This is a genomic window from Pseudoalteromonas distincta (assembly GCF_005877035.1).
Lineage (GTDB): Bacteria > Pseudomonadota > Gammaproteobacteria > Enterobacterales > Alteromonadaceae > Pseudoalteromonas > Pseudoalteromonas distincta.
In genome coordinates, this window is record NZ_CP040558.1 from 1,095,760 (window position 1) to 1,326,445 (window position 230,686).

At 38.8% G+C, this 230,686-nt stretch carries 197 protein-coding genes and 3 pseudogenes (1 of these 200 cut by a window edge); 115 read left to right on the forward strand and 85 right to left on the reverse strand.

Features of this window, described 5'->3' with window-relative positions; genetic code table 11:
- From FFU37_RS04900 to FFU37_RS04930, 7 genes are all read left to right on the forward strand, one after another.
- Positions 1-1,194, forward strand: partial view of a sugar kinase gene (locus tag FFU37_RS04900; RefSeq protein ID WP_138488848.1) — the 3' portion only. 1,017 nt of this gene lie to the left of the window's left edge; only the last 1,194 of its 2,211 coding nucleotides appear in the window; its start codon lies beyond the left edge, outside the window; the stop codon is at positions 1,192-1,194.
- Positions 1,187-3,136 carry a dynamin family protein gene (locus FFU37_RS04905; protein WP_138488849.1) on the forward strand — a complete coding sequence of 650 codons (1,950 nt, stop codon included), beginning with the start codon at positions 1,187-1,189 and terminating at the stop codon, positions 3,134-3,136. The genes FFU37_RS04900 and FFU37_RS04905 overlap by 8 nt, the downstream gene beginning before the upstream one ends.
- Before the next feature lie 7 nt (positions 3,137-3,143).
- On the forward strand, positions 3,144-3,815 hold the full coding sequence (locus FFU37_RS04910) for a coiled-coil domain-containing protein (RefSeq protein WP_138488850.1): 672 nt from the start codon (positions 3,144-3,146) through the stop codon (positions 3,813-3,815).
- A 9-nt stretch (positions 3,816-3,824) separates the two neighbouring features.
- Positions 3,825-4,223 (forward strand): hypothetical protein, encoded by a 399-nt coding sequence (locus tag FFU37_RS20365; protein WP_239022714.1) that lies wholly within the window; start codon positions 3,825-3,827, stop codon positions 4,221-4,223.
- Between the two features lie 417 nt (positions 4,224-4,640).
- Positions 4,641-5,171, forward strand: coding sequence for a HEPN domain-containing protein (locus tag FFU37_RS04920; protein ID WP_138488851.1), 531 nt, complete (start codon positions 4,641-4,643; stop codon positions 5,169-5,171).
- A gap of 11 nt (positions 5,172-5,182) precedes the next feature.
- Positions 5,183-6,730 (forward strand): AAA family ATPase, encoded by a 1,548-nt coding sequence (locus tag FFU37_RS04925; protein WP_138488852.1) that lies wholly within the window; start codon positions 5,183-5,185, stop codon positions 6,728-6,730.
- Positions 6,723-8,201: a VWA domain-containing protein gene (locus tag FFU37_RS04930; protein ID WP_138488853.1), complete on the forward strand. Its 1,479-nt coding sequence runs from the start codon at positions 6,723-6,725 to the stop codon at positions 8,199-8,201. Before FFU37_RS04925 ends, FFU37_RS04930 begins: the two co-directional genes overlap by 8 nt.
- Positions 8,202-8,430: 229 nt before the next feature.
- Here FFU37_RS04930 and FFU37_RS04935 read toward each other — a convergent pair whose 3' ends face one another.
- Positions 8,431-8,628 (reverse strand): helix-turn-helix transcriptional regulator, encoded by a 198-nt coding sequence (locus FFU37_RS04935; RefSeq protein ID WP_024595708.1) that lies wholly within the window; start codon positions 8,626-8,628, stop codon positions 8,431-8,433.
- Between the two features lie 125 nt (positions 8,629-8,753).
- On the opposite strand from FFU37_RS04935, the gene radC reads away from it, so the two are divergent.
- Genes radC through FFU37_RS04955 form a run of 4 tightly spaced genes read left to right on the forward strand, consistent with a single transcriptional unit; the run spans position 8,754 to position 10,501 of the window.
- A complete protein-coding gene (radC, locus tag FFU37_RS04940) occupies positions 8,754-9,227 on the forward strand; it encodes a RadC family protein (protein WP_138488854.1) in 474 nt (157 codons plus the stop codon).
- A 12-nt stretch (positions 9,228-9,239) separates the two neighbouring features.
- On the forward strand, positions 9,240-9,659 hold the full coding sequence (locus tag FFU37_RS04945; RefSeq protein ID WP_138488855.1) for a DUF2787 family protein: 420 nt from the start codon (positions 9,240-9,242) through the stop codon (positions 9,657-9,659).
- Positions 9,660-9,669: 10 nt separating this feature from the next.
- The gene (locus FFU37_RS04950; RefSeq protein WP_138488856.1) at positions 9,670-10,230 is read left to right on the forward strand and encodes a tyrosine-type recombinase/integrase; all 561 of its coding nucleotides are present in this window, start codon (positions 9,670-9,672) and stop codon (positions 10,228-10,230) included.
- 31 nt (positions 10,231-10,261) lie between these two features.
- Positions 10,262-10,501 carry a hypothetical protein gene (locus tag FFU37_RS04955; RefSeq protein ID WP_138488857.1) on the forward strand — a complete coding sequence of 80 codons (240 nt, stop codon included), beginning with the start codon at positions 10,262-10,264 and terminating at the stop codon, positions 10,499-10,501.
- Positions 10,502-10,691: 190 nt separating this feature from the next.
- On the opposite strand, the gene FFU37_RS04960 is transcribed toward FFU37_RS04955, so the two are convergent.
- Together FFU37_RS04960 and FFU37_RS04965 are read right to left on the reverse strand one after the other, a co-directional pair.
- Complete coding sequence (locus FFU37_RS04960; protein ID WP_138488858.1) at positions 10,692-11,348, reverse strand: inovirus Gp2 family protein; 657 nt, start codon at positions 11,346-11,348, stop codon at positions 10,692-10,694.
- Between the two features lie 281 nt (positions 11,349-11,629).
- Entirely contained in the window at positions 11,630-12,796 is a 1,167-nt protein-coding gene (locus FFU37_RS04965) for a hypothetical protein (protein WP_138488859.1), read from the reverse strand.
- Between the two features lie 302 nt (positions 12,797-13,098).
- On the opposite strand from FFU37_RS04965, the gene FFU37_RS04970 reads away from it, so the two are divergent.
- The gene (locus FFU37_RS04970) at positions 13,099-13,854 is read left to right on the forward strand and encodes a hypothetical protein (protein WP_138488860.1); all 756 of its coding nucleotides are present in this window, start codon (positions 13,099-13,101) and stop codon (positions 13,852-13,854) included.
- 225 nt (positions 13,855-14,079) lie between these two features.
- Here FFU37_RS04970 and FFU37_RS04975 read toward each other — a convergent pair whose 3' ends face one another.
- From FFU37_RS04975 to FFU37_RS04990, 4 genes are all read right to left on the reverse strand, one after another.
- A complete protein-coding gene (locus FFU37_RS04975) occupies positions 14,080-16,758 on the reverse strand; it encodes a CHASE domain-containing protein (protein ID WP_138488861.1) in 2,679 nt (892 codons plus the stop codon).
- 234 nt (positions 16,759-16,992) lie between these two features.
- Positions 16,993-18,060, reverse strand: coding sequence for an ABC transporter substrate-binding protein (locus tag FFU37_RS04980; RefSeq protein ID WP_138488862.1), 1,068 nt, complete (start codon positions 18,058-18,060; stop codon positions 16,993-16,995).
- Positions 18,057-19,502, reverse strand: a complete 1,446-nt coding sequence (locus FFU37_RS04985) for a sensor histidine kinase (protein WP_138488863.1) — start codon at positions 19,500-19,502, stop codon at positions 18,057-18,059. The genes FFU37_RS04980 and FFU37_RS04985 overlap by 4 nt, the downstream gene beginning before the upstream one ends.
- Entirely contained in the window at positions 19,495-20,166 is a 672-nt protein-coding gene (locus FFU37_RS04990) for a response regulator transcription factor (RefSeq protein ID WP_138488864.1), read from the reverse strand. The genes FFU37_RS04985 and FFU37_RS04990 overlap by 8 nt, the downstream gene beginning before the upstream one ends.
- A 272-nt stretch (positions 20,167-20,438) precedes the next feature.
- Here FFU37_RS04990 and FFU37_RS04995 point away from each other — a divergent pair, with 272 nt between their 5' ends.
- The 8 genes from FFU37_RS04995 (at position 20,439) to FFU37_RS05030 (ending at position 28,746) form a co-directional block, all read left to right on the forward strand.
- Positions 20,439-21,764 carry an OprD family outer membrane porin gene (locus FFU37_RS04995; RefSeq protein WP_138488865.1) on the forward strand — a complete coding sequence of 442 codons (1,326 nt, stop codon included), beginning with the start codon at positions 20,439-20,441 and terminating at the stop codon, positions 21,762-21,764.
- A gap of 237 nt (positions 21,765-22,001) precedes the next feature.
- The gene (locus FFU37_RS05000; protein ID WP_138488866.1) at positions 22,002-22,193 is read left to right on the forward strand and encodes a hypothetical protein; all 192 of its coding nucleotides are present in this window, start codon (positions 22,002-22,004) and stop codon (positions 22,191-22,193) included.
- A 44-nt stretch (positions 22,194-22,237) separates the two neighbouring features.
- On the forward strand, positions 22,238-23,335 hold the full coding sequence (locus tag FFU37_RS05005; RefSeq protein ID WP_138488867.1) for a 4-oxalomesaconate tautomerase: 1,098 nt from the start codon (positions 22,238-22,240) through the stop codon (positions 23,333-23,335).
- A gap of 291 nt (positions 23,336-23,626) precedes the next feature.
- A complete protein-coding gene (locus FFU37_RS05010) occupies positions 23,627-24,736 on the forward strand; it encodes a Bug family tripartite tricarboxylate transporter substrate binding protein (RefSeq protein ID WP_138488868.1) in 1,110 nt (369 codons plus the stop codon).
- 72 nt (positions 24,737-24,808) lie between these two features.
- Positions 24,809-26,797 (forward strand): tripartite tricarboxylate transporter permease, encoded by a 1,989-nt coding sequence (locus FFU37_RS05015; RefSeq protein WP_138488869.1) that lies wholly within the window; start codon positions 24,809-24,811, stop codon positions 26,795-26,797.
- 83 nt (positions 26,798-26,880) lie between these two features.
- Complete coding sequence (locus FFU37_RS05020) at positions 26,881-27,585, forward strand: universal stress protein (RefSeq protein ID WP_138488870.1); 705 nt, start codon at positions 26,881-26,883, stop codon at positions 27,583-27,585.
- Positions 27,586-27,603: 18 nt separating this feature from the next.
- Positions 27,604-27,744 carry a putative universal stress family protein gene (locus FFU37_RS05025; RefSeq protein ID WP_138488871.1) on the forward strand — a complete coding sequence of 47 codons (141 nt, stop codon included), beginning with the start codon at positions 27,604-27,606 and terminating at the stop codon, positions 27,742-27,744.
- 138 nt (positions 27,745-27,882) lie between these two features.
- Positions 27,883-28,746 (forward strand): alpha/beta fold hydrolase, encoded by an 864-nt coding sequence (locus FFU37_RS05030; protein WP_138488872.1) that lies wholly within the window; start codon positions 27,883-27,885, stop codon positions 28,744-28,746.
- A 13-nt stretch (positions 28,747-28,759) separates the two neighbouring features.
- Here the strand turns inward: FFU37_RS05030 and FFU37_RS05035 are convergent, their stop codons facing one another.
- Both FFU37_RS05035 and FFU37_RS05040 read right to left on the reverse strand, forming a co-directional pair.
- Entirely contained in the window at positions 28,760-29,713 is a 954-nt protein-coding gene (locus FFU37_RS05035) for a dihydrodipicolinate synthase family protein (protein WP_138488873.1), read from the reverse strand.
- A gap of 52 nt (positions 29,714-29,765) precedes the next feature.
- Positions 29,766-30,938, reverse strand: a complete 1,173-nt coding sequence (locus tag FFU37_RS05040) for a phytanoyl-CoA dioxygenase family protein (protein WP_138488874.1) — start codon at positions 30,936-30,938, stop codon at positions 29,766-29,768.
- 95 nt (positions 30,939-31,033) lie between these two features.
- On the opposite strand from FFU37_RS05040, the gene FFU37_RS05045 reads away from it, so the two are divergent.
- On the forward strand, positions 31,034-31,696 hold the full coding sequence (locus FFU37_RS05045) for a TetR/AcrR family transcriptional regulator (RefSeq protein WP_033028321.1): 663 nt from the start codon (positions 31,034-31,036) through the stop codon (positions 31,694-31,696).
- Positions 31,697-31,753: 57 nt separating this feature from the next.
- Here FFU37_RS05045 and FFU37_RS05050 read toward each other — a convergent pair whose 3' ends face one another.
- Positions 31,754-32,143, reverse strand: coding sequence for a DUF2750 domain-containing protein (locus FFU37_RS05050; protein WP_033028320.1), 390 nt, complete (start codon positions 32,141-32,143; stop codon positions 31,754-31,756).
- 224 nt (positions 32,144-32,367) lie between these two features.
- Here FFU37_RS05050 and FFU37_RS05055 point away from each other — a divergent pair, with 224 nt between their 5' ends.
- The 10 genes from FFU37_RS05055 (at position 32,368) to FFU37_RS05100 (ending at position 51,393) form a co-directional block, all read left to right on the forward strand.
- Positions 32,368-33,411: an alkene reductase gene (locus FFU37_RS05055; RefSeq protein ID WP_138488875.1), complete on the forward strand. Its 1,044-nt coding sequence runs from the start codon at positions 32,368-32,370 to the stop codon at positions 33,409-33,411.
- Positions 33,412-33,613: 202 nt separating this feature from the next.
- Positions 33,614-35,983, forward strand: coding sequence for a TonB-dependent receptor domain-containing protein (locus FFU37_RS05060; protein WP_138488876.1), 2,370 nt, complete (start codon positions 33,614-33,616; stop codon positions 35,981-35,983).
- Between the two features lie 74 nt (positions 35,984-36,057).
- Positions 36,058-37,185, forward strand: a complete 1,128-nt coding sequence (locus FFU37_RS05065; RefSeq protein ID WP_138488877.1) for an alkaline phosphatase family protein — start codon at positions 36,058-36,060, stop codon at positions 37,183-37,185.
- On the forward strand, positions 37,182-38,243 hold the full coding sequence (locus FFU37_RS05070; RefSeq protein WP_138488878.1) for an alkaline phosphatase D family protein: 1,062 nt from the start codon (positions 37,182-37,184) through the stop codon (positions 38,241-38,243). Before FFU37_RS05065 ends, FFU37_RS05070 begins: the two co-directional genes overlap by 4 nt.
- A 160-nt stretch (positions 38,244-38,403) precedes the next feature.
- Positions 38,404-41,703: an exodeoxyribonuclease V subunit gamma gene (recC, locus tag FFU37_RS05075; protein WP_138488879.1), complete on the forward strand. Its 3,300-nt coding sequence runs from the start codon at positions 38,404-38,406 to the stop codon at positions 41,701-41,703.
- Positions 41,690-45,268: an exodeoxyribonuclease V subunit beta gene (gene recB / locus FFU37_RS05080; RefSeq protein ID WP_138488880.1), complete on the forward strand. Its 3,579-nt coding sequence runs from the start codon at positions 41,690-41,692 to the stop codon at positions 45,266-45,268. The genes recC and recB overlap by 14 nt, the downstream gene beginning before the upstream one ends.
- Positions 45,265-47,313, forward strand: a complete 2,049-nt coding sequence (gene recD / locus FFU37_RS05085) for an exodeoxyribonuclease V subunit alpha (RefSeq protein ID WP_138488881.1) — start codon at positions 45,265-45,267, stop codon at positions 47,311-47,313. The genes recB and recD overlap by 4 nt, the downstream gene beginning before the upstream one ends.
- A 119-nt stretch (positions 47,314-47,432) precedes the next feature.
- Positions 47,433-48,758 (forward strand): methyl-accepting chemotaxis protein, encoded by a 1,326-nt coding sequence (locus tag FFU37_RS05090; protein WP_138488882.1) that lies wholly within the window; start codon positions 47,433-47,435, stop codon positions 48,756-48,758.
- A 285-nt stretch (positions 48,759-49,043) separates the two neighbouring features.
- Entirely contained in the window at positions 49,044-50,114 is a 1,071-nt protein-coding gene (locus tag FFU37_RS05095) for a hypothetical protein (RefSeq protein ID WP_039490101.1), read from the forward strand.
- A gap of 217 nt (positions 50,115-50,331) precedes the next feature.
- Entirely contained in the window at positions 50,332-51,393 is a 1,062-nt protein-coding gene (locus FFU37_RS05100; RefSeq protein WP_138488883.1) for a hypothetical protein, read from the forward strand.
- A gap of 82 nt (positions 51,394-51,475) precedes the next feature.
- On the opposite strand, the gene ttcA is transcribed toward FFU37_RS05100, so the two are convergent.
- The 11 genes from ttcA to ccoN form a co-directional block, all read right to left on the reverse strand.
- A complete protein-coding gene (ttcA, locus tag FFU37_RS05105; protein WP_138488884.1) occupies positions 51,476-52,390 on the reverse strand; it encodes a tRNA 2-thiocytidine(32) synthetase TtcA in 915 nt (304 codons plus the stop codon).
- Positions 52,391-52,543: 153 nt separating this feature from the next.
- Positions 52,544-53,476 (reverse strand): universal stress protein UspE, encoded by a 933-nt coding sequence (gene uspE, locus FFU37_RS05110; RefSeq protein ID WP_138488885.1) that lies wholly within the window; start codon positions 53,474-53,476, stop codon positions 52,544-52,546.
- Between the two features lie 103 nt (positions 53,477-53,579).
- Positions 53,580-54,317 (reverse strand): FNR family transcription factor, encoded by a 738-nt coding sequence (locus FFU37_RS05115; protein WP_002963069.1) that lies wholly within the window; start codon positions 54,315-54,317, stop codon positions 53,580-53,582.
- 70 nt (positions 54,318-54,387) lie between these two features.
- The gene (locus FFU37_RS05120; RefSeq protein WP_138488886.1) at positions 54,388-55,059 is read right to left on the reverse strand and encodes a sulfite exporter TauE/SafE family protein; all 672 of its coding nucleotides are present in this window, start codon (positions 55,057-55,059) and stop codon (positions 54,388-54,390) included.
- Positions 55,052-55,219 (reverse strand): cbb3-type cytochrome oxidase assembly protein CcoS, encoded by a 168-nt coding sequence (gene ccoS, locus FFU37_RS05125; protein WP_002963071.1) that lies wholly within the window; start codon positions 55,217-55,219, stop codon positions 55,052-55,054. The genes FFU37_RS05120 and ccoS overlap by 8 nt, the downstream gene beginning before the upstream one ends.
- A complete protein-coding gene (locus FFU37_RS05130) occupies positions 55,216-57,591 on the reverse strand; it encodes a heavy metal translocating P-type ATPase (RefSeq protein WP_138488887.1) in 2,376 nt (791 codons plus the stop codon). The genes ccoS and FFU37_RS05130 overlap by 4 nt, the downstream gene beginning before the upstream one ends.
- Positions 57,592-57,599: 8 nt before the next feature.
- The gene (locus FFU37_RS05135; protein WP_138488888.1) at positions 57,600-58,091 is read right to left on the reverse strand and encodes a FixH family protein; all 492 of its coding nucleotides are present in this window, start codon (positions 58,089-58,091) and stop codon (positions 57,600-57,602) included.
- Positions 58,092-58,240: 149 nt separating this feature from the next.
- On the reverse strand, positions 58,241-59,275 hold the full coding sequence (gene ccoP, locus FFU37_RS05140; RefSeq protein ID WP_138488889.1) for a cytochrome-c oxidase, cbb3-type subunit III: 1,035 nt from the start codon (positions 59,273-59,275) through the stop codon (positions 58,241-58,243).
- The gene (locus FFU37_RS05145; RefSeq protein ID WP_024597380.1) at positions 59,272-59,457 is read right to left on the reverse strand and encodes a CcoQ/FixQ family Cbb3-type cytochrome c oxidase assembly chaperone; all 186 of its coding nucleotides are present in this window, start codon (positions 59,455-59,457) and stop codon (positions 59,272-59,274) included. The genes ccoP and FFU37_RS05145 overlap by 4 nt, the downstream gene beginning before the upstream one ends.
- Positions 59,458-59,463: 6 nt before the next feature.
- The gene (ccoO, locus tag FFU37_RS05150; RefSeq protein WP_024597379.1) at positions 59,464-60,138 is read right to left on the reverse strand and encodes a cytochrome-c oxidase, cbb3-type subunit II; all 675 of its coding nucleotides are present in this window, start codon (positions 60,136-60,138) and stop codon (positions 59,464-59,466) included.
- Positions 60,139-60,150: 12 nt separating this feature from the next.
- Positions 60,151-61,584: a cytochrome-c oxidase, cbb3-type subunit I gene (gene ccoN / locus FFU37_RS05155; protein ID WP_002961515.1), complete on the reverse strand. Its 1,434-nt coding sequence runs from the start codon at positions 61,582-61,584 to the stop codon at positions 60,151-60,153.
- Positions 61,585-61,923: 339 nt separating this feature from the next.
- Between ccoN and FFU37_RS05160 the strand changes: the two genes are divergently transcribed.
- From FFU37_RS05160 to FFU37_RS05170, 3 genes are all read left to right on the forward strand, one after another.
- A complete protein-coding gene (locus tag FFU37_RS05160) occupies positions 61,924-62,349 on the forward strand; it encodes a hypothetical protein (RefSeq protein WP_138488890.1) in 426 nt (141 codons plus the stop codon).
- Between the two features lie 621 nt (positions 62,350-62,970).
- Complete coding sequence (locus tag FFU37_RS05165; protein ID WP_138488891.1) at positions 62,971-65,421, forward strand: TonB-dependent receptor; 2,451 nt, start codon at positions 62,971-62,973, stop codon at positions 65,419-65,421.
- Positions 65,422-65,525: 104 nt separating this feature from the next.
- Positions 65,526-66,878, forward strand: coding sequence for a hypothetical protein (locus FFU37_RS05170; RefSeq protein ID WP_002961512.1), 1,353 nt, complete (start codon positions 65,526-65,528; stop codon positions 66,876-66,878).
- Positions 66,879-66,932: 54 nt separating this feature from the next.
- Here the strand turns inward: FFU37_RS05170 and FFU37_RS05175 are convergent, their stop codons facing one another.
- From FFU37_RS05175 to FFU37_RS05210, 8 genes are all read right to left on the reverse strand, one after another.
- Positions 66,933-67,187, reverse strand: a complete 255-nt coding sequence (locus tag FFU37_RS05175) for a hypothetical protein (RefSeq protein WP_002961511.1) — start codon at positions 67,185-67,187, stop codon at positions 66,933-66,935.
- Between the two features lie 19 nt (positions 67,188-67,206).
- Entirely contained in the window at positions 67,207-68,043 is an 837-nt protein-coding gene (locus FFU37_RS05180) for a peptidoglycan binding protein CsiV (protein WP_138488892.1), read from the reverse strand.
- Entirely contained in the window at positions 68,043-71,516 is a 3,474-nt protein-coding gene (mfd, locus tag FFU37_RS05185) for a transcription-repair coupling factor (RefSeq protein ID WP_138488893.1), read from the reverse strand. Before mfd ends, FFU37_RS05180 begins: the two co-directional genes overlap by 1 nt.
- Before the next feature lie 59 nt (positions 71,517-71,575).
- A complete protein-coding gene (locus FFU37_RS05190; RefSeq protein ID WP_039490077.1) occupies positions 71,576-72,469 on the reverse strand; it encodes a carbon-nitrogen hydrolase in 894 nt (297 codons plus the stop codon).
- Positions 72,466-73,521, reverse strand: coding sequence for an agmatine deiminase family protein (locus FFU37_RS05195; protein ID WP_002961505.1), 1,056 nt, complete (start codon positions 73,519-73,521; stop codon positions 72,466-72,468). The genes FFU37_RS05190 and FFU37_RS05195 overlap by 4 nt, the downstream gene beginning before the upstream one ends.
- Before the next feature lie 57 nt (positions 73,522-73,578).
- Positions 73,579-74,187 carry a PilZ domain-containing protein gene (locus FFU37_RS05200; protein ID WP_138488894.1) on the reverse strand — a complete coding sequence of 203 codons (609 nt, stop codon included), beginning with the start codon at positions 74,185-74,187 and terminating at the stop codon, positions 73,579-73,581.
- 219 nt (positions 74,188-74,406) lie between these two features.
- Complete coding sequence (locus FFU37_RS05205) at positions 74,407-75,174, reverse strand: haloacid dehalogenase type II (protein ID WP_138488895.1); 768 nt, start codon at positions 75,172-75,174, stop codon at positions 74,407-74,409.
- Complete coding sequence (locus FFU37_RS05210; protein ID WP_039490073.1) at positions 75,174-75,824, reverse strand: peroxiredoxin-like family protein; 651 nt, start codon at positions 75,822-75,824, stop codon at positions 75,174-75,176. Before FFU37_RS05210 ends, FFU37_RS05205 begins: the two co-directional genes overlap by 1 nt.
- 122 nt (positions 75,825-75,946) lie before the next feature.
- Here FFU37_RS05210 and FFU37_RS05215 point away from each other — a divergent pair, with 122 nt between their 5' ends.
- On the forward strand, positions 75,947-76,834 hold the full coding sequence (locus FFU37_RS05215; RefSeq protein WP_002961497.1) for a LysR family transcriptional regulator: 888 nt from the start codon (positions 75,947-75,949) through the stop codon (positions 76,832-76,834).
- Here FFU37_RS05215 and FFU37_RS05220 read toward each other — a convergent pair.
- The gene (locus FFU37_RS05220; protein ID WP_039490070.1) at positions 76,814-77,329 is read right to left on the reverse strand and encodes a DUF2937 family protein; all 516 of its coding nucleotides are present in this window, start codon (positions 77,327-77,329) and stop codon (positions 76,814-76,816) included. The genes FFU37_RS05215 and FFU37_RS05220 overlap by 21 nt on opposite strands.
- A gap of 273 nt (positions 77,330-77,602) precedes the next feature.
- Between FFU37_RS05220 and FFU37_RS05225 the strand changes: the two genes are divergently transcribed.
- Genes FFU37_RS05225 through FFU37_RS05235 form a run of 3 tightly spaced genes read left to right on the forward strand, consistent with a single transcriptional unit; the run spans position 77,603 to position 82,290 of the window.
- Positions 77,603-78,169 carry an RNA polymerase sigma factor gene (locus FFU37_RS05225; protein ID WP_002961494.1) on the forward strand — a complete coding sequence of 189 codons (567 nt, stop codon included), beginning with the start codon at positions 77,603-77,605 and terminating at the stop codon, positions 78,167-78,169.
- Positions 78,166-79,245 (forward strand): FecR family protein, encoded by a 1,080-nt coding sequence (locus FFU37_RS05230; RefSeq protein WP_039490067.1) that lies wholly within the window; start codon positions 78,166-78,168, stop codon positions 79,243-79,245. Before FFU37_RS05225 ends, FFU37_RS05230 begins: the two co-directional genes overlap by 4 nt.
- Positions 79,246-79,254: 9 nt before the next feature.
- Positions 79,255-82,290, forward strand: coding sequence for a TonB-dependent receptor plug domain-containing protein (locus tag FFU37_RS05235; RefSeq protein ID WP_138488896.1), 3,036 nt, complete (start codon positions 79,255-79,257; stop codon positions 82,288-82,290).
- A 54-nt stretch (positions 82,291-82,344) separates the two neighbouring features.
- On the opposite strand, the gene FFU37_RS05240 is transcribed toward FFU37_RS05235, so the two are convergent.
- The 7 genes from FFU37_RS05240 to FFU37_RS05270 all read right to left on the reverse strand — a co-directional run bounded on the left by FFU37_RS05240 (position 82,345) and on the right by FFU37_RS05270 (position 89,620).
- Positions 82,345-83,673 (reverse strand): IS4 family transposase, encoded by a 1,329-nt coding sequence (locus tag FFU37_RS05240; protein ID WP_138488897.1) that lies wholly within the window; start codon positions 83,671-83,673, stop codon positions 82,345-82,347.
- Between the two features lie 265 nt (positions 83,674-83,938).
- Positions 83,939-84,382, reverse strand: a complete 444-nt coding sequence (locus tag FFU37_RS05245) for a ferritin-like domain-containing protein (RefSeq protein WP_002961486.1) — start codon at positions 84,380-84,382, stop codon at positions 83,939-83,941.
- Between the two features lie 177 nt (positions 84,383-84,559).
- Entirely contained in the window at positions 84,560-85,498 is a 939-nt protein-coding gene (locus FFU37_RS05250; protein WP_002961484.1) for a LysR family transcriptional regulator, read from the reverse strand.
- 19 nt (positions 85,499-85,517) lie between these two features.
- Positions 85,518-87,236, reverse strand: a complete 1,719-nt coding sequence (gene aceK, locus FFU37_RS05255; RefSeq protein ID WP_138488898.1) for a bifunctional isocitrate dehydrogenase kinase/phosphatase — start codon at positions 87,234-87,236, stop codon at positions 85,518-85,520.
- Positions 87,237-87,339: 103 nt separating this feature from the next.
- Positions 87,340-87,819, reverse strand: coding sequence for a DUF4124 domain-containing protein (locus FFU37_RS05260; protein WP_024590452.1), 480 nt, complete (start codon positions 87,817-87,819; stop codon positions 87,340-87,342).
- An 86-nt stretch (positions 87,820-87,905) separates the two neighbouring features.
- Positions 87,906-89,402, reverse strand: coding sequence for a DUF3413 domain-containing protein (locus FFU37_RS05265; protein WP_024596962.1), 1,497 nt, complete (start codon positions 89,400-89,402; stop codon positions 87,906-87,908).
- Positions 89,403-89,407: 5 nt separating this feature from the next.
- On the reverse strand, positions 89,408-89,620 hold the full coding sequence (locus FFU37_RS05270) for a YejL family protein (protein ID WP_002961475.1): 213 nt from the start codon (positions 89,618-89,620) through the stop codon (positions 89,408-89,410).
- Positions 89,621-89,682: 62 nt separating this feature from the next.
- On the opposite strand from FFU37_RS05270, the gene yejK reads away from it, so the two are divergent.
- Positions 89,683-90,699, forward strand: coding sequence for a nucleoid-associated protein YejK (gene yejK / locus FFU37_RS05275; protein WP_002961473.1), 1,017 nt, complete (start codon positions 89,683-89,685; stop codon positions 90,697-90,699).
- Between the two features lie 950 nt (positions 90,700-91,649).
- Here yejK and rne read toward each other — a convergent pair.
- The gene (gene rne, locus FFU37_RS05280) at positions 91,650-94,871 is read right to left on the reverse strand and encodes a ribonuclease E (RefSeq protein ID WP_138488899.1); all 3,222 of its coding nucleotides are present in this window, start codon (positions 94,869-94,871) and stop codon (positions 91,650-91,652) included.
- A gap of 772 nt (positions 94,872-95,643) precedes the next feature.
- Between rne and rluC the strand changes: the two genes are divergently transcribed.
- Both rluC and FFU37_RS05290 read left to right on the forward strand, forming a co-directional pair.
- Positions 95,644-96,603, forward strand: coding sequence for a 23S rRNA pseudouridine(955/2504/2580) synthase RluC (gene rluC / locus FFU37_RS05285; protein WP_002962392.1), 960 nt, complete (start codon positions 95,644-95,646; stop codon positions 96,601-96,603).
- Positions 96,600-97,262: an HAD-IA family hydrolase gene (locus tag FFU37_RS05290; protein WP_175413889.1), complete on the forward strand. Its 663-nt coding sequence runs from the start codon at positions 96,600-96,602 to the stop codon at positions 97,260-97,262. Before rluC ends, FFU37_RS05290 begins: the two co-directional genes overlap by 4 nt.
- A gap of 9 nt (positions 97,263-97,271) precedes the next feature.
- Here FFU37_RS05290 and FFU37_RS05295 read toward each other — a convergent pair whose 3' ends face one another.
- Positions 97,272-97,871 (reverse strand): Maf family protein, encoded by a 600-nt coding sequence (locus FFU37_RS05295; protein WP_138488900.1) that lies wholly within the window; start codon positions 97,869-97,871, stop codon positions 97,272-97,274.
- A gap of 131 nt (positions 97,872-98,002) precedes the next feature.
- Here FFU37_RS05295 and yceD point away from each other — a divergent pair, with 131 nt between their 5' ends.
- The 14 genes from yceD to FFU37_RS05365 all read left to right on the forward strand — a co-directional run bounded on the left by yceD (position 98,003) and on the right by FFU37_RS05365 (position 109,940).
- Positions 98,003-98,527 carry a 23S rRNA accumulation protein YceD gene (gene yceD / locus FFU37_RS05300; protein ID WP_007375269.1) on the forward strand — a complete coding sequence of 175 codons (525 nt, stop codon included), beginning with the start codon at positions 98,003-98,005 and terminating at the stop codon, positions 98,525-98,527.
- Positions 98,528-98,536: 9 nt separating this feature from the next.
- Positions 98,537-98,707 carry a 50S ribosomal protein L32 gene (rpmF, locus tag FFU37_RS05305; protein WP_002962381.1) on the forward strand — a complete coding sequence of 57 codons (171 nt, stop codon included), beginning with the start codon at positions 98,537-98,539 and terminating at the stop codon, positions 98,705-98,707.
- A gap of 12 nt (positions 98,708-98,719) precedes the next feature.
- Positions 98,720-99,760 (forward strand): phosphate acyltransferase PlsX, encoded by a 1,041-nt coding sequence (gene plsX / locus FFU37_RS05310; RefSeq protein WP_002962380.1) that lies wholly within the window; start codon positions 98,720-98,722, stop codon positions 99,758-99,760.
- 52 nt (positions 99,761-99,812) lie between these two features.
- The gene (fabD, locus tag FFU37_RS05315; protein WP_039490050.1) at positions 99,813-100,739 is read left to right on the forward strand and encodes an ACP S-malonyltransferase; all 927 of its coding nucleotides are present in this window, start codon (positions 99,813-99,815) and stop codon (positions 100,737-100,739) included.
- A gap of 11 nt (positions 100,740-100,750) precedes the next feature.
- Positions 100,751-101,497, forward strand: a complete 747-nt coding sequence (gene fabG / locus FFU37_RS05320) for a 3-oxoacyl-ACP reductase FabG (RefSeq protein ID WP_138488901.1) — start codon at positions 100,751-100,753, stop codon at positions 101,495-101,497.
- A gap of 250 nt (positions 101,498-101,747) precedes the next feature.
- Entirely contained in the window at positions 101,748-101,984 is a 237-nt protein-coding gene (gene acpP, locus FFU37_RS05325) for an acyl carrier protein (RefSeq protein ID WP_002962377.1), read from the forward strand.
- A gap of 216 nt (positions 101,985-102,200) precedes the next feature.
- On the forward strand, positions 102,201-103,439 hold the full coding sequence (gene fabF, locus FFU37_RS05330; RefSeq protein ID WP_002962376.1) for a beta-ketoacyl-ACP synthase II: 1,239 nt from the start codon (positions 102,201-102,203) through the stop codon (positions 103,437-103,439).
- Between the two features lie 59 nt (positions 103,440-103,498).
- Complete coding sequence (gene pabC / locus FFU37_RS05335; RefSeq protein WP_024600477.1) at positions 103,499-104,314, forward strand: aminodeoxychorismate lyase; 816 nt, start codon at positions 103,499-103,501, stop codon at positions 104,312-104,314.
- Positions 104,308-105,294, forward strand: coding sequence for an endolytic transglycosylase MltG (mltG, locus tag FFU37_RS05340; RefSeq protein WP_138488902.1), 987 nt, complete (start codon positions 104,308-104,310; stop codon positions 105,292-105,294). The genes pabC and mltG overlap by 7 nt, the downstream gene beginning before the upstream one ends.
- A gap of 6 nt (positions 105,295-105,300) precedes the next feature.
- Complete coding sequence (gene tmk, locus FFU37_RS05345; RefSeq protein WP_138488903.1) at positions 105,301-105,927, forward strand: dTMP kinase; 627 nt, start codon at positions 105,301-105,303, stop codon at positions 105,925-105,927.
- Position 105,928: 1 nt separating this feature from the next.
- A complete protein-coding gene (locus tag FFU37_RS05350; protein ID WP_138488904.1) occupies positions 105,929-106,843 on the forward strand; it encodes a DNA polymerase III subunit delta' in 915 nt (304 codons plus the stop codon).
- Positions 106,844-106,854: 11 nt separating this feature from the next.
- The gene (locus tag FFU37_RS05355; protein ID WP_002962367.1) at positions 106,855-107,181 is read left to right on the forward strand and encodes a PilZ domain-containing protein; all 327 of its coding nucleotides are present in this window, start codon (positions 106,855-106,857) and stop codon (positions 107,179-107,181) included.
- Positions 107,182-107,296: 115 nt separating this feature from the next.
- A complete protein-coding gene (locus tag FFU37_RS05360) occupies positions 107,297-108,076 on the forward strand; it encodes a TatD family hydrolase (protein WP_138488905.1) in 780 nt (259 codons plus the stop codon).
- A 4-nt stretch (positions 108,077-108,080) separates the two neighbouring features.
- Entirely contained in the window at positions 108,081-109,940 is a 1,860-nt protein-coding gene (locus tag FFU37_RS05365) for an alkaline phosphatase D family protein (RefSeq protein WP_138488906.1), read from the forward strand.
- A 288-nt stretch (positions 109,941-110,228) separates the two neighbouring features.
- Here FFU37_RS05365 and FFU37_RS05370 read toward each other — a convergent pair whose 3' ends face one another.
- From FFU37_RS05370 to FFU37_RS05385, 4 genes are all read right to left on the reverse strand, one after another.
- Positions 110,229-111,545 carry an O-antigen ligase family protein gene (locus FFU37_RS05370; RefSeq protein ID WP_138488907.1) on the reverse strand — a complete coding sequence of 439 codons (1,317 nt, stop codon included), beginning with the start codon at positions 111,543-111,545 and terminating at the stop codon, positions 110,229-110,231.
- Positions 111,546-111,620: 75 nt separating this feature from the next.
- Positions 111,621-112,133, reverse strand: a complete 513-nt coding sequence (locus tag FFU37_RS05375) for a hypothetical protein (protein ID WP_138488908.1) — start codon at positions 112,131-112,133, stop codon at positions 111,621-111,623.
- A 21-nt stretch (positions 112,134-112,154) separates the two neighbouring features.
- Positions 112,155-114,158, reverse strand: a complete 2,004-nt coding sequence (locus FFU37_RS05380; RefSeq protein WP_138488909.1) for a bifunctional diguanylate cyclase/phosphodiesterase — start codon at positions 114,156-114,158, stop codon at positions 112,155-112,157.
- On the reverse strand, positions 114,142-114,840 hold the full coding sequence (locus FFU37_RS05385; RefSeq protein ID WP_138488910.1) for a transglutaminase-like cysteine peptidase: 699 nt from the start codon (positions 114,838-114,840) through the stop codon (positions 114,142-114,144). The genes FFU37_RS05380 and FFU37_RS05385 overlap by 17 nt, the downstream gene beginning before the upstream one ends.
- Before the next feature lie 296 nt (positions 114,841-115,136).
- On the opposite strand from FFU37_RS05385, the gene galU reads away from it, so the two are divergent.
- From galU to FFU37_RS05475, 20 genes and pseudogenes are all read left to right on the forward strand, one after another.
- On the forward strand, positions 115,137-116,027 hold the full coding sequence (galU, locus tag FFU37_RS05390; protein ID WP_138488911.1) for a UTP--glucose-1-phosphate uridylyltransferase GalU: 891 nt from the start codon (positions 115,137-115,139) through the stop codon (positions 116,025-116,027).
- 86 nt (positions 116,028-116,113) lie between these two features.
- Entirely contained in the window at positions 116,114-117,355 is a 1,242-nt protein-coding gene (locus FFU37_RS05395) for a flippase (protein ID WP_138488912.1), read from the forward strand.
- On the forward strand, positions 117,348-118,436 hold the full coding sequence (locus tag FFU37_RS05400) for an O-antigen ligase family protein (RefSeq protein WP_138488913.1): 1,089 nt from the start codon (positions 117,348-117,350) through the stop codon (positions 118,434-118,436). The genes FFU37_RS05395 and FFU37_RS05400 overlap by 8 nt, the downstream gene beginning before the upstream one ends.
- Positions 118,426-119,322 carry a glycosyltransferase gene (locus FFU37_RS05405; RefSeq protein WP_138488914.1) on the forward strand — a complete coding sequence of 299 codons (897 nt, stop codon included), beginning with the start codon at positions 118,426-118,428 and terminating at the stop codon, positions 119,320-119,322. The genes FFU37_RS05400 and FFU37_RS05405 overlap by 11 nt, the downstream gene beginning before the upstream one ends.
- Positions 119,319-120,482: a glycosyltransferase family 4 protein gene (locus FFU37_RS05410; protein ID WP_138488915.1), complete on the forward strand. Its 1,164-nt coding sequence runs from the start codon at positions 119,319-119,321 to the stop codon at positions 120,480-120,482. Before FFU37_RS05405 ends, FFU37_RS05410 begins: the two co-directional genes overlap by 4 nt.
- A gap of 28 nt (positions 120,483-120,510) precedes the next feature.
- The gene (locus FFU37_RS05415; RefSeq protein ID WP_239022726.1) at positions 120,511-121,239 is read left to right on the forward strand and encodes a WecB/TagA/CpsF family glycosyltransferase; all 729 of its coding nucleotides are present in this window, start codon (positions 120,511-120,513) and stop codon (positions 121,237-121,239) included.
- Between the two features lie 63 nt (positions 121,240-121,302).
- Complete coding sequence (locus FFU37_RS05420; protein ID WP_138488917.1) at positions 121,303-123,222, forward strand: right-handed parallel beta-helix repeat-containing protein; 1,920 nt, start codon at positions 121,303-121,305, stop codon at positions 123,220-123,222.
- 53 nt (positions 123,223-123,275) lie between these two features.
- Entirely contained in the window at positions 123,276-124,397 is a 1,122-nt protein-coding gene (gmd, locus tag FFU37_RS05425; protein ID WP_138488918.1) for a GDP-mannose 4,6-dehydratase, read from the forward strand.
- 55 nt (positions 124,398-124,452) lie between these two features.
- Positions 124,453-125,412, forward strand: a complete 960-nt coding sequence (gene fcl / locus FFU37_RS05430; RefSeq protein WP_138488919.1) for a GDP-L-fucose synthase — start codon at positions 124,453-124,455, stop codon at positions 125,410-125,412.
- A gap of 42 nt (positions 125,413-125,454) precedes the next feature.
- Positions 125,455-125,907 (forward strand): annotated as a pseudogene (locus tag FFU37_RS05435) (GDP-mannose mannosyl hydrolase).
- A 19-nt stretch (positions 125,908-125,926) separates the two neighbouring features.
- Positions 125,927-127,333 (forward strand): mannose-1-phosphate guanylyltransferase/mannose-6-phosphate isomerase, encoded by a 1,407-nt coding sequence (locus tag FFU37_RS05440; RefSeq protein WP_138488920.1) that lies wholly within the window; start codon positions 125,927-125,929, stop codon positions 127,331-127,333.
- A gap of 24 nt (positions 127,334-127,357) precedes the next feature.
- Positions 127,358-127,696, forward strand: a complete 339-nt coding sequence (locus FFU37_RS20495) for a hypothetical protein (RefSeq protein WP_336432868.1) — start codon at positions 127,358-127,360, stop codon at positions 127,694-127,696.
- Positions 127,654-127,938 (forward strand): hypothetical protein, encoded by a 285-nt coding sequence (locus tag FFU37_RS20500; protein ID WP_336432869.1) that lies wholly within the window; start codon positions 127,654-127,656, stop codon positions 127,936-127,938. Before FFU37_RS20495 ends, FFU37_RS20500 begins: the two co-directional genes overlap by 43 nt.
- Positions 127,939-128,135: 197 nt before the next feature.
- Positions 128,136-128,768 (forward strand): phosphohexomutase domain-containing protein, encoded by a 633-nt coding sequence (locus tag FFU37_RS20505; RefSeq protein ID WP_336432870.1) that lies wholly within the window; start codon positions 128,136-128,138, stop codon positions 128,766-128,768.
- Positions 128,769-128,979: 211 nt separating this feature from the next.
- On the forward strand, positions 128,980-130,383 hold the full coding sequence (locus FFU37_RS05450; RefSeq protein ID WP_138488921.1) for an undecaprenyl-phosphate glucose phosphotransferase: 1,404 nt from the start codon (positions 128,980-128,982) through the stop codon (positions 130,381-130,383).
- On the forward strand, positions 130,367-131,581 hold the full coding sequence (locus FFU37_RS05455) for an outer membrane beta-barrel protein (RefSeq protein ID WP_138488922.1): 1,215 nt from the start codon (positions 130,367-130,369) through the stop codon (positions 131,579-131,581). Before FFU37_RS05450 ends, FFU37_RS05455 begins: the two co-directional genes overlap by 17 nt.
- A complete protein-coding gene (locus FFU37_RS05460) occupies positions 131,581-132,102 on the forward strand; it encodes a polysaccharide biosynthesis/export family protein (protein ID WP_138488923.1) in 522 nt (173 codons plus the stop codon). The genes FFU37_RS05455 and FFU37_RS05460 overlap by 1 nt, the downstream gene beginning before the upstream one ends.
- Before the next feature lie 22 nt (positions 132,103-132,124).
- On the forward strand, positions 132,125-134,323 hold the full coding sequence (locus FFU37_RS05465) for a GumC family protein (RefSeq protein ID WP_138488924.1): 2,199 nt from the start codon (positions 132,125-132,127) through the stop codon (positions 134,321-134,323).
- Between the two features lie 12 nt (positions 134,324-134,335).
- Complete coding sequence (locus FFU37_RS05470) at positions 134,336-135,064, forward strand: tyrosine-protein phosphatase (protein WP_138488925.1); 729 nt, start codon at positions 134,336-134,338, stop codon at positions 135,062-135,064.
- The gene (locus FFU37_RS05475; RefSeq protein WP_138488926.1) at positions 135,057-135,764 is read left to right on the forward strand and encodes a VpsP family polysaccharide biosynthesis protein; all 708 of its coding nucleotides are present in this window, start codon (positions 135,057-135,059) and stop codon (positions 135,762-135,764) included. Before FFU37_RS05470 ends, FFU37_RS05475 begins: the two co-directional genes overlap by 8 nt.
- Positions 135,765-135,882: 118 nt before the next feature.
- Here the strand turns inward: FFU37_RS05475 and FFU37_RS05480 are convergent.
- Positions 135,883-136,772: pseudogene (locus FFU37_RS05480) on the reverse strand (IS110 family RNA-guided transposase).
- A gap of 1,059 nt (positions 136,773-137,831) precedes the next feature.
- Between FFU37_RS05480 and FFU37_RS05485 the strand changes: the two are divergent.
- Positions 137,832-139,011: pseudogene (locus FFU37_RS05485) on the forward strand (IS3 family transposase).
- Between the two features lie 216 nt (positions 139,012-139,227).
- Here FFU37_RS05485 and FFU37_RS05490 read toward each other — a convergent pair.
- Both FFU37_RS05490 and rsmF read right to left on the reverse strand, forming a co-directional pair.
- A complete protein-coding gene (locus FFU37_RS05490; RefSeq protein WP_138488927.1) occupies positions 139,228-141,111 on the reverse strand; it encodes an acyltransferase family protein in 1,884 nt (627 codons plus the stop codon).
- Between the two features lie 158 nt (positions 141,112-141,269).
- The gene (gene rsmF, locus FFU37_RS05495; RefSeq protein WP_138488928.1) at positions 141,270-142,721 is read right to left on the reverse strand and encodes a 16S rRNA (cytosine(1407)-C(5))-methyltransferase RsmF; all 1,452 of its coding nucleotides are present in this window, start codon (positions 142,719-142,721) and stop codon (positions 141,270-141,272) included.
- A gap of 265 nt (positions 142,722-142,986) precedes the next feature.
- On the opposite strand from rsmF, the gene FFU37_RS05500 reads away from it, so the two are divergent.
- The 8 genes from FFU37_RS05500 to FFU37_RS05535 all read left to right on the forward strand — a co-directional run bounded on the left by FFU37_RS05500 (position 142,987) and on the right by FFU37_RS05535 (position 156,325).
- Positions 142,987-143,679: a GntR family transcriptional regulator gene (locus tag FFU37_RS05500; protein ID WP_002962362.1), complete on the forward strand. Its 693-nt coding sequence runs from the start codon at positions 142,987-142,989 to the stop codon at positions 143,677-143,679.
- A gap of 111 nt (positions 143,680-143,790) precedes the next feature.
- Entirely contained in the window at positions 143,791-144,669 is an 879-nt protein-coding gene (gene prpB / locus FFU37_RS05505; protein WP_138488929.1) for a methylisocitrate lyase, read from the forward strand.
- 49 nt (positions 144,670-144,718) lie between these two features.
- The gene (gene prpC, locus FFU37_RS05510) at positions 144,719-145,843 is read left to right on the forward strand and encodes a bifunctional 2-methylcitrate synthase/citrate synthase (RefSeq protein ID WP_138488930.1); all 1,125 of its coding nucleotides are present in this window, start codon (positions 144,719-144,721) and stop codon (positions 145,841-145,843) included.
- A 129-nt stretch (positions 145,844-145,972) separates the two neighbouring features.
- Complete coding sequence (gene acnD, locus FFU37_RS05515) at positions 145,973-148,582, forward strand: Fe/S-dependent 2-methylisocitrate dehydratase AcnD (RefSeq protein WP_138488931.1); 2,610 nt, start codon at positions 145,973-145,975, stop codon at positions 148,580-148,582.
- Between the two features lie 11 nt (positions 148,583-148,593).
- Positions 148,594-149,760 carry a 2-methylaconitate cis-trans isomerase PrpF gene (gene prpF, locus FFU37_RS05520; RefSeq protein ID WP_138488932.1) on the forward strand — a complete coding sequence of 389 codons (1,167 nt, stop codon included), beginning with the start codon at positions 148,594-148,596 and terminating at the stop codon, positions 149,758-149,760.
- A gap of 501 nt (positions 149,761-150,261) precedes the next feature.
- A complete protein-coding gene (locus FFU37_RS05525) occupies positions 150,262-153,282 on the forward strand; it encodes a coiled-coil domain-containing protein (RefSeq protein WP_138488933.1) in 3,021 nt (1,006 codons plus the stop codon).
- A 61-nt stretch (positions 153,283-153,343) separates the two neighbouring features.
- Entirely contained in the window at positions 153,344-154,435 is a 1,092-nt protein-coding gene (locus FFU37_RS05530; protein ID WP_138488934.1) for a hypothetical protein, read from the forward strand.
- 9 nt (positions 154,436-154,444) lie between these two features.
- The gene (locus FFU37_RS05535; protein WP_138488935.1) at positions 154,445-156,325 is read left to right on the forward strand and encodes a hypothetical protein; all 1,881 of its coding nucleotides are present in this window, start codon (positions 154,445-154,447) and stop codon (positions 156,323-156,325) included.
- A gap of 135 nt (positions 156,326-156,460) precedes the next feature.
- Here FFU37_RS05535 and FFU37_RS05540 read toward each other — a convergent pair whose 3' ends face one another.
- Positions 156,461-157,102 carry a CPBP family intramembrane glutamic endopeptidase gene (locus tag FFU37_RS05540; protein ID WP_138488936.1) on the reverse strand — a complete coding sequence of 214 codons (642 nt, stop codon included), beginning with the start codon at positions 157,100-157,102 and terminating at the stop codon, positions 156,461-156,463.
- Positions 157,103-157,167: 65 nt separating this feature from the next.
- The gene (locus FFU37_RS05545; RefSeq protein ID WP_033038311.1) at positions 157,168-157,743 is read right to left on the reverse strand and encodes an inner membrane-spanning protein YciB; all 576 of its coding nucleotides are present in this window, start codon (positions 157,741-157,743) and stop codon (positions 157,168-157,170) included.
- A gap of 191 nt (positions 157,744-157,934) precedes the next feature.
- Here FFU37_RS05545 and FFU37_RS05550 point away from each other — a divergent pair, with 191 nt between their 5' ends.
- Together FFU37_RS05550 and FFU37_RS05555 are read left to right on the forward strand one after the other, a co-directional pair.
- Positions 157,935-158,204 (forward strand): HU family DNA-binding protein, encoded by a 270-nt coding sequence (locus FFU37_RS05550; RefSeq protein WP_002961590.1) that lies wholly within the window; start codon positions 157,935-157,937, stop codon positions 158,202-158,204.
- A gap of 381 nt (positions 158,205-158,585) precedes the next feature.
- On the forward strand, positions 158,586-159,164 hold the full coding sequence (locus FFU37_RS05555) for a type 1 glutamine amidotransferase domain-containing protein (RefSeq protein ID WP_024595007.1): 579 nt from the start codon (positions 158,586-158,588) through the stop codon (positions 159,162-159,164).
- Positions 159,165-159,230: 66 nt separating this feature from the next.
- Here the strand turns inward: FFU37_RS05555 and trpA are convergent, their stop codons facing one another.
- Genes trpA through FFU37_RS05585 form a run of 6 tightly spaced genes read right to left on the reverse strand, consistent with a single transcriptional unit; the run spans position 159,231 to position 165,819 of the window.
- The gene (gene trpA, locus FFU37_RS05560) at positions 159,231-160,052 is read right to left on the reverse strand and encodes a tryptophan synthase subunit alpha (protein WP_138488937.1); all 822 of its coding nucleotides are present in this window, start codon (positions 160,050-160,052) and stop codon (positions 159,231-159,233) included.
- Positions 160,049-161,233, reverse strand: coding sequence for a tryptophan synthase subunit beta (trpB, locus tag FFU37_RS05565; protein WP_002961582.1), 1,185 nt, complete (start codon positions 161,231-161,233; stop codon positions 160,049-160,051). Before trpB ends, trpA begins: the two co-directional genes overlap by 4 nt.
- Before the next feature lie 7 nt (positions 161,234-161,240).
- Positions 161,241-162,605 carry a bifunctional indole-3-glycerol-phosphate synthase TrpC/phosphoribosylanthranilate isomerase TrpF gene (trpCF, locus tag FFU37_RS05570; RefSeq protein WP_002961581.1) on the reverse strand — a complete coding sequence of 455 codons (1,365 nt, stop codon included), beginning with the start codon at positions 162,603-162,605 and terminating at the stop codon, positions 161,241-161,243.
- A complete protein-coding gene (trpD, locus tag FFU37_RS05575; RefSeq protein ID WP_138488938.1) occupies positions 162,598-163,635 on the reverse strand; it encodes an anthranilate phosphoribosyltransferase in 1,038 nt (345 codons plus the stop codon). The genes trpCF and trpD overlap by 8 nt, the downstream gene beginning before the upstream one ends.
- An 11-nt stretch (positions 163,636-163,646) precedes the next feature.
- Positions 163,647-164,249, reverse strand: a complete 603-nt coding sequence (locus tag FFU37_RS05580; protein WP_008138352.1) for an aminodeoxychorismate/anthranilate synthase component II — start codon at positions 164,247-164,249, stop codon at positions 163,647-163,649.
- 1 nt (position 164,250) lies between these two features.
- Entirely contained in the window at positions 164,251-165,819 is a 1,569-nt protein-coding gene (locus FFU37_RS05585; protein ID WP_138488939.1) for an anthranilate synthase component 1, read from the reverse strand.
- Between the two features lie 464 nt (positions 165,820-166,283).
- Between FFU37_RS05585 and rnm the strand changes: the two genes are divergently transcribed.
- The 5 genes from rnm (at position 166,284) to FFU37_RS05610 (ending at position 169,879) form a co-directional block, all read left to right on the forward strand.
- Positions 166,284-167,138, forward strand: coding sequence for an RNase RNM (gene rnm, locus FFU37_RS05590; RefSeq protein ID WP_138488940.1), 855 nt, complete (start codon positions 166,284-166,286; stop codon positions 167,136-167,138).
- Positions 167,135-167,755, forward strand: coding sequence for an L-threonylcarbamoyladenylate synthase (locus tag FFU37_RS05595; RefSeq protein WP_002961576.1), 621 nt, complete (start codon positions 167,135-167,137; stop codon positions 167,753-167,755). The genes rnm and FFU37_RS05595 overlap by 4 nt, the downstream gene beginning before the upstream one ends.
- 6 nt (positions 167,756-167,761) lie before the next feature.
- Positions 167,762-168,598 (forward strand): segregation and condensation protein A, encoded by an 837-nt coding sequence (locus tag FFU37_RS05600; RefSeq protein WP_002961574.1) that lies wholly within the window; start codon positions 167,762-167,764, stop codon positions 168,596-168,598.
- Positions 168,599-168,744: 146 nt separating this feature from the next.
- A complete protein-coding gene (locus FFU37_RS05605) occupies positions 168,745-169,296 on the forward strand; it encodes a cytochrome b (protein ID WP_002961572.1) in 552 nt (183 codons plus the stop codon).
- 1 nt (position 169,297) lies between these two features.
- Positions 169,298-169,879 carry a YceI family protein gene (locus tag FFU37_RS05610; RefSeq protein ID WP_039489966.1) on the forward strand — a complete coding sequence of 194 codons (582 nt, stop codon included), beginning with the start codon at positions 169,298-169,300 and terminating at the stop codon, positions 169,877-169,879.
- Positions 169,880-169,963: 84 nt separating this feature from the next.
- Here the strand turns inward: FFU37_RS05610 and FFU37_RS05615 are convergent, their stop codons facing one another.
- Both FFU37_RS05615 and FFU37_RS20275 read right to left on the reverse strand, forming a co-directional pair.
- Positions 169,964-170,806, reverse strand: coding sequence for a transporter substrate-binding domain-containing protein (locus FFU37_RS05615; RefSeq protein WP_138488941.1), 843 nt, complete (start codon positions 170,804-170,806; stop codon positions 169,964-169,966).
- Positions 170,807-170,945: 139 nt separating this feature from the next.
- A complete protein-coding gene (locus tag FFU37_RS20275; protein WP_002961566.1) occupies positions 170,946-171,113 on the reverse strand; it encodes a hypothetical protein in 168 nt (55 codons plus the stop codon).
- A 371-nt stretch (positions 171,114-171,484) separates the two neighbouring features.
- On the opposite strand from FFU37_RS20275, the gene FFU37_RS05620 reads away from it, so the two are divergent.
- Positions 171,485-172,036, forward strand: coding sequence for a hypothetical protein (locus FFU37_RS05620; protein WP_138488942.1), 552 nt, complete (start codon positions 171,485-171,487; stop codon positions 172,034-172,036).
- Here the strand turns inward: FFU37_RS05620 and FFU37_RS05625 are convergent.
- On the reverse strand, positions 172,033-172,836 hold the full coding sequence (locus FFU37_RS05625; RefSeq protein WP_138488943.1) for a M61 family metallopeptidase: 804 nt from the start codon (positions 172,834-172,836) through the stop codon (positions 172,033-172,035). The two genes, FFU37_RS05620 and FFU37_RS05625, sit on opposite strands and share 4 nt — an antisense overlap.
- A gap of 188 nt (positions 172,837-173,024) precedes the next feature.
- Between FFU37_RS05625 and icd the strand changes: the two genes are divergently transcribed.
- On the forward strand, positions 173,025-174,293 hold the full coding sequence (gene icd / locus FFU37_RS05630; RefSeq protein ID WP_138488944.1) for an NADP-dependent isocitrate dehydrogenase: 1,269 nt from the start codon (positions 173,025-173,027) through the stop codon (positions 174,291-174,293).
- A gap of 12 nt (positions 174,294-174,305) precedes the next feature.
- Here the strand turns inward: icd and FFU37_RS05635 are convergent, their stop codons facing one another.
- The 4 genes from FFU37_RS05635 to FFU37_RS05650 form a co-directional block, all read right to left on the reverse strand.
- On the reverse strand, positions 174,306-174,737 hold the full coding sequence (locus FFU37_RS05635; protein WP_002961558.1) for a hypothetical protein: 432 nt from the start codon (positions 174,735-174,737) through the stop codon (positions 174,306-174,308).
- Positions 174,738-175,167: 430 nt separating this feature from the next.
- A complete protein-coding gene (locus tag FFU37_RS05640) occupies positions 175,168-175,374 on the reverse strand; it encodes a hypothetical protein (RefSeq protein ID WP_010554223.1) in 207 nt (68 codons plus the stop codon).
- Between the two features lie 29 nt (positions 175,375-175,403).
- The gene (locus tag FFU37_RS05645) at positions 175,404-175,853 is read right to left on the reverse strand and encodes a GNAT family N-acetyltransferase (protein WP_138488945.1); all 450 of its coding nucleotides are present in this window, start codon (positions 175,851-175,853) and stop codon (positions 175,404-175,406) included.
- Positions 175,854-175,934: 81 nt separating this feature from the next.
- A complete protein-coding gene (locus tag FFU37_RS05650; protein ID WP_138488946.1) occupies positions 175,935-176,882 on the reverse strand; it encodes a LysR family transcriptional regulator in 948 nt (315 codons plus the stop codon).
- Positions 176,883-177,310: 428 nt separating this feature from the next.
- Between FFU37_RS05650 and aceK (FFU37_RS05655) the strand changes: the two genes are divergently transcribed.
- The 4 genes from aceK (FFU37_RS05655) to lepB all read left to right on the forward strand — a co-directional run bounded on the left by aceK (FFU37_RS05655) (position 177,311) and on the right by lepB (position 181,230).
- Positions 177,311-179,083 carry a bifunctional isocitrate dehydrogenase kinase/phosphatase gene (gene aceK, locus FFU37_RS05655; RefSeq protein ID WP_138488947.1) on the forward strand — a complete coding sequence of 591 codons (1,773 nt, stop codon included), beginning with the start codon at positions 177,311-177,313 and terminating at the stop codon, positions 179,081-179,083.
- A gap of 64 nt (positions 179,084-179,147) precedes the next feature.
- Positions 179,148-180,110 (forward strand): zinc-binding dehydrogenase, encoded by a 963-nt coding sequence (locus FFU37_RS05660; RefSeq protein WP_024595341.1) that lies wholly within the window; start codon positions 179,148-179,150, stop codon positions 180,108-180,110.
- A 62-nt stretch (positions 180,111-180,172) separates the two neighbouring features.
- Positions 180,173-180,427: a DUF2999 family protein gene (locus FFU37_RS05665; protein ID WP_002963210.1), complete on the forward strand. Its 255-nt coding sequence runs from the start codon at positions 180,173-180,175 to the stop codon at positions 180,425-180,427.
- A 152-nt stretch (positions 180,428-180,579) separates the two neighbouring features.
- Positions 180,580-181,230 (forward strand): signal peptidase I, encoded by a 651-nt coding sequence (gene lepB / locus FFU37_RS05670; protein WP_138488948.1) that lies wholly within the window; start codon positions 180,580-180,582, stop codon positions 181,228-181,230.
- A gap of 36 nt (positions 181,231-181,266) precedes the next feature.
- On the opposite strand, the gene FFU37_RS05675 is transcribed toward lepB, so the two are convergent.
- From FFU37_RS05675 to metG, 4 genes are all read right to left on the reverse strand, one after another.
- Positions 181,267-181,914, reverse strand: coding sequence for a bifunctional 4-hydroxy-2-oxoglutarate aldolase/2-dehydro-3-deoxy-phosphogluconate aldolase (locus FFU37_RS05675; RefSeq protein WP_002963212.1), 648 nt, complete (start codon positions 181,912-181,914; stop codon positions 181,267-181,269).
- Positions 181,915-182,024: 110 nt separating this feature from the next.
- A complete protein-coding gene (locus tag FFU37_RS05680; RefSeq protein WP_138488949.1) occupies positions 182,025-182,957 on the reverse strand; it encodes an alpha/beta fold hydrolase in 933 nt (310 codons plus the stop codon).
- Positions 182,954-185,338: a putative bifunctional diguanylate cyclase/phosphodiesterase gene (locus FFU37_RS05685; protein ID WP_002959667.1), complete on the reverse strand. Its 2,385-nt coding sequence runs from the start codon at positions 185,336-185,338 to the stop codon at positions 182,954-182,956. The genes FFU37_RS05680 and FFU37_RS05685 overlap by 4 nt, the downstream gene beginning before the upstream one ends.
- A gap of 170 nt (positions 185,339-185,508) precedes the next feature.
- A complete protein-coding gene (metG, locus tag FFU37_RS05690; RefSeq protein WP_002959668.1) occupies positions 185,509-187,530 on the reverse strand; it encodes a methionine--tRNA ligase in 2,022 nt (673 codons plus the stop codon).
- Between the two features lie 187 nt (positions 187,531-187,717).
- Here metG and apbC point away from each other — a divergent pair, with 187 nt between their 5' ends.
- Both apbC and dcd read left to right on the forward strand, forming a co-directional pair.
- Positions 187,718-188,794 (forward strand): iron-sulfur cluster carrier protein ApbC, encoded by a 1,077-nt coding sequence (gene apbC, locus FFU37_RS05695; protein ID WP_138488950.1) that lies wholly within the window; start codon positions 187,718-187,720, stop codon positions 188,792-188,794.
- 6 nt (positions 188,795-188,800) lie between these two features.
- Positions 188,801-189,385, forward strand: coding sequence for a dCTP deaminase (gene dcd / locus FFU37_RS05700; protein ID WP_002959670.1), 585 nt, complete (start codon positions 188,801-188,803; stop codon positions 189,383-189,385).
- Between the two features lie 16 nt (positions 189,386-189,401).
- On the opposite strand, the gene FFU37_RS05705 is transcribed toward dcd, so the two are convergent.
- Both FFU37_RS05705 and FFU37_RS05710 read right to left on the reverse strand, forming a co-directional pair.
- On the reverse strand, positions 189,402-190,187 hold the full coding sequence (locus FFU37_RS05705) for a CLCA_X family protein (protein WP_138490006.1): 786 nt from the start codon (positions 190,185-190,187) through the stop codon (positions 189,402-189,404).
- A gap of 24 nt (positions 190,188-190,211) precedes the next feature.
- The gene (locus tag FFU37_RS05710) at positions 190,212-190,808 is read right to left on the reverse strand and encodes a tRNA-uridine aminocarboxypropyltransferase (RefSeq protein ID WP_138488951.1); all 597 of its coding nucleotides are present in this window, start codon (positions 190,806-190,808) and stop codon (positions 190,212-190,214) included.
- 137 nt (positions 190,809-190,945) lie between these two features.
- Between FFU37_RS05710 and FFU37_RS05715 the strand changes: the two genes are divergently transcribed.
- Together FFU37_RS05715 and FFU37_RS05720 are read left to right on the forward strand one after the other, a co-directional pair.
- Positions 190,946-191,290: an Hpt domain-containing protein gene (locus FFU37_RS05715; protein WP_002959674.1), complete on the forward strand. Its 345-nt coding sequence runs from the start codon at positions 190,946-190,948 to the stop codon at positions 191,288-191,290.
- 367 nt (positions 191,291-191,657) lie between these two features.
- A complete protein-coding gene (locus FFU37_RS05720) occupies positions 191,658-192,875 on the forward strand; it encodes a pyridoxal phosphate-dependent aminotransferase (RefSeq protein WP_024597609.1) in 1,218 nt (405 codons plus the stop codon).
- Between the two features lie 66 nt (positions 192,876-192,941).
- Here FFU37_RS05720 and FFU37_RS05725 read toward each other — a convergent pair whose 3' ends face one another.
- From FFU37_RS05725 to FFU37_RS05740, 4 genes are read right to left on the reverse strand one after another with little or no spacing between them, the layout of a single operon-like run.
- Positions 192,942-193,409 carry an outer membrane lipoprotein gene (locus tag FFU37_RS05725; RefSeq protein ID WP_002959676.1) on the reverse strand — a complete coding sequence of 156 codons (468 nt, stop codon included), beginning with the start codon at positions 193,407-193,409 and terminating at the stop codon, positions 192,942-192,944.
- Between the two features lie 55 nt (positions 193,410-193,464).
- Entirely contained in the window at positions 193,465-194,085 is a 621-nt protein-coding gene (gene lpoB, locus FFU37_RS05730) for a penicillin-binding protein activator LpoB (RefSeq protein ID WP_007375407.1), read from the reverse strand.
- 11 nt (positions 194,086-194,096) lie between these two features.
- Positions 194,097-194,522: a YcfL family putative periplasmic lipoprotein gene (locus FFU37_RS05735; RefSeq protein ID WP_002959678.1), complete on the reverse strand. Its 426-nt coding sequence runs from the start codon at positions 194,520-194,522 to the stop codon at positions 194,097-194,099.
- Positions 194,523-194,530: 8 nt separating this feature from the next.
- Entirely contained in the window at positions 194,531-195,895 is a 1,365-nt protein-coding gene (locus FFU37_RS05740) for a COG3014 family protein (protein ID WP_138488952.1), read from the reverse strand.
- Between the two features lie 225 nt (positions 195,896-196,120).
- Between FFU37_RS05740 and bufA2 the strand changes: the two genes are divergently transcribed.
- From bufA2 to FFU37_RS05760, 4 genes are all read left to right on the forward strand, one after another.
- On the forward strand, positions 196,121-196,579 hold the full coding sequence (bufA2, locus tag FFU37_RS05745) for a BufA2 family periplasmic bufferin-type metallophore (protein WP_138488953.1): 459 nt from the start codon (positions 196,121-196,123) through the stop codon (positions 196,577-196,579).
- A gap of 71 nt (positions 196,580-196,650) precedes the next feature.
- Positions 196,651-197,481, forward strand: coding sequence for an MNIO family bufferin maturase (gene bufB / locus FFU37_RS05750; protein ID WP_138488954.1), 831 nt, complete (start codon positions 196,651-196,653; stop codon positions 197,479-197,481).
- Positions 197,478-198,251, forward strand: a complete 774-nt coding sequence (locus FFU37_RS05755; RefSeq protein WP_138488955.1) for an HvfC/BufC N-terminal domain-containing protein — start codon at positions 197,478-197,480, stop codon at positions 198,249-198,251. Before bufB ends, FFU37_RS05755 begins: the two co-directional genes overlap by 4 nt.
- Before the next feature lie 41 nt (positions 198,252-198,292).
- On the forward strand, positions 198,293-199,162 hold the full coding sequence (locus FFU37_RS05760) for a DMT family transporter (protein ID WP_138488956.1): 870 nt from the start codon (positions 198,293-198,295) through the stop codon (positions 199,160-199,162).
- Between the two features lie 6 nt (positions 199,163-199,168).
- On the opposite strand, the gene FFU37_RS05765 is transcribed toward FFU37_RS05760, so the two are convergent.
- The 7 genes from FFU37_RS05765 to FFU37_RS05795 form a co-directional block, all read right to left on the reverse strand.
- Positions 199,169-199,867 carry a M15 family metallopeptidase gene (locus FFU37_RS05765; protein ID WP_039489939.1) on the reverse strand — a complete coding sequence of 233 codons (699 nt, stop codon included), beginning with the start codon at positions 199,865-199,867 and terminating at the stop codon, positions 199,169-199,171.
- Positions 199,867-200,997 (reverse strand): succinyl-diaminopimelate desuccinylase, encoded by a 1,131-nt coding sequence (gene dapE / locus FFU37_RS05770; RefSeq protein WP_138488957.1) that lies wholly within the window; start codon positions 200,995-200,997, stop codon positions 199,867-199,869. Before dapE ends, FFU37_RS05765 begins: the two co-directional genes overlap by 1 nt.
- Complete coding sequence (locus FFU37_RS05775; RefSeq protein ID WP_002959693.1) at positions 200,994-201,341, reverse strand: ArsC family reductase; 348 nt, start codon at positions 201,339-201,341, stop codon at positions 200,994-200,996. Before FFU37_RS05775 ends, dapE begins: the two co-directional genes overlap by 4 nt.
- Before the next feature lie 4 nt (positions 201,342-201,345).
- Positions 201,346-201,843, reverse strand: a complete 498-nt coding sequence (locus FFU37_RS05780; RefSeq protein ID WP_002959694.1) for a PTS glucose transporter subunit IIA — start codon at positions 201,841-201,843, stop codon at positions 201,346-201,348.
- Positions 201,844-201,846: 3 nt separating this feature from the next.
- Complete coding sequence (locus FFU37_RS05785; protein ID WP_002959696.1) at positions 201,847-202,233, reverse strand: ACT domain-containing protein; 387 nt, start codon at positions 202,231-202,233, stop codon at positions 201,847-201,849.
- Between the two features lie 227 nt (positions 202,234-202,460).
- Positions 202,461-204,620, reverse strand: a complete 2,160-nt coding sequence (gene pta, locus FFU37_RS05790) for a phosphate acetyltransferase (protein WP_039489932.1) — start codon at positions 204,618-204,620, stop codon at positions 202,461-202,463.
- A 1-nt stretch (position 204,621) separates the two neighbouring features.
- The gene (locus FFU37_RS05795) at positions 204,622-205,836 is read right to left on the reverse strand and encodes an acetate kinase (RefSeq protein ID WP_138488958.1); all 1,215 of its coding nucleotides are present in this window, start codon (positions 205,834-205,836) and stop codon (positions 204,622-204,624) included.
- A 283-nt stretch (positions 205,837-206,119) separates the two neighbouring features.
- Here FFU37_RS05795 and yfbV point away from each other — a divergent pair, with 283 nt between their 5' ends.
- Entirely contained in the window at positions 206,120-206,566 is a 447-nt protein-coding gene (gene yfbV / locus FFU37_RS05800) for a terminus macrodomain insulation protein YfbV (RefSeq protein WP_024596543.1), read from the forward strand.
- On the opposite strand, the gene FFU37_RS05805 is transcribed toward yfbV, so the two are convergent.
- Genes FFU37_RS05805 through xthA form a run of 3 tightly spaced genes read right to left on the reverse strand, consistent with a single transcriptional unit; the run spans position 206,563 to position 208,834 of the window.
- Positions 206,563-207,378: a putative RNA methyltransferase gene (locus tag FFU37_RS05805; protein ID WP_138488959.1), complete on the reverse strand. Its 816-nt coding sequence runs from the start codon at positions 207,376-207,378 to the stop codon at positions 206,563-206,565. The two genes, yfbV and FFU37_RS05805, sit on opposite strands and share 4 nt — an antisense overlap.
- The gene (locus FFU37_RS05810) at positions 207,375-208,022 is read right to left on the reverse strand and encodes an energy-coupling factor ABC transporter permease (protein ID WP_138488960.1); all 648 of its coding nucleotides are present in this window, start codon (positions 208,020-208,022) and stop codon (positions 207,375-207,377) included. The genes FFU37_RS05805 and FFU37_RS05810 overlap by 4 nt, the downstream gene beginning before the upstream one ends.
- A gap of 5 nt (positions 208,023-208,027) precedes the next feature.
- Positions 208,028-208,834, reverse strand: coding sequence for an exodeoxyribonuclease III (gene xthA, locus FFU37_RS05815; RefSeq protein ID WP_138488961.1), 807 nt, complete (start codon positions 208,832-208,834; stop codon positions 208,028-208,030).
- Between the two features lie 240 nt (positions 208,835-209,074).
- Between xthA and FFU37_RS05820 the strand changes: the two genes are divergently transcribed.
- The 4 genes from FFU37_RS05820 (at position 209,075) to rluB (ending at position 211,863) form a co-directional block, all read left to right on the forward strand.
- Positions 209,075-209,506 carry an exonuclease III gene (locus FFU37_RS05820; protein WP_138488962.1) on the forward strand — a complete coding sequence of 144 codons (432 nt, stop codon included), beginning with the start codon at positions 209,075-209,077 and terminating at the stop codon, positions 209,504-209,506.
- Positions 209,507-209,733: 227 nt separating this feature from the next.
- Positions 209,734-210,255 (forward strand): EF-hand domain-containing protein, encoded by a 522-nt coding sequence (locus FFU37_RS05825; protein ID WP_138488963.1) that lies wholly within the window; start codon positions 209,734-209,736, stop codon positions 210,253-210,255.
- Positions 210,256-210,406: 151 nt separating this feature from the next.
- Positions 210,407-210,997 carry an SMC-Scp complex subunit ScpB gene (scpB, locus tag FFU37_RS05830; protein ID WP_002959713.1) on the forward strand — a complete coding sequence of 197 codons (591 nt, stop codon included), beginning with the start codon at positions 210,407-210,409 and terminating at the stop codon, positions 210,995-210,997.
- The gene (rluB, locus tag FFU37_RS05835) at positions 210,994-211,863 is read left to right on the forward strand and encodes a 23S rRNA pseudouridine(2605) synthase RluB (protein ID WP_138488964.1); all 870 of its coding nucleotides are present in this window, start codon (positions 210,994-210,996) and stop codon (positions 211,861-211,863) included. The genes scpB and rluB overlap by 4 nt, the downstream gene beginning before the upstream one ends.
- 83 nt (positions 211,864-211,946) lie before the next feature.
- Here the strand turns inward: rluB and FFU37_RS05840 are convergent, their stop codons facing one another.
- Positions 211,947-212,693: a YciK family oxidoreductase gene (locus FFU37_RS05840; protein ID WP_002959717.1), complete on the reverse strand. Its 747-nt coding sequence runs from the start codon at positions 212,691-212,693 to the stop codon at positions 211,947-211,949.
- A gap of 206 nt (positions 212,694-212,899) precedes the next feature.
- On the opposite strand from FFU37_RS05840, the gene FFU37_RS05845 reads away from it, so the two are divergent.
- Both FFU37_RS05845 and sohB read left to right on the forward strand, forming a co-directional pair.
- Entirely contained in the window at positions 212,900-215,329 is a 2,430-nt protein-coding gene (locus FFU37_RS05845) for a VolA/Pla-1 family phospholipase (RefSeq protein ID WP_138488965.1), read from the forward strand.
- Between the two features lie 100 nt (positions 215,330-215,429).
- On the forward strand, positions 215,430-216,446 hold the full coding sequence (gene sohB / locus FFU37_RS05850) for a protease SohB (RefSeq protein WP_138488966.1): 1,017 nt from the start codon (positions 215,430-215,432) through the stop codon (positions 216,444-216,446).
- A 92-nt stretch (positions 216,447-216,538) separates the two neighbouring features.
- Here the strand turns inward: sohB and FFU37_RS05855 are convergent, their stop codons facing one another.
- Positions 216,539-217,873: a dicarboxylate/amino acid:cation symporter gene (locus FFU37_RS05855; protein WP_024606768.1), complete on the reverse strand. Its 1,335-nt coding sequence runs from the start codon at positions 217,871-217,873 to the stop codon at positions 216,539-216,541.
- Positions 217,874-218,066: 193 nt separating this feature from the next.
- Here FFU37_RS05855 and FFU37_RS05860 point away from each other — a divergent pair, with 193 nt between their 5' ends.
- Together FFU37_RS05860 and topA are read left to right on the forward strand one after the other, a co-directional pair.
- Positions 218,067-221,507, forward strand: a complete 3,441-nt coding sequence (locus FFU37_RS05860) for an Ig-like domain-containing protein (protein WP_138488967.1) — start codon at positions 218,067-218,069, stop codon at positions 221,505-221,507.
- Positions 221,508-221,767: 260 nt separating this feature from the next.
- Positions 221,768-224,476: a type I DNA topoisomerase gene (gene topA, locus FFU37_RS05865; RefSeq protein ID WP_039489912.1), complete on the forward strand. Its 2,709-nt coding sequence runs from the start codon at positions 221,768-221,770 to the stop codon at positions 224,474-224,476.
- Positions 224,477-224,833: 357 nt separating this feature from the next.
- Here topA and FFU37_RS05870 read toward each other — a convergent pair whose 3' ends face one another.
- Together FFU37_RS05870 and FFU37_RS05875 are read right to left on the reverse strand one after the other, a co-directional pair.
- On the reverse strand, positions 224,834-225,076 hold the full coding sequence (locus FFU37_RS05870) for a hypothetical protein (protein ID WP_002959734.1): 243 nt from the start codon (positions 225,074-225,076) through the stop codon (positions 224,834-224,836).
- Between the two features lie 511 nt (positions 225,077-225,587).
- A complete protein-coding gene (locus FFU37_RS05875) occupies positions 225,588-227,210 on the reverse strand; it encodes an alpha-glucosidase (protein ID WP_138488968.1) in 1,623 nt (540 codons plus the stop codon).
- A gap of 662 nt (positions 227,211-227,872) precedes the next feature.
- On the opposite strand from FFU37_RS05875, the gene FFU37_RS05880 reads away from it, so the two are divergent.
- Positions 227,873-230,659: a TonB-dependent receptor gene (locus tag FFU37_RS05880; protein WP_138488969.1), complete on the forward strand. Its 2,787-nt coding sequence runs from the start codon at positions 227,873-227,875 to the stop codon at positions 230,657-230,659.
- Positions 230,660-230,686 lie beyond the last annotated feature (27 nt).

Genomic DNA, 230,686 nt, shown 5'->3' on the forward strand with positions numbered 1-230,686 from the left:
TTTGATGAGGCTGTTACATCATTAAGAGAAGAGCACAAAAAAATTGCAAAAGCACATGTAAACCAGAACCTGAAAAATGCGACTAAGACCCTAGACGAAAAATTAGCTTCAGATCATGAAGGTTTAAAAAATTGGATTACTAGTGCGTTTGACAGCACAACTGAAATAAAGACAAAAGCACAGCAAACTGTTGAAGAAGCTTGGCAACAAGAAGGAAGTAACTTTCTTTCTGATTATGCTAGTCAATTAACAGGTTTGACTTTAGAAAAATTAGGACCAGTAAACAACTCTGAGTTAGAGATAAGTAAAAATGAAACCCCTAAGTTACCGAACACTAAAAAACTTATTGAACTTGGTTATGCTGGGAGATCAGGTAAACCAATTCAGTTTAAAGTATTAAGTGAAGAAATTAAGAACGACATCAAAATAGTACTAAGCCATAACTCTAATACCAGTAGCGAAACAAGTAAAAAACTAGCTGAAAGTGTAAGGTTGATACCTATTATATCCCTTGAATATGCGAGGTTGTCATACTCTGTGCCTAAGTTGTTAGCTGATGAACTTAAATTAAAGATGAATGATAATGGTGAGTTAATAGAGCAGAGTGTGGAGGCAATTAGTAAAGGCGCAAATGAAGGTAGAAATGCTCTCAAAGCTGTCGCTGCTTTATTAGCTGTAGACGTGATGAGTGATGGTGATTCAGACATACTAGGTACACTTTTTGGTCATACCAAAGATAAAGAATCTGAAACCAGTTCGAATGATTCTGCAAGCGAAGAATCAACCAATGAGCCAGAAGGTGGCAGTGTTCCCCCTGTTATGCTTCACCCTGCTGCCATTGCTGTTACTGCCGTTGTTGCTGCTTGCTATATAACAACCAAAGCTGTATCAGGGCTCAGGAAACAAGAGCAAGAGTTAAGTATTCAAGCACACTCTTTGCTTAGTGCAATCTCAGATTCTCACTATGTAAACTTTTGCGGCAGTTTTGATGAAGTAATGCGCTCAGCAAGATCTAGATTAGAGTTTACTTTACGACAACGCTATCATTTAGATGAACACTTAATGCGTAAGGAAAGATTAACAAAGGCTTTAGCTGATGTAATTGTTTTATCAGATGATCTTAAAGCTGAAATTGATTCTTCAGCAAGCGGTTTAAATCCATTATTAGTTGGACACACAGCTGAGTATGATTAATGATTGGTTAACTGAATACTGGTCTGAGTTATATCTATCAAATTTGGGCTGGGCGTTTGATGCATACGAGCGATTAATAAGCTCTATGAGTCACGATATAAAAAAAACATTATTGATGAAAGGAAAGCAGGTAGATCCTTTTGTAGTTGTTTTCGGCAAGACTCAAGTAGGAAAAACGACACTTCTTCTTGATTTACTCGGTATTCATTCAGATCAAATAAGTATAGTTTCCCATGTACTAAGGGGAGGAAGAGAGGCTGGGAAGTCAGCCACTGCAACAACTATGGAATACTGTCGTTCTACAAGTGAAGATTGGGCTCTAACAATCAACTCTAAAAAAGAGTTCTATGCTGCTGAGTCCGATATGATATTAGCTCTAAGTGATTTAAGAGAGAGTATGGAAAATGAAACTCAGTCTTTTAATTCTCCATGTATTGTAGATATACCAACACGTTTCTTTTCTATCGCTGCTAAAAAATGCGCTAATATACGTATTTTAGATTTACCCGGTGATAATCCTGCGAATGCTACAGAGCAAAAGCATGTATATGCTATGGCAAAAGCTTATCTCCCTTTTGCTGATTTAATTTTATTAGTTGGAAGGGGTGATGATTTGAGTTTTCTAAACTCAGAGGCTATGAGTTTTCCGGGGCTAGAGAATTGGCAAGCTATGCTTGGACGTTTTCGTATAGTAACGACATTTTCTTATTCAGCTCAATCAATAAGAGACCTAATTCGTAAGAAAGAAGAGGTTAATATCAGTGATATTAGAGCGAGACTGATTGAGCAAATTCAGCGCTTTGGAGAGCTAAGTAATGAAGGTAAAAATCAGAATCTATTTTACCCTCTTGAATTTGGAAATAGCTGGCAGAATCTAGAAAAGCAGGAACCTGTACTTTACAGAAAATTAAAACCATTAATTAATGGGCTTCGAACAACATTAATTGATGAAATACATGCTTCTGTATCGCCTGTTAGTCGTCTTCGAAATATGCTCGATAGTCATGTAAGGATCGAATATATTTATAAAAAGAAATTAGAGAGGTTGAAACAGGACGAAAAAAAAATCATCAGAGAGATTCAAGCTATTGACGAAGATGCTCAAATCTATAAAAAATTAAATGAACGAGAGCTTGAACAATTAAATAAAAAAATTAAGTTAATTGAGTACGGTACAAGTGAAAATTTAAAAAGCAATATCAATGACTTGATAGCTGTTTATAAGAGCGAGTGTCACTCTAAAATTGATAGAAATCCAGAGAAAGAAAGTGTTATTTCTCTCAAAAGGTTGATTCTTAATTATAAATCTCAACTGAATGAAATTGAATTAAATTTAAGCCAATCCTTAATTGTAAATAATAAAGCATATTGGAGAGATGTTGAGAAAACTTTTATGGAGCCAAATCCTAGCGTGATTAATAATGAGGTTCGATCTATTTTTGGTCAGGTGGAAAAAGATTTAGATAAATACTTTATAAAAAAATACCTATCAATTAAAAACTACCACCATGATAAAAATAAAGTAGAAACGGCTAGGAAAAAATCAGAAGAATTTATCCTTTTGCAGTGGGAGAATTCTTGGATTAAAGCAATTAATACAATGAACAAAAAAAATAACAATAAAAAAAGACAACTTAAAGCGAGCATATTGATAAACAAAGATGAACAAAGAAAGCTACGGAAAGAATCTCATATAAAAAATAATGTATTAAGCAAGTTGAAAATAAGAGTTATAAATACTGAAAAATTAATGAAGGAAGATATAACAAAGTTTGAAACTTTTATTAATATATTGGAGCAAGAGTATCATGCATTACAAACAAAAAAAATTGATGCATTTTTAGATGAAGATGATGAATGTGATGCTTTTATGCAGTTAATCTCATTTTGTGAATTAAGTGCTCAGAGAGATACGTTAAAGCTTTTACATGGAAAAAAGTGATTAGAATATGATTACAAACAGTGAGATTAATAATAAAGAAAAACAATTAACTGAGTTAATGGTGAAAATCGTTAAGCAACCACTTGCTCCTGTTATCAATGACTTGGAAAGATTAAAAAATGATATTTTATCTGTAGGGGATGCGCTAGAGGAGGCTAATGAAAAGCTTGATTTGGTGAGTGCAGATAAAGATGAGTTATTAAAACAATTAACAAAAAAAATTTCACGTTTAGAAGAGCGTGTTTTAAACGATATAGCTAAAAATAGCGCAGAAATTATTAGTGACAATAAAGATAGAGTTGAACAACAGCTGTTAGTTTTTAATAAGTCTATTGATGGTGCGGTGTCTGAAATAATATGCTCAAGTGATACCGTTAAAGGTATGTTGGTTTCTTTTAGTAACAAGATAGATGAGCGTCATAAAGAACTGTTAGATAGGAATAGTTGTTTAAATTCTAAGGTTGATAAACTAGTCCATGGACAAGAAGACACTAATAATAAAATAGCTAAAATTATTGAAGAACAAGAGAAAGCAACATTGGAATTGACTAGTAAAAATGATGAAATTAAAGGTTTAATATTTAAAGTTAACAAAAAGATTAATTTATTTTCACTCGTTTTATTAGTGCCAGCTTTAATTGCTACCTCTTATTATTGTTTTCAAACACTTAGCTATTAACAGCTCAGAATGAAACTCCAATTCAGCGCCTCAAACGCACTTAATAAATATCTAAAAGCTGATTTACCTCGTTTGCCACATGAGCCTGGTAAACAAGCAGAGGTAAATACCCTCATTAGCGATAGTAATGTTTTTAACTGGCAATTGCAGATTATTGATAACAGCTCTAAATCTCGTGAAAAAACAATCATTGTTTGTGAAGCGAATAGCCGTTTTACGTTTTTTATACCGGTTAATCTAAAGCTATCGCAAGAGGAGTTAACTCAGCGCTTAGCACATGAATGGCAATTGATATTGGCAGAAATACTTGAGGTGTATCAGCTAATACCTCGTAGCGACATCGCCGTGCTATTAAGTGAAATATCTAAAATAGAATTCACCCTGCGCTGGGTTAAAAACACTGATTAAAGTATAAGCGGGCATATTAGCGATGCCGCACTTTGGGTTACCCAAACACTCAAAGAAGAGGGGCTTTATGAGTTATCTAAAGAGCTTGCTATTGAATTAGCAACATACTTAAATACTCATCCGAAACGTATTACCAATAAAGCAACTGGTCGTAAAGAGAGGTTTATACCGATAGAACGCTTATTAAGTTACTGCCAATCGCTTATCACTGCACAGCAACGAGATGCTAAACCGCCAAACGATATAATTGATAACAGTAATATCATTAATTTTAGTGATTATAAAAAAGCTAAAACAAACTAAATATATTTTCGCAAGCTTGTGAAATTATATTTTTATAAATTTTTGTATAGCATTACAAAAAATAAAGCAGTACTAACAAACGCCTAATTGTTAGTTAAATATTTAAGGAAGAAAATGACCCTCTCATTACAAAATTTTAATAAAGCCCTATCTGAAGCAGAACAACTATTAGCATGCTTTGAAACGTTAAATAACCATCCAGAATTATGCTCGTATGATGTTTTAAAAAAAGCGAGCTTAATAATGACGCTAACAGCGTGGGAAACCTATGTTGAAGATGTGGTAACTGAAATTTTTGATGCCAAGTTTAGCTTAATTAAAGGCTCTCAATTTGGCCACTTTGCAGAAAATCAATTACATGAGCGTTTAAAGTTTTTTCATAATCCAAATTCAAATAAAACTAAAAAGCTTTTTGAAGAGTTTTTTGGTGTAGATATTACAGAGCAGTGGATGTGGCCAAACGTGTTACCAAAAGATGCCAGAGAGCAGCTGAATAAATGGATTTCTAAACGGGGAGAAGCTGTACACCGTGCACAGCTTGATATTACTCAACCACAAATAATTAAAAAAGATGAGCTTGAAAAGTGTTTGCGTTTTTTTAAGGCTTTAGCACAAGCAACAGACAAAGCATTAGCAGTAATTTAAAGGAATAAGTAATGAGTTTACAAACAAGAATAAAAAAATTAATTGATCAAATTTCGGTTGGTATGCATGAGCGTGAGGAAATAATCCCTGTTGCATTACTTGGCGCACTCACTGGGCAAAATACATTTTTATATGGTCCACCAGGCACAGCTAAAAGCTTGATATCGCGTCGTATTGCTAAAGCATTTGATACCCCGCCTTATTTTGAATATTTAATGAACCGTTTTAGTACACCAGAAGAGGTGTTTGGACCGGTATCGATTAAAGCGTTAAAAGAAGATCAATATACACGTAAAACCGAAAATTATTTACCGAAGGCAGAGTTTGCGTTTTTAGATGAAATTTGGAAGTCGAGCCCTGCAATATTAAATAGTTTATTAACACTCATAAATGAGGGTATTTATAAAAATGGCCAAGAACTTGAAAAAGCGCCCTTAAAGGCTTTAATTGCAGCATCAAACGAAACGCCTGAAGAAAACCAAGGCCTAGATGCTTTATATGATCGCTTTATTATCAGGTTAATGGTTGGGCCAATTGAAATAAAAGAAAACTTTGAAAGCTTAATAAGTAGTAAACCAACTCATGCTGAAGCAAGAGTTACTGATGATGTAGTCGTTAAGAATAATGAATGGGCTAGCTGGCTTAAAAAAATTGATACGGTTGAGCTTTCAAAAGAAACGTTAACAATAATTCATTTGATAAGACAAGAGCTGTCGGATCAATTTGAAGAGCTTGGTGTTTATGTATCAGACAGACGCTGGCAAAAAGCAGCTCAATTGCTAAAAGCCTCGGCATTTTTTAATAACCGTAAACAAACTAACCACAGCGATGCTTTATTATTACGTTATTGCCTTTGGACCACCGAGAATAATCGCGAAGATGTTGAGAGCATAGTAAATAATGCAATAGAAGAATCTGGTTTTTCACCAGAGCTAAGCTTAGCTGAGCTTGATAGAAAAAAAGATGCGCTTGATAAAGAGATTACTAATGAAATTTTTCATGAAAAAGATGTGTACGAAACACATGATATTAATGGTAAAGAGCACTATCAAGTGAAACAAGTATTTTCATATAGAGGGGGATACTATGCATCAGATACAAAAACAACAACACGAACTTTTTATATCCCTATTAATAAAATGAAGAGTAAAGACACCTTTAACCCTTTTGATGCGAATGGTAATGAGCTTGAAACTTATACATGTACGTTTGATGGTCAAGGTAGTTGCGAAGTTAAAATTACTGGATTAGAGGGACGATATGACTCTACAGCCCATGTAACACCAAAGATTCTATATAAAAAAGGGCAAAAGAAACAAAACGTAAATAACCGCCTAATTAATGCTTTAAAAGCTGAAGTTAACAAGCTTATACAGAGCTTGAGAACAACTTTAGAATTATGTGAGGCTAAGCAAGCAGAGTATGTAGCTTCTTTATACTCACCATTTGTGTCTGAACAATCATGCAATATAGCGCTAAATGGCATTAATCAGCAAATAAGTAATTTGAAGTTAAGAATTAAAGATTGCGACCGTTTAAAAGGGTTATGTAGTGCGTAAAGTTGATGAACATGCCACCACGATGCTTGCTGAAATTTGTAACGATTACCAACGTGTATTTGAGCAAGCGCCCAACTTATCATTACAAGTGGAAGAACGCTTAAAAAATTGGGCCGATAAAACGAACCGGCATTGCTTGTTAGAGTACCCTTATTACGATGCTCAAAATGAATTGGATGCGTTTACTGGTTTAGACTTTGATAGCATAACCACACAAAAATATGAACTTGCACTAAATAAATACAAAGCTTTGTGTTTAAAAAGTAACGTTAATTACAACAAAGACTTTTGGGATACAGATTTAGTTCACCTCAAAAATGAGGCTGTTGCGTCAAACAGTAAAAGCGTTAAAGCTGCTAGTGATTTAGCCACTTCTGCTAATTTATTGGCAAAGGAGTGGCAAAAGTTACTGTGTTCACTATATGAACAGTGGGAGCTAGAGCAAATAACTTTATTAAGAAAAAAGTTTTTAAAAAGCTTAGCTAAAAAACTAAAGCTTATTGACGAAATGCTTACTTTATTATGTACGCTAGGTATTGAGCCAGGCATTTTACTTGACCTTTCTAGTGGTTCTTTGAGGCTAAATAATTTAGCTAAAGTTAAAAGCTTAATGGAACGAATTCATAGTGATGAAGGAATTAAAAAGCTATTAGACTTGTTAGGTCGTATTAACCAGACTAAAAAAAGTGAAAGAATAGAAACAGTTACTCATTCTTATATACAAAAATCTCCAATAATCGATATTAACTCTAAAGAAGAAATAGTAGGTATTAAATTATCTAAAGATATTGAGCATGCACTACCTTCTGAATTAGCGCTATTAAGTGACGAGGAAACATCAATTTTATTTGATCTTAAGTATGTTGAATCTTCTTTGATGTGCTTTGAAATGTCGGGGCAGCAATTTGTTGATGAGGAATTTGAAATAGAAGAGGAGTTGACAGTTGATGAAGATGAACAAAAAGGCCCTGTTATTATTTGCATTGATACCAGTGGTTCAATGCGAGGAACGCCTGAAACTGTTGCAAAAGCCGTTGCCTTAGTTATGTCACTAAAGGCGCAAGCTAAAAATAGAGATTGCTATATTATCAACTTTTCTACTTCGATTAATACATTGGATCTATCCAAAGGGTTTAGTTTAGAAAAGTTGACAGATTTTTTATCAATGTCGTTTTATGGTGGAACTGATGTAGGTCCAACTATTAGCCATGCAGTTAATTTAATGACAGAAAATACGTATAACAAAGCTGATTTACTTATCGTTTCTGACTTTATAATGGATGGGCTTCCAACTTCGGAAATAGAGGCCATATCTGCTTTAAAGATGAACGGAAATAAGTTTTTTTCTTTGGTAGTGGGTGACTGTTACTTAAGTAAACGCCTTAGAGAAGTATTTGATCAGGAATGGATATATAACCCTCACAATGGAAGTATTAAAGAGCTGGTTGCTATTGAAAGCTGGCTTGATTGATTAAGGATTAATAGAGTTTTATTTTGAAAGATACAAAGCATTTTGGGCTGAAATATTAGATGAAGTCCAAAGTGATGTCGGTCAGGTTAGGTAACGACTGAAGGGTTAAATAATCTAATTGGCAGAGCAAAAAGTATTGTGGAATCTACTTGTAGTGCTTCTAAAAACCTACTTTAGACTTTGCTATGAATTAAGCATTATTAGTGTTACCCCATAACGGGGTAGCACTTTAAGCCACAGTCAAAGCTGTATCTCTTTTCCCTATTTTTTCACTTATCCATTCTTCAACTTCACTTTCTACCCAGGCTACAGAGTTACCACCTAGCTCAACTTTCATTGGAAATCCACCAGCACTCATAAAGCGATAAACAGTTGAGCGGCTTAAGCCTGTGATATGTAAAACTTCTTTTAATTTGATTAAACGCATGGGCTTTCTCCGGTTAGGTTAGTAGTACATATCCTTTCCGGGGGGAGTGATTTTTTACTTAGTCGAAACAAAAACGTTAAACATATACATCACTATTTTGCATAAACCATTAAGAGGGCATAACAATGCAAAATAACAAGTCACTATATGAATTTGATCACCCTGTAAGTGATGAACAAATACTAGAAGCAGCAGCTTACATAATCGCTCAAAAGCAATTTAGGCATGGGGCTTTGACATGCCCGAAAGACAGTGAAGAATATTTAAGGCATAAGCTGGCGTTAATCGAGCATGAGGTGTTTGCTGTACTATTTTTGGATAGCCAAAACCGCATACTTGAATACAAAGAGTTATTTAGGGGGACTATAAACGCAGCAAGCGTATACCCACGAGAAGTCGTTAAAGAAGTATTAGCGCTAAATGCAGCATCCGTAATACTGGCGCACAATCATCCTTCAGGCGTCAGTACGCCGTCACAGGCCGACAAGTTAATTACTACCAAATTACAGCAAGCACTCAACCTGATTGATGTTTCGATAGTCGATCACATCATCATTGGTGAAACCAGTTATTCTTTTGCTGAAAATGGCTTGATTTAAAGGGAGTAGGTTATGGCTATTAAAATAGAGCAAGTACCAGGTTTAAACGTACCAGAATCATTGTTTGGTGTGATCGTTAAAGCAGTTGCTAAAGCAGGGGAGTCGGTAGGATGTGCTAAGGCGCTAATTATTAATTTCCGTGATAAAGATTACAGCGCTAAAGCCGGTGGCTTTCATCCAGTCGAAGTAAGGCTAGAAAAACGGGGTATTAGTTGGGAGCTTATATACATTACTGATTTTTCATACCAGGGCCGACCTGATTCTGAATTAGTAAAAGAGATTGATGTGTGCTTTGTGATTAAACGGGTCTATCACATGCTGGTGGGCTGGTTGAGTGAACAAGAGGGGAAGGACCTTTTAACCTTGTTTGTGACTAACTTTGTTGAGTATTACAACACAGGTTGCTACCAGGTCAGTATTACAACTGATTAAGGAGTTGGTTATGGCTGAAGTACAAGCGATTAAGGACCTTGATACAGTTAAGTTAATTAGTTACTTGCTCGAAAAACGTTGCTCTAAGCAGATGAGCCATATATGGAATATAGGTTTGAACTTGGCGTTACGTATATCTGATTTGTTGTCTGTTAAGTTTACAGATATACAAAATGACAGGTTAATTATATTTGAGAGTAAAACAGGTAAGCTAGCAGAGATTAAGTTAAATCAGAAAGCATTAGCGTTTATCCATGAAGTACGCGTAACTCACCCCAACCATGTTTACCTATTTCAATCGTATCGTAATCAACAATCTAAAAGTTCAATAACACGACCCTTGTCACGCAGGGCTGTTACAAGAGCATTTGCGCTGGTGGGTGAAGAGCTTAACTTAAAGCTAGGTACTCACTCAATGCGTAAAACACGAGGTTACCACCTCTATCATAAAACCCAAGACATCGCCCGTGTAATGAAAATGCTCCGCCATAGCTCGGAAGCAACGACACTGCGTTACATTGGAATAACCCAGGAGGAAATCGATAAAGACTTTGAAGAGTTAGAGCTATAAATTTATTACATATAATAGGAGTAAGTTTGTTATGTCGTTAGAAAAAGCCGTTACATGCGGTGTAGTAGGAAATGAAGTATCTAAACAGATAACCGGTAGTAGTGAGCCGTCACTCGGACGAACGGCTATTGCTGTAAGCTCTGGTGCTGTAGCAGGAGCTGCTGTATCTGGTGCAATAGTAGTTGGGTTAGGTGTGGCATCTGCACCTGTTACGGTGCCATTAGCTCTTGCTAGTGGCTTGTTGGCTGGAGTGGCGAGTTTATTTGATTAGAAGTAAACAAAGAACGCATTTATGCAGTGCGTTCTTTTTTTGCTTTTGTAGCGTAAATAGCGCTTCTCGTAATGCTATTTTGGGAACTTGCCATCCCTTATATACTAAGGGTTTGAGCTTATTTAGCTAGTTGAAGGTCTCAAAAGCGCGTTAGAACAATTTATGAGAAGCACAGGTCTTAGTTAAAGTATCACCTCTGACTATAACCAAAACAACGCTGCCCTAAGCCGTAATGCTTAGTATTAAGTTTGGCGAAGTAACTTACTCGACAATAAAGAGCATGGAAGTTTTGAGCGAAATTAGGGTTATTAGCGTCAAGGTAATAGTGTGCATTATCAGGCAAATGAACTAATTCCATCGTTTCATTCAGCGTTAAGGACAACGCACTTGCCCAGGCCTTAGCTATTCGGGTAAACAAGTTATCGCTTTCTATATTTATTTTACCCGTACAGTGGTACCGGTCCTTATTGAAAAACAGTACAAGATGATAATGCTGATGGTGAGCTTCGTCCTTCTCTCTAGTCCAAATATATCTAATATTACATGGATGTGGAGTTTTACCATCACGAACTTTACGTTTTGTATCTGCTTTAATCTGCGCTTCAAGAGAAGCAACAAACCGAGTACATACTTTGTTGCTATCTAGATTAATCGTATTTGAATGTGTAGGTAGCCTTAAATCAATTCTCATAGCAAACGTTCTTTTATATTCAGCACATGCAGCAAGCATGACTTTCTCAATAGCATCTAGGTAGTTAGTAACTAAAGGCTGATTATCTCTAGCTAGGGTTGGATATTGCTTGTAGGTAGGGTTGGTAATTACTGGGTATTGTGTTGGATTATTCATTTTCATTGTCCTGATAAGTATTGGTTCATATCAGGTGTCTGAGCAGTAGTTTTTTAATTTGTATTTATTGTGATGGTAGCTTCGTTACTAGTAACTCTTATAAATATTACCAAACCGAAATTTACACTAATAAAACCAGTTAAGTTTGTGGTGGCTAATTTCATTAACGCATTACTGAGATGTTGTTTAGCGTATTTAGAGTTACTCTGAAGTTAAACTTTAAAGTTTGGTATTTTATGACCTGTGAAGTTTGAAGGTTGCAACCAAAAGTTTGCGATCGTTCAGGATAACTTAAAAAAAAATATATCTTTTCTCGAGTTACTATTTTTGCAAGTACCTATTTTTATGAATAGATACTTTCTAGTACATATAGCATCTGCGGTTAATTCTAAATTATGGCTTTGTTGGTTAAAAGGTAGAGTGCTGTTAGCTTTTGTGTAACAACTCAACACTAAATATTTTGAAATTGTATTCACAAGTGAGGTGATAACGAGGCACATTTTGTAGAAGGTTGAGTTCTTACAATCAGTTTTACTAGTGCCAGTTAAAGAATTATGAACGTTTTGAATAGATACTTTACCTTTGATGCTTTTGGTGAGTAAAAGTAAAAAAACATAATATAAATTATCTAGAACACTTTTAGGTTGTTTGGCTAAGTGTAATTTAATGACTTTAAATATGTGTATAGAAGTCAGGCCTTCTGCTTGGAATTTAGCTAAAGAGCTATTTTCACCTATTGAAGTATCCAAGTTAAGACAGAGGGATTTAATAAAATTATCTTTGTAAATATGCTTGTTAATATTTTTGATTTCCAATAGAGGGTAAAACCTAATTTTACCCATTTGAATCATATTTAACTCTCCCTGTGAATCGAAATTGGTCACTAGGTATGCTGATGGCCTTTTTGGGTTAGCTCTCTTTTCATTGTAAGTAAATCGTTCATTTTGTTTGTAAGTACATCCTTTTGTTATTTGAATAATAAAATTTTGTTCTTTAAGTTTAGTAACAGCCGTTTTTACCTCCATCGGTTTTATTCCGCATGCATTAGCAATGGTAGGCACTGAAAAATTTTCCACGTGGCCAAACTCATCTTCGTTGAGCACGAAGAAGCACCATACTATTTTTATAGGCACCCTTAAGTCTTTGTCTTCTATTTTTGTAAGCTTTTCGCTCGGTAATAATTTACTCATTTCTGTATATTTATCGTAGACAAAAATGTATGAGTCAACAGGTCGACCTTTCTTAAAATGTTCAGTTTTTAGTTTTGAAATCGCATTGATATTTAGCAGTTCATCTACAACTTTTTTGAATTTATTGTGTGAGCATCCTAATTCAATGAAGTCAACTTTAGATACCTCGTCTCCAATTACTCTCCCTATAATTAAGCGGATTAATATCCACTTTGCATGTGGAGATAAATTAGTTGTTAAAGTAAAAAACTCATTCATTTTATTGTTTTTATGTGAGGTGTAGATGTCTGATAGTAGAACAGAATGCTATAATAAACACAATAACAGGTGGTTATTTTGTGATTTAAATGAGGCTTCCAAATTTGTTTGGTTAGTGTTTAGTTATAGTTAAATTGTTTGGTTAGAGTTTTGTTATTATTATTGCTAATGTTTATTCAATATCATTTGCGTTTAATGCTATTTTTAAGTCATTCTCTACAAACTTCTATAGTGGAAAAGTATATCGTTAATATTGAGAGTGTTATTTATAGTAAGAAAGCTTAAATATGAGGATGGCTTTAATGAGTGACTGGTTACTAGGTAGTAATAACTTGAAATGGGTGAATAATGATTGTGATCAATTAAAAGAGTTGCTGGTTAAATATTTTGGTAATAATTTAGATTTCTATGGCTCTGTAGAACTCAAAGACTTCATAATTGAAGAGGTCAGTAAACTCTGCTCTACCCAAGCTGAGCAAAGGACATTTATTAATAAACTGAATAAAGAGTTAAATTATCAAATAAGAAATACAAATAACAAACAGGTTAATGTACAAAAAATTCAATTGGAAATATGCACGAACTTGAAGCAAAAGTTGAATAAATTGAGTAAAAATGCAGATACTACTAAATCAAAGTATGTAGAAGATTTAATTCGTTACGCTCATAAAAATCCAAAGTTATTTTTTAATGAAAAAATGGAAGTTGAGGTATTAAATGTTTTTACTAAAACTAAAAATAAAGAAATAGTTAAAGTGAATATAGCTTCAGATAAGCTCGATGAAAGATTATCAAGTTTAGAGGAAAGGCTAGGGATGCTAGTTACTTTGGTAGAGCCTTTGCTATCAGAAATTCAGCAATATAATTTGGATAAATCAGAAGTGAAAACTGAGTCTGTTGTTAGTTCTGACACTGTTGCTAGTTCTGACACTGAAGAGTCAAAAAGTGACACCGATTTGATGAAAGGTCGCAGCGGGGATGATAATATAACCTGTAAAAATTGGAATGAGCCAAATGAAGCCGCTATTGATATGGCAACTATTCCTCCATCAGATTAATGACTAGTTAAATTTATATAAGATGCCTAGTTGAGCTACATAGTAGAAGTTATTGTTATAGTATACCTATTGGTATTCCTGTTTTGTTATTGGTTATTATATATTATTTATAATCAATTGATTGGGTGGTTTAAGTGAATCCCTCTCCCCCACCATTATTCTTAGAGCCCAGTTATTAATATCGAAAGGTAACAATAACTGGGTTTTTTAATGCCTTCAGAATGACTAATTATTTACTAAGCAAAGTGTCGATAACAGGCCGACAAGTTCATGTTTTTCGATTGGTTTTGAAACGTAACCATCAAATAACTGCCTGTATATTTCTTTTTGTTCTGTAAAAACATTAGCAGTTAATGCAATAACAATTTGTTCGCTATTAAGCGCCTTAATTTTTTTACATGCCTGAAGACCATCCATTTTTGGCATTTGAATGTCCATAAAAATAATGTCTGGTTTGTGTAACTCGTATAATGAAATCGCTTCTAAACCATTGTTGGCAATAATAATGGTGGCTTTAGTTGGTTCAAGCATCGCAGCTGCAACAAGCTGATTTATTTTATTATCTTCAGCTAATAAAATAATTTTTCCAGATAGGTCAGGAAACTCAATATTTTTGGTTGCTAATGTGCTGTCATCAACCTGCGCTTGTTTTAATGGTAAGTACACATAAAACTGACTCCCTGAACCTAACTGGCTTGTTACTTTAATTTCGCCATTCATCAGGCCTATTAATGATTTAGTGATGGGTAAGCCAAGGCCCGTACCACCATATTCACGCGTGGTTGATTGCTCAGCTTGTTCAAAGCGCTCAAACAATCGATCAATTGCTTGCTCAGAAATTCCAATTCCGGTGTCTGATATACAACAACATATTCTGCTTTCCTCAGTTAGCCTAAAGGTTACTGTAACGCCACCTTGAGATGTAAACTTAATCGCGTTAGATATTAGATTTAAAAATACCTGTCTGAGTCTAACTGGGTCGCCCACCCAATGCTTGTGCTCAATATCAATCACAAATTTAAGGTAAATGTTTTTATCTGTTGCTTGCACACCTAAGTCTGACTCTAAGTGATGAATAAGTTCAAAAAAGTCAAAAGGCTTATTCTCTAATGAGAGCTTGCCAGCCTCTATTTTAGAAAAATCAAGAATATCGTTAATAATGGTGGTGAGTGCTCGAGTTGAATACAGTGATTTTTTTAAATACTCTTTTGATTTTTCATTAAGCGGTTGTTCTTGTAATAGTTGTAATGTGCCAAGTATACCGTTCATCGGGGTTCGTATTTCGTGGCTCATATTTGCTAAAAATTCAGACTTTGCTTGCGATGCTTGCTCAGCAAGTTCTTTTGAGTGACCAAGGGCTTGCTCGTGGTCAATTTGTTCTGTTAAATCGTAAGCAATACCTAAGTAGCCAACGGTGTCTCCTTCGTTATTTAACAACGAAGTGACACTTAAATTAACTTGTATTTGCTCGCCTGTAGAAGAAATATATGTCCATTGATTAATATCTGGCTCTGTTGCTGTTGCTTTTAAGATAAATACTTCAAAACCAGGGGGTACGGGTTTATTTAATTCAGCACTAAGTAGTTTAGCCTTTTTTATAATTTCTTCTTTTAAATGAAATATGCTTGGGTCTTTAATACCAATAACATCTTGCGCTTTGTAGCCTAATAACTTTTCTGAGGCGGGATTAAATAGAGTGATTAAGCCGTTTGTGTCGGTCGCAATAATTGAATAACTAGCACTGTTTAAAATACTTTGTTGGAGCATGCTCATATCGGCTATTTCTTGCGTACGTTGTTTAACTTCGCTTTCTAGTTTTAAATTTGCTTGCTGTAATGCGAGTTTATTTTTTTTAGCCTGAAGTGTTTTTCTCTTAATTCTTTGGTTTCTTCTAAAAATAAACAATTGCATTAAAAAAACTACAAACATACAGCCAATAGTGGCGAAAGAGCCATTAACAATGGCTTGATACCGACTAGGGAGATGAAGGTTATAAATAAAGGTGTCTGAGGCATCAATGGTAATTTTCCACGTTCTACCCATTAATTTTATAATTTTAGTTAATTGATAATCGTTAGTTTTGCTTTTTATGCCATAACTAAAAAAATCAGTCTCAGTATCGTTATTGATATCACTTATCGTTAGTTGATTTTCATCAAGGTGTGAAAGTGAGTCTAAAATTTTATCAATTAACAACGGCGAATATGCCCAACCTAAAAGCTCATTAAGGCGCTGTTTTTTATTATCAGAAATAGTAATGGTTTTATATATTGGCACTAATATTAAAAAGCCTTGTTGCGAGAGTTTATTCGCTTGTACTAAAGTCAGTGGCGCCGTTAATTGGGTTGTATTATTTATAGCAGCATTTAGTGCTGCCTGTTTGCGCATGCTCTCAGATCCAATATCTAATCCAATTGCTTGTAAGTTTTTTTGCTCAGGAAAAATATATTGAATTATAAAATGCTCATCACTAGTCGCTACGAGTGTATTCAAATTAAATGTCTGATCGGGTCTATCGTTTTTTGCATCATTCAAAAATTTATTTAATTGCTCAACGCCTACTTTTTTTATATAGCCAATACCATTAGCTCCAGGGAATTCTTTAGCGTAGTTACGGCTCCCAGAGTAGTTAGTTATGGCTTGATAGTTTAAATTATTTGCACCTATCCCATGTACAAAGCCCTTTAAACCAAATAGCCCATATTGATACAAATCGAGCCTACTGTTAATACCTGTAGAAAGCGATGATAGGCGGTTATCAAGCGCATTGTTTATTTTATTTTTTATGGCTTCTTGGTGTTTAATATGAGCAAAGTAGGTAAGTATAATGCCCGCAACTAATAAAATGACGTGAGGAAGCAGTGAGATTAATAACCCTTTATTAACCGGTCGTGCTTGAATCATTAATTAATCCTTTTTCATGAGTCGCAGTTAGTGTGTTTCTATTTTAATACCGTGATAAATATAGCACTTTTTAGAGAGGATACAACTTTGTCCGTAATTAATAATTATATATTTAATAGAACCTTGGCGCTGCTTATACTGAAGTAAAAAAATAGCGTTTTCCCTTTAAATAAATGAGGTTAATAGCTATTTATTGATGTTTTTGTTTGTAAATAATAGTTATAAAGTGCTGCTTTATTGATATTCAAATAATGCGTTTTCCCATTCTTGCAAAATTATTTGGCGCTTCATTTCATCATTAATAACTAAAATTTGAATACCTAATGGTACAGGGCGCAGCTGTCCCTCAGAGGTATCTAGTAGGTGGGGTTGTGTTATACGTACTTCATTGTTTATAGGTTCAAAATTTGTAAAGTTGGCCATATCTGTTTGGCCCTTGCCTGAAAGTATATAATCAAGAAACTGCTGCGCGCCTTTAACATTTTTAGATTTTTTAGGAATAATAGCACTGCGCATAATTACTGAGGTGTAGTCTTTTGGTTGCACTACAACAATATTTGGATATTGCGCAGCCCATGTACGCGCATAAGAGCTTAAAATATTATAGCCTACTGCTATTTCTCCTTTTGAAATAGCTTGGAGTATATCTGCGCTGCGCCTAAACACTCGTGTGTCGTGATATCCAAACGACTCAAGCATTCGGCCATAACTGGAGCTTTGCTCTCTGTCGTGCGCCCAAAGTAAATAACCTATTCCTACAGTTGTTATATCGTAAATACCTATGCGGCCTTTAATTTCATCACTGTGCCTGCGGATCAAATCAAGTAATTCATTACGGCTACCTGGTGGGGGCTCATTAGATAAAAAATCTTTATTGAATGCCATTACCGCTGTTTCGTAGGTAAAACCAAATACCTCGTTACGCCATTTTGCCCATCGGGGGAGCTTTTTTGTTTCCTGTGATTCATAAGTTTGTGCGTAGCCATCGTTAACTAACTTAACTTGCAAGTTCATTGCAGAGCTTAATAAAATATCAGGTGGGTTATTTGTATCTTTTAAAAATGATGTATACACACCGCGTGTACTCAATTCATGGTAATTAATTTGTACGTGTGGGCTAGTTTTTTGAAAAGCTTTTAAAAATGGAGCTATTTCCATTTTATCAGCGCCGCCAAATATAGTGAGTTCAGTGTGTTTTGTTTGCAAAGCTTTAAATATAAGCGGCTTTTGAGTAGTTGCATTTGCATTTAAAAAAACACTACTTAACAACATTATTAAGGCGTAAATATAGGGCGTTTTCATTGCTCACCTTCGGTTAGCATTAGCTTAAAATTAATCTCAAATATAAGTCCCGAAGGGGTGTTATCGAGTAATTGTATGGTTGCGTTATGATGCTCGGCAACTTCTTTGGCAATACTTAGCCCTAAACCACTGCCTGCGCGCGGATCGCCCTTACTTTTATAAAAACGTTCAAATACATGGTGTTTTTCATTATTTGGTACGCCCACACCTTGATCGGCCACGCACAAGCGAGCTATATAGCCAAGCTCTGTGCTATGCAATTGTGTAGATACGTTAATTTCTTTATCTGTTGGGCTAAATTTTATAGCGTTTTCTAAGATATTGCGCAGCATTTGGCTCAGTGCAAATGCATCTCCTTTTATCATTAGGTTTTCTTCACCCTGATAAGTAATCGTCACACCTCGTTGTATTGCCGACACAGCTACATCTCTACAAACCGATTTTACAAGTTCAGGTAGTGATAGGGTAATAAACGGCTGACTATGAAAGCGATGTGCAAGTGTTGCTTGGTTTAACAGTTGCGTTACAGTGCTATCAAGTAAGTCGGTTGAGTAAAGTACGCGCTTTAATTGCTCTGTTCGTATTTTTGAGTCGGTTTCTTCCATTGCATTTTGGGCTTGGCTTTTTAGCCCTGCAAGTGGCGTTCTTATTTGATGAGCTACTTCACCGGTAAAGCGTTTTAAATGATCAAGCGATACTTCTAGTTGAGCCATAAAATGGTTTATAGTAGCGATAAGATCGGCCATTTCCTTAGGTATGCTCATATCTATCGGCCTTAAATCCATAGGCGAACGCCTGCGGATTTTTCTGTTTATGGCATATATTGGTTGCAGAATCTGCCTTACACCTAGCAAAATAAGCACAATAGCAATTACAAAAATTAGAGTAACCATTTGCAGTACTTTTAAGTTCATCTCGTAGGCAAGTTGGTCGCGAGCTTGGGTGGTTTGGCCTATTAAAATATTAATATCGAAGGCTTTTCCTACTTCATATAATTTGTCTGAGAGCATTATAAATCGGTAGTTTTCGCCTTTGTAATGACCTTCCCAAAACTTAATTTGTAAGTTGTCTCTAGGATCATATTCAGAGCGTTGCCAATTATTGCCGGCTTTATCGGTAATGAGCGTATATAGTTCTTTATAACCGGTTAAATGCCCACCTTTGTTTTGAGTAATTTGATACACCAAACGATCGGTTGATGCCATTGAAAGGGTTTCAAACGTGGCACTGGGTAAATCAACAATTATTTCGTGGTAGTCGATATGGATGTTTTCAAAAATTTGCAAAGCAGCGCTTGCAAGTAGTCTATCGTAAGAAAGCTTAGCTGCACTTTTACTGTAATTATTTGCAATAATGTAAGTGAAAAAAGTGATGATAAGCATCAAGCTCATCGTAATTGTGAGCAATTGTCGGCGAATAGACGGAAGCGCTATATTACTCATTACACTCTGCTAAAAGGTAGCCTAAACCGCGTAATGTTTTTATATCAACACTGCTATTTACAAGCTTTTTACGCAGCCTTGCTACATAGGTTTCTATGGCGTTTGGGCTAGGTGAGTCGTCAAAAGAATATAAGTGATCGAGTAACTCATCTTTATTGAGCACTTTGCCTTGATGGGTTAAAAATATTTCTAGTAATCTAAATTCGCGTTGTTTTAAATCAACAAGCTCTTTGGCAATAGTAACTGTGCAAGATTTGCGGTCAAAATCGAGGTTGCCATAGCTAATTACATCTTTACCTAAGCCTTGGTTTCGTCTAAGTAGTGCACGGCAACGGGCTTCTAATTCTCCAAAGTCGAACGGTTTAGTTAGGTAGTCGTCGGCGCCTAAATCGAGTAATTCAATACGGTTTTCTACCTCTGCGCGGGCAGTTAAAATCAATACAGGTGTGTTTGAAGAACGAGCTCTAAGCTTTTTAAGAATTTGTTCGCCATTTAAATTGGGTAAATTTAAATCAAGTAGAATAAGGTCGTACTCATGACGTTTTAATAAAGAATTAGCTACATCACCACTGGTGACAAGGTCTATACCTTGGCCCATTTTGGTAAATCGCTGACAAATTGCCTCGCCTAAAACCTCGTCATCTTCAACCGCTAAAATTCTCATTGAGCACACCTACAGGCAACTTTTAAAAAAGTATAACTTTAAATTATGCAAGACACTAAACAATTAGTGCAAAGTTTACAACACGAAAATACCTTACTTTATAGCAATATAAGCTATAGTTTTATCTTAAACGTTAAAAAATACAATTGCCTAAAATGTAATTATCTTGTGACAGGTTTGTGACAGGTTTACCCTGTAGATTGCAATATGAATACGCTGATACGCACTACACACAACTATAAATTTAATTTAACAAGGTAGCGGAGATAACTATGGCTCAACGGTTCTCTAAAATATTTGCAGTAACAGGCGCAATGTTAACTTGTGTTTCACTTCCTTCGTATGCTTCTTTTAATGGGCTTACCGAACAAGACAATTTAAACGTTAAGCTTAGGTCTATTTACTTTGACCGCGATTACGACAACGACGCCAGTGACGACTCAACCTTTGCACAAGGTATAGAGCTAAATTACCAGTCGGGCTATTTTAATGACTTAATTAGCTTTGGAGTGTCTAACTATACCGTGCTCAATTACAACTCAACCGGCAGCGCACAAAATAATATTTTACCTGCTGGGGATGAAAAAGGCGGTGTAGACGATAGCTTTTCTAAATTTGGCCAATACTTTATCGACTTTAAATTAGGCGATAAGGGGCATATAAAAGTAGGCGGACAAAAAACCAAAAGCATGCTTTTAAAAAGCTCAGGTAGCCGCGCTATCCCAAATACCTTTAGAGGTGTATTTGGTGATTACATAATGGGCCATACCAAAGTATACGGCTTCGCATACGATAAATGGAGCCGACGCCACGATGACAAATGGGAAGACTTTTCAACCGACCAATCAGATAAGGGCGCTATTAGTGTAATTTGGGGTGTAGGTGCAAGTTACAAAAAAGATGCACTTAAAATTGACGCTGAATATTTAAGCTCTCATGACTACCTAAGCAAAATGGGCCTTAAAGCCAGTTACGATATTAAACTTGAGCAAAGCAAGTTAACACTTTCAAGCGGCGTGTTTACCTCAAAAGACGACGGTGATTTATTTGTAACCGGCGCAGAAGGTGGCGATTTAGATGACGAAGATGCACTAGGTGCGATTTCTGGCGTTACTAAAAGCGAAAACGATGGTTTTGCTTATTATTTAGATGCTAATTGGAAAAAAGATATTTGGACATTGGGTGCGGCGTTTACCAAAGTAAACGATGCATGGATAGAAGATAACTTTAGTGGCGATCACGGTACTAACCCATTTCCTACACGTTCATTAATTGGTGCCGATTTAACAAACCAAAACGAAGCTACCTGGCAGGCACGTTTAGGCATTAACTTAAAAGCAGTTGCACCGGGTTTAACCACAAAACTTTACTACACAAACGGTAGCGATGCAGAAAATTCAGCTCTTGGAAAAGCAGGTGGTACGGCAGATGAAAAATACTGGGCTATAGATACTCGTTACAAAGTACCCGCGGTTAAAGGTTTAAGTCTACGCTGGATGTTTTTAGATTACACCACTGATGAAATGGGTAGTGTAGATGGTGTTAAAGGCGACCGAGCCGACCATCGTGTTTATGTTGATTACACTATTAAATTTTAAATTCCCCTCCGATATGGTCTGAAAAGATAAAAGACCTTTTGTTTTGGTGCGTCAATTCATTGTAATTGCGCACCTTTTTTATGCCAATCAAAATATATTACTTTTTATACAATTATTTTTAACATGACAGGTTAGTGACAGCTTAGCTGATTACTCTTAGATAAAGAGCAAGATTTAAGCATATAACTCGGGCTCTATCCGTTCAAAGTGTTAAACAACGTAAAAAGGGTGATTATCATGAATATATTATTTGCAGCTAAACAGTTAAAACCCGCTCCACGAGCGATTCATGTTCGCGAAAATCAACATGGTAAGTCACCTTCTAAATTATCGCATTTGTCGCCAATGGCTGTTCAGCATAACGTATTTGAAAGCATAAGCTCACAAGAGCAAACGTTAGAATGCGTTGTTGTTTTAAGTAATAACTAACAGTGTAAGCCACGTATTTAATTAGATTAATTGGTTGGATTATTATGACTATTCAAAAAAAAATACCCTGTGTCATTATGCGCGGTGGCACATCACGCGGAACCTACTTTTTAGCAAATGATTTACCAAGAGAGTGGGAAAAAAGAAAACAAATACTCATGGCAGCAATGGGATCTGGTGATCCGCTTCAAGTAAACGGAATAGGAGGCGGTAACTCGCTAACCAGTAAAGCGGCTATTATTTCTCGATCAAACGAAGCCGATGCTGATATAGATTACTTGTTTGCGCAGGTTGCCATAGAAGATATGGAGGTAGACATTACCCCTTCTTGCGGCAACATCTTATCGGGTGCTGCGCCTATGGCAATTGAATACGGCTTAGTCACTGCAAGTGAAGGTGAAACCACTGTAAGAGTAAGAAACGTCAACACCAACACACTTATTGAAGTTATTGTACAGACTCCAAATGGCTTTGTTGAATACGAAGGCGATGCCACCATTGATGGTGTACCTGGATCTGGTGCGCCAATTCTACTTAAATTTTTTGACGTATGCGGCACTAAGACTGGTGAGTTACTACCTACAGGGTCTGTGCGTGATACGTTTGATGGTGTTGAGGTAAGTTGCGTAGATGCTTCTATGCCTATGGTACTTATTCCGGCTAAATCATTGGATGTTACAGGCTGGGAAACTAAGTATGAGTTAGATGCAAATAAAGGGCTATTACAAAAAATAGAGAGTATTCGTTTACAAGCATCATTAAAAATGGGATTAGGCGATGCAACTGGTAAGGTTATTCCAAAAATTGGGCTCCTTTCTCCAGCACAGTTTGGTGGCACAATTACCTCTCGCTACTTTGTACCGCAAAACTGCCATACGAGTCACTCAGTGACTGGCGCAATATGTGTAAGTGTAAGTTGTATGTTACCTGGCAGTATTACCGAAGATATTATTACTCAAAGTGAAGAAGAATCTCAGAATATTGTAGTTGAGCACCCAAGTGGAAAAATTGATTTATTACTTGAAGGTAACTACAACAATAACACCCTAAATATAAAGTCAGCGGGCTTAATGCGCACTGCTAGAATGTTATTTAAAGGTGAAGTGCATATTCCTGGCAAAGTATGGGATATACCTGCGTAAGTTAACAATTTCAACCAACCCAATTGAGCGATGACGGTTTTGTCATCGCTTTTTTTATGTTGTCTAAAAAACAAAATGAATATTAAGCATTTAAAATCAATACCTTGGGTTTTTTTGTAAAGGGTATATAAATATTAAAAGTTTATTAACGATGACAGGTCGATGACAGTTTCGAAGACTAGTCTAGGTGCTGTTAACTTCTAGTAACGAAATACTTTCATTTAAGCAATGAATGTAGAGCCGTTATTAGGACCTATTTAAATAATTAAAGTGAAAACCAGAGGTCGATTTATGAATATTAAATTAAGTACTTTTACACCTAATCGATTAAAAGCATTACTTGTTGTTTTAGCAGCATCAAGCGGTTTGAGTTCAGCATATGCAAACGCAGATGAAGTAAATTTTGAAGGCGAGCGAGTAGAGTGGGTTGTGCCATTTAAAGAAGGCGGTGGTTCTGATACATGGGCACGCTTTTTTGGTCCTCGTTTTTCACAGCACTTAAATGGTAAGCCCGTTGTTGTTGTTAAAAATATTCCTGGTGGTGGCTCAACTAAAGGTGCAAACCGCTTCGAGCGACGCGCTAAACCTGATGGCTTAAATGTTTTTAGCACGTCAGCTTCTACGCAAATACCTTATTTACTTGGCGACTCACGCGTTAAATATAATGTAAAACGCTGGAACGTTATTATGGCTACACCTACGGGAGCGGTTGTATATGTGCGCCCAGAGCTAGGTATAAAAAGCGCAGCAGAGCTTACAAAATTACAAGGTCAAAAACTTAAATTTGGTAGTCAACGTGCTGCATCAATGGATTTAGTTGGCTTATTAGCTTTTGACATGCTTGATTTAGATATTCATGCGATTTTTGGTATGAAAGGTCGCGGTAGCGCTCGCTTATCGTTTGAACGTGGCGAGGTTGATATCGATTTTCAAACAACATCAGCGTACTTAAAAAAAGTACGACCATTAGTTGATGAAGGTAAAGCAATTCCGCTTATGTCGTTTGGCGTACTAAATAAAGACGGCGTTATAGTTCGCGACCCGACTTTTCCAGATTTGCCACATGTAGGTGAAGTGTACGAAATGATCCACGGTAAAAAACCTACAGGTGTTGAATACAACGTATGGAAAACTTTTTTCATTGCTGGATTTGCAGCTCAAAAGGGTTTGTTTTTACCACAAGGCACGCCTGATGACGTGATTGCATCTTGGCGCAGTGCTGCGCAGCGCGTAATTGATCAAGACAACTTTAAAGAAGAATCAGAGTTGGTACTTGGCGAATATCCGCAGTTAATTCACGAAGATGCGGTTAACACATTGAGCTCAGCACTTACTATTTCAGACACAGATAAAGAGTGGGTAAGACAATACCTTAACGACAACTACAACACGCGTTTTTAGAACCATGTTGATGTGTTTTATTCAAAGTGGCTCTACGAGTGTGAGCCACTTTATTAATCAAAGGAGAGCAGTATGTTAGATGCATTTTTAATTGCGCTGCAAACTATTCTTACCCCAACTCATTTAATGTATTTATGCGGCGGTGTATTTTTAGGGCTGTTAATCGGTATATTTCCGGGCCTAGGTGGTATTGCGGGTTTATCGTTATTGTTACCGTTTTTGTATGGCATGGATCCAATATCTGCACTTGCTATGTTAATTGGCTTAGTCGCGGTTATTCCAACTTCTGACACGTTCACCTCTGTTTTAATGGGGATCCCAGGCTCTAGTGGTTCCCAAGCGACCGTACTTGATGGTTTTCCGCTATCTAAAAAAGGGCAAGCGGCTCGCGCACTTTCAGCGGCATTTGCATCATCATTGTTTGGTGGTTTATTTGGCGCAGTTATTTTAACGTTGTTTGTACTTATTGCTCGTCCAGTTATTTTAGCATTTGGCTCAGCCGAACTATTTATGCTTACTTTACTTGGTTTAAGCATGGTAGGTGTACTTGCCGGTAACAGTTTGGTTAAAGGTCTAAGTGCATGTGGTTTGGGACTTTGTTTAGGCTCGCTTGGCGGTGCACCTGCCACAGGTGAATACCGCATGGTATTTGATAACGGTTATTTAATGGATGGCATACCACTGGTTGTAGTGGGGTTGGGTATTTTTGCTCTTCCTGAAATTATTGATTTACTACGTCAAAACCGTTCTATTTCAGAGGCATCTGAGCTAGGAAGTGGATGGTTTGAAGGTGTTAAAGATGTGGTTAAGCACAAATGGTTAGCGACACGTTGTGCTGCAATAGGTTGTGTAGTTGGGGCGTTACCAGGGCTTGGTGGCAGTGTTGTTGATTGGATTTCTTATGGCCACGCTGTACAAACCTCCAAAGACACCGAAAACTTTGGTAAAGGTGATATACGCGGTGTTATTGCTCCCGAATCCTCTAATAATGCTAAAGAGGGCGGTGGTTTAATTCCTACTTTATTATTTGGTATTCCAGGCTCTGGTAGTATGGCGGTATTTTTAGGTGGCATGGTATTAATTGGTTTAGAGCCAGGTCCTGCGATGATCACCACCGACCTTGATATAACTTACACCATTGTTTGGTCTCTTGCGCTTGCAAATGTAATTGGCGCGGGTGCGTGTTTACTTATTTCTAAATGGGTTGCCAAAGTAACAACGATACCTTACACGTTAATGGCACCATTTATGGTGATGGTAATATTTTTTGCAGCGTTTCAGGCAACTCGTGACTTAGGCGATTTAGTTGCATTAATTGGTATTGGTATTCTAGGTATTTTAATGAAGCGCTTTGGTTGGCCACGACCTGCATTTTTAATCGGTTTTGTACTTGCAAGTGGGATGGAAACTTACCTTTATCAAGCTATCCAATTCGACGGCATTGAGTTTTTATTAAAACCGGGTGTAATTATTATTGGTGCGTTAACTGCGCTTTCTATTTTCTTTGCAGCACGCCACTCTATTAAGGCTGCTAAAAAAGAAAAAGCGAATAAAAATACGGCGAATGCTGAACCAAAACCTACCAACCTAAAACCACAAACTGCGTTTTCAGCATTTGTTAGCTTAGTGTTTGCTTATGGTTTATATGACTCGTTCCAACGCTCATTTTTAGGCGGAGTATTCCCTGCGGTTGTGTGCTCATTTATGTTAATACTCTCAGCAGTCGTCTTTATAAAGCTATTACTTAACAAAGTAGATGACGCTGTAAATTACGATAACGAAGTGTCAGCAGGATACGAAAATGACTCAAGTGTTACCGGGCTTTGGCATTATGTATTTTGGCTATGCGGCTTATTAGTTGGGTGTTTTTTAGTGGGGTATGTTATTTCGATAGGGTTGTTCTTTATTACATTTTTACTTATAAAAGCGCGTATTTCGATTGTTAGAACATTAACTTTAACCACCTGTGCCTTGGCATTTTTACTTACCCTTGCGCATTTTATGGTACTTGATTTACCGACAGGCTATTTACAAGAGGTAGCCAGCTTTACAGCACTTTAATGACAGGTTGAGTGTTAAAAAGCGTTCAACTTCTTAAGCTGCCATGCTTGGATTGTTTCCTTTAATGTAATGAGGATATAAAAATGATTTCGCCGAAATTAATTTTAATGCCGCTCTCTACCAGCGGACATGTAACGGAACGCTTAAAAGGGGGGTTAGCCATTGCTAAATATTTTAATGCTCATCTTGATGTATACCATAACCACCTTGATCCAAAACGTTTTTTACCAATAGGTCAGCTTGGATTACCTTCTAAGTTGGTAAAAGAACTTGATTTAGTTGCTGGGCGCTTTGCAAGTACTGAGTCAGCAAACTTAAAAGGTGAGTTTATCAGCCTATGCGACGAGCAAAATATAATATATAGCGACAAAAGTGGTCCAAGTTTAACGCACCCAAGTGCAACATGGCACGTAAACTCGGGTTTGCGCAGTGAAATAATTGCAGAGCAAGGCAAAGTAGCCGATTTAATTATTATTCCACAGTCAAAAAGTGGTAAATCGACTTCTACTTTTGAAGCGTCGATTATGCGAAGTGGTAAACCTATATTGTTTGTGCCACGTGCTATGGACACTTTTAATATTGAAACCGTCGTAATAGGCTGGAACGCCAGTACCGAAGTTGCGCGTACATTAACTTACAGCTTACCGATATTGAAAATGGCTAAAAAAGTAATTATATGTACCAGTAGTAATAGTGCCGCGAAAAAGCCAGATGGTAACGATGTAGTGAGGTATTTAGCTCAACACGAAATTAATAGCGAATTTGTTACGTTTAATAGTGGTAGGTAATCAACAGCGAAAGCATTTTTGTCGGTAGCGCAGTTACATAATGCCGATTTGGTGGTGATGGGCGCGTTTACTCATAGGCGTATTCACGAGCAAATTTTTGGTGGCATGACCGACTTTATGCTGGCTAATACAACGGTGCCTATTTTTATGGCGCGATAACACTTAAAGCTTACTTACTAAATTTTACCCAAAAGCCGATATTTACGTTCAATATCGGCTTTTTATTTTTAGTGACTCATTGATTAATTGTGTTAAAACTAACTAAGTACAATAATAAAAATAAAGGGGTATTACACCATGAAAGCACTTATTCAATGGAGATCAGATGGACAATTCATTGATATAAATGGCCATCAAATATTTACAAAAATAGCTGGTGATATAACTAAGCCTGCGCTGCTTTTAATACATGGCTTTCCAAGTGCTAGCTGGGATTGGGAGGGTATGTGGCAAACCCTTAGTGAACATTATTTTGTAATTACGCTCGATATGCTAGGTTTTGGTTTGTCAGATAAACCAATAAACGCTACTTATAAAATTACCGAACAAGCCGACTTATATACCCAATTTTTAAAAACGTTAAATATTAATGATGTACATATTTTAGCTCATGACTATGGCGATACTGTGGCTCAAGAGTTATTAGCAAGGCAAGTGGTTAGTCAAAGTGACTTTAAAATAAACAGCGTGTGTTTTTTAAATGGTGGGTTATTTCCTGAGGTGCATAAACCATTATTTATACAAAAGCTTTTACTTTCAAAGCTAGGTTGGATAGTGCCAAAATTAATGAATAAACAAAAATTTGCCAATAATTTAGTTACTATTTTTAGTAAAAGTACACCTCCTTCAAAACAAGTGGTAGACACACTTTGGGAGTTGCTAATTTATAAAGATGGTTTAGCGGTTATGCCTAAACTCATTAGTTATATAAAGCAGAGGCAGCAAAACAGAGAGCGTTGGGTTGGTGCCATCATAAATAGCAATATACCACTTACGTTTATAGCAGGCGCAGAAGATCCCATCTCTGGTAAGCACATGATTGAGCATTATAAAAAGCTGATCCCCAATGCGCGCGTACAAGAGTTTGTAGAGCTTGGGCATTATCCGCAAGTAGAAAATCCAGATGCAATTACGCAGGCTTACTTGGCATTTAGAAATTAACTATTAGTACAATTTAGATTTTTATAGAAGCTAAAATTTTAGCTATTTTTTCTTTTGATTCATAACTGATAGGCGCTAAAGGGCTTCTTACCGTTGCGTGTATTGGTAATCCCAAAAGGCTGAGTGCTTCTTTAATATTTGCATGAGGGCTGGTTACTGACTTTATTAGTGGTTTAGGACTACGAATTAAAATATTAAGCAGTGAGTTTTGCACACTTACTGAAATATTTAAATTATTAGCAATCGGTAATACAGATTTTAATACTGTACGATGTTTATTTATCTCTTTAGTGTTATTTAGATTTAAATCTTCAAAAAATGCAGCAGCCTGCATGGGTAAAATAGTTGCTATAGGACAAATTGCACCCGCAGCACCATGGGCAGCTATATGTTCGTACACCAAAGTTAATCCGCTAAAGTAACGAGTATCAGGCAATTTATTTAAAACGGTGCGCGCTGTTGCTAGATGTAATGAGTTATCTTTAATACCTATAATATTTTTAATACTTAGCAGTTTTATTAATTGTTGGTTTGAAAAATAATGCCCTGTAATCTGAGGGAAATAATAAAAAAGGATAGGTGAAGTTGAATGCTGCGCTATGTTCTCAATCGCTTTTAAGTAGTTTTCAAAGCTTGATTTATAGTAAGGAGTTAATAACAGTAATATATAACTCGAGTAACCTTTATAAGCAGTAATTTTTTCAATTGCTTGCGCGCTACTGTATGCGTTTACGCCTATGATAAGTGGCTTTTTATTTTGCACTTTATTGTAAGTGTACTGAACAATTTTAAGTTGTTCTTGATCAGAAAAATAAGGGAGTTCACCACCACTACCTAAAATTGTTAAGCCGTGTATATCTGTATCTAGGTAATAACCTAAACATTTATCAAACCCTTTAAAATCGATACTCTCATCTTCTAAAAGAGGAGTGTGGATCACTGGGTATATTCCATTTTTTATAGTCATATTGATATCCAACTAAATATTAGCTCCTAAAATTATTAGGAGCTAAGTGATTTTATATACTTAAATCAAGTAAGTTATAATCTTTAATCTCTTGTTTTGCCTGTTCATCCCAATCAAAGGTTTTATTGGCTTCAACAAAAGGTTGATATTGATAAGGTGTTTCGTCAGGGAAGTGCTGTTTTCTAGCATCTATTGCATAGCCAAGTACTTTTGATCTCTGCTCAATAAGTGACTCATCGTAAACTTTAGCTTCACAGTGCATTCCAGAGCCCATGACACCTAATACAGATGAACGTTTATGGAACCCAAAGTTAATAGTAACGCGAGGCTCAAATCCAGAGTTAGCGAATGAACCATGCAAAAGCTGTCTATTACAAATAACAACATCACCGGGATTACAAATTAAAGGCACCATTCCAATTAAGCGCTCACTGCCTGCTTCGGCAACCATTTTTTTAATATCAACCCTACCAACCTTATGACTTTTAGGTAAAACCCACACACCATTTACAGCAGTACTGCCAAAAACTTGCGCCATAAAGTTAAAGCCGTGTATGTCTTGATCAAAATTTTCATTTTCCCAATGAGTATCACCATCTTGGTGCCATGAAACGGCAGCGCCTACGCCAGGATCTTTAATAAAAAGACATTCATGAAATGGGGCAAAATCCTTACCATTTATTGCCTCGGCCACTTTTAATAATTGAGGGTGCGCGTACGTTCTTAAGCATGACTCAGAAAACTGCAGTGAGCCAAGCAATACAAAAGGCGAAAACGCAGGCAGATCGTCAGCAGCTTCAGGTTCAAATAATTTTACTTGGTGTCGGCCATTAGCGATTGCGGTTCCGCCAAGTGGATCTCCAAGTGATTTTGACCAAATTAAATTAGGTGCTTGATTATCAGCACCTAACGCTGGTTTTCCATCTGCGGTTGTTTTTCCATACGGTTCTAAAGGGAAGGTTTTTTTTAATTGGGCTAGTTCTATTTCTATCTCGGCGAGCTCTTTTTTATCAATTACGTTTTCGAATATATAAAAGCCGTATTCTTGGTATTGGCTTTTAATGTTTTGTGCTAAATCACCATATTCATCAAACTCAATAGGGCCTCTATTATTCATAGCTAAAGCATTTTTTTTGCCATTAAGTAAATATTCTCGCATTTCATTGGCATTTTCACCGTAATGTGAGGCGCATGCATCAATCGATCTTGTTATACTTTTAGTCATAATGTGTCCTTAACGTATTTCACAGTTTTTATTGCAAGTAAAACTTAACCTACAATAAAAACTGTGGTCAAGCTGTTTTTCTATGGAGAAAATAAATGGAGCAACTAAATATCGCTCGGGGTAATAAAAAAAGACAAGAAAACAAAGAGTTGAGAAAGGTTGATATACTAAAGCATGCCCGAAATCTTATTGCCTCTAAAGGCTTTGATGCGTTTACATTAAGCGAATTAGCCACTGTTGCAGGTGTTTCAATACCAACTATTCATAATTTATTTGGTAAAAAGCATGATATCTTCAAAGTGCTGGTCGAAGAAATGGTCATTCGCATTGAAAAAGTTATACTACAGCCCGACATGACAAACCCAATAGAAGCCGCTATTGCGTTTATAGATAACTTACTCGAATTATTTAAAAAAGATGAAGCGTTTTACCGAGCTGCGTTTGTTGCTGGTGAGCGTAGTAATTTATTTGAACATAAACAACCGACAGGCATTTTTAGTCAATCGCTAAAAATAGCAGAGCAGCTATGTATTTCAGCTAAAGAAAAAGGCTTTTTGAATGGTCTTGTTGATAGTAAATGGTTAGCAAAGCAGCTGTTTGGTTGTCAGCGACTAGCTCGCCAAGATTGGGTTAACGGGTATATTGATTTACAGCAGTACAAAAACCAAGTGCTGATAGGTATGTTTATTACTTTTAGTGCTGATGCAACAGATGAGTATAAAGTTGAATTGTTAAATAAAATTGATTCACTGACATAAACGTATAAAAATGCGGCCTACTTTACAGTGGCCGCGTTTTAAATTTAGTAATTAGGTTTAATATTTTTTCTTCGGTGCTCTTAATTGTTTTTCAAACTCATCTGAAAACAATATCGTGCCGTCGTCTTCCTCAGTAGGAAAGGCAGCAATAAGTAAATCATCCTCTTCAAGGCCTGGTGTCCAGCGACTAAACCAATCAGCAAGTGGAATTGCTTTAGCGCTACAACCAACCCATTCGCCAGTTGCCCATGCCTCTGCAAATTCGCGAGTTGGCCAAACTGGCACGCAGTCGTCATCTTCGTTGGCAAGCATAACGCAGCCATCATCGTCGTTTAAAATCCATACTTGTTTAAATTGTTGTACGGTTTCGAACATATAGGCTAGGCGTTTTTTTGCCCCAAGCCCTAAAATTACTGCTTGTTCTTCACTTAAATTTGGCGTTGTCATAATTAGCTCACTCTTAATTACTATATCTCAATTATATGCACACAAGTATATCGAGTTATATGACAGAGTGTTGAAAAGTTGCTATTTAATTTCAGCAATGCAGATCTAATTTGTATATTGAACAGTATAAGTCCTCACTAATTTGAGCGATCATTCAAAATAAGCTTGAATGTTTGTAAAAAGGCCACATTGTAGTAAGCATATACTTAATGAAGGATTGAAAAATGACTACTGATCTACTTGCTCCGTTTAAACTAAATAATACGATTGAGCTTAAAAATCGCGTACTTATGGCACCATTAACGCGTTGTATGGCTGACGATAACTTAGTGCCAACACAAGATATGGTTGAATATTATGCTCGCCGTGCCGAAACCGGTTTAATTATTAGCGAAGCAACTATTATTCGTCCAGATGCGCAAGGTTACCCAAATACACCGGGTTTATTTACCAGTGAGCAAATTCAAGGTTGGAAAAAAGTAACAGACGCAGTGCACGCTAATGGCGGCAAAATGTTTGCACAGCTTTGGCATGTTGGCCGTGTTGCACATCCTCACTTTTTTGATGGCGATGTACTGGCACCGTCGGCAATTGGCGTTGAAGGCTCTGTACCTCGTATGCGTGAGCTTACATATATCACACCAAAAGCAGCGACTATAGATGACATTAAGGGCCTTGTAGCTGATTACGCAAAGGCGGCAGAAAATGCGATTGAAGCGGGTTTTGACGGGGTAGAAATTCACGGTGCTAACGGGTATTTGATTGACCAGTTTTTACATTACGCTGCAAATACACGCAGCGACGAATACGGTCAAACGCCTGAAAATATGTCGCGTTTTGCACTAGAAGTAACCGATGCAGTTATCGCCGCTGTAGGTAATGAGCGTACTGCTTTACGTGTTACACCGGGTGCTTATTTTAATATGAGCGAAGATAACCGTGATAAAGCGGTATTTGATTACTTATTACCAGAGCTTGAGAAGAGAGATTTAGCATACTTACACGGCGGTATTTTTGACGACAGTACAGCGTTTGAGTCGCTTGAAGGTAAAACGACGTCTGAATTTTTACGTGCAGGCTACAAAGGTACATTAGTAGGCGTAGGCAGCTATAGTTTTGAGTCAGCAAAAGAGGCAATTAACGATGCTAAGTTTGATTTAATCGCGATTGGTCGCCCACTTATCGCAAACCCAGATTACATTAGCAAAATTGCAAACGGTGAAGAACTAGTACCTTACAGCGATGAAATGCTAGCTGAATTGAAATAAATTACTATTTGTAATAAGTTCTAGAAAATAATTAAGGCACCCAAAGCTAAACCTTTGGGCGTCTTTTTTTGTACATATTCCCGCCATAAATCTTCCATATTTGTTTAACCTTTATGTAAATAAAGTTCATCCTCGTTGTCATATTTAAAATTCATACTGTGCTCGTTTTCATATTTCATAATTAAAACTAAACGGGACAACAATGTACGCTTTAAAAAACAAATCGCTATTGAGCATGGCTATTGCCATGGCTGTATCAACATCTACTTATGCTAACGACAGCACCATAGAAGAAGTAACCGTTGTAGCTAAACCAACGAGCTACGCTAACAATGTTATTGAGCCTGCAATGCTTGAGCAGCAAAGTTCGGTATCGAGTATATTATCGGTTATTGATAACTTACCAGGTATTAGCATAAACGAAGGTGATGCATTTGGTGGCGACGATTGGTCTACTACAATCACTATGCGTGGTTTTAGTATTGATGGAAACCAACAACAATTAGGTATGACCGTTGATGGCATTCCCAATGGTGGCTCTAATTACGGCGGTGGTGCTAAAGCTAACCGTTACTTGGAGAGTGAAAATTTAGCAACAGTAGAAGTAGGTCAAGGTACGTCTGATATTAAGTCGGCTTCACTTGAAGCACTAGGCGGGACATTTAACTTTGTAAGTAAAGACCCAAGCCTTGAAAAAGGCACTACCTTTGCTTATACATCAGGCAGTCACGATGCCACGCGTTATTATATTAAACACGAAACAGGCACTGTTTTTAATAACACACAAGCGTACGTAAGTTACTCGCAAACAGATACAAGCCGCTGGATTGGTTCAGGCAGTAATGGGGGCAAAGACAACCAACACGCTGAGCTTAAGTTTGTATCTAATTTTGACGATTTAACGCTCACTGGTCGTTTATCTTACGATGATGTAAGCGAGACAAACTATAACAGCGTAAGCCTTGAGCAGTTTGAACAAACACCCGATTGGGATCAGCTAACATGGAATTGGACGGGAGTTCCGCACTTTGACCAAATGTTTGCAGAAGGTTGGGGAACGCTTCGTGAAAATACCTTAGGCTATTTAAAATTTGAATACGCGATTTCAGCAACTTCATTATTAACTGTTAGCCCTTATTATCATAAAAATTCAGGTCGCGGCGATTGGATCCCACCTTATTTAACAACGCCTGTTGATGAAAATGGCGACCCAACAACCGAGGGTGGCACTAATTCAGGCTCTTATGGTTTTGCTGATAGTGAAGGCAACCCGCTTGCACCCAATGCCGATTGTACGCAAAGTTTGAGCTGGCCATGGGAGTCGGGTCCTGGTTTAAATCCTGCGTGTTACGATGCAACAGCAACGCCGGTTATGTCTTACCGCCATACGCATTACAACAAAGATCGTTTAGGTGTAACGGCAAATTACCAAGCTACATTTGGTGATCACGATATCGAAGCGGGCTTTTGGTATGAGCAAAGTGAGCGTGATGAATCGCGTGATTGGCACAAAGTAATTGACGCGCGTATTTATCATCACTTTGATAGCACGCCTTACTGGACACAATACAAAAACACTTTTGATACCGATACATTCAAATGGTACTTACAAGACTCGATTAATTTTGGTGACTTAACATTAAATATTGGTGCAAAACAGTATTTAGTTGAATTACAAAAGTATGACCACTTTGCTAACGAAAGATCAGATAAAGTAGATAGCGACTCAGACGTGTTATTTAGTGGTGGTGTATTGTATCAGCTAAATAACAGCACAGAATTATTTGCTAGTTACAGCGAGAATTTTTCAGCAATAAAAGACGGTGTACTTGAGCGAGATAGCTCAACACTTACAAACATAGAGCCAGAAACTGCCGACAACATCGACTTTGGTGTACGTTACCAAGCCGACAGATTAACCCTTACAGCAACGGCTTACAGTGTTAAGTTTGATAACCGCATTACCTTTATTGCCCCTGGTAGTGGCACAGATGGGATTGATTACACCATTGGTACAAATGGCTCGTACGTAAATGTAGGGGGTATTGACTCAAATGGCCTTGAGCTTGCAGCAAGCTATATGTTAACACCAAGCTGGAGCGTGTACTCGTCGTATACTAATAGCAGTTCTGAGTATTCGTCGGATGATCCAAATGCATACGATTCACAGGGTGTAATATTAAGAGATGAAAGTGGTAATGAGGTAGCACCGAGCTTTAGAAAAGGCGACAGCATAATCGATTCATCAGAAGATTTATTTGTGGTATCTACCGATTACTTTAGCGATGGCTTTCGTGTTGGTTTATCGGCTAAATACACCGGTGAGCGCTTAGGTGCATGGCAAGACGAAGACACTCGCACGCGTAATAAAGTAGACGGCTACACCGTACTTGATTTTAATGCAGGTTATTCAACTGACGTAGATGCAGGTCCGTTTAAAGCCATTGACGTATCGTTTGTTGTTTATAACGTTACTGACAAAAGCTACTTAGCAGGTGGTACCGGTAACGGCGCTACTTACTACATTGGTGCGCCTCGCACCGCAGCAGTTACATTTACCGCTGATTTTTAATTAAGTTTTAGTAATTGAATTAAAATAAAGCCCATCATTGATGGGCTTTATTATATCAAAGGGCGCAAAACGCGATGAAAACGATTTTAAAAGTAACACTATTTAGCTTAAGTGTATTAGCGAGTAACTTTGCAACAGCTGCGCAAAATGTAGTGCTGGTAACGCTTGATGGAGTACGCTGGCAAGAAGTATTTTATGGGGCTGATAATAGCTTAATTAATAATACTGATTTTGTTAAAAAGCCAGAGCAATTAAAGACCCAGTTTTGGGCAAAAACAGCAAATGAGCGCCAGCAATTACTAATGCCTTTTTTAACGCAAGTAGTGGCTAAAAAAGGCATTATAATTGGCGATAGAGCTAACGGCTCTACTATGTCGGTAAGTAACCCGTGGTATTTTTCATACCCTGGTTATAACGAAATACTCACCGGTGAAGTTGACGAAAATATAAATAGTAATAACAAAGTGCTCAACCCAAATAAAACTATTTTAGAGCGTTTAGATAAGTTACCTGGGTTTAAAGGTAGCACAGCCTTATTTGGCAGTTGGGATGTATTTCCATACATTGTAAATACTAAGCGCAGTAACGTGTATGTAAATGCAGGTTTTATGTCAATTGAAGAGAATTTATTCACAGATGCGCCACTGTTAAATGCGCTACAAAATGAAATCCCCAGTCCTTGGTATAACGTACGACTAGACAGTTTTACATACCGCTTTGCTAAAGCGTATATGTTGGCTAAAAAGCCTAAGTTGTTAGTGATAAGTTTAGGCGAAACCGATGACTTTGCGCATGATGGTCATTACGATCAATACCTTAAATCGGCAAGGCAAAGTGACGCCTTTATAAAAGACTTATGGGCAACCATTCAAACTACAGCGGGTTATAAAAATAACACCACACTAATTATTACTACTGATCACGGCCGTGGCAATAATGCCAACGATTGGCAACATCACAGCTCTAAACGTGCACTTGCTGAGCTAGAGTTAGGTGAAAATACCTACCCAGAAGGAATTGTCGGCTCTGAACATATTTGGCTTGCGGCCATTGGCCCCGCAATAAAAGGTAGTGGCTTAATTAAAACTAAAAATGAGCTTAAACAAGCGCAAATAGCGGCGACCGTTTTAAAGGCGCTTGGGCAGAATCCAAATGAAATAAATTCAAATATGGCGCCTGCAATTAGCGAGATTTTAAAATGAAGAACCTATTAAAACCATTAACCCTAACTGCCTTGGCGTTGAGTTTGGTTATTAGCGCGAGTGTTACTGCCGCGCCATCTAAAATCCTATTTGGTTCGTGTGGGCATCAAGATAAAAACATACCCATATTTAATGCAATTAACAAAGAGCAGGGGGATTTGTTTATATTTTTGGGTGACAATATCTACGGCGATACCAACGATATGGATGTACTTGCCGATAAGTACCAACGTTTAGGGGCAAAGCCTGGTTTTAAAACGTTAAAAGCGCAAACGCCTATTATTGCTATGTGGGATGACCACGATTATGGCCAAAACGATGCAGGTAAAGAGTATCCGCATAAAGAGCAATCACGCCAAATTATGCTTAATTTTTGGGGTGAGCCTGCAAACTCAGCGCGTCGCACTCGCTCTGATGGAATTTATACCTCGTACATGTATGGTGAAAATGAGCAAACCATACAAGTAATAATGCCTGATTTACGTTGGAACCGTGATGCGTTAAACCATGTAGGTGAGCTTGAATACTACACTAAACGTAAGTTAAATAACCAAGGCCCGTATAGTCCTAGTGAAGTGAAGGGCGCATCAATGCTAGGTGAAGCCCAGTGGCAATGGCTTGAACAAGAGCTTAAAAAGCCTGCTGCAATTAAATTGATTGCCTCAAGCTTACAGCTTTTACCCGATTTTACAGGTTGGGAGTCATGGGCAAACTTTCCTGAAGATAGAAACCGTTTATTTGCATTGATTAAAAAGCATAAAGTAAATGGGGTCGTGATCATCAGCGGCGATACGCACTGGGGTGAAATATCAAAGTATCAGCAAAACCTTGATTACCCATTGATTGAGATGACCAGCTCAGGCTTAACTGAAAAATGGAAAGACGTAAGCCCTAACAAGCACCGAGTAGGGAATTTTACTCATAACGTAAATTACGGTGATTTAAGCATAGACTGGCAGCAAACTGATCCCACTATTTCACTTAAATTAAAAGGCATTGATGGCCAAGTAATAATGCAAAGTGACTTTAGTTTATCAAGTATTAGCCCTTATAAATAACATTATTCTATAAACAAAAACGCACAGTGATCAAAATTAATGCTGTGCGTTTAAATTACTTGCTAACTCTCTGATTTATTAATATCAATTACCTGTTTGAGCTACCCCTAATATTGAAAATATCTTACACTGGTTTTATCTCAAGCAAGGTCAGTGTTATATGCTAAATATTATTCAATCAAACCGCATGGAAGCCCTGCAAGCGCAGTTCCACCAGCTGTTAAAAATAAACCCATTGCAAAGCCCGTTCGACAAAGAAGTGGTGCTAGTGCAATCGCCGGGTATGTCGCAGTGGTTAAAAATAGGTTTGAGCGAAAACTTAGGGGTCGCAGCGCAGGTAGATTTTCCGCTGCCGTCGAGCTTTATTTGGCAGTTGTATCAGCAATTACTGCCAAATGTTCCTAAAGAGTCGGCATTTAATAAGCCCAACCTTGCTTGGAAACTGTTTGCAATTTTACCAACCTGCATTGATGAACCGCTTTATTTGCCGCTAAAAACCTATTTAGAGGGCGATATTGACGGGCAAAAAACCTTTGCGCTATGCGAAAAAATAGCCGATGTGTACGACCAATATTTAATGTACCGACCGCATTGGATAGCCACATGGGATAGCGGCAAAGATGAGCTTGATGACGTAGATGTAGCCATTGCCCCATGGCAACCTGATTTATGGCGACGCATTGTAAAGCTAAGCCAAGAACTTGAGCAAAGCCAATTTCATCGCGCTAACATGCAAGGGCAATTACTTGCAGCACTTGAGACCATGGACAATAGCTTACTGCCACAACGCATTAGTTTATTTGGTATATCGGCGATTGCCAGCTCCCAGCTTGAGGTGTTTGAAGCGCTGAGTAAAAAAACCGAGGTTATATTATTCTTTTTTAACCCGAGTGAGCATTACTGGGGCGATATTATTGATGAAAAAACAGCAGCTAAAATAAGCGCTAAATACGCCAAAATGCCGCTGGTGGAAGCACAACAAAAAAAACAAACCAATCCAGATGAAGAATACTACTTTATAGGTAATCCGTTGTTATCGTCGTGGGGTAAATTAGGTCGCGACTATTTTGAACAACTTGTACAGTTAGATGCCCGTTGGATAGACGGTTTTATTGATGTGTTTGACGACACCTTACTAGGGCAAGTACAAAGCGAGATTTATCAGCTTGCGTTTAAAGGCGAATCACTGACTGATAACAAGGAGTGGTTTATAAACGACGAAGGTAAATTACCAATCAGCGCAACCGACACCAGCATTACGCTCAGCGATTGCCATACACCGCTCAGAGAAGTTGAGCGCTTGCACGACTACTTACTTAACTTATTTAATCAAAACCCAACGCTTACTCCCAAAGACATAATTGTCATGATGCCCGATGTAGGCACTTACAGCCCCTACATTGAAGCCGTATTTGGCGGGGCACAAGGCAGCCGCTTTATTCCTTATGCATTGGCCGATTTAGCCATAGAGCAAGAAAAGCCCGTACTTAGCTCATTTGCGAGTTTAGCTAACTTACCGTTTTCGCGCTTTGGTGTGTCGGATATTCTCGATTTATTACAAGTGACGCAAATAGCCGAAAAGTTTGGGCTTGAAGCACACGAGTACGAGCAAATTCAATATTGGCTTGAACGTGTAGGGGTAAAATGGGGTATAAACGCAGCGCATAAAAGCAGCTTTGATTTACCCGCTATCGATTTAAATACCTGGCAACATGGGCTCAACCGTTTACTGCTTGGTATAGCCATGCGCGACGAACAATGCCCGTTTAACGGTATTTACAGCGCTGATGAAGTAGAAGGCATGGCGCTTGATACACTCAACAAGCTCGTGCATTTTATTGATGTACTGCAAAGCTTTAAAGAGCAGCTAACGCCCGATGATACGCTCACTAATAAAGCGCATATTTTAAGCGAGCTATTAAGCGCCATATACGAAAGTGAAAGCGACGACAGCTGGGATTTATTAGTACTGCAAAACGTGCTCGAAGAGTTACAAAAACACCACGATAACGGTGATTACAGTAAAGCGGTTTCGCAGCGTATTGTTAGTTACTTAGTTAAACAAGGCATTCAAGAAAAAGGCGTAGGGCAGCGGTTTTTGGTTGGGCAAGTAAACTTTTGTACGCTTATGCCCATGCGCGCCGTGCCATTTAAAGTGGTGTGTATGCTGGGTTTAAACGATGCTGACTACCCGCGTAACGTACAGCCCATTGGTTTTGACTTGGTGCCTTATTCTAAAAAGCAAAAAGGTGACCGATCACGTAAATTAGATGACCGCTACTTATTTTTAGAAGCGCTACTGAGTGCCCGCGACAACTTATACATGAGTTACATTGGTCGCTCGTGTTTTGATAACCAACCGCGCATGCCATCAACGCTTGTAAGTGAGCTGTTAGAATATATTGGGCGTAGTTTTGTATTAAACGAAAAGAGTGAAAAAACGCTGCCCGCATGTCTAATTAATCAGCAGCATTTACAGCCCTTTAATAGCCATTACTATTTAGCCGATGAGCAAACCAATACTGTGCTGAGCAACCACAGTTACAATCCAATTTGGCTACCAAGTGAGTCAATTAAACCAGAGCCGGTTATTGCGCTTGATGTGACTGTGCCAGATCAGCTAGATCTCGATGTGTTTATTAGAAGTGTGTGCAGCGCACAAGAGAGCTTTTATCAACAAACACTAGGCTTACGCCTGCCACAATTTAACGAAGTAGCAAAAGACGAAGAACCCTTTAGCCTAGATGCGCTGCGCCGTTATTTTTACCTTGATGAAATACTTAAAGCCAATATAAACGAGCAACCACTGAGTACCGAGCAAATACTGCAGCGGGGTGAGTTACCTCAAGCCAATGTAGGCAGCCTCATATTTGAGAGTATGGAGCACCGAGTTGATGCGCTTGCAGGTCAAGTTAAAGAGCACATTAAAGGCGGGAAAAGTGAGCCGATAGAAGTTTTGCTTACCATTGAAGGCACCAAAATAGAGGGCTGGCTCAATCATGTGTATTTGCAAAAACAAGTGTTTTACCGCAGTGCGAGTATTAAAGCGAAAGATTTAATTAAAGGCTTTATTTATCACCTCGCAGCGCAAAGTATGGATCAACAAGTAGAAACATTGTTACTTGGGCTTGATAAGCAAATTACCTTTGCGCCAATTAATAAAGCTGATGCCGATGCATTGTTACTTGATTGGTTTGAGTTATACAAAGCGCTGCGCGCAGAGCCTGTGCCATTTTTTCCGGTAAGTGGTTATGAATACGTTAAAAGCGGCGGCGATATAACAAAAGCAATGAGCAAATTTAGCCCGCAATACATAGGGCGAGGCGAGGGCGAAAATCCGTATATTCGCTTAACGGTGCAATCGCTAAACGACTGCCAAGAAGAATTTATAAAATGGAGTGATAAATTGCTCACGCCTTTATTTGAACACGCAAAGGAGAGTGACCATGCAAGCGCTTAATCCTCTTACTATGCCGCTCACTGGTCAAAGTTTAATAGAAGCCAGTGCGGGTACTGGTAAAACTTATACCATTACAGGGCTGTATTTACGTTACTTACTAGGTATGCAAATAGAAGGTGAGTTAAATACGCCGCTCAGTGTTGAGCAAATTTTGGTTGTAACCTTTACCGACGCCGCCACCCAAGAAATTAAAGACCGCGTACGCAGCCGAATTATTGCTGCACGCGACGCACTGCTTGGGCAAGACCCAAATGACGAACTCATTGAAGGCGTAATTGCCAAAATTGATGATAAGCACCGCGCGTTTGATTTGCTCGATGCAGCTGCTAAATCAATGGACGAAGCCGCTATTTTTACTATTCATGGCTTTTGTCAGCGGATGCTAAAGCAACATGCGTTTGAGTCGGGTGTGGCGTTTAATCTCGAATTTATTTTAGATGAGCGCGACATATTACTCGAAACTATTAAAGATTTTTGGCGGGCATTTGTATACCCACTTAATAAAGAACGCACCGATGCTATTTTAGATGTATTTGCCGCACCAGAGGCTTTATTCGCTCAAGTGGCGAGCATTTTAAACAAAGCTAATGCGCACATTACACCACAAATAAATTTAGATGATGTATGGAAAGCCCGTGACGAGTACATAACCCGTGTGCCTGCATTTAAAAAAGCGGTGTTAGAGCAAGAGTTTATCGGTGCTATTAAAAGCTCGGGTTTAAGCGGGTCTAAAACGCCAGCACGAAAAGGCAGCCTTGGTGCGCTTGAAGCATTTTGTTTAGGCGGCGATTTGTTTTTTGAATTTGGCACTAGCAAGTATTCGTTTGAAGTGTGGAGTACAGAAAACTTAAGCGATGTGAGCAATTATAAAAAAAATCAGCCATTATTTGTGCATCCATTACTGTGTCAGTTTGACGAGCTTGCCGCCCTTAACAACACCATAAACCAAGGGCTCAAAATAGCCGTTGTACAACATGCAGCACGCTGGGTAAAAGCCGCAATAGTTAAGCGCAAGCAAGAGCAAAGCGTTATCACCCCAGATGACTTATTGACCAATTTACATAGTGCGCTTAATAACGAGCAAGGCGACGTACTAGCGCAAAAAATTGCGCAGTTGTTTCCGGTTGCCATGATTGATGAATTCCAAGATACCGATCCGATTCAGTACGGTATTTTTAGTAAAATTTATGGGCAACAAAATACCACGCTTGCCATGATAGGCGACCCTAAACAAGCTATTTATGGCTTTAGGGGCGCAGATATTTTTACGTATATTGGCGCAAAAGGGGCTGTACAAAGTGATCAGCAATTTACGCTGGGTACTAACTTTCGCTCAAGCACAGATATAGTCAATAGCGTTAATAGTTTATTTGGCAAACACGCTAACAGCTTTATTTATAACGACGCCATCCCCTTTAACGCAGTAGCTGCTAAAGGTAAAAAAGCGGAAGACTCTTTTTTAATTGATGGCAAACCCGCGACCGCATTCGAATTTAATGTATTTGTGGATGAAGCCGCAGACGAAAAAAACAAACCAACCAACAAAGGTGTAGGGCAAGCACATTTAGCCACTCACTTTGCTAATAAAATAGTGACCCTGCTTGAAAAAGCAAAACAAGGGGATGCGTGTATTGGCAGTACCCCTGTAAGCGCTGCCGATATTTGTATATTAGTGCGCGACCGTGTTGAAGCACAAATAATGAAAAAAGCGCTAGATGATGCCAAAATTGCCAGCGTGTATTTATCGCGCGAGAGCGTTTTTAGCCAAGAGCTTAGCCATCACCTACTTAACTTTTTAACAGCGCTGCATGGTCAATATGACGAGTCATTGCTGCGCGGTGTTTTAGCGGGTCCACTATTTTGTTTAAGTTATAACGAAATACACGCACTCGCCGATGATGAAAATAAATGGCAAGACTACTTAAACTTTTTTGCACAACTTAGCCACATTTGGAACAAGCAAGGCGCTATGGCAATGCTTGAGCGTTTAATGAGCCACAATCAGCTGAGCGCTAAATGGCAAGGATTGGGATATAACGTTGAGCGTTGGCTGACGGACTTTAGGCATTTGGGCGAAATACTTCAGCAAAAACAAATAGAGCTTGAAGGCACGCTGCGTTTGCTGCGATGGTTTGCACAAAAGGTAAGCCAACAAGACGGTGAAACAGTACAGGTACGCCTAGAAAGTGACGCCAACTTAGTTAAAATTGTCACTATGCATGCCTCAAAGGGGCTTGAATACCCACTGGTATTTATGCCGTTTGCCAGTGGCTATCGCGAAACAAAAGAAGCGCTTTATCATAATAATGGCAAGCTAGTTTACGATTTAAGTAAAGACGAAAATGCCCTGCAAAAAGCAGAACAAGAACGCCTAGCTGAAGATTTACGCCTGCTTTATGTAGCACTTACTCGCGCCGTACATTTTTGTGCGCTTGGTGTTTATAACATTGGGCAAGGACAAAGTAGCCGCTTGGCTATGCAAAGTAGTGCACTTGGGCATGTTTTATTTGCAGGGCTTGAACTTGCCAGTAGCCAAACATGGCGCACGCATTTAAGTGAGTTTTGCGACGCTAACAGCGCGATGAGCTATCAGCAGTTTACATCACAAACATTATTAGAGCAGGGAACACTTTGTTTTAATAACAGTGAAAGTGCGCAGCAAACGTTAAGTGTTAATAAAGTAACGGCAAATATTGAGCGTCACTGGCGAGCAACCAGCTTTAGTGCATTGAGCTTTAAAAAGCACAGCGACCAATTAGCCCCAGGGCGAAGTGATGAAGATCACGAAAAAGACGAGTTTGCAGTGCAAGAGGACGAACTACCATCACCTTATAGTTTTCCTAAAGGGGCAAAGCCCGGTAGCTGTTTACACGAAATATTTGAACAAATAGATTTTACTAGCCCAATAGTTCACCCAACTAATACTGAGCAAAACTTATCTGAAGTAGTTAAGCGCAGCCTTGAAAAATACCACATAGGTGAGCAATGGCGAGAAGTGGCTGAAAAATGGGTGCTTGATGTGCTTGCGTGCCCCCTAGATAACAGCTCTTTAGATAACAGCCTTCTTTCATTGGGTGTGCTCACACCCAAAGATTGCCTAGTCGAAATGGAATTTAATTTACCACTTGAGAGCTTAAGTGCACCAAAGCTAAACGAAATGCTAATTAAACATTTTGGCTTTACGCAAAGTAAGCTTGAATTTTCGCACGTAAAGGGCTTGTTAAAAGGCTTTGTCGATTTAATATTTTGCTACCAAGGCAAATATTATATTTTAGATTATAAGTCTAATTATTTAGGCAGTATGCCAGCTGATTACGAAGGCGATATGCTTGAGCAAGCGATGAGCAGTCATCAGTATCATTTACAGTATTTAATTTACACCGTAGCACTGCATCGTTTATTAAAACAACGCATAGCTGATTACTCAATAGAAACCCATTTAGGCGGCGTGTATTACACGTTTTTACGAGGAATGCCGGCAGGGCAAGGCGTGTACTTTAAAAAGCTAACTGAAGAACAAGTGATTATTTTAGATGGCTTATTTAGCCAAGGAGCCATGCTATGAGCGATTTAAATGAGCAACCTGGCTTGTTTGACGATATAGACGAGACACTTAATAATGAAGCCGTAGAGCCTCTTACTTCAAAAAATGTAGCACAAGATGCCCCATTAGAGGACATTGTGTTAAATAATACGATTATCGAAGTCCCATTACTTGAGTATTTATTAGCACAAAACCGACTACGTGTAGTTGATGTTAAGCTCGCAGAGTTACTGTGTGCTAATGACATTGAGCAAACTCACAATGAGCTGTTTTATATTATTTTATTGCTGTGCTTATCGCAGCAAAGCCAGCATAGCTGCCTAACTTTAAATGAGGTTGATTGGAGTAATCCTTTTAACTTGCGCAACAGTGACTTTAATAAACTCGATGGCAATGTACCCAGTACGCTAAGTCCGTTTAGTGATGACTTTAATGTACATACAGCGCTTAGTTATTTACAAAACCATGAAAGCGTGGGCGAAAATAAACCACTGCAACTGTTTAAAGAGCGACTTTATTTTGCGCGCCTTGCCGGTTATGAGCAAACACTCGCAGATAGATTACTAAGTATGAGCGAGCGAAAGCTCAATATTAATAATGAAATATTGGCAGAACTTTTAAATACCTATTTTCCTGCTGATTCTGCAATTGAAACTGATTGGCAAAAAGTGGCGTGTGCGATTGCTGCCACCAAAGGCTTTAGCGTGATCACGGGTGGTCCTGGCACAGGTAAAACTACCACAGTGACTAAGTTACTGGCTATTTTACAGTCACTTTATAAAACCGCGCCCCTTAGCATTAAGCTGGTGGCACCGACTGGTAAAGCCGCTGCACGTTTAAGTGAGTCTATTTTGGGCGCTAAAAATAAGCTCACAACGATTCCTGATGATATAAAAACGCTGATACCGCAAAGCGCTCAAACTATTCATCGCTTATTGGGCGTAAAACCGTTTACTAATAAATTCAGACATAACAAAAGCAATCCGCTGCATTTAGATGTGCTGATTATTGACGAAGCCAGTATGGTTGATTTATCGCTGATGGCTAAATTAATAGAAGCATTGCCTACGCACGCGAGATTAATACTCCTAGGTGATAAAGATCAGCTTGCCTCGGTAGATACCGGCAGCGTGATGAGTGATTTTTGCCAAGGTTTAACACTTGGGCAAACGCCACGCTACTCGCAAGCACGCTGTGATGAGCTAAATAGCTTATGTTTTAATAATGAGCCTAAGCTCGTAGCGCAAAGCGTGAGTGAATTTAAACTCGCAGATTGCGTTGCCTTTTTACAGCACAGTTATCGATTTGATGCACAAAGCGGCATTGGCCAACTCGCACTTGCGGTAAACACAAATAACACCGGTATTTTAAATTACGTTGAGCAAGAAAGTATTGAAGGGCGTTTTAACGATGTAATTTTAGATTACGACTTTGTAGCAAAACCAATTGAAAAGCTTGTTAAAAGTGCAGCAAGTCATTATGCAAAATACCTTAACTTAATTGCCCAAGGTGCAGATGTTGCACAGGTGCATGCTGCTTTTGCTAGTTATCAGCTTTTAGCTGCGGTACGAGAGGGCGATTACGGCGTGCATAGCTTAAATCAGCGAATAGAGCGCGTATTGCAACAGCAAGGTTTAATAACAGTTAGCCCTAATACTCATCATTATACAGGTATGCCCATTATGGTGAGCCAAAACGATTACCAGCTTAAGTTATTTAACGGCGATATTGGTATTTTAATGCCCGATGAAAGTAATCAGCTCAAAGCCATATTTATTGATGAGCAAGGTAATCAACGAGCATTTTCGCCAGCACGACTCCCTGCACACGATAAAGTATACGTAATGACTATTCATAAGTCACAAGGTTCAGAGTTTAGTTACACCGCTATGGTACTGCCACCGCTAAAACAAGCGCGCATGGGTATTAACCGGCAATTGGTGTATACGGGGATAACCCGCGCTAAAAATAAGTTTGAACTGGTGGCTGACAAAAAAGTACTGCAACTTGCAATGAATAAGAGCGTATCAAGAGCATCTGGTTTATATGAAAGGTTACAATTTTAAGCTTAGTTTGTATTTTTGATTAATAATTTAGCTTCAAACTGCTTGTTATTTATCGCGTTATTATAAATGTCTTCTATACTAAAATTAATTTTATATTGAATGTGTTAGTAAGGATATTAATGTTTTTTTCTAAAAATAAGCAAAATGAAATAGCCTCTTTAAAAGCAGAACTCTATCCGTTACAACAAGTGTGGGAAGGGCTTTACCGAGAGATGTTAGTACTGAACATTCTCTATGATGGCAGAATTTCGCACGCCAACGATAGGTTTTTAGAAAACTTAGGCTACAACGAAGACGATCTTACTAATAACTCTTTTGATGATTTTATTACTGATTCATCTCGTCAATCTTCAGAATTTAAAAGCCTACAGCAAGCTATAAAAAAAGAAGGACATTGGGGCGGTGCATTACAAATTGCGCGCGGTGATGGTAAAGCTGAATGGTTACGTTTAATAGTACATCCTGTAAAAGGGGAGCAAGATCAGTTGCTCTATTTTTCTATATTCGGGAGTGTGCTTACAAAAACAATTACGGCTTCCCGCGAGCAAAGCGACACTATCAAAGCGATATATCGCTCTATGGCTGTAATTGAATTTGATTTAGAAGGCCATGTTTTAAAAGCAAATGAGCAGTTTTTATCAGCAATGGGTTATCAAGAAAGTGAATTAATAGGAAAACACCATCGCACATTTTGTGAAGCTTCAGAGTATAATTCCCAAGAGTATCAACAGTTTTGGGCTAAATTAAGAGAAGGGCAGTTTATAGCGGAGCGCTTTAAGCGTGTTGATAAATACGGCAATGTTGTATGGTTAGAAGCGTCATATAACCCAATCTCAAATGACGCGAATGAGCTTTATAAAGTAATGAAGTTTGCAACAGTTATTACAGAGCAAGTAAATCAAGAAATTGCGATATCTCAGGCTGCCGAAATTGCTTATAGCACCTCAACCCAAACGGATAAAAAAGCAGAGCAAGGCGCGAGCGTTATACAAGATACGGTTACAGTAATGACCGAGCTGGCTATTAACATGGAGCAAGCTGCAAGTGAAATTTCAGCGCTTGATCAGCAGTCGCAACAAATATCGAGTATTGTACAAAGTATTAGTAGTATTGCAGAGCAAACCAATTTATTAGCACTAAATGCCGCAATTGAAGCGGCTAGAGCTGGCGAGCAAGGTCGAGGCTTTGCTGTTGTTGCAGACGAGGTTCGATTGCTTGCATCTCGTACATCAAAAGCAACAGAAGAAATAGTAGAAGTAGTACAGCGTAATCAATCACAAACCCAAAATACGGTGGCTGTAATAGAAAAAGGTAAAGAAAAAGCAGAGCAAGGTTTAGCACTATCTAAAGAGTCGGGTGATGTGATGCAGGAAATTCAGCAAGGCGCACAAGAAGTTGTTAATGCGATTGGGCAATTTACCAGTGAACTCAAAGCTAACGGCTAGATTAGTTACGTCCTTATTCTAAAGCGGGCACCTTTACCGGTACCCGCTCAACCTACCCCCCTCAATATTACTCTCGAAACACCCCTGATAATTTTAAATTTAACAACTATTCTTTATTAACCCATTAAATAACAAGTAATAAGTTTTCTCATTCCTATAAATGATAATAAGTTGTTGCATTTTTGTTCTTTGTTCCTAATACTGGTGAACGCCAAGGCTGACAAGCCCTAGTATGAATACCTTAAATGATAATAAAATATTACGTACACAACATTAAGGAATTGTATGAACAACACTAAGCGCACACACACATTAATTAAACCAAGTCACCTAATTGGGGCTGGTCTTGCTATGCTAATGAGCTTTTCCGCTGCGAGTAAAGACTACAAAATTATATTAATTCACGGGTTACAAACTTCGCAAATAACCAATAAGTCGGGTAGTGATGTAATTAATGACGGTGAAACATATTGGCAATCGTACTGGAATAATCGTGCAGATGAGCGAATTGATTGGCCTGCTTATGAACGTATTGAAGGTAAAATTGCTACCGATTGGGTGTGGCCAAAGTTAAAGCAAATTTCACGCTCTAATTTATGCAGTGATGGCTGTGTATTTGTAACACATTCAACAGGCGACTTAGTTGCACGCCATATTATTGATAACCAAGAAAATTGGTTAGAAAACGCAGGCTTACAGCCGCTTAATATTGTTGCGACGTTTGATTTAGCAGGCGCGGGCGGTGGAAGTGAGCTGGCTGATGTAGCAGTTAGTGCTTTAACTGGCGCATCATGGAACTTTGCGGTCGATGCAGCACTCAAATGGTGGCTAGGGAGCGATGTAACCGAAGCTGTTGGTGTATTACACGATTTAAAAGTAAATAATGCCCGTAAAATATCGCCATTTCCTGATGCACGTACACCTAGATTACGATTTGTGGCAGATGGTAATGCGTATTTAGGTTTAACAGGTGGATTTTTAAAAGGTAATGATGATTCGGTTGTAGCATCGCACTCTTCATGTGGTGCAAGTTCGGCTGGCTCGTTTGGAAGTTGTAGCAGCAGTATTGATACAGATGGCCATTTAAAATCGCAAGGTGATGCTGTTAGTAGCTTTATGCCAAATCATTATCCAATGATGATGAGTGACAGTTATAGCCATAACGAAATACATAACGCGCAGCGTAAAGGTAATGTCACAATAGCCATGAATAACGTAAATGTTGAAGGTAATAACGTAGGGTTTAATACGTTTGATAAAACTACAGGTAGTTGGTTTTGGAAAAAACAATATCGTTATATTAAGGATTCAAATAATTTAAGTGCATCAGCACTTATTTATAATGTGATTCCATAACATAGAAGGCGTGTAGTTATACCAATCTGCATAAATCTATGATCAATTTAACGAATTAAATTCCACTATAACGTCGTTAAAAATTTTTTATTTAGAACAACTAGATACAAAAATTTTTGCCTAGTTCTAGCGTAATTTTCTTAACATTAAATAGACCCCATATATAAGCAGGTTGGTATTAAAAACTATACGCCTTATAAAAGATTGAAATATAAAAATGAAAAAATTTTATGTCGTTGCTTTAATTATTAGCACTATTTTATTCTCGCTATGGTTTACTGGTAAAAATGATGCTCATAAAGTTGCTGAGCCAATAAAACCACAGATTAAACACAGCGCGAACGCACCTGACTTATCGCCTGTAAAAGTGATCCCTATAGATGTGCCTAAAGCTAAAAAACCACAATCAAAAAAGCAAATTGCGTTTAATGAAGACCTAACAAAAGCAGCGCAGCAAGTGGTGATGCAATACGAAAGTGCACTTAAGTTTCCTCCTTATTCCCAACCTTTAAGTCCTTTAGATGAAGATCGATTAAAGCCAAATCAATTTTATCCTGTGTCGAGCCCCATAGGTGAAAGCGGCGATGCTTTAACGGTAAGTCTCAAACAATATCGTTTTGTATATCCAGAAGAAATAACAATAAAGGTAAGCGCTCAAGGGCTTGGTAAAGTGGTCGTTGAACTTGCAAATACTGATACAAAGGAAGTATTAAATACCCATACGGGCAATGCGCGTTATGGTGAGGCAATTATTACATTTAAAGAAGATGAAGATTACCCTCGTAGTTTGCAAGTGTATGTGCAGGGCGATGTTGACGGTAAAAAAGTACCCGTAGTTGCGCAAATTCAATATATGCCACCAAGTGCTACTTTAACAGGTTTTGAAATTGCTTATGCTCAAAATGAAAACATGGTTATGCCAGCTAATTTAACGGTGATAAAAAGTGGTTTGTATCGTGTTAGGGCGAATTTATATAGTGGTGATACACCACTTGCCCATTTGGTATCTAAGGAACGCTTAACACAAGGGAGTCAAACCGTAGACTTAAAAGCTCATTGGTCAGTATTACCTAAGGGCGTTACCGATATGCGCTTAAGTGACTTTGTAATAGAAAGAATGTCGCCAAGCCCAGGTGAGCGTAACAGCTTTGGGAATAGTGAAATAAGCCATTTTGATATAAACGATTTCTCGTACGACAGTTTACAGCAGTTGCCGTATCAGACTAATGCACAAGAAAAGTTAAGTTTGGAGTTTTTACAAGGCCTAGCTGAGAGTTAAAAAGACAACGCAATGCTGAATTGGTACATTTAAGGGGGTTGTACATAAATACAACCCCCTTAAATTTGTTAGCTTAGATATGTTAGCTTAGGTTTATAGTAACTACACTTGGCGCTTCTTGTTCATCAAGCTCATTAGTAACAGGCACTTTAGGAATGTCTAGCTTATCAAGAGCTATATCGCCACCATCAATGACTTCACCTGTTTGTAAGTTTTTAAAATCAAACAAATCAGCATCAGCTAAGTGTGAAGGCACGACGTTTTGCATTGCTGTAAAAATACTCTCAATACGACCTGGATGCTCAGCATCCCATTTAGCGAGCATTGCTTTTGTATGTTTACGCTGTAGGTTTTCTTGCGAACCACATAGGTTACACGGAATAATTGGATAACCTTGTGCAAATGCGTATTGGCTTATATCGCTTTCTTTACAGTATGCCAGTGGGCGAATAACCATATGCTCGCCGTTATCACTCATTAATTTAGCCGGCATACTTTTTAGTTTTCCACCGTAAAACATATTTAAAAACAACGTTTCAATCATGTCGTCACGATGGTGGCCAAGGGCTATTTTAGTTGCGCCTAACTCATTTGCTGTGCGGTATAAAATACCACGGCGTAAGCGTGAGCAAAGTGAGCAGGTTGTTTTACCTTCAGGAATAATATCAGTAACAATACTGTAGGTATCTTCTTCTACAATTTTGTATTCTACATTTAATTTATCAAGATACTGGGGTAAAACGTGCTCAGGAAACCCTGGTTGTTTTTGATCTAGGTTTACAACAACGAGATCAAACTTTATAGGTGCTACACGTTTTAAATGTTGAAGCATTTCAAGCATTGTGTAGCTGTCTTTGCCACCTGATAAACACACCATTATACGGTCACCTTCTTCAATCATATTGAAGTCCATAACGGCTTGACCAGTTTGGCGACGTAAACGCTTTTGTAGCTTATTTAAGTTAAATTGAGCTTTAGCTTGATCTGAGTGTGACAATTACGCCCCCTAGTAAAACAATACAGCAAAGTTATTTGCTAAAAATAAAGGGGCGTATTATACCCAAACCACCTGAATATGCGAGTTTAGGATGTAATTAAACACGGTATTTTTAGCAAGTAATATCCTGTTTGTTACTTGCTAAATTTTTAATTAATCTAGTTTCTTTGCCATCGGGCTTACGTAACCATCGGGCTTGAGTGCCAGTACATCGCAGTCAAGGCTATCAATTACATGCTCTGCTGTATTACCTACTAAAGCGGCACTTAAGCCTGTACGCCCAACGGTACCAATAACTACTAATTCTCTATTTAACCGCTTAGCTACATCAGGGATTACATCCTCAGGTAGGCCTTCTTCAATAAAACATTGCTCTTGGCTTAAATTAAACTCAGCAGCAAGTGCATTGGTTGATTCAATGTGGTGTTTTTTAACTGATTCGTTATAAAGTCCAGGGTTAAACTCAGGAATTTCGATTGCTATATTTATGGGCGTTGCAGGATAAGCATTAACTAAATTAAGTTTTGCGTTGGCAAGTTCACATAAAAATTGTGCGTCTTTAATTACCCGTTTATTAAGTGCTACATGTTCTTCGTTTTCACTAACCGCATTCACAGCAGCTAAAATATTACCGTTTTCTGGCCATGCCATTTCTTTAACAAACAACACCGGGGCAGGGCATTTTCGTACTAAATGCCAGTCGGTAGGGGTGAAAATAACGGATTTAAGTGCACCATGTTGATGTGTGCCTTTAATTACTAAGTCGTACTTTTGATCAATTACAGTATCGATTATGGCTTCATAAGGACGGTTATGCCAAACCACTTGGGTGTCAATATCTATATCTTTGTAAGGTGAAACCAAATCGTTAAGCCATAGCTGACGATCTTTTAGTACGGCATCACGCATTGCTTCGCGTTCATCGCCAGATAGCATCGTTGTCATTTCATAAGAGAAGTCGTAAACCGTCATAAAGGCGGTAATACTTGCGCCAGATTTTTTGGCTAAGTCTATTGAACGTGATAAACCGTGTTGATCGTCTTTGGTAGGGTCAATAACCGCAATAATGCGTTTAATAGTGTTCATATGCTACTCCATTTGCCTAACGGGTGTACAATTAGTGTAACGCAAATATAAAACAGTTAAAGGGGTAGCATATAAATTGTTGTTCTAAATCAAACTATTTAATTTAGCGAGGCTTAACGATTGCTGCCGTTTTAGCTAAGGCATCATTATCTAAAATTGTAATAAATTTACCTTCTACTTTAATTAAGTCGGCTTTTTGAAAACGGCTTAATAAACGGCTAATGGTCTCTACGGTAAGGCCTAAGTAGTTACCTATTTCACCGCGAGTCATGGTAAATCTAAATTCTTTGCGTGAAAAACCACGTTCACCAAAACGCTCTGATAAGTTATAAATAAAACTAGCTAAGCGTTCTTCTGCTGATTTTTTATTGAGTAATAACAGCATTTCTTGATCGTATGTAATTTCGCTGCTCATCAAGCGCATTATTTGTTGACGAAGTTTTGGTAATTTACCAGCAAGTTCGTCAAGGGTATCGAATGGTATTTCGCACACCATTGACGTTTCAAGTGCTTGTGAAAAACTCTGGTGCGCCATTTTGCTTATTGCGTCAAAGCCTACTAAGTCACCCGCTAAATGAAACCCGGTTATTTGCTCATCACCTTGCTCTGATAATGTGTACGATTTAAATGAGCCAGAGCGTACAGCATAAATAGCCTGTAAAGGCGCGCCTGATTCAAATAGATAATCGCCTTTATGGAGTGGTTTTTTTCGCTCAATAATTTCGTCTAGCTTATCCATTTCTTGGCCATTGAGTGAAAATGGCAAGCACAATTGACTAATACTGCAGTTATTACAGCTAATAGCACAATTACCTTTAGCGCGACTTTGAGAGAAATCCATAATTTAATCCGTTTAAATTTTTATACACACGACTGCAAAATAACCATAAAAGGTTAATACTGCGAATAGGTTATTGTATCAGCTTGTCAGTTGCAATTATCAATAAGTAGATACCATACCAGATTATAACACTGCCCAATACAATTCGGGTCCAAGGGTGGTTAATAATACTATTTAGTTTTTGTGCGGTAACGCCTAACGTGATCATTGCGGGAAAAGTACCCAAAGCAAAACAAAGCATCACTAAAGCACCGTCTAGGGCACTTGGGCTAGTCATCGCCCATGTAAGTGCTGAGTATACAAGTCCGCATGGAAGCCATCCCCACAAAGCACCGTAACCTAGAGCTTTAAAAGGGGAGTTAATAGGCATTAAGTATTTATTTAGCTTAACAATGTGTTGCCACACTAAGGTTTTACCAATTTTTTCTAACCATTGCAACGTAGGACCCAAGCGCATTATATACACGCCGACTAGGAGCATAAAAATAGCTGCAATGAATGAAAGTGCTAAAGAAAAAGATGTGTTTTGCCTAGCAAATTGGCTGCTAATACCAGCAACAAGTGCACCTGCTGCCATGTAGCTCAGTGCACGCCCGCTATTATAGGCAAATGAATAGGTGAATGCTTTGCGTTTATCACTTGCCAGTTGTAATGAGCTTGCAATACCGCCGCACATGGCAATGCAATGACCGCTACCTATTAGCCCCATTAAAAATGCGCTGGTGTAAAGAGGGTCAATCATTACTTTTGTTATGTTGCTCTTTGTCGTCTTCAAACAAAATACTATGACCTTGCTTATTTAAATCAGAAAACTGCTCACTCTTTACGGCCCAAAAGAAAACGCCTATAGCAATAATGACAAACAAAATGGCAATGGGGATCAAAATGTAAATTATGCTCATAACTTTAATAGCCTTAGTGAATTACTAATCACAATAATTGAGCTGGCAGACATGCCAATAACAGCCATCCATGGAGCGACTAAGCCCAGCGCTGCCAATGGTAATATGGATGCATTATACAATAAAGACAGTGCAAGGTTTTGCTTAATAATTCGTCTGGTTTGTTTTGCCACATTGAGTAAATGATCAATTGAAGCTAAATCGCTATTAAGGAGCACTACATCGGCGCTATTTTTTGATATGTCAGCACCGGTTTCCATTGCAATGGATAAATGCGCACTTGCAAATACAGGGCTGTCGTTTACGCCATCGCCGACCATTGCGACGACTTCATTTTGTGACGCCCATTGTTCAACGGCTGTTTGTTTATCTTGTGGCGAACACCCAGATTGCACACTTTCAAGGTTGAGTTGCTTAGCTACTTTTTGCCCAGCATCTGATGCGTCACCGGTTAACATATGACACGTTAAATTTTGCGATTGAAGTGAGCCTATAAGCTTTTGAGCATCCTTTTTTACTTTATCAATAAAGTAAAAACGAGCAACAACCTGCTTATTTATATACAAGCTTGCTTGTGCATTTGATTTTTTGCTATTAAACCAACCACTTTTACCAATTGCATAATGATTGTTTGCATCTTGTGCGCTAATTCCCAGACCTGGATGCACTTCAACGTTATTAAGATTGTGGTGAGCAGGGGTAATTTCATCAAATGCACTGGCGATAGGGTGCTCAGAATAACGCTCTAACATAGCTGCCATATCTAGCACTTGCGCTTTTGTGTATTGCTTATCGAGTATATCTACTTCATCAAGGCTAAATTTACCTTGGGTGAGTGTGCCTGTTTTATCAAAGGCAAATAACGTAATTTGTGAGAGTGTTTCGAGCACATGCGCTTGTTTTATTAATACGCCTTTACGGGTCAAGGTTGCAACCGCGCATGTAAGTGCAGTTGGTATGGCTAAACTCAGGGCACATGGGCAGGTAGCAACTAAAACCGAAATGGTGATCCAAAATGCGTGTTCAGGGTCAATTTGGTACCAGCCAATAGCTGTAAGTGAAGCAAATATAAGTAAAGACGCTATAAACCATTGCGCAACTTTATCTGTAATTTCAACCAGTTTAGGGCGTTTAGTTAATGCGTTGTGTTGCAAGCGGATAATTTGATTTAAAAGCGTATTTTGACCAATTTTATTAATTTTTATTTCAATAACGCCGTCGTGGTTAACGCAACCGGCGTAGACATTGTGGCCGATAAATTTTGTAACGGGTTGGTGTTCGCCCGTCATCATTGATTCATCAACCGTAGTTTTACCCTTTATAAGCTCGCCGTCGGCAGGGATTGTTTCACCCGCTTTAATGAGTACTACGTCATTAAGTTTTAGTTTTTTGGCTGCAATTATAAGTTCTTCACCACTGTCGTTAATGGTGCGGGCTGTTAATGGCAATAATTTTTGTAAGTTGGCAGTAAATTCGCTCGCTTTTAAACGCGCTCTAAATTCAAGATACTTACCTAATAAAAGTAAAAAGGTAAACATGCACACAGATTCAAAATATACTTCGCCGACTTGCATAAATGTGGCGTAACAACTTGCGCCAAACGCACCAAAAATAGCCAGCGATACGGGTAAATCCATATTGAGCTGTTTTGCTTTTAAGCCATTTATGGCGTTGGTTAAAAAGGGCAGTGCGCTATATAAAATAACCGGAGAGGCAAGTACTAAGCTGATCCATCTAAAATACTGCTCAAAATTGCTGTCCATCCCTGAGAACATGCCAAAGTACATGGCAAACGCAAACATCATAACTTGCATGGTCATTAAGCCTGCAACACCTAAGCGGCGAATATAGGCTTTGGCAGTTTGTTGCTTTTGTTGAGCTTCAATATCTGATTGAAATGGGTAGGCTTTATAACCAATTTTGGCTAAGGAAGTAATAATTTCGCTCAATGGGGTGCTGGTTTTATCCCATTGGATCATCGCGCGGTTGGTGGATGTATTTACATCAACCCGTTTTACAGTCTTTAAGTTTAAGAGTTGTTTTTCGATAAGCCATGCACACGCTGCGCAGGTTATACCTTCAACACTCAACAATACCTCTGAGATATTGTCGTTAGTGGCTATAAATTCGTCTTGAATGTCTTCGTTGTCATAACTTTTTATAAATGCGAGTTGCTCAGGTACCAGTTGCTCAACCTTGCCTGCGCGAACGGTTCGGTATTTATAATAATCAGTCATACCTTGATCAACAATATTTTGCGCAACTGCTTGGCAGCCAATGCAACACATTGGCTGGGCAATATCGTCAATTATAACGTTTGCGCTAAATCCGTTTGGCACACTTTCAAGGCAATGAAAGCAAGAGTGAGACATAGTAATGATTACTTATAGTTAGGAGTAACTAAAACGGTTTCAGCCGTCGGTAGAACAATGTTTTCTTTTAGTTTCCAGCTGCCATCAATTGGCTCAATAAATACAGAGTATGCACCTGGCGTATACTTATCAAGTAATGCAGTAAATTCTTGATTGGCATTAGGTGTAAGTGTGGCCTCAAAGTCATGCGCTTTAATAGTACGGTGGTAAAACGAAAGTTTTAAAACATGCACGTTGCTACTGTCACCTTTTGTAAACTTAAAGCTTACACGCTCGTTGGTAATATTTAATTCGCCATGTAAGTAAAGTGCTTTTGCTTTTTCAAACTTAGTTAGTTCTAAGTTTATTGCTTTGCCTTTTTTGTAGTAGTCGTCAACAACCATATCTGGGCCGTTACCTATTGCCGTAATAAATAAGCTAATACAGCCAATAATGGCAACTAACGGAAAAAAGATTAAAAACCAAGGCCAAAAATTTTTATACCACGGAGTAGGTTGCATAGTGTCTCTAAAATTAGTTTAGGAAGCGTTATTTTATAGGAATTATACGTAAAAGACTAAAAAAAAGCCTCCGACTGGAGGCTTTTTTGATCTGGATTAATCTATTGAATTAAATAAATTAATTTATAAACATTTTATTAACCGCGTGCTTATTTATCTTGCGATAAACTGTAGACGTAGGCTGTTAATAAGTGAATCTTATCTTCACCTAAAATGTCTTTCCAAGCAGGCATTACACCAGCACGGCCGTGGTTAAGCGTTTCTTCAACAGCACGTTGAGAACCACCGTATAACCAAATGTTGTCAGTCAGGTTAGGCGCGCCAAATGGTAGGTTATGTGCAACCGACCCTTTACCGTCAGCACCGTGACATGCAGCACACATAGCAAACTTAGCTTTACCTGCGGCAGCATCTTTTTGGTTAACAGTACGACCAGAAAGGCTCAGCACATGTGCAGTCATTTCTTTAACGCCTTGCTCACCAAGAGCATCGCCCCAAGCTGGCATTGCAGCTATACGACCATTAAGCAGTGTTTCTCTAATTTTGTCTGGTGTACCGCCATATAACCAATCTTTATCAGTTAGGTTAGGGAAGCCGGTTCCACCACGTGCATCAGAGCCGTGACATTGCGCACAGTTTTGTGAGAATAAACGCTGACCAATTTCGATGGCTAATTGACCATCTGTTTGTTCATGTTTGTCACCATTTTCAAGAGCAACTTGCTGCGCTGCGTCACCTTCAAATTTAGAATTAACTAAATCTAAAACCGGCACTTGTGCAAGTCGATTAAAAATAGGACCAAAGCGTTCTTCTGCAGCTTCATACTCTTTATCAAGTTTAACAAAACGGCCTTCTGCTTTGGCCTCTGCAACTGCTTTTTTAGATTCAGCTAAAGACGTAATACCTTGGTTAGAGCTAGTCCATTTACCAAAACCTTCCCAGTTACCTAAACCTGGGAAAGCTGCAAGGTAATATACTGACCAAATAAAAGTTGCGAAAAACATGTAAGTCCACCATTTTGGTAGTGGATTATTTAGCTCTTCAATGCCGTCAAATTCATGTCCACAGCTTTCACCTTCTTTTACGCCAGCATAGTTTTTTAAGTTCCAAACTAATAGGCCAAAGATGATGCATAAGCATGCAAGGGTTAATACAATAACCCAAATACTCCAAAAGCTAGTCATTTTTCAGACTCCTTTTCCTCGTTAGAGAGTGTGTTGTTATGTTTTTTTTCATCTTCAAAAATGGCATTAGCAGCGCTATCAAAACGATTTTTGCTACGCTTGCTGTATGCCCATACAACAATCACAATAAACAATACTAAAATTACCAGAGTCAAAATGCCTCTGTATGTTCCGTAATCCATAATAATTTACTTCAAGTGGGTACCAAGTTGCTGTAAATACGCGATTAGAGCTTGGATTTCTGTTGCGCCTTCGCCGTTATTCATAGCGTTAACTTTTTCAACATCAGCTTTAAGTTCTTCGTCGCTGCCATAACCTAGGCCCGGGTGTTTAGGGTTTTCTGGGTTAATAGCAAAAGTATCACGGAAAATTTGTAGTTTTTTCAGAGTCAGGCTTGTATCTACCTTATCCTCTGCTAACCAAGGAAAACCTGGCATATTCGACTCAGGAACCACAGCACGTGGGTCAACTAAGTGAGCATAATGCCAATCGTCCGAGTAACGTTTACCAACGCGAGCAAGGTCAGGACCAGTACGTTTAGAACCCCATTGGAAAGGGTGATCCCATACTGATTCGCCTGCTACAGAGTAGTGACCGTAACGCTCAACTTCATCACGAAAAGGGCGGATCATTTGTGAGTGACAGTTATAACAACCTTCACGTACATATATGTCACGGCCTTCCATTTCTAAAGCATTAAGAGGGCGTAGGCCTTCTACTGGTTTAGTTGTGTCGTCTTGGAACATTAGCGGAGTAATTTCAACTAATGCACCAAAGCTGATAGCAAAAACAGTCAGAATAGCCATAAGGCCAACGTTCTTTTCTACTATTTCATGTTTGTTTTGTGAATTTTTATTGCTCATCATCTCACTCCGTTATGCTAATTGTGCTTGCGCGTCTAACTTCAGAGATTCTTTCTCAGCTGAAATTGTACGGAAAACGTTATAAGCCATAACTAACATGCCTGTTACGATGAATACACCGCCTACAAAACGCATAATGTAGAAAGGATGCGACGCTTCTAAAGACTGCACAAAGCTGTACATTAATGTACCGTCGGCATTTACCGCACGCCACATTAGACCTTGCATTACACCAGAGATCCACATTGCAACAATGTATAAAACAACACCTACAGTGTGTAACCAGAAGTGGGTGTTAACCAATTTAACGCTATACATACGACCTTGCGCAAATAACGCAGGAATTAAGTGGTAAATAGCACCAATTGAAATCATAGCAACCCAACCTAGTGCACCTGAGTGTACGTGGCCGATTGTCCAATCTGTGTAGTGAGATAACGCATTTACAGATTTAATTGCCATCATAGGGCCTTCGAACGTAGACATACCGTAGAAAGACAATGAAACAACTAAGAAGCGTAGTACTGGATCAGTACGCAGTTTATGCCATGCGCCTGATAGGGTCATAATACCGTTAATCATACCACCCCAAGACGGTACGAATAGGATAATAGACATAACCATACCTAAACTTTGCGTCCAATCAGGAAGCGCAGTGTAGTGAAGGTGGTGAGGACCTGCCCAGATATATAATGAAATTAATGCCCAAAAGTGAACTACCGATAAACGGTATGAGTAAACTGGGCGACCTGCTTGTTTTGGTACAAAGTAATACATCATACCCAAGAAACCAGCAGTTAATAGGAAACCTACAGCGTTATGACCGTACCACCACTGAACCATAGCATCTACTGCACCTGCGTAGATTGAGTATGATTTAGTTAACGACACAGGCACTGCCATGCTGTTTACAATGTGTAGTACTGCAACAGTAATAATAAAGCCAGCATAGAACCAGTTAGCAACATAAATGTGCGACACTTTACGCTTGATTAAAGTACCAAAGAATACAATAGCGTAAACAATCCAAACCACAGCGATTAAAATATCGATTGGCCATTCAAGTTCTGCGTATTCTTTTGAGCTAGTAATACCAAGTGGTAATGTAATTACTGCTAATACAATAACTAGCTGCCAGCCCCAAAATGAAAAGGCGGCGAGTTTGTCTGAGAAAAGACGCGTTTGACAAGTACGTTGTACGACGTAATAAGACGTCGCAAACAGTGCACTAGTACCAAATGCGAAAATTACTGCGTTCGTGTGTAACGGACGTAGTCGAGAGTAAGTTAACCATGGTGTATCAAAGTTAAGTGCTGGCCAAGCTAATTGGGCAGCAATCAGAACCCCAATACTCATGCCAACGATGCCCCAAATCACTGTCATAATAGCGAATTGGCGTACAACCTTATAGTTATACTCAGTTTGTGATGCTACTGTTTGGCTCATTTTCTGGCTTCCGCTGCAATAAATGCGTTTAGAAATGAATTACCCACTATTAAAAGTGGGGCCTACTATTTTTCTCAAGCGTGTTACCTAAAACTTTCAATACATGAAAACTTCAGAAAAAAACTTGAGAAACCCTTATTTTTTGCGGGTGAAATGATAAATTTTTTGGCCTAAAAAAGATAGGTCAATTACATAAAATTATGACATCAATCAAACTTTGTGAGCTTGTTGTTTATTTTTTGATACAGTTTGTGCCTAATTTGGCCTAATAGTAACACTCGCACTTGTTATTTACAGTCACGATTATTAGTATTTGCTTTTCTTTAGTGCGAAATTGTTATGCTTATATATAGGTTAAGTTTATTCACTGTGGTGTTTTTTTTATTAACAGCGTGTGATTTTTCTAAAAATACAGATGAAAAATTTCGTAAAAATGCCCAGTGCGAAGCCAATTTGCCTTGTACTTTTTCAAATGATGTTAAAGTATGGTTAAGCGAGAAAACCCTTTCCCCCGAAACCCCATTTACTATCTTTAGTGACTTACCTGCAAACGTTACAATTGAAGATGCCAAGCTTAAAGGCATCACTATGTACATGGGTTACATTCCCCAAAAATTTAAAAAATATAATGATCTTTGGCAAAGTAATACTATGGTTGGTATTTGTTCAGAGCAAAATATGCTTTGGAATTTAGAACTAACCGTTAAAGATAATGCCACCTCTGTAATACAAACACTCAATTACTCTTTTTACGTAACGTATTAAAGTCGCGACTACAAACCCTTGTATACAGCTTACATTTTTGATGTGAGTTCGTTTTCTTATACATACGATTATTTGAGTGACAAGATCAATAAAATTGCCTTTTTAGGTTTTAATACTGACAAAACTTCAATAGTGAATAAGTGCTCTCAAAAAGTTCAACTTTAATTACGACTGAATAAAAAATCTAATCAAAAAACCTTCCAAAGGGGCTAAATAAGACTATTTAAGCACCAAGTATGCATAAATATGGTTATTAATTAACATTTAGTTTTGCGGTTTTAATAATGTGCTGTGATTAAGTTGTTAATTTGTCTGTTTTTGGTACGTAGCCCAGTTAATTACATTTGATTACAAAGTGAATCACTTTGGTTTCAGGTGTGTTTCTAATGTTCCCTTGTTTTTTCAAGGCGTTGTTTTTAAAGTATATTTATTAATTAACACTGAAACATAATGTAACCTATGTACCTACTATGGTTATTCCATTTTATTTCTTGATATAAATTGAGCTGCCGTTAAGTTTTCGTTCAGTTAAAGGCGCCTAAGTTGCCCACCTGACTCACTATTCTAATAAAAAGTGAGCATTACCAATAAAGGTAAATTTCCAACAAGTAGGGTTCTTTCATGAAAAAATCAACTCTTGGTTTAGCTGTAATCGCAGCAATACCAATGTTCTCAAGTGTGCAAGTTTTAGCGGCTGACGAAGCAGCTACATCAATTGAAAAAATTCAGGTAACTGGCTCTCGCATTAATCGTACTGATATGGAAACATCAAGCCCAATCACAGTTATCGGTGATGACTTCATTGCAAAAAGTGGTTTCACATCGGTTGCTGACATACTTTCTACTCAGCCATCAGCTGCTGGTATTAGCTTAGGCGCTTCAAGTAATAATGGTTCAGGTGGTTCTGCGACAGTTAACCTACGTGGTATGGGCTCGCAACGTACACTGGTATTATTAAATGGTCGTCGTATGGTTTCTTCAGGAACCGGCGCAGATTCTTCTGTTGATTTAAATACCATTCCTGTAGCAATGATCAAATCTATCGAAATCTTAAAAGACGGCGCGTCTGCAGTATATGGCTCTGATGCTATTGCTGGTGTTGTTAACATCATAACAAAGAAAGATTTTGAAGGTTCAGAGCTTAACGTTGAAGGCAGCCGCACTACAAAAGGTGATGGCAATAATTACGGTGTTAGTTTATTACACGGAATGAATATTGCCGATGGCAACTTAGTTGTTGGTGCTCAATACTCAAACCGTGGTGAAGTAATTCAGTCGGATCGTCGTTTTGTAGAGCCTGGCGAGTCTTCATTTATTCCTGAAGGAACACTGGGCGGCAGAACTTACCAGGGTAATGGTGTTTTTGCAGATAGAACTACTTCATACGATTTCACAACATCAAGCTATGCTCAAACACCTAATGAGCTATACAGCTTATTTACTAGTTTTGACAAAGAGCTAGACTCAGACACTACATTTAATGTTGATTTGATGTATACACGTCGTGAATCTAACCAACAACTTGCACCACAACCAGCAAGTATTGATTTAAGTACTTCTAGCTTGGATTCAACTTACACAGATAGCTTCCGTGACGCAGATACAGGCGATCTTGCTGACTCTTTAGAGTACAGAAGAAGAATGGTTGATGCTGGTCCTCGTATTTATGAGCAAGAAACTGACACTTACCGTGTATCTGTTGCATTACAAGGTTTATTAGATAACGATGCAAGCTGGGATGTAAGTGCAACTTACGGTCGTAATGACTCAAAAGATAAAGTTCAAAACTCAATTAATGCAAGTCGAGTTGAAGAAAGCATTTATGCAAACCAAGCTCTTTGGTTTAGCGGTGATTCTTTAGATCGTAGCTTATTAACATCTAACGATTCAATTTATACTGAGTCAAACGAAGGTGGTAACGAGCAATTTATTCTTTCAGCTGGTTACAGTGCAGTAACAGAAAGTGATATTGGTTACGCAATCGGTGTAGAAAACCGCTTTGAAAGTGGTTACTACACACCAGATCTAATTACTCAGCTTGGTGAGAGCACAGCTGCACAACAAGATCCAACTGAAGGTGATTTCTCAGTACAGTCTATCTACTTTGAAACATCTATGCCGGTATTAGAGACTGTTACCCTTGAAGGTGCTGCTCGCTACGATAACTACTCTACCTTTGGTGGCGAAACAACGTGGAAACTTGGTGCAACGTGGAATGTAACTGAAGAGTTTATGGTTCGTTCTGTATTAGCTACTGGCTTTAGAGCGCCAAACGTATCAGAACTGTTTGGTGGTAACTCAGGTTCGTACGATTACCTAGCTGATCCATGGGGCAACGAACAAGATGCTCAAATACTTGTAAACTACACAAGTGATAACGATCTTAAAGCCGAAGAAAGTCGCTCTTTCACTTTTGGTATGGTTTGGGAAGTAGCTGACGGCTTATCAACAACTCTAGATTACTGGAAGTTTGATATTACTAATGCGATTACTCGCTTAGATGTTCAAAACGAAATGAATAGCTGTTTTGCAGGTGACTCAGAATCATGTTCATCAGTAAACATCACACAATCTGGTGACTTATCTAACCTAAGTTCAGCACTAACTAACGTAGGTTCTCAAGAAACATCAGGTGTTGATTGGAATATTAGCTACTCTGCAGATAACTATCGTATAAATCTTGATACAACTTATTTAATCAAGTTTGAAGAAGATGACATTAATTACACTGGCACTATTGATGGCAACATCGGTGGATACTCTAAAATTAAATCTAATCTATCTGTAAGCTACGATATAACTGATGCATTTAATGTGCTTTATAATGCACGTTTTCTCCGTGGTATGGACGGCGATTACTACGGTGAGTCGTTTAGCACAGATAACGTTATTTACCATGATATTTCTATGAGCTATAACATCAATGATGCACTTCGTGTTACCGGTGGTATGAACAATATCTTTGATAAAGAGCCAGAAGAAGTTCTAGGCGGCAATGATATGGGCACTGTTCCAGAAATTTACGATGTAGTTGGTTCTCGCGTGTTTGCAAGTGTAAACTACAAGTTTTAACTAGCACATTAATCTTATTAAGGCTCAGTATTTACTGAGCCTTTTTTATTGAACAAAATAAAGGAGACAAGTACACTAAAACGATATTTTAGAAGGAGAACTGATTGTTAAAACAAGATGAAAACTTATCTTTTGTCATTGAACCAGAACTAACTCCTCGTTCTGAACAGCGCATAGATCTGTATTTTTCTATCCCTAATGAAATGGGGATTAATCCGCAAACACTTACCGAAGAATCTTACTTTAATAACCACTTTAAATCGCACTTAGCGTATAACGCTAACAATATACACTTGCCTTTAGTGCGAAGCCGTTTTGTTAGTAAAAACAAAGGTGAGCAACAAGATTACCGGCAAAACCTTAATTTATTTTGTTACCAAGTACGTTTAGCCCTTGATGCCGATATAAAAGACGCGTTAAAAATTGATGAGGCCGAAGATTTTTATAAACGTGCTAACGAGGTATATGAGCAAAGCGAAGGGCTTTTAAAAAAGCTGCGTCGCTACACACCAGATGACGAAAAACTACTGCCATTTTTTACCAATGCTGATAACTATTTAAGTTGGCATGTTGAGCAATCTTTTTTAAAGCTTTTAGATGAAGGCCCACGTAGTAGCGATTATGCAAAAGAGCGTAACGATTTACTGCAGTTTTGTAAAAGCGAAAATACGTATCGAGCAGAGAAAAGCTACAACTCTGAAACCACTATGCAAGACGCAAATCGAATAACAAATAAAATGCGCTTGTTACAACGCTTGATTGAGCACGGCGTAATATTACAGCGTCAAACGCGGTTTCTTAACAGTTACCTTAAACGATTAGTTAAAGGCACTGTAACAGCCGTTATTATGGCATTTGTGATGGTTGTAATACTTAATGCCCGCTCAACGTTTACGGAAGTAACCGCGACGCTTATTTTAATTTTAGGGGTTATTTACGGGCTACGTGAAATATTTAAAGAAGATATTACACGTATGATTTGGCGAGCCATTGTACAAGGGCGACCTAAGTGGCGATTTAGTTTTAAAAATAGTATTACCAAAGACAAAGTAGCGAGTCAGTTAATTTGGCTTGAATACATGCGCTTTAAAAAAATACCTAAAGAAGTGAAATCTATTTTTTCAAAACGTCGTCAACAAAATAAACAAGCTGCGCAGTGGTTACACTTTGCAAGTGAGACACGTGTTAGTGCGAAAGAATTTTTGCCCGGCTACGATACACTACAGCACACGCTACAATTTAATCTTGCACCATTTGCACGTTATTTAAAACGTGGTGAAGGGAAGCTATATCATTTAGACAGTAATAAAATTTCTAAGCAGGCTGTAGAAAGGCGTTATCAATTAAACATGGTACTTGTTCTAACTGAGGAAGATAAAATACTTTATCAACGCTATAAAATAACGTTAAATCGCAGTAAAATCGTTAATATTGAGCTTATCTACTCCAAAAAATGAGTTTTATTAATTTAAAAAGGGGCTGATACAATCAGCCCCTAATATTTGGTCAGTTTATTTATTAGCTAAGCCATGTTTGCTATATAAAGTTACTTTGTCTGATACTAGTGTGATCTCGATATTTTTTGCTTCATCGCCCCATATACAGTTAGTATGCAGTGTTTTTTCAACACAGTTATCAGCACTGCCTAAAATAGTTTCAACTTCAGTCTTATCCATGCCTACTTTAATTTTTTCATAATTTTCAAGACTTACCTTAGAACAAGCCGCAAGGCTTAATGTAGCTGCGATGATAAGGAGTTTTTTCATTGTTATATCCTACTTAATATTAATGTTTGAATTTTCTGATCTGGACAATCATGCCCATTCGTGGGTGGTCAAAGTAATGTACTTCACCACTAATTACACGTCTAAACTGAGAAAAACGGGCTGACTCTATATCGCCGTTTTCTAGCTTTTGGCTAATATCAAAATTAGCTGTTATGTATAAATAATGTCGTAAATGTATTTTAAATAAACCGTCTAGTTCCCATTCTGCTTTTGATTGATCTGGGTCGTTAAATAGCGCCGGTTGTGAATTCAATAAACTTACAAAATCAGGATTTGAATAGCTAGGTGTTACATTGGGTTCATTTTTAAGATGCTTACCCGCTATTAAATGTATGCTTGGGGCGCGTGACTTGCTTGCACCTTCAAAGCGCCAGCCTGTATGTAGAATAGGAGTTAAGCCTTTGCGGTCTAGTTGCCTATACTGCGCTTTAAATTGAAGCTGTTGCGGCGCTAATAAATAGGTTTGCTGCATATCATCTTTAGCGGGTGCTAAAGGCGTTACAGGTAGCTCATCGTAGCTTTGTAGGTAGTTAATACTGTTGTCACATACACCCGATTGCGGGTTTGAATTAACTAATGAATCAGTAAAAGTGCGTTTTTGAAAACGCTCATCGCCATCTATGCAGGCCTGCATTGCTTGTTCAGTGTAAAGAGGGGTCAGTAAGTCTAGCGTGTTTTTATCTTCAATAGCTTTGTGCTTAAGGCTAAAGTCTTCTTGTAAATACGGGGCAGGGCGCTGTTTAAATACAAGCACCTCAACCTCAAACCAGCGTTCTGCAAATGCAGTGCTGCTAAATAAGCAGCATAAAACAATAAGCGATTTTTTTAGCAACATTAATGGCTAACCTTTTTTTCGAAATCTGCAATCATTGCAGTGACCATTTTTAAGCGTTCGCGGGCATTTGCCTCACTAATTGCAAAGCGCAGTTTATTTGCGCCATCCATTTTGTACACCTTAGGCGCACTTTGTATCAAGCCAATGATGAAGCTAGGGTTAACCTTGGTATCTTGGCTAAACTCAAAGTAACCACCTTTTGGATTTGCCTCAATTTTAGTTATACCTAAATTACTAGCCTTCATTTTTAATAATTGTAGGCTAAATAGGTTTTTAGCCGCATCAGGTAGTAAACCAAAGCGGTCTATTAGTTCTACCTGAAGTTCATCCATATCATCAAGGTTAGCACAACTTGCAATGCGCTTATACATACCCAAGCGTGCATTAACATCGTGTATGTAGTCATCAGGTAATAATGCAGCCAGCTTTAAATCTACTTCGGTTTGTTTTTGAAGTAGGTTTTCAAGCGTTGGCTCTTTACCTTCACGCAGCGCATTTACTGCTTGTTCGAGCATTTCCATATACAAACTAAAGCCGATGGTTTGCATTTGGCCTGATTGATCATCGCCAAGTAGCTCACCCGCACCACGAATTTCTAAGTCGTGTGTAGCGAGGGCAAAACCTGCACCTAAGTCCTCTAATGATTCAATTGCTTGTAAGCGTTTACTCGCATCTTTAGAAAGCGCTTTAGGATCACCTGTTAGTAAGTAGGCATACGCTTGATGGTGGCTTCGACCAACTCGTCCACGTAATTGGTGTAACTGGGCTAGGCCAAGTTTATCTGCTCTGTCCATGATAATGGTATTAGCCGTAGGCACATCAATACCGGTTTCGATAATCGTGGTACATACCAGCACGTTGTATTTTTGATGGTAAAAGTCAGTCATTATTTGCTCAAGCTCTTGCTCGCGCATTTGGCCATGGGCTGTAGTCACACTGGCTTCAGGTACCCATTCACTAATTTCTTGTGCAACACGCTCAATAGTTTCTACGTTGTTATGTAAAAAGTAAACTTGGCCACCGCGTTTAATTTCTCGCAGTACCGCTTCGCGTATTAGTTCTACATCGCGTTGGCGTACAAAGGTTTTTACCGCTAAACGTTTAGCCGGTGGCGTTGCGATTATTGATAAATCGCGCATGCCGCTCATGGCCATGTTGAGTGTACGAGGTATTGGCGTTGCAGTCAGTGTGAGTATGTCTACATCGGCGCGCAGTGCTTTAATTTTCTCTTTTTGGCGAACACCAAAGCGATGTTCTTCATCAACAATTAACAAGCCTAAATCGTTAAATTTAATGTCTTGTTGAATAAGTTTATGCGTGCCAATAACTATATCGAGCTTACCGTTGGCCATTTTTTCAAGTGTGTCTTTTTGCTCTTTAGTGGAGTTAAAGCGCGAAAGCACACCTACTTCAATAGGAAAATCAGCAAAACGGTCTTTAAAGTTTTCAAAGTGCTGCTGAGCCAGCAAGGTGGTAGGCACTAAAATTGCCACTTGTTTATCATCGTTAACTGCTACAAAAGCAGCGCGCATGGCCACTTCTGTTTTACCAAAGCCTACGTCACCACACACTAAGCGGTCCATGGCTTGTTTTGATTGCATATCACCTAATACGGCTTCTATAGCGTTGCGCTGATCGTCTGTTTCTTCAAACGGAAAGCTATCGCTAAATTGTCGATATGCAGGGGCATCTAGGGTAAATTTATTACCAGGTTTTGCTTGGCGCTGAGCATAAATGTCGAGTAATTCTGCGGCGACATCGCGAACTTTTTCAGCCGCACGTTTTTTTGCTTTTTCCCACGCATCTGAGCCAAGCTTATGCAGCGGGGCGCTGGCTTCTTCACCGCCAGAGTAGCGACTAAGCATATGCAATGCAGACACTGGCACGTACAATTTAGCTTCACTTGCGTAAGTAATTGTTACAAATTCAGTAACTACACCTGCAGCATCAATTGTTTGCAACCCCTGATAACGGCCAACACCGTGATCAAGATGCACAACAGGTTGACCTTCTTTAAGCTCGGCTAAATTACGAATTAGCGCATCTTGGCTGGCTTCGTACTTGTGCTTGCGGCGTCTGCGCTGAGATACTTTTATGCCAAGCAGTTCTTGCTCGGTAATAATAGAAAGGCTTGGTTTAGTGCCAAGTACGACACTTTGCTCGAGCGGACTTACTATTAAGCCTACGTCACTTGCACTTTTTATAAATTGTTCGAGTGTTTCAAATTCTTTAAATTTTAAACCGCTTGGCTTTAAAATGCTCAGCAATGATTCGCGACGACCGTCCGATTCAACACTGAGTAATATGCGGCCTTTTTTCTTTTTTTGCTCTGCTACATAATTTATAAACGCGCCATAAGGTTCATGCTGTTTATGATCAATACGAATGGCCGGCAGCTCGCTAACGCTTAAGTTTTTATTACCTGCTTTAGTGCCAAGCTTTGCAAGGGATAATCTAATACGTGCAAAATTGCCTAAATTAGAAAACAGCTCTTCAATTGGCTGATAAAGCGCATTAGGTTCAAGTAATGGACGAAGTGGGTCAACTCTGCGGTTTTCATAGCGTACATTTACATCGTGCCAAAAGTTATCTGCCGCGTGCTCTAAATCACCCAGCTGCATAACGGTTGTTGTATCTGGCAGGTAGTCAAAAATAGTCGCGAGCTTTTCAAAAAATAATGGCATGTAGTATTCAATACCTGCAGGCCAGTTACCTTTGCTTACTTGCATGTAAACTGAATCTTGTTGCGAGCTTGCGCCAAATTTTTCACGGTAGCTTATTCTAAAGCGTTCAATATCAGCGTCGTTAGTAGGAAATTCATGCGCTGGAAGTAGCTCAATTTTATCTACTTTTTCATCAGAGCGCTGTGTTTCTACATCAAATAAGCGAATGGTATCGAGTTCGTCATCAAAAAAGTCGAGTCTAAATGGGTGTGGGCTACCCATTGGGTATAAGTCAACGATAGAGCCGCGTATAGCGTATTCGCCGTGCTCCATTACTTGTTGAACATTTAAATAACCAGCTTGCTCTAAGTTGTCACGAAAGTTATGTGTGTCTAGCTTGTCGCCTACTTTAAAGTTTATTGTTGAACCGTAAATAAATGAGGCCGGGGCTGTGCGCAACATTAAAGTAGATACAGGCACAATTAACACACTTTGTTGTTCTTTTTTTAAGGTGTTTAAAGTGGCCAAACGGGCTGAAATAATATCTTGATGGGGAGAAAAATGATCGTATGGCAGAGTTTCCCAATCAGGAAATACCATGACTGGGTTATCGGGTAATAAATATTCTAATTCTGTTTCAAGGCGCAGTGCACTTGGTGTATCCGGCGTAACAATTAAGACTAAGTTATCTTGTTGTTTAACGCCTTCAGCAATAGCAATACTTAAACCACTTCCGCTTAGCTGGCCCCATTGAATTTTATCTTTATGAGATTTTACCCAAGGCAAGGCTGCCCATTGCTCAAACGCCATTTATTACTCCATTTATAGTTGGCTCTTAGCAAGTAAGAGCCATCTTGAGTTAAGATTACTTAGTCTCGGTATATTTTTGTTAGGTCTTTATAGTGATCAATTCTACGGTCACGTAAGAAAGGCCAAATACGTCTTACGTTTTCTGAGCGTTTTTGATCAATTTCTACTACTAAAATTTGCTCATCAGTATTATTAGCCTCTGCTAATAGTTCACCTTGTGGGCCTGCAATAAACGAATTGCCCCAAAACGAAATACCATCGCTTTGCGCACTAGGGTCACTTTCATGGCCAACGCGGTTACAGCTAATTACCGGCACGCCATTGGCAACAGCATGGGCACGCTGGCTAATAACCCACGCATCTTTTTGACGAGTTTGCTCAGCAATGTCGTCGTTAGGATCCCAACCGATAGCGGTTGGGTAAATTAATACCTCAGCGCCAGCCATTGCCATTAAACGTGCAGCTTCAGGAAACCATTGATCCCAACATACTAGCACGCCTAATTTACCTACTGAGGTTTGAATAGGCTCAAAACCGATATCACCTGGGGTAAAGTAAAATTTTTCGTAAAAACCTGGATCATCAGGAATATGCATTTTGCGGTATTTACCTGCAATACTGCCGTCTTGCTCTAATACAACCGCAGTATTGTGATAAAGGCCCGTAGCGCGTTTTTCAAATAAAGACGCGACAATAACAATGCTTAGCTCTTTAGCAAGCTCACCTAAGGCATTACTGCTAGGGCCTGGAATGGTTTCGGCTAAATCAAATACGTCAACATTTTCGGTTTGGCAAAAGTAGAGGCTTCGGTGTAGCTCTTGGAGTACAACCAGTTTTGCACCTTTTTGAGCGGCTTCACGAATGGCACTTATTGATTTTGCCATATTGTCCTGAGCGTTATCGGTATTGCTTTGTTGCACTAACGCAACGGTTAATTTTGCAGGGCTTGTCATTGTGCTGCTCCAGCTAGAAATCCACGAGGTAATTGCATTGTAATACAGTGCAGGCTGCCAAATTGTTCAATAATTGGTTGGCAATTTACGCCAATAATAGTGTGTTGTGGGTATGCTTTTTGAACTTGCGCAAGAGCACGCTCATCATTGGCATCATTATACGTTGGCACAAGCACAGCATTATTAATAATTAAGTAGTTAGCGTAAGTAGCCGGTAAGCGTGTTTGCTCATCGTCATAAGCGGCTTTTGGCCACGGTAACTCAATTAAGTTATATGGGGTGTTATCGGCAGTTTTAAAGGTTTTTAGTTGTTTTTCCATCGCATCAAGTGCGCTAAAGTGCTCATCAGTTTTATCGTCACACTGCACATATACAAGGGTATTATTTGGTGCAAAACGCACTAAGGTATCAATGTGGCTGTCGGTGTCATCGCCCGCTAAATAGCCATGTTCAACCCATAAAAAACTCGTCGCGCCTAAGTGCTCTTTCAAAAGTGCTTCAATATCATTTGGGTTTAAATCAGGGTTACGGTTTTTATTAAGCAAACATTCGCTGGTTGTTAGCAACACACCGTGCTCGTTTATTTCAATACCGCCACCTTCAAGTACCATATCGAGCGCTTGATATTGGTTGTTTGTGCTACTTAGCTCTTTTACCAAAGTACGATTAATTTGATTGTCTAATGCGCTTTCAAACTTATTGCCCCAACCATTAAAAGTAAAATCATATACTTTTAGTTGCTCTGGTGAATCAATTGCGGCGCAAGTAAGCGGACCATGATCGCGCGCCCATGTATCGTTAGTAGGCGTTACTACAAAATGAACACGATTAAGAGAGACGTTAGCACTATTTAGTAATGCTGTAATATGCACTTTTAAGGCACTGTTATGCGCCACAATAACAAGCTGTTGCTGCGTTGTTATATGTTTAGCAAGTTCTATATATACAGGTTCTACACGCGCTAAGTTGTCGGCCCAATCGGTGTCTTTGTGAGGCCATGTAAGCATAACAGCGTCTTGCTCGGCCCATTCTGGTAAAAGTCTAAAGTTCATGAATTTTATATACTAATTAAGATGGCGCTAGTTTAGCATTTTACATAAAGATGTCAGCTAAATATCACTGTTTAGGTCGCCTTGGTTTTGATCAAGTTCTTGACGTTTTTTAAGTTGGCGGGTTTGAGCATGTAAACTCGCTCTAACAATAAGTTCTTGGTCTGTGGTTCTAATTGCGGTAAAGAGCATAGTGTATTGGTAGTGTTCGCTATCTTGTTTTTCTACTGCCACAACTTCGGTGTAACAATAAACCGCAGAGGCCTCGTGGTGCAAAAACAGTTTGGTTCTAAATGCTTGGCCAATTGAGTGTACTTCGGGTGATGTAAAACGAATACCGCCACCGCCGTAGCTATCACATTGTATTGCGTTATCTTGGGCTTGTTCTGAGGCCAAAATATGGCTCATTATTAAATCTATTTTACGTGACTGCGCTTGTAAAAAAGTAGCTAGCTCTTGTGCTATATCGCCTAAGTTACGCAGTGGGCGTAACGAGCTTTGCTCAAGCTCACTTACTTCATTTGCTAATCTAAATAGTGGGGGAATGTCGTCTTCAAGCTCAAGCTGCGATTGAGGAACTTGTCCGTTTGATACGGGGAATAAATTTACTCTTATACTTTCATTAATTTGAAAGTACTGCTCAAACTCACCTAATCTTTCACTATTCATTATGTTCTCCACCACGTATTTATTTAATAGTAGCGTTGTGAGTACTAAATTGCTAGCAGATAAAATAACGCATAGCGGGCTAAATGCTTTGTTTACATTCAATTTTTAACATACTGATTATGAAAATAAATACACTAAGACATATTAGGAGTAGTTACAAAAAAGCGGCCAATGTCATCCTAACATTGGCCGCTTGGGTATTGATTCATCAGCGTGTACTTATTTAAGTAGATCGGCTAATTCATGTAAATCTTTCACAACATGATCTGGTTTTTTAGCTAATGGGTAAAGTGCTTTACCTGGGCGTGCTATAAAAGTGGTTTGTAAGCCAGCTTCTTTTGCACCAGCAACATCCCAGCCATGGGCTGCAACCATCATTGCTTCATTTGGTGCTACGTTTAGCTTTTTAAGTACCCACTCATACGCACGTAAGTCTGGTTTGTAAATTTTAATATCTTCAATGCTGTAACGCGCATCAAAGTAAGACATTAAACCAGCGCTTTCAAACTGTGCCTTTACACCTTTGTTTGAAGAATTTGTAAGGCTTACTAACTTATAGCCCTGTGCTTTGAGTTTTGCCAGTCCTTCTTTAACATCGCTGTGGGGAGGAAGCGTTAAAAGAGGCGTAACAATAGCTGTTTTAGCTTGTTCACTTGTAATATCAATGTTGTTGTTTTGAGCAACCATAAGAAGTGACGCCACACCGATTTGCCCAAAGTCGTGATAACTACCGCTTACTGTATCTACTAATGAATGATGCAGCATAGTTGAAAACCACAGTGGTAATAAATCTTCACGTCCGCCTAGCGCTTTACCAATAGAGGTACGCATTGACGTTAAATCAAGTAGGGTTTCATTTACATCAAAAATAAGCACTTTAGGTTTTGCTTGTTCTTTTGGTTCATCAGCGACTGCATAACCAGATACAAGGCTTGTGCCCACAAGTAGTGAAAGAGTAAGTGTTTTTAACGATTTTAAAATAGACATTAATTATTCTCCGATTCAAGTGCTGTCATAACATCAATAGGTTCTGCGCGTAGGGTGTAATCTTCGCTTAAAAATGCGTATGTAATAACACCTTCTTGGTTTATCACATAGGTGGCCGGTAGCGGTAATTTAAAGCTTTTATCGCCGTAGTAGTGTTCAAAATCAATACCAAATTGTGTATATAACGCTTGAATACGCTCATCAAGTGTAAACAATAAACCAAATTGCTCAGCTACTTTATTGCTCACATCGCAAAGCACGTCAAATTCAAGGTCGTTTTTTTGTGCAGTTGAGAGAGTTTCATCAGGTAGTTGTGGTGATATTGCGACTAACTGAGCACTTTGAGTTTTAAATTGTGGTAAGTAGTCGTTAAGTGCTTTTAGCTCTAAATTACAATATGGGCACCAGCCACCACGGTAAAAACTAATGATTACCGGGCCTTTTTTTAATAAATCTGCAAGCTCAATGTTTTCGCCGTTATGGTTGGCTAAGCTAAAGTTTTCTACTTTTTGACCAATTTGCAATGCATTGTCTTTAATATGCTGTGCAATTAGCTCTTCGTTTGTAGTGTTCATTAGTGCCAAAACGTCAGCCGGCAATTTGGCATCTTTTTGTACGTTATAGGCATCTATTTGCGCTTTTAAACTCATGATTGAACCTCAATAATTAGACTATTTGCAATTATAGTGTTTTATATATTTAAATAAACATTGCAATACTGAAAGCTTCATTCGAAAATATTAAACATTGAAAAGTGCACAATGGCATCTTTATGTATAATTTAAGCGACCTAGAAACATTTATAGCTGTAGTTGAAAATAAGGGCGTACTTGCTGCTGCCCGCGAGCAGCGTTTATCGCCTGCAACGGTGAGCCATCGCTTGAGTAAACTAGAGCGTGAGCTTGCTACAGTACTTGTTTTTAGAGATAGCAGGCGAGTACGGTTATCTCCCGCAGGTGAAATATTTTATACGCGTGTGGGGGCTATAATAGAAGCTCTTCACGATGCTGAGCATAGTATTGGCGCGCGCAGCTCATCGGTGAGTGGTTTACTACGCGTGACCATGCCGCCTTGGGTTTTTTCAAAATACGTAATGCCTAAACTCAATGAGTTTGAGCAAGCTTATCCTGAACTAAAGCTTGATTTTTTAATAACGGATCATTTTGTAAATGTGGTTGATGACGCCCAAGATGTTGCAATTAGGGTGGGAAAATTAAATGACTCAGGATTACTTTCTCGTAAAATCGTAAACAATAGTCGCATACTGTGTGCAGCCCCTAGCTATATAGAAAAGTACGGCATGCCTGAAAATTTAACGCAATTGAGTGAACATTATTGGGTTTGCCTGCCGTGGCAACGCCAGTTAAAGCTTTTTGACGAACACAAAAAAATACATACCTTTAATGCTAAAACTCGTTTTACTATTTCAAACTCCGATAATATGACACAAGCTGCTATTGCAGGTCATGGTATTGCTATTAAGTCAAAAATAGCGATTAATGAAGATCTTAAAAACGGTATTTTGGTTGAAGTTATGCCAGGGGTAATGGCACAAGATGATGCACCGGTTTGGTTTTTACGTCCGCAAAATAGTTTAACAACCCGCAAAACCGATGTATTTTATGATTTTATGAAATCATTATTTTTGAGCTGCGAATAAGCGTTTAAATGAGCGTTTTACTCCAGTTAAAAACAAATAACCAGTAAGCTCTGCAAGCAAGGCAACAATTATGGCTGCAACAATGGCGGCTATAATAGAGTCTTTTTTTAAAATGATTTGACCTTCAAAGCGTTGCCATACTTGTTGCTTTATATCGCTCATGCCACTGATCATAGTAAATATATACGGAGATTTCTCAAACCTATTTACGGCTATCTGTAAATCTTGCTGTCGCTCGTAAAGAGTACTGATATTACTTGCCCCTTTGTTCACAATTTCATCATCAATATTTTGATAGTGTTTTATTAGCTTATTTAAATCATTATTGAAATACTTAGCTGCATCGCTTTTAAAAGGCGCAACGGCATTATTAGCTTCAATTAACTGGGCTGATAGTGCTTGGCCAAAGTCACTTACAAATGCAGGTATTTGCACTCCAAGTAGTAAACCGAATGCAAAGAAACTAAGTCGTATATAATCTAAAAATTTACTCATTTATCTTCCTATGCATTTAAATAACCCAGAATTAACATTTGAGCTTGTTTTTATGTCAAAAACTCGTAATCTAATGGGGCGTGTTGACCTTTGTGGATTGAACCCAACGGGCAGCGCATGTTTGGCATTTATGCTGCGTTATCACCTATTTATGGGGAATAACCACACTACATAGGCTCTGCCTTGCCTAAATCCCAAACGTACTGCTGCAAATTCAACCACGAAAGGCCAATACGCCCTAATAATAAAAATAACAACAGGTGGATGTTAAGGATGACGAAAAAAGTAAAGTTCACGTCAACATTTGTTGATATTTCTAAACAGCTCAAACGTTTTGTATCGCGCATTGTTCAACCCGACGATGTAGAAGATATTGTGCAAGAAACTTTTGTAAAAAGCTATGAAGCTGATTTAAAACAAGACATCCAGTTTACCCGCAGTTATATGCTAAAAACAGCAAAACATCTAGCACTCAACCATATAGCTAAGTGGGACAACAAATTTAATGATTCGTTAGAAAATGATAACGAATTACCCGTATTACTCAAATCAATGAAGCTCGAAGACGAATACACATCTAAAGAGCGTTTTTTACTTTTTTGTAGAGCTACTGAGCAACTAAGCTCATCGATTCGTAAATGCTTTATATTAAAAAAAGTTTACGGTATGAGCCAAAAAGAGATAGCAGACCAAATGCAGTTAAGCCAAAGCACTGTTGAAAAACACATTGCCAAAGGATTGTTACAAACCATGTTGTACATGCGTGAACATGAGCAAAGCCCTCAAACGAACCCTAAAGCTCAGGCACATCCTATATCAGTTAAGAGGGTCGCAGAATGAGTAATGTTCATCAATTTAATTCAAAAGATTTAATCTTAGAAAAGTCATGTGATTGGATAAGCGCGATTGATCGTGGTTTAACTGATGATGAAAAAGAGCAATTTAAATTATGGATGATGCAAAGCACCGCACATCAAGACTCTATATACGAGCTTGCTCAGCTTTGGGATGAGCTTTCAGTATTAAACGAATTAAGTCATTTATTTCCTCAGCGTAACAATACTAAAGCATCAAAAAATAAGTGGATGTTTTCTTACTCAATTGCAGCGAGTTTGTTTGCAGCGTTAATGGTATGCAGCTACTTATTAATTAACTTAGAAAATGGCTACAACCAAGAGCTTGCTAAAGTTAATTACACTAAAATTTACAAAACAAAAGTAGGCGAGCAAGCAACGTATGTGTTGCCAGACGGCACCATAGTGCAGCTTAATACTAATAGCTTACTAGAAGTTGCTTATAGCAAAGGTCGCAGGCAGTTATTACTTAGTCGTGGGGAAGGGCGCTTTAATGTAGCAAAAGATGCCACGCGTCCATTTAGTGTTATGGCAGGTGATAAAAGTTTTACCGCGTTAGGCACGGTATTTAATGTACAACGCAATACTTCATCAGATTTAGAACTGGTGGTTACTGAAGGCAAAGTGATGATCACCGATCCAAGTGTAGCGGTTGATGCTAATGACTTTAAAGATTATCAACTTGCAGATAATAGCACGAAAAAAATTCGTCAAATTAATGCCAATATTGTTACCTCAGGCGAAAAAGCAGTTATTGAGCAAAGTGTTACAAAGCCAATTACGCAGCTTTCAATGAACGACGTACAGCGCGATTTGGCATGGCAAAATGGGATGCTTATTTTTAATGGAGAAGAGCTAAGCGATGCTTTAAATGAAGTAAGCCGCTATACAGCAACACGTTTTGAGCTTTCATCAGCTGAGCTTGCCAGTATTAAAGTGGCTGGAGTATTTAAAGCCGGTGACGTTGAAGGTTTACTAGAAAGTTTACAAACTAACTTTTCGATTGATCATGAGCGTTTAGGTGAGCATGTAGTAACGCTAAAACACCATACAGAATCATAAGTAGACGTTATGCAAATCAAACTAATGTTAGATAAAGTTGCATCAATAAAGATTGAACGTAAAAAAAACATTAAAAAAAAGAAACAAACCCATAGAGGATTTTTGTTTGTCAGCTGTTTATATAAGTTGCGCAGTAACCAAACGCATTTATTGAGTGGATTTAGTGTGCTTGCACCGGCTATTTTTAGTTTAAGTGTACAAGCAGCAACACAAACCACTGGGCAAATGGTGCAATTTGATATAAAAGCGCAGCGAGCAGACAAAGCCTTAATTGAATATGCTAAACAAACAGAGCAAACCGTGGTGTTTTCTTATGAGTTGGCAAAGCAGTATGACGCAAATTCAGTTTATGGATTTTACACTCAGCTAGATGCTCTAGAGGCATTATTAGGTGGGACTGAGCTCGATGCGGTTGTTGATCAAAATGGTTTACTGAGTATAAAACTCAAACAAATCAACAGGAATGATAACAACATGATGAAGCTTTCAGCGGTCAGTGCAGCAGTATTACCAGCTTTACTTGCAGTAAATTCGCAAGGTGTAAACGCAGCAGAAGAAGTCGCTCAAGAAAAAATTGAAAAAATTGCTATTGTCGGTAGCCGTGTAGCAGGACGTTCAGTTGAAGATTTACCCGTTCCAGTAGATATCCTAAGTGCAGAAGCGCTTGAAAATACGGGCCAAACAGAAGTTGGTCGTATGCTACAGTCTATCGCCCCTTCATTTAACTTTTCAAGCTCTGCAATTAGTGATGGTACAGATGCTTTAAGACCTGCGACACTTCGCGGTTTGGGCCCCGATCAAACATTGGTGTTAATTAACGGCAAACGTCGTCATCAAGCAAGTATTATTCATATTAATGGCTCTGTTGGGCGTGGTACCGCAGGTACTGACATGAATGCAATTCCAGCCTCTGCAATTAAACGCATTGAAGTATTACGTGATGGCGCTGCTGCTCAGTATGGTTCTGATGCAATTGCAGGTGTTATTAATATTGTGCTCAAAGATGGTAGCGAAGGTGGTAAAGCGGCTATTAACTACGGTCAATATTCTGAAGGCGATGGCGAAACCATTAACCTTGATTTTAATAAAGGCTTTGCGCTAGGTGATGACGGTTATTTAAATACAACTATCAATTACCGTGACCGTGCACCGACTAACCGTGCCGGTTTACATGGCTCTTGTCAGTTTTATGGTTGTACAGAACTAAGTGACGGTACTTTACTTGCTGGTGATCCGCGTGAGCTGACAGCCGATCGTAATACCTTTAGAATTGGTGATGCTGATTCTCAGCAGTTTGGTTTAACAATTAATACCGGTTACGAGTTAGGTGATGGCGAGCTTTACGGCTTCATTACTTACTCAACACGCGAAAATGAGTCGGCTGCATTTTTCCGTCATAATGCAAATGCAGGCGGTAACCCAGTACTACAAGATAACGATGCGACGATTCCGCTAGGTTTCTTACCAAAAATCAACACAACTATCGACGATATCTCGTACAACTTTGGTTATAAAACTGAATTTGATAACGATGCAAGCCTTGATTTATCTTACACCTATGGTGAGAACAGTATTGATTACACTACAAGTGACACTATCAATGCCTCATACGCTAACTTTTTACGTTATGACCAAGGCTTAAGTGCAGCTGATATTCGTACAACTATTCCACGTGAAGCATACGCCTACGGCATGGAATTATCACTGCAAACAATCAATATTGATTTTACACAAAACTTTGATGATTATTCGTTAGCGATGGGTGCTGAAATACGTACTGATGAATACCGTATTTTAGAAGGTAATGAATATGCGTACCGCGATTACGACACATTAAATGGTGTAAGTATTTACAGCGGTTTAAGTGGCGGTGTTGGCTCTGAAGATGCATCGGGTGGTTCACAAGGTTTTGGTGGTTCATCACCTGCGTCTTCAGTGGATGAGTCACGTGATGTAATTTCATTTTACGTAGATGCAGAATCTTATGTAATTGAAGATGTGATTTTATCTGGTGCACTTCGCTACGATAACTACAAAGGTTTTGGCGATACAGTAAACTTTAAACTTGCTGGTAACTGGTCTATTACCGACGATATTTCATTACGTGGCGCATTAAGCTCAGGATTTAGAGCACCTTCAATGCAGCAGCTTTACTTTAATAACGTAAGCACACAATTTGTTGTTGATACTAATGGTAATTTAGTTGCAGAAGAAGTTGGTACATTTAGAAATGATTCAACACTTGCGCAAAGTTTAGGTATTCCAAAACTTAAAGAAGAAAAATCACAAAACCGTAGTTTAGGTATTGTGTATAACGTTACCGATAATATTAATGTAACCGTTGATTACTACTCGATTGATATTGACGACCGTATTGTAATTAGTGATCGCTTAGGTAAAGGGTTATCTACAAGCCTTGATGCAGCACTAAATAGTGCAGGTGCTGGCGTAGGGCAGTTTTTCTTAAATGGTGCTGATACAGAAACTCGTGGTGTTGATTTTGTAGCAACGTGGAACACTGAAGGTTTAGGCGGCACGCTTGATTTTACACTTGCAGCTAACTTTACCAAAACAGATGTTGTATCGTTGTTCTCTCCTGCTGGCTCAAGCCTTGAGACAGTAAAAGTAGAAGATATATTCTCAGCTGAAGACATCTCTATTATAGAAGAGTGGCAACCAGAGGACCGTATTAACTTAAGTGCGCTTTATCAACGTGATGATTGGACTGTTAACCTGTCACTTAATCGTTTTGGTGAATACACAGTAGAAGATGGCGGTCGTCAAACGTATGGCGCAGAAATTTTAACTGACGTTAAAGTTAACTACTTCGTTACTGAAGATTTATCAGTAAATATTGGTGCAAATAACTTGTTCGATGTTTACCCAGATAAAAACGAAATAGGTAACTCTCGCTCAGGTACTATTGTAGATGCTAATGGTAATACCGTAATTAGCAGCTCAGGTGTGTTTGACTACTCACGTCGTTCGGCTCCGTTCGGTTTTAACGGTGCTTACTACTACGTAGGTGCAGAATACCGTTTTTAATTACTAACTCTCCCTTTCGTTATTTAACTCAAAGGGCCGAAAGGCTAATGCCAGTCAGTTAAGCTGACTGGCATCTTTCTTTTTATGAGGATACTTAGATGGTTTTGGCTTAACCCATCGGGGATATCTTCTATCCTCTCGTCTAGCTGGAAGCTTAAATAAGAGCAGTGTATCGAGTAAGTGTTGCCAGTGTATTGGAATGTTCCCTGGGCTCATTATAGATACTGACGAGAAATACTGAATGACAGCCATCGAACTGCTAGAGAAACTAAGCTGGTTAGGCCATATCCCTGTGACTGTCGCCGCCATCGTCATTATTCTTCGTATTAAATTATAGGCGAGTAACACGGCCCATAGCTCCTGACGCACCATGTCTGGACGCTTACTTCTTAAATGGTATGCGCTATCAAGCATGGTTTGTTTGATTTCTCTAAACCCAAGTTCTATCTCCCAACGATGACAATATAATTCAACAATTTCATTACCTGGATAACGCAATCTATCCGTCATCGAGGTTAATATACGGTAGCTTTTGCCCTTTATTGTTTTGCTGATTAATCTCGCTTTAATTGTTTCAGGAACATCGGGAAAGTTTTTTTGTGCATGCTTTGTGGTTTTCAATTCAATGATATGGTCATTTTTACCCGCGCTGGAGATGATTTCATACTGTAAGTCGGGCCTTGCTGGTATCAGCCAGTGCCTCATCTCCCCAGTTTGATGCCAACGGTTTAACAGGCCTAAAGAATAATATCCTTTATCAAACATAGTCAGTGAATTATCTGGTGTACGTTCAATTAAACGCTCAGCTAATTTCATCTCGTTGGTTTTATAGTTATCAAACTCGCTACTGAGAAGTTGATGGCTGGTCAATTCCATATGACAGACCATGCGTATTTGAGGAAAGGCTGTATCACCGTATTGGTTGCTACCTGAAGAGAAGGCTTTACGATTATCAGGCGTGTCGGCTGTTCGCCACACAACACCGTCAACAGCTAATAGGTTCAAACCATTCCATGTTTCGAATGACTGTTGCTTATACATTGATTGAGCAGATTTATTGAAAACGTGTTTAACGGAATCATCACCTAACCTTTGTCTCGCCTGTACCATCGCACTTGGAGCAACGAGTTGGTTCTTGCCAGGTAACATGATATCTAGCTTATTAGCGATATTCCAAACTGATTCTTTTCGAAACAATGCCATGCCAATAACTGACCACAAAACGGCTTCAAGCGGTAATCTTCGCTTACGAACGGTTGCAATCCCTGCTTGTTGAAAACCTTGTTCAATGATTTCAGGGTCAAGAATTTCTGATAATTTTTCAAAGGTATGGTATCGGCTGCTTTCTTCAAGTGTTGCTTGCAGTGCTTGTTCTATATTCACAAAAAATCCGTAGTTAGTTTCCTAACTACGGATTTTGCATGATCGTTTGGATCGGTCAACCGGTCATTTTCTTAACTGATCGGCATTAGCCGAAAGGCCCTTTTTTTGGTTTTAGCTTGGGCTGATTTTATTGAGTGAACATCAAGCTCTTCAAAATGATTTTTTTTAAACAATATACTTTAAATATGACGTGAAGCGAGGCGGTGTATTAGAGGCAATAAAAAACCCAGCTCGAGGCTGGGTTCTAGTTATGCGCTATGTCAGCTTAATGCTTTTGCATACGGCTCATTTCTGCATGGCAGCTTTGCATTGTTAATAATGTTTTAGCCAGTGCAGCTTCGCAGTCAGCTGGTTGCGGTTTATCCATTGCTGCTTTAATTTCTTCAAGGGTTTTATCTTCTACCTCTTCGAGCTCTTTTACATACGTGCTGTCGTTGTGTGAGGTGAAAGTAGTCAATAGGGCTGTGTACGCACGTCGTGCTTCAACTGCGAAAGATGAGCCATCTTCGCGTTCGCCTTTTTCATTAATTGCATATGGCTGCAAGCGCTCAACACTCACTTTTCGGGCATCTATCATACGCTGAAAAAGTGCACCAATAGCAGGGTCTTCAACTTTTTCCTGTGCTTTTTGATAAAAATCGATGCCGCTGTTCATAACTTGAATGATGTCAGTAATATGATTTACTTCTGATCCTTGATGGGTGTTCATAATGACCTCTTTAATTAAATGAATGTATAGTTCAATTTAATAAAAGCAATGTATGTTCCACGTTTCAATAGTTATGTAGTCATTTGATTTTATTGGTTTAATTTTATTTTAGTAAGATGCTAAGTTAACAGGCAGAAAATTAACCTAGCAATTTTTACATTATATTGTGTAATAAAGTTATTTTAGCTCTTCAGCTACTTCAGCTACTTTTTGACGTAACCAAATGTGACTCGCATCGCGATGTAACAGTGGGCTCCAAATCATATCAAGCTCAAAAGGAGGGATTGGAAATGGTGGCTCTAAGATTTTAAGCCCCGGATCATCTAAATATATATTTGCGGCTTTTGAAGGAAGGGTCGCAATTAAATTTTTCTCTTTAGCTAAATGAATTGCCACATGGTAGTTACGTGTAAAAGTGGCAATATTACGATGCTTACCAAAGTGAGCAAGTGCTTCGTCAACCCAGCCAAGTTTTTGCACATCTTTAGGGTCCATGCCTACACCTACACCAAAACCTGTTTTGCTTACCCATATATGGCGCGCTTTTAAATAGCTATCAAGGCTAAAGTTTTCAATTATAGGATTATCGGCTTTTACTAAACAGCAAAAACTATCTTTCCAAATACGTTTATGATGAAAAGACTGCGGTAAGTTTTCAAAACGGTTGATTGCCATATCTACTTTACCGTTTTCTACATCATGAAAGGTGACATCACTTGGTGTGAGTATATCTAAAGTAGTATCGGGGGCTTCTTCGTGCAATTTACTTAAAAGCTTTGGTGCTAATGTACTTGCAGCGTAATCACTGGCCATTATTCTAAACACACGCTTACTTTGGCTTGCCTCAAATTCTCGATTAGGTGCTAGAGTTTCTTCAAGGGTCATTAAAATGCCACGAATAACGGGTTGTAACTCCAAAGCACGCTCGGTAGGTACCATACCATCGCTGGTACGAACTAAAATAGGGTCGTTAAATAAGTTACGAAGACGTTTAAGGCCATTACTCATTGCAGGTTGCGTTATACTCAATTGATTAGCAGCGCGTGTTACGTTGCATTCTCGAAGCAATGTATCGAGGTAAACGAGTAAATTTAAATCTATTTTACTTATATTCATTGTGTGTGTCCTTTAGCGCTTACCAGTGGTGAATAAAGCGCTGTGCTGTCGGGTATGGGTAAATATGACTTACCTGACCATTTTTTATATCTTGTTGTGCCTGCTTCCAAAAGCTAACATCTATAAGCTCTGGATGAGTGCTGAGTAAAAACTTTTTATACATAGGGTTTGGCATTACAAATGTACAAAGTTGCTCAGGAAATACGTCCTGTGGTGCAACAGAGTAACTTTGTTCATCCATTAGATAGTCGTCATAGCTCTTTGCTTTTGGTAATGCTCTAAAGTTCATATCGGTTAGATATTGAACTTCATCGTAATCGTAAAAAATAATACGTTTGTGCTTACTTACACCAAAGTTTTTTAAGAGCATATCACCAGGGAATATATTAACAGCAATCATTTCTTTTAGAGCTTGCCCATATTCTTCAATCGCGTCGGCGACACTTTCTTCATCAGCATTTTCTAAAAACAAGTTAAGAGGTGTCATGCGCCGTTCAATATACAAATGCTTGATGATCAACCAATCGCCCTCAATTACCATTGATGAGCCAATTGTTTTATGTAATTGCGCAAGTAAATTACTATCAAAACGCGCTAAAGGAAATACGACGTTAGAATACTCTATGGTATCGGCCATTCTGCCAACGCGATCATGATTTTTTACCAGTTGATAGCGTTTTAATACGGTATCACGGCCAAAGGGTTTACTCTCACCAAATTTGTCTTTTATTACTTTAAAAACATAGCCAAATGAGGGGAGGGTAAATACCATCATCACCATACCGGGAGTCCCCGGTGCAATTGTAAACTCATCACTAGAGTGAGATAAATGATTTAAAAACTCTCGGTAAAACTCAGTTTTACCCTGCTTATGAAAACCCACTGCGTTATAGAGCTCAGCAAGTGTTTTGTTTGGCATAAGTTGATTTAAAAATCGAACAAGTGCTGAAGGTGCGTGTGTCTCTACCATAAAATAAGCGCGGGCAAAGCCAAAAATAACACGCATTTGAGATGACTTTGTTAAAAGTGCATCTAAATATAATCCGTTATCTTCATCGTGTAATACAGCGATTATGAAGGGCTGAACCCCACTTTTTGAAACAACACGACCAACAATATAGGCTGCTTTATTACGATAAAAAGGTGTGTGTAAAATATCAAAGCGCATTTGCCAAGGTTGGTGATGTGTATCGGGGGCCTGTTTATAAAAAGCTTTAACAAGGAGGCGAATATCACGCTCTAAATTTACAAATGGGGCCTTAAAATCAAAATGACTAATAATGCGTTTTATTGTTGGTTTGAGGCCATCAACTACAGGAAAGTATGTTCTATATTCTGCTTCTACAGGCACTGAAGGAGCATCTTTTAAGGTTGCCTCTACAAATATAAAGTCATTATGAAAATAGCGCCTATGGTACAGCCGGCAAAATACAGAGTTATAAAAAGTTTCTGCGAGCTCTGCTTGGGGGTGAAAACATAAAAAATGCTGATATACCTTTTTAACTTCAAGCCATAGGCTTTCATCGAGTTGTTCGGTTGGGGTTTCTTTTTTTAGCGCTTGCGTGGTTTCGTTAACACGATCATCATAATAGCTGATACGCAAACGGCTGATATCATTAATTGCTTGCCAATCTTTTTTTGCGAAGGCAAGAGGGGCTTTGGCTGTTGTTTTTTGAAATAACTGATAGTGCCTTTTAAAACCCGTTAAAATTAATTCAGCAATATGTCGAGGTTGCATTTGCACTCCTTAAAAGTCCCTAGAGTTTATACTCTATTGTGTTAAGGGTATGTTATTTTAAGTTTAAAACCAAGATAAATGTTACTTACTAACTAAGAGTAACTTATTGGAATTGAGCTATCTTTTTTTCGAGAATTTTAATTTGTTTAGTAACAGCCGATACGTTTTTCTTATATGTTTTATTAATTATTTTTAGTTTTTTAGTAATGTCTTTAGTAATACGCTTTTTATCATCAATGGCTAAAATATGATTTAACCGCTCTTGTTGTTTGTATTCAGCACGCTCTTTATTACGATCAAGTATTGTTAGTTTGTGGTTATTACTGCGAAGCTCTGCCTCTAAGCCAGATAGAAGCCTTTCACGCTCAAGTTCGTTTAGTTGTTTAGTGTAGTCAACCTTAGGACCAGAATACTGATTACCCGTTGTGTTAACTTTATAAGTCGTTGCTTCGTCGTCACAGGGGAGTTGAGAAAAGACAGTGCCTTTTTCTGTTACACATTTGTAGTAAGTGGTATCGCTGAAGCTAAAAAAACTGATAAGTAAAAAGCTAGAATGGAGAATATAACGAGAAGTTTTAAACATACAGGTCATCCTTGGTTTTTATATCTAACAACAATATAAAACTATAACCTAGCTTGGTGGTATATCAAGCTAGGTTAGGATAACTGTTATTGGGTAAAGGTTTTGAGCTTTTTAATACTCTGTACTAAAAATGGGATATCTAAACCTTGTTCTATAGAAAAACCTTCAGCGGCGGAAATGTTTTTAAAGTTACCATCTGAATCTATTAAGGTAATCCTATCTTTTTTATAGGCTATAACAACACCCTGAGAGTAGTTCACGCCCATATCGTCTTTTTTCTTGTATAGATTAACGCCTAGCATTGTTTGCTTGGCAATAGCTTTGCAATTTAAATATTGCCCAACGCTTGTTGCAATTAAATCGCTAGGTTGAATTAGCCCATCTACTTTAGAAATACGTTTGTCAGAGCTGTATAAAGTTGAGGTGGTTACTACTTCTTGCTTGTTATTGGCAAGACTAAAAGCAAAAACCTGTGTTTCATCATCTCGAACAGTAGGGGTATCACTCGCTTTAATTACTCGAATAGCACTAGAGCTATGTGCTTGATCATTAATAAAGCTTAGTTCTTCAATGCCAGTTACTTCAATGCTACGGCGCTGACTTTGCCAAACTGGGAGTGTCTGCTCGGTTAAAATTGCTGCTTTATAAAAAGCGGGTAAACCATACACTAAGCTAAATAACGTATCGTCATGATTTGTTGGCTGTAAAAACTGCTCTGTTTTGTGCATGTTTTTATTCTCGGCAACAAACTTTTCGAGTTGTTGTTGAGTTTCAAATACAAATATATCTACATTGGCTTGTGTGTAGTCCTCGCATTTTTCAAGCGGGCTTGGCATTTGATAACTAATATTTTGGTTATTAATTTTTACGTTGTGTGCTTGCTCGTAGCTTTCTATATCTAGCAGATCATTTTTAGCTAACAAGCTTTTAGCGGTAGTAGGGTATGAAAGTGGCAAAACATTATCTTGTTTTGTTACGTCAAAGTTTAAATTGGCGTCAGCCCAAATATGAATACTGTGGCTAAGCGAAAAACACACGATTAAAAAAGAAATTGCGTAACGTGCAAATTTATATTGCTTTAAACGCTCAAGGTGGTGCCATGTGTAATTACTAACAAGTAGCTGAAAGCCTAAAATAACAACAACAATACCACTGGCTAAAATGGTTGTTAAAGCAGGAGAGCTTGTTAAACGATGCCACAACAATGAAATGATTTCAGGTAAGGCAGATATACTTAGGTGATAACCTAAATTAACATACACATAAGCATCAAGAGTAAGCAATGATGCGCCTACAGTGGCTATAACAGCGGCCATGCCACGAATGTGTCGTGGGTAGGGGAATATTAAACTAAGCGGAAATACCGTCAGCACAAACGCTAAAAAGGCTATAAAACTAGTGTGGCTTAGCCAAGTAACTAGCATATAGGTAATGCCTAAAAAGCTTGTAGGTGGCGAGTCTGCAAATAAATAGCTTAAGCTAATAAGCAGGGCTAAGCCGATATTGGCAAAGGTAAACCAATGCCCCCAACTTAGCAGCTGACTCGCTTTTGATGAAAATTGATTGTGCTGCGATAAATTCATAAATTTTACTTAACCGACTGCGCGAGCGCTTTTGCAAAGTTCTCGGTTACAGCTTGTCTTTTCCCTGTTGGTACATGCTCTTTTAAGATATGCGTGATAGAATTTCCTAAACACATAAGACTTAAATCAACCGGCGCATTGTGTTTAGTTAGCACATCAATAAGCTGATCGACGATTTGTTCTACTTCTTCATTAGAGTATTTTGATAAGATTGGCATTAGTTGGTTCAATAAAATAGTTATATTCTCGTATTTTAACACTAGAGGCGTGAAAAACAAAGATGACAACAGACGTTAAAAAATTAGTCGTTCACTATGTAGACAAAAAAGACGACGATACGCAAATTCACCTTCGAAATGATGAGATGGTAATTAACGATAAAGTAGCCGTTTTTATCGAACAATTACATCATGCATACAATGGTAAACCTGGTAAAGGTTATTGTGCTTTCAGTGGTGACAAAAACAGTGTTGTAGCATCTGCAATGCAAAGTTACCGTAATGATGAGTTAGGCTTTTGGCATATGACCGAGCAAGCCTCAACGGTTTTAAAAGAAGAGCTTGATAAGTATGCATTTAGTGAAACAGGCTATTTAGTATTTTGTCATTATCAGTATGTTGCTACCGATTACATGTTAATTGCGATGATTAACATCAAAGAGCATTACTCTATGACCTCTGAGCTTGATTTAGCGGCTTCTCGCCATTTAGACATATCTCGCATGCAACTCGCTGCTCGTATCGATTTAACAGCGTGGGATACACAAGCTGACGACAACCGTTATATTTCATTTATCAAAGGGCGAGCTGGACGTAAAGTTGCTGACTTTTTCTTAGACTTTTTAGGTTGTGAAGAGGGTATTGATTCAAAACAGCAAAGCCAAGTAATGCTTAGCGCAGTAGAGGATTATTTATCTGAGCAACAATTTGATAAATCAGAAAAAGACGATTTACGTAAACAAGTTTTTGACTACTGTAATGACTGTGTGACAACTGGTGAAGATGCCAGCGTAAGCGAGCTATCTGCAACGCTTACAAAAGGCGATGACAGCCCGTTTGATAGTTTTTGTAAAGAGCAAAGTTACGATCTAGAAGAAACTTTCCCTGTTGATAAAAAAACCGTAACCAGCATGGTTAAGTTCTCAGGTCTTGGAGGTGGTGTGAGTGTAAGCTTTGAACGTAAGCACTTAGGTGAGCGCGTAACTTACAACGAGGCAACTGACACGCTTGTAATTAAAGGTATTCCGCCAAACTTAAAAGATCAGTTACAACGTTTTATGGAAAGTGAAAGCGAGTAAATTTCACAAGTTAAAAAGCAGATTTAAGAGCGCGGTATCTATATCGCGCTTTTTTGTATCGGTATATAAATTCGTTGCATCGGAAAAAAAACCTTAAAAATTTATTTCACATAGAGAAGTGAAAGAGGAGTAAATGAGAAACACAAGCGATGGTTTACTAGCTGGGCTTTTTCGAGTTAGCTAAGCTTAGCCTTATTACTACCTCTAAAAGCGCAGCGTCTCTTAACCTCTTTGTGAATAAGTCGCTTATTACGGGCTTTGTGCCCGTCACGCCAATAAGTTGTGCGTCTACAGGTTAATCTTATTCGGTTTTAAATTTCGGCTGTAGTAGTGAAGCTTGCTTACGCGAGAAGCAACGCTTCTGTTTATTTAATTTCTTTGCTAATAAAACCACTTAAAGATTTATTTCACATAGAGAAGTGAAAGAGGAGTAAATGAGAAAACACAAGCGATGGTTTACTAGCTGGGCTTTTTAAAGTTAGCAAGACTTAGACTTATTACTACCTCTAAAAGCGCAGCGTCTCTTTACCTCTTTGTGAAAAAATTACTTTTTACGGGCTTTGTGCCCGTCACGCCAACAAGTTGTGCGTCTACAGGTTAATCTTATTCGGTTTTAAGTTTCGGCTGTAGTAGTGAAGCTTGCTTACGCGAGAAGCAACGCTTCTGTTTATTTAATTTCTTTGCTAACAAAACCACTAAAAGATCTATTTCACATAGAGAAGTGAAAGAGGAGTAAATGAGAAACACAAGCGATGGTTTACTAGCTGGGCTTATTTAAGTTAACAAGACTTAGCCTTTTTACTACCTCTAAAAGCGCAGCGTCTCTTAACCTCTTTGTGAATAAATCGCTTTTTACGGGCGTGAAGTCATTTTTTTGATTATTCAAATCATATGAACAAAAAAGCCCCGCTATTTATTAAATAGCGGGGCTTTTAAATGAATGTTAGTTATTAATCAACACTCATTGTTTTAGTCATTGCAGAGCTTGCACGACCAGCAGGTTTGATTGAACCTGCACGTAAACCACTGTCAGGAACTAGTTCACGTTTATCGTGAGCCATTGCTACAGACGTATGTTTCACTTCGCTATCAGCTACAGGAGTAGGTTGTGCCATTGGCGCACTTGCTGACCCTTGAGTAACCGCTGTTTTAACATGCGGTGCTGATTTTTCAGTTTTCACTTTTGCTTCAACTTTAGCAGGCTCTTCAGTGACTACTGGCGTTTCAGCTTTAGCAGACTCTTCAGTTGCTACTGGTGTTTCAGCTTTAGCAGGCTCTTCAGTGGCTACTGGCGTTTCAACTTTAGCAGGCTCTTCAGTGGCTACTGGCGTTTCAACTTTAGCAGGCTCTTCAGTTGCTACTGGTGTTTCAACTTTAGCAGGCTCTTCAGTGGCTACTGGTGTTTCAACTTTAGCTGGCTCTTCAGTTGCTACTGGTGTTTCAACTTTAGCAGGCTCTTCAGTTGCTACTGGCGTTTCAGCTTTAGCAGGCTCTTCAGTTGCTACTGGCGCTTCAATTTTAGTAGGTTCTTCAGTGGCTACTGGCGTTTCAACTTTAGCCGGTTCTTTAGCTTTTACTGGCTCTTCTACAGCTTCCACCTTTGCTAAGTCTTCAACCGCAACTGCTTGCTCAACTTGTTGCGACGCATCTACCGGTGTTTCTTCTGATTTAGCTTTAAGTTCTGCTTCGTATTCTGCAGCAGCTTGATCAGCAACTGGAATAAATGCAGGGGCTTCATCAGATTTAACTTCTGCTTCACCTTCAGGGCGACGACGACGTTGACCAGATGCACGAAGATGACGAGGAGAACGACGTGAACGTGTACGTGTTTGCTCTTGTTCGTCTTCAGTAGTTGCTGTTTCATCGTTAGAATCAACAACATCAACTTTCTCTTCTTTAATGTGAGCTGTTTTTTCTGCCGGAGTTTGCTTTTGCTTTTCTACAGCAGGAGCTTGCTCTTGAACTTGTGGAGTTTCAGTTACAGCCGTTTGCTCAGGTGCTTGCTCTGTTGAGTTAGCTTGCTCAGCTTTTTCATCTTGCAGACGTACTTTTTTACGTATGTTACGACGTTGACGGCGAACTTTAGGCTTCTGTTCTTTAGGCTCTGCAGCTTGTGCTGGCTTAGAATCAGTTTCTACTTCCGCCTTTGCAGGGGCTTCAGTTTTAACTTGATCTTTTTCTTGGTTTTTATGCTCTGGGCGCTTACGAGAGTTAGGGTTACGACGGCGCTTGTTGCGGTTCTCGCTTCTCTCTTGAGTCTCGGTGCTTGCTGCTGAGTCAGTTTTAGCTTCCTCTTCAGCGGCTGGACGCTCATTGCGCGGCTTGTTAGTGCGTGGGTTATTATTACGACGACGTTGATTGTTATTACGACGACGATTATCGTTACCACGACGCGCATTATTGCGCGTTTCTTGCTGCTCTTTTTCTACAGCTTCTTTTTTCTCTTCTTCAGATTCACTTGCAAATAACGACTTAAACCAATTACCAATAGCAGCTAGTAAGCCACCTTCAGTTTTAGTTTGTGCTACCGCAGCAGGCTCTACGGCTTTAGCTGGCGCTGCTTGTGGAGCAGGAGTAGAAGGCATTACCACGCCTTTTAGCATCGGCTCTTCACGGACTGGCGTACTTGGAGATTTTGACATATCGAATACTTCAGGCTCTGGTGCAACAACTTGTCCGTAACTTACAGTTTCAAGTGTTTCGTCTTTACGTAAGCGCATAACTTCATAATGTGGTGTTTCCATATGTTGATTTGGAATAATCACTACGTCACATTTATGATGTTTTTCAATGCGATGAACACTACGACGTTGCTCATTTAATAAATAAGCGGCAACAGCAACAGGCACTTGTGCATTTACTTGTGCTGTATTGTCTTTAATTGCTTCTTCTTCAATTAAGCGAAGAATTGAAAGTGCTATTGATTCGTTTGAACGAATAGTACCTTGGCCACTACAACGTGGACATGGGCCTTGGCTTGCTTCACCTAATGAAGGACGCAAACGCTGGCGCGACATTTCAAGTAAACCAAAGCGTGAGATTTTACCAATTTGAACGCGAGCACGGTCTGGGCGCGCTGCATCTTTTAAACGATTCTCTACTTCACGTTGATGGCGTGGAGGAGTCATATCGATAAAGTCGATTACAATTAAACCACCTAGGTCACGAAGACGTAATTGACGTGCAATTTCATCGGCCGCTTCTAAGTTTGTATTAAGTGCTGTCTCTTCAATATCGCCGCCTTTAGTTGCCTTAGACGAGTTGATATCAATAGATGTCAGTGCTTCAGTAGGGTCAATTACAATTGAACCACCAGAAGGAAGACGTACTTCACGCTGGAATGCAGACTCAATTTGGCTTTCAATTTGGTAATGTGTAAATAAAGGCGTGTCACCTTGATAAAGCTTAACACGGCTCATAAAGTCAGGACGAAAACGCTCAATGTGCGCTTTAGCTTCTTCAAAAACACGTGGTTTATCAATTAAAATTTCGCCAATGTCGCGACGTAAATAGTCGCGTATTGCGCGGAAAATCACGTTGCTTTCTTGGTGAATCAAAAACGGTGCTTTAGCACTATCGGCTGCTTGTTTAATTGCATCCCAATGTACTAATAGTGCTTTTAAATCGTAGTTAAGTTCTTCAAATGATTTACCAACACCCGCTGTACGAACAATTAAGCCCATACCTTTAGGTAGTTCTAAACGACCTAATGCTTCTTTAAGTTCAGTTCGCTCATCACCTTCAATACGACGAGAAATACCGCCAGCACGAGGGTTATTAGGCATAAGAACTAAATAGCTACCAGCAACACTGATAAAAGTAGTTAACGCTGCGCCTTTTTGGCCGCGTTCTTCTTTATCAACTTGTACTATTACTTCTTGACCTTCTTTTATTACGTCGCGAATGTTAGGGCGACCATGAAAAGTGTAACCTGCAGGGAAGTAAGTACGTGCAATTTCTTTTAAAGGAAGGAAACCATGTCGGTCAGCACCGTAATCAACAAATGCTGCTTCAAGAGATGGTTCAATGCGAGTGATTTTGCCTTTATAAATATTGGCTTTTTTCTGTTCGTGACCTGGGCTTTCGATATCTAAATCATAAAGGCGCTGGCCATCAACCAGTGCTACGCGCATTTCTTCTTGCTGCGTTGCATTGATTAGCATACGTTTCATATTGTTACTCTACTTATTTATGTCGCTGACATGACGATGTTTTTCTCGCCTGTTCAGTTGTCCCTATTTTTAGAATGTGCAGCCTCACGACTGGGTCTTTAACGGAACGGCTCTGTATCTCGTATGCAGTATTTTAAATGCTGGCAAACAATAGCGATTATTACCGCTATTAAATTCTTAATGGTGCTAAAACTGTCGGCTTTTCAGCTACGTTTACAAGTTTTACCCAGAAGTCGGCCTGTCATATTAATCTTACTAAATATCATTCATATTAGGCGCGTAGGGCTCATTAAGTTGGTGAGCAATACATACTGATGTACCGCTAATATCCGTTTTAAGAGCAAAAATCGCTGCCGATGTTAATGAACGCTTATTTATTAGATTTTTTTAATTCTAAATAAGCTGCTGTACGGTACTACAATAATTGAGCTAGTGCTGAACGACGTTTTTTACGTCGTCACTATCAGACAAATTATCTGTTCATTGCTTTCTCTAGCACATTAAAAATCGCTTCATGTTCAAACTTAACCAGCAATATATTACGCGCATTGCCGTTAATTGATCGCACGTGTTAACTGAGGAGGCATAAAAGCTTTGGAAAACTTAACTCGGATCTGTATGATCGGCTACCCAGAATGTGCATCACGAATGTTTTAATGTGTTAAAAAGCACCGTTGTTATTTGCAAATACTAAATATTTGCGCTGCTGATTATCCCACTATTATTACAGTGTTAGCAACTAAATTATTTTACTTAAATTAGTGATTAGGCAATGTCAGAAAAAAACGACTTACAAGTAACTTATGTCACGATCAATGAAGACCATTTAGGTCAGCGTATTGATAACTTTCTTATTACCCATTTAAAAGGGGTGCCTAAAAGCGCTATTTATAAACTTTTGCGCAAAGGTGAGGTACGCGTTAATAAAAAGCGTATTAAGCCTGTATATAAACTACAGCTTGACGATGTACTGCGTATTGCACCTATCAGAGTTGCTGAGCGTGAAGAGTTTGTACCATCAAAGTTAGACAAAGTAACTCGCCTAGAAAACGATATTTTATTTGAAGATAAATACCTTATCGTCATAAATAAACCTTCAGGTATGGCTGTTCATGGTGGCAGTGGTTTAAGTTATGGTTTAATTGAAGCGCTGCGCGCGCTTCGCCCAGAAGAGCGCAGCCTTGAGCTAGTACATAGGCTTGACCGTGATACTTCGGGCTGTTTACTTATAGCAAAGCGCCGTTCGGTGTTAACAGCATTGCATGAACAACTTCGTGAAAAAACCATGGAAAAAAATTACTGGGCACTTGTAGAAGGGCAGTGGGACTCTAAAACTAAAAACGTTACTGAAGGGCTACGTAAAAACACACTTAAATCGGGTGAACGCGTAGTACGTGTAGATAACACTGAGGGCAAGCCTTCGCATACGCGTTTTAAAGTACTTGAACGTTTTAACGATTGCTCACTTGTACAAGCATCTCCTGTTACAGGACGTACGCACCAAATTCGTGTTCATACGCAATGTAAAGGTCATCCCATCGCGTGCGATGATAAATACGGTGACCAGGGGTTTGATGAATCTATGCGTAAAGTTGGGTTAAACCGATTATTTTTACATGCACACGATTTAAGTTTTTATCATCCTAAAAACGAAACAACGATGCGTATTGAAGCGCCCCTTGATAAAACGCTTAAAAATACATTACTAAAATTACGAGACGCAAAACAGTGATTGCAGTGACGCCAATTAAAAAATATAAGCTCGTCATTTTTGATTGGGACGGCACCGTTATGGATTCAGTGACTAAAATAGTTAACTGTATTCGTAGTAGTGCTGAGTCACTTAATTTAGTGGCGCCAAGTGATTTAGCAATTAAAAATATTATTGGTATGTCGCTTGAAAAAGCAATTGATGTTTTATTTCCCGATAATGTCGCGCAGCATCAAGCGCTAATTAAAGGGTATAAACACCAATATAGTGTTGATACCACGCCAACTCCTGTATTTGATAATGCTGTTAGCGTTTTAGGTGCCTTAAAAGAGCAGGGCATTGTTTTAGCGGTTGCAACAGGTAAAGGTCGAGATGGATTAGAGCGTTTACTTGAGCAAAGTAAATTGCGCCACTTTTTTAGTGCAACGCGTACTAGCGATGAGGCACTGTCTAAGCCCTCTCCAGATATGTTGTATCAATTACTTAAAGAACTTGGAATAAGTGCTCAAGACGCTGTAATGATTGGTGACACTCAAATAGACATGACAATGGCAAAAGCTGCAGGCATGGATAGAATTGGCGTAACAATGGGTGTACATAACGCACAGCAGCTGAACAAGCTTAGCCCTGTTGCAACGGTAGATAATTATCTGCAATTGCAACAGGTTTTGCTTGGCTAATTTATTTAATTAGAATTTGCTTTGAGCGGTAAGCACATCAATACCAAACTCAGCCAGTAATTGGCTGAGTTTAATTAATGGTAATCCAATTAAGCTATTAGGATCGTCTCCGCTTAGTTTTTCAAATAAACAGATACCCAATCCTTCACTTTTAAAGCTGCCAGCACAGTTATAAGGCTGCTCTGCGTCGCAATAAGCACTAATTTGTGCATCACTTAGGGTTTTAAACGTCACATTAAAAGGTTCTACGCAGGTTTTTTTTGTTCCAGTTACAATATCGTAAACACAAAGCCCAGTTAAAAATGTTACAGTATTACCGCTAAATAAATTTAGTTGTTTTAGAGCATTTTGTTTATTGTGCGGTTTACCTAAAATTTGATTGTTAAACACAGCGACTTGGTCTGATCCAATTGCTAACCCTTTTTTAAAGTGTTTATTAGCTGCTGAGGCTTTTAACTCACTTAAACGCTTAACCAGTTCAGTAGGTGTTTCGCATTCAAGTGCTGATTCGTCAACGTCGGGTGAAAACGTATCAAAGGGTAAATTAAATTTTTGTAATAAAGACTGCCTAAAAGGCGAGCTTGACGCTAAAATGAGTGGAAGCTTCATGGACTGTTTTCCTACGATAATTCAGATTGAGTTAGGATAAATCAGATCCGAGAGTAAAACACGTTAAAAACCAAGTAAAAATGGTTTTTTACTTTGACTAACAAACTAACTATCTATATGATGCAGCCCCTATGCAAAAGGTGAAAATTCCCATCACTCTTCATCCAGGCAAAGCAGCGCAGCACCGTTTAAAGTATGACGGAATTGTACCGCTTGAAAAACTTACTCGTTTAGAGAAAGTTGTGCAGGAAGAAGTAGGTGAAATAGCGGTAAAAATACATTGCAAAAACGATGATCAAGGTTTCGCTGTGATTAGAGGCAATTTGTCCACACATGTTACTGTCATTTGTCAACGTTGTAATGGTGATTTAGGGTTGGATTTGGTTCAAGACTTTGCATATTCACCAGTAGGTGAAGATACAGAGTTAGATATTTTTCCTGAAGACTACGACGAAGTAGCACTTGATGAAAATGGTGAAGTTAACGTTTTTGATTTAATTGAAGACGAACTAATTTTAGCAATTCCATTAGTGGCTACCCACAACGAAGCTTCATGCAGTTATTCAGCAAAGCCTGCCAGCTTTGGTGTATTAAAGGCGGAAGATGATAAACCTAATCCATTTGATATTTTGAAACAACTTAAGAAAGATTCTTAGGAGAAGACTATGGCTGTACAAAAAAGCAAAAAGTCTCGTGCAAGACGCGGCATGCGCCGTTCACACGATGCGATCAGTGGTCCAACTTTAACTGTAGATCAAACATCTGGTGAGACTCATCGTCGTCACCATGTGACTGCAGATGGTTACTACAAAGGCGTTCAAGTAATTTCTAAATAAGAGATTACTTATATGCTGAAAGATCTAACCATAGCGTTAGATATGATGGGGGGCGATTACGGCCCCCGTTCATCTATTCCTGCTGCCGTTCATGCGGTAAACGCTCATGCCAATTTAAGTCTCATTTTATGTGGCAATGAAGACGTTATATCTAAAGAACTCGAATCCCTCGATTCTTTATCTCATCCAAGACTCATAATTCGTCACTGTAGTGAAATAGTCACTAACGCCTGCGAACCTGCAATTGCTGTACGTTCAAAAAAAGATTCATCTATGCGAGTTGCCCTTGATTTAGTTAAATCGGGCGAAGCTCAAGCGTGTGTTAGCTCAGGCAATACAGGCGCTTTATTTTTTATGGCTCACTACGTATTAAAAATGTTGCCAGGTGTTAAACGTGCCGCACTCATTTCATCTGTTCCTACAGAAAGCCAAAACCCAGTATATTTACTCGACTTAGGTGCTAATGTGCATTGTGATGCGCAAATGCTGTATCAGTTTGGGATTATGGGCTCTGTAGTTGCTGGCCAAGCTCTTGGCTGCGATAACCCTCGCGTTAGCTTATTAAATATTGGCGCTGAGGACATTAAAGGCCACGACGACATTAAACAAGCTGCACAATTGATGCAGCAAAGCCCACATATTAATTACATTGGTTATAGCGAAGGAAGTGATATTTTTTCTGGCAAAGCTGATGTTATTGTATGCGAAGGGTTTGTGGGTAACGTGGCGCTTAAAACATGCGAAGGCATTGCCAAGCTTATTATGAATAAGTTTACAGCTGCGCTCGAAAAGCACCTTTTGTATAAATGTATGGCGTTTATATTGCGTCCAATAATAAAAAAACTCTATAAAAGGGTGAACCCCGACCAGTATAACGGTGCTTCTCTGGTAGGATTGCGCGGTATTGTCGTTAAAAGTCATGGAAATGCGTCAGCTAAAGCATTTCAAGCAGCAATTGATGAAGCGGTAAAAGAGGTTGAACGTCAACTTCCTGATAAAATAGCCGCTATTTTCGAAAAAACACATTCTAAAGACACGGCGGTTAATCAATAATTGATGTGCCGTGTATTTCATTATTTATTTGTTTAATTAAAAAGAGCAAAGTATGGCACAAAAAATTGCACTTCTATTCCCAGGTCAAGGCTCGCAAAGCGTTGGTATGTTACAAGAGCTACTAGAGAGTTCTGACATTGTTAAAGCAACATTTGCAGAAGCATCAGATGCACTGGGTTACGACTTAGCAGAGCTAGTTCTTAATGGCCCAGAAGAAAAATTAAATCAAACTCATCGTACACAACCTGCATTATTAACTGCAAGTGTTGCTATTTACCGTGATTGGCTTGCAGCAAACCCAGACGCAGACGTTGTTATGGCCGGTCACAGCTTAGGTGAATATTCAGCACTAGTATGTAGCGACGTACTAAGCTTGAGCGAAGCTGTTAAGCTTGTTGAAAACCGTGGTTTATACATGCAAGAAGCTGTACCTGCAGGCGTAGGTTCAATGGCTGCGATTATTGGCCTAGGCGATGAAGAAATAAAAGCGGCATGTGCTGCCTCAGCGCAAGGTGAGGTTGTATCTCCAGTTAACTACAATTCTCCTGGTCAAGTTGTTATTGCAGGGCATAAAGCGGCAGTAGATAGAGCATCACAAGCATGTAAAGATGCTGGTGCTAAACGCGCATTACCACTTTCGGTTAGCGTACCTTCACATTGTGAACTAATGAAGCCAGCTGCTGATAAGCTAGCGGTAGACTTGGCCGCTTTAACATTTAATACACCTAAGTGTGATGTAATTAATAACGTTGATGTAAAAGCTGAATCGACCGCTGATGCAATTAAAGATGCACTAGTACGTCAACTATACAGCCCAGTTCGCTGGACAGAAACAGTACAAGCCTTGGTTGCACAAGATGTAACCCAAAGCTACGAATTTGGTCCTGGTAAAGTATTAACAGGGCTTGCGAAACGAATTGATAAAGCAATGGTTTGTGGCTCAGTAAACGATGCCGCTTCAATCGCTGCAGCTAAATAAGAGTATATAAAATGTCTAATTTATTTTCTTTAGAGGGCAAAATTGTCCTAATTACTGGCGCTAGCCGTGGTATTGGTAAAGCAATTGCAACAACATTAGTAGCGCAAGGTGCAAAAGTTGCAGGTACTGCTACAAGCGAGTCAGGCGCTGCTAAAATCAGCGAGTACTTAGGTGACAATGGTAAAGGTTATGCATTAAACGTAACGGATCCTGCATCTATTGAAGCGACACTTGCTGCAATAAAAGATGATTTTGGCGATATTGACGTACTTGTTAATAACGCAGGTATCACACGTGACAACCTATTAATGCGTATGAAAGAGACTGAGTGGGACGATATAATCGACACTAACTTAAGCTCGATTTTCCGTTTATCTAAAGCGGTACTTCGTCCAATGATGAAGAAAAAGAAAGGCCGTATTATCAATATTGGCTCAGTAGTGGGCACTATGGGTAATGCAGGGCAAGCTAACTATGCAGCGGCTAAAGCAGGCGTCATTGGTTTTTCTAAGTCACTTGCACGCGAAGTGGCATCACGTGGTATTACAGTAAACGTAGTAGCACCTGGTTTTATTCAAACTGATATGACTGATGATTTAACTGACGAGCAAAAAGCAGCAACACTTGCAAATGTTCCAGCAGGGCGTTTAGGTCAACCAGACGAAATTGCAGCTGCGGTATGTTATTTAGCATCTGACGCGGCTGCGTACGTATCAGGTGAAACTTTGCATGTAAATGGCGCGATGTACATGGTTTAATAACCATTGTACCCTCATTGTTACCTAATAAAGTTAAGTAAGTTACCTCAAAAACATTGAATTATTTGTGAACTTGCTTTAAACATACTTGAAATCGCTGCGAAAATAAGCGATAAAAGACAAAACACACACTCAGAGGTTTGACCAGACAATTATTTATGGTCAAATCATTGAATCAGAGAATTATGCCGCGTAAACTACGCGGCAATCTGAAAATAACGCATCGGCGTTTTTAATAAAGGAAAGAAGAATGAGCGATATCCAAGAACGCGTAAAGAAAATTATCATTGAACAACTAGGTGTTAAAGAAGAAGAAGTTAAAAATGAATCTTCTTTCGTAGATGACCTAGGTGCAGATTCTCTTGATACTGTTGAACTAGTAATGGCTCTTGAAGAAGAGTTTGATACTGAGATCCCAGATGAAGAAGCTGAGAAGATCACTACAGTACAAACTGCTATCGATTACGTAACAGCACACGCTGAGTAATTAATCGCACGTTAAAGGCAGCATCCGCTGCCTTTAATTTTTTATATCCAAACCACCTCAAAGTTCGTGATTCAAAACTTAAGCCTCAATGCTCAATTTTAGCTAAAAATTAATTTTGATTGTGTTATGCGTTTTTAATCTATTTTGGGACTAGCACTTTGAGGTAGCTTGGGTATGATCATCCCCTTGTAAAATATCCCTTATTGGAGGCAAACCGTGGCTAAACGTCGAGTCGTCGTAACTGGCTTAGGAATGTTGACGCCGCTAGGTAATGATGTTCAATCAACCTGGCAAGGCTTATTAGATGGCAAAAGTGGCATTCAAACAATAACCCACTTTGATACATCAAAATTTGGTACTAAATTCGCTGGCTTAATAAATGACTTTGATGCAACAGCATATATGTCAGCGAAAGATACTAAAAAAATGGACTTGTTTATTCAGTACGGCATTGCAGCGGGTGTTCAAGCCTTTAAAGATTCAGGCCTTGAAATTACTGAGCAAAACGCAACACGTATAGGTGTAGCTGTGGGCTCTGGTATTGGTGGCTTAACGCTTATCGAAGAAAACCACATTAAGCTATTAAATAGTGGTCCGCGCAAGTTATCGCCATTTTATGTGCCGTCTACCATTATTAATATGATCTCAGGTCACTTATCAATGATGCATGGACTTCGTGGTCCAAATATTTCAATTGTAACAGCCTGTACTACTGGTTTGCATAATATTGGCCATGCCGCGCGCATGATTGCCTACGGTGATGCAGATGCAATGGTTGCTGGCGGTGCAGAAAAAGCCTGTACCCCAATAGGTATGGGTGGCTTTAATGCTGCACGTGCACTTTCAACCCGCAATGACGATCCACAAGCTGCTTCTCGCCCTTGGGATAAAGACCGCGATGGCTTTGTGCTTTCTGACGGTGCAGGTGTTGTTGTAGTTGAAGAGTACGAACATGCAAAAGCACGTGGCGCTAAAATTTATGCTGAGCTAGTAGGCTTTGGTATGAGCGGCGATGCGTACCACATGACGTCACCACCAGAAGATGGAGCGGGTGCTGCACTTGCAATGCAAAACGCACTAAACGATGCGCAAGTAAACGCTGAGCAAATTGGTTACATTAACGCACACGGTACATCTACAAATGCAGGCGATAAAGCAGAAACTGCCGCTGTTAAATCTATTTTTGGTAATGCAGCTAAAGATGTAATGGTAGGCTCGTCTAAATCGATGATGGGTCACTTGTTAGGTGCTGCAGGCTCGGTTGAATCGATTATTTCGATTTTATCACTGACAGATCAAAAAGTGTCGCCAACTATCAACCTTGATAACCCAGACGAAGGGTGTGACTTAGATTATATTGCTCACACTGCACGTGATGCAAAGTTAGACTTTGCACTGTGTAACTCGTTCGGTTTTGGTGGTACTAATGGCTCGTTGCTATTTAAAAAGGTATAATCTTTTTTAACAACGAATCAAATTATAAGAGCTCAGTTGTTTAACTGGGCTTTTTTTATATGCCAAATAAAATGCAAACAATAATAGCAGTAGATCAAAACAGCACTTTAAGCACGCGTGACAGAGGCTTAAATTACGGTGACGGCTTTTTTACAACGGCTAAAGTTGTTAATGGGCAAGTACAGTATTGGGCTCATCATAAAGCGCGTTTGATTGAATGCGCACAGCGTTTGGGTTTTCCTGAGCTAGATTTTAATAGCCTTGAAAATCAAATTGCTTTGCATATAAAAGCAGCATCGCTCAAGGTGCTTAAAATACTTGTAACGCGAGGCGAAGGCGGACGTGGCTATGGGCTGCCAAGTGAGTGTAATATTACTATTTTATTGAGCATATTAGATTACCCTAGTAATTACGAAGCGCTTGTTAAAAAGGGTGTAAATCTCGAAATAAGCCCAATTAAATTAGCAGCACAGCCTTATTTAGCGGGTCTTAAAACACTAAACCGGCTTGAGCAAGTACTAGTTAAAAAAGCAATGCAAACGCAAAACTGCGACGATGTGTTAGTGCTTGATTACAATAACAATGTAATTGAAGCTTCTGCAGCTAATATTTTTGCGATTAAAAATAAGCGTGTGTTTACACCATTGCTTGATGAGTGCGGAATAAAGGGCGTTTATCTACAATCGTTATGTGATAAATTGCCTGTTGAATTTAAACGCGTGAAAGTAGAAGACTTAACCCAAGCAGACGCCGTATTTGTGTGTAATAGCTTAATGGGAGCAGTACCTGTAAAACGTATTGAGCAACAGGTATTTAATACAGACGAAAGCCACGCATTACTAACTAAATTATTAGCCAAGGAGGCTGAGTGTTAAAAGTTATTTTATCGGTACTTTTTTTAGCTGTTATAACCACTGCTGTTGGTTACCAGCAATTACAAGCAACAATAAATAGCCCGTTAAAGGTAGCACAAAGCACACAATTTGAAGTTAAGCATGGCACTGGCTTTAATAAGTTATGCCAACAATGGCAAGCTAATAACTGGGTAGAAAGTTGTTGGCGTTATCAGGTAATTGCCAAGTTAGATCCCACACTTACCGACTTAAAAGCGGGACTTTACGAGCTAACAGCCGATAGCGTTATTAACAACGTAAAAAAAATTAACCAAGGTCAGCAAATTAGTTTTAGTTTTACCATAATTGAAGGGCAAAACTTACGTGAAGTACTAAGTGCTATTAAAAAAGCTGATAATTTACAAAACGATTTAAAAACTGACGAACTAAGTACTCAAATACTGGGAAATGACACGCACTTAGAAGGCTGGTTATTCCCCGACACTTACCATTATCATAATAACGATACTGCAAGCAGTGTATTAAAACGTGCAGCACAAAAAATGCAGCAAACATTAGATGATGCTTGGCAGCAGCGCGCTGCTAATCTACCCTATAAAACAGCATACGAAGCACTAATAATGGCTTCAATTATTGAAAAAGAGACAGGCCTTGCCAGTGAGCGTCCGTTAATTGCATCAGCGTTTGTTAATCGATTAAACACCAATATGCGTCTGCAAACCGATCCAACCGTAATATACGGGCTAGGCGCTGACTTTGATGGTGATATTAAACGTAAAGATTTGCGTGATTATACGCCTTACAATACGTATCGTATTAATGGTTTACCGCCAACACCGATTGCAATGCCATCAAAAGCCGCTATTTTAGCTGCAGTTAATCCGCCGCAAAGTGAATATGTTTACTTTGTATCAAAAGGCGATGGTAGCCACCAATTTTCAACCACGTTAAAACAGCATAACGCAGCAGTTAAAACGTATATATTAAATAAAAAGAATTAATAGTTTATGAAACCAAAATTTATAGTAATAGAAGGGCTAGAAGGCGCGGGTAAATCAACCGCTATTTCGTTATGCCAAGACTTTTTAAACAAACAAAAAATAGACTTCATTAACGTCCGCGAACCTGGCGGAACACCACTGGCTGAATCGCTTCGTACGCTTGTAAAAGCAGAGCACGCAGAAGAGATTGCCTTTGAAACCGAGTTGCTTATTATGTACGCAGCTCGCTCGCAGCTAATGCACAATGTTATTACCCCTGCGCTTGATAAAGGCCAATGGGTACTTGCCGATCGTCATGATTTATCGTCTCAGGCGTATCAAGGTGGTGGGCGTGGTATTAGCTCAAATACATTAGCTTCACTTTCGTCAATGGTGTTAAAAGGCTTAAAGCCAGATTTAACTATTTACCTTGATATTGACCCAGTGATAGGCCTTGAACGTGCAAAAGGACGTGGCGAGCTTGACCGTATTGAACAAGAAGCCATTGAGTTTTTTCAGCGTACACGTATGCGTTATGTTGAACTTGCTAATGACGACAACACAATTAAAACAGTTGATGCAAACCAAAGTATTGATAAAGTACATCGCGATATTACCAATGTACTGCATTCATTTTTTGAAGGCCTAAAATAATATGCCATTGCCTTGGCTACATAATACTCAAGCACGTTTAGCGAAAAGTTATCGCGCACAGCGTTTTCATCATGCGCAATTATTTTGTGGGCCTGTTGGCGTAGGTAAGTTTGAGTTAAGTGATGAGCTTGGGAATGCTTTGTTATGCCAAAATATAGCTACGCAGGTAGCTGCGCAAAACAGTATGCTAAAACCTTGCGGACAGTGTAAAAGCTGTTTACTTAACCTTGCTGGCACTCACCCTGACAAACGTTTAACGCAAGTTGATGGGCAAAGTATTGGTGTAGATGATATTCGTGGCATTAGTGATTTTATGAATCACTCAGCAGCGCAAAATGGCAATAAAGTCGCGATAATCGAAAATTGCGAAAAAATGACCACAGCAGCAGCTAACGCATTATTAAAAACGCTTGAAGAGCCAACTAATAGCCGCTTTTTAATATTAACCACAAGCCAACCAGAGCAGCTCCCTGCAACTATTTTAAGTCGATGCGCTAAAAGTGATGTAAAAATAACTAATACAGCACTTGCTCAGCAATGGCTAGAGACATTAGACATTCCTAACTATAGTTGGTTAGCACTTTTTTATAACCAACCGCTGCAAGTAAAGCATTGGCAACAGCAAGACCAGCTAAAAAATATTGATACACTGTATAAGTTTGCAACTGAGTTTAAACAAAGCCATAATTTCAAAGCGTTAGTCGATATAATAAATAAACAGCCTGAACTTGTTCGTATATTTACTTTGTTTTTAAGCGTGCAACTAAAGCAGCAATTACTGCAAGGCATGAGTTTTGACGCTTATCAAAGTGCGCAAAATGCATTAGGCGAGTTTTTACAAAATAACACACAAATACTTGGCCTTAATTTACCGCTTGCTGTATCACGGTTAGCATACACATTGCGAAATTCTTAAAAGGATTAATCATGCAAGAACTACTAGTAGACATAGACGATTTAGACGAGTTATACCGTTGTTATATGCCTTACTTAAAAAAAGGTGGCTTATTTGTACGCACTAATATGCGTTACGAAGCAGGGCATTCATTAGCGCTTAGAGTTACTTTGCCCGATGCCTTAGAAGATGACGTAGTGACAGGTAAAGTGTCGTGGATCACGCCACAAGGTGCACAAAGCTCTAATCCTCCAGGTATTGGTATTAGTTTTTTAGATGATAAAACAAACCTAAACGCTAAAATCGAAAAGCTCCTTGGGACTATGTTAAACTCAGGCGATCAAACATATACCATGTAGTTATAGGGTCGGTTTTTCATTGAGATTAACGCCGCCCTATATTGGGTTCGTTTAATTGCTAACATAATAAATTAAACGAACAAATTTAAACCCTGAACATAATACAGGCCTTATAGTGATTGTAGATTCTCATTGCCATTTAGACCGTCTTGATTTTGATAAACTAGACTTAAACCTTGACCAAGTTCTTGATAAAGCGCGTGCAAAGCAAATAGAGCACTTTTTATGTGTAAGCGTAACGCTTGATCAGTTTCCAAGCATGCTTGATAAAATTAAGCATTACGACGATGTTTCAGCCTCATGCGGTGTACATCCACTTGATCAAAAAGACGCCCTTAATAAACAGCAACTAATTGACTTAGCTTCACACGACAAAGTCGTTGCTATTGGCGAAACGGGTCTTGATTACTACTATTCAAAAGATACTCATGCAGTGCAGCAAGCAAGCTTTGTTGGGCATATTGAAGTGGCTAACGAATTACAAAAACCGTTAATTATTCATACTCGTGATGCCCGCAGCGATACCATTAATTTAATGCGTGAGCACAAGGCCGAAAACTGCGGTGGTGTATTACATTGCTTTACCGAAGATTGGGATATGGCTAAAAAAGCCATAGACATGGGCTTTTATATTTCTATTTCGGGCATTGTTACCTTTAAAAATGCTATTGAGCTAAAAGAAGTAGTAAAGCAAATACCGCTAGATAGATTACTAATAGAAACCGACTCGCCTTATTTAGCGCCGGTACCGTACCGTGGGCAAACAAACCAGCCAGCGTACGTAGAAGAAGTTGCTTACTACATTAGCGAACTTAAAGGCATTAGCTTTAATGAACTTGCTAAAGCGACTACCGAGAACTTTTATTCTTTATTTAAATTAGCAGCTAAAGGCTAAATACATGATTACTCACACGGCAAACCTTCCTATTTTACTAATGGGGCCAATGGTGCGCCGTGCAGAGCAAACTGGAGTCTGTATTCAGTTTGCTACCTCCAAGCCTGCAAACTGTCAAATAAACTTATTAAATGTTGAGTGTTATAGTGATCAATACACTGTTTCTCTAGGGGAACATTTATACCTGCATTTCGTTATTATAAAGCCAATAGACAACAAACTCCCTCTAGATAGCTTATTAAGCTATGAGCTTGTAATTGACGACACAGCAATCGATTTATCACCTTGGTGCTATAACAATCAAACAACGCCTGCATTTGTAATCCCCGATAAACTCAGTGATATTTTGCATGGCTCGTGCCGTAATGCACATCATCCAGCAAAAGATAGCTTAGTGTCTGCAAGTCACTGGCAAAATACTCAGCGTGGTAATAATACTCAAGGCGCACAATTGTTATTACTGAGCGGTGACCAGGTTTACGCCGATGACGTAGCAGGCCCCATGTTATTAGCTATTCATCAGTTAATTAAAGCGTTAGGTATCTATAAAGAGCAACCACTTGCCATTGAGCTACCGGATGATATAAATGAGCAACTTTATAATCGCCATTTGTTTTTACCAAAAACGCCTTGGCAAAAACGCTCAAAGTTAGGTGTTGGTTACTGGCTAAAAAAAGACGAACCTCATTTTTCAAGCGTAAAAGCCTACAATCACCTTATTCATTTTGAAGAATACATTGCACTGTATTTATTAAATTTTAGTGCTGCTGCTTGGCAATGCGTTGATATACAAAACACAACGTATTTAGGTCAAAGCGAGCAAAACAAAACTATTTTTAACGCTGAAAAAACAGCACTGATTGATTATGCAAAAGGCTTAAGTGAAGTAGAGCGATTGTTTGCCAATGTATCTACGCTAATGATGTTTGACGATCACGATGTAACCGATGATTGGAATCTCACCGCTGGGTGGGAGCAAGCTATAAATGAAAACCCAAGTAGTAAACGAATCATCAATAACGGCTTAATTAGTTATTGGCTTTTTCAGGGAATGGGGAACGATGCACTAAATAAAACAGGCGAGTTACTAACACCTTTTAAGCAAAGCCGTACTGCTAATAATTTATGGCAGTTTAAAGTATTTGATAAACCATTAAACGATTTTAGTTTTTGGCATTATGAGTTAACAACAACCCCAAAAGTAGTGGTGCTAGATACGCGTACGCACCGCTGGCGAAATGAGCAAAACTTTAATGAGCCTTCAGGCCTGCTTGATTGGGAGCGCCTAACAGAGCTTGAAGAAAGCCTATTAAGCCACGATCAGGTTATTATTGTATCGCCAGCCCCCGTATTTGGTGTTAAATCAATAGAAGCCATTCAAGCCATGTTTAATATTTGCGGGCAACCGCTTATGGTTGACGTAGAAAACTGGATGGCGCACGAAGGATCAGCCAAAAAGCTACTCGATACTTTTAGACGCACCGACACCCCAAACGAAACGCTTATTTTATCGGGTGATGTACATTACTCATTTTGCTTTTCGGTGCAAAAGCGTTTTGGCGATCATCCCAATCGAATTTGGCAACTTACCGCCAGCGGTATTAAAAACGAGTTCCCGCGTAAATTAATAAACATACTCGATAAGCTCGACTCAATTTTATACGGCCCAAAAAGCCCATTGAACTTTTTTACCAAACGCTGGCACATGGAAGTAGATAAACACCAAACCATAGGTGAAGGGCAAAAATATTTAGTAAGCGACTCAGCTATTAGTTTAATAACATTAGAGCAGGGGAATTTAGCCCGCTACCAGTTAATACACGGCGATGGCCATTTAACTGAGTTTGATTTAGAAGAACAGTAATTTTTAATCAGTTGTTGAATAAATTAAAGATCTATTTGCACAAAGAGAAACGAAAGAGGAGTAAATGAGAAAACACAATACCAATCAGGGTATAGTTTCTGCTTTATTACTTCCTCTAAAAGCGTAGCGCCTCTTAACCTCTTTGTGCATAAATTACTTATTAAAGGCTTTGCTTGTCACGCTAACAAGTTAACCGTAAATTTAACCTTGGCGGTAGACGCTGAACTTGCTCGCGTGAGAAGCGCAGCTTCTAACCACTCTATATTAGGTAATTACTTGGCTTTGTATTTAACCATGCTCTTTTCGGCTTCGTTTAGACGCAGGTAACTTACTACTCAATATTGCTAAACATAAAATAGTCATAAACAACATCGAGTTTGCACCCGCTTGTAAAGAGTAATCTACCAACGAATGCAGCAACATATCTATAATTGCAATGGCACAGCCAAAAGCAACGCCCTGAAACAACGCTGTTTTACGCTTTCGCATAGTCGCTATACATAACCATAAACAATAAAGTATAAGTGAGCCCAGTGCGGCTGTAGTGGGTATACCCAGCTCTACTGCAAACTGTACGTAATCGTTATGGGCATTATCGTAGTAACCTGAATAAGGCTCAGACTGATACGTCGGAAACGCAGTATAAAATGTACCACCACCAGAGCCCAACAAAGGCTTATCTAAAATGAGGGGTATTGAATCACGTACAACTTCGTCACGGGTTTCTGATGAAATACTGGTTTCGCTAATACGCTGTTTAACTTTTTCTACATCGAATATAGCGCCAATAATAATTAAATCGATTATAAAAAAACTAACTATAAGTAGTTTAAACGCTTTAGGTTTTTGCCTGTAAATAAAAAACGCGAGTAAGCTAACAACCATTAATGCAATAAAAAATGCAGAGTTACCCATACGGCTACGGGTTAAAATTAACGCAACAATAATAATAATTAACGAAATACGTAAAATTATTTTCGAGCTTAGAAGTATTTCGGCCCAAGCCCTAAACGTTTGTTTTAATGTTTGTTTGTAATCGCTATTAGAGCGTTTTAATTCGCTAACTAAAACACCAATACCCAAACATAAGCATAAAGCTAAAAAGTTAGCCAAAAAGTTAGAGTAGGTAAAAGTACCAATAGCGCGGTCGGTGTGTTTATAACTAAAAATAGGGCTTATTACATCGGGCGATAAGTTTAAATAACTTGCGTATAAAGCCTGAAATACTCCCGCAAAAATAACCGTATATACTAATTTTTTAATACGCTGTGCACTATTACTATAAATAAATATAAGCCAACAAAACATAATCATAAAGCTAGTTTTTATAAGCATTTGTTTTGTTTGATATGGGTCAACACTTACGGTAAACATTTGTACGGCGCATATTGTTACAACAATACCTAGAGTTGCAAAAACGGGCCAAGAATACAAAGGAGGGTATAGCGGTTGTTTTTCATTCACTGCACTATTAATTAAATGCGTTAAAAAAGTAACACATATTAATAGCCCCATAGCCAAAATAGCCCAAGGCCGATAACTACCTAAAGGAAGTGGCAGTAAAAATAAAATGCTGCATAGTAAAAAAAAGAGTAAACGGTTCACTAATATCCCTATTAAAAGTATTTAAAAATAAAAACGCAGCCAATTGGCTGCGTTTTTATAATATTGCATAAGCAATTAATTTACCACTTCAGATATACCATCATCGCCACCTGTACCGCCAGCACCTGGAGGAGCAGGTAAGCTTACGAATGCAGGTACACGAGATCGTGCGTTTGGGTTTGCATTAGCGTTAGGAGCAGCATTTTGTCCTGGTATATTAGGGCCCGCAGCAGTAGCTTCAGAAGCAACTGTTGCATCAACACCAGCACTAACTGCGGCTAATGTTAAAGTGTCACTATCAATACCAGCAGCACTCATTGCAGATAATACATCGGCTATTAATGGGCTATCAGCACCTACAGCAGCTATAACATCGTTTATCATTGCATCAACTTCTTCTGCAGAACAATCGCTACAAACACTTGCAATAGCGGCTAGTAAATCAGCCTCTAATTGCTCTGGCGTAGCATCTGCTGATGCGTTATTTAAAACATTTACTAGGCTATTTGTTCCGTCTGTTTGTGCGTTTACAGGTAAAGCTATAACTGCAGCGCCTAAAACTAAGCCAGCCAAAATAAGTTTTTTCATTTCTCGTCCCTTGGTTGAGTATTAATTACAAAATTTTAGCGCATCGGTGCAAAAAGTAAACTCTTTATTTACGCCGTTATCATTAGTTTTAAGTATTTTGGTGGGAGGCATTATTAAATTACCCTGCACCCCATCGCAACCTAAACTTTCAAGTACTTTTAAAGTCTCAGGTTTTTCTATTAAACAAGCTAGAACTTTAATGCCAAAACCATGGCAAATATTATTAACAGTTTGAATAAAAAATTGGCTTTGGGTGTTATCTAGTAAATCTTGAATATAACTTCCATCAATTTTTACGTATTCAATGTCTAAGCCTTGTAAATACCTAAATGAAGTTAAGCTAGTACCAAAATGCTCTACACATACATTAATGCCAATATCTTTTATTGCATCAATATGCAGAGATGCAACATGTACATTATAAAGTAAGCTAATTTCATGCAGCTCAAAAAGCAAGTTAGTTTTAATAACTGGCTTAGTATGCGCATAAAGCGTAAGCCACTCAATAAAGTCGGTTGAATATAGCGAAGCCTTACTTACATTTAACGCAAATGTGTCATTTGGGTATTGTTCTTTAATATTTACAAAGTTACGAATTATTTTTTTGTCTAGCTCTTCAGTTAAATTAAGCTTTTCGGCCATAGCAAACAAATGGCCGTTATTTACTTTTTCACCTTCATGAATAAAGTGAGCAAACACTTCAAAGTAGCATTGCTTATTTTGCGAATTAGCGCGCTTAACTGGCTGCACCGAAAAACTAACTTCACCCGAATCAATAATAGATTGAATAAGTAAACGCCACTCTTTAACACTAAATAAAGTGTCTTTATCTGCTTTATTAACAATTGCATCGCCAATGGTACAGCCTGTATCTAGGGACGAAAGCACGCTCCCGATAGACGAACCCTTTTCAACACTAACTAATGCCAAGTTAGCAAACCCGTTAACGTGTAAGCTGTTTTTTTGTTTACTAAATGCATCGTTAATATCGAGGCGGGTTCTGTTTAAAAATTGCGTATCAAATGGGGCTAAAGCAATAAAGGTACTGCCATTAAGCCTAAATATTTTAGAGTTTGTTAAATCGCCTATTATATGTTGCAAAGTAATACTTACATCTTGCACATGCTCGTCACCATCTTGATAGCTAACCGTTTGGTTAATGTTAGCAAGCGAGGGCAGAGTAATCATCATTGCGGTAATTGGGGTGTCTGTGGTTATTGTGTCAATCACTGAGTTAAAGTGATTCTCAAACGAACGCCTGTTACCCAAACCAGTAAGTGAGTCAATATATACTTCTTCAGTAAGGGCTTGTGTTTGTTTAGTGAGCGAGTCAAACGTGCTTTGTAGATTCATTACCATATTGTTAATGGCTTTAGTTACTGTGCGTAGCTCGCGTGCAACAGGTATTTCATCATTTAAAGTAAAGCGTTTACGTGTTACAAGGTGTGCTTGGTTTTCTACCGTTTTTAAAGGTTTAAATACCGCGCGTAAAATTAAATAAGCAATACCCAGCGACGCAATTAATAATAAAAAAGACCCATAAAAGCTACGCTTAGTATGCTCCCAAAGCGTTAAATACGATTGCCCAACATGGCTTGTTACTTCAAGCGTGCCGGCCATAATCCAGCCATTGTTTAGCTCCGATTGCATAGTTGGTGCGTTAAGTTTTACAGCCGCTATAAACCAGTTAGGCACCGACTCAACACGTTTGGGGTTTGTAAGCTCAAAAACCACGTTGTTGTCGGCGTTTGTAAATTTAATATGTTTGTAATAACCAGAGTCAAAAATAGCGGTAGCCATGGTTTGGGCAATCATTAGGCTGTCTTCTTCGAGGTAAGGCGATATAGAAAGCCCTAAGCTTGTAGCGGTGTCTTGTGCGTGGCTGCCCATTTGCGATTGTAAGTATTGGCGGGTTGTATCAACGTCGGTAATTACACGTACAAAAAACGAAAGTACCGAAATCAATATAATCAGGCCGTATACTTGAGTTTTTAAACTTAAGCCACTTTTAAAAAGTTGAGACATAACTAGTAGTTCCTTTATTGTTAATGTCGGCGGGGGCAAGCTCGCCTTGCTCTATTCGCTCTAGCATTGTGTTCCAGGCCGACACACCACGGCTATTTTTAACTTTATTACCTAACCCCTTCGATTTAGCAAGCCATAAACCTTGGCCATTAAAGCTGTATATGGGTGTTAAGTCGGTACGTTTATTTGCAGGCAATAGTTTAGTATTAAAATTGCCTAAAACAAGCGGTATGGTATTTGGTTTTTCTATGTATATAAGTACCATGTGCGGTTGGTTAACCGTTTTTTGGCGTACATACATTAACCGTATTTTATCCTCGGGTATGCCAAGCGCTATTAAGGTAAAGTATTTAGCTATAACGTAGTCTTCGCAATCGCCCATACCAACGCCTAAACTTTCAAGTGGGGTAGCCCAATAGTCTTTTTGGTGCCAAAGCTCATCATCGGTTTTGTATTTTATATTTTTATTAAAAAAATCATTAACTAAATGAATTTTTTGCCACTCGCTTTTATCAGCCGTGTTATCAATAAAGCTAAGCCAGTTTTTTATTCGGGTATAACCTTGGTCGCCGTAATTTGCTTTAGCGCGGGCTATTATATCGCTATTACGTAAGTGTAATAGCGCATCTTGTGCGCTTATATAAAATGATATAATTATGATTATAAAAAGCTTTAAGCGCACATAGGTTCCTTTAACTAAACATCCCTAAAAAAATACCAACTCAAGTATAGTATTATTAGCTTTAAAAAGGTAGCTCATAAATAAGGATTAAAGCACCAAAAAAGAGCAATAAGAACCATAGTGGTGCAACATTAAGTTAACAAAAAAATAGTCTTAAAGTATTCTTTTTTTGTTGAGTCAATAAATCTATTGTGTATAATAATAAACTCACAGGGTAAGTGAAGCACATAAAAAGGATTTTGTAACAAAGTTTCCTTTTTATGTTATTTACAAAAATAATAATAAAAGGAATTAGTATGAAAGTATTAAAAGCAGTTCTGCCTGTTGCTGGCCTTGGTACACGTATGTTACCAGCCACTAAAGCAATACCAAAAGAAATGCTCCCCCTGGTCGACAAACCTTTAATTCAATACGTAGTTAACGAAGCCGTAGCCGCAGGCATAAAAGAAATAGTACTGGTTACGCACGCGTCTAAAAACTCTATCGAAAACCATTTTGACACCAGCTTTGAGCTAGAAGCCACACTAGAGGCACGCGTAAAACGCAGCCTACTAGACGAGGTTCGCTCAATAGTACCAAAAGACGTAACAGTTATTTCGGTTCGCCAATCGGCCCCATTAGGCCTTGGCCACGCAGTGTTGGCTGCTAAACCCATAGTGGGCAATAACCCCTTTGCCGTAATGCTACCCGACGTAATAATAGACAAATACAAGTCAAACCCAAAAACCGATAACCTAAGCCAAATGATCGACCGGTTTGACCAAACAGGCCATAACCAAGTAATGGTAGAGCCCGTACCGCAAGCGCAAGTACACCAATACGGCGTGGTAGACCTAGCCGGTAAAAACATAAGTGCAGGCGAAAACGCCACCATTAAAAACATGGTCGAAAAACCAAGTAACGATGAAGCCCCAAGTAACCTAGCCATAACAGGTCGCTATGTTGTATCGCCCACCATTTGGGATTTGCTTGAGTACACACCACCGGGCGCCGGCGGCGAAATACAACTTACCGATGCATTACTACAACTACGCCACCTCGAAACGCTCGAAGCCTACCACCTTACAGGTAAATCGCACGATTGTGGTTCTAAACTAGGCTATATGCTGGCAAATGTTGAATATGCTATGCAATCAAGCCATATGGGTGAAGAGTTTAGTAATGAGGTAAAAAAATTAACTAGCTAGTGCTTATGAGTAGTATTAAGTGTTTATCTGTATCTCCTTTTTGTTTGTGAGTAAATTTGAAAAACTATAATAAAAGTGCCATTTTTATGGTCGCAGAAAAATTAGTGAAAATGGCAACGCAGCTCGCCATGATTGTTTTACTTGCAAAATTTTTGGGGCCTGAGAATTTAGGTAGCTTAATGTACTGCTTTGCAATTGCATCTATTTTTATGTTTTTGAATCAGCTTGGTTTAGACACTGTATTAGTAAAACATTTTGTTGAACAGAAATATAACAAATTCAAGCTCTTAAAAAATGCCTTTGTGGCTAGATTTGTCACCGCCTTGTTTTGTGTCCTTTCTATAAACGTTTTAGGCCTTTGGTTGGTAGACGAGCAAACACGCATACTCCTTTTTGTTATCTCTATTTATCATGTTTTTTTACCTGCTACCGTTTTGGAGTGGTACTTTCAATCACAAGGGCGTGGAGAGCTTTCTGCTGCAGGTCATATTACTGGTCATATTGCTGGTTTTATATTCAGGTTAGCGTGTTTATATTTTGGCGCAGACTTAATTTGGTTCGGTATTGCATATATTGTGGAAAGTGCGGTCATGTTTTTGGTTTATGTATCGTTAGCAAATAAGCAAAATATTAATGTATTAGGGCGAATTTCTGTTGCACAAATAAAAACCTTATTAAAAGAATCTGCTCCTCTTATTTTATCTGGTGCAATAGTTTTGTTATACATGAAAATTGACCAAATCATGTTAGGTAAAATGGTTAATAATGCTGAGGTTGGTATTTATGTAGCAGCTTCACGTTTGAGTGAGGCTTGGTATTTTATAGGGTTAACTATTATTAGTGCTTATTTTCCCAGGTTTATTGCCATTAAACAAAATAAAAGTGAACAAGAATACCACCAAGCTATTATCAAGGTGGGGCGATGGTTAGTTTGGAGCGCAATACTATTAGCGGTTATAACTACGTTTATATCGCCATGGTTAATATCGCTTTTATATGGTCAAGAGTACACAAGCTCTGCCAATGTATTAATGATCACTATTTGGGCTGTTCCGTTTGTTTATTTGGGCGGTATTTCAACAAAAATGTGTGTAGCCTTATCACAAAGTAATAACATATTATGGCGCAGCGTGTCGGGGTTATTAATGAACTTAATTTTGAATTACTTCCTAATTCCACTTTATGGTGCGGTTGGTGCTGCAATGGCAACATTGGTATCTCAGGTAATGGCTTGTTACTTTTTTAATGTGATTTTATTAAGAAAGAACAGCGTGTTCTTAATACAATCCTCTTGTTTTTTTAGAGTGAAAGGAACAAGAAATGATTAAATTCAATGAAATATCAATAGTAAGTGCAGCCTTATTTGGTTGCGTTTTTTTTATGTTGCTGTCAATGCTGGATTTTATGCTTGATGGTCTTCGTTACGTTAAGTATGTGGTGCCAGTTTATATTATTATTGTTTTTTCAGTACTTAAAAAAAAGAAATTTTACGTAACAGATACACCCGTATTACCATTTTTAACGCTAGTTTTAATAATGTTAATATTCTTGATAATAAATCCAAGTTCATACGGAATTAAAGATATTTACTTCATTTTTTCCTATGTGATTTTGTTTGTTTTGTTCGATATACCAAGTAATGAAAAAAACACTGACTTAATATTTAAGATGTTAGTGTTTTATTTATTACTTAAAATATTTTCACAAGGAGTTAAAAACGTATCCATTTTAGATTCAGAAGGCCTTTTTGAAGATACAAGTGCTTTTATATTTGGCTTTTTTTCGGTGTACTATTTTATTCTTAAAAAGAAATGGATGTTTTTGATAAGTCTAATAATGGTTTTCATAACTTTCAAGCGAATTGTCATATTAGGAGTTTGTTTAAGTTGTTTTTCATATATTTTTTCACTCCGCTATTGTAGTGTGTTAGTGAATAGAATTATCTTGATCGTTGGGCCTATTTTAACATTAATACTGTTAATACTTTTTTCTAATGGCAATTTTGACTGGTTAATTGATGAATACTTTGGAGTATCATCAAATCAACTTGCTATGGGAAGAGTCGTTATATACTCATATGTTATTGATGAAATAATCGCAAATAATTGGTTGTTGCTTTTTGGTTATGGAATTGGGAGTTCCTATCAACTTGTTGATATTGCTACGTTAGGAAGAGACCAAAACTTACATAGTGATATTCTTAAATTGTATTACGAAGGAGGTCTCTTTTTATTTTTAATGTTTCTTTATTCATTTAGTAAGTGTTTCTCACGTAAAGTATTGTTTCCTATGGCAATATTGTTATTAATTTCATTCTCTACAGATAATATATTGATTTATTCACATGTCATGTTTTTCTTTGTTTATTTATCTTTAATGTTAAAGAAAAGGAGTGAACATGAACTGTAAACCTATTTGCCTCTTTACTTATAACCGACTTGAAGAAACCAAGTTGACGGTAAAGCATTTACAAAAAAATGACTTAGCTATAGAAAGTAAACTTTATATATTTTCAGACGGTGCAAAAAATGAATCATCGGTTAACTCTGTTGAGGCTGTACGCCAGTACCTTAAAACGGTGGATGGTTTTGCTCAAGTAAAAGTTATTGAAGCCCCCACTAATAAGGGCCTAGCTAAGTCAATTATAACGGGTGTTAGTCAAGTCATTAATGAATACGGCAGTGTGATTGTGCTGGAAGATGACTTAATAACAGCCACTAATTTTTTAAGTTACATGAATCAAGCGTTAGATTTTTACCAAGCACAAGAAAAAGTGTGGAGTGTCTCTGGCTTTTCATTTCCTATTAAATATGACCCTGATTATAGATTCGATAATAGCTTTGGTGTAAGGGCGTCATCTTGGGGCTGGGCTACATGGAAAAACCGTTGGGAGTTAGTGGATTGGGATGTGTCTGATTATGCTGATTTTATTAACAATAATGTAGCCAAAAGAGCATTTAACCGTGGTGGTAGTGATATGTGCAAAATGTTGGATAACCAAATAACAGGAAAAATTAATTCTTGGGCAATTCGTTTTTGTTATGCGCAGTTTAAACAGGGGCAATTTGATGTTTATCCAGTTAAATCTAAAGTGCAAAATATCGGTTTTAGTAAAAATGCGTCTAATACACAAGGTATGGATACGCGGTTTACCACAGAACTTGACGATACCCGCAAAAATACATTTACATTTTCTGAGCATGTTTTGGTAAATAACAAAGTATTAAAACAATTTGTTAAACCCTATTCATTGTTCATGAGAGCTAAATATAAATTATTAAAGGTGTTCTCGTGAAGGTTTTATTTGTGCACAACTTCTACCAAATTGCCGGTGGTGAAGACGCGGTTTTAAAGCAAGAAATGGATTTGTTATCAGCGGATCATGATGTGCTGGAATATACTGTTTCTAATGACAATATTAGTTGTTTTTTTAGCAAAGTATTAACTCTGTTACGTGTGCCATTTTCCCTTAAGAGTTATCGCCAATTTAAGCAGTTTTTAACGGTGAATAAACCAGACGTTGTGCATGTGCACAATTACTTTCCTTTATTGTCTCCGTCTATATTTTATGCCTGCAAAAAACTGAATATTCCCGTGGTACACACATTGCATAATTATAGAGCGGTGTGTCCTACTGCATTGTTAATGCATAAGGGTAAAATTAATGAACAAAGCATTACGCACAATGTATGGTGGACGGTTAGACAAAAAGTATATAAAGACTCATTACTAGGAAGTTTTGCTTTAGCGTGTATGGTGCAATTACACAAACGACTAGGCACGTGGAAAAGTAAGGTAGATGTTTTTATTGCGTTAACTGAATTTGCTAAAGCTAAGTATGTAGAAGCTGGTTGGCCAAAGCATAAAATAATAGTAAAACCTAATTTTATAATTGACCCTTTTGATGGTGCTAAAAGCATCACAAAAACAGGCGGTTATGCGCTGTTTGTAGGGCGCTTAAGTGAAGAGAAGGGTATTGACGTATTGCTGAACGCTTGGGCAAATATAAACTTGCCTTTAAAGCTGATTGGCACTGGGCCATTTAAAGGGGTGTTAAAAAACAACACTCAAAACAATATTGAATATTTGGGCTTAAAAGATAAACCAGAAGTTCTTGAACTGATTAAAAATGCGGATTTTGTTGTAATGCCATCTACTTGGTATGAAGGGCTGCCAATGGTGCTAATTGAATCCTTTTGTTGTGGAACACCTGCTTTAGTTTCAAACATTGGCAGTATGCAAGAGGTAGTTACAGCAGAAGTAAGTGGTTTACATTTTGAAGTTGGCAACTCAAGTGACTTACAAAATAAAGTTCAGTGGATAATAAATAACCCTGCTGAAATTAAGCGTTTTGGTTGTAATGCTAGGAATGAATTTTTAAATAAATATACCTCTGACATCAATAAATATCAGTTACTTAATATTTATCAACAAGCCATAAATGGAGTTAGTTAATATGAGAGAGCGTTGCAGCGTGATTAAAATGGATGTTGATGTCACTAATTTGGACTCTGTATTACATCAAGTAGAAATCTTAGCTTTAAAAAAACAAGGTGCTTATGTTTGTGTATCAAATGTACACATGTGTATTGAAACCTTAGACAGTAATGAGTTTAAACAAGTTGTGAATAATGCTGACTTGGTTATACCCGATGGTAAGCCGCTTTCTTGGGCGCAAAAATTTCTTGGCTTTAAAGAAGCAAAGCAAGTTAGAGGCCAGGATATTATGAATGCCTTGTGTGCAGCATCTGGTGAGGAAAGGCTGAACATTGGCTTTTATGGCGGCAGTTCAGATGAACTGTTAAGCACAGTAAAAAGAAAAATGATAGAAACTTATCCAGATATTCGTATTTCATATGCATATTCGCCGCCTTTCAGGCCACTTACCTTAGAAGAAGATGAACAGGTAGTTGAAGATATTAATAATGCTAATGTCAATGTTTTATTTGTTGGTATTGGCTGCCCAAAACAAGAACGTTGGATGGCAGGACATAAAGACAAATTAAATTGCGTTATGCTAGGTGTAGGCGCTGCATATGATTTTATAGCGGGTAGTAAAAAGCACGCGCCACGCTGGGTTCAAAAAATAGGAATGGAATGGCTGTTTAGGTTGTGTAGCGAGCCAAAGCGTTTATGGCGACGTTACCTGTCTACAAATCCACGTTTTATTTGGCATTTTGGTAAACAGTATTTTAAGTATTTAATTAAGTAAATTAGTGAGATAATTTTGTATTTTATTAGGAAGTTTTTATTTTACACAATTTCGCTTTTTTTCTTGTTAGCAAATGACTCTCATGCAGATGAAAGCGTATATATTTATGTTTCTAACAAGGTGAATTTAAATGGTGAGGGGTCACTTTCTTCGCCTTATAAATCGCTTTTAAATGCACTAGCTAGAGCCAGAAAAATAAAAAATAAATCTGTAACAATTGTTGTTAGAGGTGGAATTTATACTTTAAATAAAACAGTTGAATTGACTGACGAGGATTCAAGAGATTCTAAATTCCCATTAATGATTACTTCATTTAAAAATGAAGAGGTGGTAATTAGCGGTGCAAAAGAGTTGAACACTTGGAATGAAGTGACAGACCCAGCAGCTTTAAAGCGAATACAAAGCAGCTCTAAAAAAAATATTTACGTCACCAATTTGTTTAAGTATGGAGTATCAAATTTTGGCTCAGCTAAGCTTGGGGGCGTTGAGCTTTATCATAACGATAAAAAAATGCTGCTTGCGCGTTACCCAAATAATGGGTTGCTTAAAATAAATAAACTAGTTAAACCAGGCTCAAAAATCGTACGAAGTCACACTGGTAGTGTTGAAGGTCAGTTTTATTATGACGATGCAACGATTGATAGTTGGACTGGTGAAGATGACATTTATCTAAATGGTTACTGGTTTTGGGATTGGAAGCAAGAAATACAAGCAGTAAAAAGTATAGATACTAAAAGTAAAATTATTTCATTAAAAAAGCCTTACCATGTATACGGGTATAAAAGAAAGCAAGAGTATTTTGCATTTAATATACTAACTGAACTAGATTCAAAAAATGAGTGGTATTTAGACAGAGGTAACGGTGATTTATATTTTTATCCGAGTACTGAAATCACTAATGAAAAACCTAAGTTAGCAGTTATTGATAATATTATATCATTAAATAATGTAAGTAATATCACAGTGAAAAATATTACTTTTTCTTATGCAAAAAATAATGGTGTATTCATTGAAGGTGGTGAGCAAAATCTATTAGAAAATGTTGTAGTGAAGCATATTGGTAATACAGCTATTTCAATTTTAAATAGCCCTAAAACAAAAGTAGTGTCGAGCCACATATATTCAGTAGGTGGGTCTGCAATTAGTATTCATGGTGGTAACCGCGATGAGCTAATTAGCGGTGATATATGCATTATTAACAACAATATACATGACTACGCTAAAACTATAAAAACTTACCAACCAGGGATATCTATCAGGGGAGTTGGTAATTGTGTAATAAATAACGAGATTTTTAATGCGCCGCATATGGCTATTTATTTTGAAGGTAATAACCACACTATAAAATATAATGAAATATACAATGTTGTTAAGGAATCCAACGATGCAGGAGCTATTTATGCAGGTAGAGATTGGACTTCTAGAGGCACCGTTATTGCTAATAATTACCTTCATAATATTCAAGGTTATAAAAATAAAGGAGCAAAAGGGATTTATTTAGATGATGAATTTTCTGGTGTGACAATTGAAAATAATATTTTTGATAATGTTTATGATGCAGTTTTTATAGGAGGTGGTAAGGATAACGTTGTAAAAAACAATTTATTTATAAATACATTTAGATCTATTTATATTGACACACGAGGAATTGGGTGGGCTAAGAAAGCATTGAGCCAGCTATTACAAAAACTGAATCAAGTTCCTTACAAGAGTGATATTTGGAAAAAAAGCTATCCTACATTGTCTAACGTTCTAAAGGTTGAGCCAAGGTTACCCGTTGGCAACTTAATAGAAAACAACGTATTTTTTGATGATGGCTGGAATGCAATTAGAGAAGAGGCAATTCCATATATTCAGCTAAAAAATAACCATTTATTGGTTGGTGAAAAGCCTACTAATGATTATTCGGTAAGTAAAAATTTACATAATTTCAAAGCTATTCAATTTGAGAAAATAGGTATTCAAAGTTCACTTGGTCTTTAATAGCTATATTTAAAATTACATAATTTTAAAAAACTTTATATAAGGGAAGATACATGTCAAAAAAAGTTGCGTTAATAACCGGTGTTACAGGCCAAGATGGCTCATACTTAGCTGAGTTCTTACTTGAAAAAGGTTACGAGGTACACGGTATAAAACGTCGTGCATCTAGTTTTAATACAGAACGAGTGGATCATATTTATCAAGATCGCCATGAAACTAGCCCGCAGTTTTTTCTGCATTACGGTGATTTAACCGATACGTCTAACCTTACGCGTATTTTAAAAGAAGTGCAGCCTGATGAAGTATATAACCTAGGCGCACAAAGCCATGTAGCGGTTAGTTTTGAAGCGCCCGAATACACTGCTGATGTAGATGCAATGGGGACATTACGTTTACTTGAGGCAATTCGCTTTTTAGGAATGGAAAAAACCACTAAATTTTACCAGGCTTCTACCTCTGAGCTATACGGTGAAGTGCAAGAAACACCACAAAAAGAAACTACTCCATTTCATCCGCGTTCACCTTATGCAGTTGCAAAAATGTATGCGTACTGGATTGTAGTTAACTACCGTGAGTCGTACGGTATGTATGCATGTAACGGTATTTTGTTTAACCATGAGTCGCCACGCCGTGGTGAAACCTTTGTTACCCGTAAAATTACCCGTGCTTTAGCTAATATTTCACAAGGGTTAGAAAAGTGCCTATACCTAGGTAATATGGATGCACTTCGTGACTGGGGTCATGCAAAAGATTACGTACGCATGCAATGGATGATGCTACAACAATATGTTGCCGAAGACTTTGTTATTGCCACAGGTAAACAAATTTCGGTACGCGACTTTGTAAGGTTATCGGCTAAAGAGCTAGGGATAACACTAGAGTTTAGTGGCGAAGGCGTAGACGAAATAGCAACAGTAGCTGCAATTGAAGGCGACAACGCCGCGGCACTAATAGTAGGCGATGTAATTGTTAGGGTTGACCCGCGTTACTTCCGTCCAGCAGAGGTTGAAACACTACTAGGCGACCCTTCTAAAGCAAAGGCTAAACTAGGTTGGCAGCCAGAAATTACCGTAGAAGAAATGTGTGCCGAAATGGTGCAAAACGATTTAGGTAAAGCTAAACAACACGCCATTTTAAAAACACATGGTTACAATATTAGCGTAAGTGTTGAGTAACATTTAAGTATTAATGCTGCACCTAAGTGTGCAGCACACTTTACATGGATTTATTATGAAAACTATTTTTGTAGCGGGCCATAAAGGCATGGTGGGCTCGGCAATTGTTCGCCAGTTAGTGTCAAACCCCATCATAAATGTAATTACTCAAGACCGTAGCGAATTAAATTTACTTGATCAGGCAGCGGTTAAACATTTTTTTGAAAACAATAATATAGACCAAGTATATTTAGCGGCGGCTAAAGTAGGCGGTATTGTTGCTAACAATACGTACCCAGCCGAATTTATTTACCAAAACCTAACTATACAAAACAATATAATACACAGCGCACACTTAGCAGGCGTTAACGATTTATTGTTTTTAGGTTCGTCGTGCATTTACCCAAAACTTGCTACACAACCTATGACCGAGCAAGCTCTGCTTACTGGTACGTTAGAGCCAACCAACGAGCCTTATGCTATTGCTAAAATTGCCGGTATTAAAATGTGCGAGTCGTACAACAGGCAATATGGCCGTAATTACCGTTCGGTAATGCCAACTAATTTATATGGTGAAAACGATAATTTTCACCCTGAAAATTCCCATGTTATACCCGCTTTATTACGTCGTTTTCACGAAGCTAAACTGAATGGCGACAGCAAAGTGGTTGCGTGGGGCTCGGGTAAGCCAATGCGTGAGTTTTTACATGTAGACGACATGGCAGCAGCCTCTATTTACGTTATGAACTTAAACAACGAAACGTACAAAACCAATACTCAAGACATGCTTAGCCACATTAATGTAGGTACGGGTGTTGACTGCACTATACGTGAGTTAGTTGAAACCGTAGCCCAAGTAGTTGGCTTTACGGGCACTATAGAATTTGATGCAACCAAGCCCGATGGTGCACCGCGTAAGTTAATGGATGTATCGCGTTTAAAAGATTTAGGTTGGCAATACAGTATTGACCTTGAGCAGGGACTTACCAGTACGTACGAATGGTTTTTAGCTAACCAAAACAACTTTAGAAAATAGGGTTGTAACATGTTTTTAGATAAATAAACGTTTAGCACGGTTATAAAAAGTAGCCCGCTTGTATCTATTGATTTAGTGGTAATTAACCCAGACGACCAGGCCCTTTTAGGGCAGCGTTTAAACCGCCCAGCAAAAGGGTTTTGGTTTGTACTTGGTGGGCGAATTTTAAAAAACGAAAGCTTAGCTAATGCATTTAAACGCTTAACGCATGAAGAGCTAGGCACTGAGTTTGTTATTGAGCAAGCCACGTTGTAGAGCCCGTATGATCATTTTTACGACGACAATGTATTTGGTAACGAGTTTACTACCCATTACGTGGCTATTTCGTTTGTTATAAAACTGACACAACCCCTTAGTAACCTACCAATGGATGTTCAGCATAATGGTTACAAATGGTTTGAAATTAACGATTTACTTAATGACGCCGCAGTACATAAACATACTAAATGGTATTTTGAGTCATTAAGCAACAATAGCAGTGATTGTAAACTGTAAAATATACAAAGGAATAATTATGATTTTACCTGTTATTGTGGCCGGTGGTTCTGGTACGCGTTTATGGCCGCTTTCTCGTGGTAATTATCCAAAACAGTTTTTAGCGCTAGATGGGTCTAACCACACTATGCTGCAACAAACCATTAGCCGTTTAAACGGTATTGAGCATAAACCCGCAATGCTTATTTGTAACGAAGAACACCGCTTTATAGCAGCAGAGCAAGTTAGGCAATTAAATGTTGAACATTCGGGCATCTTTTTAGAGCCAGTAGGGCGTAATACCGCACCGGCTATAGCATTAGCTGCATTTAAAGCTATTGAGAACAAGCAAGACCCGCTATTACTTGTATTGGCTGCCGACCATGTTATTGAAAATACACCTGCATTTGTTAATAGCGTAAACCAAGCAGCAGCACTTGCTGGGCAGGGTAAATTAGTTACTTTTGGTATTGTGGGCAACAAGCCTGAAACCGGTTATGGTTACATTAAACGTGGCGAGCAATACCAAGCAAATTTTGTGGTTGACCACTTTGTTGAAAAACCCGATTTAGCGACCGCTAATTCATATATTGAAAGTGGCGACTATTACTGGAACAGCGGTATGTTTTTATTTAAAGCAAGCCGTTATTTACAAGAGTTAAAAGCCTTTAGGCCCGATATTTACACTGCGTGCGAACAAGCCATGCAACTACAAAACGACGACATGGACTTTGTACGAGTAGATAAAGCCGCATTTGAACAATGCCCCGACGAGTCGATTGATTACGCAGTAATGGAACACACAAAAGACGCGGTTGTAGTACCTATGGACGCCGGTTGGAACGACTTAGGCGGTTTTGAAGCATTATGGGAAGTATCGCAACACGATGCTAACGGTAATGCGTTTAAAGGTGATGTAAAAGCGGTTGATACTAAAAATACTTTAGTATTTGGTGAAGACAAACTCGTTGCCACTGTAGGTGTTGAAAACCTCGTTATTGTAAACACCAAAGACGCCGTACTCGTTGCGCACAAAAATGAATCGCAAAAGGTAAAAGCTATTGTACAACAACTTAAAAATGAGCAACGCCCAGAGGTAACTTTTCATCGTGAAGTATACCGCCCTTGGGGTAAATACGACTCGGTTGATTGCGGCGAGCGTTTTCAGGTTAAGCGTATTACGGTTAAACCGGGTGCTAAATTGTCGGTGCAAATGCATCACCACCGTGCTGAACACTGGATTGTGGTTTCGGGTACTGCCAAAGTACATTTAGATGGGCAAGAGCAATATTTAACCGAGAACGAATCGGTTTATATTCCTATAACGGCTGTGCATGCGCTCGAAAACCCAGGTAAAGTAAACCTAGAGCTAATAGAGGTTCAGTCGGGCTCTTACTTAGGTGAAGACGACATTGTTCGTTTTGAAGATCGTTACGGTCGATCTTAATAAATTTGTATATTAGAGGGTAATATGGATAGTTCGGTTATTATTGAACGCAGCGGCATTGAGTTTGGCACGTCGGGCGCACGTGGCCTTGTTACCAATTTTACAAACGAAGTCTGTTTTGCTTTTACCTTGGCTTTTTTAAGTACGCAAAGCAATGTAAAGCGCATTGCCATTACTATCGACAATAGGTCGAGCAGCCAAGCTATGGCGCAAGCCTGTATTAGCGCGGCTAAACAGGCCGGCATTGAGGTAGACTACTTTGGTGTTATACCCACGCCAGCACTTGCTTATACTGCACAAATTGCGAGGTACCTGCCATTATGGTTACCGGTAGCCATATACTGTTTGATCGTAACGGGCTAAAGTTTTACACAAACACCGGTGAAATAACCAAGCAAGACGAAATCGCTATTATTAGTGCCAACGTACTTGTTGAATATGTAGACCTTTTACCTTTACCAAATGCCGATACCCGCGCATTCGATTTATACATAAAGCGTTACCTAGATGTATACGCCAGTGATTTATTAAAAAATAAAAAATTGGTATTTATCAGCATTCAAGCGCTGGCCGAGATTTATACCCCGTTTTATTTAAAGCACTAGGCGCCGACGTTGTATGCTTAGGCTATAGCGACGAATTTGTACCCATAGACACCGAAGCCGTAGCCGAAACCGACCGCGCACAAGCACGCAAGTGGGCAAGTGAGTATAAGTTAGATGCACTTTTTTCGACTGATGGCGATAGGCCCTTATTAACCGACCAAAATGGCAACTATTTTACTGACGATGCTTTATGTTTATTGGCTGCAAAAAGCCTAAACATTCAGGCGTTAGCTATTCCGGTTAGTTGTACAAGCTCGGTTGAATTAACCGGGTACTTTAATACTGTAAAACGCACAAAAATAGGCTCGCCCTATGTAATAGCGGCTTTTGACGATTTAATGAATAACTATTCTGCCGTTGCAGAGTTTGAAATAAATGGTGGGTTTTTACTTGCGTCAAATATATATGTAAACAACAAAATATTATTATCGCTACCAACGAGGGATGCGTTATTACCTGTAATAGCGGTATTAACACTGGCAAATAGTGAGCCGCTTTCTAGTTTAAATACCTTACTTCCACAGCGCTTTAATTACAGCGACAGAATAAAAAATATTACTAAAGCGAAAACTGCACCACCTATTCAATTAGGAATAAACATGCCGGCGCAGTTGCTTTCAGTTTTTAATATGGATGAGCTTTGCATTAAAGATATAAATATTACAGACGGTGTAAGGCTAACTTTTAGTAACCAAGGTGTAATACATTTGCGGCCATTTGGTAATACACCAGAACTTAGGTGCTACACAGAGAACGATAGTATAGCTAAAGCAAAAGCTTTGGCTGAAAGCGTACTTGAACGAGTAAAAAACTATGTAGATTTAGTTTAATTTTTAATTTACCAGCACAAATACTTAATATTTTGTTTAAATTATAAGCGTATTTTGTTTTTTAATTTAAATAGTTAAAAATTTTGTACCTTTATTTGGGTTCACTAATTACGACTTTTAGCTTATTGTTTGTTGAGTATTGTTGGTTAATGTTCTATATTAACACTAGCTTAATAATTACAATTTTAGTAAATACTACAGGGATGATAGTGTGACTTCTTCAAGGACGTTTAAACCTTCTGGTTCTTCTGATGCAAACTTTTACCGTTTGTTTGATTTACTATGCTTATTTTTAGCGTTTCAGCTTTCTGCAGTTATATATTCCTTTACTTTTAACTCTGCCTATTTAGTTGCTGTTTTATCGGTTGCGCTTGCTTATATATATTGTGCCGAAATGTTTTCGGCTTATCGCTCGTGGCGCGCAGGTAAATTTAGAAACATGGTGTTGTGTGCTTGGGGCTCACTTACTATTGCTTTTTTATGTCTATTTCTTATTTCGTTTATGTTTAAATTTACAGAAGCATTTTCGCGTGTTGGTTTAGGCGTTTGGTTTATGTGCAGTATTGTTTTTTTGTATACATGGCGTTTATTTGTTTTTTTGTACAAACAAAACCGCAGGAAACTAGGCATGAATTTACGTAATGTAGCTATAGTTGGGGCGACCGAGAGTGGTGCGTATTTATTTAACGAAATTGACAAAAACGATGAGCTTGGTTTTAAATTTAAGGGCTTTTATGACGATAGAAAGCCAGAGCGATTAAGCGATAAGTTAGCAATTGAAAACTTTGAAGGCTCTATTCAAAGTGCAGTAAATGTAGCAAGAGCTGGCATGATAGATATTTTATATATTGCTTTACCATTAAAAGCAGAAAAACGTATTGCTGATATTTTATTACAACTTGGCGATACCACGGTTGATGTGCATATTATTCCTGATTTTTTACTTTCTAACCTCATACATGCTCGAATTGAGCACGTTGGTGATGTAGACACATTAAGTGTGTTTGAATCGCCATTTATTGGTGCCCACGAATTTATAAAACGCACTGAAGATGTTGTAGTTGCATCGCTTATTTTGCTACTTATATCACCACTTTTACTTGTTATAGGCGCTGCAGTTAAACTTACCTCTAAGGGGCCTGTAATTTTTAAGCAGGACCGTTACGGGCTCGATGGTAAAAAAATTAAAGTGTGGAAGTTTCGCTCAATGAGCGTAACCGAAAACAGCGATGTAGTAACTCAAGCCACTAAAAATGACGTACGCATTACTAAGCTTGGTGCTTTTTTACGTGGTACAAGCCTTGACGAACTCCCTCAATTTGTAAATGTATTAAAAGGCGACATGTCGATTGTTGGGCCAAGGCCCCATGCGGTTGCTCACAACGAGGAATACCGTAAAAAGGTCGACTTTTATATGTTTAGACATAAAGCTAAACCGGGTATTACTGGGTGGGCACAAATTAATGGGTGGCGGGGCGAAACCGACACTTTAAACAAGATGACTAAGCGTGTTGAATATGACTTGCATTACATTAAGCATTGGTCGTTATGGTTTGATATAAAAATTATTTTTTTAACAATATTTAAGGGATTTAAAAATGCAAACGCTTACTAATCCAGTTAAAGGTTTACTTTTGGTGGCAGGTATTGTGGTTACTACTCCTTCATTTGCAGCACTAGAACCTGGTAGCTTTATGACTAAAGATGGGGCCGCCATAACGCCTACTTTAACAACAGGGCTTAGCAGTAACGACAACTTTTTTAGCACACCAACTGATGAAGAGTCGCGGTTAATTTGGACCATTGCACCTAATATTGATGCGTTAATTGAAGATGGTGTTAATTATTACAATGTAAATGCAGCTACAAGTACGAGCATGCACAATAAAGACACTGCTGATAACTTTACACAAGTAAATTTAAGTGCAGCCACTCATAACGAGTTTACTAGCCGCCACAGATTAGATTTTAACGCCACTGCTGATTGGCTTTTTGAACCACGTGGTAGTGGTTTAACCGAAGGGTTAGGTGATGCTGTAAACGAGCTTGTAGAGTATCAACAACAAAGTGTTGATGGCCGTTATGAATTTGGTGCATTGAGCTCTAAGGCTCAAGTGGCTGTAACGGCAGGCTTTTTTAATAAAAAGTATCAAAACTTTAGATCTATATCGCAATTTCGTGATTACGATAGAACGTCACTTGGTTTAATTGGTTATTACAATACTCAGGCTTCAACACGTACTTTTTTAGAGCTTAAACAAGAAGACTACCGATATGATGTAGTTGATGCAGGCGGAATTAGCCGTGATTCAGACGACGTTAAATTATTAATTGGTATGGAGTGGGAGGCCACTGCTGTTACGTCTGGCTCGGTTAAATTAGGTTATCAAAAAAAGGACTTTGAAGCTGCACAGCGTGAAAACTTTACAGGGTTAAGCTGGGAAGCCGCCGTTACGTGGCAACCACTTAGTTACTCGTTTGTTGACTTTAGCACTAGCCGCGCCGCAAAAGATCCACTAGTTGAAGGCGATTACATTCGTGAAAGTGTGTATCGTGCAACGTGGACACACGATTGGAATGAGCAATTAAGTACAAGCGCGGGTGTATCGTATACCGACGAGCAGTACGTAGGTGAAATTGGCCGACAAGATAAAACTAGTAATGCTAATTTTGCAGTAAGCTATGTAACAAGTAGCTTTGGTATGGTTTCGACCTATGTTGATTTTATGGATAAAGATTCAACGCAAGATGCTCTAAAGTTTGACCGGCTGGTTGTAGGTATTAATTTTACATTTGCACTAAAGGCTAATTAATGAAACGCAGTATTTGCTTAACTTTTTTGTTTTTAAGCTTGGCTTTAACGAATCTTGCGCATGCGCAAGATTACGCTTTAGGTGCCGGTGATAAAGTAGAAATAAAAGTGTTTGGTCAGCCAGAGTTAGAAGTAACGGCCCTTTTAGGTAATAGCGGTGAAGTAAGCTACCCTTTTTTAGGTAAAATTAAATTAGCGGGCTTAAGTACGTCGCAAGTTGAGAAACTTATTACTCAAGGTTTAAGGCCTGATTATTTAGTAAACCCAAATGTGTATGCACAGGTAATTGAATACCGCCCTTTTTATATACACGGTGAAGTAAAAGCACCCGGTGCTTACCCTTACCAACCCGCGATGACAGTAAATCAAGCTGTTGCCCTAGCGGGTGGGTTAACCGAACGTGCGTCGCTTGATAAAATATATATATTTAAAGAGCAAACAAAAGAGCAGCAACAAAAAGGTAGTTTAAACAGCCAAATTGCAGCGGGCGATACAATAAAAATAGAACAACGCTTGTTTTAAGCAATTGTTAAGGCAGTAATAAATGAACCAAATACAAGACAACCCTCAAACTGAAGAAGTTATTGATTTAAGTGCTTACTTAAACGTTATTAAACGTAATAAGTGGCGCATTTTAAGCTTTGCTGTAGTAGTTACATTATTAACTATTATGGTGACTTTAACTTTAATACCCCGTTATACAGCTACAGCCACTTTACTTATTGAAGCAGAACAAAGTAAGGCGGTAAGTTTTGATGAAGTTTATGGTTTAGACTCGTCAAAAAAAGAATATTACCTTACCCAGTTTGAAGTTATTAAGTCGGACAGTATTGCTCGTGAAGTAATAACAAAGCTTGATTTAAAATCGCATGTTGATTTTATTGCTAAGCCTTCTTTTACTGGAGAGGCTATTGTGTATATTCAAGGTTTATTTCCTTTTTTAAACAACGCTGAAAAGCAGCAATTAACTGATCAAGAAAAAGCTGATTTAGAAATGCTTTCTTTACTTGCTACTTTTAAAGAAAGCCTTAGCATTTCGCCTATACGTAAAACCCAACTTGTAAATGTAAGCTTTGAGTCGAGCGACCCTAAACTTGCTGCATTAGTGGCTAATACTGTTGGCGAAGTTTATATAGAAAGCCAATTGCGCGCAAAAATGGGGATTACCAAGCAGGCTTCAACGTGGTTAAATACGCGGTTATTTCAGTTGCGTGTTCAATTAGATGACTCTGAAGAAAAGCTACAGGCGTACCGTGAAGCACAAAAGCTTGTGGATATTGAAGGTATTGCAGGCTTAGTTACTCAAGAGCTTGAGCAAACATCACAGCAGTTAGTTACCGCTCGCACCGAAAAAAATAACTTACAAAGCATTAACCGGGTAATAAGTGAATACGGTAATAATAACCTTGATTTACTCGGCAGCATGCCTGAAATTACATCGCACAAAGTGGTACAAGATGTAAAACGCGAAGTTATTTTAGTTGAGCGTAAAGTAAGTGAGCTAAGTGAAGTTTATGGCCCTAAGCACCCTAGGATAATATCGGCAAAGGCGGAGCTTGCTACAGTTAAAAGTAACTTAAATAAGCAAATTAAAGGCCTTATTACGGGTATTGAAAAAGAGCTAAACCGTATAACGCGTACAGTTAGCGCCCTTGAAGCCGATTTAGTTAAAATACGAACTGAATATCAAAGTATTACTCGTAAAGAAACCGAGTACAACCAGCTAAAACGTGAAGTAGAAACAAACCGAAATATATTTAATACGTTTTTATCTCGCTCTCGCGAAACAGAAGTAACCAGCGACTTTAGCTCGGCTGCTGCACGTTTTACTGACCGAGCTTATGCACCTAAAGATCCTAGCAAGCCAAACAAAAAGTTGATTATTGTTTTGGCTTTTGTTGCGAGCTTTGGTTTTGCTGTGGTAATGAGCTTTGTGTTTGACGCACTTAACGATACGATTAAAACTAAAAACGATGTTGAAAATAAACTAGCACAACGCATGCTAGGAATACTTCCTTTTGTTAAAACACCTAAAAATAGTGTGTTTGGTATTCATGCGTACTTTGACGAGCATTACAGGCGTTTTGCTGAGTCGGTACGTACGTTCCGTACTAGTTTATTGTTAACCCAGTTAGATAAAGAGCACAAAGTAATTGCGGTTACATCAAGTGCACCAGGTGAAGGTAAAACCACAACTTCAGCTAATTTAGCTATGTCGCTTGCACAAATGGGTAAAGTATTATTAATTGACGGCGATTTACGTAAACCTAGTATTGCAAAACGATTTGATATACCTGTTTTTCACCCCGGTTTAAGTAACTTAATAGTGGGTACTGAAGCGTTAGCTGAGTGTATTCATATAGATGAGCAATCGGGTGTGGTTATAATGCCTAGTGGGCAAGTACCGGGTAACCCTTTAGAGTTATTATCGAGCAATCAGTTTGCTGAGCTACTTGTTAATTTAAAAGGCTTATACGATCACATTATTATTGATACGCCACCTACTCAAGCGGTAAGCGATGCATTAGTTATTGCGCAAAATACAGACTCGGTGATTTATGTTGTTAAATCCGATTTAACTCGTATCAAGCCAATAAAAGCAGGTATTGAGCGTTTGTTTGAATCTAAGGCACATATTGCTGGCGTTGTTGTTAACCAGGTAGATATGACTAAAAGTAAAGAACAGCATAGTTATGGATACTACGATTATTATGATTATACGCAACAATCTGACAAGACTTAATTAATTGCTTATATGATTGATATTCATTCTCACATTTTGCCAGGTATTGATGATGGCGCTAAAGATTTAGATGAATCTTTAGCGCTTTTAAGCATTGCACAAAGCGATGGCATTACACATATGGTTGCTACTCCTCATATTCACTTAGGTCGTTTTAATAATTCTGTTTCGCATATTTACGAAGATTTAGCCCAATTACAAAGTGCGGCACTTGCCGGTGACATTAATATTAAACTTGCTGTTGCTGCAGAGGTTAGGCTTGATGTGGAACTAATGACTTTAGTTATGAGTAACAAACTACCTTTTATTGGGTGTATTGGCGGTGTAAATTACTTATTGCTTGAGCTTCCGCATTCTCATGTGCCACAAGGGTACGATAAGTTTATTAGCTGGCTGGTAAAGCAAAATATTAAAGTGATTATTGCTCACCCTGAGCGTAATCGTGATATACAAGCAAAGCCTTTTTATTTAGAACGTTTAAAACAGTTAGGGTGTGATTTTCAGCTAACGGCCTCAAGTATAGAGGGTGGGTGGGGCATTAAAGCACAAGATATTAGTTTTGATATGCTTAATAAGGGGTTGGTAACTTATGTAGCTAGCGATGCGCATTCGGTTAAGCGCAGGCCGCCAATATTAAGTAAGGCTAAGCATATTGTTAGTGACTTAATAGGCGCCGAAAAAGCACATGAGCTTTTTTACTTAAATCCGCAGCGATTAACAGAGCAGTTATTTAATGCCTAACACCAACAAAGCGGTTAAGTATGTCCAAATACTGTTACTTGCAGTATTTACTATGGTTATTTGTGTGAGTAGCTTTAAAAGTATGCGTGCTAATGCGTGGTTTTTTAATGCTAAAAACACGTTGCAAACGGTTAATGTGCAAAATAATAACCAGCAAGAACTGCAATTGGCCATGGAAGCAATAAATATTGCTATTGAACTTGACCCTAAACACCCTCATTACTTACAGTTAAGTGCACATATAAAGTTGTTACAGCTAGTGGCAATTAACGAGGCGAATAACGATATTTTATTAGCTTATAAGCAAACAGAGCAATTACTTTTAAAGTCGGTGGCCGTTCGCAAAACATGGGCTGAAACATGGATTGCACTAGCACAAGTTGTTAGCTACCAAGAAGGGCCAAGCGAACGTGTTTATGAGTATATTCAGCAGGCTAAAAAGGTAGGCCCTTATAAGTTTGATGTACAGTTAGGTATTATTCAAATTGCGCTAATGAACTGGCAACAACTCCCTCCTAAATATAAAGCGTTATACGTTAACGAGCTTAAACTAGCAGTTAAGCATGGCCATAAATTTGCACGCGCGTTTGAAGTTGCTAAGCAAGTTGAGGCATTGCCTATTTTATGTTTATCGCTTAAATTTGGCACCCATTTTGAACCGGTTAGAACCAGTTGGATTTTTAAAAAACAGTGTAAATAGGTTTTTGTTAGGGAAAGGTATTAGATGTTAGTTATTGAATCCCACCACCGAGAGTTAAGTAAAATTGCTTGTATTTACTTGTAGATACCATCTCTCATTTTAAGCTTCAAGGTCTTATTTAACTTTCTTGGAGCTTAAACGCTTCTTGGTTTTTTATTACACCAAAACATATATGAATTAGCTTTCGCATATTTGCACACACAGCTTGCATCGAATTCTGGCTGGCCCGAGTTTACTGATTGATGTTCGTCCTTTTAATTTACCCGATTCATTGTGCCGTGGGATTAATCCATAATAAGCGGCCGCTTCTTTGGCTTTATTAAATTTTTTAGCCGCAAACAAATACGTCAGCTCTCTCGATAATACGGGCCCAATGCCAGGGATAGACTCAAGTAGCTTCCTGTTTCTTTTTAAATCAGGTTCATTATCTATGCGGTTATCAATGTCAGATTTAAGCTGTTTAATTTCATCATCTAAAAACGCGATTGTCACTTTTATCGATTGGCAAACACGCGCGGAAACGTTGCTAAATTCACTTGCTTCTAATCGATTCGCTTCTCGTTGGCGGTTACTCTCAAGCGCATCTAAACGACGAATAAGGGCTTTAAGCTCTCTAATTTCTAACGCTTCAGGTTGCCAATAATTAACGACTGCGTGCTTAGCACAGCCATAATGAGCAAGCATCGTTGCATCAGATTTGTCTGTTTTGTGAATTATGTTTAAAGCGTCTGCATACTTTTTAGCTTTACCTGGATTCGCTAAAATAATATTAAAGCCTTGCTCGTGTAAAAAATACATCAGCGCTTCATGATAAACACCCGTTGGTTCGAGGGTGATAACAAGCTCACTAGCAGCACTTTTAGTTGTATTTAAAAGCCATTTTTCTATTGTTACAAAGTCTTGGCGCTTGTTTTTAAATACTTTTGTTTTAATTTTGTTTGTAAGCTGGTCTCTCAACCACGATAAATCAATCTTCTCTTTACTAATATCAATGCCGATAAACATCATCTCTACTTACTCCCCTTGTACATACAGCATCTACTTAAATAAAAGTGTGCTTGGATACCATTCAGTTTCTGAGAATAGAAAGTCAGGGCTTTATCTACAGCGCAGTATTAAATACTAGACGTAAAGGCAAGCTCACTGACTTCGATGTGATAAATGATAGCTAATCATTTATCAATGAGAGATACAAGACGTTGAGCTTGCTCACGTTAGAAGCGCAGCTTCTTGTTACTTATATATAAAACAGATATTACCACCGAGAACACCGAGGCGCTGCGTTACACTGAGATAAACATAGTTAAATCCACAAGTATTTATCAGCCCTTAAATTACTTCTCCTTGTGTTCTCCTTTACTTCTCGGTGGTGATTAAATTACTTGTTTACTAATCAATTACAGAACTACCCTTTGTGGATATTCATTTGGTTTTTAATAGGCATATTCAAATACGCAAAAAAATGCCCAGAGTGATTTAGGGAAACTCTGGGCTATAACGGGCTCTTTTGAGCCTTGCGCTAATTAAAAACTTTCTAATTCATAGGGAGAAGTTGAAAGTATTTTAAGTATAGCCAAAGCTCTTAAAATTACACATTTTTGGTTGTTTTTTCTACTGCAGCAAATACAGTTACTTAACTATGTTGTGCACATTTTATACGCAATTTATGCGTGTTTACTCCCACGTTATTAATTGCGTATTTTGAACTAAATCTCGTGGTAATTAATTTTTCGATTTTCTTAATTCTAGAATGAAAAACTAGCTTTATATCGGCCCCTTCTGGTAAGTAGCGTCTTATGTGTCCTTTTAATTGTTCAACAGCTCCTTTTTACCAACTCCGGTAGGGATGGCAAAAATATGATTTGCACCTGAGTATCCTATTTATGAGTAAATGTTCCACATTTCGTTTCCATTTCCATAAGTTATAGGTTGTATGAATCTAGAAGAGAAAGCTGGTAGCTTAGTGTCTCGTAGCGTTAGTTTTTTGATTTGTAGTGGTACAGTGATTTTGGTCACCCATTAAGAAAGAAATGTTATGCTATTTGCATACAAATTTGGGTGAAAAAAATGACAAAATTAAATCGTGCAACGTACTCCGCTGCAATCAAATTAGAAACGGCTCAACTTGTAGTTGACCAAGGTTATACACAAGAAGAAGCAGCCAAAGCGATGGGTGTTGGTAAATCAACTGTAAGTAAATGGGTTACTCAATTAAAGCAAGAACGTAATGGTCAGTCACCATTGGCTTCACCAATAACACCCGAACAAATTGAAATCCGTGAACTTAAAAAGCAAATCCAACGCATTGAATTAGAAAGGATATATTAAAAAAGGCTACCGCTCTCTTGATGTCCGACTCCCTGAACAATTCTCGTTAATTGAGAAATTAAATCAACGAGAGTGTTATCCAATTAGCGTACTGTGTAGCGTATTCAATGTGCATCGTAGCAGCTATAAATATTGGGCTATACGGGATACGACACCGACACCAGAGCAAGTAAGATTAGAAGCTGAAGTTAAAGCCATACATAGAATGAGCGGCGGTTCAGCTGGGGCACGGACAATCGCGGCAATCGCAACGAATAACGGTTTTGAATTAAGCCGTTATCGTGCTGCTAAGCTAATGATTAAATTAAAGCTAGAAAGCTGCCAAGTACCTCAGCATTCATATAAACGCGGCGGTAATGAACATCTTGAAATCCCAAACCTGCTTGATAGGCAGTTCGATGTTGTTGAGCCAGATACCGTGTGGTGCGGTGATGTTACATATATTTGGACAGGCAATCGCTGGGCTTATTTAGCGGTCGTTATTGATTTATTTGCGCGTAAAGTTGTGGGTTGGGCAATGTCATTGTCGCCGGATTCTAACTTAACGCTAAAAGCGCTTGAGTTAGCCAACGAAAGCAGAGGCAGACCAAGTGGGTTGATGTTTCACTCAGACCAATGAAGTCATTATACGAGCTTGAAGTACCGCCAACGTTTATGGCGCTATAAAATCACACAAAGCATGAGTCGACGCGGAAATTGTTGGGATAATGCGCCAATGGAGCGATTTTTTAGAAGCTTTAAAACAGAATGGATGCCAAAGGTTGGGTATGAAAATTTTATAGATGCTAAATATAGCGTTAGTGATTATATCAACGGATATTACAACACCGTTAGACCGCATCATTATAATGCTGGTTTAGCGCCAAATGAATCTGAGATTAGATACAAAGACTCTAAAACTGTGGCCAAATTTTATTGACCACTACAACTGGAGCTTTGATACTTTAACTAGCTGAAGTGCTCGCCAACAATGCATTTAAACCAACACTACAGTACTACGGTGCTTAGACTCTATGCCGACTTAGGATGATGTTTTAAATAATATAATATGAGTATCAACATGTCTATTATTGACGCAATTATTCTTAGTATTAAATTCTGATACTAGTGATAGCTAAAAAACAAGCTTTTTTATTTATTCAATGAGCTTAACTAGTTCAATAGCACCTAAAACAGAGGGATGATTATCATCAAAGTATAATGGAATTCCATTTCTAACCGCGAAACATTTTTCGCTATTACAAAAAGCATCTGCGGGATTTAAGAAGTGTACGTTACTAGGGAATTCAGCTGAGTTAAAGTGATTGATGATATATTTATTTCTTTCATAGTACCAATTGATATCTGTGCTAGTTATATCGTGAAGGCTTACATTACTCTTTCTAGCATTATTAATTAACTTAAAAATATTTTTATTCAGCTCAGGGATTGGTAAGAATATATAAATATTATCTTTACTTTCAGCAAGCTTTAAAATTAGTTCATCCATATGTTTTGTTAAACGGATAGCTTCATTCGTTACTGTAGGTTCATCCACCACAGGATAATGTTCAGCTGTTCCACCGAACAGCATATTTGTAAATCTATGGTTGAAAATTACATTCTTAATTTCTTTACTTTCTAGAATATAACTTACTGATTCATTGTACCATTTAGCGCATACACTAAAGCTATCCGGTTCTTTATACGATGGCTTGCAGCCAGAAAAGCTAAAATGCTTTAAACCAATGTTTTTTTCTTTTAGTCTTAAAGCCATTGCATACGCAATTTCTGTTGAGTGGCTATCTCCAAAAGTTGCCCAAGTAATTCTAGAGCCAAAATACTCGCAAGATTTTTCAGGAGCTCTATATTCACTTATGTGGCACATATTTCTGTAAGGGCTTGGCGTCGAGGAATTAATTAAATTTTGATATTCGATTGGAGATAATTTAAAGAAACCATTTGTACTATAAACAATTAGTCCTAACGAAACTGTTGAAATTGCGATAATAATTGGTTTAGATCTTAGATAAGATATTGGTGTATTAAAATCATTAAGAAACTTTATTTTTTCAATATATTTATTACTCAAGTACCCTAAAATTACTGATGAAATAATACCTATATATATGAAGTTTTTACTTAATGAAAAGTAAGCGATAGCTACTACTAATGGCCAATGCCAAAGGTAAATTGAATAAGACCAAGCCCCAACTTTCTGAAATAGTATGTTTCCAGTGATAAAGCTATTTTTTGAATTCGCTTGTATTATTAGAAAAGATCCTAACACTGGAAATATCGCCAAATAGCCCGGCCACGGTGTTTCCTTTGTAACAAAGAAATATGAGCCTAAAATAAATAAAACACCAATGATTTCTATCACTTTATTTTGTTTGTTCCCAAACCTACTAGGATATAGATAAGCGACTCCACCAATCATCATTTCCCAAGCTCGAGATGGAAATAAATAATATGATGCATTAGGCCATTTGTAAGTAACCAATACACAAAAAACAAACCCTATTACAGTGCCTAATAAAAGTATCCTTTTGGTCATTTTGAGTGATAATACTTTGCTTGAAAGTACTAAAAGAATTGGGTAAATAATATAAAACTGCCATTCAACAGAAAGGGACCAAGTATGAAGAAGCCACTTTTCATGTGATGAGGAGTCAAAATAGCCCGATTCTAACCAGTAAATGTTATTAGATATGAACCCTACGCTGCTAACTGCATGTTTGCCTAGAGCTTTGTACTCAGTAGGGGATAAGAAGAACCAACCAAAAATTAATAATATAATACACAGAAGAGCAAGCGCAGGAATAATTCTATTTGCACGCGCCACGTAGAACCTTAAAATAGAAAAGTTTTCTTGTTCTAATCCTTTAAATATTATCCCTGTCATTAAAAAACCAGAGATAACAAAAAATACATCTACACCTGCGAATCCACCAGGCATCCAAGATGAGTTAAAATGAAATAAAACAACAGCAATAACTGCTATAGCCCTTAAGCCATTAATATCTTCCCTGAACTGCAAACTATTACTCCTTAATTGATATAGATTCTTTGTAAATGAGACCTAGTAATAACGCTAGTAAATTAATCATCATTAATTTTATGTATTAGCCCAGCTATATACAAAGTTCATTTAAATGCTTTGCTATTATATGGTTAATATATTGTAAAGTATATCGATTAGACCCAGCTTATTAATTGTGTATTCTGCACCAGATCTCGTGGTAGTGAATTTTTGATCTTATTTTTTTGCCATTTACCCAGCCCAATAGGGCAGCCACACAGTGTTAATACTACTTCACCTATTGTTTGAGTTGCTTCAGTTAAGCGTATATCTTTACCTTGAAAATAATCATTGGCTTGCTCGTTATTTAAGGCAAATATGTTAGTTTTGCACTCATTGCCAAATACGGTTGCAAACTCATGGGTTAGCCTTACGCCGTTTTTATGAATAATGCCAATTTGAATACCTAAACGTGCGTACTTAATTTTATTTTGCACGGCTTCAAACCCCTCAGGAAATAGCCATAGTTCTTTATCACGCTGCATTAAGCTGCCAGGCAGGTTAGTTAACCCAAAATGCTTTTTAAGTGATTGCATAAATGCGGCACTTTGCTTTTTATCAAACTCGTTAAACGGAAATGCACCTTTTTTAACTGTTTGATTTGGATTATTACAACTTGCGTGTTTTTTAAATTTAGCAATAAAAAAGCCTTCGCTGTCGAATGTTTGCGGCCAAACATGCAAATAGCCTTCAGTAGTTGTGGCTTTACTTGCACCTTCAAATAAATCACTTAGTGACTCAGGCGCTATAAAGTCGCCAAATTCACTGAGCAAATAATCGCACACTTGCTGGTTTTCGAGTGGTGTAAGTGTGCAGGTTGAATACACTAATGTGCCACCTGGCTTTAATGCGTAAAATGCACTTTTAATTAAATCTTTTTGGACTTGGGCTATTTGTATGTTTGATTCTATTGACCAATTTTTTAGTGCGTCGGCGTCTTTACGTACTGTACCTTCGCCAGAACAGGGCGCGTCTAGCAATATGCTGTCAAAGCATTCAAACATGTAGTTGCCAAATATAACGCCATCAAAATGCGAGAGCGCACAGTTGCCTACTCCTATGCGCTTTAATGTAGCGCTAAGTACTTTTAGGCGCGATGACGAAAGCTCATTTGCAACAAGCACGCCTTGGTTATCCATAAGTGCTGCTAGCTGTGATGTTTTAGAGCCTGGTGCTGATGCCATATCAAGCACGGTGTTACTTTGTAAGTCTGAGTTTTCAATACTTTGCTTTAATGCGATAGGGGGCAGCATTGAACTTGCTTCTTGCACGTACATCGCACCACTTAGGTGTAAGTCGGTATTACCTAGGGCTAGGTTTTGCTCTTCATTGCTTGGGCGCTCTAACCAAAAGCCTTCACTGCACCATGGGATTGGGGTTAGCAGCCAATTTTTTTCAGTGGCACGTTTTACAAATTCTTCAATGCTAATTTTTAATGTATTAACGCGGATAGATTTTCTGAGCGGCCTGCGACACGCATTTAAAAAGTCATCTAAGTTTAGATGCGCTGGTAAATAGGTTTTTACGTCATCAATAAAGTGCTCAGGAATAAAAGTGTTGGCGTTCACGCGTTAGCTCATACTATAAAAATAAAGCGCGATAATAGCATTTATATAATGCATTTTCAGCGCTTAAAGACGTAACATCTGATTTATTACGCTGTCGACACTTCACTGTTTTAGTCCATTTTAAAACCATTTTTATGCGACTTTAGGTTAATAGTGTCGACAATGGGTGTGTTTTTTAGCCATTTTGATAGGTTTAAGGGTTGACATGATTTTTTAATAAGCCCATAGTAACCACATTAATTGTCGACAATCTAAAAAATAACTTATGACACACACATTTTTAAACGAAGCGCCTATAACTACCGCATCAGATCAAGTATTTGTAGATATGCGCCGTGAGATTGTTGAAGGCAGCATAGTTCAAGGCAGTAAAATATCAGAGCCTGAACTTGCCAAGCGTTATGGTGTAAGCCGTGCAACGCTTAGAGAGGCGTTAAATCGCCTAGAAAGTTGCTACCTTGTTGAGCGTAAAGCTAACGTAGGTTGCCGAGTAGTTGCCCTTACCGCTGAACGCTTGATTGAAGTTTACCAAGTTCGTAGTTCGCTTGAAGGCTTGGCATGTAGGCTTGCTGCCGACAATATGGAACCCGAAGAAGTAAAAGGCTTAAAGCAATTACTTAATCAGCACCTACAAACACAGCGTGTTAAAGAGGGCGAGTCTTACTATCAAGAAGCCGGCGATTTAGATTTTCATTACCGTATTATTCAAGGCAGTAAAAACGCGCATTTAATTCATTTACTGTGTAATGAGCTCTATCAATTAATACGCATGTACCGTGTACAAATGGGCATGGTGGGGCCGCGTGTATCAAAAGCGTTTGATGAGCATTTAGCGATTATTAACGCCATTGAAAACCACGATGGCGAGCTGGCCGAAATGCTCATGAAGCGCCATATCAGTGCGTCGCAAGCAAATATTCAAACCAAATTCGACTTATTAGCTAAGCAAAAAGCATAAGCTGCTAAAAGCTAAAAGCTAAAAGCTAAGTAGAGCAGTTAAACAGTCACAATTACATATTAAAACTATAAGTTACTCCACGTAGCAACCGTTCAAAGTGAGGAGAAAGTAATGTCAGCAGGATTAAAATTTAAACACGCTATTGCCAATAACCGCCCGTTACAAGTGGTCGGTACTATTAACGCCTACACAGCGATGATGGCAGAAAAAATGGGTCACCAAGCTATTTACCTCTCAGGTGCCGGTGTTGCAAACGCCTCGTTTGGTATGCCTGATTTGGGTATGACGAGCCTTGATAACGTGCTTGAAGATATTCGTCGTATTACTGGTGCGAGCGATTTACCCCTACTTGTGGATGCCGATACCGGTTGGGGTGGGGCATTTAACATTGCACGCACAGTAAAAGAAATGACTAAAGCGGGTGCGGCGGGTTTTCATATAGAAGACCAAGTAGCGCAAAAGCGTTGCGGGCATCGCCCTAATAAAGAAATTGTAAGCCAAGGTGAAATGGTTGACCGCATTAAAGCGGCGGTGGATGCAAAAACCGATAGCGATTTTTATATTATGGCTCGTACCGATGCATTTCAAAAAGAAGGTCTAAACGCCGCGATAGACCGTGCAGCTGCCTGTGTTGAAGCAGGTGCTGACGCTATTTTTGCAGAAGCCGTACACGACCTTGCTGATTACCAAGCATTTGCAAAAGCGATTAACGTTCCAATTTTGGCAAACATTACTGAGTTTGGTCAAACACCTATTTACACTAAAGAGCAGTTAAGCGATGTAGGTGTTGAAATGGTGCTTTACCCACTCAGTGCATTTAGAGCCATGAACAAAGCAGCGCTAAACGTGTATTCAGCAATTTTAAATGAAGGCTCACAACAAAGCCAAATTGAAAATATGCAAACGCGCTCTGAGCTTTACGATTTTTTAGATTACCACACGTACGAGAACACACTCGATAACCTTTTTTCATCAAAATCTGACAAATAATAATTATTAAAAAATAAAATCACACACAAATTTAAGATAGGAGAAAATCATGGTAGATAAAGCATTAGGCGGCGCAGGTTTACGAGGACAAGTGGCTGGTCAAACAGCATTGTGTACTGTTGGACAAAGTGGTTCTGGTTTAACGTATTGTGGTTACGATATTAGTGAACTTGCCGAAAAAGCGCAGTTTGAAGAAGTGTCTTTTTTACTTTCACGTGGTGAGTTACCAACCACAAGCGAATTGGCAGAATATAAAGCAAAACTAAAAAGTTTACGCGGCTTACCTGATGCGCTTAAAACCGTGCTTGAAAACATTCCTAAAGACGCGCACCCAATGGATGTAATGCGCACGGGCTGCTCAATGTTGGGTAACCTTGAAATGGAGCTTGATTTTAGCCAAGCCAATGATGCAATTGATCGTATGGTTGCTGTGTTCCCAAGTATTATTTGTTACTGGTACCGCTTTACACACGATGGTGTACGTATTGAAACACAAACTGATGACGACTCAGTTGGCGCACATTTTTTAAATTTATTACACGACAAAGCACCTAGTGAATTGTTTGCACAGGTAATGAATGTATCACTAATTTTATACGCAGAGCACGAGTTTAACGCCTCTACCTTTACAGGGCGTGTGTGTGCATCAACGCTTTCTGATATTCATTCTTGCGTAACGGGTGCGATTGGAACGCTGCGTGGTCCATTACATGGTGGTGCTAACGAAGCGGCAATGGATATGATTCAAGGTTTTACTAGCGCAGAACATGCTGAGCAAGAAATTATGGGCATGCTTGAACGTAAAGACAAAATAATGGGCTTTGGTCATGCTATTTATCGCGAGTCTGATCCGCGTAATGTAATTATTAAAAAATGGTCTGAAAAACTAGCAGCAGAGGTGGGCGATACCGTGCTTTACCCTGTGTCTGTTCGTTGTGAAGAGATTATGTGGCGCGAGAAAAAGCTGTTTTGTAATGCCGATTTTTTCCATGCGTCTGCTTATCACTTTATGGATATTCCGACTAAGTTATTTACGCCAATATTTGTAATGAGCCGTGTTACGGGCTGGACTGCCCATGTAAAAGAGCAGCGCGCTAACAACCGTATTATTCGCCCAAGTGCCGATTACACAGGCCCTGATGCACGTAGTTACACACCAATAGAGTCACGTTAAAAAATGGGTGAGCACGCATGTGCTCACTTTTTTATTGCACATAGCCACTAGCGAGTAGTTTTTCTCAAACTTTTTATTAAACACGCTAGCTGTGAGCAAACACCGTCACCAAATTAGCGAACCCTTACCATGACCATAATTAATAATACCCAATACCGTAAACCTTTACCGGGCTCAAATGTCGACTACTACGATACGCAAGAAGCCGTAGATGCAATTAAGCCAGGTGCATACGCCACACTACCTTATACATCGCGTGTATTTGCCGAAAACCTAGTACGCCGATGCGACCCTGCCATGTTAACCGATGCACTTAATCAGCTGATTGAGCGAAAGCAAGATTTAGATTTTCCGTGGTATCCGGCGCGGGTAGTGTGCCACGATATTTTAGGGCAAACAGCGCTTGTTGATTTAGCTGGGCTTCGTGATGCAATTGCAGCCAAAGGCGGCGATCCGGCTAAAGTGAATCCTGTGGTACCCACGCAGTTAATAGTGGATCATTCACTGGCGGTAGAGCATGCCGGTTTTGATCCTGACGCATTTGAAAAAAACCGCGCCATTGAAGATAGACGAAATGATGACCGTTTTCACTTTATAAACTGGACTAAAACTGCGTTTAAAAATATTGACGTTATTCCACCGGGTAACGGCATTATGCATCAAATTAACCTTGAAAAAATGTCGCCGGTTATTCAAAACCGAGATGGCATTGCATTTCCAGATACACTAGTTGGTACCGACAGCCACACGCCTCATGTTGATGCACTGGGCGTTATTGCCGTGGGTGTAGGCGGGCTTGAAGCTGAAAGCGTTATGCTTGGCCGTGCTTCCTATATTCGCTTGCCTGATATTGTTGGTGTTGAGTTAACAGGCAAGCGCCAACCCGGTATTACCGCAACCGATATTGTCCTAGCCATTACTGAATTTTTACGTGAGCAACGTGTTGTATCTACTTATTTAGAGTTTTACGGTGAAGGTGCAGACGCGCTTACACTTGGCGACAGAGCGACCATTTCAAACATGACACCTGAATTTGGCGCAACTGCAGCCATGTTTTATATCGACGATAAAACAATAGATTACTTGCGTTTAACAGGGCGTGAAGAAGAACAAATTGCCCTTGTAGAAAACTACGCAAAAACAGCAGGCCTTTGGAGCGATAGCTTAAAAACCGCAAAATACGAACGTGTACTTAAGTTTGATTTATCAAGCGTGGGACGCAATATTGCGGGTCCGTCTAATCCGCACCGCCGTGTATCGACAAGCGATTTAGCTAAAGAAGGTATTTCGGGCGTTGTTGAAAATGAAGAAGGCTTAATGCCAGACGGCGCATGTATTATTGCCGCTATTACTAGCTGTACTAATACCAGTAATCCACGCAATGTAATTGCTGCAGCACTCCTTGCCCGTAACGCAAATGCCAAGGGTTTAACGCGTAAACCTTGGGTTAAAACCTCATTAGCACCGGGCTCAAAAGCAGTGCAATCATACCTTGAAGATGCAAACCTACTAACAGAGCTTGAGCAACTTGGCTTTGGCATTGTTGGTTTTGCGTGTACAACGTGTAACGGTATGAGCGGGGCGCTTGACCCTGTGATTCAAAAAGAAGTAATTGAACGTGATTTATACGCAACGGCTGTACTTTCAGGTAATCGTAACTTTGATGGGCGTATTCATCCTTATGCTAAGCAAGCATTTTTAGCGTCACCTCCTTTGGTTGTTGCATACGCTATTGCAGGTACTATTCGCTTTGATATTGAAAAAGGGATACTTGGGCAAGATCAACAAGGCAACGATATTACGCTTAAAGATTTATGGCCATCGGATGAAGAGATTGACGCAGTAATTAAGCAAAGCGTTAAGCCTGAGCAATTTAGAAAAGTATACGAGCCAATGTTTAATTTAACCGTAGATTACGGTGAAGATAACGACCCACTTTACGACTGGCGCCCAGAAAGTACGTACATTCGTCGTCCTCCTTATTGGGAAGGTGCACTTGCGGGTGAGCGCACTATGACTGGTATGCGCGCGCTTGCAGTTCTTGGAGATAACATTACAACGGATCATTTATCGCCATCAAACGCAATTATGGCAAGTAGCGCTGCTGGCGAATACCTGACCAAAATGAATGTGCCAGAGGAAGATTACAACTCGTACGCAACGCACCGTGGCGATCATTTAACAGCGCAGCGCGCAACCTTTGCAAACCCAAAACTACTTAATGAAATGGTGCTTGATGAAAACGGCGACGTTAAACAAGGTTCTTACGCTCGCCTAGAGCCACAAGGCACTAATACCCGTATGTGGGAAGCAATCGAAGCCTACATGGAGCGTAAACAGCCGCTTATTATTGTAGCCGGTGCCGATTACGGTCAAGGTTCGTCGCGCGATTGGGCTGCAAAAGGCGTAAGACTTGCAGGCGTTGAAGTAATCGCAGCAGAGGGCTTTGAGCGTATTCACCGTACTAACTTAATTGGTATGGGGGTTTTACCGCTTGAGTTTAAAGCAGGCACAACGCGTAAAACTCTAAAGCTGGATGGCAGTGAAACGTACGATGTAACGGGCGATTTAAAACCAGGTGCCACCGTTAATTTAAGTATAACCCGTAAAGACGGTGAAGTACTCACTGTGCCTGTGAAGTGCCGTATAGATACCCAAGAAGAGCTTTCTATTTACGCAGCTGGTGGTGTGTTACAACGCTTTGCTCAAGACTTTTTAGAAGCAACGCAATCGGCATAAGGGCAAACACTATGTTTAAACCGCAAATTAAAGTGCCTGCAACCTATATGCGTGGCGGCACCAGTAAAGGTGTATTTTTTAATTTAACTGATTTGCCAAAGCCTGCTCAAGTAGCAGGCGAGGCGCGCGATAATTTATTACTGCGTGTTATTGGCAGCCCAGATCCGTACGGCAAACAAACGGATGGAATGGGTGGTGCTACATCAAGTACCAGTAAAACCGTAATCCTAAGTAAAAGTGAGCAAGCCGACCACGATGTTGATTACTTGTTTGGTCAAGTGGCGATAGATAAACCTTTTGTAGATTGGAGCGGTAACTGCGGCAACTTAACGTCAGCAGTCGGAGCTTTTGCCATTAGTAATGGTTTGGTCGATAAAAGCAGAGTACCTAATAACGGTGTTGCTATTGTGCGTGTGTGGCAGGCTAATATTAAAAAAAACATATTAGTGCATGTCCCTATGACAAATGGCGAAGTGCAAGAAACCGGTGACTTTGAACTCGATGGTGTTACTTTTGCTGCAGCTGAAGTAAAACTTGAATTTATGGACCCCGCTGATGGCGATGGCGCGTTATTTCCAACAGGTAACGTAGTTGATGACCTAGAGGTTCCAGGTGTTGGTACTCTAAAAGCAACCATGATAAATGCAGGTATTCCTACTGTATTTATTAACGCCGCTGATATTAATTATACCGGCACAGAGCTGCAAGACGATATAAATAACGATGTTGCAGCGCTTGAAAAGCTTGAAACCATTCGCGCTTATGGCGCTGTTAAAATGGGCTTAATCACTGATATTAATGAAGCGCAAGCTCGCCAACATACACCAAAGGTTGCGTTTGTTGCAGCGCCTTTAGATTACACTGCATCTAGCGGTAAATTTATTGAGGCTGCCAACATTAACTTACTCGTGCGCGCAATGTCGATGGGTAAACTGCATCATGCCATGATGGGCACAGCCGCTGTAGCTATTGGCACTGCCGCAGCAATTGAAGGCACACTCGTAAATATAGCCGCTGGTGGCGGTGCATTGAGTGAAGTTAACTTTGGTCATCCGTCGGGCACCCTAAAAGTAGGTGCTGAGGCTAAAAATACTGCAGGTAACTGGCTAGTTACCAAAGCAAGTATGAGCCGAAGTGCACGTGTATTAATGGAAGGGATTGTAAGAGTCCCTTACTAATCACTGGTGAAGTTAAGCGCAACTAAACATTTATTTTAGTTAAGCAAACAAATTTTATAAACGTTTGCTTAGCTAAAGTAAAACCTACTCACACTCGTTAGAAATAATCCTTTTTCATTAATTTTTCGAATTATCGTCTTTTTTAGCTCTCATCCACCGCATTTACTTGAAGAATATAATTAACAAACTAGATTGTATGTAATATTCATTTAATAAAGTGAATATATTGTATCAATATGTGCTGGTTCTTTATGAGTGTCTATAGGTTGTTGAATAATAGAGATGCTGATAAAGAAGTAGCTCATAGAATAAAGATAAATACTTCTATAAAACGTATAAATATGTAGCATAACTATATAGCTTAATGGTATTTTTAATGTTCTAGTAACAAAAGTTATGATTGTGTACTTTTTTGATGCTTTTTGAATATAAAAGCTTACATAAATCACTATCAACTAAACTAATTTATGATACTCATTCTAGGCTATCAAGGAGAAATAAATGTTAAAGCGTACGATCAAATTTACACCTATCGCAGCTTCAGTTGCACTTACATTAGGCTTAACAGCATGTGGCTCAGACAATGATGGAAATGTCTATGTGCCACCAGTTGAGTCTGTTACCTCATCAGATGATGCGCAGTTCAATGTAGAAGTAACAGGTAAAGCTGTTAAAGGAGCTATGAAAGGTGCAGTTGTTAGTGTAATGACATTAAACGCAACAGGTGAAAGCGTGCCTGTTGCATTTAGATTAGAAGCTTCTGCTGAAGCTGAAACATTTACGGGTGAAGCAACATCACAAGATGCCGCCGACGCAGCCGTTGAAGCAAGCAAGCTTGCAGGTAACCCTGATGCGCTAATTACTAATGACAGTGGTCGTTACAGCATTTACTTGGAAGATAATTTTTCTGGACCTGTATATATTACAGTAACTACTTCAGAAGAAGGCGACGATAGCTTCTTACGATGTGATGCATATGTTGGTTGTGGTACTTACGACACAGCGCCAGAAGAAGATAACGTTAATGATGGCGACATGAACATTGAATTTGGCGAATGGTATAAAGCAGACCTAGAGCTTTCTGTTGTGAAATATGTAGCTCCAGTAAAAGCTGATTCGTCTGAGGCGAGTGGTGCAGCAGGTGATGCAAATGTAGCACGTTCGTTTAGAGCTAATGTAACTTTTTTAACTACGTTAGTCGCTCAAGCTCTGCTTGAAGCCGAGGGTGATATTGATGCTGATTCTATTGCAGCAACCAGCCTAAATACTATTGTTCAAATAATGGGACCTGACGCAGTTATTTTATTGTCAGCACTTATTGGTGACTTATCTAATGGTGGAGCCGTAGATTTAAGTGAAGTAGACGGTGAAGAAAGCCTTTCTCAAGGTGTATTGATGATTGCACAGCTATCTTCATCAATACAAGGTTTACCATCAATTACTGATGCGATGGCTAGTATTAAAGCAGGTATCGCATCCGGTACATTAAGCACGACTGATATTGCTAAAACGTTGCAAATTGCAGTTTCGAGCACTGCGAGTGTGTTTACGGCAATTGCAACTGGTGATGAAGTTGCAATTAAAAACGCATTAGAAGCAGCTTTTTTAGCAAATAATCCAGATGCAACTGCTGAGGAGATTGCCGAATTTGCACAAAATTCTGCTGGTATTGCAAGTAAAGCTAAAGCAGCGAAAGATCAGGCAGTTAAAAATGGTGCAGCTACAGATGAGGAGCTAGCTAAATTAGCAATAGTTGTTCAAGCAGCTTTAGAAGAGCTTGGTTGTACTGAAGATGAGTGTGTAATTGAGGGTGATTTTTTTGCCGAACTTGCGGTAGAACTATCAGCTCAAATTGACGCATCTTCTGTAGAACTTACATCTCTACAAGCATCTGTAGAGTCGGCTGAAGCAACACTTGTTGACGTTGAAGAGCTTGCTAGTACGGTTACAGACTTGGAGACAGCAATTGAATTTGTTGCTGCTGTAGCTGCGCTAGAAAATGAAGCAGAAGCTTCTAATTTAGCGGCTGCAATAGAGACCCTACATGTGAAAGCTCAAGGCTATGTTAACACTGCAACTTTACTGGTATCTCAAAATTCTGATTATCAGAGTATACTTAGTACAGCAGCTACCCTTGAGGAATTAGCTTTAATAGAGGTGAATAAAGTAGAAACCTATGATTCCGCCCTTGCACAGTTAGTAATCGATGCAGAATCTATTATCACTGAATACGAAATTGAAGTCGAAGCTGCTAAAGAAATCGCTTTAAACACCGCTGATATTGCTGACGAAAAGAAAACAGCTGCAAACACTTCAGAAGCTGCATCTACTAGTGCATTAGCAGCCGCTCAGTCTGCGGTTAATTCTGCTGCTATGGATGTAGAGATAAAAGTAGAAGCAGCAATAAATGCAGCTTCTGAGTTTTCTGCTGCGGTTGATGTACTAGAACTTGCAGTTCAACAATCTCTTAAGGCCGCACAAGATTACCTAGATGCTTCTGTTGCTGAGTCTGATGAAGAGCTTGAAGCAGAAACGCTTCTTGAACAAGCTGAAATAATGGCGAGTGAAGCAGCGGTACAAGCAGAGCTTGCAAATGAACAACTATTAACGGCGTTAAATTTACAAGAAGAAGCTCAACTAGTCGTTGCTACAGCTTCAGTCAAAGCTACCTCTGAATCGCTTTCAGCAATGACTGTACTTACTAGTACAGGTGGTCAATCGGTTATTGATGCAGCCGATATCCTAGTTGACGTTATCGATGAGCTTGGTGGTATGGGGAACTCAGGAGATGGCAGCTCAACACGTCAGCCTAATTGGTCATATAACTATGATTTAGATGCCTTAACCTTGGCATTAGAGAATGAAAGCACCGGTGAAATGATCAGTGCTTCTGCTTCTTACCAAGGAGACAAACTTGTTGTTGCTTGGGGCGCTACATTAGTGGGAGATGAAGGTGTATCTATTAAACTTGTTACAGGCGAAAGTCGTACTGCAGCTCTAGAAGAATGTGAACAGTTTGCTGCCGGTACAATTACAGATCCTACTCAAATAGATTCATGTTTAATTTTCACCTTTGATGGTGAAGTAGATGCTGAGACAGTTGATGATGCAGAAATCGTCAACACTGAAACTTGGAATCACGTTGAAATTATGGACGGTGAGTCTGGTTTTGTAGGCATGTTAAATTTAACTGCTGATGATGCTACTGACATGGGTACAGTTACACTTGAAGGTATGTCTGGCGACTTAGACTTTAAAGTAATGGGTATGGTTGACAGCAGTGGTGATGAAGATGAAAGTACATTAGAAGTTATGGTTAAAGGTGACACAGCAATGGGTTACACATTATCTCTAACTGGTATGGAATCTACAGGTTACACTGGTGATGTTAAAGCTATGTACAATGGCGAAATGATGTCATTCGGTTCAGCCAATAAAGTTACTAACGGTGTATCAATCACTTACATTGATGGTGATGTAGTGTCTTACACTGATGTTGATTTAATTGATTCATCTAAGTAATTTAAAACTATAAAAGGGGAAAGCATCGCTTTTCCCTTTTTTTATAGAAAGCGATTTTATTATGAAAAAAAAAATTCTCTTGTTAGGATTTTCAACAGCTCTTATTTCTCCTCTTGCTTCCGCAGATAACCAATTTCAGATATTTACTCATTTTGACGCAGAAATTTATACTGAAGCACAACCAGTACAAGCCTTTGTAGATGATTTTGATGCACCATTAAAATCGGGTGACAGTGCATTTACCTATAATATTTTTGAAGTGGGTGTTGGCTACGGTAATTTTAAAGTGGGTTTACAAAGTCGTTATGACTATGTTCTTAACTTTGATCCTGATACAGCTAAATATACTCATACCGAAAAGAATGATTTAGAGTTTGAAGATAGATTTTATACTTATTACCTTGATGCTAAACAAGCAACGTCTAATGGTGTATTCGTATCTTATGATTTTAAATTTTTAGATAAAAATGCATTAACAATAACACCTAAGCTTTCTGTTTTTGCCAGCTCACACTATCAAGATGCCACTGTAAATGGTGAGATTTTTAGTGATGAAGTTGAAGGTGCTGTAACTGTCGATTACAACTTTTCAAAAGATATTTTATTTAAAGAATTTACACCTTCACAAAAGCCTGAAGGGCTAGGCTATAGCCTAGATATTTTTGCCGATTGGCAAGTAAATGATGAGCTTAAAGTTGGTTTTAGCGTAAAAGATTTGCTCTATAAAACTCAGTACGAAGACAGTGGCTCTGTAAAGGGTCAAACTACTGAAATTCCATTTAGCGAAGATGATAACGGCGATATTATTACTCAGCCAACAGTTTCATTAAAAACATCTGCATTTGGAAATACGGTATCTCATGATTTCGAAATGGAAATGCGACTACAAGCATTTGCCGATTACAGAATAAACGACCGATTTTCGACTCAGTTAACTTTAAAACGTTACGATAAAGACACGTTTAGCCAATTAAAAGGCCGTATTCACTTTTGGGATCATTGGCGAGTACAAGCAGGCTACGAAACAAAAAGCGAAGCATTTTTAGTTGGTATTGAAAATGAGTATTTTGGTCTTAATTTACAAACTGATAGCCTAGATTTAGATAAAGCCTATTATGCGAATGTGAATTGGTACGTGAACATTAAGTTTTAAGGAATGAAGATGTTAAAACAAATTATACCTTTTGGGGTCGCTATTGCATTGGCCGGTTGTGGTTCTTCATCAGACAGTGACAGTTCAGAATCTGTTGCAGTGAGTGAAATTGCTACATCTTCTTCTGTCAGTTTTTATGTATCTAATTGGCAATCACCACAGGGCACGCTTAATGTTTTAGATAGCGATGGGGTGGTGCAAGAATCAATTGAAGTCGAAAACATCAATACTGCGAGTGTAAGTGTAACTCCACTTACTTTTAATAGTTTTGAGTTTATACCTAGCGATACCACTCTACCTTGTCCGCGATTTACAGGGTGTGGCAGAACTGTGCGTGGTGATGTAAATGACTTAAACGCAAACCGGTTAATCGACTACCAAGAATTGACAACCGTTACTCTTAATTACAAAGCGGATGCATTTAGTGCACCGGGTGTAAATAAGGTTTATTTATCACCATTGAGCAAAGCAATTACAGAAGAAGGCTTTAGTGCTACACAGGCGAGTTTATCAGCCACGCCTTTTTATCATTTAACGCACAGTAATTTAAATGCAAGTGTTGAAGCAGAAATGGTGACAAATGCCTTCACCTACGCGGCAATTTTAGCTGGTGTTGCTGATAGTTCGTTTAGTGTTAAAAGTGCTTTTAATGCATTTACTAACTTGGAGGCTGACCAGCAAGCATGGCAAGATTACAGCGATTTAGCAGCGCAGTATGTAACAGATAACTTATTTAGCGACCAAGGTAATGCTTTGCTGAAAAATGTAGCTGGTCAAGTTAAGCAAACGATTGCAAGTGTAACTACATTTACAAATTGGCAGGCTCGCTCAGCAGAAGTGCAAAGCTTAGATTCAAGAGAGTTACTTGTTGATACGCGAAATATAATTGGTGTTGCAAGACTTCAAGAAAAAAGCTATTCAGATGAATTAGACGCAAAATTTACTGAGCTTGAAGGTGCGTTTGATGAAGATACACAAAGAACCCTTGATGCACTTAGTAATGCTTTAAACGAAGTTATCACAAATTATTCACCACTAGCTGATGGCTCTACACCATCAGGGCAATATAAGCTTCGTGATTTAGATATTGATTACAACCAATCACCTTATACTTGGGCTATTACTGGCACATATGATGAGTTACCTATAACTATTGATTTATCAATTCCAACTTTCAGAGTAAGTGGTGTATTAGGTAATAAAATCGAAGGTGTAATGAGCGCAACGGTCACAAATGGTGCTACGGTATTAAGTGTGGATGTAAGTGAGTTGCTGATTGAGTTTGATGGCATAGATGCTCAAAGTGAATTAAACCCAGAAGTCGATACGGGTATTACACAGGTAACGACCAACGTAATTATCAATAAAGCAGCGGGTAAACTCGAAGGTGATTTATCAGTAAACTTAAACCGTTTTGTTAATTCACTAGGTGAGGAGTCAACCACGTTATCTACTTTTGATTTTAATGGCGATTACGTAAGCGACATTCAAAACACTGCATTTCATATCACAGCAGTAGAGGCTTCGCCTTTTGTTGGTGAAGATAATGACGATTTAGCATTTACTTTTGAATTAGATTTTCCATTGAGTGGTGCAAGCGATTTTAAATTTGCGTACGTAGGCGATGTGGAAAACTTATCAGAACTTACTTCTACAGATATATTTGTTAGCATAAAAAACCGCGCGTTAGATTTACGTATTCGTGATGTTAGTGGCAACATTAATCTAATAGCAAAAGGCGAAAATGGACGTTGGTTAGATGTAAAGCAAAAGGGCCGTAATTACAGTGGCGGTTTATATTTTGGTGATACTAAACTAGCTGATGTTACTGCGGTACGTGGTATTCCTGGTGTTTTATTTCCAAATGGTGAGTTTGAGTCGTTATTTTAACCATTAGATTAAATAATTAAAAAACTCAGCATATGCCTTATAGCTCAGCGCTTTTTGCGATGAGTGAAGTGTTTTTATAACTATTCGAAATCCGGTATTAGTTTTCTAGTATCGGATTTTTTAATGTTTGTTATATTAGTTAAATGCGCCTGAATCGAGGTAGTTGCCAATCCCAAGTGTAAACATCCATAGCCCCCATAAGCTGTGCTCAATAACACACACGACCGTTGAGCGGCTTTGTGCGTAGGTATACGCAAACAGTAAACCGCCCAAAAAGGCTAAGGCTACTGCAATCCAATTTGCATACACAATATGCGCCAGCGCAAATACACTCGCACTGACTACAATACGCACTGATTTTTTTGGCATGATGCGTTTATAACGATGAAAAAAATACGTTCTGAATATTAATTCTTGAGGAATAACCGACAGTATTGGGTAGAGCACCAACAGTAAAAGCCAATCATTAAACGAGTTACGGGGAAGGGTAAACCAGTTGCCTTGATGAATAATCCCGTAAAACATGCCTGAGAACAGCGCACCTAAAAAAAAGAAGCTAAACACACGCCTTTTAACAGCAGAAAATTGCCCAAGGCTTGTGAGTCTAAACCGTTTAAAATGGGGATCGCCTAGTAGCAACATACAACACACACTCATAAGTATAATAAGCGCAGGGATAAGCCAATTAGCTAAATGCTCGCGTAATCCAAAACCCAACAAGGGCAGCAATATAAAAATGAGGGTAAATTCAAACCAGCGGTATTGATTAGCGTTCAAGGTCGTCTCAACTTGCTTTTTTTAATAAGCTAACAAGCTAAGACGACACTTTTATGACGAGGAGCTTACTTTGCAGGTTCTTCTTCATCAGGGAGGTATTTGTACAAGGCAATAATAGTGGCAAAAATACTTACAAAGGTAATACCCATTAAACCAAATACTTTAAAGTTAACCCAAAAGTCGAGCGAAAAATTATATGCAATATAAATGTTTAGTGCTGCGATGCCAGCAGTAATTACAACCCACATTAAATTAAGCTTATCCCATAATGGTTCTGGGACAACAATGGCTTGTTTTGTATCATTAGCGTTTTCGAGGATTGAGCTAAGCGCTTTTTTAACGAGATTTTTATTAAGTACATAACGGCTAACAAGTAACGTTAAACTTAAACCTGCATATATGAGTGTTGCTTTCCATTTAATGTATTGCTCATCATGAAGTACCAGCGTTAGCGTACCAAACACGGCAGCAATGCCAAAAAATATCCAATGACGAGTAGGCACATTGCCATGTTTAAAGTAGCTATAAGCAACTTGAATAAGCGTAGTGGCCATTAATAAACCGGTAGCCCAATAAATATCGACGAGTTTAAACACTGCAAAAAACAGTATGAGTGGAATGTATTCAATTAATGCGTGCATATACTACCTAAATTATACAAAAAAGAGTCAAAGGCTTTTTACCACATAAAGCTTAGCAACTACAAGGTTGACTTGTTCCCCTGTAACCCTTAGCCTGCGTGGCTTTATTACCAATTTGGTTTGGTATTTTTCATATCATCATATTCCCACGCTTAACCAACACTGATTTGGCGTGTATTTAGGAGCCTAAAATGAATAAAGCAGAACTCGTTGCTGCCATTGCACAAAAAAGTGAATTAACAAAAAAAGATTCTCAAGCGGCACTTTCAAGCTTGCAAAAAGTCATTACTAAATCGCTTTCTGAGGGCGATCAAGTTCAAATTAATGGCTTTGGTACGTTTGCGCTTAGTTATTACCCAGCGCGTACTGGGCGTAACCCACAAACAGGGGCTGCAATTGAAATAGAAGGCGCAAATAAAGCGGTTTTTAAACCGGCTAAAGCGTTAAAAGACCTGCTTTAAATTTATTTAAGGTTTTAAACCTCGTATTGATAGATAAGCTACATGAGCGCGAAGTAAATTCGCACCTACGGGTATATACTGTAGGTCAGGATTACACGTCGCGTTTAATGGCTTTAAATTACATGAGCGCGAAGTAAACGCACCAATGGGGAAATATGCTGTAGGTGAGGTTTTATACCTCGCTTTTGGTGGTGTTAAATTACATGGGCTGGAAATAAAGTCGCACTTATGTACATTATTCATAATCTCTAAATAATTTACATGGATTATAAATCCTACTTAAATTAAATCCTTTATTTTCAATTGCTTGTTATCGGCACGCATCGTGCTTTTTTGATTGTGTATTTTAAATATACCTTTTAAGAAAATAAGGAGATCTCAATGAGTACATTACAAACAAGCACACGTTTACAAGGCAAAAAAATCGCAATTTTAGCCACTGATGGATTTGAGCAAAGTGAGCTTTTATCTCCACGCAGCGCATTACTTGATGCTGGTGCGAACATCGAAATAGTATCAATTAAAGAAGGTCAAATTACTGGCTGGGATGAAGACAAGTGGGGCGATAAAGTAACAGTAGATAAACTAGTTACAAACGCGGATCCTGCTGATTATGACGCGCTTATGCTTCCTGGTGGTTTATTTAATCCAGACAGTTTACGCCAAGATAAAGATGCTAAAGCATTTATTGATGGATTTTTCGGCGCAGAAAAAAACAAACCCGTTGCTGCTATTTGCCACGCACCGTGGTTGTTAGCTGAAATTAATAAATTGCGCGACCGTACTATTACTTCTTTTCCTAGTATTAAAAGCGATTTAATTAATGCAGGTGCTAATTGGGTTGACCAAGAAGTATGTGTAGACCAAGGTTTAGTAACAAGCCGAAGCCCAGCTGATTTAGAAGCATTTAATGCTAAGTTTATTGAAGAGATTTTAGAGGGTAAACACCAAGCTCACTGATTTGCTTTTTAAAAAACAAAAAAGGGCATTTTAAATGCCCTTTTTTAATGCGTAAATTTACACTTTTTATAATGCGGTTGCCGCTTTCATTTCACTAACAAATGCTTTTAACTGCGTTGTCATTGCGTCTAAATCGTTAAGGTTAGCTTCAATAATTTTAACTACAGCAGAGCCTGAAATAGCACCTGCTGCGCCTGCATTAAGTGCCGCTTTTACATCATCTGGTGTTGAAATACCAAACCCTAAAAGAGCAGGAGCTGCATGGTATTCTTTTAATTTAGTGACAATATTACCCGCTGGCATTTGTGCTTTTGTATCGGTACCGGTAACACCTGCGCGCGATAGTAAATACGTATAACCACGACCGTAAGAGGCGCATTGGCGAAGTGTGTCGTCATCCGCATTAGGTGTTGCTATAAAAATTGGGTCTACACCGTTATCCATCGCCGATTTTCTAAATATTTTAGATTCATGCAGAGGCACGTCAGCCACTAAAATAGAGTCTACACCTACCGCTTTTGCATCTTTGTAAAATGCTTCTATGCCGCGCTTAAAAACAAGGTTTGAGTAAAGCAATAATCCAATTGGAATATCGGCGTTATACTCGCGTATCTCTTTAATAACATCAAAACAATCTTGCGTGTTAATGTGCACATCAAGTGCGCGAATATTAGCTTTTTGAATTACAGGACCATCCGCAATTGGGTCAGAAAACGGAATACCAAGCTCAAGTGCATTAGCGCCGCCGTCAATTAAGCTTTTAATAATCGCAACACTTTGCTCTTTACCTGGGTCGCCAATTGTTACAAATGGTACAAACGCACCTTGTTTTTTCTCGTTAAGCGCTGAAAACATTTTACCGTAACGATCCGTTTTTACTTGGCTCATAGCTGACCTCTTTCAGATAGTACATTGTGAACGTGTGCTAAATCTTTATCGCCACGACCACTTAAATTAATAACTAAAACGCTTTCCTCGGTTTGCTCTTCTGCATACTTAAGTGCATAAGCAAGCGCATGGCTTGATTCAAGCGCCGGAATGATCCCTTCGTTTTTAGCAAGTGATTGAAACGCATCAAGCGCTTCTGTATCGGTGATACCCACGTATTGCGCTCGACCGGTTTCGTGTAAAAATGCGTGCTGAGGACCAACCGCAGGGTAATCAAGACCCGCTGATACAGAGTAAGACTCTTCAATTTGGCCATCGTCATTTTGCATAATGTACGTGTAAGTACCGTGTAATATACCTTTAGTGCCTTTACAAATTGTTGCACCGTGCTCATTTGTATCAAGCCCTTTCCCAGCAGGCTCAACACCAATTAATTTAACGCCTGGCTCGTCAATAAAGTCAGTGAACATACCAATTGCGTTTGAACCACCACCAACACAGGCAATAACAGCGTCAGGTAAACGACCTTCGGCTTTAAGTACTTGTTGTTTAGCTTCTTCACCAATAACTTTTTGATACTCACGTACAATTGTTGGGAATGGGTGAGGACCCGCAGCCGTGCCTAGTAGGTAATGCGCGTCTTGATAATTTGCTGACCAGTCACGCAGGGCTTCATTTACTGCATCTTTTAATGTGCCAGAACCCGCTGTTACCGGAATAACCTCTGCGCCCATTAACTTCATTCTAAATACGTTTGGTTGCTGACGTTCAACGTCTTTTGCGCCCATATAAATTCGACATTTTAAACCCAGTAATGCACATGCAAGCGCTGTTGCAACACCGTGTTGACCAGCACCTGTTTCAGCAATTACTTGTTTTTTACCCATACGCTTAGTAAGTAACGCTTGGCCAAGTACTTGGTTGGTTTTATGTGCGCCGCCGTGTAATAAGTCTTCACGCTTTAGATACAGTTTTACTTTTGGGTTTTTAACTAAATTGCGCGTTAAAGTAAGTGGGGTAGGACGACCCGCATACTCGTTTAATAATTTACTTAGCTCAGCCTGAAACTCAGGATCTTTTTGTGCTTTGTTAAATTCGTTTTCTAACTGCTTAAGCGCAGGGACAAGTAACTCGGGTACAAACATACCGCCAAACTCGCCAAAATAAGCTGGATTTTGCATTTTAACCTCAATAATTTCTGATGCTTGTAAAAGCATTATGTAATTTGTTAGGGCACTTTTTACCCGCAGATTCTTCAACGCCTGAGTTTAAATCAAGGCCTAAGGCACCTTTAAAAAGCGCATCTTTAATATTGTCTGGATTTAAGCCTCCAGCGAGCATAAACGGTGTAGTTGCATCATGAAGCACCGACCAATCAAATGCTTTACCTGTACCGCCAGCTTGTGTATCGCTGTGTGTATCGTAAAGGTGTCGGTCAACGCCATTTACAGGCGTTGGCAATGCATCTTTTATTGCTTGGGCTTTCCAAATCTCACAGCCGGTAGGTAACTGTGTACGCAACTGAGCGATGTAATCGTCACTTTCTTGACCATGTAATTGAACTGCCGCCAATTTTAGCACACTTGCGTATTGAGCAACTTGATCAATTGGGGCATCTACAAACACACCCACAAAATTAAGCGGGGCACTTTGGCTAAGCTCTTTTGCGCAATCTAAATCAACATAGCGTGGCGATTTAGGATGAAAAATTAAACCACCGTAAATAGCACCGTTTTGATATGCCGCTTGTGCATCTTTGGTACGTGTTAATCCACATACTTTATTGTCACCTAAAATAACACGGCGACATGCTTGCTCTAAATCACGCTCGCCCATAAGTGAGCTGCCAATTAAAAAACCATCGCATAATGGAGCTAAACGTTTTACGTCTTGATGGGTGTAAATACCCGATTCCGAAATAACCACTTTATCAGCCGGAATAAGCTTACGTAGCTTTTCGGTAGTGGCTAAATCGGTGCTTAAATCGCGTAAATCACGGTTGTTAATACCAATAATTTGTGCATCAAGCGCAAGTGCACGGTGTACTTCTTCTTCATTACTTACTTCGGTTAATACCGACATATTCAGAGAATCGGCAACAGCGTGCAGTGCCTTATAGCTCTCGTCATCGAGTACTGAAAGCATTAATAATATAGCGTCACCGCCATAAATACGCGCCATATACACTTGGTATTCATCTATAAAAAAGTCTTTACAGATAAGCGGTTGTTCTACTTGGCTGCGCACAAATTCGAGGTAATCAAAACTGCCTTGAAAATATTTAGCATCAGTTAACACGCTCATGCAGGTGGCGTATTTTTTATAAACTGAGGTAATTTCGGTTAAATCAAATGGCTCTCTAATTAACCCTTTTGAAGGCGATGCTTTTTTACATTCTAAAATAAACTGTGTACCTGGAGCGGCTAATGCTTTGTAAAAGCTACGGCTTGTAGGCACTGCAAGGTGCTTAAAGCTTTCAAGCGGGCGTGCGGCTTTACGCTCAATTAGTTCTAATTTTTTATCAGCAACAATTTTGTCTAATACATTAGCCATTACTTACCTCAATAATTGCATTTAGTGTGTTCATGGCTTGCCCTGAACTTAATAATGTTTGTACTTGCTTTGCCCCTTCTTTTAACGTTTCTGCTTTACCTGTTAGGTATAAAAGGGCAGCTACGTTAACCACAATGGCAGCATTATGTGCATCTGTGCCTTTGCCTTGTAAGATGGCAAGGCTAGCATTTGCGTTGTATTGTGGGCCTTCACCAGCGAGTTGTTCAAGTGAATAGTTTGCAAGGTCAAAGTCGCTTGGGTTTAGTGTGTACTGTGTAAGCTCGCCATTATTTAGCTCAACTACCGTTGTTGGGCCGTGTAGAGCTATTTCGTCAGTGCCCGAGCCGTGAACAATCATAGCGCGCTTTGTGCCAAGGGTTTTAAGTGTTTGTGCCATTGGCATACATAACGCTTCGTTGTACACACCTAACAATTGCACATCAGGTGCTGCTGGGTTAGCAAGCGGGCCTAAAATATTAAAAATAGTGCGGGTTTTAAGCGCTGTACGCACGCCCATCGCATGGCGTACGCCACTGTGATAGTGCGGTGCAAACAAAAAGGTAAAATTGGTTTGCTCAAGGCATTTTGCTGCCTGCTCTGGGCTCATATCTATATTAATGCCCAGCGCTTTTAGTAAGTCGGCAGAGCCTGAATTACTCGATACACTGCGATTACCATGTTTTACCATGTTAATGCCAGCAGCAGCAGCAACTATGGCTGCTGTTGTGCTTATATTAATTGTGTTTGAACCATCGCCGCCAGTGCCACAGCTATCGGCAAGTTGTGTACTGCTGGTAGTAAAAGCAACAGCGTTATCGCGCATTGAGGCTGCAGCACCTGCTATTTCATCGCTTACTTCGCCTTTAATTTTAAGGCTTATTAGTAGGGCGGTTAGCTCAATCTCGCTCATGTTACCTTGCATTATTTCATCAAACAGTGCTTTGGCGTCTGCGTAGCTTAATGATTGCCCTGTAATTAGTTGTTCAATAGCGTGTTGAACATTTATGGGTTGTTCTGGTTGTGTACTCATAATGTCCTCTATTATTTGGCACGTGTTAAGTAAGCGACACTTTGCTGAAGTAGCATTGCGCCGTTTGGCGTCAGTATAGATTCTGGATGAAATTGGTAACCCAATGCGTTGTCATCATGATGATAAATAGCCATAGGGATATCTTCGTACTGGGCAATAACCTTTATATTATCAGGCACTTTTGTTGCCATTAACGAATGGTAACGTGCTACAGGCATTGTATTGCCCATACCATCAAATACAGGATGTTCGCCTAAATTAATAATTGAAGACTTACCATGTACGGTTTCACCCGCATGACCGATTACTCCGCCATAGCTTTGTGTTAATGCTTGTTGGCCTAAACAAATGCCTAGCATTGGGAAGTGGCCTTTAGAGAGCTCAATAAGCTCCATTAAACAGCCTGCATCGCTTGGTGTGCCAGGACCTGGGGAAAGTACTAAGAGTACTTGTCCTTGCTCTTGGCGCATTTTATTAAAAATAACCTCAGCGCTAATGTTGTTTCTGTAAACAACCAGTTCGCAGCCAAGCATCGTAAGCTCATCAACTAAGTTATATGTAAATGAGTCAAAGTTATCTAAAAAATAGATTTTAATAGGATTCGTTTTACTCATTTTATACCGCCTTATACGTAGATTTTATGGCGGTGATAACCGCTTGTGCTTTAGCGCGAGTTTCGTTTGCTTCTGAAATAGGATCTGAGTCAAACACTACACCTGCACCTGCTTGCACGTAGGCTATGTTATTTTTAACAAAAGCAGAGCGAATAACAATACAGCTATCCATTGCGCCATCACCGGTTAAGTAACCTACAGCGCCGCCATAACTGCCACGGCGTTTCCCTTCAGTTTGACGAACAAGCTCAGCAGCACGTACTTTTGGTGCACCAACAAGGGTGCCCATATTCATACACGCTTGGTAAGCGTGCAGTGCATCAAGTTCTGGTTTTAATGTGCCAACAACGCGTGAAACTAAATGCATTACCTGTGAATAGCGGTCTACTTTTAATAACTCTTTGGCAAAACGAGTACCTGCAACACTAATGCGGGCTACGTCGTTACGCGCTAAATCAACAAGCATTAAATGCTCGGCGCGCTCTTTTTGATCGTTTCTTAGTTCCAGCTCAATGCGGCTGTCTAAGTCTGGATTTATTTGCCCGTTAGCAAATTTGCCGCGCGCTCGAGTACCAGCAATTGGGTAAACTTCTACTTGCTGATTACTTACGTCGTACTTAAGGGCCGACTCAGGAGACGCGCCAAATAATGCAAAGTCTTCATCGCGCATATAAAACATGTAAGGGCTTGGGTTTTGCTTTTTAAGCTGGCTATACGCATGTAAAGAATCAGGGCAAGGTAGTGAAAATGTACGCGACGGCACTACCTGAAAAATATCACCATCAACAATATTCTTTTTAAGCTTAACAACTTGCTCGCAATACGTTTCGTCGCTTATATCAACGCTTACCTCACATTCGCCACTTTGCATATCCGCACTAAATTCTGCTGCGTTATCGCAAAGTGTATTTAACCGCTCAAGCTCTTTACCTACTTCAAAGCAGTTAGCGTGTACGTCTGGGCCATTAAATACATTACCAATGAGTTCGGTTGTTTGTTTTTGATGATCAATAACAACTAACGTTTCAGCTAAATAAAATACGTAATCTGGGCAGGTGTTTTCGCCATCAGGTACATCACTTAATTGCTCAAAGTTTGCCACCATATCGTAGGCAAACACACCGCCTAAAAATACCGAAAACGGATTTTCGGTAGTGCTTTGAATGCTGTTAATACAGTTACGAAGAGCGCTGAAGGCGTTATCGGCAACAAGCTTACTTGCTTCGTCTATATCGCTGCTTGTGTCTTGGTAGTTAAGTGTAAGCGTTGTGTCGTTTAATTGTGAATCACAGCTCTTAACATTTGCTTGTAAGTAGCTTAATAATTGCTTGCCGTTATTAGATTGTGCGCTAACCGTTACCGTTTTACCCTTACATACAATGCGCAGGGCGCTATCAACTAAAATTAAACTTTTTACACTGTCTTTAGAATCAATCTCAGCTGATTCAAGCAGTAGTGAGTTAGGCTTATCAAGTGCCGCGTATAATGCAAGAGGGCTACTAATATAGTCGCGTACTTGCGTAATGCTTGTTACTTCGCCTGGTGTGGTAGTTATATGACTAAAAATCAAACCTCATTCCCTCAAAAAATTAAACCCCGCAATGCTTTTGCAATGCGGGGTTTGAATAACGATATCTAAATTACAAACAGATCATTACCGTCCCGCTATATCAGGCGCCACCACCAACGATGTGTAAGAGTAAGACCGTTATTCATGTTTTTCTGCCTCAAAATTTATTAAATATTTTTAACGTATACGTTTCGTAAAATTTAGTTAAAAAAAAACCCGCATAGTTGCGGGTTTTGAATTTTTGCTAGACACGACAATTCATCACCCGAAAATTACGAGTGCCACCACCAAATAGTGTTTAAGTTTGAATTGATCATTATTGTTAATTCTTAATGTGTCTGAAAGTGGCTACAGTAAAACGTATCTTATGCTTTTGTGTCAAGTGTTTATTTAAAACAATTTAGTCAAAAAAGTTGTTATACTTACATAAACACCAGTAACCCTTAATTTTAAGCAGTTTTCTTTTGATAAAATACGATTTACATAGCCATACTACACATTCAGACGGGCGTTTGACGGTTGAAGAATTATTGCATCGCGCTGTTGATAAAAATATTGATGTGTTTGCTATTACCGATCATGACACTGTGGCGGCTATTAAGCCTGCTCAGCAATTTATTGAAGCAGAAAACTTACCGCTTTCATTAATAACGGGTACCGAAGTGTCTACCAAATGGGAAAGCTTCGAAATTCATATTGTAGGTTTAAATATTGATATTAATAATATTGACCTTACTTCTTTATTAACGGCTCAGCAGCAAAAGCGAGAAGAGCGTGCACTAGAAATTGGCGCACGCCTTGCAAAAAATGGCTTTGATGGCATTTACGAGCAAGCTAAAGAGCTGGCAAAAGACGCGCAAATTACGCGCGCACATTTTGCACGCGCTCTTATTGAGCGCGGTGTAGCAAAAAACTTTCCTGGTGTATTTAAAAAGTATTTAGGTCGTGGCAAAACAGGCTATGTACCTAGTTGCTGGTGCACCATGCAAACCGCTGTGGAGGCAATACATGCCGCTGGTGGTGTTGCTGTACTTGCTCACCCAAGTAGCTATCAAATGTCAAACAAGTGGCTACGCAAATTATTAGTAGAATTTAAAAGTGTAGGAGGAGACGCAATGGAAGTTGCACAACCTCAACAGGCGCCAAGCGAACGTCAATTTTTAGGTGAACTCAGTCGTGAGTACGAACTACTTTGCTCGCAAGGGTCTGATTTTCATTTTCCGACAAGCTATTTAGAGCTTGGCAAAAATTTATACTTACCGAAAGACTGCCAAGGTGTTTGGCAAGTTTGGGAAGGACAAGAAGGGGCATTAACATGAGTCAATTATTCCATATTCATCCTGATAACCCGCAACCAAGATTGATTAGTCAAGCCGTTGATATTATTAAACAAGGTGGTGTTGTTGTTTACCCAACAGATTCGGGCTATGCTATTGGCTGTAATATTGGTAATAAGCAAGCCAAAGAGCGCATAGAGCGTATTCGTGGTATTGAAAAAAACGATAATTTTACGCTAGTTTGCCGTGATTTATCGGAGCTATCTACTTATGCACGTGTAGATAACCAGCTATTTAGATTAATTAAAAATAATACGCCAGGGCCTTATACCTTTATTTTTAAAGGCACAAAAGAAGTCCCTAAGCGTCTATTAAACGACAAGAAAAAAACCATTGGCATGCGTGTAATTGAACACCCAATTGCTTGTGCGTTACTTGCCGAACTTGGCGAGCCATTAATGTCGTGTTCTTTAATTTTACCCGGGCAGCAGTTTACTGAATCAGATCCGGATGAAATATTAGAGCGATTAGATAAACACGTTGATTTAATTATTCACGGCGGCCATTTAGCCGAGCAAGCAACCACAGTAATCGACTTGTCAGAAGATGAAGTTAAAATATTGCGTGTTGGCTGTGGTGATACAAGCCCGTTTGAGTAATAACAAGTGAGCGAAAGTACTGCTGATACAAAAAGTAGTGAAAAGCCAGTGCAGCAAAAGCTGCCACTGGCTTTTTTGCATGGTAAAGCGGTTGTAGACAAACCAGAAGACTTATATATTCCGCCCGATGCGCTCGAAATAATATTAGAAACCTTTGAAGGCCCGCTCGATTTACTGCTTTATTTAATTAAAAAGCATAAACTTGATGTGCTCGATCTTTCTATTTTTAGTATTACAGAGCAGTATGTAAGTTATGTTGAAATGATGACCGAGTTTCAACTCGAACTTGCCGGTGAATATTTAGTTATGGCTGCGTTACTTGCACAAATTAAGTCGCGCTTATTACTCCCTGTTCACGAAGAGCTTGAAGAGGAAGAAGACCCTCGCGCTGAGCTTATTAAACGTCTACAAGAATATGAGTTATTTAAAAAAGCCGCCGAAAACCTCGATGATATCCCCCGTGTTGGGCGTGATATTTTTATAGCGCATGCCGCTATGCCAATAAATGAAGACATAAGTCAAAACCTCCCCGATATTGAACTTAAAGACTTAATGCTGGCGTTGAGTGATGTTATGGCGCGAGCAAAAACGTTTGAACATCATCAAATTACTGCCGAAGTACTCTCAACCCGAGAGAGAATGAGCCAAATATTACAACAGCTATCGAAAGCAAATTCAGCGGTGGTATTTAATACGCTTTTTACGCCTGATGAAGGACGTAGTGGTGTGGTGGTTAGTTTTATAGCCATGCTTGAGCTCATTAAAGAAGGACTTGTTACTTGTTTGCAAGTAAGCCCAGAGAGCTTAATTTATGTCAGCTTGAGCGAGCAATCCACCCTATAAACTTATCTGTTTAATCCTCAACTTCTAAAAACTGACTTTAATTATCAAAGTTCTGTGCGTATACGCACGTAAAGTGTTTGTAAATGTTATTTTCATTTACGGCTATGCACTATATTGTAACGTCATAGCATTATAGGACGTTACACATGTTTAAAAATACACCTTCATCTTACGGACTTGTCGCCATTATTTTACATTGGCTCATGGCGTTGACTATTTTTGGCCTGTTTGGTTTAGGTTTATATATGGTTGAGCTTACTTATTACGATAGCTGGTATAAAGGCTCGCTCGATTTACATAAAAGCATTGGTATTACGCTTGTGGCCGTATTTTTATTTAGAATTTTATGGCGTGCTTTATCTACACAACCTAAACCATTAGGTGAAAGTAAAGGTATGAACCAATTAGCACACACCGCGCATATTGCTATGTATATTATTTTGGCCGTTATTGTTGTTGCTGGGTATTTAATATCAACCGCAGACGGACGTCCAATAGAAGTGTTTACCTTATTTAACGTATCAGCGCTTGATTTTGCTTTTGATGACCAAGCCGATATTGCAGGAAAAGTACATTATTACGGCGCGTGCACATTAATAGGGTTTGCAGTATTGCATGCACTAGGGGCGTTAAAACATCACTTTATCGATAAAGATAAAACCTTAATCAGAATGATCAAACCATTAAAGGATGATTAAAATGAAAAAATTATTAGTAAGCACAGCCGTTTCGGCTGCAATGATGTTATCGGCAACAGCCGCTAATGCAGCTGATTATGTAATTGATACAAAAGGCGGGCACGCATCTGTTAACTTTAAAATTAAACACTTAGGTTACAGCTGGTTATATGGTCGTTTTAATACTTTTGACGGCACATTTAGTTACGATGCTAAAAATCCTGATGCATCAAAAATTATGGTAAATATTGACACCACCAGCCTTGATTCTAACCATGCAGAGCGCGATAAGCACCTACATGGTAAAGATTTTTTAAATGTGGATAAATACCCAAAAGCGACATTTAAAAGCACCAGCATTAAATTTGATGAAGATGGTGAAGAGGCCGACGTAACCGGCGAATTTACGCTGCATGGCGTAACTAAAACTATTACCTTTGAAATAGATAAAGTGGGCGAAGGTAAAGATCCGTGGGGTGGATACCGCGTAGGTTTTGAAGGCGAAACCAGCCTTAAACTTACCGACTACGGTATTGATTACAACTTAGGGCCTGCATCTACTCATGTTGATATTATTTTATCAATAGAAGGCGTTCGTAAGTAATACAGTTATTGAATATAAAAACGCCACTTACTGTGGCGTTTTTTTTGCTTAACAGAAACTCAAATTAAGCGACTTTGAATTTGTTTATTTTGTGCTATTAATACGTGACTGTAATAGCGGCCTTAAATCCTCAGGCAACCAGCGCATAAGTAAATCGTTATAAGCCTGCGTTTTTTTAATAACTTTAAGCTGCTCATTAAGAATAGCGATGTCTTTTGCGCCTTGCTCGTTTTTAGTACAACCAATAAAGCCATAACTGAGCGCTGGAGATTCGGTTAATGGACGCTGCGTTAAGTTTTCTTCAAAGTGCATTGATTTAGCTAAATAGTAATGCTCGCTTGGGTAACCCAGCAAAATATCAATTCGTTTTAGGTTAAGCATATATGTGAGGCTCGCTAGGCTATCGCGTGTGGGTCTAATTACTAAATCAATGTTGGGTGTACTGTTTATTAAAGTATCTATCTCTTGGCCGTAAGAGCGGCTCATAGAAACTCCAAGAGTTAGTTTTTTATCTTGTATTAAATTGAGTAGTGATACTTCTTTTGATTCCGCTATATTTAGCGCTTTGGCGAGCTTTTTGTGCATTGCTATTGAAGGCGAGAGGCCCGTTGTTGAGCTTTCGTCTGTGAAATAAATATGCTCTTTTCTGTAATCATTTTTATAAAGCGATAACGCACAAACATTATTTGAAGTATTAGACAGCTCTTGAATTACTTTACCTGAGGGGATAAGCATGCGGTTAAAGGTAATATTAGGGAGTTGTTTTTCAAGTAAAGAAATTATGCTTTCGTCACGGCCTTGGTGTTGATATTGACCATTTAAAATATAATAGGGTGCAAAATCGTGCGCTAGCCAGTTTATGGTTCTAGCATTGCTTATTGAGATCAGACAGAAAAAAAGTAAGAAAGTTAAAAATATACGGAGCATTACAACAGCTACCAGTAATTATTATTGTAAAACTATTGTAACCAATAAAAGGCTAAAAAGTAAAATGCCAGCAACAAGGCTGGCATAATATCTTATCAATAATTGCAATAATAGAATGGCAATTAAAGTTATGTGTTGCTTAGTTAGCTTTTAGCCACTTAACAAACTGGCGTGCATCACTCGCTTTTTGAAATAATGCATTTTTTAAACCTTGTGTATCACTGAAGATTACACGATGTTTGTTTACTGAAATTGATTGCACTGGATGTGCTATTTGGATCATAGACCCATTATATTTATAAGACATAATAAAACTCACTTTATTCTTGTTATTTATTCTGCGCTATATTTTTATAGCAAATTGCAGTCAATAAATTAACGATGTTGTGTTTAGCTTCATTACAGTGTTGACGATCTTTATGACACTTTTGCGATGATAGTAAAAAATCATCTCGGTATTATTCAAGGGGTTCTCGCCGTACAATAACTTAGCTTTCAAATATACGTTTTGCGGGGCTTACTGGATCAGGGTAAATGGTTAACCGCGGCGGTTTCTTTAAACCAGAGAGGGAAGGTAACTTATATATAAATTGTGTGCAAGCTATTTATTATAAAAATATTTATAATAAATCTTATCAACTGCTTACAAAGCCCATTTTTAGTTACCAAAGGATAAGTATGAATTACCTGATAGTGAGTGATATTTATGGTTTAACCCCTGCTTTAAGTAAGTTATCACAGGCAATTAGTTCACATTTAGTGATTGTTGACCCTTACAATAACAGGATTCAAGCTATTGAAAGTGAACAAGATAGTTATAATAATTTTATTCAGCAGTGTGGACATGACAAATACACGGACAAACTTAAAAAATGCTTTGAGAGTTTAAAAGTACCTACCACGTGTATTGCTTTTAGTGCAGGGGCAAGCGCAGCATGGCGGGCACAGTTATTAACAGGCAATACACACCTTAAAAAGTTAATTGGCTTTTATCCGTCGCAAATTCGTAATTATTTAGCGTTAGATGCAAATGTACCCTGTGAATTCATATTCCCAGCAAGTGAGAGTCACTTTAATGTTGATGAAGTTATTAAAGCTTTAAGCACCAAAGCGGGTGTTAAGTGCTATAAAACCAATTTTTTGCATGGTTTTATGAACGAGTACTCAACCAATTTTGATGCGCAAGGGCTGGTTGAATATAGTAACTATATAAAACAGAGCAGCTATTAAAGCGTGTTTAGCTGCTTTTTATTAATATCAGGAAAATCAGTACGGGTATTATATTTTGCATACAGCGTTGTAAAAATGCTGCTGCCGGATAGTTTATCTAACTCTTTTATAAAGGTTTTAGCACTAGAGCGAGCGGGTCTACAGCATGTTTGATACTGTTTTATTATACCCGCGACAGATAAACCTTGTTTTTGTAGCTTAAGGTCGGCCTGTGCAAAAAAAGCCGCACCCGTCCAATAAACACGTTGCTGGGCGCGTTGTTTCCACATATCGGCAGAGAGCTTATTGAGTGGCTGTGTTTTAGTTTTGGTTTGCTGGCGGGCACGATCAAATCCTGCATTTAAACGTTGTACAAACTGCGGCTGGGTGATTATACCGCTGTCACGCATTATTACGTTTTGCATATAACTGGCAAAACCTTCGCTTAGCCAAAAACCGGAGTAGGGAAGTAGCGGCAAATATAAATGCGAAAGTTCATGGTATAGCGTCCAATCTTTAGTGAATGCATTTAAACTGGCGTAGCGATCTACATGTAGTTCAAGCCCATCGGGGTTATTGCGTTTAACTGTAGCCCAAGGTACAGGCTCAAAAGCAAAGTATTGCGGTTTTAAATAAATAGGCAAAGTGGTTTGTTTTAAAGGCCCCAGTGTATTTTGTGTTTTTTCAACACTTTGGTTAACCCATGTAGATACTGTGTTTTGAGCATTACTTGAGAGCGAGCTAAGGTTATGTATGACTACTTCAACGGCTAATACGTTAAAAGAGCTGATTGATAGTAGCAGTACAAAAAAGTATTTCATTAAAATGCTCCACTGTAATTTAATAACTGGTACGCTAGGGTTAACATACAAGACCAACTAAATGGATAAATAATCACGCCTAATTCTTTATTTTTTAAAATGATAGTAACTATAAAAGTACAAATACAGACACTTCTAGCTAAGCATGGTTTAATCAATTAATCGTTATTTTAAGTTAGGTTTTAGCCATGACGTATCAGCATATTCAAGTTCCTGAGCACGGCCAAAATATCACTATTGATGCACAAGGACACTGGCAAATACCGTTAGAACCTATTATTGCTTTTATTGATGGCGATGGCGTGGGGCTGGATGTTATGCCGGTGATGCGCCACGTTGTTGATAGTGCAATTGAGCATTGTTATAAAAGTGCACGGAAAATTCATTGGATGCAAGTTTATAACGGCGAGCAGGCCGCAAAGCTGTATGACGGTGATTGGTTTCCGCAAGAAACAATTAACGCGGTACGTGCCTGCAAAATTGCCATAAAAGGGCCGTTAACCACACCACTGGGTGGTGGCTTTCGATCGCTTAATGTTGCACTCAGGCAAGAAATGGATTTGTTTGTAAATATGCGCACTATAAAAGGCTTTAGCGCACTTCCTTCTCCTTTAAAAAATCCTTTTTTAACAAACATAACAGTGCTTCGTGATAGCAGCGAAGACGTGTACTCAGGTATTGAGTGGCAAGCAGGCAGTGTAGAAAGCGAAAAAATGCTCGACTTTTTATGCGAGGAAATGGGCGTAACCCGCTTAAGGTTTTCACAAGAATGCGGTATTGGTATTAAAAATATATCTAAAGAAGGCTCTGAGCGACTAATGCGCTTTGCCATTAACTATGCACTTAAAAACGATAGTGAATCGTTAACGCTAGTGCATAAAGGCAATGTACTTAAATTTACCGATGGGGCATTTAAGCGTTGGGGGTATGCACTTGCACAAAGCGAATTTAATGCCACTGCACATGAAAATGGGCGTTGGCTGCAAATAGAGCGAGTAAATCAAGCACCTCTAATTATTAAAGAAGTTATAGCCGACAATATGCTGCAGCAATGTTTAATGCACCCAGAGCAATTTGATGTAGTGGTGACGACTAATCAAAACGGCGACTTTTTAGCGGATATGTTGAGCGCACAAGTTGGCGGTGTTGGCATAATGCCTGCTGCAAATTTAAATAACGATGTCGCATTTTTTGAGCCTACACACGGCACGTTTGAACGTATAGCAGGGCAAAATAAAGCAAACCCCAGCAGTAGTATTTTAAGTGCGGTATTAATGCTTAAATTTATGGGATGGGACGAGGCCGCATTACTGATAGAAAATGCGTTAGAGCAAACATTTAAAAGTGGTGAAGTAACCTTTGATTTAGCGCAAGAGCAGAGCGATAACTCAAGTATTCATAACTCGACAACCTTAACTTGTACTGGCTTTGCAAAGAAGGTTATCGAGCACTTTTAAACACATTCATTATTAAGCTGCTGAGGCAGTTTTTACTCTGTGCATGCAAGGGCGGTTGGTTAACTGCGCTGCACGATGGTAAATCTCATGTGCTTGAGGTTCATCGCACTGCGTACCACTAAGCGTATCCATTAACGCAACAACAATAATTGCAGGAACCTGGCAGCAATATTCGTCTAAAACGGCTTCCGTCGTTTGTGCATCAACATGGCAAAGTGGGTGGTTTTTAAGTTGGTATGCGTTTAGCAATGTATCCACTTCTAATACATCATTTGGTTGGTGCTTTGTTTTACGGCATTTACAACCAAACTCATCAACTAAAGTAGCTAATGCTTGGTAAGTTTCAGTGGTGTTAGTTTTTGCGCATAACTGCTCTTCAATAAACTGATGTAAGTTAGCATCAATAAATAACCCGTCTTGTTGTGTAAAGCTTGATGTTGTCATAATTATTACTCTTAGTTTGTTGGCTTAACTTCACTCTAGCGCTAAGTGTATTATTAATGAAATTGTTGTTTTCAATAACTGACATTGATTTCATCAATAGTAAGTTTTAAAACTAAATAAAAAATAGAAAACATACCTAAATTATACTAATTAATTTGGTGCAGAGCGGTAAAAACGTGCACAAAACTGGAACAAGGGGATTAGTTGATGAGTTAAGGTGGATGCTTAGTTAATTGTTTTTATTGAATTTTAATTTTTTTTATGAAGTTGGTACTAAGCTTGCTAATCTTACACTGTAGGTAGACTCCTATATCGACGATTTCCAAAAGCGCCATGGTATTTTCCCAAAGTTGAATACCACGGCGCTTTTTTATTTTCTCGTGTATTTTATTCAGCCGTCACAATAGCAATAGCAATAACAATAGTAATGTTAAATTTTAATAAAGTAGGGAATAGCTACTAAAATACCGCCTACAATCAACAGCATGCTAACACTGGTCATAAAGTACGGAAAAACCAATAATGACAAACCAATACAAAGTGGCACTACGGCTTTTTTTCTTCGCCCGTAAGTAAGGTAGCCAATACCTATGCCGCCAAACAAAACACTCCACGCAATTATTGATGCACTATCCATTTATAAATTACCTATTTTGAAATACTGATTTAAATTACGACCGACATAGCCAGTTTTTCAATACCATGTGAAGGAGTCCATCTTTTGAATTCCACGAAACCATACTTTTTATATAAATTTATTGCAGGAGTATTAGCAACTGCAGTCTCAACTCTTGCATGAGATAAATCATCCATTGCTAAAACATAATTTATTAGCTTACTTGCGATACCTTTTTTAAAATAGCTAGGATCAACGGTTAAACTACAAATATCTAAACACTCGTTGTTTGTATCTACTTCAATAACGGCTGCTAAGCATTCATTTTCGCTGTAGCCATAAAAGGTTGTTTCTGATTTTTTTATACCTTTAATATTACGCGCTAAAGGAGGAAAGTTATGCGCGTCGATCAGTTTAGCCTCTATAGCATAGGACTTTTGAAAGACAGCAAAAATTATATTTGCAGTATCGTTATTCTTATTATTAAGTTTGTTTATCATTATATTCTTCTAATGAAAGTAAAGCTTGGAAGTATGCGCGATAGTAAAATACCTAGTGTTTGATGTGATGAAAATAATAATTTATCTATCTGCAATCGTTTTGGCAAACGCTAATAACTCACGCCTTAACCATTGGTGCGCCGGTGCATGGTGCAGCAGTGGGCTCCATATCATCTTTACCTCAATAGGCACTATTTGGAATGGCACAGGGCTGATTACTAAATCAGTATGAGAGGTTAATAACTTAGCTTGCCTGCGCGGTAGGGTGGCAATAAGTTGCTCTGATTGGCAAAGCAGGCTTGCAACCATATAGTGGCGAGTAAAAACACGTATTTTACGGGTTTGTTCTAGTTGCCAAAGCGCTTCATCTACCCAGCCTAATTTTTGCTTTCCTGATTTATTAGTAACAGCGGCTTCAGGCCCCCAGCCGGCACGATTTACCCAAATATGCTCTTTTTTTAAGTAGTCGTCTAACCCTGATTGTTGTAAAAATGTATTTTTAGGATGCGTTAAACAACAGTAGTTATCTCGCCATACACTGGCTTGATGAAACGAGCGTGGCAAACCATTAAAGCGATTTATTGCTAAATCTATAGTGCCTTTTTCCATGTCTTGCAGGTTTACGTCGCTTGGACTTAATACATCAAAATTAATACCGGGGTTTTTACTAAGCTGCACCGTTATAAAAGGGGCTATTAAGGTCGACTCTATGTAGTCATTTGCCATTATTCTAAAGGTAACTTCAGCGGTTGCAGGGTTAAATTGCTCACTAGGCTGCGTAATAGCTTCGGCCATTTTTAAGAGCGCCTCAACTTCAGGTTTTAACGCAAGTGCCTTTGCCGTTGGCGTCATAGATCCTGCAGCACGAACAAGTAGCGGGTCATCAAATAAATCGCGCAAACGTTTTAGCGCATTACTCATAGCAGGTTGCGTAAGCGCGAGTTTATTGGCAGCTTTTGACACACTTTTTTCATCGATGAGTACATTTAAGTAAACTAACAAGTTGAGGTCGACGTTTCTTATATTCATATGGGCGTGTTGGCCTTTCAGGGTTGAAATTTGTTCAATCTAGGGGCGATTTAATCGCGGCGCGAGGTTTGCCACCTAGTGGGCTAAGTAAAAATCGAGCAAAGCTTCCGCGTCCTGCTCACGCCCCTTACCTACATCCATGTAGGCAACAAAGAGTTAATCGTCCCTAGAAAGAACCCTATGGGCAGTGTGTATTTGGCCTTTATGCAGCGTTAAAGGACATTTATGGGGAGTCACCACACTACATGTACTTTGCCTTGCTTAAAAACCAAATACACGGCTGCAAAATTAACCTCGAAAGGTCAATACGCCCAATAAATGCTATTTATATGCTGTATTAATTATCTAAATTAAAGCCTGCTTGCTAAGGTGTAAACAATTAATAAAAAATAACCGCCATAACTGGCATCAATATAAGTGCTGTATTTATGCAAAATAGGCTAACAAATCAATCTAATAATGCGCTACAACACGTTGTAGCCAGTAAGCTTGCACGATCTGTTTTTGCTGGATTTGAGGCGATGTTTTCGCAATTTTTAAATATTACACTGGGTGCACAAAGCCGTTTTGAACAACGACAGTATCACAGTGTGCAAAGTGCTATGCGTGAACGTTTACAAGTGTATGAGCGCGAAGTAAAAAACGTGAGTGAAGCCGTGAGAGTTATTGCTTATGCTGAACTTACTTGCCCGCAAACGTGGCAGTTAGCTAAAAATATTTACGGCGATATGGTACAAAATCACGAAAATAAACCTATTGCGCATACTTTTTTTAATTCAACGTTTGGCGCAATTTGGGACGATAAAAAAATTCGTACTGTGCATTTGTTTGTATTAAAAGCCAAGTATCGTAGTGAGCCACGCTCTTATGAAAGCTTAGTGAGCAGGGTATCGCTACATAATGGGTTTAATAACGCCGTTAAAACGCTTATTACTAATCAAGTATTTAGAGTGCCATTTAGTAATTTAGAACGCGATGTAGCCACATTACAAAGTACGTTAATGCAAGGCGCTAAGCAGCAATGCAAACAGGTGTACGAACTTATCAATTTAAACGACGGGTATATTGAATACGCCAACTCATTATTTTTTAGAAACAAAGCCTGTTATTTAATTGGGCGCTGCATTGCTAAAAATGGCGACAATATGCCTTTTGCTATCGCTATTTTAAATACCGATGAGGGAATAAAGCTTGATGCTGTAATGATGGGCGCCGATCAATTAAGTTTATTATTTGGTTTTGCACGCACCTATTTTATGGTTGATACCGATAAACCCGCTCGTTATGTAGATTACTTAAGTGTGTTAATGCCACACAAACAACGCTTTGAGTTATTTAACGCCATTGGCTTTATAAAGCACGCCAAAACTGAGTTTTATCGGCACAAGGTTGATACGACTAAAAATAGCCCAGCCAACTTCAAGTATGTTAAAGCGCCAGGGACGCCGGGCATGGTAATGCTGGTATTTACTATTGAAGGGCTAGATTACGTTTATAAAGTAATTAAAGACAAATTTAGTGCGCCAAAAACAGCCACCAAAGCACAAGTCAAAGAAAAGTATAACTTTGTAAAACAAGCCGATAGGGTTGGTCGTTTGGTAGACACACACGAATTTAGATATTTAGCGTTTGATTTAAGCCGTTTTAGTGATGAGCTTCTTGAGCAGATGAAAAGCCAAATTGGCAGCAGCATAGTTATATCTGGCAAGGCACTCATTTTAAAGCACGTTTATGTTGAGCGTAAAATGACCCCGCTTAATTTATATATTAACCAATGCGATAACAAAACCTTAGAGAGTGTGATGCATGACTACGGTAAAGCAATTAAAGAGTTAGCGGGCGCTAATATATTTCCGGGCGACATGCTAATGAAAAACTTTGGCGTAACGCGATGGGGGCGAGTGGTGTTTTACGACTTTGACGAAATTTGCCCGCTTACCGATTGTAACTTTAGAGACGTGCCACACACCCAAAATGCACTCGAAGAGCTAAGTAGTAACTCGTATTTTGATATAGCTGAAAACGATATATTTCCGAGCCAATTTAAGGTGTTTTTTAGCGCCAACGAGATTGCGTTTAACTATTTTAATAATGAGCACAGTAACTTGTTTTTAGCGACGTTTTGGCAGAGTTGTCAGCAACAAATACATAATGGTTATCTACCCGATGTTTATCCTTATAAACAAAGTTGGCGCTTTTGAGGTTGTTTGAATCTGTGTTCATCCCCATCTATATGTTATTACAGTTTTTAAACTTGGAGCAACAATGAAATATATTTCTCATGAAGATGGTAATCTTGCATTTAGTGAAACCGAAAAACCGGTTTTAAAGAGCCATGAAGTACTTGTTAAAGTTGCAGCAATAGGTGTAAACCGTGCAGACAGTATGCAGCGCCAAGGTAAATACCCGGCCCCTGCGGGAGATAGCCCTATTTTAGGTTTAGAATGTGCGGGTACAGTTACTGAGCTTGGAAAAGATGTAGATAAAAGCTGGCTAAACAAGCGTATTTTCACGTTGTGCTCAGGTGGTGCTTATAGCGAATATGTAGCCGTTGATGCAAAACAACTTATGGAATTACCCGATGATGTAACAATGGCAGAGGGCGCTGCAATAAGCGAAGTGTATTTAACGGCATTTGGCGCATTATTTGAGCTTGGTAAATTACAAAAAGGGCAAACAGCGCTTATTCATGCAGGTGCTAGTGGCGTAGGCGGTGCAGCAATTCAAATGGCTAAAAGCGCAGGTGCTACCGTGGTTATTACCGCTGGTACGGATGACAAATGCCAACACGCAAAAGAGCTCGGTGCCGATCATGCAATTAACTATAAAACCACCGACTTTGTAGAATATATGAAAGCAAATGAGTTAACAGCAAATGCAATTGTAGATCCTGTTTCGGGTAGTTACTTAAATAAAAATGCCGCTATTGCAGCCATGGATTGCCAAATTGTAATGCTTGCATTTTTAGATGGACGTTTTGCAGAAGTTGATTTTGCGGCGCTTTTACAAAAGCGTATTTCGTTTCATGCCTCAACGCTTAGAAATCGTAGTATTGAGTTTAAACGCCAGGTGCGCGACGACTTTGTAGCGCGTTTTTACAATGATATTGCCACTAAAAAGTACGACTTTAACCTGTATAAAACATTGCCTTGGAGCGACGCAAACGAAGCGCATGCTATTTTAGAGCGTAATGAAAACGCAGGAAAAGTGGTTTTACTTGTAGAGTAACTCTTTAATTTTAGGGTTTAGCCCATATACTAAGCCCTATAAAAAATACTTAAGGTTTAATAATGAATCCAATACTAGCAATACTTAAAGAGCACAATGTAAGCGACGAAAAAGTAAAAGCATTGTTTGAAGCGTTTACTCAAAATCCAATGATGGCAATGGCGCTTGTTCAAGAGCTTGGTATTCCGCCAGAAAAGTTACAACAATTAATGGCAGTCGTGATGACTCAACCGCATCTTATTAAAGAAGCGACTGACGAACTTGGTTTAGATTTTGAAAAAGTAAAAGAAGCGAAAGAAAAACTAAATCAACAGTAATTGATAATCTAATTTTCAGATTGATCATATAGCAAGGTAAGCAACTACCTTGCTATACCCGCCGTAAAGCACACACTTTTTGTTACACTCTACATTGAACTGCTCAGTATTTAGTAAGTCATAATAATACTTAATTAACGTAGGGAAATAATATGAAACCGCTTTATAAGTTTTGGAAAAACAACCGCTCTCTTATCGTATTTATTGCACTAATGAGCGTATTTAGAAGCGCTGTAGCCGATTGGTACGAAGTGCCAACAGGCTCAATGAAGCCAACAATTCAAGAAGGTGACAGAATACTTACCGATAAAATGGCCTACGATATTCGTGTCCCATTTACGCATATAAAACTACTTAAACTAGCGGACCCACAAACCGGTGATATTATTGTTTTTGACTCACAAGCTGCCGATAACCGTTTAATTAAACGTGTAATTGGTGTGCCAGGAGACACCGTTGCGCTTGAAAATAATGAGCTCATTATTAATGGTAAAAGACTTAATTATGCAGATCAGCAAAGCAACATAGACTCGCTTGATAAAATCGAAGATTTAAACGGATTAGCGCATTCGATAAGAGTGGCAAATATTCCTTCACGTTTATCGGGCTTTGATGCAATTACAATTCCTGATGATTATTATTTAGCAATGGGCGATAACCGCGACAATAGCGCTGACTCGCGTGTAATAGGTTTAATTCCGCGTAATGAGTTATTAGGAAAAGCAGAGCGCGTTATAGTGTCTCTTGATTACGATAACTATTACCTACCAAGAAAAGACCGCGTATTGAAAAAGCTCAATTAAATAAGATAATTAATTTTATAGTTAAAATATAACTGCCTATTTAGGCAGTTTACTTATATATTTTTTTACAAGCTTGGTAAGAACACTACGCTCTTGTTCGGTATTTAATACCTTACAAAAATCGCCACTAACTGCAGCGCCACAAGCACCTGCTTCAAACCACTGAGATATATTATCTAAATTCACACCACCAACAGGCATTAATTGTGCTTCTGAAAATGGACCCGTTAATGCTTTAAAGTAACCAATGCCCATACTGCCTGCAGGAAATACCTTAATAATATCAGCGTTATATTCAATTGCATTTGCTACATCGGTAGGTGTTAGTGCGCCCATTAATACGGGTAACCCGTGCTGGTGGGCAAGTTCGACAACCGATTTGTTGGTATTTGGCGTTACGATAAACTGCGCGCCTGCATCAATAGCTTGCTGGGCAAGGGTGGTGTTAATTATTGTGCCGGCACCAATAAGTGCGTTTTTATGCGCTGCGCGAGCTCTTGCTATTTCTTGCTCAAAGCCAGGTGTGTTTGAAGTGATCTCTAATGAGTGTATGCCCGCATTTATTAAACAATCAATTAATGGAGCTACATCGGTTTGTTGTTTTAAGCGCAGTATGGCGACTAATTTGTGTTGCTTTATTTGGCTACTTACTTTTGTTCTGTTGGTATCTAAAATTTGGGTCATAATTACAATTCACTTTATATCAAACGGGGTAGACGATTTAATAGGAAATAGTATAGTCAGGGAGTATGTACCTTTCTAAATTGAAAAATTAATTGATAAAGGTCACAGGCTTAATCAATTAAAGGCTTCAGAAAAATCTTGATTAACTTACTTGTTTCAATCGGCAATTCTTCATGAGGTAGGTGACCGGCATTACTCACTATTTCTAACTGAGTATTTGTGCTGTTGAGTATAAATTCTTTTGTGTAGTCAAATGGAACTACCTCGTCCTCCTCTCCCCAAACAACTAAAGTAGGTATATTTAGTTTATCGCCAGCAAATAACAAAGGGTCGAACGAGTACGATTTTAAAAGGGAGATTAATGCTGCTCTGTTACCAACTCTAAGAGTTAGTTCCCTGTACTGCTGAAACTTACTAAACGGTATATCTTTATTTTTAAACACTCTTCTGAGACTGTTTTTAGTCACAAAGTAAGGTAAAAAATACAGGCTTAATTGCTTTGTTATTGGTAAATAAGCAAGTTTCCAGCCTATTAGCCAATTCTTAAATGGGGCTAGACGAGGAGTTGCGTTTATAAGAATAAGGGCATTTATTTTATTTCGATGATTTTTGGCTAGTTGCCATGAAATTTCACCACCAAAAGAATTGCCAACTAACGTATATGAGAATATTTCGAGTTTATTAATAAATTTCTCAACAAATTTTGAATAGTTTTTACTATCGTATTTTTTGCTCTCTTCCCATGGCCCAGTTATGCCAAAGCCGGGTAAGTCCAAACTTATCACCCTGAAATCTTTTGTAAGTGTTTTAGTAACATCATGCCACGTATGTAAACTTGCTGATAGTCCATGCAGCATAATGAGTACTGGCGCATCTTTTTTTCCTTCATCTATATAATGAACGCTTATTTTGTCGATATTTACAAACTTTGAGTTATCGTATGACCAGCGTTTTTTTATTACGATAGCCGAAATATCTGGCGAGTACGTTAAATAAAATAATACTGTAAAGCCCAGGAGGAGAAAAATTATAAGGTATGTCAAAGCTTATTATTCCAATTATTGATTAGCGATATTGTAGAAGCTGAATCAATAGGTTTACTGTAGTAATAACCTTGGCCATAAGTACTGCCCATGCCTTTAAAAATTGCTATTTGATTAGCTGACTCGATACCCTCGATTGTTGTTTCAAAGTTAAGCGCTTGTGCCAAAGATATAATAGATTTAACGATGGCAGTAGCTTGGGTGTTATCTACTACATTCAATTTCTCAACGAAAGATCGGTCAATCTTTAATTTATCCAACGGAATTTCTTGGAGATAGGAAAGTGAAGAGTAGCCTGTTCCAAAGTCATCGAGAGCAACCTTTACACCTCGCTCTCTTAAATTGTTCAATACCTTAACAACGTATTCGTAATTGTTAATCATTACAGACTCTGTAAGTTCTATTTCTAACTGTTCGGACGCCAAATTACTGCTTTTTAGGGCATTAAAAATATCTTCAACCAATGTGTTTTTAGTAAACTGTAATGCCGAAACATTAACAGAAACCTTAAGGTGTTTAGGCCATGAAGAAGCATCTTTGCAGGCTTGATTTAAAATAAATTGGCCAAGTTTATTTATTAGGCCACTTTCTTCAGCAAGTGGTATAAATGTATCCGGTGCAATAGTTCCTTTTATAGGGTGATTCCAGCGAACTAACGCTTCAAAACCATTGAGGCTACCCGACTTAAGATTTACTTGTGGCTGGTAATAAATAGTAAATTCGTTATTTATAAGTCCTTTTTTTATATCAGAGAGTAGGGCAAGCTTCGATTTTCCATTTTCTTCCATATATTGTTCAAAGAAACTGCATTTAGATTTTCCTGTCTCTTTTGCTGAATATAGAGCCATATCAGCAAATTTAAATAAATCATGAGCAGTCATAGTATCTTTTGGTGTAGAAGCAATTCCTATGCTCGCATACATTTCAATCTTATATTCGTGAACATACCATGGTTTTTTTAAAGTATCTAAAATTTGCTCGGCATGTTCTTGGGCTGAAGTTTTATCTAATGTATATTGATAAACAATTGCAAATTCATCTCCGCCAAGACGAGCAACTAACCCATTTGGCTTTATTGCAGCAGAAAGTCGTTTAGCCATTTCTTGTAATAATTGATCGCCCACTATATGTCCTAGTGAGTCGTTTATTATTTTAAAGTTATCTAAATCCATCAAGAAAAGAGTACAGTTTGCTGATGCTTTCTTTTCAAATACTTGTTTAATGAATTGATTGAACTTATGCCTGTTTGCTAAACCAGTTAAAGGATCTGCATTAGCTAAGAACTCCATTTCTTGTTCTCTTAATTTTATTTCTGTTATGTCAGAAATAACACCACGCCAACCTAAAAATAGTCCGTTAAAATTTACTAATGGCTTTGCTGTGATAGCCCACCATTTGTGGCACTTTGCTACTTCAACAGGTATTTGCATATTTTTAAATGGGAGTGGGGTACATAATTTAGTATTGAGGTCTTGAAACAGCTCTTTGCTTGTGGCGCTTTTACACAAGGAAAATATAATTGATGAGAAGTTTTTACCTTCTAATTCCTGTATGGTTACATTAAGTGCTTTAGCAAGGTGAAGGGAGGTATGCTGCAAATTACCTTTTTCATCAGTTTCCCATAGCCAGTCGCTTGCATTCTTTTCGAAGTCATTGAGTAACATACCAACGACTTGACGTTGATGTTCTATTTTTGTTTCTGCCTCTAAGTTTGATAAAAACATTCGAGAAAATACAATTACCGTTGAGGCGAGTATCAAGCCAAAAAAAGTGACTATTAACGCAAAGTACCAATAATGCCCCCAAAAATGGTATGGAATACCAATAAGTAACCCAAGAGTAAAAATACCAACCCATGCTAAGCCCGCTATAGGAAGAAATGAAAACATCCAAGCACCAACAGAGGCAAACGAAATTATAATACAGATAATTAATAGTCGGCCTTGTTCATCAGATAAACCAAATAAATAATTGGCCATCGTGATATGTAAAATAGCCGCTAAAGATAGAATTACAGTTAACCATTCTGCTGCGTGCTTCTTAATTAATGTGTTTTTTTCAATCGATTTACTTTTATACCACAAAATAATGTTAATAATAGCTATGCACCAAAGAGCGCTTATCCATGATATTAATACATAATGATTAACATCGTTCCAGAAAAATAATGTAAGAAGTAAAGAAGTTAGCATGTTGCCAGTACTACTAAAGGGCATTTGCTGTAAGATTGCGTAGTATTGGCGTGATTTAAACGCTTTGTACGTGTCTCTATTAGAGGAGTTTGTATTTATACTAGACTTGATATTTTTGATAAACCAAAAATAAACAGAATATAACAAATTAAAAAAGCTAGGGTTTGATGAGGTCGGTTCTCGATTCATGAATCTTAGGGGGTCCTTTCCCAAATAGCATTAATTGACAATTTAAAAGGTCTAAATTATTGGCTTATATATTAGCACAGTCCTTTTTTAATACTATTTATGCATTTTATGATAATCGTATTGTAATAAAAACCGCTGATGTATCAGCGGTTTTTATAGTATGAGTAATATTACATTACGCGCATACCAGGCTCTGAGCCGTCATCTGGGTTAAGAATGTAAATTTCTTTTCCGCCAGGGCCTGCTGCTAATACCATGCCTTCAGACATACCAAAGCGCATTTTACGAGGCTTAAGGTTCGCAACCATAACGGTTAGCTTGCCTTCGATATCCTCAGGTGCGTAAGCCGATTTAATACCCGCAAACACTTGGCGAGTTTCGCCGCCTAAATCAAGTGTTAGCTTAAGTAGTTTATCTGCGCCTTCTACGTGCTCTGCTTTAGCAATTTTGGCTACGCGTAGGTCTACTTTTGCAAAATCATCGAACTCAATCTCGTCGCTAATAGGCTCTTTTGCAAGTGGGCTGTTAGGGTCAATTGTTACTTTTGGTGCTAAGCTTTCTTTAGATTCTTCAACCATTTTGTTCACTTTATCCATTTCAACACGTTGCATTAACGGTTTAAATTTATTGATAGGGTGGCTTACTAGCGCATTTTGAACGCCGTCCCATGCAAGGTCGTCATTTAAAAACGCTTGTACGTTGTCTGCCATTCCTGGTAACACGGGTTTTAAGTAAGTAATTAAAACGCGGAACAAGTTAAGACCAAGAGAACACACTTCGTGTGCTTCTTGTTGCTTAGTTTCGTCTTTAATTAATACCCAAGGCGCTGCGCCATCAATAAACTGATTTGCTTTGTCGGCAAGCGCCATTATTTCGCGAATTGCGCGGCTGTAATCGCGGTTCTCGTAGTGTGTTGTAATGCTCGGTGCAGCAGCTTGAAACTCTGCTAACAGCTCTGGTTGCATAATAATGTTGCTTAGCTTGCCATCAAACTTTTTAGTAATAAAGCCAGCACAACGGCTCGCTATGTTGACTACTTTACCTACTAGGTCTGAATTTACGCGCTGTGCAAAGTCTTCTAGGTTTAAATCCAGATCAACAATACCGCTACTTAATTTTGCTGCGTAGTAGTAACGTAAGTATTCTGGGTTTAAGTTATCTAAATAAGTACGCGCTTTAATAAACGTACCCTTTGATTTAGACATTTTTTCGCCATTTACAGTGACAAAACCGTGAGCGAATACGTTAGTTGGCTTTCTAAAATTCGCGCCTTCTAGCATTGCTGGCCAAAATAAGCTGTGGAAGTAGATAATGTCTTTACCAATAAAGTGATAAAGCTCTGCGTCTGAACCCTCAGCCCAAAACGCATCAAAGTCGATGCCTGTTTTGTCACACAGGTTTTTAAAGCTCGCCATGTAACCAATAGGAGCATCTAACCAAACGTAGAAGTATTTGCCCGGTGCATTTGGAATTTCAAAACCAAAATAAGGTGCATCGCGGCTAATATCCCATTGCTGCAAGCCATCGGTAAACCATTCATCTAGCTTATTAGCCATTTCTTGTTGAATAGTGCCCGAGTGTAGCCATTCTTTTAGCATGCCTTCAAATGCTGGCAGGTCAAAAAAGTAATGCTCAGAATCTTTCAGTACAGGCTCAGCGCCCGACATTACAGAACGTGGGTTGATTAAATCTGTAGGGCTGTATGTAGCACCACATGAATCACAACTGTCGCCATTTTGGTTTTCAGACTTACACGTTGGGCAAGTACCTGTTACAAAGCGGTCTGGTAAGAAAATACCTTTTTCTGGATCGAATAATTGCGAAATAGTGTGCTTTTTAATATGACCGGCATCGTTTAGGCGGTTATAAATAAGCTCGCTTAATTCTTTGTTTTCTTGGCTGTGTGTGCTGTGGTAGTTATCAAATTTGATATTAAAGTCAGCAAAGTCGCGTTGGCGCTCTATGCTTACTTGTTTTACCGCTTCTTCAGGCGTGATCCCTTGCTTTTGCGCATTAAGCATAATTGGTGTGCCGTGGGCATCGTCTGCGCAAACATAATAAGCTTCGTGGCCTTGTAGTTTTTGAAAACGTGACCAAATATCAGTTTGAATATATTCCAATAAATGACCTAGGTGAGTAGGGCCATTTGCATAAGGTAATGCGCTGGTAATCAGGATCTTTCGCTGCGTCATAATCATTCCGAATTGAGGATAAAACGCCGTTTTTATTATACAAACGGCAATTATCATTAATTTATCTACAAGCTATCTGCTTAGAGTGCGCACAGCTTATGGATTTTTATTAATTGACTGGTGTTAATGCCCTGAATGTTACATAATTCCGTGGCACTTTTCATCAAAGAAACGCTATTTAATTGCTATGTTTGGACTGTCGAAACTATTCTCTTCTAAATCGGTGCAAAAACAACCGATTATTACTGCCTTAGCGGCATATCGTAGTGCGGCTTTTGCCGTCGGTATTGACGAAAGCTTCATTAATACTATTACTCAAAATGACGATAAATCACTACACATTAAATTAACCCTACCATTTGCTGGGCAATCAGAAATGCCTTTAGTTGAGCAACACGTAAGTGAAAGCTTAAATGTGCCTGTAACAATTAGCGCCAAGGTTATCATTAAAGAGGCGGCTAAGTTTAAAGCGATTAAACATATTGTACTTATTGCCTCAGGCAAAGGTGGGGTAGGTAAGTCGACTACTGCTGTTAACTTGGCAGGCGCGCTTAAAAATGAAGGCGCAAAGGTGGGTATTTTAGATGCTGACATTTATGGCCCATCTATCCCAATGCTTTTAGGATTAGTGGGCGCAGAGCCCGTCACTAAAGATAACAAACAGCTACAGCCTTTTGATGCAAATGGCATTAAAGCGCAGTCAATTGGCTTTTTAGTTCCAAGCGATGATGCCACGGTATGGCGCGGGCCAATGGCGTCAGGCGCGCTGAGCCAATTACTTAATGAAACCGATTGGGGCGAGCTTGACTACTTAATTGTTGATATGCCACCGGGCACCGGTGATATTCAGCTTACAATGAGCCAAAAAGTACCCGCTAGTGGCACTGTTATTGTCACTACACCGCAAGATTTAGCGCTAGCCGATGCGCAAAAAGGCATTGCTATGTTTAATAAAGTAAACGTACCGGTGCTTGGCTTAATAGAAAATATGAGCCACTACATTTGCACTCACTGTGGTGAAGCTAACCACGTATTTGGTAAAGACGGTGCCCAAAAACTGGCGCATAAGCACGGCGTGCCTGTACTTAGCCATATTCCACTTGCAATAGATATACGCGAGTATTCTGAGCAAGGTAAACTTATTGCAAGCGATAACGATGCCGCAATAAGCAAAACATACAGCGCAGCAGCAAGGCTAATAGCCAGCACGCTTTATTATCAACAGCATCACAAAGCAATTGAAATTGTGATTACGGAAGATTAATAAATAATGAGACTTTCAGACACACATATTAAAGAATACCTAAGCGATGGCCGCATTGTTATTGAGCCTGCGCCAACGAGCGAAATGATTTCAGGCGTGACTGCCGATTTACGCTTGGGAAATAAATTTAGAACTTTTAATGCGCATAACGCCGCATATGTTGATTTAAGTGGTCCAAAAGATCAGTTAAATAAGGCCATGGAATCGATTATGAGTGAAGAAATAGTGCTTGATGAAGGTGAAGCATTCTTTTTACACCCAGGTGAACTTGCACTAGCTATTACCCATGAAAAAGTAACTCTACCAGCAGATATAGTAGGTTGGTTAGATGGACGCTCATCGCTTGCGCGTTTGGGGTTAATGGTGCATGTAACCGCGCACCGAATAGACCCAGGCTGGAGCGGTAATATTGTTTTAGAGTTTTACAACTCAGGTAAATTACCACTGGCACTACGCCCACTGATGAAAATTGGTGCTATGAGCTTTGAAATGTTATCGGGTCCGTGTGAAAACCCATACAATATTCGTAAAGATGCAAAATATAAAGATCAAAGCAGCGCAGTAGCAAGTCGTATTAGTGACGATAAATAATCACCAAATATAGGCATTACTCGTCTATTTTATGAAGCGCATAACCCAGTAGTTCAAAATACTGGTTAAGCGCTTCATTTGCTTTATTGATATGCTCACTATTTGGGTATATTAAATTACTACTTTTTAAGCCTCCCACTAAAAAGCTATTTTTTATATATGTGTGGCCTTCAATACAGGCTTCAAAACACCGTGCTGCAAGCTCTTCTGGCATGCTCATATAATTCATATTGTGGGCTTTATCGTGTTCTATACACGCTTGTACAAAATTATTTGCATCAATACCATCTTCATCTAAAAATACATGTTTATAAAAACTGTTCAAAGCATTATTAAGTGGATGCGATAAATTAGGCGTGTTTGAAAGCCACAATTTTGAGGCAAAGCCAAAGCGTGGTTTTGCTGCAAATAAGTGCTCGCTTATATGATGGTCAAACGCATGGAACCATTCGTGAGCAAGTGCACCACCGCCTGCATTTTTTGCAAGAGCAAGTGTTTGAGAGGCTGCGTTATAATGCGCTTGCACACCTTTTTGACCACCATGACCAAACGCAAAATTAAGCTTGCCGCGCAGGCCAATTGCTTTAGGTGGTAAATGCAGTATTTGTGCTAGGTCGGCCAGTGCATCGTAAATTAAGTTGGCGCTAATATAGCGCTCTTCTTTAGTTACCCATTTACCAACGACCATTGACCTAAAGCCGAAGGTATCTCTTATATCGCTAAAGTCGACTTGGTCGTCAAAGCGATAGTCGGGTCCTTGGCGAGTAAAGCCACGTTTTAGTCTGTTAGGGTAGTTACGCATTGCAAGTTTCATATAGTAACGAATTTAATCTAAGTAACGTGCTTTTACGTGCTCGGGCATGTGTTGGGTTTGTTTTTGTATTAATTCATTAAGCGTATTATAAAGTGGTGCGGGATTTAGCTGCTCTATTAAAAACAAACTATGCGCTACAGCCTCAAGTGTGGATAGGCTGTCGGCCCGAGGGGCTTTACGAATAGCATAACGATTTTTAGGTAGCTGTTTAAAACTGACCGTTTTAAATTGATTTAGTAATGTGGTGAGCTGCAAAATTTTGTAGGCTTTTTTCCATGTACCATCAACCACGATTAAATGGGTGATGTTTTTTACATTTGGCTGCTCAGTGTTATCGTCTAAATTTACAGCGTGTTCGTTAGGGTAGAGTAAAACAGTTGAGCTTACTGGCAGTGTTTTTAGTATGGAAAAGTCATCATTATTTTCGCCTTTGATTATTTGGCAATCAGTTAGGCATAAATTGAGTAGTTTAGCGGTATTTTTTGCTATTTTTTCTTCACTCGGGTGCTGTAGAATAATAACCGTAACTTTGTTGTTTATTTTTGTAATTGCGTTGCAAATACAGGTGTTTAGTGAAAAGTTACAATGATTACAAAGTGTGCGTGCCATTTAATAAACTTTCTGTTGCCAGTATGATCCTCGCAATTATACATTTATAAGGTAATTAAGTTGGTTTTTTTTACGCATCAATATAAAGTAGTACTATTAAACTGTAACTTACATGGATTGTTTTAAGGGCTTAAAATATGACAGAAATAAATATTGATACATCAGCATTAGAGAGTATGGAATCGTTATTGGGTGAGCAGTTTGCTGATACACTTGATTTTTGCTGCTCAGAGTTTGAACGTTTAGGCTCAGAAGTGTTAGCAACCATTGGTAAAGATAAAGAAGCAGCTATTCGCCACTCCCATAGCTTAAAATCGAATGCGGCGCAGTTTGGAGCTTCAAGCCTTGCTGAAGTATCGCGTGTGATTGAACAAAATTTAAACCTAGATAACTTAGCTGAAGCTATCGACGCATCTAATAGCTTAATGGCTCAAGTAACAGGCTCTCAAGCTAAGCTAAATGAATGGTTAGCATCTCGTTAATTATTGAAGCTGAAACGTGAATTTATTTCAGTATTAAGCACCTAAATTGACTGGCATTTTACGCCTTTACTAGGTTAGTCTAAAGACTCACTAGGGCGTGTTGATCTTTCGGGATTGAATTTGCAACGAGTGTCTGGTTTTTAGGTTAGGCAGAGCCTATGCAGTGTGGTTTTTCCACATAAATAGGCGATAACAACACATAAAATCCAAACACGCATTGCCCAGAGGGTTCTTCCTAGGGGCTATTTTCTCTTTGTTACTCAATTTTTACTTAGCCCACTAGGTTACAAATCTCGCGCCGCGATTAAATCGCCCCTAGGTTGAACAAATTTAATCCATAAAGTCAATACGCCCTAAAGAGGTAAAAATGTCTGATATTAAAAAGAGTCACAAATTAGAAGGTGTATGTTATGACATTCGTGGGCCGGTTTTAGCACAAGCTAAAAAAATGGAAGACGAAGGTCAAAAAGTACTAAAATTGAATATAGGTAATCCAGCTGCTTTTGGTTTTGATATGCCAGAAGATATGCACCGCGATATTATCCGCAACTTATATTCAGCCCAAGGTTACTGTGACTCTAAAGGCCTCTATTCAGCCCGCGTGGCTATTTATCAGCACTACCAACAACGTGGATTACATAATTTAGATGTAGATAGTATCTATATTGGTAATGGCGTAAGCGAACTTATTCAGATGATCACCCAAGCGCTATTAAATAATGGCGATGAAGTGCTTATTCCAGCTCCAGATTATCCACTTTGGACTGCTTCTGTCACATTATCGGGTGGTAATCCGGTGCATTATTTATGTGATGAAGAGCAAGATTGGTTTCCGGATATTGCAGATATAAAAAGCAAAATAACGTCTAAAACTAAAGCTTTGGTATTAATTAATCCTAATAATCCGACAGGTGCGGTTTACAGTGATGATTTGCTAATGCAATTAATTGATATAGCGCGTGAACATAAACTACTGTTATTGAGCGATGAGATTTACGAAAAGATTTTATACGATGGTATAACGCATACTTCAATCGGCTCACTGTGTGATGATGTACCAATCATTACTTTTAATGGTTTAGCTAAAACTTACCGTGCAGCAGGGCTAAGAATGGGGTGGATGGTGCTAAGCGGTCGTACCTCGGTAATGGATGATTTACGCAAAGGTCTTGAAATACTTTCATCTATGCGTTTGTGCGCCAATGTACCTGCGCAATATGCAATTCAACAAGCGTTGGGCGGTGTGCAATCAATTGATAATTTAATTAACCCAGGCGGGCGCTTATACGAGCAGCGCGATATAGCATGGCGCGGGTTAAACGCTATTGAAGGCATTAGTTGTAAAAAACCTAAAGGCGCGCTTTATGCGTTTGCCAAAGTAGATACAGCACTTTTTAACGTTAAAGATGATGAAAAGATGATGTACGATTTGCTAAAAGCCGAAAAAATATTACTTGTACATGGCAGGGCGTTTAATTGGCCCGAGCCGGATCATTTTAGATTGGTATTTTTACCAAGCAAAGATGATTTATCGGATGCGATGTTAAAAATGAAGCGTTTTTTTAAAGACTATCGCCAAGTATAGTTATTTAAAAAATAAAAAAACGAGCCAAATTTGGCTCGTTTTTTACTTTAGTCATGAATATATTAGCTAATACGCTTTATCTACACGCACCGTGTTGTCGTTCAAGTACACTAATCTTACATTATCGCCTTTGCTAAAGCGCATTGATTGGTCTTGATCTTGGACAACCATAAACTGGTCGCCGTTTTCAACTTGTATTAATAACTCTACAAAATGATTTTGCTGATAATGACTTTGCTGCTGCCTATTATGTGCAACACTGCCGCCAATTACCGAGCCTAATATTGTTGCTACTGTGCGGCCGCTACCGCCACCAAACTGGTTGCCTACAACACCACCGAGTAATGCACCGCCGAAGGTTTTCCAGCCGTTGTTTTTGTCTTGAATGATTTCTTGTTCGGTAATATTGCGTACCGATTTTACGTCACCAAATAAAACTTGCTGCACAGGTACTGCTTTATTGCGCTCGTATTGAGCAAAAGTTGGCGCGCTCACACTAAGTAGGGCACACATTATTAATATTATAGCTTTCATAATAATCTCCTATTGGTAGCCTTTATGGGCTTATTAGCCCGTAAAGGCTTAGTAACTACCAGCCAAAGGTTGATTTTTCTTTAGTTTTACGAATTTCAGTTTCGTCTGCCCATTCAACTAGGCCGCTTTCCATATCCATTAAACGCATCGTAAATTTATAGTATACGTCTGATTTGTCGGCATTTGATTTAACTATGCTCGATAAATTTCCGTATAACATATATTGCGCGCCAATTTGTTTACCAAATGCAACAGCTGTTGCAGGGTTAACAAGGGCATCTTCGTTTTGAAACGTTAATTGCTCACGTACTGACTCAACACGCGTCATATCTACAAAACGGAACTTACCACTGCGTAGCATTTGCGTTGAGATTGAATCGGTGATTGATTCAGTATCAATGTGCTCACTAGTTTTGTTTTTAATACGCTCAACAAATACTACAGGGCGTTTATTAGCGGTCATTGTGCCAACAACGGGTGAGCTGAGTAATGAATCGGTCATTTGGCTCGCTACTTTTTGTAAGTCGGTAGAGCCAAAATTAATATCGGTTGTTTCTACTGCTTGTGCGTCGCCATAACTTACTACGGCTTTATTAGCACAGCCACTTAATACTAAAGCGCTGAGGCCAACTAAAGCGTAAGTTGATGCTGTTTTAAATTTGTTACTGATGATCATGGTTGTTTCCTTTAATCTTTAAATTCTTGTGATTCGGTAGACACTTCTCTTACTGCTAACGAAAAGGTAACCGCATCAGAGCTCGGTGCTAAGCCCGGTAATTGTGTTTTTGCAAAACCAAATAAGGTGAGTGCTTGCCAAGGTGAATGGTTGCCTTTAATTACAAAGCCGTCTTTATCAAACCAATTAAACTGATACTGCAAATATTGTGATTTTTTATACTGGCTCGAAAGTGTCACTACTACATCGGTTAACTGGTTGGTTTGACGTGTTTTCACATCAGTAATGGCCAGCTTTTTACCAAGCTCTGGGTTATCTACACGTAATTGCTCATTAAACTGGTTTTTATTTTGTTCAACAGAAATACCCGATGTAACCGGTTGGCTGGAACATGCACTGAGCATTAAGGCTGCTAATAATGGCGCTATGTATTTCATGATGGCTCCTAAAGTTGAACTACGTGGTAATTAAAGTAGTTATTAATAGAGGTTAAGTAAATTAACGTTAACCCTTGCTTACTAATGGTAAAATTTATAGGTGCTTGTGTGCCTATATGCACAGAATGCTCACCTGTATTTAGGCTTTGCCTTGCGACACTTATTTGATTTGGAAGTGTAAGCCAGCTGCGTGTATCAGCTTGCTCAGACGCCAAATTATAAATATTAGCAAGTATGTTACCTACATCACCGGCACTGCGAGCAAGTTCTGCCCGCACTTTCTCTTTAGCTACTAATCTGAGTACTTGGCGAGCGACTTTTGCAGGTATTTGATCTTCTAATGTTTTTGCTGCAAGTGCTTCAATGTGTACCAGTGGGCTAAGCGCCAAGCTTTGTGCATCTATATTTATATTGTTAAGGCGGCGCACATAGGCATTATCTTTATATACCGGCATCGCCAAGCTGTAAAAGCGTGCATCGCCACGTGATGAATAAATTGGCAAGCGCAGTTTAAATTCATCTTGTTTTGGTACTAATCCTTGTTCAAATAAAACAATTACTTCGCCTTGTGATGAAGAAATAGTGGGCGTATCGCCAAAGCGTTTTTTAAATTCATTTAGATCTTGGTCAAACCCTTGTTTTTTAGCAAGGCGCATTACATCTTGCTGTAAATAAATATTGTTAGGTTGTATAGCCAATGCTTTTTTATAATCGATATAGGCGTCGTCGTATTGTTTAGCACTTTGGTAAAGCAAAGCAGATAAGTAAAATGTGTAGGCATTTTGAAAGCCATTTTTTATGTTTCTGGTTACATTGCTCATGCTTGGGTAGTGTTGCTGAGCTTCTTTAACGGTTGAGTCTACTTCTGCTTCATTCTCCCTAAGCGCATCAACTTGTACTTTATTAGCTCGGCGAATTTCGACCAATGCGCCTTCAACATCATTTTTATACACGTAGTTAAGTGCTTTATAACTATGAAGCATGCTCATTTCGTAAGCGGGTGGCACATAAGTTATTGCTGAGTCGTTGGTAAATAAAGCGTTACTTTGTTCAAGGCCCGCACTAACTTGTATTTTGGCGGCCTCACGTTTTTTTTGCATTTGCGTATACACGTTCTCAAATTTGCTTTGTGCATCATCTGGTGTATTAGCTAAGTCGTTTAAACGAGCTTGCTCAAGTTGGTTGAGTAAGTAGCTGCTGTGCAGGGTGCTATTATTAGCAATAAGGGATTGCGCTTCTTCGATATTATTTTTCTCGATCGCATTTCTTATTGGTGTCATTTGCGTGGCATAGTCATTAAACAGGTCATTAAAACCCATTGTGCTACACCCACTTAAAATAAAACAAAAGCTTAAAATTATACTGCGGCGCACTGAGCACTCCTCTTAATTTACCTGTATACATTAACATACTATTTTTAGCTAAATGTGTGAAATATTGTAAAAAATCGTAGAGTAAAACTGCCTGCTAATAAAGAAATATAAAATGACATTAGTGAACAAAGTGTGAATTTTTTTGGTTTATTATCAACTACACTGAAATAGTATCTTCGCTTTAGCGGTCTTGCTAAGAGTTATATCACTCAGAGGAATTAAAAAATGAAAAAGTTTACAGGTGCAGCAATGGCTGTAATGGTAGCAGGTTTAGTTGGTTGTAATGCAACAGAGGCAGAAACGGCAACATCAAGTGCAGTTGCTGTTAATGGCGCAACAACTGATTTAGTTCATTGTTATGATGCGAATGTATGTGGTGGCCATAACGATTGTAAAACAGCTGAGAATGCATGTGCAGGTCAAGCGTCATGTAAAGGGACTGGTTTTGTAGCAATGCCTGCAAAATCATGTGCTGATGTTGGCGGTACAGTAAAAGATAAATGGGTTGGCAGTGTAGCTAAAGCAGATTTAGTACATTGTAACGATGTAAATGTGTGTGGCGGTCATAACGATTGTAAGACTGCTAATAATGCTTGTGCTGGACATGCATCATGTAAAGGCACCGGTTTTGTATCAATGCCTGCAAAAGCATGTGGTGATATTGGTGGCTCTGTAGGTAGCTAATACCAATTTATCGAACGCATAAAATAAGCCTGAACGATGTGTTTTCTTATTCAGGCTTATTAAGGAAGTTTATGACAAATCGTTTTTTAGGTTTTGGTTTAGGACTGAGAGCCCCGCATTTTGAGCAAATTATTTCAGAGAAACCAGCTGTAGACTGGTTTGAAATTATCTCAGAAAACTATTTTGTAGCCGGTGGAAAACCTTGGCATTATTTAAATAAAATAAGAGCAGATTATCCGATTGTTATGCATGGGGTATCAATGTCGATTGGTAGTATTGACCCTATTAATAAGGACTACTTAAATCAGTTAAAAAACACAATTGCGAGGGTTGAGCCGCAGTGGGTGTCTGATCATTTATGTTTTACCCAAGTGGGCGGTATTAATAGCCACGATTTACTACCAATGCCTTACACCTCAGAGGCACTTGATCATTTAGCAAATAAGATTTCGCAAGTTCAGGACTACCTAGGGCGCGAAATGATTTTTGAAAATGTATCGAGCTATTTAACCTATAACGATTCACAAATGAGTGAATGGGAATTCTTAGCGCAATTACATAAGCAAACAGGCTGTAAGTTTTTAATGGATGTAAATAATGTTTATGTAAGTGCACGAAATCACGACTTTAATGCAATGGATTATTTATCGGCTATTCCGAGTACTGCTATTGCACAAATTCACTTAGCAGGACATCAAGACTTTGGTACGCATATTATAGATACGCACGATGAAGATGTTCCCGATGCGGTATGGGACTTATATGCTCAGTATGCAAAAACATTAAATCCGGTAAGTACCATGATTGAACGCGATGATAATATTGGCTCCCTTGATGATTTAATTACTGAGCTTGAGCATGCTAAAGCGCTAGTGAAACCGTTTTGGGATATAAGATCATGAGTGATTTAGCAAAGCTGCAACAACAGTTTATGAATTTACTGCAAGGTGAAAGCTCGGATATTAGCGAGCAAATTGCGCAGCAAGGGCAGTTAAATACACAACAGCGACTCTCTATTTATCAAAGCGCTTATAAAATTCGCTTAAGAGCCGTGATTGAGCAAGATCACGAACAGTTGGGTATTTACTTAGGTGATGATTTATTTGAGATGATGGTTGATGGTTATTTAGCTTTATATCCTTCAACTCATTCGTCACTACGAATTTTTGCAGAGCAACTACCAGATTATTTAGCCGCTAATACTCCTTTTAGTGATTACCCCATACTTGCAGATATAGCCAAATTTGAACGACTATTACTAAGTACTTTTGATGCAAGCGATAAAACATTACTTAATGTATCAGAGCTTGAAAGTATTGAACCTCAAAAATGGCCAAATTTACTATTAAAATTACATCCAAGTGTACAGTTAGTTGCGTTTAATACGTTGGCGGTTGAAAGTTGGCAGGCAATAAAACAAAAGCAAACACCGCCAGAGCCAAGAGTCTCAGAACCTCGCTTTTGGGTTGTAGCACGTGATACTGAAAGACGTACACAGTATTTAAGCGTTGATGCACAAGAATATCGCTTACTGAGTTTATTAAAACAAAACACACCCTTTGCACAGTTATGTCAATCCTGTTTAAATGAACTCCCTGGTGAGCAAATCGCTGGGTTTTTAATTACTAAAATTAATCAATGGCTTGAACGTGGTTGGTTAATTAGCGAGTGAGTTAAAACAATATAGTTATTTTTCGTTGCGAAGGAATTTTTTTGAAAGCCACCATATACACATTAATTGCTTTAATTGCGTTTGCCGCAAATTCTCTTTTTTGCAGAATGGCCTTAGCAGAAGGTTATATAGATGCTTGGAACTTTACTGTTATTCGCTTACTCAGCGGGGCTGCATGTTTAGGCATTATAATGGCTATTTATACCTATAATTTAAAACGTAAAGGCACATTCAATCCCGCTATTTTAAGTGACAGAGGAAGCTGGCGAAGCAGTATTAGCCTGCTTGTTTACGCGCTTTGTTTTTCGATTGCCTACGTAGAGCTAGATACCGGTACCGGTGCACTAATTTTATTTTCTGCTGTGCAACTTACTATGATTGGCTGGGGTATTTATCAAAAAGAGCAATTAAGCCTGCTTCAGTGGTGTGCATTTATAGTGGCGTTATCTGGTTTTGTATATTTAATGCTGCCATCTGCAGCTGTGCCTTCATTATTAGGTGCATCACTTATGGCACTCAGTGGTGTGGCATGGGGTATATACAGTATTCGCGGTAAAGTGTGCGTATCGCCACTGCGTACTACTGGGTTTAACTTTATAAGAAGCTTAGTTGCTATCCCTGTTTTATTACTTGTAGGTATGAGTTATTTAAAAAATATGAGTATTGAAGGGGTGTTACTTGCGTGTGCCTCGGGGGCAATAGCGTCTGGAGTTGGTTATAGTGTTTGGTATGTAGCAATGCCACTACTTAAAAGTACCCAAGCTGCGGTTGTGCAACTTTGTGTGCCGGTACTTGCTGCCATTGCTGGTGTTTTGTTTTTATCAGAGCAGGTAACAATGGAGTTTATAGTCGCAAGCTCGTTAATATTAGGCGCTGTGCTGGTGTTTATTTTAAATAAAAAGAAGGCTTAATATAACCTAACCTTCTTTTAGGTGTGGGCTCACGTTTGTTACAAAGCGTTTATAAATAGCTGGTAAGTTATCAAGTATTGCCCGCTTACCCTGTAGTTCACTGTTCTTTATGCATTCAAAAAGTACTTGCTCGCTAAGTTTATTCACTAATAATTGTGATTGCTTAATATGGCTTATATGCCAAAGCTCAGGTGCTACGCCACCTAAATCATGTTGGTAAGGGCGATAAAAACCAAATTTAACTAAGTTAGTATCAAGCCAATTACTTAAAGGTGCAAACGGCCCACCTTGCAGGTATTCATCAGGTGTTAGCTGTAGCTTATAATCATCACTCACCGCAGCTTTATCAAACACATCTAAGTCAGTCCCTAAATGGTGCCTGCTTGCGCCAGGTAGTGCAGAGTAGAGCATTATTGCTATGCATTTATCTACATCATTTAATTTAGTTAAATCTACAACCTTTTGCTGTTTATTATAAACAGGTCGAATACCTAAAAACTTATTATTCCAAATAATTGACTGGCGTTCAAAGTCGCGAAAACTTGAGGCAATAGTAAGATCAAATCCCGCTTTTTTAGCTGCACTTTGTAGTGCTAAAAAGTCGCTAATAATAGCGCTGTGCAAGCGATGATTTTGTATGTCAGTTAAATGTGTATCACTTTGCCCTGTGATACACATTATCGATGTTGGTTTAGTTACATTCATTATGCTAAAAGTTGCTCTAGTATTTGCTCGTAAATGTCGGTAAGGGCTATTAAATCATCGGTACTTACGCATTCATCTACTTTATGAATAGTTTCGTTACGTGGGCCAAGTTCAATTACTTTAGCCCCTGTTTGTGCAATAAAGCGACCATCTGATGTGCCGCCGGTAGTTTCTAGGTTTGTGGTTAAACCGGTTACTGATTTAATCGCTTTTACTGTGGCATCAACAAGTGGGCCGTGCTCGGTAATAAAAGGCAAGCCATTTACTATCCAGCTTAAGTCATAATTTAAGTTATGCTTTTGCAGTATGTCATTTACACGTTGTTGTAATTGCTCATGTGTTACTTGCGTGCTAAATCTAAAGTTAAACTGTACTTCTAGCTCACCCGGGATCACGTTGCCTGCACCTGTGCCGCCATTAATATTTGAAATTTGAAAGCTGGTAGCAGGGAAGTATTCATTTCCGTTATCCCACACCGTTTGGCTAAGCTCAGTAAGGGCAGGGGTTGCTAGGTGAATTGGGTTTTGTGCTAAATGTGGATAGGCGACATGCCCTTGTACACCCTTAACGCTTAAAAAAGCGGTAAGTGAACCTCTGCGGCCATTTTTAACAACATCACCTAATACATCTCGTGATGAAGGCTCGCCTACTAGGCACATATCAATTTTTTCACCGCGCGCCTCTAGCGTATCAATTACACGGGTAGTCCCGTTTATAAACGGGCCTTCTTCGTCAGAGGTTATTAAAAAAGAAATTGAGCCTTTATGATCTGGATGTTTAGTAACAAACCGCTCGGTTGCAACAAGCATTGCAGCTAACGAGCCTTTCATATCGGCAGCGCCGCGCCCATGTAATAAACCGTCTTTTATTAATCCTGAAAACGGCGGGTGTTGCCAATTTTTTTCAGGGCCTGTTGGCACAACATCAGTGTGGCCTGCAAAACAAAAGTGCGGTGATTGTGTGCCTTTTCGAGCCCATGTATTTAATGTGTCGGTAAAAAATAATGACTCAATATTAAAACCAACCGCAGCAAGGCGGTCGTTCATCATCTGTTGGCAGCCAGCATCTTCGGGCGTTACTGACTCACGTTGTATTAGTGCTTGGGCGAGTTTAATTACATCATCTTTCATGATTTAAATATCTCATCGTATTGGGCTGCTTTAAAACCTAAGTGGTAACTGCCATTGTTAATAAGTACTGGACGTTTGATCATGGCAGGTTGTTCAACTAACAATGGGATAGCACTTTCTTTAGTCAAACTCTGTTTTTGCTCATCAGTTAGTGCGCGATAAGTTGTGCCACGTTTATTAACAAGCTGTTCCCAATCGAGTTTATCTGCAAAATCACTTACCATTTGCTCATTTACGCCATCTTTGCGGTAATCATGAAACGTAAATTCGATGTTGTTGTCGGCTAAGTATTTTTTTGCTTTTTTTATCGTGTCGCAATTGCTAATACCGTATAGAGTGATCATAAATTTAGTTCTTCTTAATAATAGTTAATAAGGTATCTACATCCGCATTTACATGCGAATGTGAGTAATGAAATGTGCCGAGATTATGGCCGTTAAGTAAGATTAAACTGGCCAGCATAGGCGTTTCTAGTTCACGTAAATCAAAATAAGCGAGGCGCTGGCCTTTACTTATTTCACTACCATTTAATTGTGCAATATGGGTATGTGTAATTGATTGCGAACCGGTAATAGTTAAGTTGATTAAAACTTTTAAACCATTTTTAGCCTGTAAAATAAACTCAGTACCTGCGTTTTTTACTTGTAATAACGTGCCATCAAACGGCGCTAAAATTTTGTGGCTACTGAGCTTTACAGTAATACCGGGACCGAGAATACCAAACCTAAAAATAGGTTCGGGGTGTTCTTGAAGCGGTATTACTTTACCTGTAAATGGGCTTGTAATAAGGATGGCACTGCGGGGCGTTTTATTGAGTGCTAGATATTCAATTGTTTGTGCTTTCATATGTTATTGGGCCACCACGTTGTAACCATCTTTTTTTAAGGCGTTAAGTGCTAGTGAGGCCGTTTGCTTTTTTACTAAAATATAATCGGTATCGTAGGTTGAGATTGAAAAAATAGAAATTTTAGCGCGTGCTAATACACCCGATATATTAGCCATTATTCCGGTCAGCGAAAAACCAAGTGGGCCAACCACCTCAAGTGCTTGCCAATCAGATTCGGTATCTAAACTCTCTATTTCAAAGCTACTAGGGCAAACAATAGATAGTTCATCCTGGGTTTTAGATATAAAAAATAAAGGAAGCTTTAGTAGCGCCGCAGGTATATCGGCGTCAACATCTAAACTGTGAATAGATAAAACCGTGCTGTGTAATTGTAATGTTTGTTTTGACATTAAACGCCTGCGATACAGCATTATTGATAGCTTTATAGTATAGATTATTGCCTTCAAGTTAAAGGTGTAAGCGTGACTAAAATGAGCATTTGGAAGTGGGTTTTATTAGAGATTAAAAACTTACCCACAATTTCTGTGGATAAGTATGGGGGTTGCAGGGTATAAATAGCCTAACTACTTAATTATTAAATAAATAATAGCTAGGCTATAAAAAGCACACGTTGTGTTTAATGTGCTATTAGCGCTTCTGCTTGGGCTGCCTGAATTGCAGTTAAGGCGATTGTATACACAATATCATCGACCAATGCACCACGGCTCAAGTCGTTTACGGGTTTGCGCATACCTTGAAGCATAGGGCCGATACTTATTAAGTCGGCACTGCGTTGTACTGCTTTATATGTTGTATTACCCGTATTTAAATCTGGGAATATAAATACAGTCGCTTTACCGGCTACAGGGCTGTTAGGCGCTTTTTTAAGTGCTACATTTTCCATTATAGCGGCATCGTATTGTAGTGGGCCGTCGATAATTAAATCAGGACGTTTTTGTTTTGCTATTTTTGTGGCTTCACGTACCTTTTCAACATCGGCACCCGTACCTGACGTACCCGTGCTGTAGCTTATCATGGCTACACGTGGCTCTATGCCAAATGCAGCTGCAGAGTCCGCAGATTGAATCGCTATATCAGCAAGTTGTTCAGCATTAGGGTCGGGGTTAATTGCACAGTCGCCGTAAACTAACACTTGATCAGGTAGCAGCATAAAAAATACGGATGATACTAGTGATGATCCTGGCGCTGTTTTAATTAACTGCAGGGGCGGGCGAATTGTATTGGCAGTGGTATTTACCGCGCCCGATACTAAACCATCTACTTTACCTTGCTCAAGCATCATTGTGCCAAGTACGACGTTATCTTGTAGCTGCTCTTGTGCTACAACCGCAGTTAGGCCTTTGCTTTTACGAATTTCGACCATAGGCGCAATATAATCATTTATAATACTTTTTGGCTCGATGATACTTACATGTTCGTTTAGCTCAATACCTTGCTGCTGTGCAATACGCATTATTTCTTCGCGATCGCCAAGCAATATAGTTTTAGCAATGCCACGTTGACCACAAATAGCAGCCGCTTTAATTGTACGAGGTTCGCTTCCTTCTGGTAATACTACGGTTTTACCTGCTTTACGTGCTTTATCGGTTAATAAATAACGAAATGCAGGTGGTGATAACTTACGCGTTTTGCCTACACTTTGAGCTAGAGTATCGAGCCAGTTTGAATTGATATGTTCTGCGTTGTGATCTTTTACTTTTTCAATGCGTTGGTCATCATCATTTGGTACTTCCATATTAAAGTTATGCAGTAATAATGATGTACGCCATGTGTCGGCATCGGTTGCGAGTATTGGTAAACCGGTTTGCATGGCTTGTTCACACAAAGCCATAATACGTGGCTCTGGCTCAAAGCCACCGGTGAGTAATATAGCGCCAAGTTTAGTGCCGTTCATAGCAGATAAACACGCAGCAACAAGTATGTCAGAGCGATCGCCCGGTGTTACTAATAGAGCACCTGGCGTAAAATAATTTAAAATATTAGAAACCGTACGAGCACAAAAAGTGATACGACGCAGGCGACGATGAAGCATATCGCCTTCGTTAATTATTGTTGCTTTTAAATACGCGCTTAAGTCTTTTACGCGTGGCGCTACTAAGTCAAAATCCCACGGGATTGCGCCAAGCAACATAAACGGATTTTTTTTAAAAATAGGTAAAGACGCTAAACGATTTAACTCGTTTTCAAGCTCTTCGGGTTTGTAAGCGTCGACTAAATCGGCGCGTGCACGGCCCTCTTCATCAAGTGGCGCATTTACTTTATTAAAAATACAGCCCAGTACACGAGGATGATCGATTCCACCGTAATTACCTGCTGCAATTTCTAGGCGGTCTTCTATTTGAGTAATGGTGTAATTACCAGGGGTAAGTACAAATACAATTTCAGCGCCGAGTGTTTGCGCAATTTCGCGGTTTACACGCCCAGCATAAGGTTGGCGACGAGTAGGCACCATACCTTCAATAATAGCTACTTCATCGTCGTTTATTTTACTTTCAAAGCGTTCAACAATTTCCTCTAGTAGATCATCACCTTTACCGTCGCCAATCATTTGCTCAGCATAATCAAGTGCAAAAGGGGTGGGTGGGTTAATAGGTGAGCCTTGAGTGACTATTTGTGTGGATTTTTCAGGACCTGTTTCCCCTGAACGAGGCTGAGCGATGGGTTTAAAAAAGTTAACTTTAACTGTTTTTTGCTCAAGAGCGCGGACTAAACCAACTGATACCGACGTTAAACCCACACCGGTAGACACAGGAATTAACATAATACGACGTGCCATATTAAAGCTCCTTTACGATGTTAGCGGCATCAAGTGCAATAACCCACTCTTCGTTGGTCGGCATTACTACCGCTTTGGGTGAAGTATTGGCTGAACTAATAATACCTTGATTACCAAAACGTGCATCAAGATTGCTCTTCTGGTTACAACTGAATCCTAAAAAAGCTAATTGATTAATGACATTTTCACGTATGATATCGGAGTTTTCGCCAATGCCGCCAGTGAATATAAGTGCATCTAAACGTTGTAATGGTACCATGTAAGCTGCAATTTGTTTGGCTAGTCGGTAGCAAAAAATATCTAGTGCTAAACGTGCCTGTTTATGTCCGGCAACAGCGGCTTCTTCAATCGTTCGACAATCGTTAGAGAGTTCGCTAATACCTAGTAGGCCGCTTTCTTGGTTTAATAAATTATCTATTTGCTGAGCGTTGTAACTAAGCTGTGTGGTTAAAAAATTAAATAAACCGGGGTCAATATCTCCACTGCGAGTACCCATAACAATACCAGCCAATGGCGTTAAACCCATACTGGTATCAACACTTTTACCATTTTTTATTGCAGTAACAGAGCAGCCATTACCTAAATGAGCACTAATGAAATTACTCTTCTCTATAGGCTGATTTAATAATTTAGCAGTTTGTCCTGCTACATAGTAATGACTTGTGCCATGCATACCATAGCGTCTTACACCGTAGTCTGTATAAAGCTTATAGGGTAGGGCGTAAAGGTAGGCAACTTCATCCATAGTTTGATGAAATGCTGTGTCAAATACTGCTACTTGCGGTAAACCTATAAATGAAGCTTGTGCAGATGAAATACCTAACAAGTTCGCATGACCATGTAGCGGCGCTAAAGAAGACGCTTTAGTAATACCGTTAATTACATCTTCATCAATTAAGACTGACTTTGTGAAATGCTCTCCGCCATGAACAACACGGTGCCCAACAGCAATAAGGTGCTCATCAAGGTTATGATCCTTTATTAAGCTTACAAGCGTATTTATAGCCTCAGCATGTGCTTGATTAGCCGCTAAGTCGATAACCGTCTTAGCCCCATTAAATTTGTATTTAATGGAGGGGGCTTTGGCGCCCAAGCGTTCAGCAAGGCCTGATATAATTTCGTGACCGTCGTTTGCATCAATAATGGCAAACTTTAAACTAGAGCTACCACAGTTTAAAACTAAAACATGTTGGGATTCAGGGGAGGTTGTTGGCATAGATTCAATTTCCATAAACAAATTTAGTAAGTGAACGTTAATACGTGATAGTTACACTTACTGTATTAAATAAAGCTAAAACAATTGAATGTTCAACTGCAAAGTGGTTAACGCAATGTTAAATATTTTACCTTATTTATGATGTTTAAGTTAGGATTGTTCGCCATTAAAGGGTAAATTTAAGCTCTTTTACTGAGAAAGTGTAACTCCCTCATTTTGTGTTACACTTTGGGTATAGCTCGTTTTCTATTGTATTTAAAAGCAGTATCTGTGAGGAGTCATGATGCAAAAAAGTGTGATGTCACAACTACAAACAGGCCGTTTGTATGGTAAAAAATGGCCAATGCGTAAAGAGCTTGCGCCTTTGTTTTTAGAGTTTAGAGTGATTAGAGCGACTGAGCTTGCCATTACAGTAATGCCAATCTTGGCTATGCTAACGTTGTTTTTTCAGCTTAATTACTTAGGATCTGATTTTTTACCGCAAGCCATTGCGAGTGCATTATTTTTTATATCGTTACCTTTACAAGGTTTATTTTGGTTAGGCAAACGAGCGCAAACGCCTTTAGATCCTGCGATGCAAAAATGGTACAACGAGCTGTACACTAAAATGGCGGCTAATGGATATCAAACGCAGTTAAGTGAAAACAAGCCCCGTTATATGGAGCTTGCTAACTTACTTAAAGATATGTTTGAAAAAATGGATAGAGCATTTACTAAAGAGCAGTTTTAGCGGGTTATACCATTATCTATTTTGGTAAACTGAGTAATATAAAATGATAAGGTGACATTGTGTTCACCTTTTTCTTCGAGTGCTGTCCAGTGCTCGGGTCTAAATTTCCATGCAAATGGCGTCATCATTATTAAGTTTTTAATATCAGTAAAGCTAAGCGCTACATGCTCTGTTAAAAGAGCCTGTTCTGCTTTTTGAAACCCTTTTGGCGTGGCTATTTCAGTATGTTCGTTTACTTCTGAATATATATACGATTTTAGCTCTTTTAAATGATAAGGGCCTGGGCTTGCTACCACTAATGTTGCGTTTTTATTAGCAAGACGTTCAATCTCTTCCTCAAACAAAGGTGCAAATACGCTAATAAGTACATCAGCAAATTGACTTCTAAAAGGCGCTTGGCTAATTGATGCAACACTAAAATGGCAATTAGGGTAGCGCTTTGCTGCATATTTCACGGCAGATTTTGAAATATCGACGCCGTACACAACTGCTTCTGTTTTACTTGCTATTGCTTGGGTATAAAACCCTTCGCCGCATCCTAAATCAATAACTGTATTCGCACTTATTCGACCGACTAAATCGCTAAGATTTTGTTGTAAAAAGCGGTAGTATCCACGCTCTAAAAATGCGCGTCTAGCTTGTACCATTTCAAGGGAGTCGCCCGGTTGTTTTGAATTTTTTTGTTGCACAGGCAGTAAATTAACATACCCTTCTTTGGCAAAATCAAAGCTGTGGTTATTAGCACAACGAAGTGTTGAATCAGCTTTCAAAAGTGCGAGATTACATAGCGGGCATTGATATTGTAGACTCATGAGTCTAGGTAGTCCTTATCGTAAAAAGTTTTTACCCAATGCGGGCGATAGGTGATCATAATTGTTATAGCCATGCCGTTGAGCATCGCTTCAGGAAACCAAATTATGGCACTTAAATAAACGTAGTTATCTGCAAGTTCTTGCCAATTGTATTGCCCTATAGCCAAGTAAAATAAAGCACCTAGGCTTATTTTTATACAGGCTATAAACCCTGCAGTTATAAACGCACAAACAAATATATAAACAAAAAAATGACGAGGTAAATACTGGTAACTAATTATAAAGCCAAGGTAGCTCAATATTATAGGAATAAACGCACCAATAAGCAGTTGTACTGGTAACAGTTCAAGTTCTATTTGACCAAATGTAGCAAGTAGGGCTGTGGCAAGTAGGCTACTTAAAATAGTCAATCGCCAGCCTAAAATTAATGTCGCGGCCGTAACGCCTAATATGTGTAAATCAAGGCCAGTTAAAATTCCTGCTTTTATTCGCCAAAGCACTGCAAACACTAACGCACATGCAAGAACTCCAGTTTGACGGGCTGGCGTATTAAGCAATGTTTTATATGTTTTTTTATCAAAGCTTAGTAGGGCAATAATAATTACAAGGGCCCAAAGTAGCCCTTGTATTGTTATGCTTAGCATAGTAATTACTTAAATGTTGACCATATAGGGGCATGATCTGAGGGTTTTTCAATACCGCGCAGTTCGTAATCAATGCCAGTATCTATACAGCGTGCTGCAAGCTCATTAGTTGCAAGTACTACATCTATTCGAAGCCCTCGGTTATCTACAAACCCTTTAGAGCGATAGTCAAACCACGAATATTGATCGTCTGTTTCTGGGTTTTGCTCTCTAAAGGTGTCTTTAAAGCCCCAATTAAGTAATGTTGCAAGCCATTCACGCTCTACCGGTTGGAAAGAACATTTACCCGTTTTTAACCAACGCTTTGCATTAACTTCGCCAATACCAATATCTAAATCGGTGGGTGATATGTTGATATCGCCCATAACAATGACGTCTTGATCGGGGGTGTGGTTGGTTTCAAGGTGTGTCATTAAATCTTTATAAAATTGTCGTTTATAAGGAAATTTAGTTTCGTGATTAATATTATCACCTTGTGGGAAGTAGCCATTCATGACTGTAAGGTCGCGACCGTTATCTTGTTCAACAGTGACGCTTATCATGCGTTTTTGCGATTCCTCTGTATCGGTAGCAAAGCCTTTTAAGACCGATTTAGGCTCCTTTTTGCATAACATAGCTACGCCATAATGGGCTTTTTGGCCATGAAAGTAGACGTGATATCCCATTTTTTGTACATCTTCTAGTGGGAATGCTTCGTCATGAACTTTAATCTCTTGCAAGCCAATAACGTCTGGTTGATGTTTGTCGATAATTGCTTGTAATTGGTTAAGACGAGCACGCAGACCATTGATATTGAAAGAAATCACTTTCATAAAATTTACCTTAAAATTGGATCTATTTAATGAATTAAATTGTATCAGTAAATACGCGTACATAACATGACTGAAATGAGAAAATAGCTGCGCAAATGTTGATCAATTGGTGAGTAAAGTTTAAACATTGTAAATGCAGTATTAATTTTTTAAATAAATAAAAAATTCAATTGAACTTAACTTTATTGAATATATAATGCGCGAAATTCACTTGTTTAGCTCGTTCAAATAGGATCTCTCATGAAAACACAACTACTTTTAGCTACTGCTTTATTCGCATCTGCAACTGCTTCAGCACAAAGCAATACTTACTTCAGTCAAGATAATAAAATTGAGTCTAAGTTATGTGTACTAAGCGCAAACGAAGGCTTTAGTGTTGCTCGTAAAGAAGCTGCTCAGCACGGTGTTTACTTATCTCGTTTTTCTAAAAGCATTTTATGTAATGGTGAAGATATTCGCGATATTGCTAAAAAAACGACATTAAGCAACGCATCAGTTGAGAAAGTAGAAGTATTTGCAAAAGACGCTCAACAAGAAACTCAATTATGTATGACGGCTTTAAAACAAGGTTTAGCACCTGTTCGTCAAAAAATTGGTAACTTAAACTCATTAAAATGTAATGGTCAAAACGTTACTGAGTTTGTTAAACGCTACCAAAACGCAGCAATCTAATTATTAGCTGAACTATATAACTAAAATTGAGATACCTGGTTTTTTACCGGGTATTTTTTTGCAAAAATTACAAGGTTGTTTGCAAAGCTTGCAAGCTTAACTTATTGAAACTGTTCAATAAATGCACCAATCAAGGTTAAGTTGTTGATTCTTATAAGTTAACTATTATTGGCATTGGATTTGTATTAGTTAAAGTGACATTTAATTAATTACGAAGGATACGTCTTATGAAAAAGTTAACATTAGCAGCCACTATTTTAGCATCATTAAGCCTAGCGGCTTGTTCATCTAATCAAGGTCTTGAAAGAATAGACAGTGACTTTGCAAGTTTAGATAATGACAGCGATGGCTACATCTCAAAAGTTGAAGCTGATGACGATAGCATTTGGGGCCATTTTTCAAATATTGATACCAATATGGATAACGAAATTAGCCGCAAAGAATTCAACACTTACATGAAGTTAAACAATGGTAAAGTAGCCACTGATTCTGAAGTAAGTGAGTCGGCATTTAAAGCTGAAATCGCTAAATTCGATAAAATTGAAAGCAGCTTTTCAAGCTTAGATAACGACAGTAATGGCTATATTTCGGTAGCTGAAGGTAACGATGATGATATTTCAAATCACTTTGGTTACATGGATAAAAACCAAGATAAGCGCATCAGTAAAAGCGAGTTTATGGGTTACATCAAAAAATACGGTAACGCAGTAGCTGAAGATGATGCATTAGAAGCCATTAAACACAGCTAATATTTGTTGTTTTAAAGAGTAAATTAGAAGCCAGTGATAATCACTGGCTTTTTTGTGTTTAAAATCTAGTTATTTAGTAGATATATTTTCCTAGTTTGGCGTTGTTCTGTCATAATAGATGGCTGTGTATTTTTATTTGTTAAGAGTGTCTATGGCGGGTCGGCGAATTAGTGATGAACAACTAGTTGAGATCATTGAAGCAGCTATTTTTGTTGCAGATAAGCCTGTGAGTAAACGCCACCTTAAAGATACTGTATTAATAGATTTAGCTATTTCTATGGCGCGAATAAACGACGCAATAGATACAATACAAGAACATTTTCAAACTCGTGGTATTCGCTTAGTCGAAGTTGGTAGCGGTTATCGTTTTCAGGCATGTAGTAGTTTAAGCCCTTGGTTAAATAACTTGTGGCAAGAACGCGCACCAAAATACTCGCGTGCTTTACTGGAAACATTATCACTTATTGCATACAGGCAGCCCATTACACGCGGTGAAATTGAGCAAGTAAGGGGTGTTACTACGGGTTCGAATATTATTAAAACCCTACTCGAAAGAGAGTGGGTTAAAGTGGTAGGGCATAAAGAGGTTCCGGGTAAGCCGGCTTTATATGCAACTACTAAACAATTTTTAGATTATTTTTCGTTAACTGGACTTGAAAACTTACCTGCGCTGCCAACAGAGCAGCAAAGTAAAATTAACCAGTTATTAAGTGATCCTTCTGTGAGAGAACCATCCGAATGAGTATACAAGGTGAAAAGTTACAAAAAGTCCTAGCCCGTGCAGGCGTAGGCTCACGCCGTGAAATGGAAAAATACATTGATGCAAACCGCGTTAGTGTAAACGGTAAAGTGGCAAAGTTAGGTGACCGTGTTGAAGAAACTGATTTAATTCGTGTAGACGGACACACTGTAAAGATTGAAGAAAAAGCAGATAGAATCTGTCGTGTAATTATGTATAACAAACCAGAAGGTGAGTTAAGCACACGTAAAGATCCAGAAGGGCGTCGTACAGTATTTGACCGACTTCCTCGTATTGATGGTGAGCGTTGGATTGCGGTTGGCCGACTAGACGTTAATACTTCGGGTTTGATGCTTTTTACTAATGATGGTGAATTAGCTAACCGCTTGATGCACCCAAGCTATGAAGTAGAGCGTGAATACTCTGCACGTGTATTTGGTGAAGTAACCAACGAGACGGTTAAAAACTTACTACGTGGTGTTGAGCTTGAAGATGGTCCAGCCAAATTCACGACTGTAACCCCTATGGGTGGCGAAGGCGTTAACCGCTGGTTTAACGTGACGTTAAATGAAGGACGTAACCGTGAAGTACGTCGTTTATGGCAGTCTCAAGATGCGGAAGTATCTCGTCTTATTCGTATTCGTTACGGTAAACTAGAGCTTGATAAGCGCGTGCCACAAGGTGGTTGGATGGAGTATGATTTAGAAACAGTAAACTACTTACGCAAAACCGTTAAATTAGGGCGCGAGACACAAACTAAGCTTTCTGTTATGCCTGAAAAACGCAAAGATAAACGCGCTAAAATCAACCAGATCCGTAAAGCAGTTAAAAAACACAATCAACGTGTTAAGCCTACTAAACGTAAATAATAAATTAGTTATTTATTGAACACAAAAAAGCCGCTAATAGCGGCTTTTTTAATGTGTGTTGTATAAATTTTTTAAACTCTAAATTACTTTTTTACTTGAGCATCTAACGATTCGCCATTCACTTTACTAGAATCATCGCTCATCAAGTATAAGTAGGTTGGCATTAAATCTTCTGGTGTAGCAAGCGCGTCTCTATCTTCTCCTGGGTATGCAGCAGCGCGCATAGAAGTGCGAGTAGCGCCTGGATTAATACAGTTTATACGAATATTCGTTTTGCCTACTTCACATGCCCATGTTTGCATCATGCCTTCTACTGCAAATTTTGAGATGGCGTATGGCCCCCAAAACTCACGGCCTTTGCGGCCTACACCTGATGACGTAAATACTATCGATGCATTATCAGACTTACGAAGAACAGGAAAAAGCGCTTTAGTGATCATCGCTTGCGCGGTCACGTTTACTTTCATTATGTTTTCGAACGTAGATGAGCAAAAATGTTCAAGTGGACCAAGTGACCCTAAAATACCTGCATTATTAAGCAAGCCATCAAGGCGGCCAAATTGATATTCAATTGTTGCAGCAAGGTCACGATAGTTTTGTTTAGTTGCGCCTTTTAAGTCCATGGGCACAATTGCAGGTTTAGGGTAACCTGCATTAACAATTTCATCGTAAACACATTCAAGTTTATTAGTTGTTTTTCCTAATAAGATAACTGTAGCGCCGTATTTTGCATACGTAATTGCTGCTACTCGGCCAATACCATCACCGGCGCCTGTTATTAAAATAATTTTATCTTTAAGTGCGTTTTCAGCCGCTTGATATGTGTGCATAAAAGTACCCATTCATCTATTTTTTTTGATTTTAACATAGCGAAACGTGAAGTAATCGAATTTATTGTAAAATTAGGTGGCGAAAATAGAAACTTTACGTTAAGTTTAACTGGTCTAATGTCTCATTAATAACCTGATTACATTGTTTTAACTTAATACACTGATTAAACACACTATAAAAATAAAATATGTGCGGAGCCAACAATATGAAAAAAATGCTACTTTCACTCTCTGTTACAGCTGCCTTGGCAGGTTGTGGCGGCGGAGAAACGTTAGAAGATGTTAAGAACGACACAGCAACCGTTATTCCAACAGCAACGGTTACATTTGACCCTGCTGCAGGTATCTTATCGGTACCTAATGATTTATTAATGAGTGGAACCCAAGACGGTACACTTAATATTCCTGGAGAATTAGATGACGACAATGTGTCTATTTCTCGAGCAGCTTATGCTGACCCTCAGCTTGCTTTAGGCGCACTTGACGGTTGGTCTTCTCAGGTTCCTTATAAAATCGATTTAACATTTCCGCCAAATGTGAGTTTAGATGAAACGTCTGCTGGGACACCAGGTACAGTCCGTATTTTTGAAGTAGTAATGGGTGCAAGTTTAACTGACGCAGAATGTTCAGTTGTAGCTGCAGGTACAGCTTGTAAATTGGTCGGTGAGCTTACTTTTGGTGTTGATTTTGTCACTCAAGCTTCTGGTGATGCCGTTGCAATTATTCCTTTAAAACCATTTACGGCAGGTAGCTCATACATCAATGTACTAACTACTGGTCTTAAAGATTCATTAGGGCGTTCTATCGAGCCTTCTTCTACTTATGGGCTGGTTAAACAAGAAGCGCCATTAATTACAGAAGCCCAACTTGGTTTGCAGGGCGCTGTTAACAGTTACGAAAATGTAGTTGTAAGTTCTGGAAATATAACAAAAGAAGATATTATTTTTTCTAGCGCAATGACTATTCAGTCTGCGGGGCCTGTACTTGGGACAATTAAAAAATTGCTAGCTGCAAGTTTGCAACAGCCTGCGATGCAAACGCCTGCGCTTCAAGTTCCTGAACAACCTATGGTAAATGTGCAACAGGTATTTGCTTCTCAGGGTGTAGAAGTGTCTGCTGCTTTCTCTGGTGTGCAATATCAAAAAGGTAGCATTATGCTACCGATGTATTTAGGTACACCAACGGGTACTGATATTAGTGATTTAAGTGATACATATTGGCAAGGTATGTGTGATAACGCGGTGGCAATAATCGGTTACAAGGCCGTTGCTGGTGATGCATTTCCGACAGATCCTATTAGTGAAAATGATGGTTTATGTTCTGCATTAAGTGACGGGCAATTACGTGACTTAGGACTAGATAGCACACGTCATTTAACAAAATATAACTCCATTCCAAAAGTACAAAGCATGGCAAATGTGCCAGTGCAAGTTACTAAGCCTATTTTACCAATAATTAATGGTGTACGTGCACAGTTACAATTAGATCCTATCGCAATGCCTGATAGCGGATGGCCAGTTGTTATTATGCAACACGGTATTACAACACAAAAAGAAAGTATGCTTGCTTTAACGGCGCAGCTTTCTATTCAAGGCTTTGCAACAGTTGCTATTGACCATCCAAGACATGGTGAGCGTGGAATAGATGTTGATGGTGATGGAACAGATGACTTTAATGCAACAACGGGTTCTGTGCTTAGTTACATGAATTTAAGTTCATTACTTGTTGCGCGTGATAGCTTACGTCAATCAGCGGCTGATTTATTAGGTTTACGTTTAGGTCTAAACTTTATTAATGATGCAACGATTAATGCGCAAGATGTAACTTACATTGGTCATTCATTAGGCTCTATTGTAGCCCCTGCATTTATTGCACAAGCTAACAACCCATTAGCGCCAACCGTTGACCCATTATTTAATGTAAACACAGTAGCACTTGCAAGCGGCGGCGGCGGTATAGCTAGCTTCTTACTAGAATCAGCTGCATTTGGTCCATTTATTCAAGGTTCAGTACTTTCACAAGCAGGTACAACAGAAGCTGATGAGTTTAACGCGTATTTACAAGTTGATGCAGTGTCTAACTGTGGTGCAGTATTGCCAGATATGGAAGCATATTTAACCTGTGGTTATAACGAGTATGTAGCTTCGTTAACTACAGCTGGTGAAACAAGTAAGCTTACAAATATTCAAGGAGTGTTTACTCAATTTGCATTTGCGGCGCAAACAGCACTAGATAGTGGCGATCCAACTAATTACGCAGCCACTGTGAAAGCATTAGGCACTCCTGTTTATACTAATGTTGTTGTGGGCGATGGTGTTGATAACAAGCCTGACCAAGTGATACCACCAATGGCAGCTAATAATCCTATTTCTGGCACAATCCCATTAGCTAACTTGATGGGTCTTGAAACAGTAAGTACTTCGCAAGCATTGAGTGAAACACCAACAAGCTACTTAGTTAAATTTACTAAAGGGCATCATGGTTCTATATTAACGCCAGCTCAAGATGCTGCACAAGCTGCAACTGTTGAAGGCAGTGCTGCCGCTAATACAGAAATGCAGTTGCAAGTAGCTACTTACTTAGCTGCTCGCGGTCGAATGTTATTAGTTTCCAACCCTGAGGTTGTGACTGATTAATAACCAGTAAAATAATTAACCTTTAAAAGCCACTGAAAAGTGGCTTTTTTTTGCTTTAAAGCATGCTAAATTAGCTGAAATTTATAAATGGAGAAACCAGTTGGAATTTTTATACGAATACGGTTTGTTTTTTGCTAAAACAATTACTTTTGTTATCGCTATAGCAGTTATTCTAATGCTAATAGTTGGCGCTGCAGTTAAGCCTAAAGCCAAAAAAGGTGAAATACAAATTGACGACATATCAGAGCAATTAGTCGATCTTAAAGAAAGTTTTCTACAAAATACGCTGGGTAAAAAAGAGTTTAAAGCGCACCAAAAACAGCTTAAATCGCAAAGTAAAAAAGCAGATAAAGATAAGCCTAAACCTCGTTTATATGTAATTGACTTTGTAGGTAGTATGGACGCTCACGAAGTAGAAAGCTTACGAGAAGAAATAACAGCCATTATCTCTATTGCTAACCCAAGTAAAGACAAAGTACTTATTCGTTTAGAAAGTGGCGGCGGAGTAGTGCATGGCTACGGACTTGCTGCATCTCAGCTACAGCGTATTAAAAATGCCGGTATTCCTTTGAGTGTTGCAATTGATAAAGTAGCAGCGAGCGGTGGTTACATGATGGCGTGTGTAGCCGATGAGATACTGGCAGCCCCTTTTGCCATAGTTGGATCTATTGGTGTGATAGCTCAAATACCAAACTTTAATAAAATATTAAAGAAAAATGATGTTGAATTTGAGCAAATAACTGCAGGTGAGTTTAAACGTACGCTTACTTTATTTGGTGAAAACACAGATAAGGCCCGTGAAAAATTTCGTGAAGAAATTGAACAAACACATGATTTATTTAAAACGTTTGTAAGCACTCAACGTCCAAGCTTAGATATAAACTTAGTTGCGACAGGCGAGCATTGGTTTGCAACTCAAGCGATTGATAAAGGTTTGGTAGATGTTATAAAGACAAGTGATGATGCATTGCTGGAGCAGCAACATGAGCGCCAAATTTATAAGATTAAATACAAAATTAAAAAGGGATTAAGCGATAAGCTAGCTCTTGGCCTGAGTAGTGGTGTAAATAAAGTGGGAATAAACTTACTCTCTAAATTTAAATCCCTAAATCCTTAGATTAGAATTTTTTACGATTCAATTTAATTCTTTCTACTCAAAAAAACCTTGATGTATTGCATCAAGGTTTTTTATAGCTGTATAAATGTAGCTTATGAGTCAATAGACTTATGATAATCTTCTAAGTCTTTAGCTGCATTAGGGTCGTTAAAGATGCTCTCATCAAGTTCCCCTTCAGATTTAGCTACAACACAGGTAACCATACAATCACCGGTTACATTAACTGCTGTACGTGTCATATCTAGCAAGCGGTCTACACCGATAATAATTGCAATCCCTTCTACAGGTAAGCCAACTTGGTTAAGTACCATCGCGAGCATAATTAAACCAACACCAGGTACGCCTGCTGTACCTACAGAGGCAAGTGTTGCTGTTAATATAACCATTAGGTAATCAGAAATTGTCAAATCGACACTAAATACTTGTGCAATGAACACGGTAGCCACACCTTGCATGATAGCAGTGCCATCCATGTTAATGGTAGCACCCAGTGGGATAGTAAATGAGGCAACCGAGTTATTAGCACCTAGTTTTTTAGTAGCAGTTTCAAGTGTAATAGGCATAGTTGCGCTTGAGCTCGAGGTACTAAATGCGAATAAGCATGTGTGCTTCATTTTTGCTAAGAAAATAAGCGGGTTTAAGCCCGTTAATATTTTTAAAAGCAATGTGTAGTTTACAAAAGCATGTAATAACAGTGCAAGCACTACAACGCCAAAGTATTTGGCTAGGCTAACAATTAAGTTAAGCTCAATTGTTGTAAATAGTTTTGCCATTAAAAAGAACACGCCATAAGGTGCAATGTTCATTAACAGCGTGACTAGTTTTAAGATTACTGTGTTTAAATCTTCAAAAACACTTGCTACGCGTTTGCCTGTTTTACCACTTAATGCCATTGCTACACCAAATAATAGTGCAAACACAATAACTTGAAGCATATTACCCTTGGCCATTGCTTCAAATGGGTTAGTAGGAAACATATCTATAATTACACGTGCAAGGGTAGGCGCTTCTTTAGCATCATAAGTTGCATTAGATGGTAGGCTGATGCCTTCACCAGGGCTAAATAACAAAGCAAGTGTAATAGCCACTGTTATAGCAATAGCCGTAGTTAATAAATATAAACCAATGGATTTACCACCTAGGCGGCCTAGTTTTTTAGGGTCACTTAAGCTACAGGTACCACAAACGAGCGATACAAAAACAAGAGGCACAACTAACATTTTTAAGCTGGCAATAAATATTTGGCCACCAACATGGAAAATACCATCAACAAAAAAGGCTTTAATTGGCAAAGAGAATAACCCAAGTGGTATTAGATAATCGTCTTCACCAGCTAATATAGCCTGAAATATAAAACCTACTGCAACCCCAAGCGCCATACCAATCATGATGCGAGTGGTTAAACTCATTGAACGGATTTTTGACATATTCCCTGATCTACATTTTATAAATTTGCCATAGACTACCAGCAAGGAAATATTTACTACAGAAAAAATTGGTATTTATTTAAAATTATTTTGCACAAAAAAGTAATAAAAAACTGAGATTTTAGACTAAGTTATAGGTTAATATTAAGTGAAAATTAATTTTGATTATAATAACAACGCTAGGGAGAGGTTCATGCCTTTAATGCGACTGCTCGGCATTTCATTGCTAAGTTTTTTACTCACAGCCTGTGGTGGCGGTGGGTCACTTGAAAAAGACGGCTCTATTAGTGATGGTGATTCCACGACGGAAACATCAACCTATACAATAAGTTTGAAAGGTTATTTGAAAGCGAGTGATACTGAGTCGAATAGTGTGACTGCTGATGCTCCTTTAGAATTAAGAGCTAGTTTAGTTAATGAAGATGGTGATGCAGTGTCTGGCGAGCGTATTACATTCACGTTAGCGGATTCTATTGGTTTACTTGACCCAGTCTCTGGCACTGTTTTAACTAACACTGATGGTGAAGCATCGATCACTCTTACGGCAGGCGATACTGCGGGGGCGGGTATTATTACTGCTACCTATATTAACGGTGAAGACACCTACAGTGATTCGTTTGGATTTGCATCAGATGGTTCTGAGAATGATGACTCAAGTATAAGTGGAAGTATTGAACTAGATATTTCAATTTTAGATATTACTGGTTCGCCATTTACAGCTGAGAATCCAGTCAGTAAAGATAATAAAGGGACGGTTACCGCTACCTTGTTAGATGAAGATGAACCTTTACAAGGCCAGCTAATTTCTTTTACAACTAACTACACAGGTAAAATCACACCTGTGTTAGGTACGGCATTAACAGACGCGAGTGGTAAAGCTTCCGTAACGCTCAGTAGCGGTGATTCAAAAGGTGCGGGCCAAGTTGTTGCCATTTATACGGATGAAAGCGGTAATAACATCACTAAAGTTGCAGGCTTTATTTCAAATGGTGATGATGCACCTGTTGAAACTGCTGAAGCAGAGCTTGATATCAAGTTATTACAAGGCTGTGCAAGTAATTGGGATGCTAATCGCAACACAACATCCCTCGAAAGCACATATCTCGCATCTGGTTGTAATGTTGTAAATCAATTCTCTTCTGATGAACTTATTGACGTTATGATTAAAGTCACAGATACAAGTTCAGGTGATGGTATTGATGGCATTATAGCTGAGTTATCTACAGACCTTGGTGCCTTGTTACCAGAATCAGGTAAAGCACTAACAGATAACTTTGGTTTTGCAATTTTAAAATTACAGCCAGGGGCAAATAGTGGTGCGGGAGAAGTATCTGTTACTGCTAAATCTGTTACTGCTTCAAAAGCATTTGAAATCGCTACAGCAGAATTAAGTGTTGAAATTTCAAATGGTTTATATAATAAATTAGATGACGCTGGCAATGTGATTGATAGCGAATTTGTGCCGCTAGCAGCTGGAGCTACAACGGTTATTTCAGTAAGTATTTATGATGCAAATGGAGATTTGTTTGTAACCCCACTAGATGTTGAATTTACATCTGGTTGTGTTGAATCTGAACTTGCTGTAATGGATGACACTGCAACGAGTATTAGTGGTATTGCAACAGCGACATACCGAAGTAATGGCTGTAACACAACGCAAGGCGATACGGTTACAGCGACAGTGCTTACTGGTGGTACATCAAAAGTTGTTACAGTTAATGTACCTGTATCGGCTGCCGCAGTAAGCTCGATTGAATTTGTTGAAGCATCAGAAAATGTAATTGCACTAAAAGGGACTGGTGGCGTTTCTCGTAAAGAAATCAGCCAACTCACATTCAAATTAACAGATGAAATAGGTAATACTGCTAAGCAAAAGCGCTTAGACTTTCGTTTAAGCTCGACTAATGGTGGCATATCACTTTCTGAAGTTACAGATGCAACCGGTTATTCGCATGCTAGTGTTTCAACAGACTCTGAAGGTTTAGCACGTATTCAAGTGAACTCTGGTTTTGTTCCTCAGGCTGTGCGTGTGCAAGCGTGCTACATCCCAGATGATCTTATTCCAACTGACCAAAACGATAACGTTACATGCTGGAAAGAACTTTATGATGAGTGTCTTCTTGATGACGCAGAGCGTGATGTCAATGTTTCATGCCCAACCGGAGAACTCTCATTAGTTTCACTAGATGAGCAAGTAATAACAGTATCTGATTTAGTTTCGATTAGTTCGGGTTTACCTGATGGCAATAGTTTCACTGCTGCACCAACTAACTTCAATATTGAAGCGTTAAATTATACCGGTGATATTGAAGAAGTTAATGTTTATTTAGCTGATCATTTTAACAACCCTGTTCCTGATGGTACATCGGTATACTTAACAACTGAAGGGGGTGCTATTGGTACCATTGATGGTACAGAATTTAATGCGCAGCTAGAGTGTAATACAGTCGACGGTCAGTGCGTTGCTCAATGGCGTTCACAAAACCCAAAACCATTCACAGATGCAAAATGGGGTAATACAATTAACAGTATTAACCCTAAAACTAATGAACTTAACTGTGATCTTTACTTTGGTTCTGCAGCACCTTGTATGGCCGGTATTTTAAATGCTGCTTTCAATGAAAATGGCGTCCCTCTTGGTGGTCGTGCAACAGTGCTTGTTACCGCTAAAGGTCAAGAATCGTTCATTGACATTAACGGAAATGGGCGTTTTGATACCAACGAATATTATAGTGGTTATGATCTAACAGAGGCATTTATCGATCACAATGAAAATGGTGTTTATGATGGCTTAGCGGGTATTTATGATCCTGTTACAGCGACAGTGATAAAAGCGGCTGATAACTGCCAAGAAGGCGATAGTGATGATCCATGTAGCCCAGAGAATACAAATGCTGGGCATTTTGAAGAAAACTGGGATATTGATCTCAATGGCATGCATACGCTAGCTGATGGAAAATATAATGGTTTAGTATGTAAAGCGGAAGCAACAACACCAACTGATGGTGACACATTTGAAAGCCTTTGTACTAAAGAATTAGTTGATATTCGAGATTCGTTTGAAATTATTATGTCTGGCAGTACTGCTTACAGCCGATTTGTAGTAACAAAAGATGAGCTACGTAATCGATTCGCTGATGCACTAGCTGAAACCACTGAGGATGATCCTGACGTTTTCACAGAGAATGCTATGCAACTTGCTAGAGATATTGAGGAATGTAATTTAATCCGACGTTTTCCTGCAGCTGAAGAAAATTTAAAAGGTCCGCGTGTACTAGACCTAGAGGAAACAGCTGATACTAGTTATTGTGACGTGAGAAATATAAATCTTACAACTGCTGATTCTGGTGTTGAATTAGCCGCCTTAACTTTCGCTGTTTATTACTCTGATATATATAATAACCCAATGCCTGCAGGTACCAGCGTAGCTATATCTGCTGATAATGGTGAATACAGCGGTACAGATGGTTTTGATATTCGCAATTCAAATGCAACGTTTGCATTTGGTGAAGCTCTATCAATTAGCCGCGAAGCAGAAGGAAATGATAAAACGGAAGGCTTCTTAACCGTTGAGTTTACGACTGGTAAAGGCAACATTTCAACAGCTCAAATTGCAATAAGTGATGATAGTTGATTGCTAATGAGTAGTTTAAAATAAAAAATGCCAACCTTTAGGTTGGCATTTTTGTTTCTGTTCTATATATTCCACATCAATTAATCTAAAAACACCTGTTTGTTTAATTTAACGACAAAAATTGTTCGTTTATTCAGTAAATACTGAAAAGTTTGTATTAAAAGCTTGTAACAACTAGTGTTTGTAGATATACCTATAAATATTCGCGCCGCTTATGTCGGCAAAACACATTTTTAATATTTGGTTAGAAATAGGCAACTATGGGCAAATCGCTAGTAATTGTAGAGTCACCTGCTAAGGCTAAAACAATTAATAAATATTTAGGTAATGACTTCATCGTAAAGTCCAGTATTGGGCATGTACGTGATTTACCTACTTCAGGTTCGAGCAAAGCTAAAGTGCCGGCAACTAAAACGCCAGCAGAAGTTCGCAAAATGGAACCTGAAGAGAAAGCAGCGTATAAAAAGCAACGAGATTATACTAACCTGGTCGCGCGTATGGGTATTGATCCTGAGCAAGGTTGGGAGCCGCATTATGAAATCCTGCCAGGTAAAGAGAAGGTTGTTCAAGAATTACAAAAGCTGGCTGAAAATGCAGATCAAATATACCTCGCAACGGATTTGGATAGAGAAGGGGAAGCAATTGCTTGGCACCTTCAAGAAATCATTGGCGGCGAACCTGAAAAGTATAAGCGCGTAGTTTTTAACGAGATTACCAAAAACGCAATACAGCAAGCTTTCGAAACACCTGGCGAGCTTAATACTGACATGGTTTACGCTCAGCAAACACGACGCTTTTTAGACCGTGTTGTAGGCTTTATGGTTTCTCCTTTGTTGTGGGCAAAAGTTGCACGTGGTCTATCTGCAGGACGAGTTCAGTCTGTTGCGGTACGCTTATTAGTTGAGCGTGAACGTGAAATTAAGGCATTTATCCCTGAAGAGTTTTGGGATATTCACGCTGACGTTAAGAATACTGAGTCTGAGTTACGCTTAGAAGTAACCAAACAAGCAGGAAAGGCATTTAAGCCTGTAAATGAAGCTCAGGCTAGCGCAGCTGTTAAAAGCCTTGAGAGTGCAGAATACAAAGTAATTAGCGTTGAAGAAAAACCAAGTAAAAGTCGCCCAAGTGCGCCATTAATTACTTCAACCATGCAACAAGCGGCAAGTACACGCCTAGGTTATGGCGTTAAGAAAACTATGATGCTCGCTCAGCGTTTGTATGAAGGCGGTTATATTACTTATATGCGTACCGATTCTACCAATCTTTCAAAAGATGCGGTTGAAATGTGTCGTGAGTATGTAACGAACGAGTTTGGTGCTAAATATTTACCAAAAGATCCAATTAACTATAGCTCTAAAGGCAATGCACAAGAAGCGCATGAGGCAATTCGTCCTTCAAGCGTTACTGTGTTGTCTGGTCATATCGAAGGCGTAGATGCCGATGCTAAAAAGCTGTATGAGCTAATTTGGCGTCAGTTTGTAGCGTGTCAAATGGTACCTGCTGAATACGACTTAACAACACTGACTGTTGCAGCTAACGATTTCCAGCTCAAAGCAAAAGGCCGCGTGCTTCGCTTTGATGGTTGGACAAAAGTACAACCTGCGGTGCGTAAAAAGAACGAAGAAGATCAATCACTGCCAGCTGTTAAAGAAGGTGAAATACTTACTTTAATAGAACTTGATCCTAAGCAGCACTTTACTAAGCCGCCAGCTCGCTTTAGTGAAGCAAGTTTAGTAAAAGAGCTTGAAAAGCGTGGTATTGGTCGTCCATCTACTTATGCGTCGATTATATCAACAATTCAAGATCGTGGTTATGTACGTGTAGAAAATCGCCGTTTCTTTGCTGAAAAAATGGGTGAAATTGTCACTGATCGTTTAGTTGAAAACTTCACTGATTTAATGAACTTTGATTTTACAGCTAAAATGGAAGGTCGTTTAGATGACATTGCTGAAGGCGAGCGTGTATGGACTCAAGTTTTAGATAAGTTTTATGCTGATTTTTCAACGCAATTAACTGTCGCTAAAGACGAGCCAGAGAATGGCGGCATGCGTCTTAATGAGATGGTTGAAACCGATATAGAATGTCCTACATGTAGCCGAAAAATGGGTATACGTACGGCTTCAACCGGTGTTTTCTTAGGGTGTACTGGTTACAGCCTTCCGCCAAAAGAGCGTTGTACAACAACAATGAACTTAGTGTCGGGCGATGAAGCGGTTGCTGCTGATGTCGAAGACGTAGAAACCGAAAAATTAATGCAGATGAAGCGTTGTCCTATTTGTGAAACTGCAATGGACTCATACCTAATTGACGAAACCCGTAAACTACATGTGTGTGGTAATAACCCAGCATGTAAAGGGCATATAGTTGAAGAAGGTACCTTTAAAATTAAAGGCTACGACGGACCAATTATCGAATGTGATAAATGCGGTTCTGATATGGAGCTTAAATCGGGTCGCTTTGGTAAGTACTTTGGCTGTAACAACGACGAGTGTAAGAACACACGTAAGTTACTTAAAAATGGCGAGGCTGCTCCACCAAAAGAAGATCCCGTTCACATTACTGAATTAGAGTGTGAGAAGTCAGATGCGTATTTTGTTTTACGTGATGGCGCTGCGGGTATATTTTTAGCCGCAAATACTTTTCCTAAGTCACGTGAAACACGTGCACCTAAGGTTGAAGAACTAAAACGCTTTAGAGACCGCATTTCGCCTAAGTTTTATTATTTAGCAGATGCACCAGCTAAAGATCCTGATGGTAATCTTGCTGTTGTACGCTATAGCCGTAAAAATAAATCTCAGTATGTTATGACTGAAGTTGACGGTAAAGCTACCGGCTGGACTGCTCATTATGAAGCAGGTAAATGGACAGAAGAAGCGAAGAAAAAAGCAGCGCCTAAAAAGAAAGCAGCTGCAAAAAAGGCACCAGCTAAAGCTAAGCCTAAAGCGAAAGCTAAAAAAGAAGATGAATAAGCTCGTTATTGCTTATTCATAGCTTTTGTAGATTTAAAAAATCATAAAAAAACCGGAATGCACAGCTTGTGTCTATTCCGGTTTTTTTGTGCCTAGTTGAATGCTTTCGCAACGGCTTTATTAGCAGTACATTCACCTAAGCGTGTTACCAATTTGATTAAAAACCTGGTCATTTTAGCGTATTAAATAACTCAGTTACTGCGTTAAACACTATTCATATATGACTGCGTAGATGCAGAAAGTAGGCATTGCAGGGAGCAACTGCCGAGAACAAATATATGTCATGTTTTTTCGCTTAGCTATTGAGCTATATTCTTAGCGCTTTAATAGATCACTAATTAAATGTAATTGGTATAATTAAATCTTAACAGAAGATACTTTTTTATAGCCTTCAGATTCAAGCTCATCATTTACGCATTTTAATACGTAGGCATTTAGCTCTTCATTGCTTACGTCATCATCTTTAGCCCAGTTAACACACATTTCTGTGTATTCTTTTATCATTTCGGCTGAAGCTGTTGGCGCATCGTCTGCAACCGCGTAAGTCGCAGATACTGCAAATAGTGGTGCTACGATTAATGCTAGCAATGCTTTTTTCATTCGTTTATTCCTAAAAAAATGGTGTGATGACTGATTTATCCAGTTTAAAGTTAGATATAAATCAGTAGTGCCCAATCCAGAACAACTCTGTTGGTATACTGATTTTTAATCGAAATTGAAATAAAAGATAACGAAATTTTTTTATCGTGAGGATGAGTAATTTACTTGTCAGTTTTTTAACTTTAGTAAGTACAGCATTATTAGCTGGAGTAATATATTTAGTAGCTACGAAAACCTGATTCTACGCTTTATATTAATAACCTTTAGATTGTTTTAGGGAAAATTGATTTCTTAGGTTCAAAAATGAAATGGATAAGCGTCATTGTTTATTTCTGCTATGAGGATATTTTAAGTTTGTAATATCAGCCGTATTATTTGCTTCAACTGAATGTCTAAATGGTGAAACTAAAAGTCACTATAATGCGTTAAATACTAAAAAGCCCAAGTGAATAGCTTGGGCTTTTTGGTGTGTAACGCGCTTACGTATACACTAAACGTAACTTTTGAGTCATTAACACTGAGCGTAAAAACATGCGTAAGGCTCAAGTATTGTGGTGCCTTGGTCTAACTTTGCGCTGTGGTGGCTAAGCTCGGTGTATTCTTTAACGATTGATGTTGGCATATCAATACTTGTTTGCTTAGCGCTGAGATTGAACATACAAAGCATTCTTTGCTTTCCAAGCGTTCTATAAAAAGCAAGCATAGGCTCTGGCGTTTCTATAAATTCAATATCACCTTCAAGTAAAACTGTTTGGCCTTTTCGCCATGCCATAAACTCACGGTAGGCATTTAAAATTGAGTTGTTATCATCTGTTTGTATAGCTACTGATTGCTGCTTATGTGCATCATCAACGGGTAGCCAAGGTTTTACTTCACTAAAACCTGCATAAGATGAATCAGCTAGATCCCAAGGCATTGGTGTTCTACAGCCATCACGCCCTTTAAAATTAGGCCAAAATGTAATGCCGTATGGGTCTTGTAAATCTTCAAATGCCACACTTGCTTCACCTAGACCTAGCTCTTCACCTTGGTACATACACACGCTGCCACGAAGAGAAGCTAATAGGGCGGTTAGCATTTTACATTGTTGAGGGTTTACTTCGCCATTTTCGCTCCAGCGGCTCGCTACGCGCTCTACATCATGATTACTAAATGCCCAGCATGGCCAGCCTTCAGTCATACGTTGTTCTAGAGTTTGAACCGTAGTTCTAATATATTCACTTGAGTAATCATTTGTTAATAGCTCAAAGCTATAACCCATGTGCAGTTTGTCGCCACCTTGGGTGTACTGCGCCATTGTAGCTAATGAATCTTCTGATGAGATTTCGCCAAGCGATACAGTACCTGGGTATTTATTAAGTAATGTGCGAATATCTTGCATAAACTCAATATTTTCAGGCTGAGTATTATTGTAGTAATGGTACTGAAATGCATACGGATTATCTTCGCTAAAACCACGCCCCTGGCGCTTATCTTTTGGTTTAGCCGGGTTATCACGTAATTGCGCGTCGTGATAGCAAAAATTAATTGCATCAAGCCTAAAACCGTCAACGCCTTTTTTAAGCCAAAACTCAACATTATCAAGCACAGCTTTTCGAACATCTGGGTTATGAAAGTTAAGATCCGGTTGTTCGGTTAAAAAATTATGTAGGTAGTATTGCCCGCGACGAGGCTCCCACTGCCAAGCACCACCACCAAAAATAGATAGCCAGTTGTTTGGGGCTGTCCCATCATCTTTTGCGTCAGCCCAAACATACCAGTCGGCTTTACTGTTATTTTGATTTTCACGGCTATCAGTAAACCATTGGTGTTGATCTGATGTATGGCTTAGCACCTGATCAATAATTATTTTAATATTACGAGTGTGGGCTTCGCTTATCAGCTCATCAAAATCATTTAGGTCACCAAAAAGCGGGTCAATGTCACGATAGTCGCTAATATCATAGCCAAAGTCTTTCATTGGCGATTTGAAAAAAGGTGAAATCCAAATAGCATCAACGCCTAAGCTTTTAATGTAATCAATACGATTAATAATCCCTCTTAAATCACCAATGCCATCGTTGTTGCTATCTTGAAAGCTACGCGGATAAACTTGATAAATAACCGCACCTTTATACCACTGCTTTTGGGTCATGCTTTTCTCCGTCATTCCACACAGTATTTAGACTATTTTTATTTGTGATTACGATTAATCACGTTATTTGCAAAAAGCATACGTGAAGCCTTGTACGCTGTAAAAAGTCTGCATACGTATGCACTAAAATTAACGCAATTAAATTATTAAAAATAAGTACTTATAGCTAGCTTAAAGGTGTTTTATTTATGTGTTGGGTGTTTACCAATTATGGTACTGACTTACTTTCTGACTTTTATTAAACATAACGGTTTGTCATACAAGAGAAAATATATTTTATGTTTTGAATTTAATGGTCTGACCAATTAAACATTTGAATTGTGTCTAATATTTCTTATTTTAAATAGCGATACTAATTAGTTTCACTTTGTTTACATTGCGTGCTGTTAACTTTTAGTTTTTGATACAGTAGATTTTACATGTAAAGTTAGCTGCGTCATTTTCAATGGTTTTATTTTCAATAAAATCAATTGTTTAATGTTTGTTTGGCAAGGTTTGTAATAATGTGAAGTCGTGCTATAACTGTTGAATACGTATGCATAAAGTTGTTAATAAAATAAAGCTGGCGTTAATATCCATCCTGACAACAAAATTAGCTCGCCTGTTTGACTATCACTCAAATAAAGAAGCGAGTATCACAATATGGGTAACGGGAAAACATCATGTCTATGTTCAAACCAAGTATATTAACGTTGGCAATGGCTACTGCAGGATTAGCAAGCTTTGCCTCTGTAGCAGCACAAGAAGATACAGTCAAAAATGATGACGTTGAAGTTATTGAAGTAAAAGGCTTTCGTGGCAGTGTTGTTGAATCTATCAACACAAAACGCTTTTCTACTCAAGTCGTTGAGTCAATTTCAGCAGAAGATATAGGTAAGCTACCTGATTCATCTATTGCTGAGTCTATTGCACGCTTACCAGGTTTAACGGCGCAGCGCCTAGATGGTCGCGCAAGTAGAGTATCAATTCGTGGTTTTGGTGAAAACGAAAGTGGCACCACATTTAATGGCCGCGAGCAAGTATCTATTAGTGATAACCGTGGCGTAGAGTTTGACCTTTACCCATCAGAAATTATGAGCGGCGTTACCGTATATAAAACACCTAATGCAAGTATTGAAGCAGAAGGTATTGCCGGTGTTATTAACATGCAAACAGTACGTCCTTTAAGCAAAGGCGAGCGTGTATTTCAAGTTAATGGCCAGTACGAGCAAACTAGCTTTGATAAACTAAACCCAGACGGTAACGACGATGGTTACCGCGGTACTATTTCATACATTGATCAATTTGCAGATGACACCATAGGTGTTGCGTTTGCACTAAATACCATGAGCTCTCCAAATCAAGAAAAACGTTGGAACTCTTGGGGTTACCCTGAATTTACTGCTGATGATGGTCAAACGTACTCTATATTAGGGGGTGCAAAACCATTTGTACGTTCATCAACCCTTGAACGTGACTCAGCAATGCTCGTACTAGAGGCCGCTCCTACAGACAAATTAAACATGACGTTTGATGCGTTATATGTTGATTTTACAGATGAAAAAATCTTACGTGGTATCGAAATCCCATTCGCATGGGGTCAAGGTTCGATTGACCCTGCAAGCGTAGCTGTAGATGACGCAAGTGGCTTTATTACCAGTGCGGTAACAAATGGCCAACGTGTGGTTGTTCGTAACGATTATGAAGAGCGTGAAGCAGAACTAACCGCATTTGGTTTTAATACTAAATACGATATTGATGACTCGTGGTCAGTAGAGTTTGACGCAAGTTACTCTCAAGTAGACCGTAAAATTTGGAGCCTTGAGAGTTACTCTGGAACAGGCCGAGGCGATGCTCGCGGTGTTGCAGATAACCTAGGTTACACATTTAACGGTGGTAATACAGGCGCTACGTTTACTCACGATTTAGATTACAGCGATTACAGCTTAATGCAATTAGGTGGTCCTTTATCATGGGGTGCAAGCTCTGCTTTAAATGATAAATATGGCTTAACCGGCACCGAGTATGAAAACCAAGCGCAAGATGGTTTCATTAATGCACCTACAATTGAAGATGAGTTATCTACGTTAAAACTAGCGGCATCGAAAGTATTAGAAAACGAATACTTCAGCTCAATTGAATTTGGTATGTCTTATAAAGAGCGCGAAAAAACAAAAGATTCGCAAGGCTTCTTTATGACGTTATCTGGTTTTTCGCTTGATAACCCTGGCATGCTAACTGTGCCAGAGCAATATCGAATGGGCAGCGTTGATTTAGACTTTATTGGCATGGGCGATATGATTGCCTACGATGTAAATGGTCTTGTTAATGACGGCTACTACGACTTACTTGATGAAAGCTTAACAAATACGAGTCATTTAACTAAATCGTGGACCGTAAAAGAGGAAATTACCTCAGCGTTTGCACAAGCTAATATTAATGCAGAAGTAAGCGGCTTAGCGTTAACGGGTAATATCGGTGTACGTTACGTTCACACTGATCAGTCATCGCAAGGTAATGCATTTAGTACAGTAGATGGTATTGTTGTGGCATCACCTACCAATATCAGCCATGATTATTCACACGTTTTACCAAGTTTGAACTTATCACTTGCGATTGATGAGCAGCAAACAGTGCGTTTTGGTGCAGCTAAAACAATCTCACGCGCCCGTTTGGATGAAATGAACTCATCTATTGATGCATCATACAACACAACGCCTGATGAAAATGGTAACTTTTGGTCTGTATCGGGTGGTAACCCTAACCTAGAGCCTAAAGAAGCAACTGGTTACGATTTAACGTACGAAAACTACTTTAGCGATGAAGGTTACTTCTCTGCTGCGTTTTTCTATAAAGACTTAACCCAGTGGATTTTTGACGGCACATACGAACTTGATATGTCGGGCGTTGCTGACCCTTCAACGGGTGAAATCCCAGCTACATCTGAAGGTACTGGTAGTGGTAAAGTAAATGGCGGTGGCGGCGACCTATACGGTTACGAGCTATCTCTAGCATTGCCATTTAAAATTTTCCACCCATCACTTGAAGGCTTTGGTTTAATTGCAAGCCATACCGGTATTGAATCAGACATTCAAGATCAAAACGGCAATGAATACGAGCTACCGGGTCTGTCTGACAAAATTCAAAGCTTAACGGTTTACTACGAAATGAATGGTATTCAGCTACGTACCAGCATGCGTAAACGTAGTGCCTTTAAAGGTGATGTATACGGGCTAGGTTTTGATACCGAGCAAGTGGATATCCTAGGCGAAACAATTTGGGACATTCAAGCGGGCTACGACTTTAGTGAGGCCGGTGTTGAAAGCCTTGAAGGGTTATCAATTCAGTTCCAAGTTCAAAACTTAACAGAAGAGCCGTTTACATCGCTTTCTGGCGATAACGCGCTACAAGTTCGTGACTACCAAGATTACGGTCGTACTTACTTGTTAGGCTTTAGCTACAAGCTATAATAAAGGTTGTGTGTAGGAGCCCTTGTA

Coding starts and splice junctions, on each gene's coding strand:
- FFU37_RS05550 (WP_002961590.1), top strand. CDS start 157,935: ATGAATAAAGCAGAACTCGTTGCTGCCATTGCACAAAAAAGTGAATTA.
- FFU37_RS05795 (WP_138488958.1), bottom strand. CDS start 205,836: ATGCCAACAACCTCCCCTGAATCCCAACATGTTTTAGTTTTAAACTGT.
- FFU37_RS05765 (WP_039489939.1), bottom strand. CDS start 199,867: ATGAATGTAACTAAACCAACATCGATAATGTGTATCACAGGGCAAAGT.
- FFU37_RS05580 (WP_008138352.1), bottom strand. CDS start 164,249: ATGAGTAAAACGAATCCTATTAAAATCTATTTTTTAGATAACTTTGAC.
- FFU37_RS05720 (WP_024597609.1), top strand. CDS start 191,658: ATGTCTGATATTAAAAAGAGTCACAAATTAGAAGGTGTATGTTATGAC.
- FFU37_RS04925 (WP_138488852.1), top strand. CDS start 5,183: ATGAGTTTACAAACAAGAATAAAAAAATTAATTGATCAAATTTCGGTT.
- trpA (WP_138488937.1), bottom strand. CDS start 160,052: ATGAGCCAAGTAAAAACGGATCGTTACGGTAAAATGTTTTCAGCGCTT.
- FFU37_RS05870 (WP_002959734.1), bottom strand. CDS start 225,076: ATGAAAAAAGCATTGCTAGCATTAATCGTAGCACCACTATTTGCAGTA.
- FFU37_RS05365 (WP_138488906.1), top strand. CDS start 108,081: ATGATTACTCACACGGCAAACCTTCCTATTTTACTAATGGGGCCAATG.
- recD (WP_138488881.1), top strand. CDS start 45,265: ATGAGCGATTTAAATGAGCAACCTGGCTTGTTTGACGATATAGACGAG.
- FFU37_RS05440 (WP_138488920.1), top strand. CDS start 125,927: ATGATTTTACCTGTTATTGTGGCCGGTGGTTCTGGTACGCGTTTATGG.
- FFU37_RS05100 (WP_138488883.1), top strand. CDS start 50,332: ATGAAAAAATTTTATGTCGTTGCTTTAATTATTAGCACTATTTTATTC.
- ccoO (WP_024597379.1), bottom strand. CDS start 60,138: ATGAGCAATAAAAATTCACAAAACAAACATGAAATAGTAGAAAAGAAC.
- acnD (WP_138488931.1), top strand. CDS start 145,973: ATGACCATAATTAATAATACCCAATACCGTAAACCTTTACCGGGCTCA.
- recC (WP_138488879.1), top strand. CDS start 38,404: ATGCTAAATATTATTCAATCAAACCGCATGGAAGCCCTGCAAGCGCAG.
- FFU37_RS05040 (WP_138488874.1), bottom strand. CDS start 30,938: ATGACTAAAAGTATAACAAGATCGATTGATGCATGCGCCTCACATTAC.
- FFU37_RS05660 (WP_024595341.1), top strand. CDS start 179,148: ATGAAATATATTTCTCATGAAGATGGTAATCTTGCATTTAGTGAAACC.
- prpF (WP_138488932.1), top strand. CDS start 148,594: ATGTTTAAACCGCAAATTAAAGTGCCTGCAACCTATATGCGTGGCGGC.
- FFU37_RS05130 (WP_138488887.1), bottom strand. CDS start 57,591: ATGTCTCACTCTTGCTTTCATTGCCTTGAAAGTGTGCCAAACGGATTT.
- bufA2 (WP_138488953.1), top strand. CDS start 196,121: ATGAAAAAGTTTACAGGTGCAGCAATGGCTGTAATGGTAGCAGGTTTA.
- FFU37_RS05260 (WP_024590452.1), bottom strand. CDS start 87,819: ATGTTTAAAACTTCTCGTTATATTCTCCATTCTAGCTTTTTACTTATC.
- FFU37_RS05045 (WP_033028321.1), top strand. CDS start 31,034: ATGGAGCAACTAAATATCGCTCGGGGTAATAAAAAAAGACAAGAAAAC.
- prpC (WP_138488930.1), top strand. CDS start 144,719: ATGGTAGATAAAGCATTAGGCGGCGCAGGTTTACGAGGACAAGTGGCT.
- FFU37_RS05120 (WP_138488886.1), bottom strand. CDS start 55,059: ATGATTGACCCTCTTTACACCAGCGCATTTTTAATGGGGCTAATAGGT.
- FFU37_RS05675 (WP_002963212.1), bottom strand. CDS start 181,914: ATGACCCAAATTTTAGATACCAACAGAACAAAAGTAAGTAGCCAAATA.
- FFU37_RS05005 (WP_138488867.1), top strand. CDS start 22,238: ATGACTATTCAAAAAAAAATACCCTGTGTCATTATGCGCGGTGGCACA.
- FFU37_RS05610 (WP_039489966.1), top strand. CDS start 169,298: ATGAAAAAATTATTAGTAAGCACAGCCGTTTCGGCTGCAATGATGTTA.
- FFU37_RS05375 (WP_138488908.1), bottom strand. CDS start 112,133: ATGAAAAAACTTATTTTGGCTGGCTTAGTTTTAGGCGCTGCAGTTATA.
- rluB (WP_138488964.1), top strand. CDS start 210,994: ATGAGTATACAAGGTGAAAAGTTACAAAAAGTCCTAGCCCGTGCAGGC.
- ccoS (WP_002963071.1), bottom strand. CDS start 55,219: ATGAGCATAATTTACATTTTGATCCCCATTGCCATTTTGTTTGTCATT.
- fcl (WP_138488919.1), top strand. CDS start 124,453: ATGAAAACTATTTTTGTAGCGGGCCATAAAGGCATGGTGGGCTCGGCA.
- aceK (WP_138488898.1), bottom strand. CDS start 87,236: ATGCAACCTCGACATATTGCTGAATTAATTTTAACGGGTTTTAAAAGG.
- FFU37_RS05210 (WP_039490073.1), bottom strand. CDS start 75,824: ATGAGTTTAAAAGCGCAAATAGATGCCTATAACGTACAAAAAGATGCC.
- FFU37_RS05035 (WP_138488873.1), bottom strand. CDS start 29,713: ATGACTATAAAAAATGGAATATACCCAGTGATCCACACTCCTCTTTTA.
- FFU37_RS05380 (WP_138488909.1), bottom strand. CDS start 114,158: ATGTCTCAACTTTTTAAAAGTGGCTTAAGTTTAAAAACTCAAGTATAC.
- rpmF (WP_002962381.1), top strand. CDS start 98,537: ATGGCTGTACAAAAAAGCAAAAAGTCTCGTGCAAGACGCGGCATGCGC.
- FFU37_RS05220 (WP_039490070.1), bottom strand. CDS start 77,329: ATGAGTAAATTTTTAGATTATATACGACTTAGTTTCTTTGCATTCGGT.
- FFU37_RS05215 (WP_002961497.1), top strand. CDS start 75,947: ATGTATAATTTAAGCGACCTAGAAACATTTATAGCTGTAGTTGAAAAT.
- fabG (WP_138488901.1), top strand. CDS start 100,751: ATGTCTAATTTATTTTCTTTAGAGGGCAAAATTGTCCTAATTACTGGC.
- FFU37_RS05625 (WP_138488943.1), bottom strand. CDS start 172,836: ATGAAATACTTTTTTGTACTGCTACTATCAATCAGCTCTTTTAACGTA.
- FFU37_RS05265 (WP_024596962.1), bottom strand. CDS start 89,402: ATGAATTTATCGCAGCACAATCAATTTTCATCAAAAGCGAGTCAGCTG.
- FFU37_RS05805 (WP_138488959.1), bottom strand. CDS start 207,378: ATGAGTCTACAATATCAATGCCCGCTATGTAATCTCGCACTTTTGAAA.
- FFU37_RS04965 (WP_138488859.1), bottom strand. CDS start 12,796: ATGAATGAGTTTTTTACTTTAACAACTAATTTATCTCCACATGCAAAG.
- FFU37_RS05640 (WP_010554223.1), bottom strand. CDS start 175,374: ATGGATAGTGCATCAATAATTGCGTGGAGTGTTTTGTTTGGCGGCATA.
- scpB (WP_002959713.1), top strand. CDS start 210,407: ATGGCGGGTCGGCGAATTAGTGATGAACAACTAGTTGAGATCATTGAA.
- FFU37_RS05825 (WP_138488963.1), top strand. CDS start 209,734: ATGAAAAAGTTAACATTAGCAGCCACTATTTTAGCATCATTAAGCCTA.
- recB (WP_138488880.1), top strand. CDS start 41,690: ATGCAAGCGCTTAATCCTCTTACTATGCCGCTCACTGGTCAAAGTTTA.
- FFU37_RS05175 (WP_002961511.1), bottom strand. CDS start 67,187: ATGAAAAAACTCCTTATCATCGCAGCTACATTAAGCCTTGCGGCTTGT.
- FFU37_RS04950 (WP_138488856.1), top strand. CDS start 9,670: ATGGCTGAAGTACAAGCGATTAAGGACCTTGATACAGTTAAGTTAATT.
- FFU37_RS04905 (WP_138488849.1), top strand. CDS start 1,187: ATGATTAATGATTGGTTAACTGAATACTGGTCTGAGTTATATCTATCA.
- metG (WP_002959668.1), bottom strand. CDS start 187,530: ATGACGCAGCGAAAGATCCTGATTACCAGCGCATTACCTTATGCAAAT.
- FFU37_RS05785 (WP_002959696.1), bottom strand. CDS start 202,233: ATGTCAAAACAAACATTACAATTACACAGCACGGTTTTATCTATTCAC.
- tmk (WP_138488903.1), top strand. CDS start 105,301: ATGAAACCAAAATTTATAGTAATAGAAGGGCTAGAAGGCGCGGGTAAA.
- FFU37_RS05845 (WP_138488965.1), top strand. CDS start 212,900: ATGAAAAAAATGCTACTTTCACTCTCTGTTACAGCTGCCTTGGCAGGT.
- bufB (WP_138488954.1), top strand. CDS start 196,651: ATGACAAATCGTTTTTTAGGTTTTGGTTTAGGACTGAGAGCCCCGCAT.
- FFU37_RS05355 (WP_002962367.1), top strand. CDS start 106,855: ATGCAAGAACTACTAGTAGACATAGACGATTTAGACGAGTTATACCGT.
- FFU37_RS05715 (WP_002959674.1), top strand. CDS start 190,946: ATGACAGAAATAAATATTGATACATCAGCATTAGAGAGTATGGAATCG.
- FFU37_RS05840 (WP_002959717.1), bottom strand. CDS start 212,693: ATGCACACATATCAAGCGGCTGAAAACGCACTTAAAGATAAAATTATT.
- rluC (WP_002962392.1), top strand. CDS start 95,644: ATGTCAGAAAAAAACGACTTACAAGTAACTTATGTCACGATCAATGAA.
- FFU37_RS05200 (WP_138488894.1), bottom strand. CDS start 74,187: ATGAATAGTGAAAGATTAGGTGAGTTTGAGCAGTACTTTCAAATTAAT.
- FFU37_RS05015 (WP_138488869.1), top strand. CDS start 24,809: ATGTTAGATGCATTTTTAATTGCGCTGCAAACTATTCTTACCCCAACT.
- FFU37_RS05415 (WP_239022726.1), top strand. CDS start 120,511: ATGGATGTTGATGTCACTAATTTGGACTCTGTATTACATCAAGTAGAA.
- FFU37_RS05090 (WP_138488882.1), top strand. CDS start 47,433: ATGTTTTTTTCTAAAAATAAGCAAAATGAAATAGCCTCTTTAAAAGCA.
- radC (WP_138488854.1), top strand. CDS start 8,754: ATGCAAAATAACAAGTCACTATATGAATTTGATCACCCTGTAAGTGAT.
- FFU37_RS05225 (WP_002961494.1), top strand. CDS start 77,603: ATGACGAAAAAAGTAAAGTTCACGTCAACATTTGTTGATATTTCTAAA.
- FFU37_RS05115 (WP_002963069.1), bottom strand. CDS start 54,317: ATGGATTTCTCTCAAAGTCGCGCTAAAGGTAATTGTGCTATTAGCTGT.
- topA (WP_039489912.1), top strand. CDS start 221,768: ATGGGCAAATCGCTAGTAATTGTAGAGTCACCTGCTAAGGCTAAAACA.
- FFU37_RS05635 (WP_002961558.1), bottom strand. CDS start 174,737: ATGACAACATCAAGCTTTACACAACAAGACGGGTTATTTATTGATGCT.
- FFU37_RS05270 (WP_002961475.1), bottom strand. CDS start 89,620: ATGCCAATCTTATCAAAATACTCTAATGAAGAAGTAGAACAAATCGTC.
- FFU37_RS05230 (WP_039490067.1), top strand. CDS start 78,166: ATGAGTAATGTTCATCAATTTAATTCAAAAGATTTAATCTTAGAAAAG.
- FFU37_RS05030 (WP_138488872.1), top strand. CDS start 27,883: ATGAAAGCACTTATTCAATGGAGATCAGATGGACAATTCATTGATATA.
- FFU37_RS05460 (WP_138488923.1), top strand. CDS start 131,581: ATGAAACGCAGTATTTGCTTAACTTTTTTGTTTTTAAGCTTGGCTTTA.
- FFU37_RS05405 (WP_138488914.1), top strand. CDS start 118,426: ATGAACTGTAAACCTATTTGCCTCTTTACTTATAACCGACTTGAAGAA.
- FFU37_RS04945 (WP_138488855.1), top strand. CDS start 9,240: ATGGCTATTAAAATAGAGCAAGTACCAGGTTTAAACGTACCAGAATCA.
- FFU37_RS05395 (WP_138488912.1), top strand. CDS start 116,114: ATGGTCGCAGAAAAATTAGTGAAAATGGCAACGCAGCTCGCCATGATT.
- FFU37_RS20275 (WP_002961566.1), bottom strand. CDS start 171,113: ATGTCTTATAAATATAATGGGTCTATGATCCAAATAGCACATCCAGTG.
- FFU37_RS05820 (WP_138488962.1), top strand. CDS start 209,075: ATGAAAACACAACTACTTTTAGCTACTGCTTTATTCGCATCTGCAACT.
- FFU37_RS05620 (WP_138488942.1), top strand. CDS start 171,485: ATGAATTACCTGATAGTGAGTGATATTTATGGTTTAACCCCTGCTTTA.
- dcd (WP_002959670.1), top strand. CDS start 188,801: ATGAGACTTTCAGACACACATATTAAAGAATACCTAAGCGATGGCCGC.
- FFU37_RS04910 (WP_138488850.1), top strand. CDS start 3,144: ATGATTACAAACAGTGAGATTAATAATAAAGAAAAACAATTAACTGAG.
- yceD (WP_007375269.1), top strand. CDS start 98,003: ATGCAAAAGGTGAAAATTCCCATCACTCTTCATCCAGGCAAAGCAGCG.
- FFU37_RS05780 (WP_002959694.1), bottom strand. CDS start 201,843: ATGAAAGCACAAACAATTGAATATCTAGCACTCAATAAAACGCCCCGC.
- FFU37_RS05400 (WP_138488913.1), top strand. CDS start 117,348: ATGATTAAATTCAATGAAATATCAATAGTAAGTGCAGCCTTATTTGGT.
- FFU37_RS05245 (WP_002961486.1), bottom strand. CDS start 84,382: ATGAACACCCATCAAGGATCAGAAGTAAATCATATTACTGACATCATT.
- FFU37_RS05705 (WP_138490006.1), bottom strand. CDS start 190,187: ATGCGTAACTACCCTAACAGACTAAAACGTGGCTTTACTCGCCAAGGA.
- trpCF (WP_002961581.1), bottom strand. CDS start 162,605: ATGGCTAATGTATTAGACAAAATTGTTGCTGATAAAAAATTAGAACTA.
- uspE (WP_138488885.1), bottom strand. CDS start 53,476: ATGAACACTATTAAACGCATTATTGCGGTTATTGACCCTACCAAAGAC.
- FFU37_RS05350 (WP_138488904.1), top strand. CDS start 105,929: ATGCCATTGCCTTGGCTACATAATACTCAAGCACGTTTAGCGAAAAGT.
- FFU37_RS05145 (WP_024597380.1), bottom strand. CDS start 59,457: ATGGATTACGGAACATACAGAGGCATTTTGACTCTGGTAATTTTAGTA.
- FFU37_RS05165 (WP_138488891.1), top strand. CDS start 62,971: ATGAAAAAATCAACTCTTGGTTTAGCTGTAATCGCAGCAATACCAATG.
- FFU37_RS04990 (WP_138488864.1), bottom strand. CDS start 20,166: ATGAGAATTTTAGCGGTTGAAGATGACGAGGTTTTAGGCGAGGCAATT.
- trpD (WP_138488938.1), bottom strand. CDS start 163,635: ATGAGTACACAACCAGAACAACCCATAAATGTTCAACACGCTATTGAA.
- FFU37_RS05160 (WP_138488890.1), top strand. CDS start 61,924: ATGCTTATATATAGGTTAAGTTTATTCACTGTGGTGTTTTTTTTATTA.
- FFU37_RS05000 (WP_138488866.1), top strand. CDS start 22,002: ATGAATATATTATTTGCAGCTAAACAGTTAAAACCCGCTCCACGAGCG.
- FFU37_RS04970 (WP_138488860.1), top strand. CDS start 13,099: ATGAGTGACTGGTTACTAGGTAGTAATAACTTGAAATGGGTGAATAAT.
- FFU37_RS04980 (WP_138488862.1), bottom strand. CDS start 18,060: ATGAAAACGCCCTATATTTACGCCTTAATAATGTTGTTAAGTAGTGTT.
- FFU37_RS05065 (WP_138488877.1), top strand. CDS start 36,058: ATGAAAACGATTTTAAAAGTAACACTATTTAGCTTAAGTGTATTAGCG.
- gmd (WP_138488918.1), top strand. CDS start 123,276: ATGTCAAAAAAAGTTGCGTTAATAACCGGTGTTACAGGCCAAGATGGC.
- FFU37_RS20495 (WP_336432868.1), top strand. CDS start 127,358: ATGGATAGTTCGGTTATTATTGAACGCAGCGGCATTGAGTTTGGCACG.
- FFU37_RS05070 (WP_138488878.1), top strand. CDS start 37,182: ATGAAGAACCTATTAAAACCATTAACCCTAACTGCCTTGGCGTTGAGT.
- FFU37_RS04935 (WP_024595708.1), bottom strand. CDS start 8,628: ATGCGTTTAATCAAATTAAAAGAAGTTTTACATATCACAGGCTTAAGC.
- prpB (WP_138488929.1), top strand. CDS start 143,791: ATGTCAGCAGGATTAAAATTTAAACACGCTATTGCCAATAACCGCCCG.
- FFU37_RS04955 (WP_138488857.1), top strand. CDS start 10,262: ATGTCGTTAGAAAAAGCCGTTACATGCGGTGTAGTAGGAAATGAAGTA.
- dapE (WP_138488957.1), bottom strand. CDS start 200,997: ATGAAAGATGATGTAATTAAACTCGCCCAAGCACTAATACAACGTGAG.
- FFU37_RS05725 (WP_002959676.1), bottom strand. CDS start 193,409: ATGAAAGCTATAATATTAATAATGTGTGCCCTACTTAGTGTGAGCGCG.
- ccoN (WP_002961515.1), bottom strand. CDS start 61,584: ATGAGCCAAACAGTAGCATCACAAACTGAGTATAACTATAAGGTTGTA.
- FFU37_RS05810 (WP_138488960.1), bottom strand. CDS start 208,022: ATGCTAAGCATAACAATACAAGGGCTACTTTGGGCCCTTGTAATTATT.
- FFU37_RS04995 (WP_138488865.1), top strand. CDS start 20,439: ATGGCTCAACGGTTCTCTAAAATATTTGCAGTAACAGGCGCAATGTTA.
- FFU37_RS05190 (WP_039490077.1), bottom strand. CDS start 72,469: ATGACAAGCCCTGCAAAATTAACCGTTGCGTTAGTGCAACAAAGCAAT.
- FFU37_RS05465 (WP_138488924.1), top strand. CDS start 132,125: ATGAACCAAATACAAGACAACCCTCAAACTGAAGAAGTTATTGATTTA.
- FFU37_RS05645 (WP_138488945.1), bottom strand. CDS start 175,853: ATGATAAACAAACTTAATAATAAGAATAACGATACTGCAAATATAATT.
- FFU37_RS05545 (WP_033038311.1), bottom strand. CDS start 157,743: ATGCACGCATTAATTGAATACATTCCACTCATACTGTTTTTTGCAGTG.
- FFU37_RS05530 (WP_138488934.1), top strand. CDS start 153,344: ATGAAAAAAAAAATTCTCTTGTTAGGATTTTCAACAGCTCTTATTTCT.
- FFU37_RS05685 (WP_002959667.1), bottom strand. CDS start 185,338: ATGAATCGAGAACCGACCTCATCAAACCCTAGCTTTTTTAATTTGTTA.
- FFU37_RS20500 (WP_336432869.1), top strand. CDS start 127,654: ATGGTTACCGGTAGCCATATACTGTTTGATCGTAACGGGCTAAAGTTT.
- galU (WP_138488911.1), top strand. CDS start 115,137: ATGAAAGTATTAAAAGCAGTTCTGCCTGTTGCTGGCCTTGGTACACGT.
- FFU37_RS05650 (WP_138488946.1), bottom strand. CDS start 176,882: ATGAATATAAGAAACGTCGACCTCAACTTGTTAGTTTACTTAAATGTA.
- yfbV (WP_024596543.1), top strand. CDS start 206,120: ATGCAAAAAAGTGTGATGTCACAACTACAAACAGGCCGTTTGTATGGT.
- fabD (WP_039490050.1), top strand. CDS start 99,813: ATGGCACAAAAAATTGCACTTCTATTCCCAGGTCAAGGCTCGCAAAGC.
- FFU37_RS05135 (WP_138488888.1), bottom strand. CDS start 58,091: ATGCAACCTACTCCGTGGTATAAAAATTTTTGGCCTTGGTTTTTAATC.
- FFU37_RS04975 (WP_138488861.1), bottom strand. CDS start 16,758: ATGATTCAAGCACGACCGGTTAATAAAGGGTTATTAATCTCACTGCTT.
- FFU37_RS05535 (WP_138488935.1), top strand. CDS start 154,445: ATGTTAAAACAAATTATACCTTTTGGGGTCGCTATTGCATTGGCCGGT.
- FFU37_RS05855 (WP_024606768.1), bottom strand. CDS start 217,873: ATGTCAAAAATCCGTTCAATGAGTTTAACCACTCGCATCATGATTGGT.
- apbC (WP_138488950.1), top strand. CDS start 187,718: ATGTTTGGACTGTCGAAACTATTCTCTTCTAAATCGGTGCAAAAACAA.
- pabC (WP_024600477.1), top strand. CDS start 103,499: ATGCCAAATAAAATGCAAACAATAATAGCAGTAGATCAAAACAGCACT.
- aceK (WP_138488947.1), top strand. CDS start 177,311: ATGCAAAATAGGCTAACAAATCAATCTAATAATGCGCTACAACACGTT.
- FFU37_RS04920 (WP_138488851.1), top strand. CDS start 4,641: ATGACCCTCTCATTACAAAATTTTAATAAAGCCCTATCTGAAGCAGAA.
- FFU37_RS05250 (WP_002961484.1), bottom strand. CDS start 85,498: ATGAATATAAGTAAAATAGATTTAAATTTACTCGTTTACCTCGATACA.
- yejK (WP_002961473.1), top strand. CDS start 89,683: ATGACAACAGACGTTAAAAAATTAGTCGTTCACTATGTAGACAAAAAA.
- FFU37_RS05010 (WP_138488868.1), top strand. CDS start 23,627: ATGAATATTAAATTAAGTACTTTTACACCTAATCGATTAAAAGCATTA.
- trpB (WP_002961582.1), bottom strand. CDS start 161,233: ATGCAAAATCCAGCTTATTTTGGCGAGTTTGGCGGTATGTTTGTACCC.
- FFU37_RS05775 (WP_002959693.1), bottom strand. CDS start 201,341: ATGATCACTCTATACGGTATTAGCAATTGCGACACGATAAAAAAAGCA.
- FFU37_RS05710 (WP_138488951.1), bottom strand. CDS start 190,808: ATGGCACGCACACTTTGTAATCATTGTAACTTTTCACTAAACACCTGT.
- FFU37_RS05455 (WP_138488922.1), top strand. CDS start 130,367: ATGCAAACGCTTACTAATCCAGTTAAAGGTTTACTTTTGGTGGCAGGT.
- FFU37_RS05880 (WP_138488969.1), top strand. CDS start 227,873: ATGTCTATGTTCAAACCAAGTATATTAACGTTGGCAATGGCTACTGCA.
- FFU37_RS05605 (WP_002961572.1), top strand. CDS start 168,745: ATGTTTAAAAATACACCTTCATCTTACGGACTTGTCGCCATTATTTTA.
- FFU37_RS04985 (WP_138488863.1), bottom strand. CDS start 19,502: ATGAGTAATATAGCGCTTCCGTCTATTCGCCGACAATTGCTCACAATT.
- FFU37_RS05050 (WP_033028320.1), bottom strand. CDS start 32,143: ATGACAACGCCAAATTTAAGTGAAGAACAAGCAGTAATTTTAGGGCTT.
- FFU37_RS05205 (WP_138488895.1), bottom strand. CDS start 75,174: ATGTCTATTTTAAAATCGTTAAAAACACTTACTCTTTCACTACTTGTG.
- ccoP (WP_138488889.1), bottom strand. CDS start 59,275: ATGACTAGCTTTTGGAGTATTTGGGTTATTGTATTAACCCTTGCATGC.
- mfd (WP_138488893.1), bottom strand. CDS start 71,516: ATGGCGTTTGAGCAATGGGCAGCCTTGCCTTGGGTAAAATCTCATAAA.
- FFU37_RS20365 (WP_239022714.1), top strand. CDS start 3,825: ATGAAACTCCAATTCAGCGCCTCAAACGCACTTAATAAATATCTAAAA.
- FFU37_RS04960 (WP_138488858.1), bottom strand. CDS start 11,348: ATGAATAATCCAACACAATACCCAGTAATTACCAACCCTACCTACAAG.
- FFU37_RS05195 (WP_002961505.1), bottom strand. CDS start 73,521: ATGAACTTTAGACTTTTACCAGAATGGGCCGAGCAAGACGCTGTTATG.
- rne (WP_138488899.1), bottom strand. CDS start 94,871: ATGAAACGTATGCTAATCAATGCAACGCAGCAAGAAGAAATGCGCGTA.
- FFU37_RS05295 (WP_138488900.1), bottom strand. CDS start 97,871: ATGAAGCTTCCACTCATTTTAGCGTCAAGCTCGCCTTTTAGGCAGTCT.
- FFU37_RS05525 (WP_138488933.1), top strand. CDS start 150,262: ATGTTAAAGCGTACGATCAAATTTACACCTATCGCAGCTTCAGTTGCA.
- pta (WP_039489932.1), bottom strand. CDS start 204,620: ATGGCACGTCGTATTATGTTAATTCCTGTGTCTACCGGTGTGGGTTTA.
- FFU37_RS05555 (WP_024595007.1), top strand. CDS start 158,586: ATGAGTACATTACAAACAAGCACACGTTTACAAGGCAAAAAAATCGCA.
- FFU37_RS05595 (WP_002961576.1), top strand. CDS start 167,135: ATGAGTCAATTATTCCATATTCATCCTGATAACCCGCAACCAAGATTG.
- FFU37_RS05020 (WP_138488870.1), top strand. CDS start 26,881: ATGATTTCGCCGAAATTAATTTTAATGCCGCTCTCTACCAGCGGACAT.
- FFU37_RS05860 (WP_138488967.1), top strand. CDS start 218,067: ATGCCTTTAATGCGACTGCTCGGCATTTCATTGCTAAGTTTTTTACTC.
- lpoB (WP_007375407.1), bottom strand. CDS start 194,085: ATGATCATCAGTAACAAATTTAAAACAGCATCAACTTACGCTTTAGTT.
- FFU37_RS05475 (WP_138488926.1), top strand. CDS start 135,057: ATGCCTAACACCAACAAAGCGGTTAAGTATGTCCAAATACTGTTACTT.
- xthA (WP_138488961.1), bottom strand. CDS start 208,834: ATGAAAGTGATTTCTTTCAATATCAATGGTCTGCGTGCTCGTCTTAAC.
- FFU37_RS05060 (WP_138488876.1), top strand. CDS start 33,614: ATGTACGCTTTAAAAAACAAATCGCTATTGAGCATGGCTATTGCCATG.
- FFU37_RS05665 (WP_002963210.1), top strand. CDS start 180,173: ATGAATCCAATACTAGCAATACTTAAAGAGCACAATGTAAGCGACGAA.
- FFU37_RS05875 (WP_138488968.1), bottom strand. CDS start 227,210: ATGACCCAAAAGCAGTGGTATAAAGGTGCGGTTATTTATCAAGTTTAT.
- FFU37_RS05470 (WP_138488925.1), top strand. CDS start 134,336: ATGATTGATATTCATTCTCACATTTTGCCAGGTATTGATGATGGCGCT.
- icd (WP_138488944.1), top strand. CDS start 173,025: ATGACGTATCAGCATATTCAAGTTCCTGAGCACGGCCAAAATATCACT.
- FFU37_RS05235 (WP_138488896.1), top strand. CDS start 79,255: ATGCAAATCAAACTAATGTTAGATAAAGTTGCATCAATAAAGATTGAA.
- FFU37_RS05500 (WP_002962362.1), top strand. CDS start 142,987: ATGACACACACATTTTTAAACGAAGCGCCTATAACTACCGCATCAGAT.
- FFU37_RS05055 (WP_138488875.1), top strand. CDS start 32,368: ATGACTACTGATCTACTTGCTCCGTTTAAACTAAATAATACGATTGAG.
- FFU37_RS05615 (WP_138488941.1), bottom strand. CDS start 170,806: ATGCTCCGTATATTTTTAACTTTCTTACTTTTTTTCTGTCTGATCTCA.
- lepB (WP_138488948.1), top strand. CDS start 180,580: ATGAAACCGCTTTATAAGTTTTGGAAAAACAACCGCTCTCTTATCGTA.
- FFU37_RS05180 (WP_138488892.1), bottom strand. CDS start 68,043: ATGTTGCTAAAAAAATCGCTTATTGTTTTATGCTGCTTATTTAGCAGC.
- FFU37_RS05735 (WP_002959678.1), bottom strand. CDS start 194,522: ATGAAATACATAGCGCCATTATTAGCAGCCTTAATGCTCAGTGCATGT.
- plsX (WP_002962380.1), top strand. CDS start 98,720: ATGCTGAAAGATCTAACCATAGCGTTAGATATGATGGGGGGCGATTAC.
- FFU37_RS05755 (WP_138488955.1), top strand. CDS start 197,478: ATGAGTGATTTAGCAAAGCTGCAACAACAGTTTATGAATTTACTGCAA.
- acpP (WP_002962377.1), top strand. CDS start 101,748: ATGAGCGATATCCAAGAACGCGTAAAGAAAATTATCATTGAACAACTA.
- FFU37_RS05095 (WP_039490101.1), top strand. CDS start 49,044: ATGAACAACACTAAGCGCACACACACATTAATTAAACCAAGTCACCTA.